The 230686-nt window shown below is 43.0% G+C and carries 192 protein-coding genes, 3 tRNA genes, 1 pseudogene and 2 riboswitches (1 of these 198 only partly in view); of the genes and pseudogenes, 91 read left to right on the forward strand and 105 right to left on the reverse strand.

Annotation, left to right across the window (positions count from 1 at the left end; translation table 11 throughout):
* The 5 genes in view from MTO98_RS02100 to MTO98_RS02120 are tightly spaced (at most 60 nt apart) and all read left to right on the forward strand, a layout consistent with a single transcriptional unit that may run on beyond the window.
* Window positions 1-332: the 3' portion of a DUF305 domain-containing protein gene (locus MTO98_RS02100; RefSeq protein ID WP_199269834.1), read on the forward strand. 121 nt of this gene lie to the left of the window's left edge; only the last 332 of its 453 coding nucleotides appear in the window; its start codon lies off the left edge, out of view; its stop codon occupies window positions 330-332.
* A gap of 25 nt (window positions 333-357) precedes the next feature.
* Window positions 358-837, forward strand: a complete 480-nt coding sequence (locus MTO98_RS02105; protein ID WP_158829882.1) for a DUF3347 domain-containing protein — start codon at window positions 358-360, stop codon at window positions 835-837.
* Window positions 838-897: 60 nt separating this feature from the next.
* Window positions 898-1467 carry a DUF3347 domain-containing protein gene (locus tag MTO98_RS02110; protein ID WP_158829884.1) on the forward strand — a complete coding sequence of 190 codons (570 nt, stop codon included), beginning with the start codon at window positions 898-900 and terminating at the stop codon, window positions 1465-1467.
* A gap of 5 nt (window positions 1468-1472) precedes the next feature.
* Window positions 1473-1940, forward strand: coding sequence for a heme-binding domain-containing protein (locus MTO98_RS02115; protein ID WP_158829886.1), 468 nt, complete (start codon window positions 1473-1475; stop codon window positions 1938-1940).
* Between the two features lie 2 nt (window positions 1941-1942).
* The gene (locus MTO98_RS02120; RefSeq protein WP_158829888.1) at window positions 1943-4546 is read left to right on the forward strand and encodes a multicopper oxidase domain-containing protein; all 2604 of its coding nucleotides are present in this window, start codon (window positions 1943-1945) and stop codon (window positions 4544-4546) included.
* 26 nt (window positions 4547-4572) lie between these two features.
* Here MTO98_RS02120 and arsB read toward each other — a convergent pair whose 3' ends face one another.
* From arsB to MTO98_RS02165, 9 genes are all read right to left on the reverse strand, one after another.
* Window positions 4573-5643, reverse strand: a complete 1071-nt coding sequence (arsB, locus tag MTO98_RS02125; RefSeq protein ID WP_158829890.1) for an ACR3 family arsenite efflux transporter — start codon at window positions 5641-5643, stop codon at window positions 4573-4575.
* The gene (locus MTO98_RS02130) at window positions 5643-6062 is read right to left on the reverse strand and encodes an arsenate reductase ArsC (protein ID WP_158829892.1); all 420 of its coding nucleotides are present in this window, start codon (window positions 6060-6062) and stop codon (window positions 5643-5645) included. Before MTO98_RS02130 ends, arsB begins: the two co-directional genes overlap by 1 nt.
* A 22-nt stretch (window positions 6063-6084) precedes the next feature.
* Complete coding sequence (arsN2, locus tag MTO98_RS02135) at window positions 6085-6492, reverse strand: arsenic resistance N-acetyltransferase ArsN2 (protein ID WP_243485002.1); 408 nt, start codon at window positions 6490-6492, stop codon at window positions 6085-6087.
* A gap of 9 nt (window positions 6493-6501) precedes the next feature.
* On the reverse strand, window positions 6502-7059 hold the full coding sequence (locus MTO98_RS02140; RefSeq protein WP_199269835.1) for a DUF6428 family protein: 558 nt from the start codon (window positions 7057-7059) through the stop codon (window positions 6502-6504).
* A gap of 40 nt (window positions 7060-7099) precedes the next feature.
* Window positions 7100-7429: a helix-turn-helix transcriptional regulator gene (locus MTO98_RS02145; RefSeq protein ID WP_158829896.1), complete on the reverse strand. Its 330-nt coding sequence runs from the start codon at window positions 7427-7429 to the stop codon at window positions 7100-7102.
* An 85-nt stretch (window positions 7430-7514) separates the two neighbouring features.
* Window positions 7515-8462 carry a DUF5712 family protein gene (locus MTO98_RS02150; RefSeq protein WP_158829898.1) on the reverse strand — a complete coding sequence of 316 codons (948 nt, stop codon included), beginning with the start codon at window positions 8460-8462 and terminating at the stop codon, window positions 7515-7517.
* A gap of 3 nt (window positions 8463-8465) precedes the next feature.
* Window positions 8466-9020 (reverse strand): BfmA/BtgA family mobilization protein, encoded by a 555-nt coding sequence (locus MTO98_RS02155; RefSeq protein WP_158829900.1) that lies wholly within the window; start codon window positions 9018-9020, stop codon window positions 8466-8468.
* Window positions 9021-9479: 459 nt separating this feature from the next.
* On the reverse strand, window positions 9480-9833 hold the full coding sequence (locus MTO98_RS02160) for a hypothetical protein (RefSeq protein ID WP_158829902.1): 354 nt from the start codon (window positions 9831-9833) through the stop codon (window positions 9480-9482).
* Window positions 9830-10096: a helix-turn-helix domain-containing protein gene (locus tag MTO98_RS02165; RefSeq protein ID WP_146269371.1), complete on the reverse strand. Its 267-nt coding sequence runs from the start codon at window positions 10094-10096 to the stop codon at window positions 9830-9832. The genes MTO98_RS02160 and MTO98_RS02165 overlap by 4 nt, the downstream gene beginning before the upstream one ends.
* A 238-nt stretch (window positions 10097-10334) precedes the next feature.
* On the opposite strand from MTO98_RS02165, the gene MTO98_RS02170 reads away from it, so the two are divergent.
* A complete protein-coding gene (locus MTO98_RS02170; protein WP_158829904.1) occupies window positions 10335-11051 on the forward strand; it encodes a hypothetical protein in 717 nt (238 codons plus the stop codon).
* A gap of 37 nt (window positions 11052-11088) precedes the next feature.
* Here MTO98_RS02170 and MTO98_RS02175 read toward each other — a convergent pair whose 3' ends face one another.
* From MTO98_RS02175 to MTO98_RS02230, 12 genes are all read right to left on the reverse strand, one after another.
* A complete protein-coding gene (locus MTO98_RS02175) occupies window positions 11089-11742 on the reverse strand; it encodes a zeta toxin family protein (RefSeq protein WP_158829906.1) in 654 nt (217 codons plus the stop codon).
* Between the two features lie 4 nt (window positions 11743-11746).
* On the reverse strand, window positions 11747-11902 hold the full coding sequence (locus tag MTO98_RS02180; RefSeq protein WP_208102402.1) for a hypothetical protein: 156 nt from the start codon (window positions 11900-11902) through the stop codon (window positions 11747-11749).
* Between the two features lie 161 nt (window positions 11903-12063).
* On the reverse strand, window positions 12064-13302 hold the full coding sequence (locus MTO98_RS02185; RefSeq protein WP_158829910.1) for a site-specific integrase: 1239 nt from the start codon (window positions 13300-13302) through the stop codon (window positions 12064-12066).
* A 255-nt stretch (window positions 13303-13557) separates the two neighbouring features.
* Window positions 13558-13631 (reverse strand) — tRNA-Asp (locus MTO98_RS02190).
* A gap of 185 nt (window positions 13632-13816) precedes the next feature.
* Complete coding sequence (locus MTO98_RS02195) at window positions 13817-16201, reverse strand: hypothetical protein (protein WP_243485003.1); 2385 nt, start codon at window positions 16199-16201, stop codon at window positions 13817-13819.
* Between the two features lie 43 nt (window positions 16202-16244).
* Complete coding sequence (locus MTO98_RS02200; RefSeq protein WP_243485004.1) at window positions 16245-17336, reverse strand: DUF4249 domain-containing protein; 1092 nt, start codon at window positions 17334-17336, stop codon at window positions 16245-16247.
* 91 nt (window positions 17337-17427) lie between these two features.
* The gene (locus MTO98_RS02205) at window positions 17428-18546 is read right to left on the reverse strand and encodes a DUF4249 domain-containing protein (RefSeq protein WP_243485005.1); all 1119 of its coding nucleotides are present in this window, start codon (window positions 18544-18546) and stop codon (window positions 17428-17430) included.
* Between the two features lie 182 nt (window positions 18547-18728).
* On the reverse strand, window positions 18729-21470 hold the full coding sequence (locus tag MTO98_RS02210; RefSeq protein WP_243485006.1) for a carboxypeptidase-like regulatory domain-containing protein: 2742 nt from the start codon (window positions 21468-21470) through the stop codon (window positions 18729-18731).
* Between the two features lie 111 nt (window positions 21471-21581).
* Complete coding sequence (locus MTO98_RS02215; RefSeq protein WP_243485007.1) at window positions 21582-22313, reverse strand: hypothetical protein; 732 nt, start codon at window positions 22311-22313, stop codon at window positions 21582-21584.
* A gap of 523 nt (window positions 22314-22836) precedes the next feature.
* Entirely contained in the window at window positions 22837-23529 is a 693-nt protein-coding gene (locus MTO98_RS02220; protein WP_243485008.1) for a response regulator transcription factor, read from the reverse strand.
* A 118-nt stretch (window positions 23530-23647) separates the two neighbouring features.
* The gene (locus MTO98_RS02225; RefSeq protein WP_243485009.1) at window positions 23648-25450 is read right to left on the reverse strand and encodes a sensor histidine kinase KdpD; all 1803 of its coding nucleotides are present in this window, start codon (window positions 25448-25450) and stop codon (window positions 23648-23650) included.
* 218 nt (window positions 25451-25668) lie between these two features.
* Window positions 25669-26037 carry a DUF3127 domain-containing protein gene (locus tag MTO98_RS02230; RefSeq protein ID WP_243485010.1) on the reverse strand — a complete coding sequence of 123 codons (369 nt, stop codon included), beginning with the start codon at window positions 26035-26037 and terminating at the stop codon, window positions 25669-25671.
* An 88-nt stretch (window positions 26038-26125) separates the two neighbouring features.
* Between MTO98_RS02230 and MTO98_RS02235 the strand changes: the two genes are divergently transcribed.
* The 5 genes from MTO98_RS02235 to MTO98_RS02255 all read left to right on the forward strand — a co-directional run bounded on the left by MTO98_RS02235 (window position 26126) and on the right by MTO98_RS02255 (window position 30366).
* A complete protein-coding gene (locus tag MTO98_RS02235) occupies window positions 26126-27301 on the forward strand; it encodes a class I SAM-dependent RNA methyltransferase (RefSeq protein WP_243485011.1) in 1176 nt (391 codons plus the stop codon).
* Complete coding sequence (locus tag MTO98_RS02240; protein ID WP_243485012.1) at window positions 27302-27799, forward strand: hypothetical protein; 498 nt, start codon at window positions 27302-27304, stop codon at window positions 27797-27799.
* 278 nt (window positions 27800-28077) lie between these two features.
* Window positions 28078-28317, forward strand: coding sequence for a helix-turn-helix domain-containing protein (locus MTO98_RS02245; protein WP_243485013.1), 240 nt, complete (start codon window positions 28078-28080; stop codon window positions 28315-28317).
* 53 nt (window positions 28318-28370) lie between these two features.
* Window positions 28371-29018: an HD domain-containing protein gene (locus tag MTO98_RS02250; protein ID WP_243485014.1), complete on the forward strand. Its 648-nt coding sequence runs from the start codon at window positions 28371-28373 to the stop codon at window positions 29016-29018.
* Window positions 29019-29058: 40 nt separating this feature from the next.
* Complete coding sequence (locus MTO98_RS02255; protein WP_243485015.1) at window positions 29059-30366, forward strand: carbohydrate porin; 1308 nt, start codon at window positions 29059-29061, stop codon at window positions 30364-30366.
* Between the two features lie 188 nt (window positions 30367-30554).
* Here the strand turns inward: MTO98_RS02255 and MTO98_RS02260 are convergent, their stop codons facing one another.
* Window positions 30555-31406, reverse strand: a complete 852-nt coding sequence (locus tag MTO98_RS02260) for a DUF4198 domain-containing protein (RefSeq protein WP_243485016.1) — start codon at window positions 31404-31406, stop codon at window positions 30555-30557.
* Window positions 31407-31465: 59 nt separating this feature from the next.
* Between MTO98_RS02260 and MTO98_RS02265 the strand changes: the two genes are divergently transcribed.
* From MTO98_RS02265 to MTO98_RS02290, 5 genes and pseudogenes are all read left to right on the forward strand, one after another.
* Complete coding sequence (locus MTO98_RS02265) at window positions 31466-33445, forward strand: thiamine pyrophosphate-dependent enzyme (protein WP_243485017.1); 1980 nt, start codon at window positions 31466-31468, stop codon at window positions 33443-33445.
* Window positions 33446-33598: 153 nt separating this feature from the next.
* A complete protein-coding gene (locus tag MTO98_RS02270; protein ID WP_243485018.1) occupies window positions 33599-35224 on the forward strand; it encodes an NADP-dependent glyceraldehyde-3-phosphate dehydrogenase in 1626 nt (541 codons plus the stop codon).
* 607 nt (window positions 35225-35831) lie between these two features.
* Window positions 35832-36557, forward strand: a complete 726-nt coding sequence (locus MTO98_RS02275; RefSeq protein ID WP_243485019.1) for a hypothetical protein — start codon at window positions 35832-35834, stop codon at window positions 36555-36557.
* A gap of 11 nt (window positions 36558-36568) precedes the next feature.
* Window positions 36569-37969, forward strand: a complete 1401-nt coding sequence (locus MTO98_RS02280) for an RtcB family protein (protein WP_243485020.1) — start codon at window positions 36569-36571, stop codon at window positions 37967-37969.
* A gap of 326 nt (window positions 37970-38295) precedes the next feature.
* Window positions 38296-38584, forward strand: a pseudogene (locus tag MTO98_RS02290) (peptide chain release factor-like protein); the annotation flags it as partial.
* A 63-nt stretch (window positions 38585-38647) separates the two neighbouring features.
* Here MTO98_RS02290 and MTO98_RS02295 read toward each other — a convergent pair.
* A complete protein-coding gene (locus tag MTO98_RS02295) occupies window positions 38648-40183 on the reverse strand; it encodes a carboxylesterase/lipase family protein (protein ID WP_243485023.1) in 1536 nt (511 codons plus the stop codon).
* Between the two features lie 379 nt (window positions 40184-40562).
* Between MTO98_RS02295 and pafA the strand changes: the two genes are divergently transcribed.
* The 7 genes from pafA to MTO98_RS02330 all read left to right on the forward strand — a co-directional run bounded on the left by pafA (window position 40563) and on the right by MTO98_RS02330 (window position 49375).
* Window positions 40563-42245, forward strand: coding sequence for an alkaline phosphatase PafA (pafA, locus tag MTO98_RS02300; RefSeq protein ID WP_243485024.1), 1683 nt, complete (start codon window positions 40563-40565; stop codon window positions 42243-42245).
* An 87-nt stretch (window positions 42246-42332) separates the two neighbouring features.
* A complete protein-coding gene (locus MTO98_RS02305; RefSeq protein WP_243485025.1) occupies window positions 42333-42959 on the forward strand; it encodes a thiamine phosphate synthase in 627 nt (208 codons plus the stop codon).
* Window positions 42960-43303: 344 nt separating this feature from the next.
* Window positions 43304-43876 (forward strand): thiamine diphosphokinase, encoded by a 573-nt coding sequence (locus MTO98_RS02310; RefSeq protein ID WP_243485026.1) that lies wholly within the window; start codon window positions 43304-43306, stop codon window positions 43874-43876.
* A 151-nt stretch (window positions 43877-44027) separates the two neighbouring features.
* Window positions 44028-45128 carry a DUF6515 family protein gene (locus tag MTO98_RS02315; RefSeq protein ID WP_243485027.1) on the forward strand — a complete coding sequence of 367 codons (1101 nt, stop codon included), beginning with the start codon at window positions 44028-44030 and terminating at the stop codon, window positions 45126-45128.
* A gap of 700 nt (window positions 45129-45828) precedes the next feature.
* Complete coding sequence (locus tag MTO98_RS02320) at window positions 45829-47109, forward strand: replication-associated recombination protein A (protein WP_243485028.1); 1281 nt, start codon at window positions 45829-45831, stop codon at window positions 47107-47109.
* Window positions 47110-47177: 68 nt separating this feature from the next.
* Entirely contained in the window at window positions 47178-48653 is a 1476-nt protein-coding gene (locus MTO98_RS02325) for a DUF5687 family protein (protein ID WP_243485029.1), read from the forward strand.
* A 2-nt stretch (window positions 48654-48655) separates the two neighbouring features.
* Entirely contained in the window at window positions 48656-49375 is a 720-nt protein-coding gene (locus MTO98_RS02330) for an ABC transporter ATP-binding protein (protein WP_243485030.1), read from the forward strand.
* 140 nt (window positions 49376-49515) lie between these two features.
* Here the strand turns inward: MTO98_RS02330 and MTO98_RS02335 are convergent, their stop codons facing one another.
* Window positions 49516-50757: a peroxiredoxin gene (locus tag MTO98_RS02335; RefSeq protein ID WP_243485031.1), complete on the reverse strand. Its 1242-nt coding sequence runs from the start codon at window positions 50755-50757 to the stop codon at window positions 49516-49518.
* Window positions 50758-50814: 57 nt separating this feature from the next.
* Window positions 50815-51954, reverse strand: coding sequence for an acyl-CoA dehydrogenase (locus MTO98_RS02340; RefSeq protein WP_243485032.1), 1140 nt, complete (start codon window positions 51952-51954; stop codon window positions 50815-50817).
* A gap of 730 nt (window positions 51955-52684) precedes the next feature.
* Here MTO98_RS02340 and MTO98_RS02345 point away from each other — a divergent pair.
* The 4 genes from MTO98_RS02345 (at window position 52685) to MTO98_RS02360 (ending at window position 59236) form a co-directional block, all read left to right on the forward strand.
* Window positions 52685-54739 (forward strand): M13 family metallopeptidase, encoded by a 2055-nt coding sequence (locus tag MTO98_RS02345; protein WP_243485033.1) that lies wholly within the window; start codon window positions 52685-52687, stop codon window positions 54737-54739.
* Between the two features lie 253 nt (window positions 54740-54992).
* Entirely contained in the window at window positions 54993-57047 is a 2055-nt protein-coding gene (locus MTO98_RS02350) for a M13 family metallopeptidase (RefSeq protein WP_243485034.1), read from the forward strand.
* Between the two features lie 182 nt (window positions 57048-57229).
* Entirely contained in the window at window positions 57230-57421 is a 192-nt protein-coding gene (locus MTO98_RS02355; RefSeq protein WP_243485035.1) for a hypothetical protein, read from the forward strand.
* A 108-nt stretch (window positions 57422-57529) separates the two neighbouring features.
* Window positions 57530-59236, forward strand: a complete 1707-nt coding sequence (locus tag MTO98_RS02360) for a sodium:solute symporter (protein WP_243485036.1) — start codon at window positions 57530-57532, stop codon at window positions 59234-59236.
* A gap of 95 nt (window positions 59237-59331) precedes the next feature.
* Here the strand turns inward: MTO98_RS02360 and MTO98_RS02365 are convergent, their stop codons facing one another.
* On the reverse strand, window positions 59332-60186 hold the full coding sequence (locus tag MTO98_RS02365; protein ID WP_243485037.1) for a DUF2911 domain-containing protein: 855 nt from the start codon (window positions 60184-60186) through the stop codon (window positions 59332-59334).
* Window positions 60187-60582: 396 nt separating this feature from the next.
* On the opposite strand from MTO98_RS02365, the gene MTO98_RS02370 reads away from it, so the two are divergent.
* Window positions 60583-61770: a class I SAM-dependent rRNA methyltransferase gene (locus MTO98_RS02370; protein ID WP_243485038.1), complete on the forward strand. Its 1188-nt coding sequence runs from the start codon at window positions 60583-60585 to the stop codon at window positions 61768-61770.
* A 259-nt stretch (window positions 61771-62029) separates the two neighbouring features.
* Here the strand turns inward: MTO98_RS02370 and MTO98_RS02375 are convergent, their stop codons facing one another.
* Complete coding sequence (locus MTO98_RS02375) at window positions 62030-62185, reverse strand: hypothetical protein (protein ID WP_243485039.1); 156 nt, start codon at window positions 62183-62185, stop codon at window positions 62030-62032.
* An 88-nt stretch (window positions 62186-62273) separates the two neighbouring features.
* Here MTO98_RS02375 and MTO98_RS02380 point away from each other — a divergent pair, with 88 nt between their 5' ends.
* From MTO98_RS02380 to MTO98_RS02405, 6 genes are all read left to right on the forward strand, one after another.
* Window positions 62274-65447 carry a TonB-dependent receptor gene (locus tag MTO98_RS02380; protein ID WP_243485040.1) on the forward strand — a complete coding sequence of 1058 codons (3174 nt, stop codon included), beginning with the start codon at window positions 62274-62276 and terminating at the stop codon, window positions 65445-65447.
* Between the two features lie 13 nt (window positions 65448-65460).
* Entirely contained in the window at window positions 65461-67371 is a 1911-nt protein-coding gene (locus MTO98_RS02385; protein ID WP_243485041.1) for a RagB/SusD family nutrient uptake outer membrane protein, read from the forward strand.
* Window positions 67372-67384: 13 nt separating this feature from the next.
* The gene (locus MTO98_RS02390) at window positions 67385-68134 is read left to right on the forward strand and encodes a DUF3823 domain-containing protein (protein ID WP_243485042.1); all 750 of its coding nucleotides are present in this window, start codon (window positions 67385-67387) and stop codon (window positions 68132-68134) included.
* Window positions 68135-68304: 170 nt separating this feature from the next.
* Window positions 68305-70491, forward strand: coding sequence for a hypothetical protein (locus tag MTO98_RS02395; protein ID WP_243485043.1), 2187 nt, complete (start codon window positions 68305-68307; stop codon window positions 70489-70491).
* Window positions 70492-70829: 338 nt separating this feature from the next.
* Window positions 70830-73112 (forward strand): GH92 family glycosyl hydrolase, encoded by a 2283-nt coding sequence (locus tag MTO98_RS02400; protein WP_243485044.1) that lies wholly within the window; start codon window positions 70830-70832, stop codon window positions 73110-73112.
* A 503-nt stretch (window positions 73113-73615) separates the two neighbouring features.
* The gene (locus MTO98_RS02405; protein WP_243485045.1) at window positions 73616-74173 is read left to right on the forward strand and encodes a hypothetical protein; all 558 of its coding nucleotides are present in this window, start codon (window positions 73616-73618) and stop codon (window positions 74171-74173) included.
* A 77-nt stretch (window positions 74174-74250) separates the two neighbouring features.
* On the opposite strand, the gene MTO98_RS02410 is transcribed toward MTO98_RS02405, so the two are convergent.
* Entirely contained in the window at window positions 74251-74466 is a 216-nt protein-coding gene (locus MTO98_RS02410; RefSeq protein ID WP_243485046.1) for a DUF6358 family protein, read from the reverse strand.
* Window positions 74466-74780 carry a rhodanese-like domain-containing protein gene (locus tag MTO98_RS02415; protein WP_091208895.1) on the reverse strand — a complete coding sequence of 105 codons (315 nt, stop codon included), beginning with the start codon at window positions 74778-74780 and terminating at the stop codon, window positions 74466-74468. The genes MTO98_RS02410 and MTO98_RS02415 overlap by 1 nt, the downstream gene beginning before the upstream one ends.
* Window positions 74781-74896: 116 nt before the next feature.
* On the opposite strand from MTO98_RS02415, the gene MTO98_RS02420 reads away from it, so the two are divergent.
* Both MTO98_RS02420 and MTO98_RS02425 read left to right on the forward strand, forming a co-directional pair.
* The gene (locus MTO98_RS02420) at window positions 74897-76015 is read left to right on the forward strand and encodes a DUF4407 domain-containing protein (RefSeq protein WP_243485047.1); all 1119 of its coding nucleotides are present in this window, start codon (window positions 74897-74899) and stop codon (window positions 76013-76015) included.
* A 273-nt stretch (window positions 76016-76288) separates the two neighbouring features.
* Window positions 76289-76951, forward strand: a complete 663-nt coding sequence (locus MTO98_RS02425; protein ID WP_243485048.1) for a DNA-3-methyladenine glycosylase — start codon at window positions 76289-76291, stop codon at window positions 76949-76951.
* A 300-nt stretch (window positions 76952-77251) separates the two neighbouring features.
* On the opposite strand, the gene cphA is transcribed toward MTO98_RS02425, so the two are convergent.
* Window positions 77252-79879, reverse strand: a complete 2628-nt coding sequence (cphA, locus tag MTO98_RS02430; protein ID WP_243485049.1) for a cyanophycin synthetase — start codon at window positions 79877-79879, stop codon at window positions 77252-77254.
* A gap of 171 nt (window positions 79880-80050) precedes the next feature.
* On the opposite strand from cphA, the gene MTO98_RS02435 reads away from it, so the two are divergent.
* The 4 genes from MTO98_RS02435 to MTO98_RS02450 all read left to right on the forward strand — a co-directional run bounded on the left by MTO98_RS02435 (window position 80051) and on the right by MTO98_RS02450 (window position 85029).
* Complete coding sequence (locus tag MTO98_RS02435; RefSeq protein WP_243485050.1) at window positions 80051-80971, forward strand: cyanophycinase; 921 nt, start codon at window positions 80051-80053, stop codon at window positions 80969-80971.
* 71 nt (window positions 80972-81042) lie between these two features.
* Window positions 81043-81885 (forward strand): isoaspartyl peptidase/L-asparaginase, encoded by an 843-nt coding sequence (locus MTO98_RS02440; RefSeq protein WP_243485051.1) that lies wholly within the window; start codon window positions 81043-81045, stop codon window positions 81883-81885.
* Window positions 81886-82065: 180 nt separating this feature from the next.
* The gene (locus MTO98_RS02445; RefSeq protein ID WP_243485052.1) at window positions 82066-82695 is read left to right on the forward strand and encodes a tetratricopeptide repeat protein; all 630 of its coding nucleotides are present in this window, start codon (window positions 82066-82068) and stop codon (window positions 82693-82695) included.
* A 189-nt stretch (window positions 82696-82884) separates the two neighbouring features.
* Window positions 82885-85029, forward strand: coding sequence for a carboxy terminal-processing peptidase (locus MTO98_RS02450; protein WP_243485053.1), 2145 nt, complete (start codon window positions 82885-82887; stop codon window positions 85027-85029).
* 209 nt (window positions 85030-85238) lie between these two features.
* Here MTO98_RS02450 and MTO98_RS02455 read toward each other — a convergent pair whose 3' ends face one another.
* The 7 genes from MTO98_RS02455 to MTO98_RS02480 all read right to left on the reverse strand — a co-directional run bounded on the left by MTO98_RS02455 (window position 85239) and on the right by MTO98_RS02480 (window position 89887).
* Window positions 85239-85406 carry a hypothetical protein gene (locus tag MTO98_RS02455; protein ID WP_243485054.1) on the reverse strand — a complete coding sequence of 56 codons (168 nt, stop codon included), beginning with the start codon at window positions 85404-85406 and terminating at the stop codon, window positions 85239-85241.
* Window positions 85407-85423: 17 nt separating this feature from the next.
* Window positions 85424-86245 (reverse strand): universal stress protein, encoded by an 822-nt coding sequence (locus MTO98_RS02460; RefSeq protein ID WP_243485055.1) that lies wholly within the window; start codon window positions 86243-86245, stop codon window positions 85424-85426.
* Between the two features lie 9 nt (window positions 86246-86254).
* Window positions 86255-87679, reverse strand: a complete 1425-nt coding sequence (locus tag MTO98_RS02465) for an inorganic phosphate transporter (protein ID WP_243485056.1) — start codon at window positions 87677-87679, stop codon at window positions 86255-86257.
* Window positions 87680-87919: 240 nt separating this feature from the next.
* Window positions 87920-88084, reverse strand: coding sequence for a hypothetical protein (locus tag MTO98_RS02470; protein ID WP_167667838.1), 165 nt, complete (start codon window positions 88082-88084; stop codon window positions 87920-87922).
* A gap of 41 nt (window positions 88085-88125) precedes the next feature.
* Window positions 88126-88254 carry a hypothetical protein gene (locus tag MTO98_RS34230; RefSeq protein ID WP_256464355.1) on the reverse strand — a complete coding sequence of 43 codons (129 nt, stop codon included), beginning with the start codon at window positions 88252-88254 and terminating at the stop codon, window positions 88126-88128.
* 44 nt (window positions 88255-88298) lie between these two features.
* A complete protein-coding gene (locus tag MTO98_RS02475; RefSeq protein WP_243485057.1) occupies window positions 88299-88475 on the reverse strand; it encodes a hypothetical protein in 177 nt (58 codons plus the stop codon).
* Window positions 88476-88675: 200 nt separating this feature from the next.
* Window positions 88676-89887, reverse strand: a complete 1212-nt coding sequence (locus MTO98_RS02480) for an MFS transporter (protein ID WP_243485058.1) — start codon at window positions 89885-89887, stop codon at window positions 88676-88678.
* Window positions 89888-90586: 699 nt separating this feature from the next.
* On the opposite strand from MTO98_RS02480, the gene MTO98_RS02485 reads away from it, so the two are divergent.
* A complete protein-coding gene (locus MTO98_RS02485; RefSeq protein WP_243485059.1) occupies window positions 90587-90835 on the forward strand; it encodes a hypothetical protein in 249 nt (82 codons plus the stop codon).
* A 55-nt stretch (window positions 90836-90890) separates the two neighbouring features.
* Here MTO98_RS02485 and MTO98_RS02490 read toward each other — a convergent pair whose 3' ends face one another.
* From MTO98_RS02490 to MTO98_RS02510, 5 genes are all read right to left on the reverse strand, one after another.
* Window positions 90891-92003 carry a DUF5074 domain-containing protein gene (locus MTO98_RS02490; protein WP_243485060.1) on the reverse strand — a complete coding sequence of 371 codons (1113 nt, stop codon included), beginning with the start codon at window positions 92001-92003 and terminating at the stop codon, window positions 90891-90893.
* Between the two features lie 38 nt (window positions 92004-92041).
* The gene (locus tag MTO98_RS02495) at window positions 92042-92929 is read right to left on the reverse strand and encodes a cell surface protein (protein WP_243485061.1); all 888 of its coding nucleotides are present in this window, start codon (window positions 92927-92929) and stop codon (window positions 92042-92044) included.
* Window positions 92930-92957: 28 nt separating this feature from the next.
* Window positions 92958-94100, reverse strand: a complete 1143-nt coding sequence (locus tag MTO98_RS02500) for a YncE family protein (RefSeq protein WP_243485062.1) — start codon at window positions 94098-94100, stop codon at window positions 92958-92960.
* Between the two features lie 2 nt (window positions 94101-94102).
* Entirely contained in the window at window positions 94103-96187 is a 2085-nt protein-coding gene (locus tag MTO98_RS02505) for a TonB-dependent siderophore receptor (protein ID WP_243485063.1), read from the reverse strand.
* 103 nt (window positions 96188-96290) lie between these two features.
* A riboswitch (cobalamin riboswitch) is annotated at window positions 96291-96492 on the reverse strand.
* A gap of 131 nt (window positions 96493-96623) precedes the next feature.
* Window positions 96624-97826: a PQQ-dependent sugar dehydrogenase gene (locus MTO98_RS02510; RefSeq protein ID WP_243485064.1), complete on the reverse strand. Its 1203-nt coding sequence runs from the start codon at window positions 97824-97826 to the stop codon at window positions 96624-96626.
* A 232-nt stretch (window positions 97827-98058) separates the two neighbouring features.
* Here MTO98_RS02510 and MTO98_RS02515 point away from each other — a divergent pair.
* The 3 genes from MTO98_RS02515 (at window position 98059) to MTO98_RS34390 (ending at window position 99727) form a co-directional block, all read left to right on the forward strand.
* Window positions 98059-98132: transfer RNA gene (locus MTO98_RS02515), tRNA-Ala, on the forward strand.
* Between the two features lie 329 nt (window positions 98133-98461).
* Entirely contained in the window at window positions 98462-99559 is a 1098-nt protein-coding gene (locus MTO98_RS02520) for a Fic family protein (protein WP_243485065.1), read from the forward strand.
* Between the two features lie 27 nt (window positions 99560-99586).
* A complete protein-coding gene (locus tag MTO98_RS34390) occupies window positions 99587-99727 on the forward strand; it encodes a hypothetical protein (RefSeq protein ID WP_371825399.1) in 141 nt (46 codons plus the stop codon).
* 72 nt (window positions 99728-99799) lie between these two features.
* Here MTO98_RS34390 and MTO98_RS02525 read toward each other — a convergent pair whose 3' ends face one another.
* From MTO98_RS02525 to MTO98_RS02540, 4 genes are all read right to left on the reverse strand, one after another.
* Window positions 99800-101719 (reverse strand): SusD/RagB family nutrient-binding outer membrane lipoprotein, encoded by a 1920-nt coding sequence (locus MTO98_RS02525; protein ID WP_243485066.1) that lies wholly within the window; start codon window positions 101717-101719, stop codon window positions 99800-99802.
* Between the two features lie 31 nt (window positions 101720-101750).
* Window positions 101751-104864, reverse strand: a complete 3114-nt coding sequence (locus MTO98_RS02530) for a SusC/RagA family TonB-linked outer membrane protein (RefSeq protein ID WP_243485067.1) — start codon at window positions 104862-104864, stop codon at window positions 101751-101753.
* Window positions 104865-104922: 58 nt separating this feature from the next.
* A complete protein-coding gene (locus MTO98_RS02535; protein WP_243485068.1) occupies window positions 104923-106110 on the reverse strand; it encodes an ROK family protein in 1188 nt (395 codons plus the stop codon).
* A gap of 361 nt (window positions 106111-106471) precedes the next feature.
* Window positions 106472-107527: an AraC family transcriptional regulator gene (locus tag MTO98_RS02540; protein WP_243485069.1), complete on the reverse strand. Its 1056-nt coding sequence runs from the start codon at window positions 107525-107527 to the stop codon at window positions 106472-106474.
* Window positions 107528-107950: 423 nt separating this feature from the next.
* Here MTO98_RS02540 and MTO98_RS02545 point away from each other — a divergent pair, with 423 nt between their 5' ends.
* Genes MTO98_RS02545 through MTO98_RS02555 form a run of 3 tightly spaced genes read left to right on the forward strand, consistent with a single transcriptional unit; the run spans window position 107951 to window position 112863 of the window.
* The gene (locus MTO98_RS02545) at window positions 107951-110287 is read left to right on the forward strand and encodes a TonB-dependent receptor (protein ID WP_243485070.1); all 2337 of its coding nucleotides are present in this window, start codon (window positions 107951-107953) and stop codon (window positions 110285-110287) included.
* Between the two features lie 4 nt (window positions 110288-110291).
* Window positions 110292-111503 carry a DUF4374 domain-containing protein gene (locus MTO98_RS02550; protein WP_243485071.1) on the forward strand — a complete coding sequence of 404 codons (1212 nt, stop codon included), beginning with the start codon at window positions 110292-110294 and terminating at the stop codon, window positions 111501-111503.
* 37 nt (window positions 111504-111540) lie between these two features.
* Window positions 111541-112863 carry a PepSY domain-containing protein gene (locus MTO98_RS02555; protein ID WP_243485072.1) on the forward strand — a complete coding sequence of 441 codons (1323 nt, stop codon included), beginning with the start codon at window positions 111541-111543 and terminating at the stop codon, window positions 112861-112863.
* 74 nt (window positions 112864-112937) lie between these two features.
* On the opposite strand, the gene MTO98_RS02560 is transcribed toward MTO98_RS02555, so the two are convergent.
* Both MTO98_RS02560 and MTO98_RS02565 read right to left on the reverse strand, forming a co-directional pair.
* Window positions 112938-113981, reverse strand: a complete 1044-nt coding sequence (locus MTO98_RS02560) for an NAD(P)-dependent alcohol dehydrogenase (protein WP_243485073.1) — start codon at window positions 113979-113981, stop codon at window positions 112938-112940.
* 93 nt (window positions 113982-114074) lie between these two features.
* Window positions 114075-114992 carry an AraC family transcriptional regulator gene (locus MTO98_RS02565; RefSeq protein ID WP_243485074.1) on the reverse strand — a complete coding sequence of 306 codons (918 nt, stop codon included), beginning with the start codon at window positions 114990-114992 and terminating at the stop codon, window positions 114075-114077.
* A gap of 143 nt (window positions 114993-115135) precedes the next feature.
* Between MTO98_RS02565 and MTO98_RS02570 the strand changes: the two genes are divergently transcribed.
* Together MTO98_RS02570 and MTO98_RS02575 are read left to right on the forward strand one after the other, a co-directional pair.
* The gene (locus tag MTO98_RS02570; RefSeq protein WP_243485075.1) at window positions 115136-116065 is read left to right on the forward strand and encodes a DUF6268 family outer membrane beta-barrel protein; all 930 of its coding nucleotides are present in this window, start codon (window positions 115136-115138) and stop codon (window positions 116063-116065) included.
* Window positions 116066-116099: 34 nt separating this feature from the next.
* Entirely contained in the window at window positions 116100-116330 is a 231-nt protein-coding gene (locus tag MTO98_RS02575) for a hypothetical protein (protein ID WP_243485076.1), read from the forward strand.
* Between the two features lie 30 nt (window positions 116331-116360).
* Here MTO98_RS02575 and MTO98_RS02580 read toward each other — a convergent pair whose 3' ends face one another.
* The 5 genes from MTO98_RS02580 to MTO98_RS02600 all read right to left on the reverse strand — a co-directional run bounded on the left by MTO98_RS02580 (window position 116361) and on the right by MTO98_RS02600 (window position 127601).
* Complete coding sequence (locus MTO98_RS02580) at window positions 116361-120620, reverse strand: two-component regulator propeller domain-containing protein (RefSeq protein WP_243485077.1); 4260 nt, start codon at window positions 120618-120620, stop codon at window positions 116361-116363.
* Window positions 120621-120884: 264 nt separating this feature from the next.
* The gene (locus MTO98_RS02585; protein ID WP_243485078.1) at window positions 120885-122393 is read right to left on the reverse strand and encodes a carboxylesterase/lipase family protein; all 1509 of its coding nucleotides are present in this window, start codon (window positions 122391-122393) and stop codon (window positions 120885-120887) included.
* Window positions 122394-122406: 13 nt separating this feature from the next.
* Entirely contained in the window at window positions 122407-124005 is a 1599-nt protein-coding gene (locus tag MTO98_RS02590) for a S8 family peptidase (RefSeq protein ID WP_243485079.1), read from the reverse strand.
* A 115-nt stretch (window positions 124006-124120) separates the two neighbouring features.
* Window positions 124121-125791: a tetratricopeptide repeat protein gene (locus MTO98_RS02595; protein WP_243485080.1), complete on the reverse strand. Its 1671-nt coding sequence runs from the start codon at window positions 125789-125791 to the stop codon at window positions 124121-124123.
* Between the two features lie 64 nt (window positions 125792-125855).
* The gene (locus MTO98_RS02600; protein WP_243485081.1) at window positions 125856-127601 is read right to left on the reverse strand and encodes a c-type cytochrome; all 1746 of its coding nucleotides are present in this window, start codon (window positions 127599-127601) and stop codon (window positions 125856-125858) included.
* A 201-nt stretch (window positions 127602-127802) separates the two neighbouring features.
* Here MTO98_RS02600 and MTO98_RS02605 point away from each other — a divergent pair, with 201 nt between their 5' ends.
* Window positions 127803-129119 (forward strand): amino acid permease, encoded by a 1317-nt coding sequence (locus tag MTO98_RS02605; protein ID WP_243485082.1) that lies wholly within the window; start codon window positions 127803-127805, stop codon window positions 129117-129119.
* A gap of 6 nt (window positions 129120-129125) precedes the next feature.
* Here the strand turns inward: MTO98_RS02605 and acs are convergent, their stop codons facing one another.
* Window positions 129126-131027, reverse strand: coding sequence for an acetate--CoA ligase (acs, locus tag MTO98_RS02610; protein ID WP_243485083.1), 1902 nt, complete (start codon window positions 131025-131027; stop codon window positions 129126-129128).
* Between the two features lie 939 nt (window positions 131028-131966).
* Between acs and rpmB the strand changes: the two genes are divergently transcribed.
* The 6 genes from rpmB to bshC all read left to right on the forward strand — a co-directional run bounded on the left by rpmB (window position 131967) and on the right by bshC (window position 137139).
* On the forward strand, window positions 131967-132200 hold the full coding sequence (gene rpmB / locus MTO98_RS02615; protein WP_022830076.1) for a 50S ribosomal protein L28: 234 nt from the start codon (window positions 131967-131969) through the stop codon (window positions 132198-132200).
* An 82-nt stretch (window positions 132201-132282) separates the two neighbouring features.
* Complete coding sequence (gene rpmG / locus MTO98_RS02620; RefSeq protein ID WP_022830075.1) at window positions 132283-132465, forward strand: 50S ribosomal protein L33; 183 nt, start codon at window positions 132283-132285, stop codon at window positions 132463-132465.
* Between the two features lie 95 nt (window positions 132466-132560).
* Window positions 132561-132725 (forward strand): DUF4295 domain-containing protein, encoded by a 165-nt coding sequence (locus MTO98_RS02625; protein ID WP_022830074.1) that lies wholly within the window; start codon window positions 132561-132563, stop codon window positions 132723-132725.
* A 205-nt stretch (window positions 132726-132930) separates the two neighbouring features.
* Window positions 132931-133896, forward strand: coding sequence for a signal recognition particle-docking protein FtsY (gene ftsY, locus MTO98_RS02630; protein ID WP_121233453.1), 966 nt, complete (start codon window positions 132931-132933; stop codon window positions 133894-133896).
* Between the two features lie 108 nt (window positions 133897-134004).
* Window positions 134005-135339: a 30S ribosomal protein S12 methylthiotransferase RimO gene (gene rimO, locus MTO98_RS02635; protein ID WP_091208719.1), complete on the forward strand. Its 1335-nt coding sequence runs from the start codon at window positions 134005-134007 to the stop codon at window positions 135337-135339.
* A 183-nt stretch (window positions 135340-135522) separates the two neighbouring features.
* On the forward strand, window positions 135523-137139 hold the full coding sequence (gene bshC / locus MTO98_RS02640; RefSeq protein ID WP_243485084.1) for a bacillithiol biosynthesis cysteine-adding enzyme BshC: 1617 nt from the start codon (window positions 135523-135525) through the stop codon (window positions 137137-137139).
* A 237-nt stretch (window positions 137140-137376) separates the two neighbouring features.
* Here bshC and MTO98_RS02645 read toward each other — a convergent pair whose 3' ends face one another.
* From MTO98_RS02645 to aspS, 13 genes are all read right to left on the reverse strand, one after another.
* The gene (locus MTO98_RS02645) at window positions 137377-137694 is read right to left on the reverse strand and encodes a 2Fe-2S iron-sulfur cluster-binding protein (RefSeq protein WP_243485085.1); all 318 of its coding nucleotides are present in this window, start codon (window positions 137692-137694) and stop codon (window positions 137377-137379) included.
* A gap of 2 nt (window positions 137695-137696) precedes the next feature.
* The gene (locus MTO98_RS02650; protein WP_243485086.1) at window positions 137697-138707 is read right to left on the reverse strand and encodes an NAD(P)/FAD-dependent oxidoreductase; all 1011 of its coding nucleotides are present in this window, start codon (window positions 138705-138707) and stop codon (window positions 137697-137699) included.
* A 77-nt stretch (window positions 138708-138784) separates the two neighbouring features.
* Window positions 138785-139684, reverse strand: coding sequence for a LysR substrate-binding domain-containing protein (locus tag MTO98_RS02655; protein ID WP_243485087.1), 900 nt, complete (start codon window positions 139682-139684; stop codon window positions 138785-138787).
* A gap of 92 nt (window positions 139685-139776) precedes the next feature.
* Entirely contained in the window at window positions 139777-140316 is a 540-nt protein-coding gene (locus tag MTO98_RS02660) for a DUF4199 domain-containing protein (protein WP_243485088.1), read from the reverse strand.
* A gap of 110 nt (window positions 140317-140426) precedes the next feature.
* Window positions 140427-140894, reverse strand: coding sequence for a response regulator transcription factor (locus tag MTO98_RS02665; RefSeq protein ID WP_243485089.1), 468 nt, complete (start codon window positions 140892-140894; stop codon window positions 140427-140429).
* Window positions 140895-141038: 144 nt separating this feature from the next.
* Complete coding sequence (locus tag MTO98_RS02670) at window positions 141039-141410, reverse strand: hypothetical protein (protein ID WP_243485090.1); 372 nt, start codon at window positions 141408-141410, stop codon at window positions 141039-141041.
* Between the two features lie 438 nt (window positions 141411-141848).
* Window positions 141849-142976, reverse strand: a complete 1128-nt coding sequence (lpxB, locus tag MTO98_RS02675; protein ID WP_243485091.1) for a lipid-A-disaccharide synthase — start codon at window positions 142974-142976, stop codon at window positions 141849-141851.
* Window positions 142976-143242 carry a hypothetical protein gene (locus MTO98_RS02680; RefSeq protein WP_243485092.1) on the reverse strand — a complete coding sequence of 89 codons (267 nt, stop codon included), beginning with the start codon at window positions 143240-143242 and terminating at the stop codon, window positions 142976-142978. The genes lpxB and MTO98_RS02680 overlap by 1 nt, the downstream gene beginning before the upstream one ends.
* 3 nt (window positions 143243-143245) lie before the next feature.
* On the reverse strand, window positions 143246-144019 hold the full coding sequence (surE, locus tag MTO98_RS02685) for a 5'/3'-nucleotidase SurE (protein ID WP_243485093.1): 774 nt from the start codon (window positions 144017-144019) through the stop codon (window positions 143246-143248).
* Window positions 144020-144194: 175 nt separating this feature from the next.
* Entirely contained in the window at window positions 144195-144659 is a 465-nt protein-coding gene (locus MTO98_RS02690; protein ID WP_243485094.1) for an FKBP-type peptidyl-prolyl cis-trans isomerase, read from the reverse strand.
* Between the two features lie 24 nt (window positions 144660-144683).
* Window positions 144684-145139 (reverse strand): FKBP-type peptidyl-prolyl cis-trans isomerase, encoded by a 456-nt coding sequence (locus MTO98_RS02695; RefSeq protein ID WP_243485095.1) that lies wholly within the window; start codon window positions 145137-145139, stop codon window positions 144684-144686.
* A 79-nt stretch (window positions 145140-145218) separates the two neighbouring features.
* Entirely contained in the window at window positions 145219-145683 is a 465-nt protein-coding gene (locus tag MTO98_RS02700; RefSeq protein ID WP_243485096.1) for an FKBP-type peptidyl-prolyl cis-trans isomerase, read from the reverse strand.
* Between the two features lie 64 nt (window positions 145684-145747).
* A complete protein-coding gene (aspS, locus tag MTO98_RS02705; RefSeq protein ID WP_243485097.1) occupies window positions 145748-147493 on the reverse strand; it encodes an aspartate--tRNA ligase in 1746 nt (581 codons plus the stop codon).
* A 333-nt stretch (window positions 147494-147826) separates the two neighbouring features.
* Window positions 147827-148073, forward strand: a riboswitch (TPP riboswitch).
* Between the two features lie 62 nt (window positions 148074-148135).
* Here aspS and MTO98_RS02710 point away from each other — a divergent pair.
* The 5 genes from MTO98_RS02710 to MTO98_RS02730 all read left to right on the forward strand — a co-directional run bounded on the left by MTO98_RS02710 (window position 148136) and on the right by MTO98_RS02730 (window position 153623).
* The gene (locus tag MTO98_RS02710) at window positions 148136-150589 is read left to right on the forward strand and encodes a TonB-dependent receptor (RefSeq protein WP_371825400.1); all 2454 of its coding nucleotides are present in this window, start codon (window positions 148136-148138) and stop codon (window positions 150587-150589) included.
* A gap of 51 nt (window positions 150590-150640) precedes the next feature.
* On the forward strand, window positions 150641-151267 hold the full coding sequence (gene pnuC, locus MTO98_RS02715) for a nicotinamide riboside transporter PnuC (protein WP_243485098.1): 627 nt from the start codon (window positions 150641-150643) through the stop codon (window positions 151265-151267).
* A gap of 116 nt (window positions 151268-151383) precedes the next feature.
* A complete protein-coding gene (locus tag MTO98_RS02720) occupies window positions 151384-151890 on the forward strand; it encodes an RNA polymerase sigma factor (RefSeq protein WP_243485099.1) in 507 nt (168 codons plus the stop codon).
* A complete protein-coding gene (locus MTO98_RS02725; RefSeq protein ID WP_243485100.1) occupies window positions 151880-152509 on the forward strand; it encodes a hypothetical protein in 630 nt (209 codons plus the stop codon). The genes MTO98_RS02720 and MTO98_RS02725 overlap by 11 nt, the downstream gene beginning before the upstream one ends.
* Before the next feature lie 31 nt (window positions 152510-152540).
* Window positions 152541-153623, forward strand: coding sequence for an acyl-CoA dehydrogenase (locus MTO98_RS02730; protein WP_243485101.1), 1083 nt, complete (start codon window positions 152541-152543; stop codon window positions 153621-153623).
* 20 nt (window positions 153624-153643) lie between these two features.
* Here the strand turns inward: MTO98_RS02730 and MTO98_RS02735 are convergent, their stop codons facing one another.
* The 4 genes from MTO98_RS02735 to MTO98_RS02750 all read right to left on the reverse strand — a co-directional run bounded on the left by MTO98_RS02735 (window position 153644) and on the right by MTO98_RS02750 (window position 156806).
* Window positions 153644-153958, reverse strand: coding sequence for a low molecular weight protein tyrosine phosphatase family protein (locus MTO98_RS02735; protein WP_243485102.1), 315 nt, complete (start codon window positions 153956-153958; stop codon window positions 153644-153646).
* A gap of 104 nt (window positions 153959-154062) precedes the next feature.
* Window positions 154063-154209, reverse strand: coding sequence for a hypothetical protein (locus tag MTO98_RS02740; protein WP_243485103.1), 147 nt, complete (start codon window positions 154207-154209; stop codon window positions 154063-154065).
* 68 nt (window positions 154210-154277) lie between these two features.
* Window positions 154278-155867, reverse strand: a complete 1590-nt coding sequence (abc-f, locus tag MTO98_RS02745) for a ribosomal protection-like ABC-F family protein (RefSeq protein WP_243485104.1) — start codon at window positions 155865-155867, stop codon at window positions 154278-154280.
* A gap of 324 nt (window positions 155868-156191) precedes the next feature.
* Window positions 156192-156806 (reverse strand): DUF1349 domain-containing protein, encoded by a 615-nt coding sequence (locus MTO98_RS02750; protein WP_243485105.1) that lies wholly within the window; start codon window positions 156804-156806, stop codon window positions 156192-156194.
* 102 nt (window positions 156807-156908) lie between these two features.
* On the opposite strand from MTO98_RS02750, the gene MTO98_RS02755 reads away from it, so the two are divergent.
* Window positions 156909-157529, forward strand: coding sequence for a hypothetical protein (locus tag MTO98_RS02755; RefSeq protein ID WP_243485106.1), 621 nt, complete (start codon window positions 156909-156911; stop codon window positions 157527-157529).
* 69 nt (window positions 157530-157598) lie between these two features.
* Here MTO98_RS02755 and MTO98_RS02760 read toward each other — a convergent pair whose 3' ends face one another.
* Complete coding sequence (locus tag MTO98_RS02760; protein ID WP_243485107.1) at window positions 157599-159941, reverse strand: glycoside hydrolase family 127 protein; 2343 nt, start codon at window positions 159939-159941, stop codon at window positions 157599-157601.
* 226 nt (window positions 159942-160167) lie between these two features.
* Between MTO98_RS02760 and MTO98_RS02765 the strand changes: the two genes are divergently transcribed.
* The 5 genes from MTO98_RS02765 (at window position 160168) to MTO98_RS02785 (ending at window position 164357) form a co-directional block, all read left to right on the forward strand.
* Window positions 160168-160986, forward strand: coding sequence for a phytanoyl-CoA dioxygenase family protein (locus MTO98_RS02765; RefSeq protein ID WP_243485108.1), 819 nt, complete (start codon window positions 160168-160170; stop codon window positions 160984-160986).
* Window positions 160987-161009: 23 nt separating this feature from the next.
* Window positions 161010-162110, forward strand: a complete 1101-nt coding sequence (locus MTO98_RS02770; RefSeq protein ID WP_243485109.1) for a cellulase family glycosylhydrolase — start codon at window positions 161010-161012, stop codon at window positions 162108-162110.
* Between the two features lie 41 nt (window positions 162111-162151).
* Entirely contained in the window at window positions 162152-163021 is an 870-nt protein-coding gene (locus MTO98_RS02775; protein WP_243485110.1) for an AraC family transcriptional regulator, read from the forward strand.
* 500 nt (window positions 163022-163521) lie between these two features.
* Window positions 163522-163842 (forward strand): hypothetical protein, encoded by a 321-nt coding sequence (locus MTO98_RS02780; protein WP_243485111.1) that lies wholly within the window; start codon window positions 163522-163524, stop codon window positions 163840-163842.
* Window positions 163843-164054: 212 nt separating this feature from the next.
* Complete coding sequence (locus tag MTO98_RS02785; protein WP_243485112.1) at window positions 164055-164357, forward strand: putative quinol monooxygenase; 303 nt, start codon at window positions 164055-164057, stop codon at window positions 164355-164357.
* Between the two features lie 67 nt (window positions 164358-164424).
* Here MTO98_RS02785 and MTO98_RS02790 read toward each other — a convergent pair whose 3' ends face one another.
* The 4 genes from MTO98_RS02790 to MTO98_RS02805 form a co-directional block, all read right to left on the reverse strand.
* Window positions 164425-164850: a hypothetical protein gene (locus MTO98_RS02790; protein ID WP_243485113.1), complete on the reverse strand. Its 426-nt coding sequence runs from the start codon at window positions 164848-164850 to the stop codon at window positions 164425-164427.
* 57 nt (window positions 164851-164907) lie between these two features.
* Window positions 164908-165531 (reverse strand): bifunctional 2-polyprenyl-6-hydroxyphenol methylase/3-demethylubiquinol 3-O-methyltransferase UbiG, encoded by a 624-nt coding sequence (locus MTO98_RS02795; protein WP_243485114.1) that lies wholly within the window; start codon window positions 165529-165531, stop codon window positions 164908-164910.
* Between the two features lie 105 nt (window positions 165532-165636).
* Window positions 165637-166554 (reverse strand): aldo/keto reductase, encoded by a 918-nt coding sequence (locus MTO98_RS02800; RefSeq protein WP_243485115.1) that lies wholly within the window; start codon window positions 166552-166554, stop codon window positions 165637-165639.
* Window positions 166555-166813: 259 nt separating this feature from the next.
* The gene (locus tag MTO98_RS02805) at window positions 166814-167854 is read right to left on the reverse strand and encodes an acetylserotonin O-methyltransferase (protein WP_243485116.1); all 1041 of its coding nucleotides are present in this window, start codon (window positions 167852-167854) and stop codon (window positions 166814-166816) included.
* Between the two features lie 346 nt (window positions 167855-168200).
* Here MTO98_RS02805 and MTO98_RS02810 point away from each other — a divergent pair, with 346 nt between their 5' ends.
* A complete protein-coding gene (locus tag MTO98_RS02810) occupies window positions 168201-168752 on the forward strand; it encodes a CbrC family protein (RefSeq protein WP_243485117.1) in 552 nt (183 codons plus the stop codon).
* Between the two features lie 37 nt (window positions 168753-168789).
* On the opposite strand, the gene map is transcribed toward MTO98_RS02810, so the two are convergent.
* Both map and MTO98_RS02820 read right to left on the reverse strand, forming a co-directional pair.
* Window positions 168790-169554: a type I methionyl aminopeptidase gene (gene map / locus MTO98_RS02815; RefSeq protein ID WP_243485118.1), complete on the reverse strand. Its 765-nt coding sequence runs from the start codon at window positions 169552-169554 to the stop codon at window positions 168790-168792.
* Window positions 169555-169687: 133 nt separating this feature from the next.
* Complete coding sequence (locus MTO98_RS02820) at window positions 169688-170890, reverse strand: sensor histidine kinase KdpD (protein WP_243485119.1); 1203 nt, start codon at window positions 170888-170890, stop codon at window positions 169688-169690.
* Window positions 170891-171615: 725 nt separating this feature from the next.
* Between MTO98_RS02820 and MTO98_RS02825 the strand changes: the two genes are divergently transcribed.
* Window positions 171616-173250 (forward strand): ABC-F family ATP-binding cassette domain-containing protein, encoded by a 1635-nt coding sequence (locus tag MTO98_RS02825; protein WP_243485120.1) that lies wholly within the window; start codon window positions 171616-171618, stop codon window positions 173248-173250.
* Window positions 173251-173428: 178 nt separating this feature from the next.
* Here MTO98_RS02825 and MTO98_RS02830 read toward each other — a convergent pair whose 3' ends face one another.
* Complete coding sequence (locus MTO98_RS02830) at window positions 173429-174187, reverse strand: SDR family NAD(P)-dependent oxidoreductase (protein ID WP_243485121.1); 759 nt, start codon at window positions 174185-174187, stop codon at window positions 173429-173431.
* Between the two features lie 58 nt (window positions 174188-174245).
* Window positions 174246-174998, reverse strand: coding sequence for an SDR family NAD(P)-dependent oxidoreductase (locus MTO98_RS02835; protein ID WP_243485122.1), 753 nt, complete (start codon window positions 174996-174998; stop codon window positions 174246-174248).
* A 101-nt stretch (window positions 174999-175099) separates the two neighbouring features.
* On the opposite strand from MTO98_RS02835, the gene MTO98_RS02840 reads away from it, so the two are divergent.
* The gene (locus tag MTO98_RS02840; RefSeq protein WP_243485123.1) at window positions 175100-175459 is read left to right on the forward strand and encodes a helix-turn-helix domain-containing protein; all 360 of its coding nucleotides are present in this window, start codon (window positions 175100-175102) and stop codon (window positions 175457-175459) included.
* A 278-nt stretch (window positions 175460-175737) separates the two neighbouring features.
* On the opposite strand, the gene MTO98_RS02845 is transcribed toward MTO98_RS02840, so the two are convergent.
* From MTO98_RS02845 to metG, 4 genes are all read right to left on the reverse strand, one after another.
* Window positions 175738-175962, reverse strand: coding sequence for a hypothetical protein (locus MTO98_RS02845; RefSeq protein WP_243485124.1), 225 nt, complete (start codon window positions 175960-175962; stop codon window positions 175738-175740).
* A gap of 3 nt (window positions 175963-175965) precedes the next feature.
* A complete protein-coding gene (locus MTO98_RS02850) occupies window positions 175966-176922 on the reverse strand; it encodes a hypothetical protein (RefSeq protein ID WP_243485125.1) in 957 nt (318 codons plus the stop codon).
* An 845-nt stretch (window positions 176923-177767) separates the two neighbouring features.
* A tRNA-Arg gene (locus tag MTO98_RS02855) sits at window positions 177768-177839 on the reverse strand.
* Between the two features lie 137 nt (window positions 177840-177976).
* Window positions 177977-180049: a methionine--tRNA ligase gene (gene metG, locus MTO98_RS02860; RefSeq protein ID WP_243485126.1), complete on the reverse strand. Its 2073-nt coding sequence runs from the start codon at window positions 180047-180049 to the stop codon at window positions 177977-177979.
* A 135-nt stretch (window positions 180050-180184) separates the two neighbouring features.
* Here metG and MTO98_RS02865 point away from each other — a divergent pair, with 135 nt between their 5' ends.
* The gene (locus tag MTO98_RS02865; RefSeq protein ID WP_243485127.1) at window positions 180185-181087 is read left to right on the forward strand and encodes an LD-carboxypeptidase; all 903 of its coding nucleotides are present in this window, start codon (window positions 180185-180187) and stop codon (window positions 181085-181087) included.
* A 9-nt stretch (window positions 181088-181096) separates the two neighbouring features.
* On the opposite strand, the gene MTO98_RS02870 is transcribed toward MTO98_RS02865, so the two are convergent.
* Window positions 181097-181285, reverse strand: a complete 189-nt coding sequence (locus MTO98_RS02870) for a hypothetical protein (protein ID WP_243485128.1) — start codon at window positions 181283-181285, stop codon at window positions 181097-181099.
* 94 nt (window positions 181286-181379) lie between these two features.
* On the opposite strand from MTO98_RS02870, the gene MTO98_RS02875 reads away from it, so the two are divergent.
* The 3 genes from MTO98_RS02875 to dinB all read left to right on the forward strand — a co-directional run bounded on the left by MTO98_RS02875 (window position 181380) and on the right by dinB (window position 184301).
* Entirely contained in the window at window positions 181380-182327 is a 948-nt protein-coding gene (locus tag MTO98_RS02875) for an SPFH domain-containing protein (protein WP_090534803.1), read from the forward strand.
* Window positions 182328-182352: 25 nt separating this feature from the next.
* A complete protein-coding gene (locus tag MTO98_RS02880; RefSeq protein WP_243485129.1) occupies window positions 182353-182910 on the forward strand; it encodes a DUF922 domain-containing protein in 558 nt (185 codons plus the stop codon).
* Window positions 182911-183182: 272 nt separating this feature from the next.
* Window positions 183183-184301, forward strand: coding sequence for a DNA polymerase IV (gene dinB, locus MTO98_RS02885; protein ID WP_243485130.1), 1119 nt, complete (start codon window positions 183183-183185; stop codon window positions 184299-184301).
* Between the two features lie 161 nt (window positions 184302-184462).
* Here dinB and MTO98_RS02890 read toward each other — a convergent pair whose 3' ends face one another.
* Complete coding sequence (locus tag MTO98_RS02890) at window positions 184463-186292, reverse strand: FAD-dependent oxidoreductase (protein ID WP_243485131.1); 1830 nt, start codon at window positions 186290-186292, stop codon at window positions 184463-184465.
* Window positions 186293-186382: 90 nt separating this feature from the next.
* Between MTO98_RS02890 and MTO98_RS02895 the strand changes: the two genes are divergently transcribed.
* Entirely contained in the window at window positions 186383-186919 is a 537-nt protein-coding gene (locus tag MTO98_RS02895; RefSeq protein ID WP_243485132.1) for a YfiT family bacillithiol transferase, read from the forward strand.
* A 237-nt stretch (window positions 186920-187156) separates the two neighbouring features.
* Here the strand turns inward: MTO98_RS02895 and MTO98_RS02900 are convergent, their stop codons facing one another.
* The 7 genes from MTO98_RS02900 to MTO98_RS02930 all read right to left on the reverse strand — a co-directional run bounded on the left by MTO98_RS02900 (window position 187157) and on the right by MTO98_RS02930 (window position 198299).
* Complete coding sequence (locus MTO98_RS02900) at window positions 187157-188242, reverse strand: efflux RND transporter periplasmic adaptor subunit (RefSeq protein WP_243485133.1); 1086 nt, start codon at window positions 188240-188242, stop codon at window positions 187157-187159.
* A gap of 4 nt (window positions 188243-188246) precedes the next feature.
* The gene (locus tag MTO98_RS02905; protein ID WP_243485134.1) at window positions 188247-191498 is read right to left on the reverse strand and encodes an efflux RND transporter permease subunit; all 3252 of its coding nucleotides are present in this window, start codon (window positions 191496-191498) and stop codon (window positions 188247-188249) included.
* Window positions 191499-191505: 7 nt separating this feature from the next.
* On the reverse strand, window positions 191506-192900 hold the full coding sequence (locus tag MTO98_RS02910; RefSeq protein ID WP_243485135.1) for a TolC family protein: 1395 nt from the start codon (window positions 192898-192900) through the stop codon (window positions 191506-191508).
* Between the two features lie 658 nt (window positions 192901-193558).
* The gene (locus tag MTO98_RS02915; RefSeq protein WP_243485136.1) at window positions 193559-195817 is read right to left on the reverse strand and encodes a response regulator; all 2259 of its coding nucleotides are present in this window, start codon (window positions 195815-195817) and stop codon (window positions 193559-193561) included.
* Between the two features lie 24 nt (window positions 195818-195841).
* The gene (locus MTO98_RS02920) at window positions 195842-196438 is read right to left on the reverse strand and encodes an AhpC/TSA family protein (RefSeq protein ID WP_243485137.1); all 597 of its coding nucleotides are present in this window, start codon (window positions 196436-196438) and stop codon (window positions 195842-195844) included.
* Window positions 196439-196623: 185 nt separating this feature from the next.
* Window positions 196624-197709, reverse strand: a complete 1086-nt coding sequence (locus MTO98_RS02925; protein ID WP_243485138.1) for an acyltransferase — start codon at window positions 197707-197709, stop codon at window positions 196624-196626.
* Between the two features lie 89 nt (window positions 197710-197798).
* A complete protein-coding gene (locus tag MTO98_RS02930) occupies window positions 197799-198299 on the reverse strand; it encodes a DUF1569 domain-containing protein (protein WP_243485139.1) in 501 nt (166 codons plus the stop codon).
* Window positions 198300-198449: 150 nt separating this feature from the next.
* Here MTO98_RS02930 and MTO98_RS02935 point away from each other — a divergent pair, with 150 nt between their 5' ends.
* The 7 genes from MTO98_RS02935 (at window position 198450) to MTO98_RS02965 (ending at window position 206006) form a co-directional block, all read left to right on the forward strand.
* On the forward strand, window positions 198450-198902 hold the full coding sequence (locus MTO98_RS02935; protein ID WP_243485140.1) for a carboxymuconolactone decarboxylase family protein: 453 nt from the start codon (window positions 198450-198452) through the stop codon (window positions 198900-198902).
* 33 nt (window positions 198903-198935) lie between these two features.
* Window positions 198936-199280 carry a YciI family protein gene (locus MTO98_RS02940; RefSeq protein WP_243485141.1) on the forward strand — a complete coding sequence of 115 codons (345 nt, stop codon included), beginning with the start codon at window positions 198936-198938 and terminating at the stop codon, window positions 199278-199280.
* 45 nt (window positions 199281-199325) lie between these two features.
* Entirely contained in the window at window positions 199326-200567 is a 1242-nt protein-coding gene (locus MTO98_RS02945) for an RNA polymerase sigma factor (protein WP_243485142.1), read from the forward strand.
* A 9-nt stretch (window positions 200568-200576) separates the two neighbouring features.
* On the forward strand, window positions 200577-201851 hold the full coding sequence (locus MTO98_RS02950; RefSeq protein WP_243485143.1) for a hypothetical protein: 1275 nt from the start codon (window positions 200577-200579) through the stop codon (window positions 201849-201851).
* Window positions 201852-201996: 145 nt separating this feature from the next.
* Window positions 201997-204744 (forward strand): DEAD/DEAH box helicase family protein, encoded by a 2748-nt coding sequence (locus tag MTO98_RS02955; protein ID WP_243485144.1) that lies wholly within the window; start codon window positions 201997-201999, stop codon window positions 204742-204744.
* 255 nt (window positions 204745-204999) lie between these two features.
* Entirely contained in the window at window positions 205000-205473 is a 474-nt protein-coding gene (greA, locus tag MTO98_RS02960; RefSeq protein ID WP_110586106.1) for a transcription elongation factor GreA, read from the forward strand.
* A gap of 140 nt (window positions 205474-205613) precedes the next feature.
* Window positions 205614-206006 (forward strand): HIT family protein, encoded by a 393-nt coding sequence (locus MTO98_RS02965; RefSeq protein WP_243485145.1) that lies wholly within the window; start codon window positions 205614-205616, stop codon window positions 206004-206006.
* 87 nt (window positions 206007-206093) lie between these two features.
* Here the strand turns inward: MTO98_RS02965 and MTO98_RS02970 are convergent, their stop codons facing one another.
* Entirely contained in the window at window positions 206094-206309 is a 216-nt protein-coding gene (locus MTO98_RS02970; protein ID WP_243485146.1) for a hypothetical protein, read from the reverse strand.
* Between the two features lie 64 nt (window positions 206310-206373).
* Window positions 206374-206874 carry an RICIN domain-containing protein gene (locus MTO98_RS02975; RefSeq protein ID WP_243485147.1) on the reverse strand — a complete coding sequence of 167 codons (501 nt, stop codon included), beginning with the start codon at window positions 206872-206874 and terminating at the stop codon, window positions 206374-206376.
* 214 nt (window positions 206875-207088) lie between these two features.
* On the opposite strand from MTO98_RS02975, the gene MTO98_RS02980 reads away from it, so the two are divergent.
* Together MTO98_RS02980 and MTO98_RS02985 are read left to right on the forward strand one after the other, a co-directional pair.
* Entirely contained in the window at window positions 207089-208015 is a 927-nt protein-coding gene (locus MTO98_RS02980; RefSeq protein WP_243485148.1) for an NAD(P)-dependent oxidoreductase, read from the forward strand.
* A gap of 282 nt (window positions 208016-208297) precedes the next feature.
* Window positions 208298-210571, forward strand: coding sequence for a Tex family protein (locus MTO98_RS02985; RefSeq protein ID WP_243485149.1), 2274 nt, complete (start codon window positions 208298-208300; stop codon window positions 210569-210571).
* A 183-nt stretch (window positions 210572-210754) separates the two neighbouring features.
* Here the strand turns inward: MTO98_RS02985 and prfA are convergent, their stop codons facing one another.
* Window positions 210755-211828: a peptide chain release factor 1 gene (gene prfA, locus MTO98_RS02990; protein ID WP_243485150.1), complete on the reverse strand. Its 1074-nt coding sequence runs from the start codon at window positions 211826-211828 to the stop codon at window positions 210755-210757.
* Between the two features lie 266 nt (window positions 211829-212094).
* On the reverse strand, window positions 212095-212853 hold the full coding sequence (locus tag MTO98_RS02995; protein ID WP_243485151.1) for a UDP-2,3-diacylglucosamine diphosphatase: 759 nt from the start codon (window positions 212851-212853) through the stop codon (window positions 212095-212097).
* A gap of 115 nt (window positions 212854-212968) precedes the next feature.
* Between MTO98_RS02995 and MTO98_RS03000 the strand changes: the two genes are divergently transcribed.
* Entirely contained in the window at window positions 212969-213211 is a 243-nt protein-coding gene (locus MTO98_RS03000) for a hypothetical protein (protein WP_243485152.1), read from the forward strand.
* 11 nt (window positions 213212-213222) lie between these two features.
* Complete coding sequence (locus MTO98_RS03005) at window positions 213223-213570, forward strand: hypothetical protein (protein WP_243485153.1); 348 nt, start codon at window positions 213223-213225, stop codon at window positions 213568-213570.
* 102 nt (window positions 213571-213672) lie between these two features.
* Here MTO98_RS03005 and MTO98_RS03010 read toward each other — a convergent pair whose 3' ends face one another.
* Entirely contained in the window at window positions 213673-214428 is a 756-nt protein-coding gene (locus MTO98_RS03010) for a hypothetical protein (RefSeq protein WP_243485154.1), read from the reverse strand.
* A gap of 342 nt (window positions 214429-214770) precedes the next feature.
* Here MTO98_RS03010 and MTO98_RS03015 point away from each other — a divergent pair, with 342 nt between their 5' ends.
* The 5 genes from MTO98_RS03015 (at window position 214771) to MTO98_RS03035 (ending at window position 220087) form a co-directional block, all read left to right on the forward strand.
* On the forward strand, window positions 214771-216888 hold the full coding sequence (locus MTO98_RS03015) for a prolyl oligopeptidase family protein (protein ID WP_243485155.1): 2118 nt from the start codon (window positions 214771-214773) through the stop codon (window positions 216886-216888).
* 80 nt (window positions 216889-216968) lie between these two features.
* The gene (locus MTO98_RS03020; protein WP_243485156.1) at window positions 216969-218153 is read left to right on the forward strand and encodes a P1 family peptidase; all 1185 of its coding nucleotides are present in this window, start codon (window positions 216969-216971) and stop codon (window positions 218151-218153) included.
* Between the two features lie 13 nt (window positions 218154-218166).
* A complete protein-coding gene (locus MTO98_RS03025) occupies window positions 218167-218940 on the forward strand; it encodes a GDSL-type esterase/lipase family protein (RefSeq protein ID WP_243485157.1) in 774 nt (257 codons plus the stop codon).
* A gap of 123 nt (window positions 218941-219063) precedes the next feature.
* On the forward strand, window positions 219064-219798 hold the full coding sequence (locus MTO98_RS03030; protein WP_243485158.1) for a hypothetical protein: 735 nt from the start codon (window positions 219064-219066) through the stop codon (window positions 219796-219798).
* A 97-nt stretch (window positions 219799-219895) separates the two neighbouring features.
* On the forward strand, window positions 219896-220087 hold the full coding sequence (locus MTO98_RS03035) for a hypothetical protein (protein ID WP_243485159.1): 192 nt from the start codon (window positions 219896-219898) through the stop codon (window positions 220085-220087).
* A 14-nt stretch (window positions 220088-220101) separates the two neighbouring features.
* On the opposite strand, the gene MTO98_RS03040 is transcribed toward MTO98_RS03035, so the two are convergent.
* From MTO98_RS03040 to MTO98_RS03070, 7 genes are all read right to left on the reverse strand, one after another.
* The gene (locus MTO98_RS03040; RefSeq protein ID WP_243485160.1) at window positions 220102-225462 is read right to left on the reverse strand and encodes a PKD-like domain-containing protein; all 5361 of its coding nucleotides are present in this window, start codon (window positions 225460-225462) and stop codon (window positions 220102-220104) included.
* Between the two features lie 272 nt (window positions 225463-225734).
* Complete coding sequence (locus tag MTO98_RS03045; protein ID WP_243485161.1) at window positions 225735-226130, reverse strand: DUF1398 domain-containing protein; 396 nt, start codon at window positions 226128-226130, stop codon at window positions 225735-225737.
* A gap of 63 nt (window positions 226131-226193) precedes the next feature.
* Window positions 226194-226973: a response regulator transcription factor gene (locus MTO98_RS03050; protein WP_243485162.1), complete on the reverse strand. Its 780-nt coding sequence runs from the start codon at window positions 226971-226973 to the stop codon at window positions 226194-226196.
* A 44-nt stretch (window positions 226974-227017) separates the two neighbouring features.
* Window positions 227018-227800, reverse strand: a complete 783-nt coding sequence (gene trpC / locus MTO98_RS03055) for an indole-3-glycerol phosphate synthase TrpC (protein WP_243485163.1) — start codon at window positions 227798-227800, stop codon at window positions 227018-227020.
* Window positions 227801-227966: 166 nt separating this feature from the next.
* A complete protein-coding gene (locus MTO98_RS03060; RefSeq protein WP_243485164.1) occupies window positions 227967-228539 on the reverse strand; it encodes an aminodeoxychorismate/anthranilate synthase component II in 573 nt (190 codons plus the stop codon).
* A gap of 53 nt (window positions 228540-228592) precedes the next feature.
* Complete coding sequence (locus MTO98_RS03065) at window positions 228593-230002, reverse strand: anthranilate synthase component I family protein (protein WP_243485165.1); 1410 nt, start codon at window positions 230000-230002, stop codon at window positions 228593-228595.
* A 247-nt stretch (window positions 230003-230249) separates the two neighbouring features.
* Window positions 230250-230675: a cytochrome B gene (locus MTO98_RS03070; protein WP_243485166.1), complete on the reverse strand. Its 426-nt coding sequence runs from the start codon at window positions 230673-230675 to the stop codon at window positions 230250-230252.
* Window positions 230676-230686: the final 11 nt, after the last annotated feature.

Here is a 230686-nt window from a genome sequence, read left to right on the forward strand (position 1 = left end):
TTTACATGACACTTTTGATGATCTGCCCGATGGCGCTGCTGATGCTTGGCCTCATGCGGATGATGTATCAAAATAAAAAACTGAACAGGATCATCACAATTACCAGTATCGCCGTATTCGGTTTAGCTCTGGCAGCCGTTCGGACCCAGACACCGATCGGAGATGTACAATACATGAGGGGCATGATACCGCATCATTCCATCGCTATCATGACCAGTGAAAATGCCAACCTCAAAGACCCGGAAGTTAAAAAGCTTTCACAGGGAATTATTCAGGCTCAGGAGAAAGAGATCGCTGAAATGAAGCGCATTCTGGCCAGAATGGACAAATAATAAATATATCAAACCATTAAAAAACATGAAAAAGATACTTAAATCCATCCTGTTATCGATAAGCCTGTTCGCCGCCGTGTTGGCTGCAAAAGCGCAGGCAACATCTCCAACTATTTTAACCAGTTATTTCGCGTTAAAAGACGCCCTGGTAGCCGACAACAGCACAGAAGCGCAGGTCAAAGCAAAAGCGCTGCTTGTTGGTCTAATCAATATTCCGGTTGACCAGCAAAAGAACTGGAAACCCTATATGGATAAACTTCTGATTGACTCCCGCCATATCAGTGAAAGCACTGAAATCGACCACCAACGTGAATATTTCGCCAGTCTTTCTAAAAATATGCTGGAAGCTGTTAAAGGGTTAAAATTAAATATTACGCCTGTCTACGCTCAGTATTGCCCCATGAAGAAAGCAACTTGGCTAAGCGAAAGTGTTGAAATCAAGAACCCTTATTATGGCAGGCAAATGTTGACTTGCGGTAAAGTGGCCGAAAGTCTGAATAAATAATCAATCTCCACAGTTCAAGGCAGTTCACCACCTTGAACTGTTAAAATCAATTTTAGGATCATGAAAAAATCATTTATCATACTCACCCTGGCCGTTGCTATTTTAGCTATTGCCGCCTGTAACTCCAGCAGCAAATCCCCCCATTCAACAGCCGAAAGTGACACGGCAAAAACATCCGCAGCAAATATTACCCCGTTAGCAACATCAAAGGCCTTGGTCGAAGATTATTTAAAACTAAAGAATGCGCTTGCCAAAGACAACAGCGACGATGCGGCAACTGCCGGCAGATCGTTGGCTGACGGATTCGCTAAATTCGACAGGTCCGCACTGACTGTTGAACAACAAAAGTCCTTTACGGATATCGCCGATGATGCGCAGGAAATGGCGAAACATATCGGCGAGAGTGCGGGCAAGCTACCCCATCAGCGCGAACATTTCGATATACTGAGTAAGGATATGTATGACATGGTCAAGCTGTTCGGGGCGGGCCAGCCACTATATGTCGACCGCTGCCCTATGTATAATGATAAAAAAAGTGCGATATGGCTAAGCGAAACTAAAGCGATCAGTAATCCTTACCTCGGCACGGATATGCCAACTTGCGGAATTATCAAGGAAGAGTTAAAGTAAATCAGATGAAAAGGCCATTAAAGATATCGTTCATTGCCTTATTGGCTCTATTTATCATTATTCAATTCATCCCGCGGGGGCACAATGAAGGAATCGCACGCGGAGGTAATGATATTTCAAAGGCGACTATTTTTCCGGCGGATGTTAACGTAATTTTACAAGGGTCGTGTTATGATTGTCACAGCAATCATACTGAGTATCCTTGGTATTCAAAAATTCAGCCTGTCCGGTACATACTGGATGATCATATTCGTAATGGTAAGAAAGAATTGAACTTTACGGAGTTCGCCGGTTATACTAAAAGACGACAAAGAAGCCGGCTGAGGGAGATCGGACAAAGCCTTTCCGAGGGCTCGATGCCATTGTCATCTTATATTCTTATTCACCGCAATGCGATACTTTCCCAAAAAGAAAAACAGCGGCTCCAGCAATGGGCTAAAACTACAGGTGATAGCCTGTCCTTAAAAAATTAGACATGAGAAAAATAATATATGCAATGCTGCTATTTGTAAGCCAACTTGCAATAGCACAGACTCAAACCACTGATATGCCGGGTATGCAAAAAACGCAATCAGTTACCTATACCTGCCCAATGCACCCAGAGATCCATTCCGCCAAACCAGGAAATTGCCCAAAATGCGGCATGAAACTAGTTAAAGAAAAAACAAAAGCCACGAGTAAAAAGCCGGTAAAAAAAGCGTCTGAAAAAGCCGGGATGGCAATGGATACGGCAAAGAAAGTTGCAAAGCAAATGCCCGGAATGGATATGAATAGCAGCATGGATAAAGCTAAGGAAACGCCCGGGATGCGAATGGATAAAATGGGCACTGAAATGATGAAGGAGGCCAAAGCCGATCTGGGGTCTATAAAAACTCTTCTGCCTGATGGGCCACCCAGAACAGTAAAATATAACCTTTTTGTTGCCGATACTACAGTCATCTTTGGTAAAAAAAAGAAACACGCTATTGCGGTGAACGGGCAAATTCCTATGCCGACCTTAACATTTACAGAAGGCGATACTGCAGAGATCGTGGTTCACAATAACCTTGACGAACCTACCTCTTTGCATTGGCATGGTTTGTTTCTGCCAAATAAAGAAGACGGGGTTGCTTATTTAACGCAAATGCCCATTCCAGCGCACAGTACTTACACTTACCGTTTCCCAATAGTTCAACATGGAACGCACTGGTATCACAGTCACTATGGCTTACAGGAGCAGATCGGCATGTATGGCAGCTTTATATTAAAAAAGCGAAGAGAATGGGATATCCCAACTATACCGTTAGTGATCAGCGAATGGACGGACGTAAAACCTGGAGAGGTGGACCGTAGGTTGCATGCTGCTTCCGACTGGTTTGCGGTGCAAAAAGGCAGTACACAAAGCTATTCCGAAGCGATAAAACAAGGGGCGTTCGGTACAAAGTTGGCCAACGAATGGAAACGGATGAACGCAATGGACCTGTCTGACGTGTATTACGATAATTTTTTACTAAATGGTAAAAATCAGCTGGAGGCCGCTCGGTTCAAAGCCGGAGATAAGGTTAGATTGAGAATATCCAATAGCGGGGCATCCGATTATTTCTGGCTATCCTATGCAGGCGGAAAGATAACCGTGGTAGCCAATGATGGCAATGATGTGGTACCGGTGGAAGTTGACCGACTTATTATCGCAGTTTCTGAAACTTACGATGTAGTAGTTACTATTCCTTATAATAAAAGCTACGAGTTTTTGGTGACACCTGAAGACCGCAGTAAATATGCATCGATATGGTTAGGAAGCGGCACCAGGGTTTCTGCAAAGAAGATGGATCGCCCTAAATATTTTGCCGGCATGAAGATGATGAACGATATGATGGATATGAACGGCAATATGAAGGAGATGGAAGGTATGAAAATGCAGAACCAGATGATGGATATGAACACGGTAATGTACCCCGAGATCACTGGTCCGGAAAAAAAGCCTATGCCAAAAGCCAATAATGGTAGTAAGAATACGGCCATGGGTGACATGAACATGGGAGGAATGGACATGAGTGGGAACCATGATTTTGTAACCCTCAATTATGGCATGCTCCACGCTCCACAAAAAACCAACTTGCCGAAAGGTCCATGGCGCGAGTTAAAGTTCGATCTGACGGGTAATATGAACCGTTACGTTTGGACGCTGGATAACAAAACAATTTCGGAAACTGATAAGATATTGATCAAAAAAGGCGAGAATCTCCGGCTGATCCTATACAACAACAGCATGATGCGTCACCCCATGCACCTGCATGGTCATGATTTCCGGGTACTAAATGGACAAGGAGACTATGCACCGCTCAAGAACGTGCTTGACATACTGCCTATGGAGCGTGATACCCTGGAGTTTGCTGCCAGCGAACAGGGGGGCGACTGGTTCTTCCATTGCCATATCCTTTATCATATGATGAGTGGTATGGGCCGGATATTCAGCTATGAAAACTCGCCGCCTAACCCTGCCGTGCCAGACCCAAAACTTGCTCAGCGCAAGCTTTTTGCCGACGACCGCATGTTCCACCTCATGGGGCAGGCCAGTTTGGAAAGTAACGGCAGCGACGGGCAATTTATGTATGCTAATACCAGGTGGCAGATCAGTACACTTTGGCATTTAGGCTTTGATGCACAAATGGGTTACGAAAGCGAGACGATGGTAGGAAGATATATTGGCCGTATGCAGTGGCTATTACCTTATGTTGGTTTTGACTATCATTATAAAAGACCCGGCAAGCATGAGAAGAACATCTTTGGCGATGATTCTCGGAATATGTTCGGGCAGACAAGTAACAAAGAACAAAGGCGCACTGTGGTAGCAGGTTTAGCCTATACTTTACCGATGCTGTTTGTGGCCGATATGCGGGTGGACGGCAATGGCAAATTGCGCTTTCAGTTAGGGCGTGAAGATATTCCTGTTACATCGCGATTGCGTTTTAGCCTGATGGTAAATACCGACAAGGAATATATGACAGGTTTCCGATATCTCTGCACCAAATACCTTGCACTCTCAACACATTATGATAGCGATATGGGATTGGGCGCTGGATTAGCGTTTAACTATTAATCAAAAAAAGCATTATTGGTCACTTTTTATTTATAGAGTGGCCAATATTTTATTCTGAACCAAAACGCCAGATTCACTAAAGCTATCAGTGCCGGAACCTCAACCAGTGGCCCGATCACCCCTGCAAAGGCTTCTCCTGAATTGATGCCGAATACGCCAATAGCTACCGCAATAGCAAGTTCAAAATTATTACCCGTAGCAGTGAAGGCAATAGAAGTTGACCGGGAATAATCTGCACCAAAATACTTGCCGACAAAAAAGCTGGCAATGAACATGATAGCAAAATAGATCATCAAAGGAATTGCAATACGTACTACATCAAAAGGAATCTGTACGATCAGTTGGCCTTTAAGGCTAAACATCACGATAATAGTAAATAACAAGGCAATTAATGTAATGGGCGATATGAAGGGTACATACTTAGCGTTGAACCAGGTTTCGCCTTTCAGTTTGATAATCGAATAACGGCTGATGACTCCTGCGGCAAATGGCACACCCAAATAAATGCCGACCGATTTCGCGATCTCGCCAATGGTAATATTAACGGCTAGCCCTTTTAAGCCGAATAACGGCGGCAGAAAAGTAATAAATACATAAGCATAAACACTGTACAGCAATACCTGGAAAATGCTGTTCAGTGCGATAAGCCCTGCTGCATATTCACGATTACCTTCGGCCAGCTCATTCCAGACCACTACCATTGCAATACAACGGGCAAGGCCAATCAGGATAAGGCCAATCATATAATCAGGATGGTCGTGCAGTAAGGTAATAGCTAATACGAACATCAGTATCGGCCCGACTATCCAGTTGAGGATAAGCGAAGCACTTAGCACTTTGGTATTTCGAAACACCTCGCCCATATTCTCATATTTAACCTTGGCCAACGGCGGGTACATCATTAGAATTAATCCAATAACGAGCGGAATATTAGTGGTACCGGTTGAAAAGGAGTTTATCATTGTGGACGACGAGGGGAAAAAATAGCCAAGGCCAACGCCAATCGCCATCGCCAGGAAGATCCATAGCGTGAGGTAACGGTCAATAAAGCCTAACTTTTTTCTTTCGACAGCCGGTGCGCAGTGATCGATACTCATTAGTCCTTTAAGTTTTCATTGACGAAATTCCTTGCGTATTTCCTGATCATTTCCCGCACTTCGCGAAACTGCTCCATAATTTGTTCGTCTGAGCCCGTAGCTTTGGCCGGATCGGGAAAGTTTTGATGCAGTTTAATGGCCTTAGTTGGGAAATAAGGGCAATTCTCTTTCGCATTGTCGCAAACTGTGATCACGTAATCGAAAGGGGTATCGGCATATTCATCTACATTATTGGAAGTGTGGCCGGAGATATCTATACCATCACGCTTCATGATCTCGATAGCTTTGGGATTAACGCCATGTGTTTCGATACCGGCGCTATAAATAGTTGCTTTGTCGCCCGCAAAATAACGCAGGTAACCTTCTGCTATCTGGCTGCGGCAACTGTTACCTGTACAGAGTACTAATATGTTTTTCATTATTTATTAATTGTGTATTTCATTACTTAGCGCTCGCCGGGCAAACATGGCAGAACTCGGAAGATAGCTGAACTTCTACTGGAACATGCTCCCGGCTGATCTTTGCAAATCCCTTTTTGTCAAAATAGTCAGTGGCGGTTTCCGTCAATAGGTATAAAGTGGAAAGGCCTTTTTCGGATGAAAATGTAATAATGTGGTCGATTAATTTACCTGCAATGCCTTTTCCAAGAAACTCTGGCAAAACAGCTACCGATCTTAGCAAACCGTAAGTGCCGTAAACTTCTATCCCTGCAATACCTGCAATTTTATCTTTCACCATGGCGATATTAAAATCGTTCAGTTGTGCGGGCAGATCCACAACAGGCAGTTTTGCTTTAGACAGTAACTCTATTACCTGTTCCCGGTATGGTTGTGCGTTTTCTATCGTCATTTGTTAAGTTTAACAGCATCCACCGCCCGGTGTGCAACAAGCCTCGGCGGCTACCGCCAGGTTAATTAATTGCACTTTTGGTTTTTTTGTTACCGGTGCGCAACATTCCTCGCCTTTGTCATTGGTGCCACAGGAGCCGCCACGGGTTTGCGCTTTACATTGAACAAAGTCCGGGGTAAGGTTAACGATTAGTTTCTCGCCATCGATAATGAATTCATCAGGAAACATCTGGCGTGTATCAAACTGCGAGTTGCCAAACTCGATCTTCACGGTTGCATCAGTATCCAGCGGCAGCATTTTTTCTACAAGTGCAATGATTGAAAGCGCCTTATCCACCTTCATACTTCTTTCGGTTTGTTTCTCGCTTGGTTCCCAAAGCTGCATGATTACCTCTGTCCATTTATTCATTACACCTCCACAATCTACCGAAGTGATCGGGGTCAATTTGATTTCGGTGATATGAAATGAGGTTTCTACAAATTTATCTTCATCATACTGAAATTGCAGGTGCAACTCCGGGTTGGCTTGCAGTTGGGCTTTAAAATGGCCCCATGTCATCGTTTTCATAGTTTTATTGCAATATTACGATATATCATTTCAAAAAAACTTAACAGCAGTTTCCGGTTTCTTTGTAAGAACCAAACAGCACGTTTAGTTCCAGTTGCAGTGCTCCCCAAGCTTTCGGCTCAATGCAGTAACAAACGCTCACACCCTCAATAGTACCTTGGATCAGTCCGGCATTTTTTAACTCTTTCAAATGTTGTGAAATAGTTGCCTGTGCCAGCCCAAGTTCTTCCACGAGGTCACCACAGATACAAGCATTAGTCGCAATGATATGCTGTAAAATAGCAATACGTGCGGGATGCGCAATGGCTTTTAACTGCACTGCCAGCTTGTTTTGTTGTTCGTTGAAGATGTCTGTTTTGGTAATGCCCATGATTTATATCGCAATATTACGATTAATTTTATGATCAACAAATTTTTTATTGAAAGATAAATTTGTTTTGATCATGAGCAAACCTTTAATAACTATAACCTTGCCCTTTTTTCTTTTTCTTTTTTGGCCGGTCTGGATGTGGGGCGGCAGCAATAGGTGCTTGCTCGAGTAACACATCTAAAAACTTTCCGATTGTAGTACCGGCAGATGCCATCATTTTTTGTGGCGTAGTAAATTTTTGCTGTGCAACTCCTTCAGCTAATTCCTTGACATGAGCTTTATTGGGGGTAAACTGTTCTCCTGTAGAGAGTAGATCCATTTGGCGCCTTTGTTCAAGGCTACCATTTTTTATTACATTGGCATACACCATAGTATCATGCAAGCCACGGTCAAATTTAAAATGTTGATCGAAAATACGCTCACCGCATTGTTTGAAAGCCACCCTGTCAAATTCCCCCATCTTTTTGGAATGCTCGACATTTCGCCCTCGTGAATTATTCATTGGGCTGAGCTTTACGGTATTACTAGCATCCTTGCGGCTAACAATCACTTGTATGTGCATCTGTTCTCCGGGCTTTCGTTCTCCCCGTTTTTTTAAACCCTCTTTTACTTCTTTGTCCTCGTAGCTATAATAGCGGTGATTTTCCAATTTGGCAAACCATATCAAGTCGTTACTATCCTTAATATTCGGTCGGTTAAAATTGCGCGCATATTCATCCATCACCAATACAGCATATCCTTTAAGTAGTTCTTTAATTTGTTCCCGGTTATTTTCTGCGAGCAGGTGAGTGAGTTCCTTTTGACTTGGGCTAATATTTACAAGGAAGAATTTTGCATCATTGCGGCCAAGTTTAGCAATATTATTATCAATCTTTTGCCTTACTTCATAGGCGGAAAAACAATTATCTGTCTGATTAAACCAATATTCATGCTCAGCATTATCCAAGCGGTTTTCCTTTTCCAGGTAGTTAACTAAACCTCCCGCACTGCCTTTGTTGTCGGCAGTTTTACTGTCTGTTATGTTGATAAACATACCTTATCTTAATATTTCTATTTGTGCTTTTGTATTTGCTAACAGTTCTTCCTTTTCCCGACTGGTATTGAAACCACTGATATTTTCCCTGGCTTTGGCATAGCCGTCAAGTATGAGCGCGAATTGCTTTTTTAACTGTTCCTTACCCGTTTGCTGAAGTTCTACACGCTTTATAACATCAGCAATTAGTTTAAACCTGTCTGATTCTGTTTGCTGCCCGGCCAGTACTGCATTTAAACCTGGCGACAACGTTTCGTTAAAAAAAATTATCACATTCCTAAAAGCTTCTACCATGCGGTCTACATCCCTCCTCGTTGGTATCAGTAGATCATTTTCCTGGGTTTTGATGAAGCCAATCAAATCTTTATGGTTCTTTACGAGTGCGTTCTTCAGCATTTCATCATTCAGGTCCATAGGGTCTTTCTTGCTTTTGTAGAAATAATCTACCATCTGAATAAATATTTGTCGTTTTGTCCTTCCTAGTTTCAAGGCGATCTTCTCAAACTTCTGATCAACCGCTTCGGGATACCTTACCGACCGTGTGTTAATATCTTGCATACATCACAATTTTATTGTTAAAACTCTGCTGGTATATAACTTTATATCCTGATACATAGTTATATAGATAGCCAGTTATATGGAATACCCAGAAGTATCCTGAAAACGCCCTTTTTACAGTCGTGGGCGCAGGTAAGTATCCCTGGAGGATACTTAAAACCCTTTTTGCAGCGCAAAAAGCAAGCAAAGTAGGGCTCTGCCCAACTTCCGCTTGCTCCCTTACGGGACAAGCCAGGTCGCCATACATATTTGTACAGTTGATGTTTGAAGCGGTTGTCGCACTTCGCGCGAAAACCGCTGTTAATGGCCAAGAGAAATATTTGAAAGTGTGGACTGGGCTGGTGGGTAATATCATTCTTGAGATAATTGAGTAATAAATTGATATGCCGCTATATTGGTACACTGATATATGTTTAGCGGTTATCCCAATATAAAATAGCTGGATAACTCTATATCCAGTTACAGGGTTATATTGTTACCAACATGGCTTGCAGTGTCATTTACTTTCCAGTTTTCCGGCCAGTCAACCATACTTGCTTTTGTCGGGTGAAAGGATGGCAGGTAGAGGATATAACCAAAGTCCCGTAACTCTTTAATGCACTTTTGATAAGTGGCAGTGGATGCAATTCTCGATGTCGCCAATAAACCGCTTCTGCTTATTTTAAATGGACGCTGATAGCCTGAGCGCTGCCAAAAAATGAAAAGCCCTGAGAAAAGGCTGACGTGTGTTGGAAACAACCGCTCATCCTTACCCAACGATCTGAATAATTTTGAATAGCCCTTTAAATCCGGGGAAGATGATAAGACTTTCATTTTATTTTCCCTTCTAATAATTTGTGAATGTCTTCCAGCTTGTAATAAAGCATTCCGCCTATTTTAGTAAACCTTAATGTACCATTGATACGCAGGTTTTGTAAGGTGCCTGGTGATATGTTTAAAAGCTTTCGTACCTCTATACTTTTAAGCCACTTTTTCCCCTGGCCTTCTTCAGGCCGTATCATTTGCCTGATCTCCTGGAGCAGGTCTTTTTTAAAATCGTTCAAATCATCTTTCGTGATCACTTCAATTGCCGCCATATTTGATTTGTTTAAATTACAAACAGTAAAAAATATTTATCCATGCTCCCAACGACAAATCCTACTTACGTGGGAATAGTTAAAATGCCTAAAATCAGGCAGAACAAATTTAAACAATGTTTTGATAAAATAAAATATTATCAAAACATTTATTATTTTTGTATAACTCTTTATTGAAATATTCTAAGTAGGAGATACATTACATTTGGAAAATCATCAGTTGACAGGAGCTTAAACAATGGGGAAGATCGCTTACAAAACATATTTGAATGACAGGCTTAAACAAGCAGACTTTCATGGAACACCTACATTTCCCTTGTATATACAGATCACTTACGAACGAAAAAGCATTTTTTTCAAAAGCTATTATTTCCAGTTACTCTCGAAACGTAAGTACTTAATCGTTGTGCCGGGTATAGGTTCAAGGGGGCCGTCTTTAGAATTTGTAAAAAGCAGGGAAGAAGTGGTTATTAATTATTGTATCGACAAACTTGGTGATAACTTTTCACTCGATACTTTCAAAGAATTATATGATGGGATGAGCACTGATTTGTGTGATATGCTGGAAGGTGGCTTTTTTGAATACCTGTTTAATTTCTTTTGGGACGAGGGAAACCCGTCCATGCGGGATGCTATTCATAATGCAATACCTACAGTTACCCCATATAACTTGCTTCATGATTTTAAACGCATGTTTAAAGCCGATTTTTATAATAAGTTGATAGAAAATTCCTTTTACTACGCGCCCCCGTATTTGCCGCTATATGGTTTTAAAGATGGCCCGCAAAAGGGTGACCCAATCATTTTTTCTGTTATGGATTGGCAGGACAACTCTATTAAAGAGAAATTTCAAACTTACGTGGAGAAGACTTACCCGTTTGCGAAGGCTAATGATGTTGTAAAAGCTGTAGATACCTGGGCAGGAAAATATTTGTCCGTATCTTCTGGAAAATAAAAAGCCGCTCCATTTGAAGCGGCTAACTGGATATATTTTAACGACTGGGGCCTCTATAAGGTCGCAATTCTTGTGTAGGCGAAGGTGGTATGAATTTCTCGACAATAGCATTTATCCGATTGACAAACTTTTCAGGTATGTTACTACTTTGATAAACAAGGCTTCGATTTTGTATGCTAAGCAAGGAACGTAAATGCTGATTACTTTTGGAAGCATCAGCGATCTCTACATTGTCAAAGTGATCGGCAAAACGTTCGATATATTCTAACCCTAAATCGTAGTTCTGTTGAATGTTTTTAATATCAACAAAATGTCCACCGTCCTTCACTCTTTCATTCACACGGAAAACAGATTGCTCGATACTCTCTAATGTCAGGTAAATCAGGTGGGTAGCATAACCATGCGCTTTAAAATGAGCGACAACATCCATCAATGATTCATCTCTAAAATTAGTTTCTAAAGTAAAGTGCCGTCTATCTTTAACTGCGGCGTTCACCTGTTTGAAAAAATCTTTAGTCGCTTCCTCATATATGCTTCGTTTAGGCATACGGGGTGATTGGGCCTCTATCTGTGCAACAACTTTGTCAACATCAAAAATAATGGCACCGGGTATCGACAAGTCTTTAGAGAAAGTCGATTTTCCCGCTCCATTTGGCCCCGCGACAAATAATAGTTGCGGGTTATTTGACATAAGATCAAAGGGTTTTTATGAAGTGTTCCTGATATTTATCGTCCATCCACATCAAGTCCTTGCGGTCGGCGTATTCGTGTACTGCATGGGACGTAGTTGGGCAAACTGAGGGATCGTAATAGGTAATGTAACCGCCTTTAGCAAATTTTTCCTTTTTCATGGCCTCATACGTTGGCCTAAGACGTTCTTGCAATTCCTTGTCTGTTAGATCAAAGACTGATTTTAAACGTAGGTCGATGGTGGTTGCGTTGCTCATGGTTTGATGAAATGCTCTCATACAAATATAAAGATTGAAATATTAAGAATTATGAATGTTGATATTTAGGCGGTCTTGGCTACACGCTTCTTTGGTACCAGCTTTGCCTCTAATTGCGACATGTCTTCGCTGATCTTATGATCTAAAACTTTAGCATATATCTGCGTAGTCTTGATGCTGGTATGCCCCATCATCTTAGATACCGTTTCAATGGGCACGCCATTATTTAATGTAACGGTAGTGGCAAATGTGTGGCGTGCAATATGAAAAGTGAGTTCCTTTTCAATATCACAAATACCTGCAAGTTCCTTTAAGTAAGCGTTCATTTTTTGATTACTCATAACAGGCAATAACAGATTTTCAGCGATACATTGCGGATGCTTATCGTAGGCGCGAATAATACCTGCTGCCACAGGTAAGACAGGGATACGGGAAAGTGTATCTGTTTTTTGACGCTGGGTATATATCCAGGTTTTGTTGTCGATTCCTTTTACCAGTTCAGAACGTTTAAGCTTTCGTGCATCAACGTAGGCCAGCCCCGTGTAACAACTGAAAACAAAAATATCCCTTACCGTGCGTAAGCGGGCGTTCGGAATTTTCTTTTTTGTCAACCGGTCAAGCTCTTTGGTGTCGAGTACTTCCCGGTAAACCTTTTGGGTACGTGGCTTATAATTCAGATATGGATCGATTGTCAGCCAGCCATTACCCATACAGATCCTCACGATCTTACCGAGGTTCTTGATATATTTTATGGCAGAATTATTGGCGCATTTACGGACAGTCCGTAGATAGTATTCAAAGTCGTTTAGAAATGCAAAGTTGATCTTACTAACCGGTATGTCAGTGATATTGTATTGCCATTGCATAAAATCTTTGGTGTGCATCAAAGCTGTTTCATAACGCTGCCAGGTGCTTTTTTCAAACTCCTGCCCAACCAAAGCTTTCATCTTTTCATTATGATCTTCAAAAATGGCCACAAGCGTTCTTGCGCGTTCCAACTTACCGGTATAGCGGTTCTTTATAGTTTCTACGGTTACCGTTTCATCGGCAGCAGTCATCTGCCTGTGGATCTCGTAAAGCTGATGTTCAATACTGCTCATGAAAGCATTAAGGGAGCGGGCATCTTCTTTATTACCGGTCGCTCTGCCGGTATCAGTATCCCAGCGGTCAGGATCACACTTCCGGCCAATGGAAACTTCGGTACGTTTGCCATCTACTGTGATGCGCAAATAAATAGGGGCTGAACCTGATTCATAATTCTTTGGCTTTCTCAGGCAAAAAAGCACGGTGAGCATAGTTCTCATGTTGTTTTAACTTGCTTTTTAAGTGAACAAAATTGTTAAATAAGTCACTTGAAATCAAGATGCGCAATCATTGAACAGGTTGATATACAGATATATATCAGTTAATTCGGGAGTTGTTTTTCGGATCGGGAATTAACTCCCGAATTATTGTCATTTTCCTTGCGAAAACTTGAATAATTTGGTTTGGCCGTAAAACAAAAAACCCTTCAAATGATATCATTTGAAGGGTTTTGCTTGGTAATGTTACCTTTTTAGCGGAATGGACGGGACTCGAACCCGCGACCCCATGCGTGACAGGCATGTATTCTAACCAGCTGAACTACCACTCCTCCGTTTGGGTGTGCAAATATACAAACCATTTCATTTTACGCAAATTGTTTTTACAAAAAAGTTCGTTATTTGAAAAATTAAGGGCTTTTTTGATTTGTTTGCCTTTTTTATTTCGGTTAATTTGCTGATAGTCACCGTTTAAATAAGGTGATACAGGGTGTGGTTCACGCAAATTTAAAAATAGTTACTTCACATCAAAGCTGAAATACTGGCTTGCAGCGTCACCTTCCGCTGTAATTCCCTGTACAACCCCTATATATTTACCTGTTTGGTCAGACGTATAAAACGACAGCTGGCTTTTGCCCTGGGCCGAAGTGTTGATTTCAGGAGCCCAATAAAGCAGGCTTCTGAAATCGGGCATCCTGTTTTTAGCTGCCTGTTCAGTATCATACACCGGCGAATAAAACTCACGCTGTAACTGCAGGCCTTCATAATCAAGAACAACAGCCCTCGGGTCTATTTCTACACCACCAAGATCTCCTTTATAGGTTGTAAAGCTCAAAACTCCTTCGTAAACTGACGGGCCCCAGTAATACCGGTAAGGAACATCTTCAAGCTTGCGAACTTTTAATGGGTCGATAGCCATAACCTTATCTATATTGAAAACAGGCACGTCGTCCAGCATTACTAAGGGATCGCCATCTAAAAAACCATTGCCATTAAGTACTTTAATGTGATAGCGCTTTTGCGACCTGTTAACCCATACTTCTTTTACATACTCCCTCAGCACTTCTTCCATAGTTGTAAAACGGGTATAATTATCCAAAAGGTAGGTTTTATAAGGTGTTGAATAAAAACCGGAACTATCAACCGGTTGTTCGTAAAAATGCTTGATCTTGTTGGCCCAGTAAATGTTTTGGACCTGCGTACCCAGGTTTCCTTCTTCAATGGCGTTTTGCATGCCCCTGGTAAGGTTAAATTTGGGCGCAGGGTACTTTGAGTATTGTTCAGAAAAAGGACTTAATATATCTATATGATATATTGAATCGCGCTCTGAGTTGGTTTGGGCTACTATTTCTCCCGGGCCGTAAAGTTGTCTTGTATTAAAGATCAGCCTGCCTGTTGAATCGCTTTTTGAGGCATACAGCTGTACCCGTTTTCCCGGAACACTTAAATAAGCTATAATATCTTTGGCAACGCCGCCTGTTTGTGTATTGGTTACTTTGCCGGTAATCAGGTGGCCATCATATTCGGGCAAAAAGTTAAATACTGCAGGTTTGTTACCAAGCACGCTGGCCCATTGAAACCTTCGCCAGCCTTGCGACAGCATAAGGTTGTCAAGGGCAGCATCTGCCTCTGCATCTGTATTTTTGAAGTAATAGTCTGGCGATTCAATATTGCCCCTCAAGTCCGATTTTAGCCACAGATAGCTGAATATCTCGCCGGCATCGATCTTTTGCAGCGAATCAAGCTTATAAACCGACATTGACAGGTTAGCAGATCTGGTTTGTCCTGAAAGATCTTTAGCTGCAATGCCGACACTTACCTTTTTTCTGCGGGCGTATAAAGCCTGATCGGCGGTGGCATCAATACTAAGCTTTTGCTTGGGCCGCTTAAAGTAAAGCCTTTCACATACGGGTTGCCGGGCGCTGTTAAATATTGTTAAGCTTGATATGCCTTCACCTAATTTAGCTTTATCAAGTATGAAGCTGGCGGTCCCGTTATTAATTGACGCCGTCATGCCTGCTTTTATCAACTGCCTTGTATGTGCAAAAAGATATAGCTCGCCGGTTTCAGCGCCAGCAGCTTTCACTGTAACCTCTATTTGCGTACTGCCTGCATCTTTTACTGCCATTACATAGCCCTGGCTATTAACAGCAGGTAACTCTTTTGTAACAGCAGCATTATTGCCTGATTTAATAATGGCTTTGTAAGTATTACCGGCCTCGGGTGTAAATAAAAAACTGCCAATACCAAACTTTAACGGGCGAAACCTCGCTACTGTATCATTTTTCTGATCAACAATTGAGCCTCTGTACTCGCTTAATCCCTTGCCGTCTGATGCTGTAACCTTAAAGGCCACTTTACTGTTAATACCTGCAACCAGGCTTCCTCCCTCTGGAAAAAACTGAACGTCGTAGGCCAAAGATTGCGCTTTAGCCTGCACTTCAGGAGATTTCAATGGATTGACAATAGTGATGCTTTTTTCAAAATAGTAATCGGCACTGAAGTTTTTCATCCAGCTGGTATACGCCCTTAATTTATAGTTTCCATTGCCGGCAGATACAGGTACATAAACAGAACCGCTGCCAAGGCCGTTTTTCATTTCTATTTTAGTTTGTATAATGGCATTTTGCCTGTCGTCCAGTACATCAACATATACAACTTTACTTAAACCAAGCAACTTATGATAGGCAGCGTCAACGGCATAGGCCTTAAACCACAAAATCTCTCCGGTCATGTAGGCGTTTTTGTCGGTGTGTACAAAGATCTTTTCCTGTACGGCGGCCTGGCTATACTTATTAAAGCTATCAGAGATTTGACTTGTATTTTGTGCCAGCCCGTTCAACGATAACAGTAACATGCCTGAAAGCAGTGGAACGATAGCAGTTTTTTTAATTTTTTTCATAGCCAAACCTTATTGATTTATTTCCATGGCGTCATCTATAATTTTATTGTTCTGTCCAAAATGCAGGAGCTTGTACCCGTCCCCTGATCCTGCAATCGGTACATTCAACCGATGAATAAGTATATCCTATCACGTTCATTTGCTGCTTGATATCCGCTACGGGGACAGCGACACCGTTAATAATAAAGTTTAATACTTCATTTTGCTGGGTCTTAGGGTTAAAGAAGAGTGCGGTATCAGGAGGGCCGCAATCATAAGGGTATTTTGCCACCCAATCATGCGGAACCTGAACATTGTCAATAAATACCCGTTTTGCTTGAACATTAGTTACGCTTACATAACCGATAACAGGCTCAGCCGGGTCTTTCAGGTTATGAATATTTCCTGTTAGCTGTGATGGCTGCGCATCGAAGATGCTTCCTAACTGTTCTGTGTTTTTCTTCATGTTTTCCCAAAACTGGTAAGCTTCTTTTGTTAAAGCATACTGTTTCAGTAAAATGGAGTAACGCATCTCTACTTTTTCGGATGTTGACGCTATAGTTGTTATTGGCTGCTGAAATATCACATCCTGTGATAACTTAGCCGATGAACCTATCACTATAGTAGTTGACTTATCGCCGGCAAAACAGTAATAATTGGCCTCACTCCCTGGCCGCGCAACAACTGTTTTATTTTCACGATCAACTATATATGACGACTGATATCTGGCGTGAAACTTCCAGGTTTCGTCATAACTCCACCGGTAGTAACGGGTATTGTTAGCGGGGTCGTGCGTATTAGCATAAATTTGCAGGTTGCCGTTTTTTACATAAAATCCCACACTATCAATAGGCTGTGTTTTTTTTACCTCTACGTAATCTGACGCATATTCTTGACTATCGTTAGTAACAATATGCAACCGATATTTCTTTGAAGCATCAAGGCTAAGCCCAAGTATAAGATAGGCACCGTTTCCCTGAGGTGAAAGTGAGTATGATGCCCCTCCTTCGGCCTCTACAGATACGGTGCAATTATCAACTCCGCTTGAGCTTACGCTACCCGAAATATTAACCGTTCTGCTCAATTTTACTATCGTTGAGTCGGCACCGTTATTTATCACACCTTCTACAACGAGGTAATGATTCGGAGAGTCCACAATTTTAGGGTTATAGGGCTTTTTACAAGTTGCAAAAGCAAAACCTATAAGTAATACAAACCATATTTTTTTATTTCGTCTCATGTTTCTTCTATTGCCAAAAAACAGGCGGTTTATTTGATCCTCTTAGCGTACAATCAACACATTGGGGCAGTGCTCCCGTATGGCCAACTAACCCTACAAACGGCATTACAATTGCACTCACGGGTATGTAGAGGCTATGCTGGCCGGGTTTATTATAATTAAAATAAAAATCTTCATCATTAACCACCACATCGCCCTCAATGTGTTTAAAGTAAAAGCCCAAAAGCAGGCATTCACCCATATCAAGTTTGGTCCATTCGGGTGGCAGGTGGCCGTTAGGTATAAATACACGCAGCTTTGAAACAGTGCCTGCGCTCATGTATCCTATAACAGGTTCTGAAGCATCGGTAACACTATGAATGTTGCCTTTCAATTGCGAAGGCTGTGCGTCAAATATGCTGCCTAACTGCTCGGTATTTTTTTTAAGATCTTCCCAAAATTGAAAGGCCTCTTTGGTTAACGCATACTGTTTTAGTAATATGGTATATTTTTCCGCTACCTTTTCCGAAGTTGAAGCAATGAAAGTTATAGGCGCATCGGATAATACGTCATTTGTTAATTTTGCAGTAGAAGCCAAAATGATGTTACTTGATGTATCGCTGCGCCAGCAATGATATATCTGATCATTTATATAATCCCTGGGTAAAACTGTATCCCCGTTTGATTTATATCTTGAATCGTATTTTGAGCGATATTGATATGTTTCCTCATAATCCCACCTGTAGTACCTGGTGCTGTTGGTAACATCATGCGCATTTGCATTAATTTGTAAACCATCCGGTTTAATATGTAAGGATAAGCTATCAACAGGGGGCGTTACCTTTGCTTCAACAAAGTCAGATAAATATTCTTTGTTTGATGATGTTTTGATACGGATCCGGTATTTGTGGCTGGCGGGCAAATGTAAAGGAGCTGCAGCATAAGTACCAACGTTAATCTCAGTAAGCGGATATGCACTGCCATTGTCACTTTCTATTACAGCCAATGCCTGCTTTTCAGGATTAGTGGCTACTTTATCATTGAGTTTAACAGTACGGCTCAGTTTTATAAATGTAGAGTCGCTGCCGGTATTGATCAAACCTTCTACAATAAGATAACTATTTGGCGATGAAATAACGGCCGGCATAAATGATTTACGGCAGTTTTCACTCAGTAATATTCCGGTAAGTAAAAAAAATAATCCAAAGCCATTTGACGGAACATGGACTTTAAGGTGCAGCAAAGCTTTCGCCGCTAAACAAGCGGAGGCAGTATAATTAATTATACTGCTATTGTTATACAACCTATATATCCCGCTTCCCGTCATCGTTAAAACCTGATATTGTAGTTAATAAACGGAATAGGTCTGGCAAATATGGATAGTTTATAGCCATTAATAGCCCCGCCCTGTTCTGTAAAGAAGGTAGAATATGCGTTTTGCCTGCCGGTTAAGTTATATACACCTATTGTAAATGAATTATGTGTTAACTGATGTACTTTATGGTTACCCTCAATATTCATCGAAAAATCCGATCTGAAATAATCAGGGATCCGGTATTGGTTCCTGTCCGAGTAAAATACCCTTTCAGAGCCTCCGTATTCGTATTTAGCAATTGGTAAGGTAATTGGCCGGCCTGTACTGTAAGTAAGGTTTAAAGAAACACTAAACCGGTGCGAAAACCTGTAATTGCCAATGAAATTAAAATCATGAGGCTTATCAAAGTTTGCAGGATAATATGCCCCTCCGTTAATCAAATCTCCCAAATTAGGATCATTTTGTCTTAAAAACGTGCGCGAGTAGGTATAGCTGATCCATCCGTTGGCTTTGCCTGTTGCTTTTTTTATCAGGAATTCGATGCCATAAGCCTTACCCTGTGTGCCTATCACATCGGTTTCGATATGATGGTTCAATACCAGGTTGGCACCACTCTTATAATCAAGATAATCCCTTAACCGCTTGTAGTAAACCTCAACCGATGTTTCGATTGTGTTTGATTTTAAATTATGATAAAGGCCCAATGATACCTGGTCGCCATATTGAGGTTTGATATTGGGATCACTCAATTGCCAAACATCGGTAGGAGATATGGCAGTTGTGTTTGACAACAGGTGAATATACTGCCTCAAGGTGTTATAACCGCCTTTTATAGATAGGTTATCACCCAGCTGGTACCTGGCCGAAAGCCTGATCTCGGGGCCCGAATAAGTTTTAATAAGCTTGCCGCTTCCATAATTGGTACTATCTAACAAATTGGTGCTTGTTTTAGGCAAATTAGGCGCATAGTTGTAAACTGTTTGCGGCCCCAGGAAATTGTAGATTGAATACCTTATGCCGCCGCTTATCGAAAGGTCGTCGGTCACGTCAAATTTATCGCCCAGGTATAAAGCGCTTTCCAGGGCTTGTTGCGTGGCAACAACATCAGGTGCTACTAATGATTGAGCGCCGAGGGGTTGAAAATTGCCCGGATGGAGTTTATAGTAAATAGAACTCAATCCAAAATCGACGGTGTTTCTGCGATTAAGGTAGTATGTAAAATCTGTTTTGAAATTACTTTGGTTAATATCAAAATTTAACTTGTATGCATTCACCGGGTTATCGGCGCTTGAAACATCGTATTGATACCGGTCGATACCTGCTGTAATAACACTAAATAGCTTATTGTTAAAATTGTGCTTCCACTTAAGGTTAATGTTCCTGTTGCTATAGCTATAGGCTGTATCGCTGTTGAGCTTAAATTTATCCCTGCTTATATAACTGGTTAAATACAGGTTGTTTTTATCATCAATCTGGTGGCTTATATCAAGGTTAAGATCATAAAATGATGCCGAACTATGCTTGTAAGCATCTGGCAGGAGTTTAAGCAGCCAGTCGGAATAAGTGGTACGGCCACCAAACGAAAACGAGGTTTTATCTTTAATGATAGGCCCTTCAACATTAAGCCTGCTGGTGATCAGGCCAATACCAGCCGAGCCGGTGAATTTCTTTTTATTCCCCTCGCGATTGGTGACATCGAGTACTGAAGATAAGCGGCCGCCAAACCTTTCGGGGATGCTGCTTTTATATAATTCAATATCCTTAACTATATCGGGGTTAAACGATGAAAAGAAACCAAAGAAATGCGAAGGGTTATAGATTGTGGCATCGTTCATCAGGATGAGGTTCTGATCGGCCGAGCCCCCACGTACGTTAAAACCTGTTGTAGCTTCACCAACCGACTGAACGCCCGGCAGGGTAAGCACCACCCTTAATATATCAGCCTCGCCAAATACGGTAGGCACCTGTTTAATGCTTTTAATATCGAGCCGGTTTACCCCTAATTGTACGTTGCGTACATTGGCTACCTTTTCGGCAGATATTTTTACCTCTTTAAGGCTGGTTACCTGTTCCTGCATCTCAATGATGATCTTACCATCAGAATAAAGTATGATTTGCCTGCGGGTATCACGCATGCCAATGCCTCTTACACTTAATACCTGTCTCCCTTTTGGCAGCTTGATGGTGAAATAGCCAAACTGATCAGTAGCTACCCCGGTTTTAGTGTTGGTTACATAAATGCTGGCACCTGTTACCGACTCGCCCGATTTGGCCTCCTTTACATATCCCGATAAAGTTGCGGTACCAGCCTCAATAGTGTTGGTTTTGATCCCTATTTCATAAAGCTTATTTTCGGTAGTTGCTTCAGGTATCTTTTTATCTTTATCCAGATCTGCATTAGCCGGAGAAACACTCATGTTGGCTGCTGTTGCATTGGCAGCCGTAATGTCAAAGTAACCTATGGCCAGCCCGGTTTGTATTTCGCGTCCTTTGGTTAAAAATACTTGTTGCTGTTTTGTAATGGCGAAGTTAAAGCCGGTGTTTTTGAATGCCTGGCCTAATATGGCTTCAAGGGGTTTGTCGGTTGCTTGCAGGGTTACCTTCAAGCTGTCAAACTGCATTGGGTCGTAAAAAAAATGAAAGCCTGATTTTGCTTCCAGTTCTGTTACAAACTGATCAATAGTAGCTTGCTGAAAGTTTACGCTGATTGATTTTCCCTGCCCTTGCTGGGCATGGCACAGTTTAATTAAAATCAAAAAACAAAAACTTAGAAAGTAAATTTTTTTCATCCGGTTATTTTATTTTCCTGCCGTGTACATCCAATGCAATCTCACTTTAGCCTGTTATCAAATAACATAGCATAAGTGTTAATTAGTTAAATGGTCATAATAAGTAGCCACATCCACAATTGCCTGCTCCTGGTTTTCATGGAAATCAATATTATTTGCCTTTATATATTGCCTAAGCTCCTTTTTCTTGTCCTTGAAAATATCTAACAGGCCTCCTTTTCCGCTAAAACTAAGGTAGCTGTTGCCTCTTGTAACATAGTAATCCTTTGTTTCTCTAAAAAAAGACTCGACGGTATTGCTGCTGGTGGTAGATTGGATACTTTTGGCCCTTTTTACAATGATCCCGATTTTTTTACCCCGGTATAATTGATCATAAAAGCCGGTAGTAAGGCCGGCCTTGCCTGTAGAATCGGCGTTAATACGAATAAAATGATGGTTAAGCAACCAAAACTCTGCCACACGTTCGCTTAGTAATGAAAATTTTGTAAAGTGGTTATAAAGAAGCGAAACAACAAAATCTTTATTTAGGTCATATAGCATCGGGATATCGCGGTAAATCACGTCCCCATATTTTACTGCGCCCGGAGTAAATGATTTATTATCAAAAACATAGGCATTCCCTTTTATTATAGGGTCGTAATATTCATATTCCGGTCCGTTATACAGGTGCGATTGTTGACCTATAGCAGTATTATAATTAGCAACTGTGGGGCTTAAGCTCGTGCTATCAATGCCCGTTTGTGCAGAAACATTACCGTTTGCTATGATGCCCCAGGTGATAACTAAGGCCAGGAGTAATTTTTTTACCATTTAGGTTTTTATAAAAATGAAATTTACGTGACTTTCAATTAAATACCAAATGCCCGATTGTTAATACATCAAAGCAAGTGTATTATTTGTGTTACATGAAATGTTTATAGCTATTTATTACTGGGCCTGTTAAACGGACGCAACAGGGCTTGTTAAATAAGTCTTTATTAAATACTTAAAGCGGATGCCGGACTAATTGCGTCCGGATGGAGGGATTGATTCAACGTAATCATTAATTGGCTGAAAGAGAAATAGCAAAAGCAAAAACGTGAACAGTATTATACATTTATACATCAAATTGCCTAACCGATGTTCAGGGAAGCCATTTAATAAGATATTTCCATCCCTCAAAATACAATGATCCGATCAGGCTGAATTTTAAGCAATAAGCTTATCCTTGATCAAGGGTAATTATAAAGCTGCTGAAATGCCCCGGCTATGCGAATGCAGTGTCATTTATGGCCACAAAAATCAGGCAGCCAAAAAATATTTCAGTGGATAGTTAAAGCGCCGGTAAAATAAGTTAGTTAATAAGCAGCTTGTAACCGCGCCCGTGCACGTTAATGATCTCCACATTGGGATCGTCTTTTAAGTATTTACGGATCTTGCTCAGAAATACATCCATACTGCGCCCATTAAAATAATTATCATCATGCCAGATGTTTAGCAGGGCTTCTTCGCGGGTAAGTACTTCATTTTTGTGCACACACAGCAGGCGCAGCAGTTCGGCTTCTTTGGTAGATAGCTTTTGCTGATTATCTGCAGTCACGATCATTTGAGTAGTATAATCAAATGTATATTTCCCTATTTTAAAAGAGGTTTGCTTTTCCTCTTCTTTTTTGCCGGCATTATCAGTGCGCTTTAACAAGGCGTTTATCCGCAGCAGTAATTCTTCAATACGGAAAGGTTTGGTTATATAATCATCACCCCCCAAATTAAAGGCCTGGGTTTTATCTTCGATCATACCTTTGGCTGTGGCAAAAATGATAGGCACCTGTGCATTGATCTTACGGATATCTTTACCAAGTGTAAAGCCATCTTTTTTAGGCATCATCACATCCAGTATAAGCAAGTCATAGGTTTGTTTGGTAAAAGCGCGCAGGCCCTCTTCACCATCCTTACATAAAACCACATCAAATTTACCTTTCAATTGCAGGTAATCCTGCAGTAACAGGCCTAAATTTGCGTCATCCTCAACCAGTAGTATTTTCTTCATGTTATTTTTTTGTCCGGAAGCCCGAGGTCGGAAAGTCCGGAAGTTCTTTATTCAAATCGAGAGATAGGCTGAGCTTATCTTACGGACTTTCGGGCATCCCGACTTTCCGACTCAAGGATTAGGCTACTGCAAATTTCAGCTCAAACTCTGAGCCTCTTTCTTTTTCTGATTTTACGCTTATAGTACCATTAAGGCGTTTAACTATAGTGTTAACGTAGCTTAAGCCCAATCCAAAACCCTTAACATTATGTAAGTTGCCGGTAGGGATACGGTAAAACTGCTCAAATATTTTTGTTTGCTGGTCGCGGCTCATGCCTATGCCTTTATCAGCTACTTTAATAACAACCTGACCGCTTTTAATAAAGGTGCTTATAGTTATATCGGGTTCTTCGTTGCTGTATTTGATGGCGTTATCAACCAGGTTGTACAGCACGTTCGAAAAATGCAGTTCATCTGCAATAATATAGGCGTTCTCCGCATCAAGGTGCAGTGTAGTTTTGGCATTGCATTTTTGCAGTTTGAGCGCCATACTGTCAAGCACTATGGTAACCATCTCATTAACATCAACCGGCTTTTTTTCCAGCTTAAAGTCGTTACGCTCAATGCGGGCAATGTTCAATACCCGTTCAATATGGCTGCCTAAACGGGCATTTTCTTCAAAAATGATGTTGGCTAAACGGGCCACCCGGTTTTTATCTTCGGCAATTTCATTGTCCCTTAAAGCTTCGCTGGCTATCATGATGGTTGATACCGGGGTTTTAAACTCATGGGTCATGTTATTGATAAAGTCGATCTTCATTTCTGAGATCTTTTTTTGTTTCAATATCGAAAATATAGTGTAACCGAAGCAGAGGATCAGCACCATAGTAAGGCCGCCGGTTGTAGCCATGGTAGCCGTCATGTTGCGCAATATCAATGAGTTTTTTTGTGGAAATGAAAGCCTGATCTTACCGGGGTCGTTGATCACCTCTTTGGTAAAAATAGGGGTTTGATAAGTGTTGGCTGCAACAAACACCGGCAGTTTTTCGCCCTGGCTATCGCTGGCATTTGAAAATATCAGCGAATCGCTGTTGGCTGTTGTTACCTCATAACTAAAAGGCAGGAAAATGCCTTTGTTGTGAAGCTCAAAACGCAGCAATGAATCTATCCAGAAAGGATTGATCCGTTTATTCAATGGTTCGCCCGATTTGCGGTATTCCTCGGCCAGGTTTTCAATAACGGTAGGTTTTGCCCCTGCATTGTTCACTTTTTCAAGCGAATCGTTTTCGACCAGCTTTTTGATCTGCTGGAATTCCTTTTCTTTTTGTTTGCGGGCTTGTTCCTGTACCCACAGCGGGTTTATACGCGGTACAGAAATCATTTGCTTGCCAAACTGCGGGTCTACATAAACATATCTCAGGGTATCGTATTTATGTAGTTTTTTAGGGCGGCTTATGCGGCGTGTGATGTGCGTACGTACAATTTCAGGAGTTAGCTGTTCATGTACAACGCCAAACTCATCGGTGTATTCCTCCACATGTACCTTAAAATCAACTGTGCCTTCAGTTTGCAGTAAGCCATTAAGCTCATCGTCCATTTTTTTATGCTGGATCATCCGTTGCAAGCTATCGCGCAGCAGGGCTATCCGTTTTTCGCGGGCGGTGGAATGTTTTTTGGTATTGCTGGTATTTATCCTGCGTACTCCCTGCTCATCGCTATCGGTTGTAATTGCAACCTGCTGGGTTTTTGCTTTCAGGAAATTGTTGGCATCCTGCCGGGTTACTTTATCAACCACATTATTCATCGCCTCCCTAACCTGCCGGTCAAATGAGTCTGATTGCATTTGATATGCCTGCCTCAAAAAATAAAACTGCATAGCCATTACGCCCAATAGCGCAAAACTCATTAAGCCAATGATTAAACCTATGCTTCTTTTCTTCATTTATTAAACAAACAAAATTATCCTAAATCCGCACACAAAAATTGCATTTAACAAAATTTAACAAATGCACATTTATTTAAAACTCTGCTGCTTAATATTTTATTATCTCAAATACAGCCGTGTGGTGCATAAAACAGTGGGTTTAATTGCAGAAAGCTTTAAACAACAAAAGGCCCTTTGTTAGGGCCTTTTGTAATATCTTGCTTGCGCTTTTCTGTTTAGAATGGCAGATCGTCATCATCTGACGATGAGCTGATATCAGCAGAAGGAGCTGCATATTGCGGAGCGGCAGATGCGTTATTAGCTGCTGCTAAAGGCGTAACCCTCCATAACTGCAATGAGTTAAAATAGCTTTTTTTGCCCATTTTGTCTGTCCACGGGCGACCTTTAAGGTTAAAAGAAACCTCTACATCGTCACCAACTTTAACGCTATCCAATAAATTGCAACGATCCTGTATAGCTTCAAACTTTAAATATTCAGGGTATTGAGGGTTCTCAATATATTCAAGTATAAGTTCGCGTTTTTTAAGTGAATCGGTTACTTGCTGGGTAGCCGATACTTCATGTACCTTACCTTTAACTTCCATAATTAGTCTTCAAATAATTTAAAATGTAAAGTTAATAGTTAAGAAATTAAAATAGGGGCTTTTTAATTCTTAATTTTACCGAATTAATATGCAAGTTTTCCACACCGAAAGTAAAATCATAATTACATGTAACAAAAGGCTTTCAACTTACCTGCAACGGGAAGTTGAAGCTTTAGGCTATGAGCCGGTCCGCGTTTTCCCCACCGGGGTCGAACTAAAAGGTACCGTTACAGATACCATTCCGCTTAATTTGAACCTGCGCTGCGCAAGTCAGATCCTGTATTCGATAAAAACTTTTACAGCCCGCGACCCGAAAGAGCTTTACGATGAGCTGGTAACCATTGAGTGGGAAAAGTTCATTGATTTTACCGGTTATTTTTCGGTATCATCAAACGTGAACAATGAACACATCCTTACCCCGTTGTTTGCCAACGTAAAAGTAAAGGACGCCATTGTAGACAGGATCAAATCCATCAAAGGTATCAGGCCGGATTCGGGCCCGGAAGTTAATAAAGTGCTCGTACACCTGTACTGGCAGGATGACCGTGCCGAAATTTTCCTGGATACGTCCGGCGAAACCCTGGCCAAGCACAGCTACCGTAAAATACCAGGCAAAGCACCAATGCTTGAGGCTTTGGCGGCATCAACCATCATGGCTACCAAATGGGATATGAAGAGCACCTTTATTAATCCCATGTGTGGTTCGGGTACCCTGGCTATTGAAGCAGCCTTGCTGGCCACCGATAAATCTCCGGGTTTGTTCAGGATGAATTATGCCTTTATGCATATTTTAGGTTATGACGAAACCGTATTTTTTGCCGAACGCCGTGTACTAAAAGATAAAGCAAAGAAGGAAACCGGCTTCAAGATCATTGCCACCGATATTTCGGAAGATGCGGTTGACATAGCACGCAAAAACGCCAGAACCGCCGGTGTAGAACATTTAATTGATTTTGCCGTTTGTGACTTTGAAGATACCGAGGTGCCTGAGGCAACAGGCGTGGTGATGTTTAACCCTGAATACGGCGAGCGTTTGGGTGTACACACCAAACTGGAGATCACTTATAAACGTATGGGCGATTTCCTGAAAAAGAAATGCCTCGGTTATAATGGTTATGTTTTTACGGGCAACGCCGATCTGGCTAAGAAGATAGGTTTAAAGGCAGCCCGCAAAATTGAATTTTATAATGGTAAGCTTGATTGCCGCCTGTTTGAGTATGAACTGTACCAGGGCAGTAAACGCGAACCGAAAGAAGAAAATTAAATGAAAAAGATCCTGTTATTTATAACAATTGTTTTATCATCCGTTTTAGTTAAGGCACAAACACAATTAGCATTTCCGTTTCAGGGCGGCAGCCCAATTATGTCGCGTTTTTTTAAAGATAGTCTTGTGATATCTCCCGAGATCATTAAAAAGAAGGCTACGGGTACAGCTGTATTTAAATTTACTGCCGATGACAAAGGCAACATTAAAAAGATCATTGTTTATTATGCCGATGATGCCATACTGGTAGTGCCTATCATTGAGGCGCTGAAAAAATCGAATCATAAATGGATCATTCCTGATCATGAAAAGCTGCATGATTTTATTTTGCCATTTGCAATCAATTTTAACGCGCCTGCCAATACCAGCAACGCTACTATAAAGGCCGCATTTGATTATTACACCAAACGCAGGCCAATTATATCTTATAATCAGGTACCGCTTGAAACTGCTACGTTATTACCTACGGTAACGGTTAGTTACGATTTGACCGAATAATTTATCTTCGCCAAAAAATATTTGAAAGCGACAGACCGAAAGGCCTGTCGCTTTTTTTTTGAAAAAAAAATATTTCAAATAAAAATATACTTTTAATTAAAACCGGCGACTATTTTTTTTCGTAACTATACCTAAAATGTCATAATTGGCATTTACTTTTAATTAAAACCTAAAAAAATCTCCTGCATCCAGGCGGGCTAATTTGTGTTTTTTTAAAAAAATTAAAATCCGGGCGTCAATTATTCTCGTTAGTTATAACTGAATCAATATATAATTGGATGAAAGATATGCTGAATTTTAAGATCAAAGCCATTGCCGCTAACGTCAGGCATACAAGGGAAGGACTAAATTATACCCAGGAATACCTTGCGGCTAAATTAGGTATATCCCAAAATGCCTATAGCAAAATAGAATTGGGCTACACTAAAATAACTGTTGAAAGGTTGTTCCAGATTGCGTCTATTTTAGAAGTTGAAGTAGCTGACCTTATCAACACAGAAAAAACAGCTGCGGCCTAACGTTTTTTATACAATCCTGTTGTTCCATCTTTTGCTTACTATCTTTGCAAAAGATGGAACACGATAAACTTATTGCCGCTACTGTTGATTTTGTACGCGACACACTCAAAAATGCCGAAGGCGGCCACGACTGGTGGCACATTCACCGCGTTTGGACAAACGCAAAACTCATCAATCAAACAGAAAACACCGACCAGCTTGTAGTTGAACTTGCTGCCCTACTGCATGATATTGCCGACAGCAAATTTCATAACGGCGATGAGGAAATTGGTCCGCGTACTGCAGGCAACTATCTGCAAAGCATGAACGTTGATGCTGATATCATTAACCATGTGCAGCAAATCATCAGGCACATGTCGTTCAAGGCAAGCTTCGATAAAAAATCCTTCCATTCGCCCGAACTTGCTGTAGTGCAGGACGCTGACAGGCTTGATGCCATTGGCGCCATTGGCATTGCCCGTGCTTTTACTTACGGAGGCTTTAAGGGGCGTGAATTGTATAATCCTGAGATTAAACCCAATCTTAACATGACCAAAGAGGAATACAAAAACACAGCCGCTCCAACCATTAATCACTTTTACGAAAAACTATTATTGCTTAAGGATAAGATGAATACACCCACAGGCAAAATGATTGCGGCTCAAAGACACGCTTTTATGGAAGATTATTTAAAACAGTTTTTTGAAGAATGTGGTTCATAATTAGCACGAAAGCTTACTTTTGCGCCAAATTTGACAGCCCATGAAAAAACTTATACTTACCATAATACCTGTGTTAATTGCGGGCGTTGCTTTTGCTCAGGATACAGTTAAACGCCAGCGTTTCAATTTCCATTTCCAACAAACAGTAATTACCCAGTACAAGCCATCATTTCATGCCGACTATACAGGTGATAACAGTTTGCTTACCGGCGAAGAAACTCAAAGCTCAATTACTACTACACTTTTTGGCGGGGCAAGACTTTGGAAAGGTGCCGAAGCTTATTTTAATCCCGAGCTTTCGGGTGGCTCCGGTTTGAGTAAAACTTTGGGTGCAGCTGGTTTTCCAAACGGTGAAACTTTTCGCGTTGGCGGCGCAGAACCGAAGATCTACATAGCCCGGTTATACTTTACCCAGAATTTTGAATGGGGAAAGGAAAAAGATACTATCAGCGATGATGCCAATCAGTTAGCTGGTTTAAAAAGTAAACGTTACTTTTCGGTTACTGTGGGTAAATTTGGCATGGCCGATTTTTATGACGGCAATGAATTTAGTCACGATCCGCGTACGCAGTTCATGAACTGGAGTTTGATGGATAACGGAGCATGGGATTATCCGGCCAACACACGTGGTTATGTAATGGGTATCCATACCGAATTGGGGCAGCCTAACTGGACATTACGCTTTGCTTTCACCATGTCGACCACTACTGCCAACGGTGCTATCTGGGACCAAAAAATTGGAAAAGCAAATACGCAAACCTTAGAATACGAAAAACGTTACACCCTTAACGGCCAAAAAGGCACAGTCAGAATTCTTGGTTTCCGCAATAACGGTAAAATGGGCGATTATCGCCAGGCCCTGGCACTTAGCCCAACGGCACCTAACGTTGATACTACACAGGCCTGGGGCCGGCATAAATACGGTTTTGGTATTAGTGCCGACCAATATTTAACTAAAGATTTTGGTGTATTTGCTAAAGTAAGCTACAACAATGGTAAAACCGAAACCTGGTATTTTACCGAGATAGACCGTTCATTGAGCTTTGGCGGCGTACTTAAAGGTAGTTCGTGGAGCCGTAGCGACGATGAACTGGGCCTGGCTTTTGTAGCCAACGGCATATCAAACGCCCACCGCGATTATCTTGCTGCCGGCGGCTACGGCTTTATCATCGGCGATGGCAAGTTAAACTATGGTACCGAGTTTATTGCTGAGCTTGACTATAAAATTAACGCTTATCAAAAAAAATTCTGGCTTACACCCGGTTACCAGTTTTTACTCAACCCTGCCTATAATAAGGATAGAGGCCCGGTAAATGTATTTTCATTAAGGGCACACGTGGAGTTTTAAAAGCAGCCGCAGTTATATAACTGTGCAGTGCCGGAAAAATAAAAATATGTCATTGCGAGGAGGAACGACGAAGCAATCTCGTAGCTCTGTAAGTCGGCCATGCATTGGCTACGAGATTGCCGCGCTGCGCTCGCAATGACATGTTTTTTCTTGCCTGCCGTTATTGGAGTTGTTTCCAAAAACATTAATTAGTGTTTGTTTCCGAACCCAAATTCCCGGTAGGTGTTAGGCTCGTCATCGGTATTGCTAAAGGCAAAAGTGAAGGTGGTAGTCCAATTTTCATAATCGGCTTTTTTATCCTGTGATGGCTCCACGTGAGTAGAGCTGATCATATAAACCCCTTCGCGGCTTAGCTTAAAAAATACCAGCCCATTGCTGTCGCTTAATAACTTCTGCGGAATTATAGTGCCATTTATTGTTCTTACATACTGAATTACCACGGCATCTTTCATAGGCTTGCCTTTAAAAAGTACCTGTGCCGTAACATCATCGCCATATGCGGCCTTATATGGGTTTTGTTGTATCACAATTTCATAATCTTCGCCCAGCGGTTTATCAAAGTCTTTCCCGTTAGCCTTATCAACAGCAATAAGGGCTTTGGTTGACTGGTGATACCTTTCAACAAAGTATTGCTGACTGCTGGCCCTGGCTTCCTCGGCCATTTTATCAAGCCCTTCGCTTTCAAGCGCCCTTATAAATTTATTTCTTTCTGATTCCGTTTCATCTTCCCTAACTAACTCAAACAGGGCAAGGCCCGAGTTTTGAATCTCGTAGGTAAGCAAACTACTATCGGCCGGGGTGCTGACCTTTGACAGGTCTGTTTTTTTTGAGCCCTCATACAGCATAAATTTAGTTGCCTTTGCTTTGGCATACACAAATTCATTTTCGGGCTTAAACTCATTGCCGCTTAGCAAGTGCAGGTTTATCTTATCGCCCTTATGAACGTAAAAATTATGTGGCAATAAAAAATAATCCTGCGAACTGGCCGTAAAGCTGATCATGAGCAGTAATATGATGGGCAAAATTGAGGTGCGATTCATAGTTTTCTGATAGTATCACCAAACATACAAAGTTTTAAAAACTTCAGTAGTTTTACGTTATGATTTTTGACAGGAAAAACCTCGATAATGATACTTTGCTGGTATTTTATAAAAAAATGCTATTTCCACGCATGGTTGAAGAGAAGATGCTGATCCTGCTGAGGCAGGGCCGTATCGGCAAGTGGTTTTCGGGTATTGGCCAGGAAGCCATAGCAGTTGGCAGCGCCCTGGCTATGAATACCGACGAATATATCTTGCCTATGCACCGCAACCTGGGGGTCTTTACTTCGAGAGGAATCCCCCTGTCAAGGCTAATGGCGCAGTGGCAGGGTAAGCCCTCTGGCTTTACCAAAGGGCGCGACCGTTCTTTTCACTTTGGCACCCAGGAATATAAGATCATAGGGATGATATCGCACCTTGGCCCGCAGCTGGCCCTGGCCGACGGTATTGCCCTGGCCGATGTATTATCGGGCAGGAAAAAAACAACACTTGTTTTTACCGGCGAGGGAGCTACCAGTGAAGGCGATTTTCATGAAGCACTGAACATAGCCTCTGTTTGGAAACTGCCGGTTATATTTTTGATCGAAAACAATGGTTACGCCCTTTCTACCCCAACAAATGAACAATATAACTGCCGCGAACTGGTAGATAAAGCCATAGGCTACGGTATTGAGGGCCGCCGGATTGATGGTAATAACCTGCTTGAGGTTTATAATACCATAAACTCACTTAATAAAGCTATCCGCGAAAATCCACGACCCGTTTTGCTGGAATGCATGACCTTCAGGATGCGTGGCCATGAAGAAGCATCAGGTACCAAATATGTGCCCAAAAATTTATTTGAGTGGTGGGCAGGGAAAGATCCGGTTGCAAACTTTGAAAAATACCTGCTTACCGAAGGGGGTTTACTTAAAGATATGATCCCGGCTATCCGTAAGGAATTTGCCGCTCTTATTGAAACCGAAATTGAAAAAGCCTATGCGGAAGCCGATATCATACCCGACGTAGCTACCGAAGTGCGGGATATGTATAAGCCTTACAGTTTTCCGGCCATAAGGCCGCAGCCATCAACAGTTACCACTAAACGTTATATAGATGCCATTAGCGATGGGCTTAAACAAGCCATGCGCAAGCATGCCAACCTCGTGATCATGGGCCAGGATATAGCCGAATACGGTGGTGCTTTTAAAATTACCCAGGGCTTTGTGGAGGAGTTTGGCAAGGGCCGCGTGCGCAATACGCCAATTTGCGAATCGGGGATTGTTGGTGCGGGTATGGGACTTGCCCTTAACGGTTACAAGGCTGTTGTTGAAATGCAGTTTGCCGATTTTGTTACCTGTGGCTTTAACCAGGTTGTTAACAACCTGGCCAAAACACATTATCGCTGGGCACAGGGTGTTGATGTTGTAATACGGATGCCGGCGGGTGCCGGTACAGGTGCAGGCCCCTTCCACTCGCAAAGCAACGAAGCCTGGTTCACTAAAACGCCAGGGCTGAAAGTTGTTTATCCGTCTTCTCCGGCAGATGCCAAAGGCTTGTTGCTTGCCGCTATTGACGATCCTAACCCTGTAATTTATTTTGAACATAAATACCTGTACCGCAGTATCAGCGCAGATGTACCCGATAATGACGTAATGATTGAGATTGGCAAAGCTAATTTAATTCAACAAGGCGAAAAGGCCAGCATTATTACATTTGGCCTTGGCGTACATTGGGCACTGGAATATGCCGGTAAACATCCCGATCTATCTATAGAGATCATAGACCTCCGTAGCCTTCAACCCTGGGACCATGAAGCAGTTGAAGCCAGCGCAAAAAAAACAGGCCGTGTGCTAATACTGCATGAAGATACACTTACCAATGGTTTCGGTGCCGAAATTGCCGCCCATATTGCCGAACATTGTTTTAAATACCTTGATGCTCCCGTAATCCGCTGTGGTAGTCTGGATACAGCCATCCCCATGAATAAAGCCCTTGAAGATCAGTTTTTAGCTAAAGCCAGATTAGATGAGTATATGGAAAGGCTATTGGCTTACTAAGCTTTTGTTCCACTCCTGCCCGCCAAATATATGTGGCAGTTGTGTTAGCTATTTAAAATAATTGAACATTGTTGATGTTTTTAGCATATAAAAGCTTGCTCCTTAAAGCAGGCTTTTTCTATCTTAGGGCAAATCAAAACCCTTGAAAAAAATATGAGTTTTAAAACCCAGCTCAGTTCAATTTTTGTTGATGAAATCAATATTCCCCCCGAATTTCAGATTGAAGAAGTACACCAGCGCGAATACCTGAGCGGTGGCGAAATGAAACCATGGAACGGCGAAGTAAGCGAAGTTTACTCGCCGGTTGGCTTTTGGGGCCAGGATGGTACATTTAAACGCAAGCTGATAGGTACATACCCTGTTTGTACCGAAAAAGAAGCTTTTGAGTCATTAGATGCTGCCCTTGAAGCTTATGACAACGGCCGGGGCGAATGGCCTACCATGAGCATTGCCGACCGTATTAAATGTATGGAACGCTTCATTTATAAAATGAGCGAACAGCGTACACTGGTGGTAAAGCTGCTGATGTGGGAAATTGGCAAATCTTATGCCGATTCGGCTAAAGAATTTGACCGTACTATTGAGTACATCAATGCAACTATTGATGCCCTGAAGGATATTGACCGCCAATCGTCACGTTTTGAAATGGCCGAAGGATTGGTTGCCCAGATTCGCCGCTCGCCATTGGGCGTGGTGCTTTGCATGGGGCCGTTCAACTATCCGCTTAATGAAACTTTTACCACCCTGATCCCTGCATTGATCATGGGGAACACCATTTTATTTAAACCACCTAAGCACGGTACGCTTTTGCATTACCCGCTGTTAAAAGCATTTCAGGAGTCGTTTCCTAAAGGTGTAGTGAATACCATTTATGGTCGTGGTGCTGTTGTAACACCGGGCCTCATGGCATCGGGTAAGGTGAATGTACTGGCTTTTATAGGTTCAAGCAAAGTAGCTAACGACCTGAAAAAGCGCCACCCTAAAATTAACCGTTTAAGGGCTGTTTTAAGTCTGGATGCAAAGAATGCTGCCATAGTAACCAAACACGCCGACCTGTCGCAAGCCGTTAGCGAGTGTATTTTAGGCTCCTTATCTTTTAACGGCCAGCGTTGTACTGCTATTAAGGTAATATTTGTACATAAAGAAGTTGCCGATGAGTTTTTGAAATTATTAAGCGAGGCCGTTGCTAAACTTAAGTTCGGCCTGCCATGGGAAAAAGATGTAAAACTAACCCCGCTTCCTGAACCGCACAAACCAGCATATTTAACTGATATTGTAAATGATGCCTTAGCCAACGGCGCAAAAATCATCAACGAAAATGGCGGTGAAACATCGGCTTCGTTCTTTTTCCCGGCGATAGTTTACCCGGTTAATGAAAACATGAAACTATACCGCGAAGAGCAGTTTGGCCCGGTGATTCCGGTTATTCCGTTTGAGGATATTGAAGAGCCGATCACTTACCAGATAGATTCGCCACATGGTATGCAGGTGAGTATTTTTAGTAACGACGCTAAGGAAATTTCATCACTGATAGATCCATTTGTAAACCTGGTGAGCCGTGTAAACATCAACAGCCAATGCCAGCGCGGACCGGATGTGTTCCCCTTCACCGGGCGTAAGGACAGTGCGGAGGGCACCCTTTCGGTACATGATGCCTTAAGGTCGTTCTCTATCCGCTCATTGGTTACCACCAAAATGACCGAAACCAATAAAAACATCATCAACGAAATTGTGAATGATAATGACTCCAATTTCCTGAGCACGAAGTTTATATTGTAAAAAGAGCAAGTTACTTTTCAGCGTATCGACTCACCCCGACATCGCTGCGCTCGTCACCCCTCTCTACGCAAGCGTAAAGAGGGGTTTTCTTTTTTGCCCTCTTTGCGGCAAAGCCGGAGAGAGGGTGGTCCAGCGAAGCGTAGACCGGGTGAGTTGATTATGCGCAATACCAGTGCAAGACTTAAACTGAGCGTCATTGCGAGGTACGAAGCAATCGCGAACTATACAGGCCGGACCTTCAAGCCGGGGATTGCGTCGTACCTCACAATGACGCTTTTTATTTACCTGCTCATTTTTTAATTAAAAAATATTTGCATCTTTGTAGCAATTCCTTAATTGTTAACCCTTTAATATTTTAAGGACTATGCTACAGAGTATCTCATCCATATCCCATTAGTGCATCACCTTTAACAGGTGGACAGCAATTCTTTTGTTTTTGTTTAAACGTTTTTGCCGGTGTATTTAACCGGTGACAGGTTTTGTTTGTCTGCTTTTTTTTACGCGTTAACGGTTTGGCTTGCGCTTTTCAAAATGGGTAAATCCCTAACCCGGGGATGAATTTTTGAAAATCATAACAGATTTTAATGAACTAAACACGTAAAGTCCGATGGACATACATGATTTACCGTACCGTTTAAAATCGGCACGGAGAAAAAAACGATTGGTTAAAGAAGCGTTTGATAAAAAGCTGATCAGTCTAAGCAAGCAACGACAAGACCTGAGCGATCAGATTCGCCAACTACCGCCAATCCCTTTGGAGAAACCTTACCAGAGTGGATATGTACGCTATTTTATTTTGCGTAGCGATATTGCACGCAGTGACAAGGCCGAGTTTTATCAAAGCCTACTCAATAAAATAAACGTAAAATGGTGGCATCACGATAAATCTTTTAAAAAGAAAAAGCGCCGCAAAGGCAGGTACACTTATTCAGAAAAAGAACAAAAACTCCGGGAACTTGATCCGGAAGAATTCCACAGTTCAAAACTCAATCTTACTGATGCAGAAAAACAATGCTTCTATTTTAAAGAAGTATGGGATGTAGTATACAGGCGATGGAAGAACATGTATGTATTTATTGAACAATGGCGATTTGTGTTGGTGATCAAGCCACACATCATCTACACAGCAAAACAAATTGACGAAGTGCTTGAACAACAGCTAAGTGAGATCAATGAATTTATTGATTGGAATGGTTATTTGCCGCGGATTCTCAGGTTGATAGATAAAACTAATAAGCGATGGGATTGGGACTTTTATGAGCATCCATCATACATTAACGAATTTAAAAACAAACCGAAGTACACCTCAAAAGAGGCGTATCTCGACTATTAAACAATACCCTTATGGGCAATTTAAAAACAAAAGAACTGACACAAATAGGTTACGCCGATAATAAGCAGCGGAGCCTTGCTGTGAATATCATAGCCAAACACTTCAAGCATTACAGCAAAGCGGAGGTGATCAATTTACTAACCAGTATCAGGCAACAACCAGATGCTTACCTAAACAATGAGATAACCGGCAAAATAGCGGAAACACTCATCGACAAAAAGAATGAACCCTTAGCGGTATCTTATGAGTTAAAGGGTCAAAGCGTTCCTTTAAGCATTTTTGGTGAGGAAAACATTGAGCCATCTGCCATAAAACAAATGGAACTTGCGCTTAAACTCCCGGTTAGTTTACAGGGGGCGCTGATGCCTGATGCGCACAATGGTTATGGCCTGCCGATTGGCGGAGTGCTTGCTGTTGAAAATGCGGTGATCCCCTATGGAGTGGGTATGGATATCGGCTGCCGCATGGCGTTATCGATCATTGATGCCGATGAGCGCTTTTTAAAACGATATACGCATCAAATTAAACAGGCTATAAATGATCATACCCACTTTGGGATTGATGGCGGGTTAAGCACATCGCAATATCATGAGGTATTGGATAGCCCGGTATTTAATCAAACCCCGCTGCTTAAAAAATTGCATGGTAAGGCGGTTAAGCAATTGGGCTCATCGGGTAGCGGCAATCATTTTGTGGAATTCGGGCTGATAGAGCTTTATAAGGATAATACCCTTAACCTGCCTCCGGCACAGTACATGGCTTTGCTATCACATTCGGGCAGCAGGGGTTTGGGAGCCAACATCGCCCGGCATTATACACAAATTGCCATGAATACCTGCAGGCTTCCGCGTGAAGCACAGCCACTGGCCTGGCTTGATCTTGACTCCGAACCCGGACAGGAATACTGGCTAAGCATGAACTTCGCCGGCGATTATGCCAAAGCTTGTCATGACCGGATCCACTCCAACCTGTTAAAATCGCTGGGATTAAAACCTTTAGCCAAAGTAGAAAACCATCACAATTTTGCATGGAAGGATACATTAGCCGATGGTACCAAAGTGATCATCCACCGTAAAGGTGCCACACCTGCCCATGCAGGTGAATTGGGAATTATTCCCGGCAGTATGGCTACCCCTGCTTATCTGGTTATGGGCAAAGGAAATCATAGAGCTTTAAATTCTGCATCGCATGGTGCGGGCAGGGCCATGAGCCGCAAAGAAGCAAGAGAAAATATCACAGGTTCGGCGATGAAAAAAATGCTGGCTGATGCCGGTGTAGCGCTTATTGGCGGCAGCCTGGAAGAAAACCCATCGGCCTATAAAAACATCGAAATGGTAATGGCCGCCCAGCAACAGTTAATGGAAATACAGGGTAAGTTTTACCCACGCATAGTAAGAATGGATAACGAATAATGAAAAAGATCATACAAATAACGGCCGGCAAAGGTCCGGCTGAATGCTGTCTCGTTGTTGTTAAGGTTCGGGACATCATCCTGAAACAGGCAAAAGCTCAAAGCATAACCATCTCTGTAACTGAAGATAAACCGGGCGACCAAAGCGGCGCACTCCTGTCATCTACTTTAATAGCCGAGGGGGCTCAACTGGAAAACCTGTTAAAAGAATGGCAGGGTACTATACAATGGACAGCGCAAAGCCCCTATCGTCCTGCTCATAAGCGTAAAAACTGGTTTGTGGGTGTGGAGGTATTTGATGTTCCCGAACAAACGCATTTTGATCCTGCTGATGTGGTGTTTGAAACTATCCGTTCATCAGGCCCCCGGCGGGCAAAATGTAAACAAAGTTGAAACGGCAGTACGTGGCATTCACAAACCTACCGGCATACAGGTTACCGCAATGGACAGCCGGTCGCAATTGCAAAATAAAAAACTGTGCCTAACCCGGCTTGAGGCCCGGATCGCTGCGCTGCAAGCCGGTAAGTTGATGGATCAACAGCAAAGTCAATGGCTGGAGCATCATTCGCTTGAGCGGGGCAATGCGGTTAAGGTTATAAAGCTTCCGCTTATCTAAAGTCAAGCTTTGATTTAAACTCACGAAGCTTTAAAAACTTCGTGAGTTTCTTCATACGCAGGTTTACTTGCCGCTTGCCCGCTTAACCATAAAATCCAAAGCAACTTTATCAGGCAAGGTTTCCGCTGTTGGCTTTTCACTCAGTATCATTATTTTATTATCTTTTGCTGTATAAGCGGGCCACGCAGGAACGCTTTTTCCATTAGGATTGCCGGTTTTAACAAAATTAGCCCAGTAGGTGCTCATGGTTGTAGCCAACTGCTGATCAACAGGCTCCCACGGGCGGTTCAGGAATTTAAGATTGTCATAAGCGTAAGCCACTTCGCCGGTATGGAAAGCGCCGTATTTAACAAAATCAGCAGTAGCCGGTAAATGGCGGGTAAAGCGGTAAACGTAAATTTTCGACTTCGCCTTTTCGCTCTGCACATTGGCCCATGTATAATTTTGCATGCCGAAGATCTGGTCGCGGTTTATCCGGGTTTGCGAAATTGCTGCCTCCTGGTCCGAACCGGCGGGATATAATTTTAGCGCCTCGCCGGCATCGGTACCATACTGACTGCCAATCATTTTTTTATATTCTTCGGCAGTTTTGGGCGGGGCAACAAAGGCATCGTCTTCATTCCAGCCGGTAAGTACCGGTACATCATTTTGTTTATGTCCGTTAAAAATATCGGCAATACTTTCGGGTAAAACATATCCGTCAATAACGGGGCGGCTTTGGCCTTTGCCAACCAATTCGGCAGCCGGTTTGCTCCTGAGCGCGGCAATTGAATTTGCGCCTAACTGTGCTGCTGTTTTGACCCCGTTTTCCTCTGATTCTTTCAAGCCTCCATATCCCCGCGGACTAATAAAACTGGCCCCGCTTTCGGCAATTGCGCCGTTAAACAGTTCTTTACCTAATGGCGATGCTACTAAACAATTTACACTCATTGATCCGGCCGATTGACCTGCAATAGTCACTTTATCCGGATCGCCTCCAAAAGCTGCTATGTTTTGTTGTACCCATTTTAACGCGGCAAGCTGATCCATCAAGCCATAGTTTCCTGAAGCATTGTGCGGCGACTCTTTGGTTAGTTCGGGATGGGCGAAGAAACCGAAAATGCCTACCCGGTAATTGATAACCACAAATATGATCCCCTTTTTAGCCATGGCCTCGCCATCATAAATAGGTACGCCAGCACCGCCGCTTACAAATCCTCCTCCATAAATGTATACCAGCACGGGCCGTTTTTCTGTTGCTGTTTTGGCACCTGTCCACACGTTCAGGTACAGGCAATCTTCACTGATAGGTTGATAAGGAATCAGAAACTCGCGCGTGTAAACGCCAAACGCATCGGGCTTGCCCTGCATGGGGCTGGCTGCAAATTCAGTGCATTTCTTTACGCCATCCCAGGGCTTTACCGGCTGGGGCTCTTTCCAGCGCAAATCGCCAACCGGTGGGGCAGCAAAGGGAATGCCTTTATAAATATGTACGTCGCCGCCCTGATTGGTTAAGCCTGAAACTTTGCCGGCATCTGTGGCAACAACATCAAGGTTTTTATTTTGAGCGAAAACAGAACTTACCAGCAGCAGAAGCGGCAATAAAAGGATTCGTTTCATTGAGTACAGGTTTATTTATTGGTTTGTTAAACTTACGAAGTTTTGGACAATTTGTAAGCTGTTTAACTTAATAACAGCATGGCATATAGTTAACTCACCCGGTCTACGCTTCGCTGTACCACCCTCTCTCCAGCTTCGCCGCAAAGAGGGCTGAAAAAAATAAAATCCCCCTCTTTACGCTTGCGTAGAGAGGGGTGACAAGCGTAGCTATGTCGGGGTGAGTAGATACCGCGTTTATTTAAAGCCATGTTTGAAATGTATTGCATCGATTTAAAGAACTATTCCCCCCTTTGTAACAATCCCCATATTTAACAAAAACATCACATTGCATTTTAAATGCTTTGCGGATATTTGGCGCAATTAAATTTATTTTTTCGCGATGAAGCTTAAACATCTGCTGCTCATTTCCCTCTCTTTCGCTACCGTTTCGGTATCGGCCCAAAAAAAGAAAACAACAACGGCTGCCCCCGCATCAGCATCAATTCCCCGCCCTAAACTGGTTGTGGGTTTGGTGGTTGACCAAATGCGCTGGGATTATCTATATCGTTATTATGACCGTTACCAAACCGGTGGTTTTAAAAGGATGCTTAATGAAGGTTTTACCTGCGAAAACACTAATATCGACTACATTCCTACGGTAACTGCGGCAGGCCATACCTGTATCTACACCGGCTCAATCCCGGCCATACATGGCATAGTAGGTAATGATTTTATTATCCAGGCTACAGGCAAATCTATGTATTGTACTGACGATAGCACCGTGGTAGCAGTTGGCAGCACTTCAAAAGCCGGACAGATGTCGCCACGCAACTTGCTGGTTAGTACAGTTACCGACGAGCTGAGGCTGGCTACAAATTTCCGCTCAAAAGTTATCGGCATAGCATTAAAAGATCGCGGCGGCATCCTTCCTGCCGGTCACTCGGCCAATGCTGCTTACTGGTTTGATGATGCCAGCGGTAACTGGATCACCAGTACTTACTATATGAACAACCTGCCAGCATGGGTTAAAAATTTCAACGATCAAAAGATCGCTGAAAAATACCTGAAACAGGATTGGAACCCGTTATACCCTGTTGATACTTACGTACAAAGCGCGCCCGACAACAGCGATCGTTATGAAGGTAAGTTCCCCGGTGCCGCTGCACCAACCCTGCCTGTTAAAACTTCTGAACTTTACAAAGGCCGTATCGGCATGATCCGCTCAACACCTTTCGGCAATACTATGACGCTTGATTTGGCCAAGGCAGCTATTGAAGGCGAAAAACTGGGTAAAAATACGGTAACCGACTTTTTAGCGGTGAGCCTTTCATCAACAGATTATGTTGGTCACCAGTTTGGCCCTAACTCGGTTGAGGTTGAAGATACTTATTTAAGGCTTGACCAGGACCTGGCAGCATTTTTTAATTATTTAGACGCAACTGTGGGCAAAGGCAACTATTCGGTTTTCCTGAGTGCCGACCATGGTGCTGCCCATAACCCTAATTTCCTGAAAGATCATAACATTCCTGCCGGTGTTTGGGACGATAGCAAAGCTGCAAAAGAGATGAATGCAATGATCAGTGATAAATACAAGGTGAACAACCTGATCATCAGCATGGATAATTACCAGGTTAACTTTAATAACGCGGCCCTTGCAAAAGCAGGCGTTAGCGAAGATGCTGTGAAATTGGATTGTATTGCATACCTGAAAAAACAGCCGGGCATTGCCTATGCAATCGACCTGCAAAAAGTACAGGAAGCTAATATTCCTGATGATCTGCGCAGCATGATCATCAACGGTTATAATGCCGAGCATAGCGGTGCTATCCAGATCATCCTGAAACCGGCGTGGTATACTGGCCATGGCACAAACGACCGTGGCCCTACAGGTACTACACACGGTACCTGGAACCCTTACGATTCACATATCCCGTTGGTGTTTATGGGTTGGGGGATTAAACATGGCAGCCTTACCCGTCAAACACATATGACAGATATTTCGGCTACCATATCGTCGTTATTGCATATTCAGGCACCTAACGGTAACGTGGGTAAAACTATCAGCGAAGCGTTGAAGAACTAAGTTGTAAGTTTTTCGTACAAAGTCCTGAGTTAAAGCAAGCCATACGGCCATGTTTGGCTCAGGACTTTTTAATTTGGAAAAAAGACAATGAAAAAATACATCTCCAGATTTCATTATGTAACACAGGATATGCCAGACCGGAGCCATGTGCAGCAGGTACAAATTGCCTGCAGCGCGGGTGCAAATTGGGTGCAATATCATTGCATGAGCAAGCCCGAAGATGAACTGATTGACGAGATAAACGAGATAGCCGAAATTTGCGACGATTGGGGTGCAACCCTCATCATCGCCAACCACTATGACCTGATTGACCGGGTTGACGCACAGGGTGTACATATTGATGACGTTGAGGCCGATCTGCCCAGCATCCGCAAAGTTATCGGCCCTGATAAAACCCTTGGCGCATCTGCGGGTGACACCGATGGATTGTTGAAATTGCAAAGTACCGGAGTGGTTGATTATTATACCTACGGCCCTTTTGCTTCTACATCAACGGATGGCCCGAACGGCGCTGATCCGCTCGGCTTTAGCGGTTACCGCCAATTGGAGAAGCTAAACATCAGTATCCCGGTAATAGCTGCCGGGGGCATCCAATTAAATGATGTAGAACCATTGCTGCAATCAGGTATTGATGGTATTGCAATATCATCAGCCATAAACCTTGTTGCCGACCCGGCTGCAAGTGTTAAGGAGTTTTATAGAAAGATGTATTGATAGCTTACGCATATACCTTTAACCTCATGTCATTTCGAAACGAGGCACGAGTGAGAAATCTTATACATCCTGCTCTAAACATGTTGAAGGCTTTACGAAACGTATAAGATTTTTCGCTATCGCTCAAGAGATAGTTTCTCTTTCGCCCCGGCGCTCATGCCTGCCCGGCTCTATCGAAATGACATCAGTATTTTTAATATTTTATCCCAAAACAATCGAATTTAAAGTAGACTCTTTTAAAAGCGATTTTCCTGTCATAAAAGACGGTCACCACCTCATATCAGCCATAAAAACCTCATCTTTATATTTTCATTTAATATTCATTTGTTCCACCTACATTAGCAATGTCATCACATCATATAGTACGCGAAAAGCAGGAGCCCGCTTTACTGGTTTTAAGTATGGATACTTTTGATGAGGAAATGCTTGGGCAGTTGCTGGAGTGGAGCCCTACGGTGATCTGTACAACCAATACCGCCGAAAAGCTGGATGCCTCGGGCATAAAGGTTGACTGGATAATAGGTGATGGTGAGGCGGGTGATTTACAGTCGGATGTAAAACACATGCCTTTGGGGGAGGATAATGCAGCGGGTGCCGCTTTAAAATACCTGGTAACGCATAATTACCCCGCGGTTAATGTAATTACAGATGTGCTGGAGCTAAAAGATTTTTTGTTTTATGCAGATAAAATAAACCTGGTGATTTTCAGGGAGCAGCAAAAGATCTACGCCGTTAATCCGGGATTCAGCAAGTGGAAACCAGCATGCGAGTTCATTGAATTACTTTCGCACTCCCCGGGTTTGCAACTGAGCGGACTTGAAGCCATGGGCAATAACAGGTATAAAACTACCCACGATGGCTTTTTTACACTGCAGTTTGAACAACCTTTTTTGTTCATTGCCGAGGATATTGAGTAGCGAAACCGATAGTTGGTGCGTATAGATAGTATTGGTTCGCTTTTTGAGTAAAAAATAATTAAAAACGCGTTAAACCGTTTAAACATTTAATAGTCTATATATTTATATCAGCAAAAAAATACCATGCTGATCAGTTAAAAAATCTTTCATCATGAAAAGGACATATAAAAATCTATTAACAATTGCTTTAGGAGGCTTGTTGAGCCTGTCTTTAGCTTTCAATGCTGATGCACAACGTGGCGGCGGTTCTCGTGGCGGCGGTGGTGGTGGTGGCGGAGGCGGTTCAAGATCGTCAGGCGGTGGTGGCGGAGGCGGTAGCTTTTCCCGTCCTTCTGGTGGTAGTTTTTCACGCCCTTCTGCCTCATACGGCGGTTCACGTAGTGCTATAGCTGCGCCACAACGGAGTTATGGTACGGATTCACGTACCAGCGTGGGTTCTGCTCAGCAGCGAGGCTATGCTGTAAGGCCAAACGGTTCATCTGTAGCGCCACAGCGCAGCTATGGCAACACTGCACGTGTTTATAACGGCAGCCGTGGTTATGCAACTGTCGACAGGCGTGTTTACAACGGCGGTCGTGGTACTTATTACAGAGGTGGTTCTTATGCTTCTGGTGGCCGCAGGGTTTATCCTGGCACTTATAGCTACGGTGGCCGTGGTGGTTACTTTGGCAATCACTACTATTATCCGTACCGTAACTACTACAACTCGTTCTATTATCCACGTTTAGGTTTTAGCATTGGTTTCTTACCATATGGCTACTATCCTTTCTGGTGGGGCGATTATCAATATTACTACAGCGATGGTTTATACTACCGTCAGTACAACGACCAGTATACCGTTGTTGAGCCACCAATTGGGGCTGAAATAAAAACACTGCCATCAGGTGCTGAGTCAATCATGATCAATGGCGAGCAGTATTACGAGTTAAACGGTGTTTACTATCAGCCATATACCAAAGATGACGGTTCAACTGTTTATGTAATTGCCGGTAAAGACGGTCAGTTAAATACCGACCAGGGTAACGGTGATGGAAGCAGCGTTGATCAGGGCCCGCAAATTGGCGATATTGTAACTCAATTGCCGCCAGATTGCAGAAAGATCAAGATCAACGGCGAGAAGTTGTTTGTTTCTCCTGATGGTTATTACTACCAGGAAACTCAAAACGGCGACAACAAAGGTTATAAAATTGTAGGTACTCCGTCAGATGATCCTGAAGATAATAACAGCGATCAAAACCCGAACCAACAGTAATTAATAAAAATTCAATATATATTATGAAGGCTGCATCCGTAATGGGGGCAGCCTTTTTTGGTTGAGTCGTTTGAGAGTACCTTCCATAGGGAACGCTCGGATTGTGCGGTTCCCTCTTGAGATGGGTATAAGGCAATGTCATTAAGTTAAGAAAACTCCTCCAGAGGGGAACAGGTTTGTAGTAATATCATATACCGAAAATAACCGTGCCAGAGGTACGGAACACTGGAGTTGTGTGCCTCTGGCACACTAAGACAAACTAACTTTTATTTCTACAAACCTTTTGCACCTCTGGTGCAACCTGTCAATCCCTTAACTTAGTGACATTGGAGTGTAGGGGTGTGTTTCTGCTTTAGAGCTAATCGCAGAAACACACCCCTGCTACCACTCAACTCTCTCAAGAGCAGGGCTGTTGCATTCTATAATATATAACGCAAGTTCAAGCGTCTTTCGCTTGAATTATAACCAACGTAAGCGTCCACGCTTACGTTTATAACGTATTACGGGAGCGTGGACGCTCAATTAGGCTAACGATCAAGCGTAGACGCTTAATCGTGCGAGTTTTTAAGAACTCAATATTAGAACGCAACAGCCCTGTCTCTCAAGAGGGGATTTTAAAAACCTATTTAATTATTTCCGGTATTTATTATTTTACTAATTTTTTTAGGATTTAGCGTTTTCTTTTCTGAATTTTACTTTTATGAATAACCTCCCTCCATTAGCCGAACGTATGCGCCCCAAATCGCTTGACGAGTATGTTGGCCAAAAACACCTTGTGGGCCCGGGAGCGGTACTGCGTAAAGCCATTGAATCAGGCTCTTTGCCATCAATGATATTTTGGGGGCCGCCGGGGGTAGGTAAAACAACGCTGGCTTATATTATTTCGCAATCATTATTCCGCCCATTTTTTGCTTTGAGCGCTATTAATTCGGGCGTAAAAGATGTTAGGGAAGTGATAGAAAAGGCATCGCTGTTAAAACAACAGGGCGAGGTGCTGCCGATATTGTTTATTGACGAGATCCATCGTTTCTCCAAATCGCAGCAGGATTCATTGTTGGGGGCTGTGGAGCGCGGGATAGTTACACTGATAGGCGCTACCACCGAGAACCCATCATTCGAGGTGATTTCGGCTTTGCTATCACGCAGCCAGGTTTATATTTTACAATCTTTATCCGAAACAGACCTGATAGACCTGCTGAACAAAGCCATGAAGGAAGATGGGGTTTTGAAGGATAAAAATATCACCATAAAAGATCATGAGGCTTTGCTACGCCTTTCGGGAGGGGATGCCCGCAAGCTCCTCAATATTTTCGAACTATTGGTAAACGCATTCGATACCCCCGAGATAGTATTAACCGATGAGATTGTACTGGAGCATGTGCAGCAAAACATGGCCTTGTATGATAAAACCGGCGAACAGCATTACGATATTATTTCGGCCTTTATCAAATCTATGCGTGGTTCCGATCCTAACGGGGCTGTTTACTGGCTGGCACGGATGATAGTAGGCGGAGAAGATCCATTATTTATAGCCCGGCGCATGCTGATCCTTGCATCCGAAGATATTGGCAATGCTAATCCTAATGCTTTGCTGCTGGCACAAAGTTGCTTTGAGGCCGTAAATAAGATAGGCATGCCCGAATCGCAGCTTATTTTATCGCAAACCGCTATTTATCTGGCTACATCTCCTAAAAGTAATTCGGCAACTACTGCTATCGGAGCGGCCATAGCACTGGTGCGCCAAACAGGCGATTTGCCTGTGCCCCTGCATTTGCGTAATGCCCCAACCAAGTTCATGAAAAATATAGGCTATGGTAAGGATTACAAATATGCCCATAGCTACGAAGGCAATTTTACCGACCTCGATTTTCTGCCTGATGCTATCCGCGGAACAAAAATTTACGATCCCGGTAACAATGCGCGCGAAAATGAATCAAAAGAAAAGTTAAGAAAACTTTGGGGCGACAGGTATAAATACTAATTTAAGCCTTGCTTTCAAAAGGTATATCTTAAACTAACCTATACCTTAACCCTTAACTGTCTATATCTATGATCACTACCTTTCTCGGGCACGAACTCAAAGCTTTCTGGCGATCAAAAAATACAGGGAAAAGTATAGCTATCCGCGTGGTAATGGCGTTGCTTATCCTTTATCTGTTTGCATGCATTTTGTTTGCAGGCCTGTTTTTAGATAAAATTCTGGCCGAAACTTTTCCCCACGATGATGTGGTGTTTTCTTTTTGCGGCATTATCCTGCTGTATTTTTTGTTTGACCTGGTTATGCGTATGCAATTACAGGAACTGCCCACATTAAGGGTGCAGCCTTATCTGCATTTACCTATTAAACGCAATACCGTAGTGTCATACCTGGCATTTACGGCTATGCTTTCGATGTTTAACCTTTGGCCAATTATACTTTTTGTGCCTTTTGTTTTAAAGGTGGTCCTTACCGATTCGGGCGCTTTACCTGCATTGGCTTTTGTAGTGGCCATTTTGGGCTTTATGCTTTTCAACAATTACCTGGCGCTGTTTATTAAACGCAAGGCCAATTTAAACGGATGGGTTTTCCTGATTTTTGTAGCAGTGCTGGCTCTCATTATCACCGGTGATTTCAGGTTTCACCTTTACTCCGTGCGTAATGTCTCCTATTTATACTTTGGCCATTTGCTTAGCAAGCCAGTGTTGGTATTGCTCCCGGTTGTGCTTGCTATAGCCATGTATTATATCAATTTTATTTATTTAAAGCAAAATCTGTATCTCGAAGAACTAAGCTCACGCAAAGCATCAGCCTACAAAAGCAGTACGGAGTTTCCGCTGTTGAGCAGGTTTGGTAAGGTTGGCGATCTGGTAGCTAACGAGCTCAAATTGATCTTCCGGAATAAGCGGCCACGCTCCGCATTGGTTATGGGTTTGTTCTTTATGTTTTATGGGCTTATATTTTATACCAACAGTCACTACGGTGAAACCTGGTATATTTTTGTAGGCATGTTCATGACGGGCATTTTCATCATTAGCTACGGGCAGTTCATGTACAGCTGGCAGGGAGCCCATTTTGATGGCCTGTTGGTAAGCAAGATCAATTTTCGTGATTTCCTGAAGGCAAAATACCTCTTGTTCACCATGGTATCAACAGTTGCCTTTATTCTTACTACACCATACGCCTATTTTGGCTGGCGCATTGTATTGGTACATTTTGTTATGTACCTGTGGAATATCGGCATCAACACAACTATTGTGCTGTTTTTTGCCAACCGCAACGCCAAGAGAATTGATTTATCAAAAGGCGCATCATTTAACTGGGAAGGGGTAGGTGCTACGCAGATGCTGATCTCGTTCCCCCTTATGATCACGCCATATGTTATTTATCTTCCCTTTTCGTTGTTTAAACATGCCGACATTGGCCTTGCAATGCTGGCTGCGACAGGGATTGTATTTATTTTAACCCGTGATTTTTGGGTTAAAAAACTGGAAGAGGATTTTATGCAAAAACGTTATACCGTTGCCGAAGGCTTCAGAAATAAATAATCATGATTGAAGTAAGAAAATTAAAGAAGATTTATAACGGTATTTCCGTTGTAGACGTGCCAGCCCTCCAAATAAACAAAGGCGAAAGTGTTGGTCTGGTAGGTAACAACGGTGCAGGTAAAACTACCCTGTTCCGCATGGTGCTTGATCTTATCCGCGCAGAAAGCGGCGAGATCTTATCAAACAATGAAGTTGTAGCGGGCCACGAAAAGTGGAAGGATTACACCGCTGCTTACCTTGACGAAGGTTTTTTAATAGACTATCTCACCCCCGAGGAGTATTTTTATTTTGTTGGGGGGCTGCACAACCTCAATAGGGCGCATGTTGATGAAGTACTTGCTGGCCTTACAGATTTCTTTAACGGCGAAATTCTGAAGAAAGGTAAATACATCCGCGACCTGTCAAAAGGTAACCAATGTAAAGTTGGTGTAGCAGCATGTTTATTACAGGAGCCTCAATTATTGATGCTTGACGAACCTTTCGCCAACATCGACCCCAGTACCCAGTTCAGGCTTAAAAATCTGCTGAAGGATTTGAACAAAAACAAAGGCGTAACCACCATAGTATCCAGCCATGACCTTAACCACATCACCGATGTGTGCGACCGTATATTGCTGATGGAAAAGGGTGTGATCATTAAAGATATCGCCACCAGTTCATCAACGTTGAATGAGTTGGAGGCGTATTTTGGGGTAGAGTCAGCCTCTGAAAGAGGCATTTAATATAACTATGTCATTACGAGTGCAGCGTGGCAACCGCACGGAAGCATAGCCGCCCTGTACAGTATGCGATTGCCACGCTGCGCTCGCAATGACATAGTTTTTCTTTTTTTTGTTGAATAGATCTACAATTAAGCCCTGTTTTACGGAGCTGGCGCTGCTGCCAGTAAATCATCCGTCAACTTCTCAAACTCGCTGATAAATTCTGTATAATGCTCGCCGGTGCCCGGACCGCTGAAACCGGTATGGATCTTTTGCACATCGCCGCTTTTATCAATAATAATAGTGGTAGGAAAACCAACCACTTTTGATAACATGGGCAGGCTTTGGGCTGTTTGTTTTTTATCGCTGGTATATCCGGTTATCAATAATGGATAGGTTACTTTAAACCTATCTTTTACCTGCAGCAGCGCTTTCTTTGATTTCTCAAAATCGGTAGACCGCTCATAAGCCAAACCAATTACTTCAACACCTTTGTTGTGATATTTTTTGTAGTAATTAACCATATAGCCGGTTTCATCAATGCAATTTGGGCACCATGAACCCAGGATCTGTACAATCACTACTTTGTTTTTAAACCGGGCATCATCAAGCGATACTGTTTTGCCATCAAGGTCTTTAAAGCTAAAGGCTAATTTTTTATATCCGGGCTTTAGTGATGTAAGCGAATAAGCATCGGGGAGTTTGGCGTTTTCATCTTTTACTGCCGCCCACGATTGGACTGCCGAATACCCTGCATAAAACTTACCGTTAGTTAAGGTTTTATCATCACTGATAACAGCGGTAAAAGTATAAGCATGGCCTCCGTCAAAAGTTGACAGGTAAAGTTTGTTGCCGCTCACCGAACCCTCAAGGTAACGGTAATCTCCGGTGGTGGTTAAAAACGTTCCAGTAAGTTTGTTGCCCTCCTGTTTAAACTCGCCAACCGTTGTATCACGGCCTTCGCCTTCACCAAATATTGCCGACCAGCGGCCGCTGATATTAAAAGCAGGTTTTTCGGGGTTTTTAAAAAAGCGCCATGAGGTATTAGGTACAGCACTAAACGGCACTAAAAGATCATTATCGGCCAGGTGCCTTACCCAATTGCCGCTAAGACTATCGCCATTAAATTTTAATTTAAAATCAGAGTTGAACAGCGGCATGTGGATAAATACCGAATCGCCTTTGGTAGTAACATCAGTTACTTTAAAATGCTCGGCACCGTTAATGATAGCCAGTTGTTGTTTGCCGCCGGCGTTATTAACCTCAAAATTAAATGGAATTTCGGTGCCTGATTTGGTTTTGAGCGCACCGCGCCATTCGCCGATTTTGAGTTTGGTTTGAGCAAAGCCGGTTTGCAGAAATAATAATCCGCAAACACCGGCTGCGATATTTTTGAAAGTCATACTTAAATATATAGTCTACTTAATCTATATACTTTCAAAGGTATAAAAACAACGCCGTTATTTCAACAATCCGCGCGAAATGACAATTCTTTGAATTTCAGACGTTCCCTCGTAAATCTGTGTTATTTTGGCGTCCCGCATCAGGCGTTCAACGTGATATTCCTTCACATAACCATATCCGCCATGAATCTGTACCGCTTCGGTAGTAGTACGCATAGCCACTTCAGATGCATAAAGTTTTGCCATGGATGATGCCTGGGCATAGGGTTTTCCGTGGTCTTTAAGCCAGGCTGCTTTGAGGCACATGAGGCGGGCTGCTTCAATTTCAGTTGCCATATCGGCCAGCTTAAACTGGATCGCCTGGTGATCGGCCAGCGGTTTACCAAAAGTTTTACGGTCTTTGGCATATAGTTTAGCCAATTCATAGGCACCGGATGCTATACCCAAAGCCTGTGAAGCAATGCCTATGCGGCCGCCATCCAACACGCTCATGGCAAACTTAAATCCAAAACCGTCTTCGCCAATGCGGTTTTCTTTAGGCACTCTAACGTCAGTAAACATCAGCGAGTGAGTATCCGAGCCACGGATGCCCATTTTGTTTTCCTTAGGGCCCACAGTAAAGCCGGGCATTCCTTTTTCAACAATAAAGGCGTTAATGCCGTGATGCTTTTTGGCAGCATCAGTTTGGGCTATTACAATATAGGTGGATGCGGAGCCGCCGCTGGTGATCCAGTTTTTGGTGCCGTTAAGCAGGTAATGATCGCCCTTATCAATAGCTGTGGTGCTTTGTGATGTGGCATCAGAGCCGGCTTCCGGTTCCGAAAGGCAGAAAGCGCCAATACATTCGCCCTTAGCCAATGGAGCCAGGTATTTTTGCTTTTGCTCTTCGCTGCCATATTTTTCCAGCCCGTAACATACCAGCGAATTATTGACAGATACAACTACGGAGGTAGATGCATCAATTTTTGAAAGCTCTTCCATTACCAGCACGTATGATATGGCATCCATACCGGCACCACCATAGTTAGGGGATACCATCATGCCCAGGAAGCCCAGTTCGCCAAGCTTCTTTATCTGTTCGGCAGGGAATTTTTGTAATTCGTCGCGTTCAATAACACCAGGCTTCAATTCTGTTAGCGCAAAATCACGAGCTGCCTGGCGAATCATTTTTTGTTCTTCGGTCAGTTCAAAATACATGGGTATAATTAAAGCATAAATATATAAATTACTATGCATGCATAGTAAAATTGTAAATAAAAAAAGAGAGCTTTTTTTGAAGCTCCCTTTCCCCTAATTAATTTAAACTATTGATTAAACCCAAAACAAAGAACAAAAAATCTCAACTTGGGCGTCTGAGAATTCAATTTAATTTTTCACAGGTAGATGTTACTAAATCTTTTATTTTTCACAGATGATACAGGGCGAGTATTTCTATACAAATCTTTTGCCATAATTATAAAATTGTGGCATTAATATTTCATGTTTAAACGTTAGTTGTTGGTTTTTATAAAAGAATAATATCTGCATATAAAATGTACCGACGTTATTTTATCTTTAGTTTATACAAGAACATAAAATATTAAATAAACCGATCTTATTGTGTTTTTGACTGGTTTTTAATGTTTTAACGATGGCAATAGCGTAATTGAACAAAAAATTTCCTTACAGATAAAAACTTTGCGTAAGCAAAACCGGGTTATCTGGAAGTGGTTTTTTAACGAAACACGCATAAATATTGCCCGGTTCGAATCAGTTATTGCTAATGTCAGGTTGGAAACAATTCGCAAAATTTGTTATTATTTTAATGTTTCTTTAGCTGGTTTTTTCCCGGAGACATATTAAATTATCATATTTAAAAAAAAGTGTTGTCCTAAATTCTATTATACCATACAGTCGTTGTATTTTAATTCATACACACACCTGAAAAATGAACAAACAAATCCGGTCCTTATCCCTAATTACGGTTACGCTTGGCACTTTACTAAGTGCCTGCAGCCATGACGACAAAACAAAAGCTTACGAAGCCGGCGACCCCGTAATCCATAACATGGATACTACCGTAAAGCCTGGCGACGATTTTTTTAAATATGCCAACGGCACATGGCTTCGTAAAAATCCTATTCCGGCGGCCTACGCTTCCTGGGGCATTGGTAATGTTGTGCAGGATGAACTGCGCGACAAGATGAAGAAGATCAACGAAGATGCACTGAAAGCCAACGCAGCCAAAGGCAGCAACACGCAAAAAATCGGTGATTTCTATTTCAGCGGGATGGATACCGTTAATATCGAAAAGCAAGGCCTTTCACCGCTGAAGGACGAGCTGGACAAAATTGACCGGATAACAGATATTAAAAGCCTGGTTGAAGAGTTTGCCCATTTGCAAAGGATAGGCGTAACGCAACCTATTGGTGCCTATGTTGGTCAGGATGCCAAAAACAGCTCAAAGATGGCTTTGAGCCTATACCAGTCGGGCATAGGTATGCCTAACCGCGATTATTATTTTAATAAGGATGAGCATAGTGTGGCTATCCGTACAGATTATCAAAATAAATACCTGCCAACCATGTTTAAACTGGCCGGTTTGCCAGCTGATAAAGCGGAAGCAGCGGCTAAAAAAACCTACTCGCTCGAATCTTTTTTGGCTGATAGCAGCCGAAAGCTGGAGGACCTGCGCGATCCTTACCATAACTACAACAAAATGACGCTGGCCACACTGAGTAAGCTGGCCCCGGATATCGACTGGAAACCCACCTTCGAAAAGATGGATTACAAAAATGCCGATACCGTAATTGTTGGTCAGCCGGAGTATTACAGAGCACTGAATAAGGCATTAAAAGTTTACTCGATAGACGATTGGAAAAATTACCTGCGCAATAACCTGATCACTGCTTTCGGCTCGTACCTGAGCAAGCCTTTTGACCAGGAGATCTTCCGTTTTTATGATAAAGTTATAGAAGGCAGCACAGCTCAGCTTCCACGCTGGAAACGGGTATTGGATACCGAAAACGGTTTGATGGGCGAGGTGCTGGGACAGATCTTTGTAAAAGAGTATTTCCCCGAAAAAACGAAGGATCGGTACGTAAAGCTGGTTGAAGAAATGCGTACCAGCTTTAAAGAGCATATTGAAAAACTGGACTGGATGAGCCCCGAAACCAAGGAAAAGGCTTACTACAAATTATCAAAAGTAAACCCGAAAGTGGGCTACCCGGATAAATGGAAAGATTTTTCAACCTTAGAGATCAATCGTGGCCCTTATGCACTCAACGTATTGCGGGCTAACGAATGGTGGCATAATTTCAGCGCGGCTAAGCTGGGCAAACCTGTCGACCGTACCGAGTGGGACATTACTCCGCAAACCTACAATGCTTATTATAATCCGTCGAACAACGAAATTGTGCTACCCGCGGGAATCTTCACAATCCCCGGTTATAAGGATGAGAATATCGACGATGCTATTATTTACGGCTATGCTGCCGCATCAACCATAGGGCATGAAATGACCCATGGTTTTGACGATCAGGGCCGCCAGTTTGATGCCGCCGGAAACCTAAAAGCCTGGTGGACACCGCAGGATTCGGTAAAATTTAGTCAGCGCGCCAAAATGCTTATCAATCAGTTTAATGGTTACAGTATTTACGGCTTGCATGTAAACGGTAAAGCCACCCAAGGCGAAAATATTGCCGATTTGGGCGGCATTGTGATAGGGCTTGATGCCTTCAAGAAAACCCAACAATATAAAGAAGGTAAACTGATTAACGGCCTAACCCCGCTGCAGCGTTACTTTTTAGGCTACTCATTAGGTTGGCTTACCCAGGACAGGAAAGAATCACTTTCAAGCCAGATCCTCACCAATGAACATGCTCCCGGTTTTATGCGTGTTAACGGGCCATTTACCGATGTGCCTGAGTTTTATGAGGCATTCCACATTAAAAAAGGCGATAAGATGTGGATAGATCCGGATAAAAGGGTGAAGATATGGTAGGTGTATAAAAAATGTCATTGCGAGGAGCAAGCGTTGGGCAGTGAACCGGGGCGACGTGGCAATCTCGTAGCCGTGCATAAATACTTTGCAAGTCCGCTCTGTATCCGACGAGATTGCCACGCTATCGCTCGCAATGACATGAAAATAGATTCCGGTGATTCCCGCGTGTTTTAACCCGGAATATATCCCCGATGTTACAAATGCCTTATTTAAAGGCCTTTGTTTTTATTAAATTTGTTCAAAACGCGTTGACATGACCAAACTTTATAAAGGCACCTTCCTTGGCGGAGCTACTTTGGCTTTGTTTGCCCTGAGCGCCTACCAAGCGAAAATTGCTGATAAACCGGCCGACCCAGTTTATGACAATCTTGATCAATCGGTAAAACCGGGTGATGATTTTTTTAAATACGCCAACGGTGGTTGGCTTAAACGCAATCCCATACCGGCGGCATACTCAAGCTGGGGTATAGGCAACGTGGTATCCGAAGAACTGCGCGACAGGCTGAAAAAGATCAACGAAGATGCCCTGAAGGCCAATGCCCCCAAAGGCACATCCACACAAAAAATAGGCGATTTTTATTACACTGGGCTGGATAGTGCGACCATCGAAAAACAGGGCATTAACCCTATAAAAACACAGCTGGATATTATTGATCAGGCTGCCGATATAGCAGGCATCCTGAACGCGGCGGCGGTATTAACTACCACCGGTACCCGCAATATCATAGGCAGCGGTGTAAGGCAGGATGCCAAAAACAGTGTTAAAACCATCGTACAGTTGAGCCAATCGGGTTTAGGACTGCCTAACCGTGATTATTATTTTAAAACCGATGCTCGTACCACCAAGGTACGAACCGATTACATAAACAATCACCTGCCGGCTATGCTGAAGCTTTCGGGCTGGGATGAACAAAAGGCAATGCAAGGAGCGGCAAGTGTATTTAAAATAGAAAAGTTTTTGGCCGATAGCAGCCGCAAACTTGAAAACCTGCGCGATCCGTATCACAACTACAACAAAATGACCATAGCCCAGCTGGGCAAGCTTACGCCCAACATTAACTGGCCGGTAATGTTCAGCACGCTGGAATATAAGCAGCCCATTGATACAGTGATTGTTGGTCAGCCGGAGTATTACCGGGCGGTTAATACGGCGCTTAGCACATTTTCTGTTGATGACTGGAAAGCTTACCTGCGCTGGAAACTGATTTCATCATACGCTCCTTATCTTAACACTGCTGCCGATGCCGAAAGCTTCCGGTTTAGCGGCAAGGTGATATCGGGCCGCAAGGAGCAACTCCCCCGTTGGAAACGTGTACTGGATACCGAAAACGGTTTAATGGGTGAATTGCTGGGACAACTTTTTGTGAAAGAATATTTCCCGGCGGAGGCCAAGCAGCGGTATACCGATATGGTTGAGGCCATACGCCAGGCATACCGCGAACATATTGCCAAACTGGATTGGATGAGCCCGGAAACCAAGCAGAAGGCATTGGCGAAATTGAACGCTATTCATCCTAAAGTTGGCTATCCTGATAAATGGAAGGATTTTTCGAGCATGGAGATCAGCCGTGAATCATACGCAGGTAATGTGATGCAAACCAGGCATTGGGCTTACCTGTTTAACATCAACAAACTCGGTAAACCAGTTGACCATACCGAATGGGGTATGACACCGCAGACCTATAACGCCAGCTATAGTCCTTCAAATAATGAGATCACCCTGCCGGCAGCACAATTCAGTATCCCGGGAGTGAAAGATAGCGAGGTGGACGATGCTGTAGCTTATGGTTATGTAGCGGCATCAACCATTGGCCATGAAATTACCCACGGTTTTGATGATGAAGGCCGCCAGTTTGATGCCAGAGGCAATCTTAGGGCCTGGTGGACACCGACCGATTCGGCTAAGTTCACTAAACGCGCCAACATGCTGGCCGATCAGTTTAGCAGCTATGTGGTACTGGACAGCCTGCATGTAAATGGCAAGGCATCCTTAGGCGAAAATATTGCCGATCTGGGCGGAATCGTGTTAGGCATTGATGCTTTTAAAAAGACACAACAATACAAAGAAGGCAAGCTCATTGATGGACTTACGCCTATGCAGCGCTTCTTTTTAGGTTACGCCCTCGGCTGGCTCGGCCAGCAGCGGGATGAGTCGTTAGCCAACCAGATCCTGACGGATGTACACGCCCCCGGTTTTTTAAGGGTGAACGGCCCGTTTAGTGATGTTCCTGAGTTTTATAAGGCCTTCAATATTAAAAAAGGCGACAAGATGTGGATTGATCCGGATAAAAGGGTGAAGATCTGGTAATAAAAAATGTTATTGCGAGGAGGGACGACGAAGCGATCGCATACTATACAGGGCGGATACGCTTCCGTGCGATTGCCACGCTGCGCTCGCAGTGACATAGTTTATTATAATCCTTTTACAAAAGAAACTTTGGTAAAATTCAATTAATCACCTATTTTTGCTGCAATCATATACATAACATCATGGGACACCATAAAGAAGAAAAAGAAAACTTTGATTACATATACTACCTGGTTGGATTGTTGAGCGGTTTATTTGTCGGTGGCATTATCGATAAAGGCTTTACCTGGATTTTTGTAGGTGGTGTTTTAGGTTTATTAACTGCTGCTGCATATATCGCCGTGTTAGTTCGTGGCCGTAATGAAGAGGCCTGATCCTGACCTGCCTTCATTTATAAAAAATTGGAACCAGTTTTACGGCATTGTTGCCGCATGGCTGGTTTTTTTAGTTTTAGTATTCTGGCTCATTACCAAATTCTTTGAATGAGTTTAACCGACTGGATTGTTTTAGGCCTTACCATATTTTCTATTGTGCTGTATGGTATATGGAAAAGCGGCAGCAATAAAAATATCGACCAGTTTTTGATGGGCAGCCGCTCATTGCCTTGGTACCATGTGGGCTTATCGGTAATGGCTACACAGGCCAGTGCCATCACCTTTCTTTCGGCGCCAGGCCAGGCATATTCTGATGGAATGCGCTTTGTGCAGTTCTACTTCGGGCTGCCGCTGGCCATGATCGTGCTTTGTATCACCTTTGTCCCAATTTTTCATAAGCTTAAAGTTTATACCGCCTACGAATTCCTGGAACAACGCTTCGATTTGAAAACCCGCGCACTTACTTCATTTCTGTTTTTGGTACAGCGTGGCCTTTCAACCGGGATTACCATTTACGCGCCATCTATTATTCTTTCAACCATTTTAAACATCAACACTGTTTACACTACACTTTTTATAGGTGGCCTGGTAATTATTTATACGGTGTACGGCGGAAGCAAGGCCGTGTCATACACCCAATTGATGCAAATGAGCATCATTTTTATGGGTATGTTTTTGGCCGGCGTACTGGTGGTTTACCTGCTGCCCGGCAATGTAAGCTTCATGAGCTCGCTTAAAATGGCCGGAAAAATGGGGCGCATGAATGTGATAGACTGGAAATTTGACCCGAATAACCGTTATACGGTTTGGAGCGGGCTGATTGGCGGTTTTTTTTTACAGCTCTCCTACTTCGGTACAGATCAAAGCCAGGTAGGACGTTATTTAACCGGAAGCTCAATAGGACAAAGCCGCTTGGGACTGATCATGAATGGCCTGATCAAGATTCCGATGCAATTCCTGATATTACTGATAGGAATACTGGTGTTCGCCTTTTACCAGTTTAACCGCCCGCCAATGTTTTTTAACCAGTATGAGGTTAAACAAATTCAGAAAAGCAATTACGCTACGCAATATAATTACCTCGACCAGCAGTACACCCAGGCTTTTGAGCAAAAGAAGATCAAAGCCGATGAATTGGTAAAAGCCATCGACAGTAAAAACGAGGACCGCATCAATCATGCGCAGGATCAATTAAAAGTAGCCGATATCCAGGCCCGCATCATTAGGCAAAACGCTATTGAGTTGATGAAAAAGAACAACCCCAAGGCCGACGATAATGATACCAATTATGTGTTTCTCACCTTCGTTACCCAATATTTGCCTAAGGGGCTGATAGGTTTATTGATGGCTATTATTTTCCTTGCATCCATGGGGTCAACTGCAAGTGCTTTAAATTCATTGGCATCAACAAGTGTGGTTGACATTTATAAAAGAATTATTAATCCCGGAGCTACCGATCAGAATTATTTAAATGCATCACGCCTGGCAACGGTATTTTGGGGGTTGGTTTGCATCGGCATGGCATTGTACGCCAGTCGCATCGGTAACCTGCTTGAAGCCGTGAACCAGTTGGGTTCTTATATCTATGGAACTATACTGGGGGTATTTATTGTGGCTTTCTATCTCAAAAAAATAAGAGGTACTGCTGTATTCATTGCTGCTATTATAACCGAGGCCATCATTTGCCTTATGGGGTATTATAACGTGATAGCTTATCTATGGTTAAATGCCATTGGCGCAATATTGCTGATTATAATTGCGTGGGTGATTAATAAAGCCCCCTCTAAATCTCCCCCGGTTGGGGGGCCTCTCTGAACATTATCAATTTATAAAAAGAAAATCGCCGTTCCCTATTGAAAACGGCGATTTTCTTTTAAAGCCCTCCCTTTCAGGGGAGGGTTGGGTGGGGCTTATTGCTTAGCCTGATCCAGTGCTTCCTGGTTCAGACGGGTGTATTCCTCATCTTTATCGGCTTTGGCTAAAGCTATACCAGCTTCGGCAGCGGCAATAGCACCGGCTTTATCCCCTTTACGTAATAACAGGCGCGATTCCCATAGCTTATACCAGGGGCCTTTAGGCTCAATTTTTTCGGCTTCGTAAACCCAGCCAAGGGCTTTATCAATGTCTTTATGGTTTTCGTAATAGTACTGTATAGCATTAAAATAATATGGTTTACGATCACCTTTCATCAACTCGTCAATATTGGCTGTGATCTTGGCGTCATCGTCGGTTTCCATGTGGATATAGGCCGCAGTTTTGTCCCAAACTAAAACCAGGTCGGTTGATTTTGTGGTTGAATTAACAAAGGCCATAGTAAATGTTTCGCGTTTTTCGCTTACGCGGATAGGTTTAACCGTAAAGCGCAGGAAATCCTGGTCTTGTTTATAGCTATAAGCGCCCCATTGTTTTACCGTTTTATTAAGGATGATGGTCCACTCATTTTTATTAGGGATGCTGAATAGTGAATAAGTGCCTGCAGGCACGGGATTGCCTTCAATAATTACTTTTTCGCTAAATGTAATTACGGTAGCAGCATTGGCGCCGGTGCGCCAAACTTCGCCGTAAGGGATAATGCCGCCGAATATTTTACGGTCTTTAACATTGGGGCGGGAGTAAGTGGTGGTTATTTTCCCTAATCCGAAATCCTGGATAATGGTTTGAGTTGAACTGGCCTCGGGTATGCGGGGAATTTGGGCGGATGATTTTGTGCTAAAACAACAGCATGCTATCAGCATACTGAACAGGAGTACGTAGGTTTTTTTCATGATTATAGTTTTCGAATCTAAGATACCAAATGTTTTAATGCAGATATTATTGTGTATGACCTAAAAATATTTTCAAGGTTTAGAGCCCCTAACACAAATACGTAATAAATAGAGGCAGCGTTCAGGAAAATCGCTTTTAAAGTGTTTAACTATATGAGGGCGATAGGTGAGGAATTCGTACACGAATTTTTTCTAATTAATCAAATTACGCGAATTTCAAATCGGCATCAATAAAAAATTCGTGTAATTCGATTAATTGTGGCCGATTTCGAAAATCAATTCGTGTGAAATTTTTTTACTCTCATTTTTTACAGGTTTGATGATTTTACAGACCATTTCCCAGAGGCGGCGTTACTGCAAAGCTAAAATTACCAGCGCTTTATTACCTTTGCACCCATGATTGACGTTATATTAAAGAAGGGTAAAGAAAAAGCCGTATTGCAAAGGCACCCCTGGGTATTTTCAGGAGCAATTGAAAAAGTAAAGGGTAAGCCCGCCAATGGCGATGTGGTGCAATTGCTAAACGCCCAGGGCGAATTTATGGCCTACGGTTTTTATAACGATCAATCGAGGGTTACTTTGCGCTTGCTGGAGTGGAATAAGGATGCGCAGATAAACGAAGCCTGGTTTCGCGAAAAAGTTGCGATAGCGGTTAAAAGCCGGGATAATATACTGGCTAACGGAACTAATACCTGCCGGTTAATTTTTAGTGAATCGGATTATTTACCGGGCCTCATTGTTGATAAATATGCCGGACACCTGGCCGTGCAGGTACTTACATCGGGGATTCAAAATGTAATGCCTGTTATTATAGATGAGCTAACGAAACTGCTCAATCCCGAAAGTATTTCAGATAAAAGCGATAACGCCTCTCGCGCCCACGAGGGCTTGGCCGAAGCAGAGAATAAAGTGCTTGCAGGAAACCCGCCGCCCGAATTGGTAGAGGTTTTAGAAAATAACGTAGTTTACGGCATCAATATCACCGAGGGTCAGAAATCGGGCTTTTATTGCGATCAGCGGGATAACCGACATGTACTGGCCATGCATGCGAAAGATAAAAAAGTGTTGGATTGCTTTTGCTATACCGGCGGCTTTACACTAAACAGCCTTAAAGAAGGTGCAGCGTCAGTAACCAGTGTGGATAGTTCGGCACTGGCCATCGAAACACTGGCTGAAAATATCCGGTTGAATAAACTGGATGCAACTAAACATACAGCCATTAAATCGGATGTGAACACGCAGTTACGCAAGTTCAGGGACGAAGGTGAAAAGTTTGACGTTATTGTGCTCGATCCGCCTAAATACGCACCATCGCGCTCGGCATTAACCCGTGCCTCAAGGGCCTATAAAGACCTGAACCGTTTGGGTATGTTACTCCTTAACGAAGGTGGTTTACTGGCTACTTACTCTTGCTCTGGTGCTATGGATATGGAAACTTTTAAACAGGTAATTGCCTGGGCTGCGCTTGATGCCGGTAAACAGGTGCAGTTTATTTACCAGTTCCATCAACCAGAAGATCATCCGGTACGCGCTTCCTTCCCCGAAGGTGAGTATTTGAAAGGTTTACTTTGCCGGGTATTTTAACTCCTAAGCCCCTGAAGGGGGAACTATAGCCAAAGGGCTGTTTTGCGATGCAAAACAGCCCTTTGGCATTTGATATACTCTGATACCACTCGAGTTGTCGGGAAGACAAAAAAATGTCATTGCGAGGAACGAGATTGGGATGAGCGCGGACGCGACGCGGCAATCGCATGCTATACAGGGCGGCTGTGCTTCCGTGCGATTGCTTCGTACCTCGCAATGACATAGTTTTTATTCATAGCCCCTATTGATTCCTTTATCGCTAAACCTGCGGTAGTATTTCTTCAGTTTGCCCTCCTCCGCTTAAAAAAGCGGTTAATTTTTGTACGGTTAATGAAATTTTAGCCGAGTTAACCCCTTTTTTAACCCTTGTTTTAATACCACCCGCTATATCATTGCTGTGCCAAATGGAAAACATGATAAGTACTAAGCGGGTCTAACCATCCTCGTTTAATACATTTTGCTTTCCCCGAGGCAAGAGTTATAAACCCATTAACCAATTATTTATGTACGAAAATTTTACCAATTATGATGGGTGCCATCGCATCCGTTATCGTGCTAAAATTAAGGGAGTATTGCAGTGCTGCATTACCGCTCTTTTGTTTTTAGCCATGTGTACTTCGGCTTTTGCTCAGGGCAGCAAAATAACCGGTGTAGTAAATGATGAACACGGACAACCCCTCCCCGGTGTAAGTGTTAAGCTCAAAGGTACGCCGAATGGTACAACCACCAATGTGAGCGGGCAGTACAGTATCAATGCCGAGCCAAGTCAAACGTTGGTGTTTACATTTCTGGGTTATGTTGCACAGGAAGTAAACGTAGGCAACCAAAAATCGATCAATATCAAACTTCAGCCAAATGCTACCAACATGAATGAGGTAGTGGTTGTAGGTTACGGTACCCAACGTAAAGCTACAGTAACCGGATCGGTTGCCTCTGTTACAAACAGCGAGATCGTGACCACCAAAAACGAGAACGTACTGAACATGCTTGCCGGTAAAGTGGCGGGTGTACGCATCACTCAAAACACATCTGAGCCGGGCTCATTCAGCAATGCTTTTGATATTCGTGGTTTTGGTAATCCATTGGTAGTTATTGATGGTATCCCACGTGATAACATCACCCGTCTTGATCCTAACGATATTGAAAGTATTTCGGTGTTGAAGGATGCGTCAGCAGCTATTTACGGTGTACGTGCTGCAAACGGTGTGGTTATCGTAACTACTAAAAAAGGTAAAAAAGGCGTGGTTGACCTTAACTATTCTGGTACCTATGGCTGGCAAATCCCTGCATATATGCCAAAACCTGTTGGCGCTATCGATTTCATGACCCTTGTTAATGAGCAATTGCTGCACAACGTTAACGGCGGTCAGGTAAAATATACCGATGCCGATTTTGCTGCATATCGTAACGGAACCAAAAAAAGCACAGATTGGTACAGCCCTGTATTTGCAAACAGCGCCCCGCAGCAACAGCATAACCTGAACGCCACCGGGGGTACCGATAATACCAGCTACTTTGTAAGTATGGGTATTACCGATCAGGATGGCTTTTTCAAAAGTGGCGATCTGAACTACAAGAAATATAACCTGCGCTCAAACCTTACTACCAAGATCAATAAAAACCTTACTATCGACGTAAACCTAAGTGGTACCATTGAGCAAAAAAATCAGCCTTACCAGGATGCATGGTGGATCATCCGCTCGTTCTGGAGGCAGGTACCTACTCAAAGCATCTATGCCAATAACAATCCGGCATACCTGAACAATGGCGAGGTTGATGGTTCAAACCCTGTTGCCATGGCCGATGCCAATGTTGATGGCTACAAACAAATTGCTAATAAATGGTTACAGTCTTCGGTATCTGCAACGTACAACGTTCCTTTTGTTCCAGGCTTAAGTGCAAAAGGCTTGTATAACTACGATTATTATTTTTCAAGCAATAAGATTTATCAGCGTTCATACAACCAATATAACTATGATGCCAACAGCGATAGTTATAAAGCCATAGCTAACCAAACTCCGGGTTCAATCACCCGTCAGTTTTATGAAAAGCCAAGCACCCTGATGCAGCTTTCATTAAACTACGCTAAGCAATTTAAAGGTGGTCATAACATTACAGCTTTAGGGCTTTATGAGGAAAGCGAACGAAAAGGTGATAATTTCAATGCGCAGCGTCAGCTTTCATTGCCTGTTGATCAGCTTTCGGCAGGTAACGCCTTAAACCAAACTGCTACAGTTGACGCCACTTATCCTTTTGATTTTGTAACCAAATCATTTGTTGGCCGTGTAAACTATGACTATAAGTCAAAATATTTGGTTGAGTTTAGTTTTAGGGATGATGCTAACTCTAAAAACTCGCCGCTTAAAAGATGGGGATTTTTCCCGGGTGCATCTGCAGGCTGGAGGATTTCACAGGAAAACTTTTGGAAAAACACCAAAGCGCTGTCATTTATCGATGACCTGAAGATCCGTTTATCATACGCTAAACTGGGTGATGATGACAAGCTTGACGCCTATCAGTATCTTACAGGTTACAACTACCCTGCTTCTGGTGACAACAACAGATTGCCTCCGGGATCAGTATTTGACGGTACTTTTGTTAACGGTGCGCAAAGCCGTGGCATAGCCAACCCGTATATTTTCTGGTTTGTTGCAAAAACTTACAATGCCGGTATCGATTTACAGGCATGGAATGGTTTGTTAGGCTTAACTGTTGATGCCTTCAGGCGCGACAGGAGCGGCTTGCTTGATACCCGTGCTGATAACCTGCCAGGTGTTGTAGGTGCCGGTTTGCCACAGGAAAACCTTAACAGCGATCGTGCCCAGGGTTTTGATATCGAGATAAACCACCGTTACCATATTGGAAACTTCAATTACATTGTTAAAGGTACATTTGGTTATACCCGTACTCAATGGATCAGCAAAGTACACTCGGCTTACGGTAATTCACAACTTAACTGGCACAACAATAACGACAACCGTTATAACAATATATTCTGGGGTTACGGTGCCAATGGTCAGTTCCAGAACTATCAGCAAATCCTGAACAGCCCGCAGTTTGTATCACGTAACACAGTAGTTGGTGACTACATTTTGCAGGACTGGAACGGCGACGGCGTTATCAATGATCAGGACGTACACCCTATTGCACAAAACGTAAGTAACAATAACTACAGCGTACCTTCAACTACATTTGGTTTAACACTGGGCGGCTCATACAAAGGTTTTGATATCAATACCGTATGGCAGGGAGCTTCAGGTATCAACGTATCATACATTGAACAATTGAACATCCCGTTATGGGGTGGCGGTAGTGCCTTAGGTATGTTTATGGACAGGTATCATCCAACAGATCCTAAAGCTGATCCTTACGATCCTAACACAGTATGGACTCCGGGTACATTTGCTTTAACAGGTACAACTGCCAATACCAACTCGCTTTCAAATATCCACAGCGCAGCTTATGTAAGGTTGAAATCTGCCGAGATCGGTTACAGCATTCCTGCCGGTGCCGCTAAAAAGGTAGGTATCAAAGGTGCAAGGATCTTCGTGAACGGGTACAATATTTTAACCATTACCGGTTTGAAATATCTTGACCCTGAACACCCATCGGCCAACTATGGCTATTTATACCCCTTAGATAAAATTTATTCAATCGGTGTAAATGTTAAACTATAATCCATTACAGATCATGAAAAAATACACATATACGATATTAGCTTTTTTACTTTGCTGGACAACAGCATGTAAAAAGCTGGATACCCTGCCCCCAAGCATCGTGAAAGATGATGACGTTTTTGCGACCGCTGCGGGAATCCAGGCCTACATGTCAAGGCTGTACAGTGAGTTGCCTATTGAAGATTTCAGGTATTCGCCCGAAAGAGGCTTAAATATGTTCTGGATCATCAGCCCTACAAGTGCTACCACTGGCGAAGCTTTGAGCCGTGACCAGAATGGATCAATGCAGGAGAACACAGGCCTTTCAACCTGGGGCGATTGTTACAGGGTTATCAGGGATGCTAACTATTTTGCTGAAACCCTGCCTAAATATGCAAACAACTTTACGAAAGATCAGATAAATAACTGGTTGGGTGAAGCAAGGTTTGTGCGTGCAGCTACTTACTTTGCCCTGGTTAAACGTTATGGCGGTGTACCACTTGTTGACAAAGTGCTTAACTATCCTGATCAAAGTATTGAGGAATTAAAAATCCCCCGCACATCTGAAGAAAAGATTTATGACTTTATAGGTACCGATCTGGATTTTGCTTATACCAATTTACCTGAAACTAATCAGGCGGGTCGTGCTAATAAATACGCGGCAGCCGGTTTCAAATCAAGGGCAATGCTTTACGCTGGTACTGTAGCTAAATATAACCAGATTACATTGGTTGATGGCAGCGGCAACAGGCTTTGCGGTATCCCTGCAGCAAAAGCAGTTACTTATTTTAAAGCAGCGTACGATGCAGCATTATTAGTTGACGGTAAATATAGCTTATACAAAAAAGCATGGGCTGCTGGCGATAAAAATGCGCAATACCTAAATTATGTTAACTTGTTTTTTGATGCATCAAGCCCTGAAAACATATTTGTTCGCCAATATCATTATCCTGAATCGGTACATGGTTATGATGCTTACAATGTGCCACGCCAGTTAATGGGCGCTAACGGCTACTCATCAGAAGTTAACCCTACGTTAGATTTTGTGGAGCTGTTTGATGGTTTTCCTAAAAATGCCGATGGCACCATTAAAACAACAACAGGTGGTAAATATGATCTGTACACAAACACTATGGACATATTTGCCAATGCCGAGCCAAGGTTAAGGGCAACCGTAGTTTTACCGGGCGATGTGATGAAAGGTGTTAGTATCGAAATTCGCAGGGGCATTTATACAGGGCCTACAGCAGGTGGCATCAGCCCGCTTTTGCCTGCTGGTTCAACCGCGCATTACCCAACTGACAATATTGTTCAATCGGCTAATGCAAGCCAAACGCCATACAAATTGCCAAATGGCACAACGATGAACCCCGCTGGTTTAAGCGGTTATTTCACCGGCGATGGTACCAACTCTGTTTCTGGTTTCTCTATTCGTAAATATATTGCACCAGACAAACCGACTTCCGAAGTATTGGAGAACCGCTCTGACCAAACCTGGATTGAGCTGCGTTATGCCGAAGTATTACTTAACCGCGCTGAAGCTGCTGTAGAGTTAAGCGCACTTGGTCAGTCAGACAAGAGCTATCTGCAGGATGCCTTTACCCAAATCAACCAGATCCGCGAACGTGCAGGTGCCGACCTGTTAACCGGTACTGCTGATTTAACGATTAATGTAGTGCGTAAAGAGCGCAAAAAAGAGCTTGGTTTTGAAAATAAACAATACTGGGATATGCGCCGCTGGAGGGTTGCAGATAAAGAGCAAAACGCCACCACCTATCGTACGCTGATGCCTTTCTATTCAGCTAATGACGGTAAGTACTTCCTTGACGCACGTTTAGATGAGCGTAACTCACGCTACACATTTGATCCGCGCTGGTACTACGAACAAATACCAGATGGTGAGATCCAGAAGAGCCAGAATTTAATTCAAAATCCGGGTTATTAATTTTAAGAGAGAGATGAAAAAACTATTTTATAGCATAGCATTAAGTGTATTGGTTGCCGCAGGCAGCTCATGCAAAAAGGTTGATAATTATGCCGCCCCTAACGTTACCTTAAAAGGTGCAGTAAATGACGCCGGTACAGGTAAAAGCTTACAAACCGAGCAGGGTTCAGGCACCCGTATCAAGTTATTGGAAATAAGCTGGAGCAATAATCCAACCCCGTTTTACATATCTTCATTTCAGGATGGTACTTATCAAAACACCAAACTGTTTGCAGGTAAAAACGTAATTTCGGCCGAGGGTGCTTTTGTGCCATTGGTTCAGGTTGATAACACAGGCAAAACCGTTGTCGATAAAAGCCAGACGGTTGATGTTAAAGATGTAACCACCGTTAATTTTTCGGTTGAGCCGTTTTTAAGGATAGAATGGGTAGGCGATCCGGTTTTGAACGCAGATGGCACTATTACCACCAGCTTTAAAGTTACCCGTGGTACTGCCGATCCTAACTTTCAGCAAAACGTGAGCGATGTAGCTGTTTTTGTAAACTCAAATAACTACGTAGGCAATAATAATTACGATAACCGTTATACGCCTAAGCTGGGTGGAGACGATGCCAATAATACCGTAGGAAAAACCATTAGCCTTACTACCCTTGGCGGTGCATTGCCAGGTAAAAGGAGCTATTTTATCCGTGTGGGTGCAAGAATTTCTTATGGGCTTAATTACTACAACTATACCGACGTAAAAGAGGTAAAAGTTCCGTAAACCAATATGAATACCTGTGTGAGGGAGGGGCCTGGGAGTGGTCCTTCCCAAACACAGTTCTAAGTCAATAGTCATTAGTCGAAAGTCAAAAGCCTTTGTTTCTTTTTTGACTTTAAACTTAGAACTTACGACTAATGACTAAAACGGCATTTTATTATTAAAACTATATTATGAAGAATACGCTACTTTTTTGTTGCGGACTTGCCTTTGCTGCCGGCGCTTATGCGCAGGATATTATCCCTAAACCGGCATCGCTGAAAGAGAAAACTGCTTTCCAAACCAGCAGCCCCTGGAGGCCCGAAATTGATGTGCGATCAGACATTGCCATTGTTTATGGCACCAACGATCATCCAAACATGACCTTTGAGCAACGCGTAAAATCATGGCGCGACCGGGGTTATGATGTTAATTTCATGACCGGTATTGCCTGGGGCGATTACAAAGATTACTTTTTAGGTAAATGGGACGGTAAAAACCACCTTGGCGTAGGGCAGGTAACACAAAAAGGCGATACCATTTTCCACGGTAAGGATATGCCTTACGTGGTGCCAGACGATTCCTTTATCGAATACATGAAAACCGCGGTAGTTAAGCGTGTGATAGATGTGGGTATCACCAACATTTTTTTAGAAGAACCAGAATTTTGGGCTCGTGCGGGTTACAGCGCAGGCTTTAAAAACCAATGGCAAAAATATTACGGCTTCCCATGGAAACCGCAGGACGCATCGGCCGAAAACACTTACTTATCCAACAAGCTAAAATATAACCTGTATTACGAAACCATAAAACAGGTATCATCATATGCCAAAGAATACGGCAAAAGCAAGGGCATGAACATTAAAGTGTTCATAGCTACGCACTCGCTGGTAAACTACTCGTCGTGGCAAATCGTAAGTCCGGAGGCAAGTCTGGCTTCATTGCCGGGTATCGACGGTTATATTGCCCAGGTTTGGACGGGCACATCGCGCGAGCCTACTTACTTCAATGGCGAAAGAAAAGAACGTGTATTTGAAAACGCTTTCCTTGAATATGGCTCAGTAGTATCTATGACTGCCCCAACCGGTCGTAAAGTGTTTTTCCTTACCGATCCTATTGAAGATCGTGTTCATGACTGGAGCGATTACAAACGCAATTACCAGGCTACCTTTACCGCCAAGTTGTTATACCCTATGGTAGCCGACTACGAGGTAATGCCATGGCCGGAGCGCATTTACACCCATCCGTACCCGGTATTAGGCACTAATGAAAAAATACTGATCCCGCAGTTTTATTCCACCCAGATGCAGATCATGGTGAACGCGCTTAATGATATGCCTGTGTCAACCAATAAAGTATCGGGTGTTAACGGCATCGGTGTGCTGATGAGCAATACATTGATGTTTCAGCGCTTCCCTACTCATAATGGTTTTGAGGACCCCCAGTTTTCCAATTTTTACGGACAAACGCTGCCTTTGGTAAAACGCGGTGTGCCGGTACAAACCGTGCACATGGAAAACCTGGGCTACGCGGCCTCGCTTAAGGATATCAAAGTTTTGGTGATGAGCTACTCTAACATGAAACCGGTATCGGCCGAGGTTCATGAGCAGCTGGCTGCCTGGGTTAAACAGGGTGGTGTATTGATTTATGTTGGCCGCGACGATGACCCGTACCAATCAGTAATGGAATGGTGGGATACCAAAGGGAACAATTTCAAAGCTCCATCTGAGCATCTGTTTAAACTGCTGGGTGTAAACTCAACCGGCAACAATCAGCGTTTTGCTGTTGGTAAAGGTTCGGTTTATGTATTGAGACAAAACCCTAAAGAGTTTGTAATGCAGGCCAATAATGACGAAACTTTCATTAACCTGGTAAAGCAGGCTTATGAAAAAGATGCCGATGGTGGCAAGTTGAAATTTAAAAACAGCATGTACCTGGAGCGTGGCCCTTATGATGTTGTTTCGGTAATGGATGAAAATGCCGATAGCAAACCATACGTGGTAAAAGGCCCGGTTATCGATCTGTTCGATCCGCAATTACCTGTACTCGCCGAAAAAACGATCAATCCTAATGAGCAGGCCTTATTATATGTAGTTAAGCGTGTTGCCGATAAAAAACAGCCAAAAGTATTGGCGTCTGCCTCAAGAGTTTATGACGAAGCTGTAACAGAAAATAGTTACACATTTGTGGCCAAAAGCCCTATAAACACATTGAACAGCGCCCGGATCCTGCTGCCCGGGCAACCAAAGGAAACAGTAGTTACCGATAGCGAAGGAAAAACCATTACTGATGTAAAATCCTCGTGGGATAAATCGTCAAAAACCTTATACCTGGGCTTTGCCAACAGCCCCGATGGTATTAAGGTGAGTATTAAATGGTAAAAGATTCTTTTTTGAGAGAAAGTTGGTTTATGCTTCCGTACATGAAATTTCATGTGCGGAAGTTTTTTTGATGTTTGGCTTGTACATTCGCTCAAAAAATTGTCCTTTTATTGAACATGATTGTTTGAAAAATTTTTAGCGAGGTTTTCAAGTTCCCCTCTCGAGAGGGGGCGCGAAAGGCATAGCGGGAGCAGGGGTGTGTTATGCGAGCTATAGGCCGTGAGTAGAGTAACACACCCCTCCACCCCTCTCAAGAGGGGAATCGCGCAGGCCAACGCTTTTTGTTATTCTTACACATGTGTTGTATTGATTTGAAAATAAAGCACCCAAAATAATAAATGAAAAAATTACTCCTCCTGGCGTTCGCCTTTTTACCGGCAGCACTTTCGGCACAAGAAAAGGTGTCGTCACCTGTCGATCTGATCAACCCGCTTATGGGTACGCAATCAAAGCCGTCGCTTTCTAATGGTAATACGTACCCGGCAGTAGCCCTGCCCTGGGGTATGAATTTCTGGACCCCGCAAACCGGTAAAATGGGCGATGGATGGCAGTATACCTATGACGCCGATAAGATCCTCGGTTTTAAGCAAACCCACCAGCCATCGCCGTGGATGAATGACTATGGTATGTTCTCCGTTTTTCCAGAAACAGGCAAGCTAAAGCTGAACGAAAAAGAACGCGGCAGCTGGTTCTCGCACAAAGCTGAAACCGCAAAACCGTATTACTACAGCGTTTACCTGGCCGATTATGATGTTACAACCGAAATTACGCCTACTGAACGTGCTGCCAGTTTTCAGTTCACTTTTCCTAAAAGCGACAGTTCGCACATTGTGATCGACGCGTTTGACAAAGGTTCATATATAAAAATCATTCCCGGTGAGCAAAAGATAATTGGTTACAGCACCAAGAATAGCGGCGCAGTACCGGCTAACTTTAAAAACTACTTTGTTATTTATGTAGACAAACCATTTGCGCTGGCTTCGGCATGGCATGACTGGAAGCAGGATGCAGGTCAGTTGGAATACACCGGTGACCATGCCGGTGCAGTGATCACGCTGAAAACCGCTAAAGGCGAAAAAGTTCATCTTAAAGTAGCTTCTTCATTTATCAGTATTGAACAGGCCGAACTTAACCTGAAACGTGAGCTTGGTAATGATGACTTTGCAGCAACCTGCCAAAAAGCAAAAGATACCTGGAACAAAACCCTGAGCCGTTTGGATGTTGAGGGTGGTACTATCGATCAAACCCGCACTTTTTACAGCAGCCTTTACCGCATGCTTTTCTTCCCCAACAAAATGTACGAGGTTGATGCCAGCGGACAAAATGTACATTACAGCCCCTTCAATGGTAAAATTGCACCGGGTTACCTGTTTGCCGGTACCGGTTTCTGGGATACCTTCAGGGCACTTTATCCTTTCCTGAATTTGGTTTATCCATCCATCAACAAAGAAATGCAGGAAGGCCTCATCAATGACTATAAAGAAGGCGGCTGGCTGCCTGAGTGGTCGAGCCCGGGTTATGCTGATTGTATGATCGGTAATAACTCTGCATCGGTAGTTTCTGAAGCTTACCTGAAAGGTTTGCGCGGTTATGATATCGAAACACTATACCAGGCCCTTAAACACGGCGCTAACAACGAAGGCCCTAATGCAACCGGTCGCCGTGGTGTGCAATATTATAACACTTTGGGTTATGTACCTTATAATGTTAAGATCAACGAAAACGCCGCCCGTACGCTGGAGTATGCTTATGATGATTTTGCCATTTACCAGTTAGGTAAAGCTTTAGGCAAACCCAAAAAAGAAATCGAGATCTACAAAAAACGCAGCCAAAATTATCGCAACATATTTGATCCTGAAACCAAGCTGATGCGCGGTAAAAACCAGGATGGTACTTTTGAAACTCCTTTCAATCCGTTTAAATGGGGCGATGCCTTTACCGAAGGTAACAGCTGGCATTATAGCTGGGGCGTGTTCCATGATATCCAGGGTTTGATAAACCTCATGGGCGGCAAGCAGCAGTTTGCAGCCAAACTGGATTCGGTGTTTGAAATGCCGCCGGTATTTGATGACAGCTATTATGGTGGTGTGATCCACGAGATCCGCGAAATGCAAATTGCCGGTATGGGCCAGTACGCGCATGGTAACCAGCCAATTCAGCACATGATCTACTTATACAATCACGCAGGTCAGCCATGGAAAACCCAATACTGGGTTCGTGAAGCCATGAACAGGCTTTACAGGGCAACACCTGACGGTTATTGCGGCGACGAGGATAACGGACAAACATCGGCCTGGTACATTTTCTCGGCTATGGGTTTTTACCCGGTTACCCCGGCCAGTGATCAGTATGTGTTAGGTGCCCCACTGTTTAAAAAAGTGACGGTTAATTTAGAGAATGGCAAAACCATTACCATCAATGCGCCAAAAAACAGCGCAGATAACAGGTATGTAAATACACTTACTGTTGATGGCAAGCCGTACACCAACAACTGGTTAAGCCATAAAGGTTTATTAAATGGTGCGGTACTTGACTTTGATATGCAAGCTACCCCGAATAAAGACCGCGGCACCAAAGATGCCGATGTACCTTATTCAATGAGTAACGAGAAAGAGAAATAAAAGCTCCCTTCTCGAGAGGGGGCGCGGCGGGAATGAGCGATAGCAGGTGTGTGTTTGTCAAAGCAGAAACACACACCTCCACCCCTCTCAAGCTACTGTGTGTACACATCTTATAAAAAAATGTCATTTCGATAGAGCAGGGGCGGGCTGAGAGGTGGAGCGAAAGAGAAATCTTCTACATCGGACTCTACATTGTACCTGTAAAAGCAGGGCGTAGAAGATTTCTCCTCACCTCCGATGCGCAAACCCCTACCCTTGGTTCGTCGAAATGACATTTTTTATTAATGCTAAAATTTAAAAGATGTGTACACACAGTAGCCTCTCTGAGGGGAATCGCACAACCCCGCTCTTTTTTATGTTTTTTGTAGAGACGCATCACATGCGTCTCCCACCATGCAGATTAAATAGCTATGATGGGAGATATATGTGATGCGTTTTTGTTTAAAGAGAATTATACTATCCGAAAGGCATTGCTTTTATCTTTTTTGTAACTTGCCTTATCAATGAAAAGGCAAAGAATTCACCACACAGTTTTACTCATATGTTTTTTGGTATTGCCTGCTATCCTTGCTTTTTCCATACGCCCCTCCGGCAAATACAATCTTGATTTTTTTACTACCCACAATCAATTTTACCTGTGCGATTCGGCATTTACCGGTACCACAGGCGATACTACCTTCTGGAACAGTGATGCCCAAAACGCGCGTTTAGGTACCACAGAAGATATTATTGGCGTTAAAACCGCCAGTTATGGCCACGTACGCGCCGAGCTTAGTGTGCTTAATACTGCCGATACCGAAAAAGACTTCGGCAAATATGACCATGTTGTTGAAGGTAGTGTAAAACTAAGTTCGGGCATTATGGAGGTCCTGAATTTTCCGGATACCAAAATTATTTTGAAGGCTATTGTTACCCCGGCGAGGTATCGTGTCCGTATTTATTCGTACGCCATAAAAAATGTGAACCCTGATGAGGATGAAGGTACCGATCATTATAAAATTACCCTTTGGCCTGCAGAAGGCAGGGAAAGGAAAATACTGAAAGGCTATAAACCGGAGTAAAGCTAACCGGAAAAGATAGAAGACAGACTTACGAAGCTTCAAAAACTTCGTAAGTCTGTGCAGGATACTGTAAAAGTTTATTTCTTTTTTGGGGTTTCCTTGGTTTCTTTCACTTGCTGTGTGTCTTTAACCTCCTTTAAAAGCTTTAACTTCATAAAAATCACAACTACACCAACTATCATAGCTCCTGCCATTACAGGGTAGTTATGGGTTGTAAACATTTTAAAAGCTACAATAAAGCACAACGCTACACCCATGGTGTAAAGCACGTTGAGCACCAGTTTAAAGCCCATTAGTATACGTTTAATTCGGGGTCAATTTCGGCCTGCCATGCAAGGATCCCGCCTCTTAAGTTTGACAGGTTGGTAAAGCCAAGCTGCTCCAGTTGCATAATAGCGGCTGCACTGCGTTTACCGCTGCGGCACATTACCACTACCGGTTTGTCTTTACTTATCTTTTCCGATTCTATCACTACGCCGCCAAGCGGTATAAGCTGCCCGCCAAGGTTTGAAGTTTCATATTCAAAATCTTCCCTAACATCAATCAGTTGAAAATCTTCGCCTTTGTCAATTTTCTCTTTTAATTCCTGTACGGTTATCTCGTTCATATTAAATGTAATTATAATCCAAAGGTAGTTTTTTTCTTAATCAAATATTTAGGCTTGTTATTTGTAACAATCAAAGTGTATGAGCGTTTCATATATGTTTACACAATAATTACTTAATGAAAAAAGTTACACGCTTTTTCTGGTTCTGTTCAGGAGCACATATCGATACCTTAAAAAAGTACCCAATAGAGCATAATAAGTATGTTGGTATTGGCGCAACCATATTTTTCACCGCATTATTTGCGGCTTTATCGGGAGGTTATGCCATGTACTTTGTTTTTAATGGCGATGCCTTTGCTGTAGGCTTTGCTATACTATTTGGATTGCTATGGGGAACGGCCATTTTTAATATGGACCGCTACATTGTATCCAGTATTAATAAAGAAGGTACAACAAATCAGCAGATATTGCAGGCTTCACCGCGTATCTTGCTGGCTATTATGATCGGGGTTGTGATATCGCGTCCGCTTGAACTAAAGATCTTTGATAAAGAAATTCGCCAGAAACTTAAAACAGCATACTTAAAGGGCCAGCGCAGCAAAATTGACACGCTCGAAAAAACGTACATGCAAAAGTATGCTATGGAGCTGGGCAAAAATACCGACCTGAAGAAAGAAAAGGATTCATTAGAGCGGGATATCAACCGTTCGCGCTACCAGCTTAACCAGGAAGTTTTTGGTGATAAAACCAACCAAACATCGGGCATTACCGGCTACGGCACTTACGCCAAGCAAAAACAAAGTGTACTGGAAGAAAAAGAAACACGGCTCAAAACGGTTACCGATAATTTAGGGCAGATGGACCAATACCTGAGCGCCCGGAAGGATTATGAGGGGCTAAACAGCACGCGCCTGTTTACAGAGCATCAATTAGACAGTTTGGCCAGCATAGCTGGCTTCTCCGATCGTAACTGGGCATTGGGCCAGCTTACCTATACGGAAAACGGTAAACGCGATCTGGATACATACCTCGCCATTTCCTTTATAGGCTATTTGTTTATTTTATTTGAATGTTTGCCGGTGTTTGTAAAGCTGATGTCGCCCAAGGGGCCTTATGATACAGCTATTGCTAAAACTGCCGAAGCAAATATCCACTTCGCCGAACGCGACAAAGAACGTGACATAGCTGTTACCGATAATATCTATGACCATAACCTGGATACAGATATCGAACGGCGAAAGAAGATCATCAGTTCACAATCTGATTATGATTTTGAGCGGCATAGTTATGAGTAAGCGGCTCATTTTGCCAATTGAAAAGGAGGCACCTACGGAGCCAATGCGCTGCTTTTAATAAATTCTATAAACATGATACTCCTACGGAGTTTTGCAATTTTCTTTCGCACTCCGTAGGAGTATCGTGTTTATAGCCAAAAAGAACAGAAATATTGGCTCCGTAGGTGCCTCCTTAAACATAGTATGGGTCGTGAGGACATTTATACTTATTGCAGGCGTAAATCTTTTGCGGTTTCATCCCAATCACGCATCTTGCAAACATATTATTAACCTATGTTTGAGCAATTTTCCCATTCAAACTATCAATCCATTTGTGATCAACTCGCAGCCGGTGATCCGGATTTAGCCCTGATCATCCAAAATCATGGCTACCCGCCGCTGTGGTCAAGGCCAAACAGTTTTGAAACGCTGGTGCATATTATCCTTGAACAGCAGGTATCACTGGCCTCGGCATTATCGGCCTTAAATAAATTGAGGGAACGGGTACAGGAAATTACTCCCGCCCGTGTACTGCTCCTTACCGACGAAGAATTTAAAGCCTGCTATTGCAGCCGCCAAAAAACAGCCTACATCAAATACCTTGCAGAAGCTATCATCAGCGGGCAAATCGATCTGGAAGCTATGGAGCAGATGCCTGATGACGTGATCCGTGCCAAGCTAATCGCCCTCAAAGGTATTGGCAATTGGACGGTTGATGTTTACCTGATGTTTGTACTACAGCACACCGATGTTTTCCCTATCGGGGATCTGGCCGCGGTGAATGCGCTTAAGCGGGTAAAAAATCTGTCAAAGGATATTACAAGGGAAGATTTGTTGGCGGTAACCGAACAGTGGAAACCATACCGCACCATAGCGGCTATGATATTGTGGCATTATTATTTGAGCCAAAGGACATCAGCTCCACCCAAACCCGCCCCTGAAGGCCTGGAAAAATAAAGTATTTGCGGGTTTGAGTTTGATAACACTATAACAGTTCGGAAGATTTTTAATTCCCTCCTTGGGGAGGGGCGCGGCAGAGTTGTGTAGTGGCAGGGAGGGGTTTATGCGTAATGAAGGCAGATAAGCCTGCCGTCGAAACCCCTCCCAAGGGAGGGAATCGCACAATCCCCACTTTTTTATTTCTTCCGAATACCTATCCACGTTATCACGCTTGAACCTGCGAAAGCGTATAAACAAAAAAGCGCTGGCGAAGCCAACGCTTTAAAATATCCTTATCAAAAGCCACCTTTAAAGGCCTTAGGCGTTAAATAGCCCATTTCTCTCCTGTTCCTGGTAATCCTGAACAGTTTCAATGGCGTTATCAATAACATCGCTCAATGCTGTTATGAAGGTACCTGGCCGGGCAAGGCTCATGGCGTGTTTAATAGCGTCAACTTCTTTAGGTACCACCTCAACCTGTTTATCAGGGTCAACCGAAGCTATTCCTTCTTTTAACAAGCCGATAATGTTTTCGGCGGTACGGCCGCGCAGGTGTTTCTCCTGGCGCAGAATAATGTAGTCAAACATTTCGGCCGATAGTTTGCCCAGTTCGCGGATGTCATCATCGCGCCTGTCGCCTGTACCGGCTATGATGCCAATTTTAAGGGGCGAATCGATATGCCTTAAAAACTCTTTAATACCGGTGTAACCATCAGGGTTGTGGGCAAAATCAATCATGAAACGGAAATCCTTGAATTCGAAGATATTCATACGTCCCGGCGTTTGCGATGCCGAAGGAATGAAAGTTTCGAGCGAGATCTTGATATCCTCGGTCTTAAATCCCCATAAAAAGGTAGCCAGCGTAGCGGCCAGCACATTCTCGATCATGAATGGCACAGTACCACCAAAAGTAAGCGGGATCAGGATAGTGCGCTGCACACGGATCTTCCAGTCGCCTTTTAAAATGGTGATGAAGCCGTTTTCGCAAATGGCCGCGATCCCTCCTTTTTTACAATGCGATTTGATGATCGGGTTGTTTTCGTTCCGACTAAAATAAGCTATGTTACATTCGGCCTTTTTGCCAATGCGTACACAATACTCATTATCGGCATTTAAAACGCCCCAGCCATCTTTTTTAACCGAGTTTAATACCACGCTTTTCACCCGCGAAAGGTCTTCGAGCGAATGAATATCCGACAACCCGAGGTGGTCTTCCTGGATATTGGTAATTACACCTATATCACAAAATCCAAAGCCAAGGCCCGAACGCAGTATGCCCCCGCGGGCAGTCTCCAGCACGGCAAAGTCAACAGTAGGGTCTTTCAGTATAAACTCTGAGCTTACCGGGCCGGTGGTATCGCCCTTCAGCATCATGTTGTTTTGAACATAAATACCATCTGATGTAGTAAAACCAACCCTGTGGCCATTGTTTTTTACGATATGGGCTATTAAACGGGTGGTTGTGGTTTTACCGTTGGTGCCAGTAATAGCGATGATGGGGATACGGGCCGATTTGCCTGCCGGGTAAAGCATATCAATTACATGCCCAGCTACGTTGCGCGGCAGCCCTTCGCTTGGTGCAATGTGCATCCTGAAGCCTGGCGCGGCGTTAACTTCCAATATTACACCTCCCGTGTCGGTAAGCGGCTCGGTAAGGTTTTGTGCCATGATATCGATGCCGCAAATGTCAAGACCGATGATTTTGGAGATCCGTTCGCAAATGAAAATGTTTTGCGGGTGTACGTGATCGGTAACATCAACAGAGGTACCGCCGGTGCTCAAATTTGCAGTTGATTTTACGTAAACTACCTCGTCTTTTTGAGGTACCGTTTCCAGCGAATATCCTTTTTTGGCCAGCAGGTCAAGCGTATCACGGTCAACCGATATTTCGGTTAGCACATTTTCATGCCCATAACCACGGCGTGGATCAGTGTTTTCAAGGTCGATAAGTTCCTGGATATTCAGTCTGCCATCACCGGTAACGTGTGCCGGCTTACGCAAAGCCGCTGCAACCATTTTATTGTCTATAACCAGCACCCTGAAATCAAAGCCTGTAACATATCGTTCCACAATCACACGGCGCGAAATTTTAGCGGCGTGCTCATAAGCCTCAATAGCCTCCTCTTCGGTTTTTATGTTGATAGAGATACCGCGGCCATGGTTGCCGTCTAAAGGTTTAAACACCAGCGGGAAACCCACCTTACGGATAGCATCGGGCACAGCCGATGCCGAAGATATGGTTACGCCTTTGGCTACCGGGATGGCCTGCTCCTGCAGCAGGCGCTTGGTTTCTTCCTTATTACTGGCAATATCAACGGCAATACTGCTGGTTTTCTCGGTCATGGTAGCGCGAAAACGCACCTGGTTTTTGCCGTAGCCCAGCTGCACTAATGATTGGTTGTTGAGCCTGATCCATGGGATATCTCTTGCAATAGCTTCTTCTACAATTGAGCCTGTACTTGGGCCTAAACGGGTGTTTTCCCTGATCTCGCGCATTTGTTGAATATCCGCATCCAGGTTATAATCTTCGCCTATTATCAATGCCTCGGCAATGCGTACAGATGATTCGGCAGCAAAAACACCAACTTTTTCTTCCAGGTAGGCAAACACTACATTGTATACACCTTTGGTTTTGGTTTCGCGGGTACGGCCAAAACCGGTATCCATGCCGGCAAGGGTTTGGATCTCTAAAGCGATATGTTCAATAACATGGCCCATCCAGGTGCCGGCTATAACCCGCTGAAAAAAACCTCCGGGTACACCTGGCGAGCAGCGGTGGGTGTATAATGACGGCAGTAATTTTTCAAGGCGTTCGTAAAATCCGTCAATTTCATTAGTAGGGCGGTGCTCCATCTCCTGCAGGTCAAGCCGCATTTGTATTAATTTTTTGCGCCTGATGCTCCAAATGTTGGGTCCGCGTAGTACCTGGATATTCTCGATCTTCATTATGTAGAATTCTATTTTTTTGTCAGTCTAATTTCCCCTTAAAACTATAAAACATAACACGGGAATAAAATTTTTGATGGCAAAAAGCCATTATTTATTATTAGTTCCTGTGTTTGTGCATGTTTTTGCCGTAATTTGTATATAGTTGTATTAAGATATTGTGAAATAATCATGATTGTCCCGAAAGGTAAGCTAATAATTATAGGCGGAGCGGTTGATATGGGGAGTAATGTTACTCTTCAGGAGCACATTTTGCAGCCGGATTATATCAAATTTTTTGAACAAGGCATATTAAGGCGCATTATTAATGAGTCGGCTAAGCGCGAAGGCTCAAAAATTGAGGTAATTACTACCGCGTCGCAAATTCCCGAACTTGTTGGCGATGAGTATATCAAAGCGTTTGGCCAGCTCAATGTTACCAATGTTGATGTGCTGCATATCAAAAACCGTGAAGATGCAGCTAATAAAGCCTATTTAGACAGGATCCGCAAAGCCGATGTGGTTATGTTTAGCGGCGGCGACCAACTGAGGCTTACTGCCATTTTTGGTGGTACCGAATTTTTGCAGATCCTGAAACAGCGTTATCAAAAAGAAAACTTTGTAATAGCCGGTACTTCGGCAGGTGCTGCGGCAGCGTCAACACACATGATCTACCGGGGGCAAAGCAACGAAGCGCTGGTTAAGGGCGAGGTGCAGATAACCGCCGGGCTCGGTTTTATTGACTCGGTTATTGTTGATACACACTTTGTGCAACGTGGCCGTATAGGGCGGTTGATGTACGCAGTAGCAACCAACCCGGGTATTTTAGGTATTGGCCTTGGTGAAGATACGGGCCTGCTTATTACCGACGGTTACATGATGGAAGCCATTGGCTCGGGTTTGATCATTTTGGTTGATGGCCGCAATATCGTATCAACTAATATATACGATGTAGAGCTTGGCTCGCCGGTATCAATCGAAAACCTGAAGGTGCATGTAATGTCGATATTTGATAAGTACGATCTGGTACAACACCGTTTAATAATCAAAAAGAACATGAAAGTTGAAGAAGGTGTTTTTATACATGCACCGGGAAGCAATCTTTTACAATAATTTAAACTGCATAAAGTTCTTATAAATACCCTGGCCTTATTTATGCAGGTACATCTACTTAATTTATAATTATGAAAATAATTATTCACGGCGGTTTTTTTAGCGAATCGCTTACCAACCAGGAAGTAAAGCTGGCCAAACAGGAGGCCCTGAACGGCATAGTGCAGTTAGGATATAACCATCTGCAACACCATACCGCTGCAGAAACTGTAGTGTATACTGTACGGCTGCTTGAAGATTGCGAGCTTTTTAACGCCGGTACCGGCTCACAGATCCAGAGCGATGGGAAAATTAGGCTGAGCGCTGCGCTGATGGATGGTAAAACACAGCGTTTTTCGGGCGTTATCAACATTGAAGACGTTAAAAACCCCATTTGCATTGCCGAAAAACTACAGTCTTACGATGATCGTGTTTTAAGCGGCAAAGGAGCGTGTGATTTTGCTATTGAAAACGGCTACAAATATTACAATCCCGAAACCCCGCAGCGCCGTCATGAATATGAACAAAAATTAAGCGACTCGATAAGGCTTGGTACCGTAGGTTGTGTAGCGCTGGATGTGCATGGCAACCTGGCTGCTGCTACAAGCACCGGGGGCAAGGGCTTTGAAATACCTGGTCGTGTTAGTGATTCGGCCACTACGGCGGGCAACTACGCCAACAGCTTTGCCGGTATTTCATGTACCGGTGTAGGTGAAGATATTGTAAGCGGATCGGTAGCTACTAAAATTGTTACACGCGTAACAGACGGCATGACCCTTATGGCTGCCACCGAAAAAACCCTTGACGAAATGAAGCCTTATGACGGCTTTGCCGGTGTTATAGGCATCACTGCCGACGGACATATATACCACTCAGATACACATCCCTACATGGTTTGGGCGCTCCATGATGGCGATATTGAAGTATTTAACTAAAACCTAAATTTATTTTTTCCGTAGAAAGGTATAAATTCAAGGTCTGTAAAATAACAGTGGTAATTAAGCGTTTATGTAGCTGTTGCCTTTTACAGGTATTGTTTTCCCGTTAACAAATAATTACATTTGTTAAGCTGATTAATTTAAAATTATACAGTTTAAACCCAGGAAAAAGATTAGATGAGATATTTCCTAATTATTATTTTGTGCTGTGTTGGGTTCAATGCGTCGGCGCAATGGTATTACAAACCGTTCAATAAGCGTGCCCGGTACCCGCAGATGGCTTATGCACAAAATCATTCCATCAAAAGGCTGCCGCCCCCGGCAATTGCTAAAGTAAAAATTCCGCCAACCATTATTGAGCATACGCCTTATGTAATGGCCATGATCGAAGAATCGGTGATGAGAACAGCGCAGCATAATATGCGTTTTCACGTGTACAACGCTGCCAGCTATAACTTTAGCGATTTGGCCCAGATGTACATGAAGCAAAACCGACTGGCTGAGGCTAAATGGTTCCTGCTGCAAAGTATTACTATATCGCGCCAGCAAAATGATGACCGGCACACAATAGCCAACCTGCTTGATCTTGCTGCTGTAAAAGCCGACTATGGCGACTATGCACAAGCCAAACAGGATCTGGCCGAAGCACGTCAGCTGGCTGTTGCCCGCGGCTTAACCTATGATCTGACCATTGTTGAGAAAAAAACGCGCTATTTACAGGACAATAAGTTTAAAACACCGCGCAGTGAAACGCGCTTTGCCGAAACTGCGGATGCAGGCACAATTGCCAAACCTGTTAACAAATAGTATTTTTTTGTAACAAAAGCGTAAAATGGTGTTGCCCACATACTTTTAGTAAAACATAATCGTATTATTGTTATTAGTAATTAAGAGACAGCGTTTTGACTGTCTCTTTTTTATTTTACATTAGCAAACTAATAATAGGCACAAGTATTGATGTTTTACACCAACCCCGATTTAACTACAGTAAAAGATATGTTTAAGAAAGTATATTTGTTATTGGTGCTGGGCGCTGCCCTCGCCTGTAAAGCATCACCATCCAAACCAATCAAAGTTGCAGGTTCAAATGATTTACAACCTGACGAACAGCAAAGCGTTGTTTGTAAGCAGGTAGCAGCATTAATTTCCAACTATAACTATAAAAAAGTTCCATTGAATGATTCGGTATCGGCCATAATTTATGACCGTTATATCAAATCGCTTGATGAAAACCATAGCTATTTTTTAGCATCGGACATTAAGGATTTTGAAAAGTATAAAACCGTACTTGATGATGATATTAAAGCTGGTAACCTTGCCGATGCTTTTTACATATTCAACGTTTTTCAGAAAAGGTATATTGAGCACGTAAAGTTTTCACTTGCGCAGATCAGCAAAAACTTCGATTTCAATAAAACTGAAACATTTGTTTACGATCGTGATAAGTTGCCTTGGATTGCTACACAAAGCGATATGGATGCCATGTGGACTAAACGGGTTAAATATGATTTGCTGAACCTTAAACTGGCTAACGCAGATATGGCTAAGAATAAGGAAACACTTAAAAAGCGTTACGAAAACCTGTTAACACAAACCAATAAGTTATCAAATCAGGATGTTTTCCAATATTTTATGGATGCCTTTACCGAGGCTATCGATCCGCACACCAACTATTTTAACCCATCAAATGCCGCTAATTTCAATATTGAAATGTCGCGCCAGGTTGAAGGGATTGGTGCTTCGCTGCAGGTAGAGAACGAATACGTAACTATTAAAACCATTGTACCGGGAGGCCCGGCAGATAAAAGCCACCAGATAAGCGTTGACGACCGTATTGTTGCGGTAGCGCAAGGCAAAACCGGCGAGTTTCAGAACGTAGTGGGTTGGCGAGTGGATAATGCTATTGCTATCATTCGCGGCACAAAAGGCACTACCGTGAAGCTTGAAATACTGCCAGCCGGTGTAAACGCATCTGCCAAGCCTAAAGTGGTTGAAATGGTACGTGAAAAAATCATCCTGAAAGATCAATCGGCCAAAAAAGAGATCCGTACCTATAACAATAATGGTAAAACGGTTAAGATAGGCGTGATATCCATTCCTGCCTTCTATATAGATTTTAACGACTACAAAGCCGGTAACCCTAATTATAAAAGCACCACACACGATGTTAAGCTGATCCTTGACTCGTTAAAGAAGGAGAATGTAGATGGCTTGGTGATCGATCTGCGTGAAAACGGGGGTGGTTCATTAATGGAAGCTATTGAACTTACCGGATTGTTCATTAAAACCGGCCCGGTAGTACAGGTACGCGATACCAAAGACCAGGTTGAAATTGATAAAGACGAAGATCCGGACATTACCTACAGCGGCCCAATGGCTGTATTGGTTGACCGTTTCAGCGCCTCAGCATCTGAAATTTTCTCAGGCGCTATCCAGGATTACGGTCGCGGGTTGATATTGGGTACCCAAACTTATGGTAAAGGCTCGGTACAAAGCGCTATCGATCTTGACAGGGTGATCGGCTCGTCGCTTCGCGATAAAATTGCAGGCGTAGTTGGCGGTGCTAAAAAAACAACCTCAACCGGTAGCCAAAGTACCTATGGCCAGCTTAATTTAACTATAGCAAAATTCTATCGAATCAGCGGTAATTCAACCCAGCACAAAGGTGTAACGCCAGATATTTCTTTCCCTTCAGTTATTCCGTTGGATAAATACGGTGAAGATACCGAACCATCGGCTATGCCTTTTGATGTCATTGCAAAAACAGATTATGCCAAAACAGGCGACTTTACCGGTGTGCTGCCGCAGCTTAAAAAACTACACGACCAGCGCATGGCCGGCAGCGACAGTTATAAATATCTGCTTGAAGATATTGAAGATTTCAAAAAGCATGATGCCGATGACAGCGTATCACTGAAAGAGTCTGATCTGAAAAAACAACGCGATGACGATGAAGCAAAATCATTTGAGCGCAACAACCTTCGTCGGGTAGCATTAGGTTTGCCAGCCCTTAAAAAAGGTCAAGCAAAACCTAAAAACGAGGATCTTGACTTTGTTAAACGCGAAGCAGGCCAAATCATGACCGACTATATCAGCCTCGATAATAAATTTACAAGCGTTGGCGCTCAGCCAGCCAATTAAGCAGGTTTTAAATAATATTAAACGCCCGGTATCAAAAGATGCCGGGCGTTTTTGTTTGGCCTGATCCTAAATGCGTTATTGGCAATTTACCAGGAAAGCCCTATAAAAAAAGCTGCGATGGATTTAAATGATGAGAGGGGCCGCGTTAGGAGAGTGGATACCGGTCTGTAAAGAAGGCCGTATGAGCAGACCTTCTTTTAAGCAACTTTTTAGGTGTTTATCTCTTTGTCGTTATTTTCTTCCGGTTTCAGTTCGGATTGAATGATATCTTTTTCCAGTTTCTTTTCGTCTTTCTGATTACGCCTGATGATCCATACCAGTAATACAATAACAGCAATAATTACAATTATTACTATAGGATAATTAACCTGGTCCATATTGTTGTATTTAACTCTTATTCGTGCAGGATCAATATCGCCTTAACCGATTTGTTCATTACCTGGTTAACCGTACTGCGCGTAAACAAACGGTATACTATGTTATGATGATGTTTTACCAGGCAAAGCATATCGGTTTCGTGCGATTGGATAAAATTCATGATCCCATTTAAAGCGCTGTTATCCTGTATGTAATTAAATTCCAGATCGGTGTGTTTGATCAGATCGCGCAAACGGGCTTCCCAAACCAGTACCTGCTGTTGGTCGGTTTTTTCGGCCACATAAAGCACCTGCATTTTAGCAGATCCGAAGGCCTTTATCATTTCATTTAGGGCATTCACGTCAACAGCCGAAAGGCGGGTTTCAAAATCGGTGGCCAAAGTTATCATCGGCACATTTTCAAACTTACTTTCCAGCGGAATAATTAGCGTAGGTACCTTGATTTTTGTTACTACCATGCTGGCATTGCTACCCACTATACCGGTAATGCCGGTGGCACCCATGATTCCCATTACCAATAATTCAACCTCATGCTTTTCAACATAGCGGGTTATCACTGCTTTTAAAAAGCCTACATCGCAAAGGGTAGTTACGTTAACGTTTTTATACTTCTCGTCGTTGGTGTAACTGCTTACCCACTCCTTTAGTGCCTCGCGTTTGTTATTGTAATAATCTTCAATAAAAATGGCGTTGTAGGTGCTGTTGTTAATACCTTCGGTAGGATGTATGGCATGTATGGCGCAAACTTCACGGCCTAATATATTTGCCAGCTCCATAGCGTAAGCCATGGCGTTTGCAGCGCATTTTGAAAAATCGGTGGCAACCAGTATCTGTTTCATTTTACCGTATTATATAAACAAATGAAAAAGCATGAATAATAAAAATGCTAAAATTATCGCAACAGGCAAAGTAAGCACCCAGGCTAATGCGATGTTTTTAAGCGTTCCGTTATTTAAATTTCCCTTTCCGCCCGATGCAACCATGGCCCCCGCTATGCCGCTTGATAATACGTGCGTTGTACTCACCGGTAAGCCAAACCCAGTACTTAAACCTATAGTTGATGCGGCCACAATCTCGGAAGTTGCCCCCTGGGCATAATTTAAATGCTCGTTACCTATCTTTTCGCCAATGGTAACTACTATCCTTTTCCAGCCTATCATGGTACCCACGCCAAGCGACAGGGAGATAATAGCGATAACCCATACCGGTGCAAAATCTGTTACGTGCTCAAGCTCATTGGCTGCAGAGGTAAGCAGCTCCTGATCTTTAGCATCAAGGTTTGCCCCCGGAGCTTTAATTACGGCCCTTATATCTTTAACTACCTCTTCAACCTGTTTACGATAACGGTAAGTTTTTGCCGCCTCTTTTTCGTTTTTTTCGGCCAGTGAAGCTTTGGTTTGATGAATAGCTGCAGTTAGTGCAGTTAAAACAGACTTTTTTTCGTTGTTGTTTTCGAGGTGCCGATTAATAACCTGCTCCGTTTGGTTCAGGGCCGATAAAACTATAGTATCAGGCACTGCATGGTTTACTGCGAAACGGGCCGGTAAAAAAGCTATTAAAATCAGCATAAACAAGCCTACGCCTTTTTGGCCGTCGTTACTGCCATGAAAAAAGCTTACCAGCGTACAAGTAGTAACCAATAAAAGACGGATGTGTATGGGAGGGCGGTCGTTTTCACCACTGGGGATATGAAACAGGGCATGCGATTTTGTTACATGTTTCAGAAACAGCATTAACAGCGCAGCCGCGCCGAAACCAATTATTGGCGATAATATGAGCGAAGAGCCGATCTCGCCGGCCTTGCTCCAGTTTACACCCGGACCGTTATAATAAAAGGTAAAGGCAAGTCCGCCGCCAATCATGGCACCAATCATGGTATGCGAACTTGAACAAGGGATACCCAGGTACCAGGTACCGAGGTTCCAGATGATAGATGACAGCAGTACAGCGAGCACAAGACATGCCCCAACGCTTACAGGCAGGGTCATTAATGTATCTAACGGTACCAGTTTTAAAATCCCCATAGCTACAGTTACCCCGCCAAGACAAACTCCTAAAAAGTTCCATAAACCAGACCACGGAATAGCATAAACCGGGCGCAGGGCTTTTGTATAAATAACCGTAGCTACGGCGTTAGCTGTATCATGAAAGCCGTTTACAAACTCAAAGCCCATAACCGCCAGAATGCAAAGGAGAAAAACAGTGAGCAGATAACCGCTCAGATCCACCTGGCCAAGGAAGGGGAGAATAACCGCGGGGATTGAAAAATGCATAAAACTTTATTTATGACCGGCGAATTTGTTTCGGCAGCCGCTTTAGTTTCAAAGAACCGTTATAGCCATTTCCTTTAAGTGATGCAAATGTTAACATATTGTTATTTAATATTATGCATACTTAATACAGTATTAAACCGGCCCGGGCTTATGCAAAAAAATAGAGCCCTGTTTGTTACAGGGCTCCACGTTTTCATAGGTGATGTTAGTACTCGATAGATAGATGTAGATATATGTTGATCAAGCGGCAGACAGCGTTTGCTGTGCTGCTACCTGCTTGTTGTTGCTCATGAACTGGGTTTTAGCCCTGTAGTTTTTCAGATCTTCACTTAACAGCTCTAATAATTCGGCGTCAAAGCGTGCAAGTAATTTGGTTATTGCGGGTGTTGGTTTATATGCTTTCATAGGTAGATGGAGTTGTAGGTAGTGAATGTTTTATGTTTAATTTAAGCAGCCGGTGTTAAGTAAGGAGTTTTAGCTTTGATAGCTTTCAAATCGCTCATGATGATGTTTTTAAGCGCGTTATCAAAGCTTGCTATTAGTTTGGTGGTTGATGTTTGTTTTTGCGTTTTCATGTTGTAGGCTTTTAAATGTTTTTAATATTTTAATGTCTTCGTTTTTAATCTTTCTTTTCGTCGTCTTCGTTTTCGGTAAGGTTGTCGTGGCGGCGTTTAGCTTCTTTGTATTGCCTCAACATTTGTTCCTCGTCCCGTGGGTCTGAAGTCTTTGTCGGCTCAACGGGATTCTCCCACTCTTTCTCTTCTTCCGTTTTAACCGCTTTGTCTTTTGCTTCCATAACAACTGCGTTTGGTAAGTACTAATCTAAATCAATGCCAAACTTTTCAGAAAAGGCCTGAAAGTTCATAAAACTCTCAGAATTATTTTACAATAAAATGTAAATCATTGAATTTCAATGGTATTTTTCGATAAATTTTTTTGACTTTTTTTGATCAATCCCACCCAAACTGCCTTCCAATGCCTGTGAACCGGTATGCGCTACCGAACATTAGTTACACCAGCGGACGATTTTTTGTAGTATAACAAATGCACCACGATCACAATTACCGATAAGGTAGCTCCAATAGCACATACTCCGCTCCACTGGTAATTTTTCCAAACAAGGCTGGCGAAGAAGGTGCCTAAGGCTCCGCCTATAAAATAAGACACCATGTATACTGTATTGATACGGTTACGGGCCTCGGGGATCAATGCAAAAATGATTGACTGGTTAGAGATATGCGTGGCCTGTACGCCCATATCAAGCAGGATAACCCCGATGATAAGCCCTATTATGCTATGGCTTGAAAAATAAAACACGATAAAGGAGATTAAAATAAGTGCCAGTGTGTAGGCCGACAGTTTATATGCGTCCATTTTATCACTTAACCTGCCCATAAAGCCAACCGCAACCGCGCCGAAAGCGCCAACCAAACCAAACATACCAGCAGCGGCACTGCCTTCATTAAACTGAGGTTCTTTTAACAGAAATACCAACGTTGTCCAAAATGCACTGAAACCTGCAAAGCACAAAGCCCCTCTGAATGCCGCCAGCCTTAATTGAGGCTGAGTTTTTACCAGGTGGATCAGCGACTTCATCAGCTTGCTATAATTGCCTCTATAATCAGGTTCAATTTCGGGCAAAAACAAAAATATCATAAGCCAGATCAGCAACATCAGGCCGGAAGCTATATAATACATACTTCGCCAGCCAAAATGTTCGCCTATAAAACCACTTAGCGTGCGTGATAGCAGGATACCTATTAATAAACCACTCATTACAAAGCCGATTTTTTTGCCCCGCTCATGAGGCTTAGCTAAATGCGCTGCCATTGGGATCAATAATTGCGGAATTACCGACGATACGCCTACCAAAAAGCCCGCTATCATGAGTATAGTTACCGAAGGGGCCATGGCGCTTGCAATCAATGATATGATCATGAGTACAAAATCTATTAAAATAAGCCGTTTGCGTTTAACCATGTCGGCCAGTGGTACTATAAATAATAAACCGGTAGCATATCCTATTTGGGTATAAAGCGATATTTGTTGTGCTGTTTTATCACTTATGCGGAAAGTGCGCGCCATATCGGCCAGTAAGGGTTGGTTATAATATATGTTTGCCACCACTAAACCCGTAGCTATAGTCATGATCCATAAGGTTAGCGGGGTAAGGTGCGGGTGTTGCTTTGCAGTGTTAGTTGATGACATATTTTGAAGTAGCGTGTATTTGCTGTAAAAATGTTAAAGCATCTTTAAAAAAAAGCCTTTGTAAAGTAATTTTTATTGTGCTATCGCGTTTAGGACATAAATTGATTTAGCAACATTGTTTCTTTGATAAGTTGGGAAAAGACATTAAATAGGATGATATCGGCCTGTTTTATTGTATTTTGATTAAAAGTATGTCGTAAATTAACTTTAAATGTTATTTTGAATTTAATTTTTGATTTAAAACTGATAAATGGTGTTAGTTTTAATTTAAAAATCATTTAAAATTAAATTTTTGTAAACTTTTAAATTGAAATTGTTGTTTTTTTATATTAAAAATGGCCTGTAATTAAAATTGACAGATGATTTTCAAAAAATTAGTAGATTTATAATGATTTATTCTTATTTTTGACAATAAGATATCGGACAGGAAAGTAATTAATAAAAGTTACAAAAAAATTACAAAATATATTTTCCGAATATCAAAACTTAGTGTTACTTTTACACCGTGTTAAAGATAACACAACACATAAAATAGTCTTCTCATAATTTAGGTTTATAATTGGTTAGTAAAGGCCCCTGCCCAACAGGGGCTTTACTTTTTTACAAGCTTTTTATAAACTCACGCGTTTTTCTCAATTTAAAAATCAAGGCCGTATATTTATACGATCTAAACCATTATTTAAGCAAACAACACTTCCTATGCCATTACAAGAAAAATACTGTATCTTAAAAACAGTTAAACGCGCGTTTTCAGGCAAAGTTGATATTACCGTCGACTTTGGAATGGAGATCAACTTCAGTAAAGAATTTGAAACAGTTGAGAAATTCACGTCTGCGGTGGATGCATTAAATTACATGTCGGGCCAAGGATGGGAACTCGCTGATACCATCTCTTCGGGTACCGTTTTGGAATTACACCACATTATGAAAAAGCGCATCACTGAATAAAAACAAAAAAAGCTTAGACAGATGATCTAAGCTTTTTTTGTTAATAACTTCTTAATTAATGAAATACCGGTATAGCCGGGAAGTAATACCCAGAATAACTTAAATCACCCACCTGTGTGCCGTTCAGGTCGTAAAAATAAAGGTCGTTAACACCATAATTGGTCCCAAAGCCTGATTTTACCGTGGTAACTGCCAGTTGGTTAGTTTGCGGCACGTAACCGATACCTGAGCCATATAATTCTTTGCCGGCCGGAATCGTAATAAACGGACTTGTTAATGAGGCGGCGTTGCCATCAATATACCTGTAAATAGTAGTTGCACCACTAAAAGTACCGTTATTGGCTATGTAAACGGTATTGTTTTGAGTTGATGCCGTAATTGAACCCGGATGCCATGCAAACCAGGTGCTGTTTGCAGTAAATGGTAAGGTAACGGTTGTTACCGCCAAAGTAGCCGGATTGATCTTGATCAGTGAAGTGCCGCCTGCTGCCCATACCGAACCATCAGGCGTTTTGGTAAATGCCACAACCATGCCCGATATGGTTTTGGCAACCGAATAATCGGCCACGTTTAGCACCACTACACCTTTGCTTTGCGATAACACAAAAATGTAATTTCCCGATTTGATCATGTCGCCAACGCTGCCGGTTACGCTGGTTAATTTTGTGCCGGTAGTGTAGGTAGTTAGATTAAAAGGATAGATACCACTTGCCGAGCTCAGTAAACCTTTGGTAGCATCAATACCGACAAAAGCCTGCCAGTTGTTGCTGCCAACTGCTGCAATACGTCCAAGTTCTTTAAGCGAATATGGATCGGTAACTACAACAGGGCCGCCAACTTTTGATATCAGGAACAGTTTGTTATTATATATTGTTCCGTACTCTAAAGTTGAAGTAGCCGGATCAAGTGTTTTGCCCGGGTTTTCTTTGGTGAAGATACTATCCTGCTTGGTGCTGGTGGCAAAGCTGTAAAAGCTTACGCTTCCGGTGCCGTGGCCGTACCAGCCTTCGTTAATTAAAAAGAAGCCGTTATCATACTTACCTAATGATTCGGTTTTAAGGGGTTTGTTATTACTTGAGCTTACCCCGTCTTTTTTACATGACGAAGCGACTAAAACCAGTAACGAAAATGCAATCGCACTAAGCTTCGTTGTAATTGTTTTTTTCATGATGATGATTTTTATAATAGTTGTTTTTGATAGCGTGTTTATTTAAGCAGGCTCAGATCGGCAGCGCCTGTAAATTCTGTAGACTGCTCACCTAACCAACCCATGTTGGCCAGGATGCCGGTTTGAACCTTGATAAAATCAATTCCCTTCAGGTTTACCTTATTCCCTTTATCGTCAATAGCGCTGCTGATGTCAATCTTATCGCCGCCGCCGCTGTTATCGGCGTAGCCATAATCAAACGACGCACTGGTGATATAGGAAGGATCATCCATATTGATATTGGTTGATGGCAGCAGGCTTCCTGTTAAAGTGTAAGTGTTTGTTTTAAGGCCGATAGGGTAATAAGCCTGGGAATGGAACATATTGGTTTGCACTACGCCGGTGTTGCCTTTATTATCTTTCCATGGTACGCTGCAGGTATCGCATGCCGGGCGGGTATAGGTAACCGAATAATTGCGGGTATAACCATCTTTATAAAAAGCACTGCCTTTGATCTCGTACCAGGTATCATCGGGCAAGCCGTTGCCATTTTTATCCTGCATTACCCAGATAACGCCCGGTTCGGCAAACTGGGCAAAGGCATTGCCATAAACAACAAAATCGGTTTTTTCGTCGGCATTTAATACGGTATGATCAAAACCTACCACGATATAACCTCCCCAGCCGCCGAGACTTACGAGGCCCTGATCGGTTTTTAGTGTTGCTTTGGCGGCGGTAGTATCGCCCAGGCCTGTGTTGGTAAACTGCCCGGGGGCGGGGTTAAAATCAAACAATGTAGTAACATACGCATTGCTCGAAGCTGTTATCGGGCGGATTGGCGCTTCCTGCGGAGCTGTGTCGGTAACCTTATCTTTTTTGCATGATACCCAGGTAAGAGCGCATGATGCACCTAATATCACGAGTAGTTTAAGTTGTTGTTTTTTCATAAAGTTTGTATTTAAAAAATGAATTGAATTAATAAACAAAGGCCATATGTGCGGGGATATCACCGGCTTGTACCTGCCATTTCATGACACCGTTTTTGTCGAAGCAGTAAAGCGTACCCGAAGCCACGTAATTACCTGCATCGGTAACAAAAACATCTTTGGTAATCGGATTAACAGCTATGCCGTAAGGCACTACTATCTTTTTATCGGTGCCATCGGTAATAAATTTGCTGCTCAGTATGGTTTCATCCTTTACATTGAGCATGGTATAGCTGATTGTGTTTTTTTGTTCCGGATAGCTCCATTCTGTGCTGTATATGTAAGCTGTATCATCATCTATCCAAAGATTGCTGGCGGCTATGTCAAATGTTTTTTTAACCGCGTCTGTTTTGGTATCGATAACAAAGAGTTTGGACGGAATGGTATAATAATCACCGCGGGAGGTAACATAGATATCACCGTATTTGTCGGCCTTTAACCTGTCGAGATTAATAGCCACATCAATTCGCTTGGTTTCGGTAAACGAAGCCAAATCAATTACCGAAACGGTGCGCTCATAGTCGGGCGGGCTATAGCCACCGGAGTTGGCTATATACAGTTTTTCGCCAACAATGGCCATTTCCTCCGGCTGGCGGCCAACAGTAACCTTGCGTTCAATCTGTAAGCTTGTGGTGTCAATTTCGGCTACTATACCGTTGGGCGCTTTAGGATCGCCAACTTTACCGAGATAAGCGCTTACATAGGCTTTATTTTTATGGAAGGTTACGTAGCGGCAATTGGTAATATCTATCTGGGCTAATTTCCTGGCTGTTTTTACGTCCAGCACCTCAACTTTATTAGAGATGTTAACCACCACATACATTTTTGAACCGTAAATGCCTATGTCATTACCCACATCGCCCAGGCCTTTGGTAACGGAGGGGTTGGCCTCGTTATAAATATTACGCTCATAAACACCTGTACGGAAGTTTACAAAATCGAGAGAGGCCTTGTTCATGTTCATATTCCCCTCGTTGAGCAGATAGAGGCCTTTAACGATGCTCGACGGATCGGGCGTAAAAATGGTTTCAACCTGTTCGGGTATTACCTGCGGTGCCTTTCGGCATGATGCCACAAGCAATACCATAAACAGGGCAACGGGTAGATATAGGGCTATTTTTGATGTTTTCATGGTTAGATGTTATAGCTTAGTTTGAGGCGATAAAAACGCCGGGGCATCGGAAAGTTGGAGATGATCTCCCTGTCCTGGTTCAGAAGATTATTTACTTCGATGGTGAGCTTGGTTTTGCGCCTGTATATTTTGGTGAGATAGCTTGCTGAAAGATCATGCGTATACCATGGTTCAACCGTATTATAACCGTGATTGGTATCGTTGCTTAATTCGTTATAACGAAGCCCTGTGTATATGTAACTGTAATTGAATTGAAACCTGCGGTAATCGGCCCCTAACGTAAACGAGCCGCTATGCATAGGCACGTAGGGGATATTATAGCGGTAGGTTATGCCTCCATCTTTGTAAAAAGCCTGCTGATAGGTATAATTGACCCCGGCGGTGATATATGTATCACCGGCTACATTCCAGCCCGATTGTATGTTGACTTCGGCCCCTTTTATATGAACATCGCCCACATTATACATCACCCACCTGAATAAATTGAGCCCCGGAATAGCCACAATTTTATCATTTACCTGGTTGTAGTAAACATCGGCCTGTACCGAGAACGACTGGAATAACTGATTTTTAAACTGATGGTTATAGGTAACCCCAATATCATACTGGCTGGCATACTCAGGTTTAAGCTGGGTGTTCCCTATCAGTGTATAATACAGGTCATTGAAGGTTGGCAATCTGAAGATGTTTTTATAAAACGCACGCAGCATCAGGTCGTTATTATCCAGCAGATACCATCCCGCTGTTACGGTTGGGGTATAAGCGGTTTTACGCCCGGCCCCGGTATATTCATGTACTTTATCATTAACAAAAGTGCCCAACAGCGATGCCTGAAGATCAAGCCTGCCCAGCCTGAGTTGTGAAGCCAGCGAAACCAGTTCGGTAAAGCGTGTTGGGTATGGGAAGCGGTACAAATTGGCGTCGAGATCGTTTACCTGAAAATCGGCTGCAATTGCAATATTCCAAACCGGTAAAATGCGGTACCGATTGGCTATGGAAGTGTACAATTCATGCTGGTAAAAGCGATTGTCAAGGAAGCCCGCAGTGGTTACAAATTCCGGATCAAGATATCGTTCATAATTGTCACTGTACTTAGCAATTGCTTTAAAGCTATAACGGTTGCGCGTATTGCTTTCATAATTAGCCTGGATAAACTGGTCGCGGTCCCACTGCCGCTGCGAATAGTTGAATTTGTTGGCAACGATAGCTCCCGGCAAACCACGGTTTGAATTGTAGCTATAGGCCTTAACAGCCCATGAAGCACTATCAGGAGTGGTGCCTCTAAGTCCGGCTTCTAACCGGTAAGCTTCAATATCGCCATTGTTTCGCACTGCAGTTGTGTCATAAACCCCATTGGTGTACCTGAATTTATAGCGTCCGTTCGACTGGATATATTCTGCACTAATGGTACTGCTTATAGTTTTACTCAGCTTCTGTTGCCAAAGCAGGGAGGGGTTCACCAGGCCCATTGATCCTGTTTTATAGTTAAGCCGGATATGTGTATGCTCACCCGGCTCAAACCTTGGCTTAGCCGATTGCAGATATATGGCGCTTGCCGCCGAAAATGCCTTGGCCGGTTGGAAGATATCGCTTTGCTGTCCGTTAAAAAGAGCTATTTCGTCAATGTTATCCAGCGAAAAACGACCGAGATCAACCTGTCCGTTTTGAGCGTTACTCAGTTGTACACCGTCGTAAAACACGGCTACGTGATTGGTGCCCAAACTGCGCACATTGATTGTTTTTAGACCTCCCACTCCTCCATAATCCTTCAATTGTACACCAGTAAAAAAGCGCATGGCATCGGCCACAGAAAAACTATTAAGGCGCTGTAATTGCTCGCCTTTCAATACCTGAACAGGCGTAGGCGAGGTATTGCGGATATCAGTTTTGAAAGCACGGATCTCCACTTGTTTAAGGTGATTGATCTTATCCGAATCAGTTTGAGCTGTATCTTTTTTTTGAACCGCGGCTTGCGCCGAAACCTTAAGGCAACTGCAAGCAATTGCTATCCCGAAGGAAACAAACCATAGTAAACCCTTAATACAGCCATTACGCGTTGCGAACGTGTGGCGCACAGTTAATTTCATGAGTGTTGTGGGTTAAAAAACCTCACAGCAAACAGAACGACGAATTACAAAAAATGAAATACACGAAAGGTATCCTCATTCCAGCTTCAATCCCCGAAAGCTATGAATTAATAAGTGCTATGGCAGGTCTTCTGACTTACTCCCCCCGGCCCTGTCTTCCCATTCCGGCAGTACCGGAACAGTGACAATAAGAATGGGCTTTGGTGTTATGGAGCTTACAGCTGCGGGACAGTCCCGGATTTACACCGGGTTCCCTTTTAATCGCGGGCGTTAATTATCCGCGAACCAAAAGCAGGGCAAAGGTATATATTAAAAGTTAAATTAAGCAAGCGGCGGTTTGTAAAACAGGATATTATACCGCTGATGAGGTATTGAAAGAGGGATAAGAAAGATGATCTGTTATTGCCGGGCGCAATAACAGATCATAAACGGAATATTATTTACCTATCCGGTAAAGGTTACCATTGTCGGTTACGCCATATAAGGCACCATCTTTTCCGGTAACAAGCGAGCGCCAGCGTTCGTTTTTATCTTTAAGCAAACGCTCTTCAGCCACCACTTTATCGTTTTTGATCACCAGCCTTGCAATATGCGAACCACCGAGTGCGCCAACAAATAAATTGTTTTTCCACTCCGGGATCAGGTTGCCGGTGTAAAATGTGATACCGCATGGCGATATGCTCGGGTCCCAATAGTATATTGGTTGGGTAACCCCTTCTTTTTGTTGTACACCGTCGCCAACTTTTTTGCCGCTATATTCAATACCATAAGTAACTACCGGCCAGCCGTAATTTTTACCTGCGCGGATGATATTAATCTCATCGCCGCCCCGGGGGCCAAATTCGGCTTCCCATAATTCGCCGGTTACGGGGTTCATAGTCATACCCTCGGGGTTTCTTAAGCCATAAGCATAAATTTCTGGCAATACGCCGCTTTTACCGGCAAAGGGGCCTCCGGGAACAGGTTTTCCGTCACGCGTAATATGAACAACCTTACCTACCGCAGCTCCGAGGTCTTGCGCTTTCATGCGAATATCGTCGGCTCCATGCTCGCCGGTACTTACAAAAAGGTTGCCTTGTTTATCAAACACCACGCGTGATCCGAACTGTAAATGCCCGTTATAAGCCGGTTGGGCATGATAAATCACCTGTACGTTTTCAAGTTTGCTGTCATCGGCAGATAGTTTTCCCTTTGCTACAGCAAGCTGGAAGCCGCCTTCTACCTGTTCAGAATAAGTCCAGAACAAGGTGCGGTTTTTTGGAAACGACGAATCGAAGTTAACATCAAGCAAGCCGCCCTGGCCACCAACGGCAATTGCAGGCAGGCCTTCGATGTTTTTATCAAAACTGCCGTCGGCTTTTAATATACGCATGGTGCCGCCTTTTTCGGTGATCAGGAAGCGCCCATCCGGAAGGCAACGTAAAGCCCATGGCGATTTTAACTGGTGATTGATCACGGTAACATTCAGTTTGGTTTTGGTCTGAATGCCGCCTATGCGGGTTTGTCCTGTAAGTGCGGGCTTATAATCGCTGTTAGGTTTCTGCGTTTCAACAGGCGGCAACGTCTGGGCTTTAACCTGAAGCACGAAAACGCCAGCGCACAATGCAGACATTAAAATAGATTTATTGTTTATTGGCATGATGATTAAATGTTAACTATACATTTGTTGAATCAAAGATAAATAACAAAATACCATGAGCCGCAGTTTTTGTGTCTATCTTTTGTTACATGGATAAAAACTCCGCTGTTTAATCAAGACTACGGGATAGGGCGTTAAAAAAATAGTTAACACTATGTTAAATGTAACTGATTAAAAAAATCAAATTATATTTTAGAAATGTACAACTTATACTATATTTGCCACCCATTACGGGGGATTAGCTCAGCTGGCTAGAGCGCTTGCATGGCATGCAAGAGGTCATCGGTTCGACTCCGATATTCTCCACTTATTATAAAGCGTTTACGTCTCGTAAATGCTTTTTTTATGCATTATCGGGCCGTTTTTGAACTGAATTTGAGAATCTTCTTTCCTTAAAATCCATGTCACTTTCTTTATTTAAATTGCTTAAATACAAACATATTGCAAATATTTATAATGAAAAATCATGCAAGAGGTCATTTAGAATTTAAAAAAATCTTGAAATTTTAGCGATTGATAAACTGAGGTAAAACAGATGCGAGATTTCAGTTTTTAACTTATGCGGAGAATAAACAAATTATATTCCGCAAAATTGCGGAGAAAAGTACATATATTTATCGCATAGGCGGTAATATATGTATATACATCAATTAAAGAACTGGCCTTCCTTTACGTGGGACATTGAAGCAATACTTGTTCGCTTAGGCGAGGTAAGGCATCGGCAAGGGTATATTTTAGGTTTGATGAGTTCGGCTGGCTTTAAATTGAAGGAAAACGCATTATTAGATACGCTGACATTAGATGTTACCAAATCCAGTGAGATAGCGGGTGAAAAATTGAATAGTGATCAGGTAAGATCTTCTATAGCCCTAAGGTTAGGGATCGAAATAGCGGATGCTGTACCCGCAGATCGGAACGTGGATGGAGTAGTAGAGATGATGTTAGATGCGACTCAGAAATACACCGATGACCTGACGGCAGATCGCTTATTTGATTGGCATGCGGCGCTATTCCCAACTGGAAGAAGTGGTATGCACAAGATTACAGTTGCGACCTGGCGTACTCCGGAAGCCGGCCCTATGCAGGTTGGTTCGGGAGCTATGGGCAAGGAAAAAGTACATTTCGAAGCTCCGGAAGCAGAACGGCTGTCAGCAGAAATGGAGACTTTTTTAAAATGGCTCAACGCCAGATCTAATACTGATGCAGTGTTGAAAGCTGCCATAGCACACTTATGGTTTGTGACCATACATCCATTTGACGATGGCAATGGTCGTATAGCCCGGGCTATTACCGACATGCTGCTCGCACGGGCAGATGGAACATCGCAACGGTTCTACAGCATGTCAGCTCAGATCATGCGCGAAAAAGCGGCTTATTACTATATACTTGAAGCAATGCAAAAGGGCGGCCTGGATATTACCCCGTGGTTGAAATGGTTTTTAGATTGTCTGTATTTTGCGATGGATCACACGGAAGAAACATTATCTGCCGTAGCGAAAAGAACCCTGTTTTGGGATAAGCATAGAGAAACTGTATTAAATAGCCGCCAGCAGCAGATGGTCACCGCCTTGTTGGATGAGTTTTATGGCAAATTAACCAGTACTAAATGGGCTAAGATGACAAAGAGTTCTCCCGACACTGCATTGAGAGATATTCAGGACCTGATAGAGAAAGGCATATTGGAGAAAGAACCAGGTGGCGGTCGAAATACAGCTTATAGTATAGTTGTCTGATACGACTTATCGCAATGCCGATAAATTATGATCGATATCCAACTGAATTTGTATAAATCTATATTTAAAGGTAGAGCAGATGTATTTGCACTACGGTGGGAAAAGAATGGAAAAGGCAATTATATGCCGGCGTACAATATCAGGGCAATCAACCCCCGATTTTTTTAATTAAAAAAGGGAATGAGTAAAGCACTCATTCCCTTTTTAAGCTAACAGGCTGTTTAAAGCCTGTACCGGAGCTTAGTGTTTAGCCCACCAAAGCGGGGTTAATACAGCGTCGGGGGCACCGAGGGCCGATACTGCCTGGTTATAACCGTTAATGTTACTATTGCTCAGGCTTGATGGGTATTTCATGCGTTGAGGATGGAATTTAACACTGCTGGTCATATAATTTCCACTTGTTAAAGCAGGTAAATCTGGCATGATATCTTCAACCGCTGGGTTTTCAAAGAATGGTAATCCAAGCCTTCTGTGATCACTCCAGGTTTCTAAAGGCAACCATGGTAATTGTGCAAGGTATTTTTGGGTAATGATCTTTGTCAGCTGATCGTTTCTTACGGTACCTGACTTGTAAAGATCATTTTTAGGATAGTTGATAGCCACTGTACCTGCAGCACCGGTAAGGCCATCTTCATAGTTCATAGTATGTGTTGAAGCCGGCTCAACGGTATGGTCCCAGCTAACTGAAGTACCAACCCTGTTGTAGTCGGTTGATGCAAGATAGGTGGCCAGATTTGCCGTAGTGCCAAAGTATTCAAAGCTTTTCCTGATACCTGTTTCATAAGCTGTTTTGGCATCAACAGGTACGGTCCAGCCGCGAACTGCAGCTTCGGCCAAAAGGAAATATGTTTCCCACGGTCCAAAAAATACGCGCTTGTTATTGCCATTTCTGTATACCAGGTTTAATAGCGGTTTAAACCCGTTAGTTGTTATAGCATCGTTCATTGTAGCTTTGGCACCCCAGTTGCCATCGGCCTTAGCATTCCAGGTATTGGTTGAATTAAGCGTTTTAACAACTTTACCAGAGGCATCTTTCAAGTCTTCTTGCGTAGCGGTAAATGTTCCGCCGATTGCCGGATAGTTAGGATCGGTAAGGTTACCTGGGATACTGAATATTTTGTATGCCCGGGGATCAATAGTATAAGGCAAACCATTAAACCAATAGCCGGCAGCAGGATCATTGGTTTTGGTTGCAAACTGATCGAAGAAACGTTGTCCCATCCAATTGGCCGGTTTAATGGCCGAATCAAATGATGCATCCAGCTGATCGGCAGATTTAACACTACCTAAGCCAAATACCAGGTTATTATAGGTTGCAGATATAGGCAAGCCCATCCATGACGACTCCTTCCTGAACACGCTGCTAAGCGGGTTGTAGCTGTTAGGACTTTCCTGTACGCTGAAGGTTTGAGTAGCATCGGTAATGAAATCATTAGTAGCTGCTGCTGCTTCAAATTCGGTTTTGGCTTTAGCGGCGTCAACTTCTGATAACCGCATAGCTAAACGCATACGCATAGCGTTGGCATATTTACGCCATTTAGCATAATCATAATTGTACGCAGGGTCTTCTTTAGATACGTTCGCAGGGTTTACTATAGATAGATCGAGTTTAGCACTTGCATCTTTTAACTCATCCAACAGGAAGTAATAAACCGTTTTAACATCTTTAAACTCCGGATTTACACCTTGAAAACCATCAACCGGCATTGGGCCAAAGCTGTCAGAAAATTCGCTCATTAAATAAGCTCTCCAGATCCTTGCAACCTGGATCAGGTTTTGCGTATACGCTTTTGACGTTCCTTTAGCTATTTGATCGTTGCCAATTTGAATAGCGCTATTGGCAGCGTTCATCCATTGCGATGATTGCCTGTAATATTCAGATGTCCAGTCATCGCTGTATGAACCACGTGAAAATGTTTCGCCATCCTCATCCTGCAGGCCATGACCGCCCACTATCCAATATAAGATGAACACACGTTCGGATAACCCTGGGTCCTGTTGTGCACCAATAATTGAATTATTGATAAAATATTCTGTTTGTACCTGATCACCGCTTGCTTTGAGCGGATCGGTATTCAGATCGTCAAATTTTTTACATGATGACGCGGCAAGCAGAGCAGCTGCAACCATCAGGCTTGATTTTTTTAATATCGTTTTCATATTTTGTTATGAATTATTCTTTGCTGTTAAATTAAAAACCTACCGTTAAATTGAATAAAATGGTACGGGTTGTAGGGAAACTGCCGTTTTCAAAGCCGGTTGCGTTAGTACCGGTTGCATAAGATGACTCTGGATCCATGCCGTTCATGTGGCTGGAGATAAGCCATACGTTGTTAGCAGATACACCCACTCTTGCCCTTTGCATACCGATGCTATGCGCAAATTTTTGCGACAGGTTATAGTTTAACTGCACGTTCCTGATACGGATGTTAGAAGCATCATAAAGGTTAGCTTCAGATACACCCATGTTGCCGTGGCCCGCTACTACCGCCCAATAATTTTGTGCAGAAGTTTTAACCGTATTCTTTTCGTACTGATTTGTAGTTGGGTTTAATACAACACCGTCAACCAGCATGTCTGGCCTTTCGCCGTTTACAACCGTTTTATTAGATGTACCAGTGGCCTCCATATGAGCTAAGGTTCCTGAAAATACCTGGCCTCCAAAACGTGCATCTACCAGGAATGACAGATCAAAGTTTTTATAAGAGAATGTATTGGTAACGCCTAATAAGCTTGATGCCTGTTGATTGCCAAGTTTAGATTTTACCGGGTCAACTTGCGGTAAACCGTTAGCATCCAGTAACAATTGGCCATTATATGGGCTGCTCGCGTCTTTTACCCTCAATAAACGTGAGCCAATGATTTCGCCGTAAAGCTGCCCGCTTTGAGCTACAACAGATAAATCATCAAAACCGCCTAAAGCGTATTGAGTAACATCCTGAGTTAAATATTTAACGGTATTTCTATTGATAGAGAAGTTGACGCTGGTATTCCAGTTAAAGCCTTGTCCTGCTACAATTTTTCCATCAACCATTAACTCCAGACCTTTATTTTGGATATCGCCTGCATTTATTTTCCTTGCACTGTAACCGCTTAAACCGTCCATTGGCAGGTTAATTAATTGTCTTGTTGCGTTTGATTTGTATACGGCGAAGTCAAAACCAACGCGGCTATTAAAGAAACGCATTTCCAAACCGGCCTCATATGATTTGATCAGCTCGCTACGCACATTGGCATCAAAAAGTACATCGCCACGGCTTGCAGTTGTATTTCCGTTCGGATCTTTACCAATAGTGTAAACATTATATAACTGATAAGGATCCATGTCGTTACCAACAGAAGCAAATGAACCCCTTAATTTACCGTAAGTTAACCATGATGGCAAAGTACTGCCATTTTTGGTCATGAACTCGGTAAACAGGAATGAAGTACTAACCGAAGGGTAGAAGTAAGAACGGTTAGCAGCGTTCAATACTGATGACCAGTCGTTTCTGAATGTACCGTCCACAAACAGGTATCCATCGTAGTTTAAACCTAATGAACCGTAAACTGAATAGATATCGTGATTTGCTACACTTTGGTTAACGGTAGGGCTGGTTGTGCCGTTATTGATTGAAAACAAATTAGGAACCTGAAGCGGGTTTGCACTTGCACTTAGTGAAGATGCCTGACGGTTCATTAAGTTACCACCAAATGTAGCAGTACCGCCTAATTTACCAAAAATGTTATCTTTTTTTGCCGATAATAAACCGCTGTAGTTAGTTTCGGTAAAGTTGCTTTTGCCTAAGCCATAAGAACCGGTTGATGTTGGTGTAATACCTGCATAGGTACGGCTTTCGGTATTAGTAGTATAGGTATCAGCACCGCCTTTTAACTCCGCATTTAACCAGCTATTAAACTGATATTTGATAGATGCGTTCAGTAAAAACCTGTTTCTGATATCCTGGTTAAGGTTATACTTCGCGGCCCAATATGGATTGATCTCGTTGTTTTGACGCCACCAGATCATGTTACCGGCGTTATCGGTGCGGCCTTTAAAGTCCCTTACATCAATAGATGTAGGCAATAATGATAGTGCATTAAAGACGTTGCTGTTATTTGCACCTCCCTGTGGGCGGTTAAGAGCTGTGGCATTGATATATTGTACTTTGGTATCAATGGTCCATTTGTCGCCTTCGCCAAATTTACTTACTGTACGGCCTGTTAAGTTGTTCCTGATCAGCTTAGCACCAGGGATAATGCTTTTATCATCAAGCCTGTTGTATGAAGTATAAACAGATGTTGATTTATATTGCTGCTGAAACGAGATGCTTTGATTAGAGCTTAAGCCCTTATCAAAATAATTTGCAATGTTATCATAAGTATGCAACGGTGCATTTGTACCGTCCCATTTCTTCTCGTCTTGCCCGGTAGCTTTAGGTCCCCAGCTGCTGGCTAATGTATTTGAATAAGCATTATTTGTTCCCTGGGCAAAGTCCTGCTGCAGGCCCGGGCGTGCAAAAATACTCTCGGTACCTATTGATGATGAAATCGTGATACCCAGGCCTTTTTGTGTTTTACCTGTTTTGGTAGTGATCAAAATAGCACCGTTACCAGCCCTTGAACCATACAAAGCTGCTGCCGAAGGTCCTTTCAAAACGCTCATGCTTTCGATATCTTCAGCATTAATGTCTGACAAACCATTACCCATATCCAGCGACGGATTATAGTAATCATTGTTTGCAGCACCTGTAAAGTTATCCAACGGGATACCATCAACTACGATAAGCGGCTGATTTGAACCTGTCAATGAGTTATTACCACGCAGGGTGATTTTTGAAGAGCCACCCGGTCCGTTACCTGAACGGGTAATTTGTAAGCCGGCAACTTTGCCCGACAACGCATTTACAAAGTTAGGCTCTTTTGACGCAGCTAAGGTTTCGCCCTTAACTTCCTGAACAGCATAGCCCAATGATTTTTTTTCGCGTTTGATACCCAATGCGGTAACTACAACTTCGGTAAGCGCGTTTTCAGCATCTTCAAGTACAACGTTAATTGTATGTTGCGCTCCTACAGTTACTTGAGCTGGTTTGTAGCCCAAAAACGAAAACGTAAGTACAGCACCCTCTTTTACTTTAATGGTGTATTTACCATCGGCATTGGTGGTTGTTCCGTTAGTGGTGCCCTTTTCGGTTACGCTTGCACCGGGTATAGATTGTCCGGATTTTTCAGTTACTGTCCCTGTAACTGTTTTTTGTGCATACGCTGTCATCGTTATTACACTAAACAACAAGAAAGCGAAACACCTTAAGTAGATTTGTTTCATTTGTTTGGTTTTAATTATAGAAATTGTGTTGGTTTTATATATGATTTTGTTGTAAATCCTAATTAAAGTCGCAGTTCTCTATTACAAGTGTAGCCGCTCCTAAAAGCTCTGCGTTTGTTGCTACTGTTGATACCTGTATATCCGTTTGCTCGGCCAACCACGGAATGCAAAACTCATTGATTGCCTGCTGAATAGGGGCCATCAGTATTTTTCCGGCCACGGCCCCTCTGCCGCTTAATACAATAAGCATCGGGTTCATGATGTGTATTAATGTTGATATGCCTTTCCCAACTAAAAAAGCAGCATCAGAAAGAACGGAAACAGCCAGCGGATCTCCCGATTTCGCAGCATTCAGAAATAAATCGGCCGGCAACCCGCCTGTCGTTTTATAAATTTGCTCCATGCTTGAACTGGCACCTGAATCCATCTCAGATCTGGCACGGTCAATCATAAATACCAGTGAGGTATCCACTTCTAAACATCCTCTTTTACCACATGAACACATTTTATTGCTTTGTGATAACGGAATGTGGCTAAACTCACCAGCGTACCCACTATGCCCGCGAAATAAACTGCCATTAACGATCATCCCTAAACCAATGCCCCATCCAATGTTAACAACCAGCACATCCTGTAAATTTTTTCCGGCACCAAATTTCAATTCTGCTAACGCTATTAAGCTGGAGTCGTTGTCAATAAAAACCGGCAAACCCAGTTCTTTAGTCAGATGCTCTTTTAAAGTTACGCTGCCCTCCTGTTTAAAAAAGGTGTGATTTACACCTTTTATGGCGCTTACAAAGCCTGGCATACCTATCCCTATTCCCAATATCTGATTCAGCGGAATACCAGAACCGGATATATAATCTTTCAAGAAAGCAATGAACGTTTCCGTAAGCTTCGGGTTGTCATGTAAAACCAGTTCTTTTTTCTTCAGCCCGACTTTAACATTGTTCATCAGATCGTAAATAACCACCTGGGTTACCATCTGATCTACCGCCACCGCAACTATATAGCGCTGTTTATCAGCATTTAATTGAAACGATGATGCCCTTCTCCCCCCTGTTGAGGCTGCCAGGCCATTATCTTGTATATATCCATCGTCAATAAGCCCGTTAACCGTATTGGTAACCAGTGGCAAACTCTTTTGCGACCTGCGACTTAATTCGGCCAGTGTTAGCCTATTGTCGTAATAAAAAAACTTGATCAGTTCGTTGCGCAGTAATTGCTGCTTCATTTGAACGCTCATAATTGATTTGATAAACTTAAATATTTTTTTGAAAAAAACCAGAAACTTTATAATTTTTTTAAAAAGATTTAAAGAGTTAAGTTTTTAATTCTGAAGATTAAGAATCTTCTTAAAGACAATTAAAAACATATAGCTCTAAAAATCAATGCATTAAATCCAGCGGCTTAGAAAAAAGCCGTTAGTCAGACACAAGACAAGAAATAAGGGTAAAACAACTACAGGCAGCTCAAATTTATTTGGATTCACCGTTGATTGCGGCCTGGAAACAACAAGAGCTTTGCGAAATTTCGCAAAGCTCTTGTGTATTGTAATGCCTTTATATCAAAAAACGGTGAATGATCGTATCCTTTCGATGTTTATTCTACCACATAACCATAAGGTAAGGAAGTGCCTCGTTCATAGCTAACATACACAGCAGGTTTTTGCCGCTGAATAGTTTGTTTAAGGCTTGTTTAGGTGTTTCCCCGTAATATTTTTTAAAGGTTTCGATAAAATGAGAAACACTATGATAACCCAGTTTGGACGACATGTCATTAACGGACCTGTTTTCGACCAACATCTTACGGGCGTTTTCCATACGTTTTCTAATTACAAAGGCGTGTATAGTTGTACCGTGAACACGTTTAAAAGCTTGCTTAAGTTTTAGTTCATTTAAAGCTATTATCCGTGCAAGCTGTTTAATGGTGGGAGGCTGGTTAAGATTAGTCAATAAATACGCTTTTGCCGATACAACCTTATCGTACACATCATGCGGCATCTCAGTTTCGCGGTCGGTCAATTGCTTTTGAGCATGTAACAAAAGCAGCATTTCTTTCAGTTTCAATTCAAGGTAGTGGCGTTTGGTAGCATGATCATGATCATCACTCAGAAGTTCATTCAACACCTTTTTAATGGGGATATCAATAAAATAGCGTTGCTCTTCGGGCTGATACCCGCCACTGTCAAGCACCTGGTCTAAAAATGGATCGTGGTGTGCCCAGTGTTCATTAATAAGTAATTGCTTAACATAATTCCTTGACATGAAAATAGCCACGTAACTCACCTCGCGTTTAGGTGTCATTTCAATATTCCAGTGCAGTTCCTTTTGGTAGTGCCTGCTCATAATGCCCGATTGCAGATCGTAAAAATCATCAGCTCCTTTTTCCCATACACGCGAGTTACCGTCAAAAAATAACGTGATCCGTAAATGGTCGCCTTTAACAATAAATTTATCGGTAACGGGCTTATGAATACTAAACCCGGTATCAATAATACAAAGGCCAGGCATGTAAAGTGTTTTAGAACGAATGTCAACGTGCTGCCCGTCTTCGCTTATAATAGTTTTACTGTGTATCGGGCTCTCTTGCTTATAGTCATCTTCAAGTTCAAGGTCACAAATCGTTTTATTTACTTCAAGCAGGGTAGAACGTACAATCATTTCTATCGAATAATTATTTTTAATTAGTCTAAATAATAACTGCAAAGAAACGAATGATGATTGGTATAAGCGGCGTAAAAGTGAAAATAACTTGCGGGCGAGGCCTTTTTCAGCTCAAGAAAATACGTTTTCCGGCATTTTTAATACCATTTCCGGCATTTTTTAAACTACTGAAGACTTACTTTTGCCTCGTTATTTAAAATCAGTCTAAATAAAAACAATGTCGAATTTCTACTTCTTTTATCCTTTTCGTCTATTTCTAAAACTACAGACCGCTTTAATTCAGCAGGGTCTTAGGAAGCAAAAGAAGTAAGTCATTTTGAATTTGATTGAAGTATAATCAAAAACTGAGCTGCACAGCGGCAACTGTACAGCTCGTCTCAATTACTTGAGTTGCTCATTAAAGTGTTTATTCAAAAAGCGATGCAAATTAAAAAAATTCTGCTATTGGGCATGTTTTGCGCCTTTAGTTTCTTATCGAATGCCCAAAGTACAGGAGCGGTTAAAGGTTACATTAAAAATGATGCCGGCGAGCCGCTACCATCCGCAACAGTTAAGCTATTAAATACGCAGCTTGGTGCTATTTCAGATAATTCGGGCTTTTTCATGATCAAATCTGTAGCGGCCGGGCGGTATACGGTATCCGTAAGCGGTGTGGGATATAAAGTCCAGCAACAACAGGTTTCCGTTAACCCGGATAAAGAAACCGAGCTGGTAATGACCATTAAAGACGAAGCCATGAACATGGCTACCGTTACGGTTACCGGCAGGTCGGTGGTTCAGGAAAGCAACCGGCAGGCATTTAACGTAACCACGGTTGATGCCAAGAAGTTATATAATACCACACTTGATCTTGCCGGCGCTTTAGACCGCGTTGCCGGTATCCGTGTCAGGGAGTCGGGCGGTGTTGGCTCAAATTTTAATTTATCGCTTAACGGTTTTTCGGGTAACCATGTCAGGTATTTTATTGATGGGATTCCTATGGACAATTTCGGTTCGTCCTTTCAAATCAACAATATACCTATCAATATCGCCGAGCGGTTGGAGGTTTACAAAGGTGTTGTACCTATATGGCTGGGTTCTGACGCATTGGGCGGCGCTATTAACATTGTTACCGGAGACAGGTACAAAAACTATATCGATGTTTCTTATTCATACGGATCGTTCAATACCCACCGGAGTGTGATCAATGCAGCTGTTACAAGCAAACAAGGTTTCACCGTACAGCTTAATGCTTTTCAAAACTATTCGGACAACGATTATAAAGTAAAGGTTGATGCTGCAGATATCAACACGGGGGCTTATACCCCAAATGCTTTGGTGCGCCGTTTCCATGATGAATATCATAATGAAACCCTTATAGCTAACGTGGGCGTAGTGGATAAAAGCTTTGCCGATAAGTTATTGTTTGGGATTACGCTGGGCAAAAACTACAAGGAGATCCAAACCGGGGCCCGGATGGTTTCTGTATTTGGCGGCTGGCACCGCAAAGGCGACATTGTTATGCCAACCTTGAAATATAAAAAAGTGAACCTCATTAAAGGCTTGGACGTGACCATTAATGCCAACTACAACCTTGGCAGCGAACAAAACATCGATACCATGAATGTTCGGTACGATTGGTTCGGCAACAGCAAACCCAATGGATCAAACGGCGAGCGTGCGCGGAGTTTATACAAATACAAAAACAATAATGGTATTGCAACATCCATGTTTAACTACCGCATGGGCGAGCATCAGTCTCTTGCGTTAAGCGATGTTTTCACCACCTTTAACCGTAAGGGCAGCGACGTGCTGAATCCGGATATTGCAGATTATGAAACGCCAAAGAAAACACAAAAAAATGTTTTAGGCTTAGGTTATTCTTACGATGTGCATGATAAGTGGAGTACCTCGGTGTTTGGTAAATACATTTATCAAAATAACGTAAATGGTTCGGCAACAAACCAGGCAGCCACTAAAAAATTAGGATACGGTATTGCAGCTACATATTTCTTAACCCCAAACCTGCAAATCAAATCATCTTACGAGCTTACCAACAGAATGCCCGAAGCCCAGGAGATTTTTGGCGACGTTGAAAATCAGGAAGGAAACCCTAACCTTAAGCCCGAGCAAAGTAACAACGTTAACCTTGGCTTAAGTTATTCCTTCGCCATTAATAACAATAGCAAGTTTTTGGTTAACGCAAACGCTATCTACAGGCAATCAGACAATTTTATCTACAACAGGCTTAATAACAATCAATCCAAACTGGTAGCTGATAACCGCGATGGCGTGCGCACCATAGGCGGCGACGGCGAGATCAGGTACTCGTACAGCAACTGGTTAACCTTAGGTACAACCGTAACTTATCAGTACCTGCAAAACCTGCAAAAGTACGAACCCGGCTACACCGGTATCAGCCCGGTTTATAAAGACCAAATGCCTAACATCCCTTATTTCTTCGGCAATAGTGATGCCTCTGTATCACTGAAAAATGTAGGTAAAAAAGGCAATAACCTAAACATCGGGTATAATTTGTTATATGTGCACGCATTTTACCTGTATTGGCCAAGCCGCGGCGGCGACAAACTTGATATCCCCCAGCAATTAAGCCACGATATTAACATGGTTTATAGTCTTGCTTCGGGTAAATATAACATTGGCCTCGAGTGCCGGAACCTGACTAACGCCTACCTGTACGACAATTTCAGCCTGCAGAAACCTGGCCGGGCATTCTACATCAATCTTCGATATTTTTTAAATAAAGTAAACAATTAATCATATGAACATTAAAACTACAATTGCGGCGCTGGCTACAGCAGCTACGCTATTTTCCTGCTCAAAAAACAGTAACACAGCAACCCCAGAAAATCCGGGAAATTATATTCTTACAGTAACACCAGCAGCATCTACCGGTGTTGCCGACTACCTGCTTACTGCATCAAGCCTTGAAACAGGTTCAATTTCAACTGCCGGGAATGGTGTTGAACAGGACGGCACTTACCGATATTATGTTACCACCAACGATAAATTTTTCAGTATGCTTTATGGCCAGGGTAACCCGGGCGCTGTAACAGCCTACAATATTGTAAGCGGCAAGCTGAATAAGCTAACTAATTTTCAGACTGAAACCGTTCAGGCTTTTGCACCTGTTAATCAGGACTTGCTGTTATTCAAAATTTCAAGAACACCTACTACCCCGCTTTCTAACTGGTACAAGGTAAATACCAACAGCTTACTGATCACATCTGAAGGAACAACAAATACACTGGAGATGACAGGAAATGGCGAGCTGGCACATTTTAGCTGGCTTACCCAGGTTGGCGATAAAGTATATGCGCCTTACTTCAGCATTATTGACCGCACATTTGCCACCAATCACCCCGATGAAGCATCGATAGCTGTATTCAACTATGCCGACATGAAGGTTGATAAAGTGATCAAAGATACCCGTACCAGCTTTATTGGCAGATATTTTACAAGCGGCCTGCAACTTACTGAAAACAATGATCTGTATGCTTTTTCTGCGTCGGTGGCTGTTAATAGCGGTGGTGCATTTACATCAACCAAACCATCGGCAATTACCCGTATCAAAGCCGGTACAACAGAGTTCGACCAGTCATATTTCTTCGATTTTGAATCAGTTAGCGGTGGTATGAATATCACCAACTGGGTTTACCTGGGCAATAACAACTTCATTGTTAACGCCGGCACCAAAGCCGAAAAAGGTGCTTACACAGTTGGCTCTACCGTGGCTATTGTAAACGTGGTTGACAAAACCTTTAAAGTGGTTACCGGCATGCCGGCTAAAACCGATATCAACAGCTTAACTACCAATAACTACACTCCTAAAGATGGTAAAACCGGCTACATCGGTGTAAATCTTAAAGATGGTACCAGCTATGTATATAAAGTTGATGCAAGCACCTTAACTGCCACTAAAGGCTTAAAAGTTGATGGCGGCGTGATTACTGCTATCCAGTTCCTTAAATAAAATAACCTTATCTGCTAAACTCATTAAATAATACACAATGAAACCCACATCAACAGCAAAAAAGCCTAAAGATACCTTATTTAAAAGGATAAATAACTGGCTGCACCTTTGGCTTGGCCTTGGTTCGGGTGTCATTGTGTTTATAGTTTGTATTACCGGCTGCATTTGGGTATTTAACGAGGAAATTACCGGGTTGTTAGAGCCGGAATCTAAAATCGCTTATCAGGCAAAACCGGTTCTTACGCCATCTGCCCTGGTCGACATCGGGTCTAAGGCCTATCCAAAACTTGTTCCTTTTTACGCCAATTATCAACAGGGAAAAGTGATCAACCTGGGCTTGCGCAAGCCGGGGAAACCTGTTCGCCGTGGTGGTGGCGGCGGTGGCGGGGTTTTGCTTAAGATAGACCCTTATACGGGTAAAATTGTTGGTAAGGAGATAAGTAAAAAGGGCGATGTGGATTTTTTCCGGTTTATTTTGAACGGGCATCGCGCTTTGTGGCTGCCATATAATATCGGTCGCCCTATAGTTGATTATGCAACATTAATATTTGTTGTACTATTAATTACGGGGCTTATATGGTGGTATCCTAAAAAATGGAACAAATCAACCCGCGACAAAAGCTTTAAAGTAAAATGGAACGCCTCATTCAAACGTCTGAATATCGACCTTCATAATGTATTTGGGTTCTACGCGATGATCTTCCTGCTGGCTATTGCCCTTACTGGAATGGTTTTTGGCATAAGCTGGTTTAGCGACGGCCTGTATTGGGTAACCACCGGCGGACAGAAAATTAAAGAATTCAGGCGTTTCAAGTCCGATAGTTTGCAGCGGGCAAATGCATATGAGCCCAAGGTTGCCATGGATATTTTGTGGGAAAAAGTAGTAGCCGAAAATCCGAGATCGAAAGGCTTTTATTACAATTTTCCGGATATGGCCAATGCCGAAACTACCATTGGCATAACAGTGTACCCTACAGCCGGGCAGTTTTACAACAGCCGCAGCTACACCTTTGACCAGTATACCTTAAAACCAATTGTGCGTAACGATGCTTACTCGATACCTTACGAAAAAGCCGGAGCCGGTCAAAAGCTTCGTAAAATGAATTACGATATTCATATTGGGGCAATACTGGGCCTGCCCGGTAAAGTACTGGCGTTTCTGGTTACATTGATAGGTGCCAGCTTGCCGGTTACAGGGTTTTTAATTTGGTGGGGAAAACGGAACAAGAAATCATCTAAAAAGCCCAAAGGTGCCACATCAACAAAAAGCAATAGTGACCAGCCTGCCGTAAAACGAAAAATTCCGGTAGCCCCTGTCACAAAGTTCAAGGCAGGAATAGTTGAAAAGCAGAATGTTTAGCAATGAAAAATTGCTCAAAAACGCAAAAAGGCGATGGCATTATACCATCGCCTTTTTGCGTTTTTTATTGTTGATTAAATAGTAGCCATATCAATTACAAAGCGGTAACGTACATCGCCTTTCAGCATGCGGTCATAAGCTGTATGGATATCTTTCATGTCAATCAGTTCGATATCCGAAACAATGTTATGTTCGGCACAGAAATCAAGCATCTCCTGAGTTTCAGGCAATCCGCCAATCATAGAACCGGCAAGGCTTTTACGGCCGCCAATGATGCTGAATGCAGCTATTTCGGCAGGCTTGGTAGGCACGCCAACGCATACATGCGTACCGTTGGTTTTCAATAAGCCCAAATAAACGTTCAGGTCGTGCTCGGCAGAAACAGTATCCAGGATGAAATCAAAAGTACCGGCTACAGCTTTCAGTTGTTCAGCATCTGAAGTTACCACAAAGTGATGGGCACCTAATTTTTTTGCATCTTCTTCTTTTTTAGCTGAAGTGCTTAATACAGTTACTTCGGCACCAAAGGCCACGCCAAACTTAACCGCCATGTGGCCCAAACCGCCTAAGCCAACAACTGCCATTTTGTGGCCTTTACCAATATTCCAGTGGCGTAACGGCGAGTAAGTGGTAATACCGGCACACAATAAAGGCGCTACCGAAGCCAGGTCAAGTTTATCAGAAATGCGGAGAACAAAGTCTTCATGAACTACGATGGTATTTGAATAACCGCCATAGGTAGGTGTTTTGTGGTCCTGCTCGTAACCGTTATAAGTTTGTGAGTGCCCGTTAGTGCAATATTGCTCCAGGCCATCTTTGCAGTTATCACAAACCCGGCATGAATCAACAAGGCAACCGGTACCGGCAAGGTCACCTACTTTGAATTTCTTTACGTGATTGCCTACGTTAACTACACGGCCCACAATTTCATGACCCGGTACCATAGGGAATATAGAACCGCCCCACTCATCTTTGATCTGGTGCAGGTCGGAGTGGCAAACCCCACAAAATAAAATATCAAATTGAACATCATGAGGGCCAACCTCGCGGCGCTCAAATGTCCATGGTGCAAGATCTGTTTCTTTGGTTTGTGCAGCGTATGCTTTTGTTTGTATCATGTTAAAATGTTTTGTGATACAAAGATGCGGACAATAACGGGGTGGTGTTATTTTATAAAGTTCAAGTTATTTGACTATTCTGTCCAAATTGCTTTACTGCATTTGTATAGTTGGCCGGTGCGCCGATGGCGAACAACCGTGATGGGCTTTATACAAGCGCGAAAAATGGGCAAGGTTTTCGAACCCGAGCGAATAACAAACTTCTGTCACAGCCATATCTGCTGTAAGCATTTCCCGGGCTTTAGCCAAACGTTTTTCACGGATCCACTGTGCCGGGGTAACCTGGTAAATGGCAAAGAAATCGCGTTTGAAGCTTGAAAGACTGCGCCCCGAAAGGTAAGCCAGCTCAGCAATGGAAACCGGCGAGGCATAGTTATCCATCACCACATTACGGATATCGCCATGAACCTGTTGTTTCAATTGAAGCAATTGCTGCAGCATGTTTTTATCCACGTGTACAAGATCGTAAAGCAGTTCCAGCATTTTTAGCCGCATCAGTGAGGCATCGATACTTTCGGGCTCCTCGAAATATGGTACTACCGATTCAAAAAATTTGCGCAGGCGTTCCTTTACCGGTTTCACAGCAACCATTGCAGGTTCAGCCGTTTCTACCGATTCAATTTTAGCCATTTTAACAAAATCGCGCAGAAATTCGTCCTTCAGAAAAAACATTAAGCTATTGTAGGTAGCGCCTTTTTCGGGGTTGCCTACCTTATCGTAATTGATCTGGATAGCTTTTTTCAGCAGTACCATCTCATTTTTGGATACAACGTATTCCATGTTACCGTGCGTTATGGTATTGGTGCCTTCCAACACTACAAGCAGCATATGGTCTTCTAAAAACATAGAGCCGCGGCTGCGATGCGTAACCGTGCATGATTCAATTATGGACAAGCCATTTAATTTGATATCCCTGTGGTGGTACGGGGCACAAACCAATTCGTCAGGTACTTTAACTGCTTTTTCTATCATCTCAATTATTGGCAAAGCTACACCATAATTTACAAACAAGCTTTTCTATTTAGTTCAAAAAAATTGACCATAAGGTTCAGGTAATGGTATCCTGAAAAATATCTTCAATCTCAATAAGGGTAAAATGCTTCAGAGGTGTTTAAGGGGCAAATTCAAATAATAGTCTTAACAACACAATTGCTATGAAAGCAACATCTTCATTTTATCTGATCATCCTTTTAGTATCATTTAAGTTTACCGCTGCCGCCCAGCAAAACAAGCCCATCGATACTGCCTTCAAACCTAAGATAGGTTCGTTTGATGTAGGTTATTCCTACTCGCCCTTTACTGTTAATCATAAAAGCATGAACATACAGCAGGTAAACGCATCGATAAACCTCCCGCTGATAAATAATTTTAAAGATGGGAAACTTGATTTTTTGCTCGCTGGGCTTAGCTATAGCGGACTAACCTTATCCGGTACAGGCCAAACATTTGGGGGTACGGAGTTCTATTCGGTTTCGGTACCCATAACTTTTCAGAAATCGTTTTTTCAAAAATACGCCTTGCTGATATCCGCAATCCCTACTTTGTCGTCTGATCTGAAAGATGTTTCGGGCGATGACATATCGTATTCTGCTTTTGCTATGCTTAAGATCCGATCGTCAAAAAACTTTTCTTATGCTATTGGAGCTGGTTATTCACGCCAGTTTTTTGGTTCGATATTAATCCCGGTTATTGGTATCGACTGGCAAATTAGTGAAAAGTTAAGCCTGAGCGGCACCCTGCCGGTTTCTGAAAAATTGAAATACCAATTAAGCGATAAAAGTATCCTTGGCTTCAGCAGTGATTTCGGTATCGGAGGCGGATCGTATCGGTTATCAAAGAAAACAGGATCCAATTATTTACAGGTACAGCAATATAAAAACACGCTCTTTTACAATTATCAGTTAGCTAAAAACTTTTCGGTACAAATAAGCGGCGGGTACAATTTTGTGCAAAAGCTTGACCTGTATAACAAAGATCAAAAAGTTAACTGGGCCCCGTTTAATGACCTGAGTAAGCGAGTGCCCCTGGCCGAATTGAAAAAGACGGGCTTTACTGTAGAATCGGGGATCAGCTACCGGTTTTAGCTAATCTCTTTTAAAAATTAAATCAAACGCAGCAGTGGAAACAATTATAAATTCAATGGTTGAGGTTTTCAAAACCGATGTGGAAAGTTTGGCAGATGCATCGATGTTGGTCGCGTTGCTCCAAAAGCAGATCATAAATAGCAGTGTAAATTTCGACCTGGAAGATTGCGATAAGGTTTTGAGAATAGAGGCACCGGCTATTTCTCGCCGGGCGGTTACTGCTCTGCTTAAAAAACAGGGCTATTGGTGCGAGCTGCTTGAGTAAACTGAGCTTTGTTTTGACAAAAGGTACAGGTTACCCTAAAACCTGTACCTTTTGCAAAATAGTTACCAATTCTTCCAGTCGCATTGGTTTTGAAAGATAGTCGTCCATGCCGGCCTGTATACAAACTTCACGGTCTTCCTGCATGGCATTGGCCGTCATGGCCACTATGTAGGGCTGATTACCGTCCTGACTTCTAATCTGGGCCGTGGTTTCTAATCCGTCCATTTCCGGCATCTGGATATCCATTAAAATAGTATCGTAGTGATTTTCGCTAAGCTTTTCCAATACAATAATGCCATTTGCGGCTATATCAGGCTGATAGCCCAGTTTGTTGAGTACGCGCTCTATTAATTTTTGGTTTATCGGATTATCCTCGGCTACCAATATGCGAAGCGGGTAATCTTTTGCAAAATCAGCGGAGAGCACGCTTTTAGCTGTAGTTTCGGTTGCTGGTGTATTATCCTGGTTAAATGCTTTCTGAATACTCATGCACAGGTGGTGCTGCTTAACCGGCTTAACCAATATGGTTGAGAATAGCCCCGGGAACTTGCTTTTGGTTTCGTCGCCGATAGAGCTCAACATCACAACAGGCAGCTTTGGATACTTAACCTTCACCTGGTTTGCGAGCCCAACACCATCCATTTCGGGCATTTCCATATCGGTTATCAGCAATTTAAAGCTGTTATCATTATGGAGTATGGTTAAAGCTTCGGGGCCCGACGAGGCTATTACCGGCTCCAGTTTCCAATGTTCAAGCTGAGTTTTTAGGATAAACAGGTTGGTATCATTATCATCAACTATCAATATCCGTGAACCCGCTAAAACAGTTAAATCGCAAAGTAATGGTGTGCGTACCGGGTTTTTGCTTTTTATAGTTTTGATAGAAAAGCTGAACACAGAACCTTCGCCGTAGGTACTTGTTGCCGAAATATCGCCGCCCATTAAATTCACCAGCCTTTGGCAAATAGCCAATCCAAGCCCGGTGCCGCCATATTTGCGGGTGGTTGATGAATCAACCTGCGAAAACGCTTTAAACAGGCGTGAGATCTTTTGTTCGGGGATGCCGATACCGGTATCTTTAACACTAAAACCAATTTCAGCTTCTTCGCCAATAAGCTCCTTTAAAAATACTTTAATAAAAATCTCACCTTTGGAGGTGAATTTAATGGCATTGTTGATAAGATTGATGAGTACTTGTTTTATGCGAAGACTATCGCCTACAATAAACAGCGGCACATCAGCATCAATCTGATAAATAAGGTCTATTTTTTGCTGGGCGGCCCTTTGCGCAAAAATATCCATTACTTCTTCAATAGTATGGCGAAGGTCAAAGTCCTCATGCTCTACCTCCATTTTGCCCGATTCTATCTTCGAAAAATCAAGAATATCGTTGATTACGCTTAGCAGGCCTTCGCCGCAACTGATAATAGTATCGGTATATTCCCGCTGCTCGTAGTCAAGCTTTGTTTCGGCCAGCAGCGAGGCCATGCCTATAACACCGTTCATTGGCGTGCGGATCTCGTGGCTCATTGTTGCGAGGAAAATGCTTTTGGCCTGGTTTGCCTTTTCTGCCTCTTCACGTGCCTGGTGTTCCTGCTCTTTTTGTACAACTAACTTATCATTAAGTTCATGCAGATGCTCAGATTGAACCTGCAGTTCTTCCGACTGTGCTTTTAACTCTTCTGATTGTGCCTGCAATTCTTCATATGCTTCCTGCAGTTCATCTGATTTTACCTGCAGCTCGCCTGCCTTTTGAACAACCTCGCGGGTACGTTCCTGCACAAGCTTTTCAAGATGCGCTTTTTGACGTTTAATGGCATTGATACGGTAGGCGTAAAAACTGTATGCTGCAGCTATAATCAGCAATAACACCAGCAGCCTGAACCACCATCGTACCCAAAACGGCGGGGTGATTACTACAATTACCGATGCACCGGTATTATTCCAAACACCATCATTATTTGAGGCTTTTACGTGAAAGGTATATGTTCCGGGGTCAAGGTTGGTGTAGGTAGCCCTCCGCTCCATACCTGCCTTTACCCATTCTTTATCCAGCCCATCCAATTTGTATTGATAAAGGTTGTTACGGCTTACGATATAATTAAGCGCAACGAAGTTAAAGGCAACGGATGACTGATCATATTTAAGCGTTATTTTTTGGGTAAAGCCGATGTCTGCTTTCAATAAAGAATCCTGCCCTCCCGGAGTTATTGGCTTGTTATAAAGTTGAAAGTCGGTTAAGTAAACCGGCGGTACAAACGTATTGGCTTTTATTTTTTCGGGATAAAACCTGTTAAACCCTTTAACACCGCCGAAATACATTTCGCCGTCGCGGGTTTTAAGGTAGGCATTGGCTTCAAATTCGGTTCCCTGTAAGCCATCATAGGTGTTAAATTGCTTATTGTCGCCGGTTTCAGGATTTAGCCGGTTGATCCCGGTTGATGTGGAAATCCAAAGATTATGTTTTTCATCCTCGGTAATGCCTTTAATAAAGTCATTACTCAAATTACCTTTAGTGGTAAACAGGTTAAATTTGTTGTTAGCTTTATCAAACAGGTATAAACCGGCCATGCCTATCCAAACGCGGCCCTTACTATCAGTAAAAATTACCCTTGAATCTGTTTTCTTTTTTTCGTGATCAAAGTAGTGCGAAAAACGGCGGGTGTTTAAGTTGTAACAATTAAGGCCGCCATCATCAGTACCAAACCAAACATTACCGTCTTTGTCTTCGCCGATGGAAACCACATTGTTGCCTTCAAAGGAAGTTTTGCCCTCCGGATCTTTTAAAACGCGGGTAAATTTATGTGTCTTGGTATCCAGTAAATTAAGGCCGCCAAAATAGGTGGCCACCCAAAAATTGCCCTTGCTGTCTAACAGCATCCGTTGCATAAAATCTGAACTTACCGCGTTGCGGTTGGCTTGGTTGGCTTTAAAACGGGTAAACTTGCCGGTTACCGGGTTCATGAGGTTTATACCGCCGCCCCAGGTGCCAATCCAAATGTTGCCTTGCGCATCTTCGGCAATATCCTGTATGGCATTGCTTGATATACTTGAGTTGTTATAAGGGTTAAATTTGTACTGACGAAACAACTCTGTTTTACGGTTAAACAGGTTAAGGCCACCGCCATCGGTACCTATCCAGATGTTGCCCCGGCTATCTTCTAAAAAAGCTTTAACATCATTATAGCTTAGGGTAGTTTCATTAATACCCTGCCGGTACAGTTTAAATTTGTCGGTTTCGGCAGTATAGAGGTTAATGCCACCGCGATGTGTGCCTATCCACAGGTCATGCTGTGCATCTTCATAAATGGCCGAAACCGTAGTGTTTGAAAGGCTCCCCGCGTTTTCGGGCCTCGGAAAGTATTTAACAAATTTATTGGCTTTAGCATCGTACCAGTTCATTCCCTGGTTGATGGTGCCTATCCAGATATCGCCATCCTTATCGCAAAGCACCTGCAGCACCATATTGCCCGACAGGCTGCCGTTATCCATATCGTCATGAACAAAGGACCTGAAATCCTGGCCTTGTTCGTCAAGCACCGCAACGCCCTGGCCATTAGTGCCTATCCATATGTTATTAGCCCTATCGGCGGTGATAGCGGTAATATCACTGCCGGCAATAAGGCTATTAACAGCAACAGGTTTAAATATTGATTTGGCGGCGTCATAAATGCAAAGGCCGTGACGTGTGCCCACCCATAGCATGCCTTTTTTATCTTTATAAAGTGTATTTACCGTATCGCAGTTAAGCTTTGAATTGATCGCCTTATCATGACCAAAGTGAACGGCCTTGCCCGTACGGGTATCAAGCAGGCTTATGCCGTTACCCTGTGTGCCAACCCATAAATGGTTATTGTCCTGGGCTATTACAGCGGTAACGGTTGTGTTTTTAAAACCGCTTGCCGAAAATTTATTGGTAACAGGGTCGAACCGGTTAAGATTATAGTTAGTGCCTATCCAAAGTTTATGATCAGCGTCTTCATAAATGCAATTGATGAAGCCATCGGTAATGCTTGATTTGTCGGCAGGGCTATTTTTGTAGATGATAACCTTTGAGCCGTCATACCGGTTTAAACCATCGCGGGTACCAAACCACATAAAGCCGCGGCTATCCTGAAATATGCAATTGATAGTACTATTTGAAAGCCCTTGTTCATTACTGATGTGCTTGAACCGCGAGTCGGAGATCTGGGCAAATGAGTTAAGTGAAACCCCTAAAATAAAAAACAGTAAAAATAAAGAAAACTGCGCGGGGCGAAGGCGATATGCCGCAAAAATAGGATCAGCCATTTAACGTAGGGGTGTCATTAAGTAACAGCAATAATACTTAAATTATCTCATAGATTTTATGAAACTCTTTAAGCATCTTGCATATACGTTGTTAATATGTTAACCGGATTTTAATTAGGCTATGTTTTTTTCAACAGTTTGTGTTGGTATACGGTAATATTGCAATAGAGTTTTGAAAACAGGTAAAACTTCACCAATTGTTCATAAAACTATTGAGCAATTAACCGCGTGGCCGGGATGGTATAGGATTTTGCGAACAGATACCTATTTCAAAATAAAGCACGAGGAAGGGCTGGCCTTATCATTATAAACGCTGCCAAGCTGTACCGGGCCTGATGTGTTATCAAAAACCATGATATTATTTTCGCCAGATATAAAATGGGGCCATTGTTTATCATTAACCAGGCCCGGGGCCCGGCCTTTGATAAAGTTTACCCAGTTTTTATGCATCTGCTGGGCCAGCGTCAATTCTGTTGTGTTAAAGTTATTTTGCCTGGGCAAATACCATATATAGGCTAATTCATCAGCATGGGTAGCTCCCGAACCATCGCGCTTATAGTCAAAGCGGTACATCCAAACATGATTGCCTGCCTGCGCCAGGGTGTTGGCCAGCCTGTAGCTATGCATCTGGTACATGTACTGGGTAAGTACTTTTAAGGCAGCACTATCTGCATTGCCGTTTTTAGCTTCAGCATCATATTTTGACAATACGTAACGATAATTGTCACCAAACCATCCGTATAATACAGTGCTGTCAGGGTGGTTAAGGCGCTTGTCGAAACCCATGAATAATTTACTTTCAAATTTATTGGTGCCGATCAAAAAACGCAGCTTATTATTTTTATTTTTAAGGATATATTGATAGGCATCCTGCAAAATAACGGAACCATCTATCACCGGGCCAAAGTAATTGGTACCCTGCGCCCCATTACTGATTTTGGCCTGGGCGGCAATAAGTTTTTCGGCGGTGATGTTGAGCAGGTCGACAGGTTTGGAAATGCCCAGTTCGGTCATTAGCCGTTGCCTGATGCCTTTTGCAGTGACAGAATCCCTGATGCATTGAACCGCACCACTCTCTAAAATTTGTTGGTTAAAATAGCCTTTGGATTGAGGTGTTGCCAACAGCGCGCTGGTAAGTTTAGCTCCTGCCGATTCGCCGGTTACAGTAACTTTTGAAGCATCGCCACCAAAAGCAGCAATATTTTGTTTGATCCATTTTAGCGCCATGATGAGGTCGAGCAGGCCGTTATTGCCGGATGACTGATAGGCTTTACCAACATCACCCAAATACATAAAGCCGAACACGCCGAGGCGATAGTTGATGGTAACGGTAACAACGCTGTCGTCATCGGCAAAGGCATGGCCGTTCATTCCCATACCCGAGCCGCCGGTAAGCGAGCCGCCATGTACCCACACCAGTACCGGAAGTTTAGCTCTCCTTGCTGTGGTAGGGGTATAAACATTTAAAGAAAGGCAATCTTCGCTGCCCTTAAGCCCGCCGGCACCGCCGCCTTGTGAGGCCTGGCTGCCAAACTTCATGCAGGAGAGTGTATCTTTCCATGAACTCGTTGGCTGCGGGGGCATAAAACGTAAAGGGCCAACCGGCGGTTTGGCATATGGAATGCCTTTAAATACCAATGTTGGCCCTTCTTTAATGCCTTTTATCCACCCGCCTGATAACTTTGTTACAACTGTTTGGGCGCTTGAGTTAAAACAGAAAACAATGCCCAGCAAAAAAGTGCATAAAGAGATCCGGCGGATGATATTTTTCATAAAATGGTTGATCTTAATAAGTAGCTGCCAGCTGAAGCGCATTATAAGCATTAACCACGCCGCCGGTTACGCAAAGATCGGTAAACGGAACCTCTTTTTTAGTATCGCCATACTTGATCTCTACATTATGTGATATTTTCACTACCGATTTCATGATGATTTCTTTAACCTGCACAGCAGTTAATTTAGGATAATAAGAGCGGATCAATGCGGCCAAACCGGTTACGACAGGGGCTGCCATACTGGTGCCATCATGATTGGCGTAGGTTGATTTTGGTGTGGTTGAATTGATAGCTACGCCCGGTGCAAATACATCGACACTGGTTTTACCATAGTTAGAGAACGATGCTTTCAACGTTTCATCATCTTTAGGACCAGATGCCCCAACTTCTATCCAGGCACCGGCTATACCACTTTTATCTTCATAGGTCCGGTTAGGAACATTGAGTTCAACCTCGGTATTGTTGTTATCATTACCGGCTGCATGTACCAGTAATACATCTTTGCTTAAAGCAAACTTTACAGCATCATCCACCGCTTTTTTGTTATATGAATAGCTTTTGCCAAAGCTCATATTAATTACCCTGGCACCATTAGCAGCAGCATAGCGAATAGCATTGGCCACATCTTTATCACGCTCATCGCCGGTTGGCACCGTACGTACCGACATAATGGCCACGTCATTGGCCACACCCATAATACCCAGGTTGTTATCCCTTACAGCACCTATGATACCTGCAACGTGGGTGCCATGATCAGCATCGGGGCCGGTTACATCGTTGTTGCCGTAAAAACGCTCGTTTGCGTTGTTGTAGTTATCGCCAACGGTATCCCTCGAGTTAAAATTAAGGTTGAGGTGATAATCTAATTGTTCTTTGAAATGGGTTAAGCCTCCGTTTACTTCTTTCTCCCTGAAATCGGCTACATTCTTAAACTCGGGCAGGGCGCTTTCCAGTACGCGTTTAACATAAGCTTCGCCATTATCTTTAGGCTCAAACTTTTTAATATCATCAAGGCTTGGGTTTTGGTTACCCAGCTTGGTCAAAACACCATCAAGCAGGGTGTTGAATTTATTGATGACGGTATATGTTTGCTGGGCCTTGGCAAGTTGTTTATCCATGTCGGCCTTCATTGCTCCGTATGCTTTAAAGTCGGCGAGGTCTTTACCGGTAAGTTTTGTGCTGTCAACATTGGCAAAACGTGCGTTGTTGATGCGTACAAGGCGCGTAAGCTCAAGGTTGTCATAATGCACATCTCCTTTGGCCGAGCCTATAAAATCCCAGCCATGGATGTCATCAGCATAGCCGTTTTTGTCGTCATCTTTTTTATTCCCTGCAGTTTCCTTCGGGTTATTCCAGATCACCTTTTTAAGGTCTTCATGATCAACATCAATGCCGCCATCAATTACAGCTACCAGCACGGTAACATGTTTTTTGTCTTTTAGCAATTCATTGTATGCTTTTTCTGTACTGATCCCGAAAACGGAATCAGTTTTAAGATCGAGGTTTTGCCAGTTAGGCTTGGTTTTTGGAGCTTCCTGGGCATAAGCCAATACAGGCAAGCAAAGCCCGGCTGCCAGCACGAGCTTCTTAAGCGGAAAATTGTTAATCATTAATACTTTCAGTAATAGTTATATACGGTACAAAAACTCTAAAGTAGGTTTTTAATTGTTGCAAAAATGTGCGGGTTTGGTGATTTTAATATCTTTCTGTGAAAAATGCTTTCGGTTAGTCTGCCTTTTGTTCAAAAATGTGCTCAATTATAAATTTTGATTCCTCCACGCGGACCTTCTTCCTGATCAGCTCGCGCAAATCATCAGTGGCACCATCCGTTACCTCATAATTTTTTTCCTTACAGGTTTTTAAAAAGTCTGCGTACAATTGTTTCGCTTTGTCGGCTTCGCCTTTTGCAAGTGTGGCAAGTGCTATATTAAACATGGCATAAGTTGCATCCTGCTGGTATTTCAGGGCTTTGTAGGAATATTTTATACAGTCGTCAAATTTACCTGCACAATAATATGACCAGCCCAGGTTGCCTAATGCGGTTGCATAAGTACTATCAATAGCTACCGCTTTTTGGGCAGCCTCAATGGCTTCCTGGTATTTGCCTGATTGGGTGTAACTCAGATTAAGGCCTACATAGGCATACTTATATTCGGGATTGGCTTTTATAGCTTTTTGATGATAAGTTATAGCTGTTTCATATTGTTTCTTCTTGTAGAAGCAATCACCTATCCTGTCATACGGAAAAGGATAAGATTTATCTATGCTGATAGCCTTTTGAAGATCATTTATAGCATCATCCAGCTTATCTGAATAATAATAGGCATCTCCCCGGTCGGCGTAAAAAGTGCGCCTTTCGGGTTCTAAGCTGATGGCCTGTGTATAAAGACTGATAGCTGTTTCATATTCATTCCTGTCGCAGTAGATATCGCCTTTCAGGTCATAACCGTCACCATCGCTGGTATTCTGACTAATATGCTGATTGATAAAATAAAGGGCACTATCGGGCATGTTCATGTTTTTGTAGCACCTTGTAAGGTTGTAATAAGTCCAGTTGTAGTTTGGCCTTAACCTTAAGGTCAGCCTCAGATCGGTTGCTGCTTCCCTGTACTTTTCCAAATCGATCAGGCAATCGGCCCGGTCGTAATAAAATAAAAAATTCCCCGGAAACAAATTAATAGCTTTGTCGTAATCAGCTACCGCCTTCTCAAGCTCATCAAGTTTATTATAGCACTTTGCACGTACGTGGTAGGCATGGGCGTACTGAGGCCAGGCTGCTATTGTCTTATCACAATATGTTATACATTCCTTGTATTTATGCTGGTCAAAAAGGGCCTCTGCCTGCATAATATTGGCCGATACCAGTCCCGGGTTGCTATTCAGTAACCTGTTCAGTTCGGGGCCTGTTGTTGATTTTCCTTTTAATGATGTGGTAAGCAACTTTAGTCGTTGGGTAAAGGCAGTATTGGGTGCATTTTTTAAAAGCCCATCCCAAACGTTATCAGCACTTTTATCATTTGGCTGCGAAGTGAAAACTATTTTAAAGAAGGTTTTCCCTAATTGCTTTTCGGCAGGTGAAAGGCCATTGTTGTTGAGATCCTCAATAAGGCTGATGACTTCATATCCCTGGTAAGGCATTATCCGTTTTACATCCTTTTGCGACCTGATATTTTTTATAGTTTTTGATAACAGTGCCATGCCTTTATCAACACTATCCTGTTTAAAACTGGTTATGGCATCTTTTAAAAACAACGTATAGTCATTTAGCCGATAGCCGGGTGTGACCGTTTGGATCGGGCTTTTTTTGCTGGAGGTATCAGCAGGTGATAAGGCACCTGCAGTTAAAGGGCCCAAAATAAAAAGCCAAAAAGCTATTGATTTGAATGATAAGGTCATGCTATAAAAATAGCATATCCCATTAATATTAAAAAATGCCAACAAGGATTGATTGGTATCCTGTTTATTTCTCCTCCCTTACTTTTTTTACCTCAGCTGCAGTAACCAGGCTGCTGTTATTACCAAAATTGTTGCGGATATAAGTGAGTACGGACGCAATATCAGCGTCGCTCAAAAAGTTGTGCTTGGGCATCGCGCTGTTGTAAGGGTGGTTTTTTACTTTGATAGGCCCGTCGAGGCCGTTAAGCAGCACCCTTATGGCCAGATCTTTTTCCATGAACTTGCCACCGGTAACCCATTCCGATCCGCTGAGCGGCGGGATCATATTACCATCGCCGCGGCCATTTTTTTGATGGCAGTTAGCGCAGTAGGTATTGTAGATCTTAGCGCCGCCTTTAAGCATCCCGGTTTGCAGGTCGCTTTTTAAAACATCAGGTAATCTGAAGCCCGGCAGCTTTTTACGCAACTCCATTTTGGCAAGCTCGGCTTTGCCGAAACCAGATCTATTGCCGGTGTACGAGATCTTCCAGATCTTTCCTTCCTCTGTTTCGCTGATATACAATGAACCATCGGGGCCCATTGCCAGGCCCATTGGCCGGTAAACCGCGTCACTTACACTTACTACCGTGTTTTTCCCTGTAAATCCATCGGCAAAAATTTCCCATTGACCGGCAGGCTTTCCATTTTTAAATGGCACGAAGCATACAAAGAAACCTGCCTGCGGATAAGGCGACCGGTTGGTTGAACCGTGAAAAGCAATAAAGGCACCATTTTTATATCTTGCAGGGAATTGATTGCCGGTATAAAACAGTAAATCATTTGGTGCCCAGTGCGCCGGGAAAGCCATAATAGGCTGAGTATATTTAGCGCCATTGCCGGCCTTTTTTCCATCGCCGCCATATTCAGGGTTCAGGAGCTTTTTCTTTTTAATAGGATCATAATAATAGTAAGGCCAGCCCACATCAGTTCCTTTTTTTACTTTAATAAACTCTTCGGCAGGCAGCACAGCGCTTTGCCACGCACTAAATATTTTAGGGAACTGCAAACGCAAATCATCACGGCCATGAGCAACAACATACAGGCAGCTATCGGCAGTGTTCCAATCCATAGCAACAACACTGCGCATGCCCGTAGCATAGCGGATGCCATCTGCCTGTACCTGGTTAGGTTTAGCCTCATCAAACTGCCAGATGCCCCCATATTGCTTTAGTAAAGGACAGCCCTTGATCCCTTTTGAACCGGGGACCCTGTTTTGCTGCTGGCAGGCGTTGGAGGGGGCTCCAAACGCCACATACATATGCCCGGCATTGTCAAAAGCCAGGGGCTTGGCGTCATGCTCATGCGGGGCAGTAGCATCATGTAATATCAATTCCAGCGGTCCGTCGGGTACCAGTTTTTTAGGATTTAATTTGGTGCGATAAACGTTTGCCTCCGAACTGAAATACAGGTAGCCTTTATGCACCCGCATACCGGTACCGTAAGGGCCTTTATCTTCATAATTGGCAAATTTTTTAATGATATCCGCCCGGCCATCACCATTGGTATCGCGCAGTGCAACATTACCGCCGATAGAATCAGGGAAACGCAATTTTACATAAACATCGCCATTAGTGTTCACTGCTATATGCCTGGCACGCCCTTCCAGGCTATCAACCACTACTACAGCTTTAAACTTACCGGGCAGGAATAAACCGCCGTTGGAAGTATCCTTTACCGGCTGCGTAATTTTCTTTCGGATATCTTTAAAACTGATCACAGACAGTGCGCACAGGATCAGCAAAATACCAATCGCAGTTGTTTTGTTTTTCATTTTTGAGGCGAACAGGTTATCTAAATTCGGAACCATCGCTTAAAAAGCAACATCCTGCTATAAAAGCAATTTTGCAGGTAAATGTTTAGGCCGGGCTTATTTTTTATTGGAGAGGTAGCTATAATTGCATAAAATTGAAGCATACACAGGCTTCATCGTATTGTAAGGAAAAATCTTATCTTTTCAGAAAAACAGAGACCCATGCCCGAAACGCTTCCCGAAAAAAACAAATTAGGCCTATGGACCAGCACCTCACTGGTGATTGGCAACATGATTGGTGCGGGTATTTTCCTGATGCCGGCGGCTATGGCTTCATTCGGAAGCATCGGCTTGCTGGGCTGGGTGTTTTCGGCAATAGGGTCATTCTTTTTGGCGAAGGTTTTCAGTAACCTGAGCAAGTTGCTGCCTCATGCTACCGGAGGCCCTTACGCGTACACCCGGGATGGACTGGGCGATTTCATTGGGTTTTTGGTAGCCTGGGGATATTACCTTGCCGTGGCCTGCGCCAATGCAGCAATCACCATATCATTTGTAAGTGCCTTGAGCACCTTTTTTCCGGTGCTGGCCAGTAGCAGTGCTATTGCCGTGGCGGCCGGCTTGTGTTCGATATGGTTATTGGCTTACATCAATACATTGGGCATTGTTACCGGCGGAAAGCTGCAATTGGTAACCACCATTTTAAAAGTATTGCCACTGCTGCTGGTAGCTATCGGCGGTCTGTTTTTTATAAAAGCTGTAAACTTTAGCCCTTTTAATGCAAGTGGCGGCAGTATTATCGGCGCTTTGCAGGCTACGGCCACCATGACCATGTTTGCGTTTATTGGTATTGAAAGCGCCACCGTTCCATCAGGCAGTGTGGAAAATCCTGAGAAAACTGTGGCCAGGGCAACCATGCTGGGGCTGCTCATCACCACCTTTATTTATATACTGGGAAGTGTTAGCGTTATCGGTATTATCCCCGCAGCACAACTGCAAAAGTCTCTTACGCCTTATGCAGATACGGCGGTGATCATTTATGGCAGCAGTGCCCGTTACTGGGTAAGTGCGGGTATTGCTATCGCAGCTTTCGGTTCGCTTAATGGATGGACGTTGCTACAGGGGCAGGTGCCTTACGCTATTTCAAAAGACAAACTTTTCCCGCCCATATTCAGCAGGACGAACAAAAAAGGTGTTCCTTATATGGGTATCATCATCAGCAGCATTATGGTATCGCTGTTCATGACCATGAATTATACCAAAGGACTGGTAGCACAGTTTAAGTTCCTGCTGCTGCTTTCGCTGCTGAGCGTTTTGATTCCTTATTTGTTATCCGCGGCGGCTTATCTCGTTATCCGGGTGCGGAAAACGCCACAGGCAGGCGGCTGGGCCGGAGCTGTGGCGTTAGCTGTAATGGCTTTTGGTTACGCGCTTTGGGCCATTGCGGGAGCCGGACAGGAGGCAGTATATTATGGCTTCCTACTGCTTATGGCTGGCATCCCGTTTTATGTTTGGGCCGCATTCAGAAAAAATGCGAATTAGTTTTTATTATAAAGCTCCGGCTTTGATCTCGTCAACTACCGATGGATCAAGCAGCGTGCTGGTATCACCAAGGTTTGAAGTATCGCCTTCGGCTATCTTGCGCAAAATACGGCGCATGATCTTGCCCGAGCGTGTTTTTGGCAATCCTGTTACAAACTGAATTTTATCCGGTTTGGCTATCGGGCCAATAATGCGAGACACTGTCATAATAATATCCTTGCGGGTAATATCTTCATCGCCATGTTTATCCGGACTAACCACATAGGCGTAAACACCTTGTCCTTTAATGTCATGAGGATAACCAACCACGGCCGATTCAACTACACTGCTATGCATATTAATAGCGTTCTCCACCTCGGCAGTACCAATACGGTGGCCAGATACATTTAATACATCATCCACACGACCGGTAATACGGTAATAGCCGTCCTCATCGCGCAAGCAACCATCGCCGGTAAAATACATGTTTTCGTAAGTGGCGAAATAGGTGGTGCGGCAACGCTCATGATCGCCATAAGTGGTGCGCAGCATCCCTGGCCACGGGAATTTGATACAAAGGTTTCCGCTTACGCCATTTCCTTCAATCACCTGGCCGTTTTCGTCAACCAAAACAGGTTGTACACCTGGTAAAGGCAGGGTAGCATAACCCGGTTTGGTTGGAGTGATACCTGCAATTGGCGAGATCATGATACCGCCATTTTCCGTTTGCCACCAGGTATCAACAATTGGGCAGCGGTTTTTGCCTATGTTATCATCAAACCAATGCCATGCCTCTTCATTGATAGGTTCGCCTACCGAGCCTAATTTTTTAAGCGAGCTGAGGTCTTTGTTTTTTACCTGATCAAGCCCGAAGCTCATTAGCGAGCGGATGGCTGTTGGTGCAGTGTATAATATGTTTACTTTAAACTTGTCAACAATCTCCCAGAAACGACCGCAATCAGGATAGGTTGGGATACCTTCGAACATCAGCGTGGTAGCTCCCTGCGAAAGCGGGCCATATACTATATAGGAGTGCCCGGTGATCCAGCCAATATCGGCTGTACAAAAATAAACCTCACCCTGGTTGTACTGGAATACATTGGCAAAGGTATAACCTGCATAAACCATGTAACCGCCGCAAGTATGTACTACGCCTTTAGGTTTACCGGTTGAGCCCGATGTGTACAGGATGAAAAGCATATCTTCGGCATCCATAACCTCAGCCGGGCAACTTGGGTTACCCTGTGTTTCCACTTTTTTAATTTCATCTTCCCACCAAACATCGCGGCCCTTGATCATCGAAACCGGCGTGCGGCTACGAGTAAGTACAATCACTTTTTTAACCGAACGGCATTGTACCAAAGCATCATCAATTACAGTTTTGAGCGGTACTTCTTTATTGCCTCGTTTACCGCCATCGCAGGTGATCACGATATTACACTCGGCGTCATTGATCCTATCGGCAATTGATTGGGCCGAGAACCCTCCAAACACTACTGAGTGGATAGCACCGATACGGGCACAAGCCAAAACGGCAATAGCCAGTTCGGGGATCATAGGCATATAGATACAAACACGGTCACCCTTTTTTGCACCGTTGTTTTTAAGCACGTTAGCAAACTGGCAAACTTTATCGTGAAGCTGGCGATATGTTAATATACGATGGTCTTCTTCAGGATCGTTAGGTTCCCAGATGATGGCTGGTTTATCGCCAAGAGTTTCCAGATGACGGTCGAGGCAATTCTCTGTAATATTGAGCTGTGCACCCTGAAACCATTTGATCTTTGGTTCTTTAAAGTTCCAGTCGAGTATGGTGTCCCACTTTTTTTTCCATAAAAAATTATCGGCAATGCCGGCCCAGAATTGTTCGGGCTGCTCAACGCTTTGCTGATAAACTTTTTTGTACTCTTCAAACGATGTAATTTTCATTGGTTGGTTGGTGTTTGGTTGGTTGATGAAGTTGTTATGCGCTTATCATGTTTGTTTGCTTTTAGCTTATAACGTTTTCATACTGGTTTAAATGGTGGGCGTAATTTAATAATTTATGTGCGATGTATAAACTAAAATCGCTACTTTTTAAATTTTTTTAAGAAGTGATTATTGGACGAATAACGGTAGCATGGATAGGGATTTATACACGAATGCTTTGTGGTTGAGTACAATTAGGTCGAATTACACGAATTTTGGATTCAAGAAACCATAATTCGTGTAATTCGATCTAATTCGAAAAAAATAACGTAAAAATTTCTACCGTATTACAGCCAATTAAGCCTGTGGTCGGTGTTATCACCATGGGTGTTCGGAAGATGAAATTATCTCCACTTTTTAAATAAAAAAATATGTCATTGCGAGCGCAGCGCGGCAATCTCGTAGCCAATGCATGTTCGCCCTGTATAGCTATGGGATTGCCACGTCGCCCCAAGCTCTTGCTCACGCCGCTCCTCGCAATGACATGGCTTTTAACCAGCATTCCCAACCGATCTGAATCTTCCGAACACCTGTGGTGTTATCACCGTACCACGTGATTTAAAAGGAACGTTACCAAATGAAGAAACTGCCGTATGCAAAAATGGTGCGGTGATAACACCGACCATAAGCTATAGATAGAAATTTAGGTCGAATTATACGAATTATTATTTCCTTCTATTCAAATTCGTGTAATTCGATCTAATTCGAAAAAATTAGTGTTGAAATTTATACCGTATTGTAGCCAACTTAGATAGCTATTTTCAAGCATTGTTTTTGCTCTAATAACACTGATTAAAAAGAATTTGAAAATTTTTCAAATCACTATTGAATATTTGGTTTAAAAGTCTGATATTTGCAAACTCTTTTTGGATAAAGGGTTGATAATTAAAAATATTTGTCATGTCAAGAATTTGTGATCTAACAGGAAAAGGATCTATCGTAGGTAACAACGTTTCAAACTCAAACGTTAAAACAAAACGCAGGTTTCATCCTAACTTGAAACTTAAAAAGTTTTATATTCCTGAAGAAGATAAATGGATTACCTTAAAGGTATCTACTTCTGCTGTGAAAACTATCAGCAAAAACGGTATTACCGCCTGCATCAATAAATTTGTTAAAAAAGGCTACATTTAGTAGTTGGCTTGCAAGTTTAGCAGTATAATAAAATTGAAAAATTACGTAAGCCGCGAGGTTACACGTACAACATAAAAATAAAATGGCAAAAAAAGGCAACAGGGTTCAGGTGATTTTAGAGTGCACCGAACACAAAACAAGCGGTATGCCAGGCATGTCTCGCTATATCACCACTAAGAACAAGAAAAACACTACCGAAAGATTAGAGTTGAAAAAATTCAACCCTGTTTTACGTAAAGTAACTGTTCACAAAGAGATAAAATAATTGGTTGATGAAGTTGATTGGTTGATTAGGTTAACATGCTAACAACAATTAACTTGCTAATTAAATCATTCACTAATTCAAAAAATTAATAAGAAATGGCAAAGAAAGTAGTTGCAACCCTGAAAGTAGCAGGTAAAGGCAAAGAATATTCAAAAGTGATCACTATGAATAAATCACCTAAAACCGGTGCTTATTCATTCAAAACCCAAATTGTCCCTAACGATTTAGTTAAGGATGCAATTGCAGGTAAAACTATATAATCACTCTTTGATTAAAATATTAAAGCCGTCTTGTTTTAACGAGAGGGCTTTTTTTGTTGAATGAAATTGGATGTGCGGATTTCAGATATGCAAATGTGCAGGTGACGAAAAATTATCTGATCAGCAAAACATTTGGATATTGAAATCAGTACATTAAACAAACAATCTGCACATCTGAAATTAGCACATTTGCATATCAACGAACATGGGATTATTTGATTTTTTTAAGAAAAAGGAAAATACGCAGCAAGACCAGCAGGCGCTTGATACCGGTTTGGAAAAAACCAAGGATAACTTTTTTTCAAAGATCACCAAAGCCATCGCCGGTAAATCAACCGTTGATGATGATGTGCTTGATGAGCTGGAAGAGATCCTGGTTACATCAGACGTTGGCGTAAGCACCACCCTCAAGATCATCGACAGGATCCAGGCCCGCGTTGCCCGCGATAAATACGTAAGCACCAACGAACTGAACACCCTGTTGAAAGATGAGATTCAGCAGCTGCTCGCCGAAAACAACAGTAACGACTTCCGTAATTTTGAATACGGCGATCATAAGCCCTATGTAATTATGGTAGTTGGTGTTAACGGCGTAGGTAAAACCACTACCATAGGCAAGTTGGCACATAAGCTTAAACAAGCCGGTAACCAGGTAGTTTTAGGTGCTGCCGATACCTTCCGTGCAGCAGCCGTAGACCAGATCAAGCTTTGGGGCGAACGTGTTGGTGTAAAAGTTGTTGCCCAGGCCATGGGATCAGATCCGGCTTCGGTTGCTTATGATACCCTGCGCTCGGCAGTTGCCAATGGCGATGATGTAGCTATTATAGATACTGCCGGTCGTTTGCACAATAAAGTTGGTTTGATGAATGAGCTAACCAAGATCAAGAACGTGATGCAAAAGGTTATCCCTGGTGCCCCGCATGAGATATTGCTGGTGCTGGATGCCTCAACTGGTCAAAACGCGATTGAGCAATGTAAGCAATTTACCGAGGCTACCAATGTAAATGCTTTGGCACTTACCAAGCTTGATGGCACGGCCAAAGGCGGTGTGGTGATTGGTATATCAGATCAGTTCAAGATCCCGGTGAAATATATAGGTGTAGGCGAAGGCATGGATCACTTGCAGTTGTTTGACAGGCAGGCGTTTGTGGATTCGCTATTTAAACAATAAAGACATAAAAAACGCGTCATTGCGAGGTACGAAGCAATCCCCAATAAGCAGAACCACTCTGTATAGTTTGGGATTGCTTCGTACCTCGCAATGACGATTTTATAGAGTATGAGGACGAAAGAGTTAGATAAGCCCCAAAAGATAGCCAAGCCCCGTGTAAACGTGGTTACTTTAGGCTGTTCAAAAAATATTTACGATTCGGAGATATTGATGGGCCAGTTGAAGGGCAACCAGTTTGATGTGGTGCATGAGGCCGAGAAAGTAGGCAAAAATGATATTATAGTAATTAATACCTGCGGCTTTATTGATAATGCCAAGCAGGAATCAATAGATACTATTTTACAGTACAGTGAGCTTAAAGAACAAGGCAAAGTAGGCAAGGTAATTGTAACCGGTTGCCTGAGTGAGCGCTACAAACCCGAGCTTGAGGCCGAAATTACCAACGTTGATGCCTATTTTGGTACCAACGATCTGCAAAACCTGCTGGCTACTGTAGGGGCTAACTATAAGCATGAGCTGATTGGTGAGCGTTTATTAACCACACCATCACATTTTGCTTATTTTAAAATAGCCGAGGGCTGTAACCGCCCCTGCTCATTTTGCGCTATCCCGTTGATGCGTGGCAAGCACCTGAGTTCACCAATTGAACAATTGGTTGAAGATGCCAAAAAACTTGCTAAAAACGGCACAAAGGAACTGATCCTGATTGCACAGGATTTGACCTATTATGGTCTGGATCTGTACGGTAAACGTAACCTGGATGAACTGCTTCGCCGTTTATCTGATGTGAACGGTATTGAGTGGATCAGATTACAGTATGCTTATCCTTCAGGGTTCCCGATGGAGATCCTGGATGTGATGAACGAGCGTGAAAATATCTGCAAATACCTGGATATGCCATTACAGCATATTACTGACAACATGCTGAAATCAATGCGCCGTGGCATCACCAAGCAAAAAACTATTGATATTGTAAACGAGATCCGCGACCGCGTTCCGGGCATTGCCATGCGTACCACGCTGATCACCGGTTATCCGGGCGAAACCCAGCAGGATTTTGAAGAGATGGCACAATGGGTTGAAGATACCAAGTTTGACCGTCTGGGTTGTTTCACTTATTCGCACGAGGAAAAAACCCATGCCCATAGTTTGGTTGACGATGTGCCTGAAGAAGTAAAACAGGAACGTGCTGATGCCATTATGGAAATTCAGCAGGGAATATCTTTTGATAAAAACCAGGAAAAGATAGGCAATACTTATAAAGTGCTGATTGACAAAAAAGATGGCGGTTACTTTGTTGGCCGTACAGAGTTTGATTCGCCCGAGGTTGACAATGAGGTTTTAATTGATGCCAGCATTGATTATGCCACTGTTGGTAGCTTTGTTAACGTGAAGATAGACAGCGCCGAAGACTTTGATCTTTATGGACAAATTGTAAAATAATATTAATTTGCAGTCGGCTGTAAAGCGATTTGCGATTTATAATCTAATTTCGACATCAGCATTTAATTTTATTTGCTGATGTTTTGTTTTAGGGCAAAATCCGAAATCGAACATCCCAAACGGCGAAGCCTTCTTGAACACCTTAGAAAGCAAGTCAAAATTGAAAAATCCGAAATCAACAAAATGGACTCATCCTGTATAAGTTATAAAGACACCGGTTTCTTTTCAAACACTGTTGCCGATTACATCGATAACAAGCCCGAGTTGCAACCTTTTTATGGTCACCGTCCGGATATGGCTGGTTTTGCCGAATTTTTGAAAAATAAAAAGGTAGTTGCAGATAGAGAGGTGTTGGTTCGTGTTTTAACCAGACAATATGAATGCTTAGGTAAGGAGCCCGGTAAATTATGTACTTATTCAACCGCTCTTACTGCCCAAAACCTGGAGCTGTTAAAGCAGGATAATACTTATACCATTACCACAGGTCACCAGTTAAACATCTTTGCAGGGCCTTTATATTTCCTTTATAAAATTGCTACCGCCATTAAATTGGCTCAGCAACTCAAGACAGCTCATCCCGATAAAAACTTTGTTCCTGTTTACTGGATGGCCAGCGAAGATCATGATTTTGCTGAGATCAACTACACCAACATTGGCGGTAAAAAGGTGCATTGGTGGTACGAGGCTTCGGGCGCTACAGGTCGCATTGATCCGGTAAGTATTCGTCAGGCACTTAACCAATACAAAGGTGTTTTAGGTATGGAAGGTCACGCTACCGATCTTGCCGAAATAGTTGAAACTGCCTACACCAAATTTGATAAACTTGCCGATGCTACAAGGTACCTGGTGAACTCTCTTTTCGGCCAATACGGCCTCGTTATTATTGATGCCGATGACCATGAGTTTAAAAAAGAGTTCGCGCCAATTATTGAGCAGGATATCATCGGTCAGTATAGTTTTAAAAACATTAGCGAAACCAATCAAAAACTGCATGAACTTGGTGTGCATATCCAGGTTAATCCGAGGGAGATCAATTTCTTTTATTTGAAAGATCAGCTGCGCGAACGGATAGTTTTTGAGAATGACAGCTACAACGTCCTTAATACTGAAATTAAGTTTACCGAAGCTGAACTTAAAAAGGAGATAGCCGAACACCCCGAGCGCTTTAGCCCTAACGTGGTGATGCGTCCATTGTACCAGGAATGCATTTTACCTAACATAGCCTACATCGGTGGTGGTGCAGAGGTAGTTTATTGGATGGAACTGAAATCGAACTTTGATCATTATAAAATTGACTTCCCGATCCTGATCCTCCGTAACTCGGCATTGGTAATTAAAAAGGAACAGGCCGCCAAAATATCCCGCATGGATTTGGATGCTATTGCGTTGTTCAAACAAAGCGATGCGCTGCAAACCTACTGGATCAAAAAGCACAGCGACCATAACCTGAGCATTGCCGAAGAATGGCGCGAAATGGAAAGCCTGTTCGAGAAAATAAAGCTTCGCGCTTACAAGATCGATCCTACACTTTCTCCATCAGCCGCGGCTGTACAGGCCCGGTTGAAAAAAGCGATGGATAACCTGGAAAAGAAACTGATCCGTGCCGAAAAAAGAAATTATAGTGTACGCTTAGAGCAGCTAACCGCCGTTAAAGCCGAGCTGTTCCCGAAAGATAGCCTGCAGGAACGTTCTGAAAACTTTGGCCTTATGTATGTGAAATGGGGGCAAACTTTTATTGATGAACTGATTCGTCTGTTTGAGCCGCTTGATTTTAAGTTTACGGTGTTGACGGAGAAGTAAGAGACATCTCCATCACGTCATTGCGAGGCACGAAGCAATCGCGAACTGTACAGGGGGATTTGCAAAGTTACTCTGCAGGTAGGGGATTGCTTCGTGCCTCGCAATGACGAGTGGCAAAGCAACAAAACCCCGCTGCCGGAAAGAAAAATAGTAAACCGGTAACAGGGCTCGCACACAAAACACAAGGATTTTTAACCCGACTTAACACTTTAAACTCAAGACTTAAAACTTCCGGCTTTACTCTTCCCCCACCAGCTTAAACACCATACCATCCATATCCTCAGTGATCCTGATTTGGCAGGCCAACCGGCTGGCTGGAGGGGCATAGGGTAGGGTATCCAATACGTCGAGTTCAGTATCTGTAGCGGTAAAGTATGCTTCAGGTCCTTCAATAACCTGTACGTGGCAGGTGGCACAAAGCGCCATGCCACCGCAGGTAGCCAGGATATCATATTCAGATGCCTTTAGCACTTCCATCAGGCTCAGGTTTATGCCTTCCGGAATTTCGACTGGTCTGCTGCCGCCGTCGCGGTCAATTATGGTTAAATTTATCATGGCTAAAAGGCGCTAACACCGTAAACGGTGGTGTATTTAAAACTCAATTTTTGTTCGGGATAAACATATTTGAAAGCGCTTTGAGCCATCAGTGCTCCCTCGTGGAAACCACATAATATCAGTTTAAGCTTACCGGGATAAGTATTGATATCACCAATGGCATAAATGCGCTCGATATTGGTGCTATAATCAACTGTATTTACCGCTATGGCCGATTTATCGATATTCAATCCCCAGTCGGCAATAGGGCCAAGTTTAGGACTAAGACCGAATAATGGAATGAGATGGTCTGCTTCAATATGACTTACCTGTTGGTCACGATCAAGCAGGGTTATTTCTTGCAAGCGGTTATCACCGGTTAAGGCGACTACGTTAGATTTAAGGATCAAATCGATTTTTCCTTCCCTGGCCAGTTCAAACACTTTTTCAGCACTATCCGGCGCGCCGCGGAAAGTATCGCCGCGGTGAACAAGCGTAACACGCTCGGCCACATTACTTAGAAAAACGGCCCAGTCCAATGCAGAATCGCCGCCGCCGGCCAGTACAACTTTTTTATTGCGGAAATGTTCGGGGTTCTTCACCATATAGGCTACGCCCTTACCTTCAAAATCGGTAAGGCGGTCAATTTCCGGTTTGCGGGGTTCAAAGCAGCCGAGGCCACCGGCAATTACTACTACCTGGCAATGAACAACCGTTTGGTCATTAGTGATAATGTTGTAAGAACCATCCTCATTACGCTGCAGGTTTTCCACCCGTTCGCCCAAACTAAAAGTTGGGTTAAAAGGAGCTATTTGTACCATCAAATTATCTACCAGTTGCTGCGCAGTAACATCGGGGTAGCCGGGAATATCATAGATTGGCTTGTGCGGATAGATCTCAGAAAGCTGACCGCCAACCTGCGGCAATACATCAATAAGATGGCAGCGCATTTTGAGCAGTCCGGCTTCAAAAACAGCAAATAAACCAACAGGCCCCGCGCCTATAATACAGATATCGGTAGTAATGTGTTCCATGTATGATCGCCTTTTGTTCGGCACTCAAATTTGGAGCTAAAGCCGTTGGTAATCAAATGATATAAAGTAATATAAGATTACTTTAAGTTATAATTGGCGAGGCAAAAACGTTTAAAAAGTTCAATCAGTTTACTGTGTTTTCCATGTAATTGGATAAACTGGAACGTGCGGAAAATCTCCAATCCTTTAACATCAATAATGGTAAGCTCGTTGTATTTCAATTCGCTTACTACCGATTGAATGGATAGGAATGTAGCTGTTTCTGAGTATAAAAGGTATTGTTTTATGGCAATACTGCTCTCCAGCTGAATCTCGATGTTAAGGTCTTTGGGATTGATCTGCACGGCTGCCAAAGCATTGAATATAACGTCCAGCGTCCCTGAGCCGGCTTCCCTTAACACCAACGGAATGGAGGGTAGTTGTTTTGGCGTGATCTCGGCCTTTTTGGATAACTTATTGTTAGCACCGGTCACCAACACAATTTCGTCTTTAATAAAATCGGTATAGGATAATTGCGGCGAATGGGCTGCACCTTCCACAATGGCGATGTCGATTTTTTCGGCCAATACCAATTGCGAAATCTGGTCGGTATTGGCCTGGATAAAGTTGAAGGTAACTTTGGGGTATGTTTTTTTGAACATAGCCAGCAGCTTGGGCAAAATGGTTTGGGCCACTGTGGTACTTGCGCCTATGTGCAGGGTACCGGCCTCTAAATTATTAAGCTGCGCAAGTTCGGTTTCCAATTCCGTATAGGTTTGGAAGATTTTTTCAGCATACTTTTCCAGAATTTTACCGGCAGAGGTAAGAGCTATGTTATTGCCGTTACGCTTAAACAGTTGTACGCTTAGTTGCTGTTCAAGCTCTTTAATGTGTTTGGTAACGGCAGGCTGGGTTATAAACAACTCGGATGCTGCTTTGGTAAAGCTCAACCGCTGTGCAACCGTGTAAAAAACCTTCAGCCTGAAATCAAATATCATTGAGCCAATTTAGGAATAAATAGTTAAGATTTAATCTCCTTCAGAATCCGCAGATTTAATCACATAAAGTTACATCATATGCTGCAACTACTTTAATTGGTAGCTAATTGCGGATCAGCATTTTTGCGTTTTAATGCTAAGGCGGCAATAAGGGCTATTACCAAACCCACGGGTAGTATCTCAATATAAGTGAATAAAATAACCCCAAACGGGGTTTTATACATTTCAGCGTAACTCGCAAATTGTTGTTTGGTTTTAGCAATTTCGGCGGCGGTAGCGCCGTTTTCCCGGGCCTGCTTTAAAGTATAGTCAGTTAGCTTTTCCATAAAATTTGGAAAAAATGCGTAATACTCAATAAGCCAGGTCAGCACGTATATCGTCGATGCGATAAGCGCTATATAAAGTCCTATCTGAAACGCTTTTCCAAAACTGATCACCCCACCGTTATATTTATCGCGAAAATTTTTCACGGCTACGAATATCATGGAAAAGGCCAGGATCATAGAGCCATATCCCAGCCACATATTACCATGATAATCGGCACTAATATAACAAGCTGCAGTTGAGCAAACCATCACAATAGTAGTGATCAAACCTGCTATCGATCCAAAAACAAGTACGTTCTTTTTCATATTTTTTTGTTTTGATGGAACAAATTTGGGTTGTCTGAAACTTTTAGGGCTCATACTTTAGGGTGATTTTGCAAATACCTGCTAATTTTAATGCTAAAGTGTGATCATTATCAGGGAATGATGGACAATCGCTTACCCATTTCAATTGCCTGGGTGCGACGTTTTACTTCCATTTTTTCAAAAACCTTTGCCGAATGCGTTTTAATAGTATTTAGCGATACAAACAATCGCTCTGAAATTTCCTGGTTGCTTAGCCCCTGGGCCATCAATTGCAAAACATCCAGTTCGCGTTTGCTGAGGCCCAGCTTTTCTACTTCGGTCTGGTTAATGGTAAATTCGGGCCCGCTGTTTATGTAAACCTGCTTTTCTATTACTACGGTTTTAGGTTTGGTAAGCTTTAGCGCAAGCCAGATACCGAGTGCTGTAAAAAACAAAGCGATAGCACCTATGTAAACCTCATAAGCATTGTTAGCTATTACAAATTTTAATTCGAGCCATTTTAGCAAAAACAATAGCACAGCAAGGCTCAGCCCATATAATATAGTGTGTTTATTTTTTGCCAGCAGGTTTGAGGCCATATTATGATCAGCGATTTACTTTAAAATTAGGATATTTTACACAAAGCCCGAAAATCCCGAAAATAAAAAAAGCGGGATAGCATCCCGCTTTTAGCGTAGTTTAATAGGATTAGGGCAATCCCCTAATCCTGAAAATCATAGTGTTTATTGGCCTGCTTTCTTAACTGCATCTTTTTTAGCCTTCTTTTCGGCTTTCATCTCGGCATATGCCTTTTTTTGTTCGGGGGTAAATATTTTATCAAGCTTTTCGGCAGTCTGCTTTTTGATCTTCTGATCGGCCAGGTGACTTGTTTTTTTGTCTTGTTTTAATTTTTTCAAACTATCAATGCTTGTTGCCTGTGCCAGCAAAACCGCATTTACTTTTTTGGTTTGGTCGGCAGTAAGTTTCAGGTGCTTTTGCAGGTGTTCGGTTTTATTACCTGCTTTTTGAGCTGGGGTTTTTTCAACTTTTTGTTGTGCGCTTGCAGTAAAGCTTAGGCCGCCGGCAAGGGCCAGTATCATCAGTATTTTTTTCATGATTATATATTTTTTCAGATAATTAAAGCTATTGACAATATAGATGAGTTTTAGTTTAAATAGCTAAGCATTTAAGTTTGTTTTACAATTAAATTAAACCCGGGCGCTTTTTAATGGTCATACCATAGCATATAAGTTAAATCTTTTAATTAGTAACCCGGATGTTATTAAAAAGGCTGTTAAGTACCGGTGCGGCTTTGTTTTGTTGTTGTGTGCGTTCGCCGTATTTACTGCCTTTTTGCCGGGCTACCTGCAAACTCTAAAATTCCGTTATAAAAAAGCTGGTCTAACAACAGGGTAGGGTACCCCGCTTTACCGCGATGCAATAGCCGCTCCTGCCTCTAACACGCCTCTGTGCTCCATCGACAGGATATATTTTAACGTCATTATGATTTTGGGGGCATATTCTCAATGACATTTCTTTTAGGGAGTTACTGATTATTTCTCCGTCTCTTTAGCCTCCAGGGTATATTGAACAATTAATCCGGCTGTTTTAGCCGATGCCCCGGGTTGCCCCATACGCACATCGAGCTCGTCATAATTATTAAGCATACTTTGGCGGTAGTTTGCATCATTAACAATAAGGTTTAACTCTTCACCTATCTTGTTAGCTGTACAGTCTTCCTGTATCAATTCTTTCACCACCGCTTTATCCATGATCAGGTTTACCAGTGATATAAATTTGAGCTTTACCAGCATGCGGGCTATTGCAATGGTTAATTTTCCACCTTTGTAAACCACTACCTGCGGTACATTAAACAAGGCGGTTTCAAGCGTTGCAGTACCTGAAGCCACAATAGCTGCCTGGGCTTGGTTTAACAGGTCATAGGTGGCGTTAAATACAATAGGGACCTCTGCCGTATTTAAATAAGGTGCATAATACGCCGCCTGGAAAGCCGGGGCCCCGGCTATAACAAACTGGTAGTCAGGAAAACTGATCGAAGCTTTGATCATATCCGGCAGTAAGCGGCTGATCTCCTGCTTGCGGCTGCCGGGCAGCAAGGCGATAATTTTCTTGCCGGTAAGGTTATTTTTTTGAAGAAAATCCGAATCTGCTTTAAATGCCGAAACAGCGTCGAGCAATGGATTGCCCACGTAATCCACTTGCATTCCCCATTCTTTGTAAAACGCCACCTCGAAAGGCAGGATGCAAAACAAGTGATCAACAATACGTTTGATCTTGAGCACACGTTTCTGGTTCCAGGCCCAAACTTTTGGCGAAATATAGTAACAAACCAAAAATCCCTGTGCTTTTGCGTACTCGGCTATTTTTAAGTTGAAGCCGGGAAAATCTATCAGGATCAAAACATCCGGTTGATAGGCCGAGATATCCTGCTTGCAGGCCTTCATGTTTTTAAGGATAGTTTGCAGGTTGGCAACTACTTCAACAAAGCCCATAAAAGCCATATCGGCATAATGTTTTACCAATGTGCCGCCTTCGGCCTGCATCAGGTCGCCGCCAAAAAAGCGAAATTCGGCCTGGTGGTCAAGCGCTTTCAGGGCTTTGATTAAATTAGCTCCGTGCAAATCGCCCGAGGCCTCGCCGGCTACCAGGTAATATTTCATTATAAGGATTGCAGTTTAAAAATGAATATGGCCAGCATAAACAAAATTGAGATCATGGCAATGCCGTTCCCTGTTTTATCGGCCCCTTTGCCGTAAAAGTAACGAATGATAAACAGGTTGATGGCAAATGCTACAAAATAAGGGATACCGGGTTTATGCATGAAAACAAACTGGTTTTTAAGCAGAAATCCAAAAACAAACAAGCTAACGCCGGGCAGTACTGCACCGATGAGCAAGCCTGCGGATATGTCGTTTTTGTTTAGCATAATTTAGATGTTGAATTTCCAGTTGTTTAAATACGGTATAACGTGGTGGGCAGTCATGTCAAACTGCACGGGTACAACTGAAGCATAACCCTGGTCTAAAGCCCAAACATCAGTATCCTCGCCGCCGTCGTTTAGCTGAAAAACACCGGTAAGCCAGTAATAAGGCCTTTTATGCGGATCAACACGCTCATCAAATTCTTCGGCCCATTTAGCGGCTGCCTGCCTGCAAATTTTAATGCCCTTGATATGTTTTGTATTTGGGAAATTTACGTTTAATAAACTGGCTTGTGGTAAGCCGTTGGCTAAAACCTGCAGGGCAAGTTCTTTTACAAATTTAATGCAAGGCTCAAAATCGGCCTGCAAAGTATAGTCATCTAAAGAAAACCCAATAGATGGAATACCTTCGATAGCTCCTTCCACAGCTGCCGACATGGTGCCTGAATACAATACGTTGATGGAGTTGTTCAGGCCATGGTTAATGCCCGAAACGCAAAGATCGGGCTTTTGGCCTTTAAAGATCTTGTTAACCGCAAGCTTTACACAGTCAACTGGTGTTCCCGAGCAGCGGTACATCTCAATGCCTTCGTAAATATCAACCTGGTCAAGTCGTAAAGGTTTGCCGATGGTAATGGCATGCCCCATGCCCGATTGCGGACTATCAGGAGCTACTACTACTACACGGCCAATTTCGGTCATGGCGTCCATCAGGGCTTTAATACCCGGGGCGGTAATGCCATCGTCATTTACAACAAGTATGGTTGGTTTGGTAACTTTCATCAGGCAAAGTTAACAAACTGTTATCATGTAGCGGGGAATAATAGTTTTTGATATGGCCATCAATTATTGCGGACAAGCCATAGCTCCGCAAGGCTGAATTTGTGGCTATCCATTTATCAAAATTGCCTGCGGTAGCATGGAAGGAGAGATGTTGAAGGGTAAACTTATGGTTTGCTTACTGTTCTATCTTCTTAAGGGTAATATCAAAAATCACTATTGAATTGGGCGGCACCTGGTTGGTGCCATATACGCCATATGCCAGCCGGGAAGGTACGATAAGCATGATCTCTCCGCCGGCGGCAATCATGGGTATGCCTATTTGCCAGCCTGTTAATAGCACATTTAGCTTGTTGCTGTAATCAGTTTGCCCATTTACACTTACACCGCTGAGCAATTGCGCCGAATAATCAATAGTAACTGTAGCATTGGGGCCGGCATGAGTACCTGTACCCGGAGCTATAACCTGATAATAAAGGCCTGAGGTATCTTTCGTAGCGCTGATTTCGGGGTGCGCCGCAAGGTAGATTTTTATATTGCCGTCTTCGTTCAAAACATTTTGCTGCGGATCGGCCGATTTATCTTTAAAACAGGCAGATAAGATCAACAATGGCGCGAATAGCAACAACAGCGTTTTCCTCATTTCAGGTTAATGGTTTTGGTAAAATCAGCTAAAACTAAGCAGATCAATTGTAAATACCAAAACCGAATTTTTAGGAATTGAACCTGCCGCGGTATTGCCGTAACCTTCTCTTGATGGGATCACTAAAATAATACGGCCGCCGGTTTTAACATAGGGCAAACCCGATTGCCAGCCTGGAATAAGTCCTTGCAGGCTTTGATTAATAGTACCAGAATCAAATGTAGTTCCATTTAATAGCTTACCAGTGTAAGTTACTTTAACTGTTGATGTTGCGGTTGGCTTTGCACCTGTACCCTGCGTTTCTATTTTGTAATAAACACCAGAGCCATCGGCAGTAGCGTGAAAAGCGGTATCTGTACCAATATAGGCTTTAATGGCGGTGTCATCTGCCGCTGCTTGTTTTGCAGCATCGAATTTGTCTTTTGAGCATGAGGCGAGGATCACCAGGGGGGCGAATACGAATAATAAGAATTTCTTCATTTAGTTAATAGTTCTGTTTGCGTTAATTTGACGGACAAAAGCTACAGAACGCTACAACCTCCAAGTTATTTTGGGCGTTTTACTTAAATTCTGTTAAATCGACAGTGAAAACCAATACCGAATTTTCGGGGATCCGGCCTACTCCATTTGCGCCATAGGCCAAACCCGATGGTACAATGAGCAGTATAGTGCCGCCTTCTTTTACCAATGGGATCCCTATCTGCCAGCCTTTGATCAAACGATCTAACGAGCTCGAAAAACCGCTGGCCTTATCAACTACCATGTCATTCAATAATGCCGCCGTATAGTTTACGGTAACCATCGAATTTTCATTGGGGTGCTGGCCTTTACCTTCGGCCAAAACCTGGAAATAAATCCCGGACGAATGCTTTTGTACTTTGATCTGCGGATTAGCCTTCAGGTAAACACGAATCAGGGAATCATCTGTTTTAGCTTGTTTTTCCTGGTTTACTTTCACCGAGTTATCACATGACATCATCAGCGTAATAATAACTGCACTTAGCAATAAAAGATATTTTTTCATGATGGGTATCCAAATAAAAGCCCCCTTTGCAATAAAGGAGGCTTAGTTTTATGTTTTGGGTTAATTAAACCGTTGTTTTAATTTTTAACTCGGTCATTTGTGCTTCGGCAATGGTTGATGGCGAATCGATCATTACATCGCGGCCCGAATTATTTTTAGGGAAGGCGATCACATCGCGAATAGAATCTAAGCCTGCGAATATTGATGCCAGGCGGTCGAAGCCGAAAGCGATACCACCATGCGGAGGTGCACCATACTCAAAGGCATCCATCAGGAAACCGAATTGTTTTTGTGCTTCTTCCGGCGAAAAGCCAAGGTGCTTGAACATCAGCGATTGCAAGCCACGGTCATGGATCCGGATAGAACCACCACCAATTTCGGTACCGTTGATCACTAAGTCATAAGCATTGGCGCGTACAACTCCCGGTTCGGTATCCAGCAGGGAAATATCCTCTGGTTTTGGCGATGTGAACGGATGGTGCATGGCATGGTAACGGCCGCTTTCTTCATCCCACTCCAACAGCGGGAAGTCAACCACCCACAGTGGTGCAAATGTATTTTTATCGCGCAGGCCTAAACGGGTTCCCATTTCCAGGCGTAACTCGTTCAGTTGTTTGCGTACTTTATCAGCACCGCCAGCAAGTATTAGCATTAAGTCGCCTTTTTCAGCGCTAAATGCAGCTGCCCAATTGGTCAGTTCATCTTCATTATAGAATTTATCTACCGATGATTTCAGGGTGCCATCTTCGTTGTAGCGGCAGTATATCATGCCGGTTACGCCAATTTGCGGGCGTTTTAACCATTCGGTGAGTTCATCAACCTGTTTACGGGTATAACTTGCACAGCCTTTGGCGTTGATGCCAACAACCAGTTCTGCATTATCAAAAATGCTGAACCCTTTACCTTTAACAACATCATTCAGTTCAACAAACTCCATCCCAAAACGCAGGTCGGGTTTGTCTGATCCGTATAAACGCATCGCATCTGAATACAGCATGCGTGGCAGCTCAACCAGGTCAATGCCTTTTACGGTTTTGAACAGGTGGCGGGTAAGGCCCTCAAAAATATTAAGGATATCTTCTTGGCTTACAAATGATAGCTCACAGTCAATCTGGGTAAACTCAGGCTGGCGGTCGGCACGCAAATCCTCATCCCTGAAACATTTTACAATCTGGAAATAACGGTCGAAACCACTCACCATCAGTAATTGTTTAAAAGTTTGGGGCGATTGCGGCAGCGCATAAAACTCGCCTGCATTCATGCGGCTTGGCACCACAAAGTCACGTGCACCTTCCGGTGTCGATTTGATCAATACCGGGGTTTCCACCTCAATAAAATCAAGCTTATCTAAATATTTACGCACTTCCTGCGCCATTTTGTGGCGAAGTACCAGGTTGTTACGGATAGGGTTACGACGCAGGTCGAGGTAACGGTATTTAGCACGGAGTTCTTCACCGCCATCAGTTTCATCCTCGATCAGGAACGGAGGGAGTTTAGCAGCGTTAAGCACTTCGATATCAGTAACAGCAATTTCAATTTCGCCGGTTGGGATCTTGGTGTTTTTGCTGGCACGCTCAATTACGTTACCGGTAACCATGATCACAAACTCGCGACCAAGTTCACGGCTTTTTTCGCGCAGCGTAGCATCTGTATCTGTGTTAAATATCAATTGGGTTAAACCATAACGGTCGCGTACGTCGATAAAAGTGGTACCGCCCAAATCGCGCGATTTTTGTACCCAACCGCATAATGTAACGGTTTGGCCTAAATGGCTGATATTTAATTCGCCGCAGGTATGAGTTCTAAGCATAGCTATATTTTATAAAAGTCTGCAAAAGTAGGTTTTTGAATTCGGATTTCGGATTTTCGATTTCGAATTTAGTAACACTTTAATTTAAAAGCCAATAAAGACTTTAAAAACATATTTTAACAACGATAGATTAGGAGATTTTTAAAGTTAATATAACCCTGCAAAGATACCAGGATACAACGGCGAACATGGAACTAATTATCTCGATAACTTTGAGCATTATTAAATTCCCCCGCATTTTGGTATTAAATTATCAAAAAATAAGCAGGATACTTCATAATTCCGAAATCCGATATCCGAAATTCCAAATCAAAACCTATCTTTGCCCTCAATACAATTCTCAAGGGGTGCCTTGCTTTGGTTGCAAAACAAACTGCAGGTTGTTTTACCAAACTGAAAGACGGGCTGAGATCATACCCAGGGAGTGAGTTGTAAGTTCAAAGTCTTAAGTTTTAAGTCTCAAGTTCGAAGTCAATCACGATTTTCAACTAACGACTTCCGACTAAGGATTTCTGACTGAAGACTTCCCCCCACACCTGATCCGGATAATGCCGGCGTAGGGATAAAGGTAAATAAGTTAAGTGTACTGCTGCTTTACCCTGGCGTGCAGATGGTTTAACTCAATTTTTTGTTTTATACATTTTGAAAAATTTATTTGTGGCCATTATGGCCCTGCTGCTGCCTGTTATGGCATCGGCCCAAATCTCCATTTGGGGAAAAGTAACCAACCAAACCGGCGAAGGATTGCCTGGCGCAACTGTTTCTATTCTTGATCCGCAACAAAGCGCAGTTACTAATGCTGCGGGCAAATTTCGTTTTAATAATTTAAAAGGTGGCAATTACACCATAAAGATCAGCTACATAGGTTATAAACCTGTAACTGTAACCAAAGCCATTAATGCCGATGAAATTTTTGACTTTCAATTAGCCCCGGGCACATTAACTACCGACGAGGTAACCGTAAGTGCTACCCGTGCAGGTAAAAACGCGCCAACTGCGTTTACCAACCTTAGCAAAAAGGACCTCGAAAAAAACAATTTCGGGCAGGACCTGCCTTATCTGCTTAACCAAACGCCCTCGGTTGTGGTTAGTTCTGATGCCGGTACAGGCATTGGCTATACAGGCATCCGCATTCGAGGGTCGGATGCGTCAAGGATCAATGTAACCGTTAATGGTATTCCATTGAATGATGCCGAAAGCCAGGGTGCTTTCTTTGTCGATCTTCCGGATTTTGCATCATCTATCAATAACCTGCAAATTCAGCGAGGCGTGGGTACTTCAACCAACGGCGCGGGCGCTTTTGGTGGCAGTATTAATGTGCAAACAGCAACCCGCAGGGATACAGCGTATGCACAGCTTGATAACTCGGCTGGTTCATACGGTTCGTTAAAAAATACGGTAAGTGTTGGTACAGGGCTGCTTGGCGGCAGGTTCAGTATCGACGGCAGATTATCGCGCATCCGGTCTGACGGATATATTGCCCGCGCCTCAGCCCGATTGAAGTCATTTTTCGTGAGCGGTGCCTATTATGGTGACAACAGCACCTTAAGGCTTAATGTATTTTCGGGCCATGAACGTACTTATCAGGCCTGGAACGGTGTAGCCGATTATGTGATAGGTGATGATACCCGCCCGGACAACCGTACTTATAATGAACTGGGTTTTATGGGAAACAACGCGTTTTATAAAGACGAAGTTGATGATTACCTGCAAAACCATTATCAGTTGCTGTATGACAAAAAGTTTTCGGACAAGCTATCATTCAGCGGTGCCTTACACTACACCCATGGCGAAGGCTATTATGAGGAATATAAAAAAGATGATGATGTAAGCAATTATGGTTTATCGCCGGTTATTTACGGCACTGATACCATCAAAACAACTAACCTTGTGCGCCGTCAATGGCTCAATAACGATTTTTATGGTGTTACTTATGCCTTAAAATATCAACCTACAACAAAACTGAACTTTAACCTTGGCGGTGCTTATAACGAGTATAAGGGAGCACACTATGGAAATATCATTTCTGCCGAAGAAAGCATAGGCGTTGGCCCTAATTATCAGTACTATCGTGATGATGCCAAAAAGAAGGATTTCAATATTTTTGGCCGCGCCGAATGGCATGTAGACAAATTCTTGCTGTATGCCGATATGCAGTACCGCCATATTAATTATTCATTTTATGGCATTGATAAAAACCTTAATAATGCCCAGCAGTCGGCGCAGTTAAATTTCTTCAACCCTAAAGCAGGCGCCACCTACCAGTTTAATGAGCACAGCAATGTATATGCTTCGTTTGCGGTGGGCAACCACGAGCCTAACCGTGATGACTATGTGGACTCGCCTCCGCAAAACCGCCCGAAACCTGAAAACCTGAAGGATTTTGAGGCCGGTTACCGTTTTAACTCATCTGTTTTTAGCGGGGAATTGAATGCCTTTTATATGTTGTATAAAAACCAGCTGGTATTAACCGGTTCGCTGAATGATGTTGGCAGTCCGGTGCGTACCAATGTAAAGGATAGTTACCGGGCAGGGTTGGAGTTTAGCGGAAAAGTAAAAATTACCAACCAGTTAAACTGGGGAGTTACAGCAACCCTAAGCACTAACAAGATCAAAAACTACCATCAGTTTTTCTCTAATTACGATGATGGCTCGCTGGTTGAGGAAACATTTGCCAAAACCGACATAGCCTATTCTCCATCGCTCACCGGTTCAAGTGTGATTAGCTATAGCCCGATAAAAGGCGGCGAAATTGCATTTATCAGCAAATTTGTAGGCAAGCAGTATTTGGATAATACCATGAACCGCAATCCCGAAGGCTTTGGTATTGCCCCTGACAATGCGGCCAATCCATACGCAGCCAACCGCCTGCTGAACAGCTTTTTTGTGAACGACATCAGGTTGCGGTATAATTTCAGCATCCGTTCGGTTAAAAACATTGGGATAGGCCTGCAGGTTAATAATATCTTCAGTGAGAAGTATGAAAACAACGGCGCTACCTATCCGGATATTGAGGGCGGACATGTAATCAATTATAACTATTATTTCCCACAAGCTCCGCGAAACTTTATGGCTTCGTTGAGTTTAGGATTTTAAATGAGCACTGATCTTATACTGACACTAATTTTACGAATTAAGGATTAAGATATGAATCATTGGCTTCAGCTATTCGTTGAACAAATAAAGGAAACTACCTGGCTGCAATGGCTTGCTGTTGCGCTGGGCGTTACTGAAGTATTACTGGCCCGTGTTAATAACATATGGCTGTACCCGGCAGGCATACTGGGTACAGCCATATCCATATACCTGCTGATGGATGTACACCTGTATGCCGAATCGGTTTTGAACGGGTACTATGTGGTTATGAGCGTTTACGGCTGGATCTATTGGGTAAAAAAACGCAACGAACCCCCTGTAAAAATCACATATTCCACCAAAAATGAATGGATAATAAGTTTGGCGATAAGTATTGTGGGCTGGGTGGTATTTTATTACATGATCAAAAACCTGCCTGCTAAATATTTTACTCCATCCAATGTACCAGGCTGGGATGCGTTGGTATCCTCCACCGCTTGGGCGGGTATGTGGCTGCTGGCCCGCCGCAAAATGGAAAACTGGATCTTTTTGAATATTTCTAACTTCTTTGCCGTGCCATTACTGTTTTACAAAAAACTGCCCATGTTTGGCATGCTTACCATCTTCCTGTTCATTGTGGCCATATGGGGTTATTTTGAGTGGAGGAGAAAGCTGAAAGCAACAAGCAAGGGATATTAAGCCAAAGGTAGAAAGCTTTCAGCCTTTTGCTTTCGGCTTTAAGCTAAAAATAAATTTGTAACATATTTTCATAATGGATACTTATTGTATGTTAAGCAAACAATAACATAATTAAGGTGAGTACCAAAGAGAGTCATTTCATGCAACTGATCAACCAGAACAAAGGGATCCTGTTCAAGATCTGTCGCATTTATATGGATGACCCGGCAGATCGCGATGATCTGCTGCAGGAAATGACGCTTCAGCTTTGGCGGGGCTTTGACTCTTTTAAAGGCGAAAGCAAGTTTAGCTCGTGGATGTACCGGGTGGCACTTAATACGGCCATCGTTTTTTTTAAAAAGCAAAAACGCCGGCCCGATAGTGAGCAAATGCCCGCAGGTTTTGAACATCCCGAAGAACAAAGCAACGCCGGCGAAAAGGAAGAGCAACTTGCCATGTTTTACCGAGCAGTACAGCAGCTCGGTAAGGTTGAAAAGGCACTGATTTTTTTGTATATGGAAAATCAATCCTCCGAAGAGATTGCCGCTAGTTTGGGGATCACACCAATAAATGTACGTGTAAGGCTTAACCGTGTTAAAACAAAATTGAAAGACATAGTTAATACTTTAAGTTATGAACATTGACGATTTAAAAGATGCCTGGCACGATGATGAGCCGCAAGGCATGCACCTCCCTGCCGATACGCAAACATTAGGTAAAACAAACTCGGTGATTGATAAAGTACGCTCCAATATGAAATCGGAATTTATTGCCACTGTAATGGCATACCCCATCCTCATTTGGTATTTAATGAGCCATCACCGGTCATCTTTTTTCTTTAACCTGGCAATCATCATATTCTTCACCATTTTTATTTTGAACACATATTTTTATGCCCGCTTTTATGTGTTTTACAAATCGATAGCTAAATATGATTTTAACATAAGGGAAAGTATCCGCAAAATAACATACGAGCTCGAACTCAATACTGAGATCTACAAAACCTATAACTTTTGCGTAACCCCCTTAGCCATATTGCTTATTGTAGCGTTGTTTTGCAGTCAATCTGTTTCAAAATATATTTTGCAGGTACTTACGTCCGATGCGTTCTTATCTGCAGGAGGTATGCTGTGGTTTGTACTTACCGCTATTGTTACTGTGGTAATAACTTATGCTATCCATGTTTATTACATTAAATCACTTTATGGCAAACATATAGTGGAACTTAAACAAATAATTGACGACCTCGGCAGCGAGCCATAAATTGCTTCCCGGTTGTTTTGATCAACAAAAAATGCATCCATCACAAAACTTAAAACCCGAATGGGTTGATATAATTCGTAATGCAGCTCCCGAAGCCGAACAGGCAGGCAAACTGCAGCCCGGTCAGCTGGCACTTATTTATGAGCAGGGCTGGTTTAAATTTTTAGTGCCACAAGCTTACTCCGGTTTGCAATTGGCCCTGCCGCAAATGGTACGACTGGAAGAAAGCCTGGCCTGGGCCAATGGCAGCCTTGGTTGGGTAGTGACTTTGTGCAGTGGCGCAGGCTGGTTTGGCGGATTTCTTGATGCCGGCCTGGCTGCGGAGATCATGACTAATCCACAGTTATGTTTGGCTGGCAGCGGCGCATCAACCGGTACAGCTACCATTAACGGCGATGGTTACATTATTAACGGAACCTGGAAATATGCCAGCGGTGCGCATCATGCAACCCATATCACCGCAAACTGTATCATTAAAAACGGGCAGGAAACTGTTTTGAATAAGGAGGGCGAACCGCTGATATTACCTTTTGTTTTTGATAAAAAAGACGTGCGTGTTTTCCCGGCCTGGAAATACGTAGGTATGATGGCTACCGGCAGCGATGCCTATGAGGTAAAAGATCTGTATGTTGATAAAAATCGTTGCTTTAAGATCGACCCGCAATACACCATTGTAAATGAGCCTTTGTACCGCTACCCCTTTCTGCAATTAGCCGAAGCAACGTTAGCGGCTAACCTTTCGGGCTTGGCGGTTCATTTTCTTGACCTCTGCATACCGGCATTTGATGAGCGCATGAAAAACCCACGATTAACCGAACCGCAAAAAGCATACATCAAACAGTTACTGGCCGATCAAACCATTTTAGTTAATAAAGTCCGAGCTGAGTTTTACGAGGCTGTTGACAACTCATGGAATAACTTTGAAGCGGCTGATAACGGTTTGCAGGCTGTGAGTACGATGAGCCGCAAGCTGGCCAAAGTTGCTCGTGAAAGTGTGGATAAGCTCTACACCTATTGCGGTCTGTCGGCTGCCAATCCGGATACGGAGATCAACCAGGTATGGCGGGATATCCATACCGCCGGGCAGCACTCGCTACTTACCTTTGAGTCGTAAAAAGCGACGTTTTATCCTACTTAAAGATATTCGCTAAGCTCATTTCTTAAAATAGCTATCAGTTCAGGATCATTGAACTGATAGTTATCTTCAATATCAAGCACAATCAGCTGCTTGCCATTTACGCTAAACCGTTGCTTCAGTATTTCCTTATGCTTTTGCTCCATCACAAAGATAACATCAGCACGATCAATCATTTTTTGATTTACCCTCACCCGGGCTTTATCACTTGTACCCGCCGATGAAGCCTTGTGCAAAGGGTGGTTCCTGAATAAAGCCTCGGCCGTAGGGCTGCGCCATTGGTTTTTACTGCAAATGAAAAGGAGGTTGGGCATAGGTCTTGAATATCTTTTTTTTAGCTAAGTGGGCAGTGTGTATTTTATTGATTAATTAAATCCGGCGAACGCTGAAAGTGAAATGACAAAAGAGGGCAGGTCAGTCAGCCTGTTGAAGACTTGCGCGCAAAGGCCTGCCCACCATGCTTCGACGCGCTCAGCATAACACTCCTGTTGAGCTTGTCATGGGTACTGATAACCACAACCGTCATTTCAACCAGCCAGTAGGGTATGAGAAACTTATGTGCCATATTGATCACTCTGCATATTGTGTCATTTAACGAAATGAGGAAGAGTGAAAATGATATTTTTTTATTTATCATCCTATAAAAATCTCCCGCTCCACATTAACCTGCTTTAAAAAATACTCATCGTGCGACACTACGATTAACGTACCCCGATAATCATTAATAGCGGCTGTTAATATTTCGATATTTTGAATATCGAGGTTGTTGGTAGGTTCATCCAAAATGATCATATCAGGTGCCTGGTTGCCTATGGTTAGCGAGCAAAGCATTAACCGCATTTTTTCGCCGCCGCTAAGGGCGCTGCATGGTTTGTCCCAATCCTCGCGGGTAAACAGGAAGCGGTTAAGTCTGATTTTAATATCATGCTCCTGCAATGCTCCTGAATTAAATTCTTCGGCTTGTTCATACACACTGAGTTTATTATTGATCAGCGAGTAATCCTGATCGATATATATGGCTTTGACCACAGCCCGGTTAATTATCCCGGATTGTGGCTCCAGCCTACCCAGCAGCATTTTTATCAACGTTGTTTTGCCTGAGCCATTTGCTCCCCTGATCACTAATCTTTCGCCACTGGTAATTTGAAAGCAGAGCGGGGGAGCCCAAAGCGACTGCTCCCCATATTCAAAGTTGAGATCTTTTGCGGTTATCAACACTTTCCCTTTGTGAAGAGCAGAATTATCAAAATCCATCTTCATTTTATCGATATCAGATAAACGGGTACGCAGTTGGCTTAACTCCTGTGCAATTGCCCCGGTTTTTTCGGCGTGCACACCCTGCATTTTTGATGTGCTTTTTTCGGCGCTGTTTTTCAGGGTTTTCATCATGATGGTAGGTACGCCCGCTTTTTCCTGTTTCTTTTTACCACGGGCATCCAGCTTTTGCTGCCGCTCTATGGATTCACGTTCGGTCTCTTTAGCCTTGCGGAGGGCCTTCTCCTTGCTTTTTACATCCTGGTTCAAGGCCTCGCTTTCAATGTCTTTTTGTTCGGCATAAAAATCATAATTGCCGCCATATGTAGTAATGCCGCGCTTGCTTAGTTCGCAAACGGTGTTGAGCAGGTTAAGCAACGTACGGTCATGACTAACCACCAATAAAGTGTTATTTGTTGATTTAATATAATTATAAAGTAGTTCCCTGCCTGCCGTATCCAAATGATTGCTTGGTTCATCCAACAAAACTATTTCGGGGCGATGAATAGCGATGCCCGCCAAAAATACTTTTGTTTTTTGCCCGCCGCTAAGCGAACCCATTTTTTGCGACAGATCAATATCCTTAAGCTGCCAGTGGATAAAAGCTTCCTGGCAGCGTTCTTCAATGGCCCAGTCATCATTGAGCACGGTCATGTTCTCGTCGGTTACATTCCCGTCGAGAATTTGCTGCAGGGCATTTAGTTTGTCGGCTATTCGCAGTACTTCAGCAACAGTAAGGTCATTATATTGACCGAAGATCTGCGGCACGTAATAAGGCCGCGAATCAGTTTTTACTACACCGCTGACTGGTTTTAAATTTCCGGCCAATATTTTAAGCAGGGTCGATTTTCCGGTGCCGTTATTGCCTATCAGGGCAATTTTATCATCTTTGTTAACTACGAGATCAATACCGGCAAATAAAAGATCACGGTTGGGATGTATATAGGTAATATCGTGAAGAATAGGCATAATTTCTTTCTTGAAAAAGGTGAATAATTGCAGGGGCGTTGCAACAACGGCACTGTGTTATTTGTCCTGAAAGAAATTATTAATCACATAGAGGGAATGGTTGGTTACCGGGGCAAAGGTAATAAAAAGGATTGGAACACGGTTATTGTCGCAATACGCTCTGGAAAATCGAGTTCAAATTTGGCTAATCTGATACAAAAAATTTCTACACGAATGCTTTTCAAACCTTTCACAATTAATCGAATTACACGAATTTTTAATTGGGATTGTTTAAAATTCGTGCAGAAATTTTTTATTTGCAATCGGGTAACCCAATGGCAAAAACTACTTCGTAACCTTCTCCACTTTAAAATCCTCAAACTTTACATCAAAACTTTGCTTGCCGGGTGCCGCCGCCACCATGCCGATCATCGCTTTTACATTGGGCGGAAAATATGCCAGGCGGAGCATATCATATTTTTCACCATCAAACGAGTATTTGATCTCCACAAAATCGCCTTTGCGCAGCAATTTTAACCAAACAGATTTGGGGCTGTCATGCCTTGGCACTACCGACCAATCCGAAACTTCACGGGTAACTACGGCGCTTACGTTTTGAACACCGTCGACATATTCGATCCCGGTTTTGATCCAGTTTTTGTTATCGATCCTTACCATTAAGCCGGCCTGGTGAAACAGCTCTTTGTATGCACCGGTAATTTTCACGCTCGCCTCAAAATCGCCCTCCTGTTCGGTAAAATAAAAGGGGCCGTTATCCCGGATAAAACCGTAATGGGTTACCCGCCAGTAATCTGTTGCCGGGTCGACAGTCATGTGCAGCGTGCTGCCTTCTATTGATGATTTTTGAGGTTTACTGTACCACTGCATACTGTTTAAGTTTTGTGCCAAACCAAATTTGCTGAGCAGGGCAAATAAGGTTAAAAAGGTTAGTTTTTTCATGGCGGTAAATTTATGATAATAAAGAATGAAGCCCGCCCGGATATTATTATCTTTTGTGATTTTAAAGTTTGATATGCCCTTAAACCCGGGTATCTTTATATTATGAATGAAACCACAAAGTGGGGGATTATTACAGCAGTAACAATCATCTTCTTTACCTGCCTTATCCCTGTAAATATTTTCACTTCGGCACTTTACCTTATTGTAATTGCGGGAGCTGTTGCCATCACATTTGTTTCAGTAAAACTTTTGGTGAGTATTTTTCTTAAAGATCTTACCAAAGCAGTAAAAAATGAGGATGACTTGCCTGAAGATGAGCGCAGGGAAGCAATTGCAAAAGCGTATAACCCGTCGGGCTGTGTTATATTACCTGTAATTCTGGTGCTTTTTTGGGGTGCAGTAGCTTTATTGATCTGGCGCGAAATCCAAATGGAAAAGAACGAGATCCACAATTATGGGCAGTTAACAAAGGCCGATATAGTTGGCGGTAGTTCCTTTAGCAGCAGGAAATATGATTTCAGCAAAATTGTGCTGGGCTTTAAAAAAATAGACGGCGATTCGGCCTTTGTAAATCATTCTATCACCGCAAATCAATTTAAAGAATATTATAAAGGCGAGCCCATAGTGATCATTTATTCAACCCGGTACCCTTCTATCCTGGAGGTTATAAATAGCAAGGCCGAACTGGATGAATACCTGAAAGATCACCCAATAAAAAAATAAGAACCCGATTGATCTTTATGTCACAACCGGGTCCGTTTAAATTAAGGTATCTGGAAATCAGTACTGTTTTTATTTCATCTTCAACAGCCGGCATCCAAATAGTCCGCCTGCTGTTTTGCCCGGTAAGGCCTGAAACTTTATAACGATATTTTGCTTGCCGGCAAGTAATGTTGCGGGTATAGAATAGTTTATTGTGTAAAAATCGGGGGATGCTTTTTTAACCAGTTTTTCTGTGGCTATCTTTTGCCCGTCTATTAAGATCTCAAACTCCCGTCCTTCGCCATCTGCACCAAAATAGCTGCATTGAAGTTGGGCAGTGGCCGCACCCTTGGTATTCAGTTGGAAAGAAAACCAGCCCCCATCAGTGGCATCGCGCCAGCGCATTCCGTCAACCTCGCCGGTGTGGGTGTGCTCGCCTTTAAAGTTATGGTCGCGTTCGGGTTGCATTTCGCCTATGCGCATCATGTCGAGCGTATTGGCAGCCAGTTCATCTTCGGCCTTACGTTCGGCGTCAAATTGTTGTTGCTTCAATTTCCACTCCCCGTTGTTGAAAAAGTCCCAGTAAACGGCTTGTTTCTGATCGTATATTTTGTAAAGTGGTTCGAGTATTACCTGTTTGCCCAGGTTGCTGGCATAAAATACGGTTGGCTTATCTGCAACCGGTTTGATCCATTGGTTTAGGTCTGGATCTGAAGCAACAAACACCGGGATATCACGTTTTTTAATGTCAGCCTTACCTAACTGCCCGGCCAAAACCAGCGGGCCATACAGGAATGCTTTCATATTGGCATTGTCGGGCATACTTTCTGTGTACAGGCTCATCGGATAGGTCAATTTAACTCGGTCTCCTTTTCGCCACATACGGTTAATGGTAATATAGCTTCCCGGTTTGGTTGTTATAGCAATAGCTTTCCCATTTACGGTTAGCTGTGCACCGCTAACAGCCCATTTAGGATAGCGGATGTGCAAGGGCATTTGCCGGTTACGTGCCGATTGGGTAAGGGTGAAATTAACAGTGCCGCTTTCGGGATAGCGGGTTTCCATTGTCCACAACATGCCTTTCTCTTTCCAGTTTAAGGTTGATGGAATAAACAGGTTAAGGTATAAACCTCCGCTATTGTCTTTATCGTAAATATCCATGCCATACTTACTATGGTTTTCCATGCCGGTACCGGTGCAGCACCAAAATGAATCATTGGCCGTGCCGAACTGCTTTTGTGTTCCGGATGCCAGCGTTAAATAATAGAGCACCATGCCGTTTTCCGGATTTTGTGATGCCAGGATGTGGTTATAAAGTACACGCTCATAATAGTCCATGTAAGCAGCCTGAGGATCAAGGCCAAAAAGATGGTCGGTAAGTTTCAGCATGTTATAGCTATTACAGGTTTCGGTAGTTGTAGCGCTCAAATGGGCCGCCAGATGGCCGGGCTTATCGCTGAAACGTTCATGATCACTATTGCCGCCAATAACGTAACTGTAATGGTTCACTACGGTATTCCAAAAGAAATTGGCAATGGCATGATCGGCGGGATTGCCGGTAAGTTCATACTGGCGGGCACAACCAATTACTTTAGGGATCTGGGTGTTGGCATGAAGACCGGCAAGGTCATCCTGCTGCTGCGCCAGCGGATCAAGGATGCGTTTGTGGTGAAAACGGTATGACAGATCCAGATATTTCTTGTTGCCTGTAATGGCGTAAACGTTGGCTAATGCTTCGTTCATTCCGCCGTGCTCACACTCCAGCATCAATTGAAATTGCGCTTCGGTAAGGTTTTTAAATTTGGTATCTATCCAGTCGCAAAATTTAATAGCTACTTGTTTGGCCTGTTGATTGCCTGTATATAAATAGGTATCAACCAACCCGGCTAATATTTTATGCTCCGTATACCACGGTACCCAGGCACCATTAAGGTCAAAGCCCGGCGAACGGATATCGCCCGCGGCTATCTCGTCAAAAAGTTTATCTTCACCGGGTATAGCGCCTATATATCCTGTTTTGCGCACCCGCTGGCATTCTGCAAGTTCGGTAACTATGTAATCGGTTTTCTGTTTAAATCTCGCATCGCCGCTGGCCGCGTACATCATGGAGCAAGCCGACAAGTAATGGCCCAACGAATGGCCTGACACCCCTGCTGTTTCCCAGCCTCCATAAATTTCGGCTTTGGGTTTCAGCCCCGCATTTTCTCTGAACCGGTGTAAAAAACGGTCGGGCTGCAGGCTAAGCAGCCATTCCCCGTCTTTTTCCATCGCATGTTTAAAGGGGCCGTCAAGTAACCTTACATCGCTCAAATTAAATTGGCTCACCTGTTTGGCAACTTTATCTTTTACTACGTAGCCGGTTTGTGCAGTTACTGCATTTGGCATTAAGCCATATAGCATTGCCGATGCTATAGCCTTATATATTTTTCTCATATGCTTTGTTACTTAACCGTTTGGAGGTTGGAAAAAAACGTTGGTTTATAATTACACTACATAGTTATTGATATTAGCCTGAAAAACCAATCAAAAATTAAAGCTGGATAATATTCAATATTGATTGATTAATTTAAACATATCCCATGGGCCTCAAATCCGCTTTTTTTGTCATGCTGATTCTTGTCATCAGCAACGCTAACCAATTATAACCTAATTTATTCCCATGATCCAGACAGAAAAACCGATGCTTAACAGCACTATCCATGTGGATGCAGCACTCATTGATGATTTCAGACAACAGGGACATGTACTCATCAAAAACATACTACAGGCCGATGAAGTGGCCCATTATCGCAGTGTCATCGGCAACGCGGTAAACCGTTACAATACTGAAACCCGGGCTATGAATGACAGGGATACTTACGGCAAAGCCTTTTTGCAGATCATGAATTTATGGGAGGTTGACGACCAGGTAAGGGAATTCACCCTTGCCAAACGCTTTGCAAAAATTGCTGCAGATTTGTTAGGCGTTGAACATGTGCGTATTTATCATGACCAGGCCTTATTTAAAGAGGCTGGCGGTGGTTTTACACCCTGGCACCAGGATCAGTATTACTGGCCGCTTGATACCAATAAAACGGTAACCATGTGGATGCCGCTGATGGATATTGATGTTGAGCTGGGGATGCTCACCTTTGCCTCGGGCTCCCACCAGGATGGGTTTGCAGAAAATATTCCGATATCAGACGAGTCTGAAACATCGCTGCAAAAATACATCAGGGAAAAAAACTACCCCATAACGCGCGCCGAAACTATGCAGGCAGGCGATGCAACATGGCATTACGGCTGGACATTACATAACGCGCCGGGCAATAGCTCGGCAGATACCACCCGCGAAGTAATGACCATAATTTACTATGCTGCCGACGCACGCGTAACCGAACCACAAAACAAACACCAGGAAAATGACCGTCAACGCTGGCTCGGCGGCTTAAATCCGGGTGAAGCTGCACAATCAAACTTAAATCCTTTAGCTTACTGATAAACCAGATCACCGTTTTTGATATGATAAGAAAGACTTTTTTACTGATATTATTAGTTGTTTGTATTTCAAACTGCTTTGCTCAAAGTCAGGACAAACGCTGGCCCGAAGCCCGCATATGGGCATGGTATAACCAGCAGCCCTGGTATTGCGGATTTAATTATATCCCGGCTTACGCTATTAATTATACCGCCATGTGGGATAAAACAACTTTTAATGAGGCAGCTATAGATAAAGAACTGGCACTGGCCGAAAAATCGGGTATGAACTCCTTAAGGGCGGTACTGCAGTATGCGGTATATGCCGATGACCCGAAATACTTTTTAAATACTTTAGACAGGTTTATGGCCATTTGCGATAAGCATCATATCCGGTTTATACCGGCTTTATTTGATGATTGTTCTTTCGGTATCACCAACGACCCTAAAACCGGTAAACAACCCGAGCCTTTGATGGGCTGGTATGCCTGGGCCTGGTCGCCAAGCCCGGGGCATAGCATGGTGGTTGACTCTACTACGCATCCCAGGCTTAAAAAGTATGTAACAGATGTGATGGCAAGGTTTAAGAATGATAAGCGCATTTTAATGTGGGATTTGTATAATGAACCTACCAACGGCGGCTTGGGCGCGGCTACGTTTCCGCTGCTTAAAAAAACCATTGCCTGGGCAAGGGCAGTAAATCCCTCGCAGCCGCTTACCATTGGCATTTTTGACCAAAACCCGCGGCTAAACAGTATCATTACCGAAAATGTTGACCTGATCACGTTTCATGACTACGGGGATAAACAGCACGTTACTAAAACAATAGAAGAGCTTAAGCAGTACAACCGTCCCATGATCAATACCGAATGGATGAACAGGCCATGGAAATCTACGGTGAGCGAAATTGTGCCGGTTTTTTACCAGTATAAAGTGGGCTGTACCCTTTGGGGATTGGTTAACGGTAAAACACAAACCAATTTGCCCTGGGGGCACCGCCCCGGCGATCCGGAACAGAAGCTTTGGCAGCATGACCTTTACAGCGGAGACTTTAAACCATACAAAGCAGCTGAAATTGATTCGTTAAAGCTGTTTATTGACAGATCTAAAAGCGCTGAATATATCAGTGAACATCAACATAAATAGGTTATTTTGGTTTCTTTGTATATCGAAACTACCCGGAACCGATGATCAAGCCTACGTTAGAAGCTTTAAACAGTCACGATAAAAATACGTTCCTTGCCAGGCTATTTGAGCAGCATGAGTTTGAATCGCCGTATCATTTTCATCCCGAATATGAATTAACGGCTATTTTAAAGGGCGAAGGCAACAGGTTTGTAGGCAACAATATGTCGGCTTATCAACAGGGCGACCTGGTGCTGATCGGGAGCAATGTGCCGCACTGCTGGAAAACGACTTTACATAACGAAGAGATTAACGCTAAATCAGTAGTGATCCAGTTTAACCTCGATTTTTTGGGGCCAAACTTCTTCGAGAACCAATCGGCCTGGAAAGTTGTGCAATTGCTTAAAAAGAGCTTTCACGGACTTCATTTTAGCGGAAAAGGGGCAACGGCCGTCATTAATTTGATGATGGCCGTTGTTAAAACAGATGATCCATTCAAAAAACTCATCCTTGTACTGGAAATCCTTGATCGTTTAACCGATCATACTGTTTACCGGTATTTGAATGCCGAACCTGTAATATATAGCCCTCAGGGGGTAGAGCATCAGCGGTTAAAGCTTGTACAAAGTTTTATAATTGATAATTTCAGGAGTAAGATAACCCTTGATGAGGTAGCCGAAATAGGCAGCATGACTAAAAACGCCTTCTGTAAGTTTTATAAAAAAACTACAGGGAAAACACTGACAGAGGCTATTACTTACTACCGGTTGCAATATGCCATGCAACAATTGATATCGACAGATAAAAACGCCACTCAAATCAGTTTTGACTCAGGTTTTAGTGATGTGGCGTCGTTCCATAAAATATTTAAGCTGTCTACCGGTAAAAGCCCCCTGGGATACCGGAAACATCATCTGGAAATTATAGGTTGATCCCTGATGATTGTTTTAAGCAAGGCCGTATTACTTAAGCCTTATGGAACTGATTAAAGATCAACCACAATCTTTTTTATAAAACCAATACTGTGTAAAATTCATGTTAACTATGGCTGTAGGTAATGGCTATATTTATTATTTGTTAAAATTTACTTAACTTGGTGTTAAACAACACAAGCTGATGTATGTCGCAAAGTAAACTGCCGCTCTATGCTATAGTTGAATTATTAATGCGCCTCACCGGGGTCAATTCTCAAATCGGGAATTATAAAAATCATTCCGAGCGTGGCGACGAGGTTCTGGTCAGAACCACTAACGGTACCATTCAACTTTCCAAAACACTGGTCTTATCTCAATTTAATAGGCCCGAGGATATTCAAAAACAGGACCTTGAATCTTTGGCGTTGAGGTTTAGAAGACGATTAAGCAAGGCATAGCATTGAACTTAAAAAGATTTGTAACGGTTTTTATTTATAGAAAACGTGATAAATTAGTGCATGAAATTAAGTAACTCCTTTAGTGGAGCATTAAGAACGTTTGCCTATTTTATGGCAAGCGGAACCCAAAATACACTTGCGGGGATTAATTATCTTTCATTGTATGGCACCGAACCAAGTGCTATTGAACAGGTATTTGCAATATATGCCAATGTGATTGAACTTGACCATACCGGAGAGGTACTAAACGCCAAATACGCAGAGAAAAGAGCAACAGACTATCTTAGGGCATATTGTGATCCCCGATTTGTTGTTGAGCCTCCGTTTGAAGACTGGGAAGTTGCCCTTCATTGGCCGCCACCGTTAAAAGACCGTGCATAAAAAAATCTCTATATTTAAATCTTCCTTTCAGAGATTAATGACACAGGCCATTTTTATTTAAAGAACAACCCATTAATGGATAAACTCCGTAAGCATATAGAAGCAGTGATCGATATTAGCGATGAGGAGTTTGAGTTTGTAAAACCCTTTTTTACTTATAAAAGGGTCTTCTCTTACTGATGAGGAGAGCAGGTGTATTAAAAAACAAAAAAATGAACCAACAAGCTATAACCGTTTTTGCCAAATGGCAGGTTAAAGAGGGCGAATTAGATGCCGTGCTTAACCTCCTTACCGAGGTTACTAAACAAAGCAGGGCCGAAGAAGGCAACCTGTTTTACAAGCTTCATCAAAGCAACACCGATGTTAATACGCTGATTTTGTTTGAGGGTTACAAAGATGAAGCTGCTGTTGCTGCTCACCGCGCATCCGAATACTTTCAGAATATTGTACTGGGACAGATAGTCCCGCTGCTTGAAAACCGGGAAGTGGTTGTAGCAACCGAGTTAGGTATTTAATAATTGCCATGAACTAACTGTATAAAGAAGCCTTTGGATGTTCAAAGGCTTCTCTATTTAAATATCTTCAAGCCGTTAAACCGCGTAATATATCTAACCTGTTAGCCGGGGCGTTCGGAGATAAAAAATCAGGGATTGTATTTTCGTTTCTTTTGGGGCGACTTAAAAACTCAACCGGCCACTCTGCAATTCTTTGCTCTTTAATATGCATGTATTTACCAGGCTGAGGCTCGGCTATATATTCTTTCTGTAAAATGAGCGCCAATGGATCTTCGCATCCCTGATTTTCTTTTGAAAATTCAAGTGCGTCTTCATAGTTATCAAAAACATAATAATAATCGTCACCGTCTTCAATATCGGGTGCTCCTGCGCCTGGGTGGCACCAAACCCGGTATTCAAGTACTTCGTCCCAAACGTAACCGCCTCCCGATTTAACCAGTGCCGGATACGTTCCCACCATCTCGGTGCTTTTAACTTTTGGGTATGCCGACATTTAGTTGTGTTTGATTATTGCTTTAAAAGGATATTGTTAAATGTACAGCATTATTTGCTATCCAGCTTTCCTGCATTTAATTAAAAAGAAGGGGAAATTTTCGGTGACTTCTGCAATTTCAAATAAACCGGCTACGCCAAATTCGGCCCTGACAGATTCCCGGTCATAAAAGAACATGTTAACCCCATCATGTATCTCGTAACGATCCTGGCTGATAAACTTACCCTGTCCGTAGGTTGGTGCCTCTTTCGATATCGCTGTAAAAACCATATAGCCATTATCAGCCAGTTGGTTGTAACAGTCGGCTATCAATTTCTTTCGTTCGCTGCTATTTAGTAAATGAATTAAAGCATAACAAAATATCCCATCATACTTATTTTGATCAAATGGCATATCGGTTACGGAACCATGATAGATGGTCATATCTGTTCCGTAATGTTTCTCAGCCATTTCAATAGCTGTTTTTGAGATCTCAATGCCAGTTACGGTTATTTCATTGTCTCTGAATATCTGTGCATTGCGGCCATAACCGATCCCGGGGATGAGTATATTTTTTACTGATTTTTCAACGAAAAAGTCTTTTGTCAATACAGCAGATTTTGATGGTTCAAAACCCCACATCTCCTGATTCTCAATAAAGCTTTTTTCCCAAAATTCGGGTTTTACGGTTTCGTTTGCCATAAGTTTATTTCGGATGCTGCCAATTTAACTACAATAGCCTTTAAAATCAAAAGCCCCCGGATTTTTATCCGGAGGCTTATAAATAGTTTTAACGTAATGGCAGCATCATTTAGCTGTGTCTTTTGCCCGCGGAATGAATCCTGGTACGCCGGTTTTTACTACATGATTAAACCGCTGCCTGGTTTCAATATTATTGATTTCATTAAACGCATCTTCCGGCAGCGGTTCTACGTCGAAGTTCTCTTTTGCGCGGGCAGCAGTTCTGGGCGTGGTAAGTAAAGCCGGGCCTCGTTGAAGCGCCCAGGCCAGCAGCACCTGTGCCGGTGTTTTTTTAACCCGTTCGGCAATTGCCAAAACAACAGGATCTTCCAGCGGGCCCGGCCTCATGCCATGGCCTAACGGCGCAAAAGCTAAAAGTATAATGCCCTTTTCCTTACAAAAATCCAGAAGCTCCGTTTCCGGAAGGTAAGGATGTGATTCAACCTGAACTACTGCAGGCTTAATCCTTGCCGATTTGTACAAGGGCATAAGGGTTTCCAGTGTAACATCCGACAAACCGATGGCCCGGCATTTGCCGCCATCTACAAGCTTTTCCATTGCCCGCCAGGTGTCAAGCAAAGTCACGCCCTTATCGTAAATTACATTGCCGTTTTCATCCCGCGGATCCTGATCTTCTCCTGGTTGAAATGCAAACGGGGTATGGATAAGGTACAGATCGAGATAATCGATTTGGAGCCTTTTCAGGCTGCCTTCAAACGCTGCTTCAACACGCTCGGGCCTGTGATTGGTGTTCCACAGCTTGGTGGTAATAAAAAGATCTTCGCGGGCAATACCTTCGGCGGCAATCCCGGCTTGCAGGGCTTCACCTACCTCACGTTCGTTGCGGTATCGTTCTGCGCAATCAAAATGTCTGAACCCGGCTTCCAGCGCGTGCCTCGTTGGTGTTATGGTTTCGGCGGGGTCGGGGATCAGGGTGCCAAACCCAAGGCCTGGCATATTTATAGCATTATTTGCTGACTTCATTTTACGGTATGTTTTAAATACTACACTTAACAATATCATCATCCGTCATACTCGAAAAATTCGTTCTTAGTCCATATCAAAGTGCTGGTAATGAACGGAATTGATATGCGGACTGGAAAAAGCCCGATTGGATTTATCTTGTCATTTTCCTGATATAAAGTTAGGTATGCATTTTCTTTTCAGTTAACCTAAAGCGTCAAATATTTGATGATTCCGGCCAGTGCCCTGTTTCTTACTTTTAAATGATATTAACGCTTTTTTATTTGTATGCAATTGCCGCGCTTGATGGCCCGGTTAACTGAAGAAGCGATGTAGACTTAAATCCAACTATCTTAGCCCACCTGTTAAAATCGGCAAAGGTGTAATCAAACCCGGTTCCGGTTTCAATAAGCATATTCAAGCTCATCATCATACCAAAAACGTTTTGTTTTCTCTCATCATCTATTATGTTCTCTATAGCTATAAATGCACCATCGGCAGGGAGGGCGTCATAAGCTTTCTGCATTAAAACAATCTTGTTCTGCTCGTCCCAGTCGTGCAGGATGTTTCCCATTACAACTACATCTGCATGAGGTATTGGGACACTGAAGAAGTTGCCGCTTGCAGCATTTACCCGATCCGTCAGACCGAATTTTTGTATCGTAGCACTTGCTATGGGCTCAACCGGTGGCAGGTCAAACGTTGTACAGCGCATAGCTGGATTATACGTGGCAACCATAACCGAAAGCAACCCGGCCGAACCGCCCACGTCAATCAGGGTTTTATATTTTGTAAAATCAAATTTTTGAGCAAAAGCCATAAAATTACCCATCTGGATGCCGCTCATAGCACCTGTAAATTCTTTTAATTTTTCTGGGTCCTGATATATCAAACCGAAAAAATCTTCACTGTTTTTTGTCTCGTTTTGCGGAAGCCCGGTAAGCAGCCCCTCGCCCAGGTTTCCCCAAAAGCCATACAACCGGTTGTTCAGCATTTCAAGAAGGCCACCAATGTACGATGGCTTGTTTTTATCTAAAAATGTATCGGTATCTACGGTATTTGAGTAAGTAGCGGTATCTAAAATGCCGCTGCGCGTTAAAAAGCCAAACGCGGTTAAAGCATCCAAAAAATCGTGAACATTTCTGTCTGTACAGTTAAGCCCTAAAAGATGTTTAATATCTTTTGCGCTCATCGTTTTCATTTCGGCAAGCCTGGTAAATAATTGAAAACTGACCGCAGTCAAAAGAATTTTGGAGGCCCAAAAGCCTGTGCCAATTTTCATAATGTTTTCGGGTGATGGCTGGTTAGGTTGCTGTTCCATTTTTTATTGATTATCGGTTTATAAATTGGGAGTTTCTTCGGGGAGCTTAACCGGATACAGGTAGTAATTAATGATCTAAAATACAGGTATTTAATTTAAGAATGAAGGGGTTTTTACACTTGAAAACCTGCGTTTTACTTTATCAAAATCCGGAACCTATCTAACAGACTTTTATTACGGAGGGCCTTTTTGCCCGCAGCATTAGTTTTAAATAACAAATGGAATATTAATTAAATATGGAAGCATCATTTGATGATAAGGCAGTAAAAAATAGCAACATCTTCCTATTTTAGTTCCTAAATATCCTTCTATGATCTTCAAGTACTTTAAAGGCCCAATTGATGAAATGAGCAGCCTTGTAAACGAAACTTCAATTTGCTCCATTTGTAAAAAGACAGATCATTGTTTTGAATTAGATTACACAATTACTGACGTATTCAATGATGATGACAAAGAGGGAAAGCTTGGATGTTACGCTTGCTTGCGGGAAGGGCGTTTTGAATTTTGGCACGATACTGAATTTGGATTGCTTGATGAAAATGGGCTGGATAATATTTATAAACGTGATATAGCCGTGCCGGCTTCACTTGCCATTGAAAAACTAACAGAATTAAAAAGAACCCCGCAATTCATAACCTGGCAACAAGGGTTATGGCTAACTCATTGCGATGATTTTATGGTTTATAAAGGCACGTGGGAGCCAAAAGATTTTTATTCAAATAGTAAGGATGGTGATGGGAAAGCCCTTTTTATGAGCATGACAGATGAGGACATGAATCATTTATGGGACGATAGCTTGCCAGAAAACAAAAACATACTGGAAGAATGGTATTCAACCTACTATGTTTTTGAATGCAGCCATTGCGGCAAATTACGGGGTAATTGGGATTGCGATTAAGGGCCCGCCCCTATTCCTTTACAGGATCGGCCTGCAACTAATCCCAAATGCCGTTCTGCTCGGTAAATATTACCGGTTGCCCGCCGGTAACCATAATGGTATGCTCGTGCTGCGCAACAAAACCGCCTTTATTACCAATCAGTGTCCAGCCGTCGGCCTGGGTATCGGCAATTGTAGACCGTGTTGAAATAAATGTCTCTATGGCAACCACCGAATTCTTTTTAAAACGCGTGGTGTTATACCTGTCGCAGAAGTTGGCAATCTCATGTGGTTCTTCGTGCAAACTACGGCCAACACCATGGCCGGTGAGGTTTTTTATTACTGTATAGCCAGCTTTTTTGGCTTCGGTTTCAATCAATTTGCCAATCTCAGAAATCCTGACACCGCCTTTAATATTGCTGATAGCTTTTTTTAAAATTTCCTTTGATGCTTCTACCAGTTTACCATGGCCGTGAAGATCTTCGCCTAATACAAAAGAGCCCCCGTTATCAGCCCAGTAGCCATTTAGCTCTGCCGATACGTCGATATTTATCAAGTCACCTTCCTTAAGGATCTTATCAGCTGAAGGGATGCCATGTGCGGCTTCTTCGTTAACGCTAATGCAAGTATATCCCGGAAAATTATAGGTTAACAACGGTGCAGAACGTGCCCCCAATTGGGTCAGTAACTTGCCGCCGTATTCGTCAAGTTCCTTAGTTGAGATCCCCGGTTTTGCATACTCCCGCATTTTCCTGAGCGTAATAGCAACAGCATCGCTGGCCTGCTGCATTCCGCTTCTTTCGTTTTCAGTGGATATAGACATCTGTTAATTTTTATCAAATGCAAAATTAACAATTAATAAGTTGGGTAGCGTTCATCTAATGTCAGTTTATGATAACGGCATTCCTGATGAGTTTATGCAAATCGGCGCATATAAAGCTACCGTGGCCTGCAACTTAAAGCGGCTTTGCGGCTATAAAAACAAAAAAGCTGGAACCCCGGCCAAAAATACTTTCAAAACCAATGCTGCCTCCCTGTCGTTCTATATACTCTTTACATAGCATCAAACCCAAACCAACGCCTTTTTCGTTATTGGTGCCAAAAGTGGGGTCGACTGTTATGCGAAAGATATTTTCCTGCTCGGCTATGGCAATGCCCTTTCCGTTGTCACTAACAGTTAGTTTGCAGCTGCCGGCCAATACCTGGGCGTTAATATTTATATTTCCCCCTTTTTGAGTGAATTTAATAGCATTGTTTACCAGATTACGTACAACCAGTTGCAGCATATCCGTATCAGCAACTACTATTATTTTATCATCAATATCATAATTTAAAGAGATCCCTTTTTTTACAGCCAGCGCTTTCTCCATATCCAATGTGCTTTTCAACACTAAACTGAGGTTCACCTGCTGCAAATTTACGGTCGGCCGCTCCATTTGTGATTTTGTCCAATACAGCAGGTTTGAAAGCATTTGCATGGTGTTATTGGTGGCGGAGAGCAAATCTTTTTCTAATACCAAACGCTGGTTATTATCAAGTTCATTTTCATTAAGCAGCTCAAGATAATTTTGTATGTTGATCAGCGGTGCCCTCATATCATGCGATATGATCGACATGAGCTTACTCTTTTCCGCATTACTTTGTTCAAGCAGGCCTTTCTGTAACGTGATCTCCTTATTCTTCAGCTCAACCATAGCCTTTTCTTTATCGTAACTGCGCTTAATAAAGGTAATAATGAAATAGATAGCAATTACAGGTAGCGGAAATGCGGTAACACGATCAGTGAATTGTCCTTTTCCTGCCCTAAAGGGATATTGAACAAGGGCGGGATAATAGTACTCTACAATGTGCAGTATCACGAAAGCCAATATGTAGATCGCTAACCATGTTAAATGATGTTTGTAGGGCGAAATGGCAAATATCAGCAATAAATAAGCAGGCCATATAATATCGGTAGAGCCATTGATGCCCGAATTTGCAAAATAGTTAACCGAAAAAATAAGAAGACCGGTTAAACCTAATATAATGTTGTTGTGCTTTTTATCATAGTACCGGGAATAGTAGTACTGGTAAAAAAATATACTGCCAATTATTAAACAGGATAAAGCCGCAACATTAAGTCCGGCAAAAAGGTTATAAGGGATATAGAAGCCAGCCAAAACTATTGCGCAAATAGCTATAGAATGGAATATCCTGCTCTCTAACGTGAAACTCGATGTTTCTCCTGTCAGCTTAAACCAAAAAGGACTTAATTTTTTAATGTTGAGATTTTGTAAACAGCGAATTGTTTTATTGTATGGGCATCCCGCATTTTGCGACATGTAAACCATTTAGCAACTATACGGAAAAAATTTAATTTTAGTTTAAGGTGATTTAGACAACCTAATAATGATGAATGCTAAAACTCCATGATGGAATGTTTTGAAACATAAAAGGTCGTGCCGGTTTTCATAATATCTTCGGGCGATGGTTGGTTAGGTTACTGCTCCATTTTCTTGATAAATTATCAGTTTAATTAGTTGGAGACGGTTTGCGGGAAAACGCTACCGTAGAAGGTGAATTATTATTGATGCTATTCACTCATCAACAAGTGAGGGAAATAATCACTGGCATGTGGAGCGGAATACAACTATAAAAGAAGATCTGACTATGATTTTTCATCATTGGTACAGTGTTCAAACGGATGAGGCTGGCCATTATGACTACGAAAACCAATACGAAAATTGGTTTATTGACGACGAGGGCCATATTAAAAAGCAAAAAAACAGACACATTAAATAAATTGATCGGGAACCCTAAACGCGGGCTGATAACGCTCTTCATTCTACTGCCATAATTCTATGTGTTTCACTTATCTTTGCGCAAAATTCAATATTTCCATACTGTGATTAATGTCAATAACATATCCGTTTCATTTGGCGGAACCACCTTATTCAGCGACGTAACCTTCTCAATAAACGAGAACGATAAGATAGCCCTGATGGGTAAAAATGGCGCAGGCAAGTCAACCATCCTCAAGATCATCGCCGGGGCAGCCAAACCAACTACCGGCAACGTAACTGGTCCTAAGGACGCGGTAATAGCATATTTACCGCAGCATTTGCTTACCCATGATAACGTTACCGTTTTTGAGGAAACGATGAAAGCTTTTGATGAGGCCAATCAGATGCAAAAAGAACTGGACGAAGTGAATGAGCAGCTCAACATTCGCACTGATTACGACAGTGACGACTACATGAAGCTGATTGAACGGGTATCGGAATTGAGTGAAAAAGTTTATTCGCAGGAAGAGGTTAATTATGATGCGGAAGTTGAAAAGGTGCTGAAAGGCTTAGGTTTTGAACGCAAAGACTTTACCCGCCAAACTTCCGAGTTTTCGGGCGGTTGGCGCATGCGTATCGAACTGGCCAAAATTCTGTTAAAAAAACCTGATCTGATCTTGCTTGATGAGCCTACCAACCACATGGATATCGACAGTATCCAATGGCTGGAAGATTTCCTGGTAAACTCGGCAAAAGCAGTAATGGTCATCTCACACGACCGTACTTTTGTTGATAATATCACGAACCGTACCATCGAGGTAACCATGGGCAGGATCTACGATTATAAAGCCAAATACACCCATTACCTCCAATTGCGTGCCGACCGCAGGGTACACCAGTTGAAAGCCTACGAAGAACAACAACGCTTTATTGCCGATAACCAGGAATTTATAGACCGGTTCAGAGGTACGTACTCTAAGACGTTGCAGGTACAGTCGCGCGTGAAAATGCTCGAAAAGCTCGAGGTTATCGAGATCGACGAAGTAGATACATCGGCATTGCGATTGAAATTTCCACCATCACCACGTTCCGGTCAGTATCCGGTAATGGTAGAGGACCTTACAAAAACCTATGGCGATCATGTTGTGTTTGAGAAAGCAGCTATGGTGATTGAGCGGGGTGAAAAAGTAGCTTTTGTTGGTAAAAATGGCGAAGGTAAATCAACCATGATCAAAGCCATCATGGGCGAGATCGATTTTCAGGGAAGTTTAAAAGTAGGTCACAATGCCAAGATCGGATACTTTGCTCAAAACCAGGCGGCTTTGTTAGACGAGAATTTAACTGTATTTGAAACCATCGACCAGATTCCGCTAAGCGATGGCACCGTAAAGATCAAAGATCTTTTAGGGGCGTTTATGTTTAGCGGTGATGATACCACCAAAAAGGTCAAGGTACTTTCGGGCGGCGAGAAAACGCGTCTGGCCATGATCAAGCTGCTGTTAGAACCTGTAAACGTATTGATCCTGGATGAGCCAACAAACCATTTGGATATGAAGACCAAGGATATCATCAAAGATGCCCTAAAAGATTTTGACGGAACGCTGATCCTGGTATCCCACGACCGTGATTTCCTGGATGGACTGGTAAAAAAAGTATTCGAGTTTGGTAATAAACGCGTTAGGGAACATTTTGAGGATATCAAAGGGTTTTTAGCTTATAAGAAAATGGATAGCTTGAAGCAGATTGAGCAGGGGTAAATGAATAGCGGGAGGAGGCAGGATGATGTGGATTCCCGTATAAAATGGTGTGTAACCGGAAAAAGAAAAGCTGCAATCATTTGATTTGCAGCTTTTCTGTATTAGTGACTCTTAAACGCTCAAATCCGAGTTTATTTACAGAGGATTTAAAACTATCAATTGAACTGGCGATACTATTTTAAAAACCATACATACCCCCTGAAACGGAAATTTGCTCTCCCGTAATCCACGCTGCATCATCAGAAGCAAGAAATACAACCGCCTTCGCAATATCTTCGGGCTGCCCTCTGCGCCCGAGGGGAGTGTTGGCAATAAACATTTTTTCATACTCACTACCGGTAGTGACGCCCGCACTGGTTGCTCCTTCTGTTTCCGTAGCTCCCGGCAAAACAGAATTGATACGAATGTTTTTTGCACCCAGTTCTTTCGACAAGGAGATAGTTATGGCATCTAATGCCGCTTTAGTTGCAGAATACAACGAGGCAGCGGGAAGAGGATACTTGCTTGCACCCGAACTGATATTGATGATGTTGCCGCCTTTGTCGCCAAACAGTTTTAAAGATGCCTTGATAGCAAGTATTGGGCCCAAAACATTAACGTTGAAATGCTGATGAAAAGCTTCTGCCGATGCCTGTTCAATAGGTAAAAATTGCTGAAAGACAGCGTTGTTTACCAAAATATCCAACGAGCCGAAAGCATTCACGGTTTCTTCAAACAGCCTGGTTACATCGGCTTCTTTTGATACATCGGCCTGTACCGAAATGGCCAAGCCTCCATTGTCCGTTATCTTCTTAACTACGCTATCTGCGCCTTCTTTGCTTGAGGCATAATTTACAACAACTTTTGCGCCTTCTGCTGCAAAATGTTTTGCGATAGATGCACCTATTCCTTTTGAAGCACCGGTAACTACCGCTACTTTGTTTTTTAATTTATTCATTTTGAAAATTTTAATTAGTTGCTGGCACGTTTAAAAACCCGTGCCAGCTTGAGGTTAATTATTTAGCCAAATAGGTCATACCACCATCAACAAGGAGTTCAGCACCAAGCATAAACGAAGAATCGTCAGAGGCCAGGAAAACCGCTGTTTTACCAATGTCAGATGGCTGCCCGATTCTGCCTATTGGCATCTGATCAGCAAAGTGTTTTTTTACAGCTTCAATTTGTTCTGCGGGAACAAACTTGTCAAATGCCGGTGTATCCGTTGTACCTGGCGTTATAACATTTGCCCTGATCTTTCTATCTAAAAGGTCGCTTGAAAAACCCTTTGCTAAATAGATCACGGCCGCTTTTGCAGCACCATACAGCGTAAATGATGGATAGGCCCGGTGCGCCGCATTTGACCCGATAAGAATAATAGAACCACCATCATTCATATAAGGCAGTGCTTTTTGAACAGTGAAGTAAACACTTTTCAGGTTCAGATCAATTGCCTTGTCAAAGTCGGCTTCGCTAAAAGTTGCCACGGTTCCTACAGCTCCACCACCCGCATTGGCTACGATCACGTCAATTTTACCAAATTTTTCGGCTGTTTCTTTGAACACCCTTTCCAGGTGGGCAAGGTTGGTTACATCGGCATTTATGGCTATAAAATTATCGCCAAGCTGAGCCACGGCACTATCTAAAGTTTCCTGATTTCTGCCGATAATAGCTCCAACACCGCCTTCGTTTTTAAATGCTTCAGCAATACCAAACCCGATACCGCTATTGCCGCCTGTAATAACGGCTACTTTATTTTTTAATCTGCTCATTGTTTCTTTTTTTAAGATTGAGCGACAAAGGTAGAGCAGTAAAGTTATTTTTAGTAACTTTGTACTGAAAAGTAATGGTAACACCGGTGTAACTAAGTAACATGACGACGTGTAAAATAACAGAGTTTCAGCAGGATCAAAAGAAGAGGATGAGGTCCGTACAGGATGCAATGGATGCCTTGAACGGGAAATGGAAGATTGCTATTATTTCGTCGATCTGCTGTTACGGCAAAAGAAGATTTTCTGATATTCTGAATGATGTTGAAGGGGTTTCAAACAGAATGCTGAGCAAAGAATTAAAAGAACTGGAAATAAATCAGTTAGTGAAACGGACCGTTTTACCTACACAACCCATAACTGTTGAATATGAATTGACGGAACACGGTAACACGCTGCAAACCATCATCACCGAACTTTCAGATTGGGGAATTGTACACCGGAAGAAAATTGTCGGGAAATAATGGTCGTTATTTGTTGAGTGCGAAGCTTACTAAATAGTCACGAGTACTCTGCCCTCAATCCAATCGCTGCATACTCGCGCCAGTGAGAGAAAAAAGTAGAAACTGGGATTAACTACCCTTTTATTGCCTCCAATGTATCGGCGTTCTTTTCCTGGCTGGGTTGTTTAACGGTTACTTCTACATTGTTAGGAAGAAGTTGATTAGTTTGTGGATATGAAAAAAAAAGATTTCGTACGTAACCAACCATAACTATGATAATGTAGTATCGCTTAGGAATATCATTTTATCCAATAACCTGTTACAGCGCCAACAATAGTGCCACCAACATCCTTGTTACCTGTAGCAAATAGGTAAGTAGATAATAAAATCAATAAACAAGATATCACAATGCGCCCGATAACTTTATTTTTGTCTTCTTTTGTTACCTGTTCTCCGCCAGCGTGGATGCCAGAATTTAAAATTCTCTTAGTCTCATTAATTGTTGTTCCAAAAAGCTTTATCATATTTTAGGATTCAGATTGGCTATAATATGCAGTAAGTCCTACTGAACCTATAAATGCAGTACCAATGCCAAAGTATATAAGAGTTTGTTTTTGATGATGGCGTGCCATATGTGAATAATAAATGGCAGTAAAATTATTGTAGAATTCACTTAATGTAGAATTGTTGACTGCACTATTTACTCCTTCAATTACTGCTCTCATGTCTAATAAATCTGTTGAAGTAAGGAATGCTTCTGGATTAACTGTGAAACTATTACAAGTAATAATATTCGTTTTACGGTTAAGTTGCATAAAACTTGCAGCCTTCACATTGTTATGAAAAACAACAACGGGGATTTCGCCATTTTCAATTATTTCTCTTTCAAATTTAAGTACCTCATCATATGAAGAAGCCCTTTGTACTCTTGATACTTGGTTGATTTCTGAAGCATACTTAATTAGCAATTTGGCATTCTCATCATCAAGATCGTACAGGTTTTTAGTTACATCAACCTCATCTGAAATTAAAAAGACTACTTTATAGGATTTCTTCTGCTGATCCATAAATGCCTTTTTATTATGAACAAATTTGACCTTTCTGGCAATTAAGTGTGCCGCCTCTTCTGATGTTACCACATCGTTAACATACAAATTCGTTGCTTGCTCAAAAGGGATATCGTCAAACTTGTTATAAATATAGCCTCTATACGTATAGGTACCGTCAGAATTTTTTCTAAATTCGTTAATCTTTGCTGCTACTACCTCTGCATTTGCTGTAACAGCTTCACTTCTCTCGACTGCTCGAGCAACGTCATCACTGTGAGTTGCGACATCATCTGCGTGTCTTGCAACATCATCTGCATGCTTTGCGACATCATCTGCATACTTAGCACAACCTTTTAATAACGCTCCACAACTCATTAAACAGGTGCATAGCAAAATAGTCGTGAATGATGAAAACGTGAATTTGATATTTTTCATAATTAAGCACTTTAGATTTCAAAATTTAAAGAATCATAATTAAGTTAAATCTTTGATTGAGAAACGTTATAAACGGTTTCATTTGCCGAAGAATTACACAACGTAATAGAAATACAACTATCTGATATACAATATATAAATCAATATTCGTATTTCCAAATTATTTATTTAATCCTAACAGAATAAATAAATAATAAGTCAAACTGAAGCAATTTCGTCAGCAGTCTATTAACCCATTTTAATCTACTTTAAAGTCAATTGGATTTAGCCTGTGGTCGGTGTTATCACCGCACCACCAAATAAGGAAATCTAACAAAAAAAGCCTTCAAACTTACTTCTAAAGGCTTTTGATAATCTTCCCATGCAGAGCTCCCCATGGATGGGTTAAAATGTGGTCTTTAGACTACAAAACTCGAACTCTTTTATGAGTGATTTGTATTGTGCAGCGGGTTTAGAGGATAATTACATTCCGTGATACTTTAAGTTTAGGAATGGTGTTCCGTATTACAACTGAAACACCACCAATACTCTAAATCATCATCTTTTAAAAGAGACTCAGATTTATTTTTACACACAGCGCATATTCTTTCATTCCTTTCATCTTCCAAAACCCTATAGTCACACTTGTGACAATACCACGTCGTTATTTCATAAGGGTCGCCATCGCTACTCCATAAAAAACTTTCACTGCGGCACTTAGGGCAAATTTGAAAAGCCATTCTTAATCAATATTGAAGTGTATAAATATAACATAGAATATGGGTTCAACAAAAAAGCCTCCAGATATCCATCTAAAGGCTTTTCTAATAATCTTCCCATGCTTGGCATACAGTGGGTCATTTCAGTGGTCCTGACGGGAATCGAACCCATATCTAAAGTTTAGGAAACTTCTATTCTATCCGTTGAACTACAGAACCCTTTTAAATCGACCTTAAAAAAGCCGATCTTTTATTTAGTTTGCAAAGGTGCAATTTTTCATTGAAAAATCACACCCTAAAATTCAAAATTTAACAACCATCTCATCTGCACACTTGCACATCTGAAATCTGCACATCTACCGGATTACCGCGCCGTTGTGGAAATCTTCAGTTGGGGCAACAAAACTCAACTTGCCTTCGCTGTTTTCGGCCATCAGGATCATACCTTGCGATACGATGCCTTTGATCTCCCTTGGCTCCAGGTTTACCAGGATGCTTACTTTTTGGCCGATGATGTTTTCTGGTTCATAATATTCGGCAATGCCTGATACTACGGTGCGCTCGTCGATGCCTGTGTCAATGGTCAGCTTCAGCAGCTTTTTGGTTTTGGCAACCTTTTCGGCGGCTAAGATAGTACCGATACGGATGTCCATGGTAGCAAAGGTTTCGTAGTTAACGTTTTCCTTTGCTGGCAGTACGTCGGCAGATTTTGGCGGCACGGCTGCAGCTTTCTTGTCAGATAACTTTTTAAGCTGTGCTTCTATCACATCATCCTCTACCTTTTCAAACAACAAAGCTGCCGGGTTTAATTGGTGGCCATTATTGAAATACATTTCCTGGTCATAAGCTATCGGCTCATTAGGCAGGTTAAGCATGGTGATGATCTTTTTAGCCGTAGCTGGCAAAAACGCCTGCGCGGCAGTAGCCAGATGCCCTATCAATACCAAACAGTTATGCAGCGCTTCTTTAGCAGCAGCAGGATCTGTTTTAATGGTTTTCCAAGGCTCTTTTTCTGTCAGGTAGCGGTTACCCAGGCGGGCCATATCCATTACAGCCTGCAAAGCCTGGCGATAGCGGTATGCTTCCAGGTTCTTCTCTATTTCGTCATAATATTCACCGATGCCGTTGCTCAGACTTTCGTCGGTAAATTCTATCCTGTCGGTATCTGCTTCAATTTTACCATCGTAAAATTTGTGCATCAGTATCATTACCCGGTTCACAAAGTTGCCTAATATGGCTACCAGCTCGTTATTAACACGGGCCTGGTAATCCTTCCAGGTAAACTCACTGTCGCTGGTTTCGGGCAGGATAGAGGTTAATACATAACGTAACTCATCCTGTTTGCCCGGGAATTCTTCAAGGTATTCGTGCAGCCAAACCGCGTGGTTGCGTGAGGTAGAAAGTTTATCACCCTCCAAATTCAGGAACTCGTTTGCCGGCACGTTTTGCGGTAAAATATATTCGCCATGAGCATGCAGTATAGATGGGAAAATAATACAGTGGAAAACGATGTTATCCTTGCCGATAAAGTGTAGCAGACAAGCATCATCCTGCTCGTCGGCCTGTTTTTTCCAGTATAATTTCCAGTCTTTTTTATTGTCGATAGCCCATTGCTTAGTAGCCGAAATGTAACCTATAGGGGCATCCATCCACACATATAACTTTTTGCCTTTTGCCTCGGCTAATGGCACATCAATGCCCCAGTCGAGGTCTCGGGTCATGGAGCGCGGTTGCAGGCCTGATTTAAGCCACGATTTACACTGGCCAAAAACATTTACTTTCCAGCTGCCTTCTTTTGCGTCAATCCACTGCTCCAGCCATGGCTGGTATTTATCTAAAGGCAGGTACCAGTGCTTGGTCGACTTCAGTACAGGGCTTTTACCGCTTAAGGTCGAGATTGGGTTGATGAGGTCGGTTGGGCTAAGGGAAGTACCGCAGCGCTCACATTGATCGCCATAAGCATTGTCATTACCGCAGTTAGGACAGGTGCCGATGATATAACGGTCGGCCAGAAACTGCTGATAATCCTCATCAAAATACTGATCTGAAAATTTTTCAATAAACTCGTCCTTTTCATACAGGTTCAGAAAAAACTCCTGGCTCAGTTCGTGATGAATAGGCGATGATGTACGGTGATAAATATCAAACGCAATCCCGAACTCTTCAAAGCTGTCTTTTATCTGTTTGTGATATTTGTCGATAATAGCCTGTGGGGTAGTATCCTCTTTTTTGGCTTTGATAGTGATGGCAGCGCCATGTTCATCCGAACCGCATATATACACTACATCCTTTTTTTTAAGCCTCAGGTACCGCACAAAAATATCTGCAGGGAGATATGCACCGGCAAGGTGACCGATATGTAAGGGACCATTGGCATAAGGCAGGGCTGATGTAATGGTGAATCGTTTATATTTGTTGAGTTGTGACATTAAGTATTGCCTTGGTAAATAGTGTGCAAAGATAAATTTTTTAAGTCGGAAAAGTCCGAACCATGATGTTCATGATTTAAGGATTTCCTGATTTTTTGTAACTTATTATCAAGGCAATCGCTCAATCTTTAAATCATGGTTCAAACTCAACCCCCATATCTCAAAAAAGGCGACAAAATTGCCATTACTTGCCCGGCAAAGAAACTGCCTAAGCCCATGACTGATGCTATAGCACTGCTGCAAAGTTGGGGGCTTGAAGTAGTTTTAGGTGATACGGTAGATGCCTCATTTCACCAGTTTGCTGGCGACGACAATTTTAGAGCGACCGATATGCAGCGTTTTATCAATGACGATAGCATTAAAGCCATTATAGCTGCGCGGGGAGGTTACGGAACAGTCAGGATGATTGATAAAGTTGATTTCAGCCGCTTTGCACAAAGCCCCAAATGGCTCATTGGGTTTAGTGATATAACCATATTGCACTCTCACTTGCTTACTAATTACGGCACCCAAACCATTCACGGACAAATGCCGGTAAATATTCCCGATGCATCAAAACATTCGATTGATACTTTGCGGCGGGCTTTGTTTGGCGAAGAATTAAACTATGAGTTTATAACACATGATACCAACAAGCCTGGCAAAGCTACAGGCATCATAGCAGGCGGTAACTTATCCCTGTTAGTAGCATCTGCCGGTTCGGTATCCGATTTGGATTATAACAACAAGATCCTGTTTATAGAGGACGTTGGCGAGTATTTGTATTCGGTAGACAGGATGCTGCGCATGCTTGACAGGGCCGGGAAGCTAAAAAACATTGCGGGCCTGGTAGTTGGTGGCTTTACCGATATTAAGGACAATGATATCCCCTTTGGCCAAAGCGTACCACAGATAGTAATGGATATCGTAAAAGATTACAACTATCCTGTGTGTTTCGATTTCCCGGCAGGGCATATTCCTGACAATAATAGTTTGGTGCTGGGCCGTGAGGTGGTATTACAGGTAGATGAAAAGCAGGCGGCATTGTGGTTTAAATAGGATAGCTATTTAAGCCGCTTCATCTTTAGTATTCCGTACCAGGCTTATACCCGTTGAAAAGAAGATCAGCGAAATGATCCCTATTACTACCATCGTAGTTATTTGTGCACTATGGTTTATGATAGCTATACCGGTATAAATGAGGCCAACGATACCGAGCACGCTCAGTATGGTTCCAAAAGTTCGTTTTAAGTTCATGACAGGTGTGCTGTTTTTTATGAGCATTTTTTAAAAAACAAATAACACACCAATAATTAATACTACTTTTATTTTAAACATAATAAACCAAACCATGCCCGAATCATTTGGATCATTGATAACGATAATCATTTTCGTTGTCATCCTCATTACCATTTTTACCTCGTTTGTGTCTGTAAAACAGGGCACAATAGTAGTTATCACCGTATTTGGCAAATACCGCCGTATCCTTACACCGGGATTAAATTTCAAGATCCCTTTTATCGAAAACATTTATTCCAAGATCTCCATCCAAAACCGTTCTGTTGAGCTGGAGTTCCAGGCGGTAACTTACGACCAGGCCAATGTTTACTTCAAAGCCATGCTGCTGTACTCGGTACTGGATCAGCAGGAAGAAACTATCAAGAACGTAGCTTTTAAATTTGTTGACGAACGTAACCTGATGCAGGCCCTTATCCGCACCGTTGAAGGATCGATCCGCGCCTTTGTGGCTACAAAGCGCCAGAGCGAGGTGCTGATATTACGCCGCGATATTGTTGAACACGTAAAAGAGCAGCTTGATGTGATACTGGAAGGCTGGGGCTATCACCTGCAGGATCTGCAATTGAATGATATTACCTTTGATGATGTGATCATGAAATCAATGAGCCAGGTAGTAGCATCAAACAACCTGAAAGCCGCTGCCGAAAACGAAGGGCAGGCCCTGCTCATCACCAAAACCAAAGCTGCTGAAGCGGAGGGTAACGCCATCAAAATTTCGGCACAGGCCGAGCGTGAGGCGGCACAATTACGCGGACAAGGTATAGCGCTGTTCCGCGAGGAAGTTGCCCGTGGTATGACCGTGGCTGCCAAAGAAATGGCCGAAGCTAATATGGATACCTCGGTGATCTTGTTCACCATGTGGACAGAATCGATCAAACACTTCTCCGAAAACTCAAAAGGGAATGTTATTTTCCTTGATGGCTCAACCGATCAGATGCAACATACGTTAAAAGAAATGATGGCCTTAAACCTTTTACATACCGACAACGTCAAAAAGTAAAAGTTTAAAACCGCCATTTTTTTAAATGAAAAGAAATATAGTGAAAGGGATAGGCCTTACGGCCATGTGTTTTTTTGCGATGATCACGCCCGCTTCGGCGCAGTCATTTCATCAGCTTACCGCCAATGATTTTTGGGGAACGCCGCGGGCTAATGCCGGCGGCGTTGTTGCTTATACCAATTGCACCATCGATTACCGATACCAGGCCCGGCGCGAAGGCGGGGGATACCGGCTTAATTTCAACATCAGGCTTATCCTCAACAACAATAAATCGTGGCTTGATAAAAGCCGGGTTAGCACACCGCAACAACTCAGCGAAATTCTTAAACATGAGCAGGGGCACTATACTATCGCCTTTTTAGAGCAGCAGGAATTATTGCGAATAGTGGGCCGCACCCGTTTCAGTAATAATTATAATTACGAGGCCATGGCTATCTTTAACCGCATCGACGCCAAATATAAGCAGCTCAATGCCGATTATGATGAGGATACAGCCCACATGACCGACCGCAAGCAGCAGCATAGCTGGGATCTGTATTTTCAACAGAAGCTTAAGTTTTTGCCCGGGGACACGGAGAGTTAGAATTTTTAGATTCTTCGCTGCCGCAAGCGTCCTCGCTTGTGGTTCGCGTTCAGGTAATCAACGTGATGAACTAATCTTGCGCTCGTTTGCAACGAGCGCTTAATATGGTTGGGCGATTGTATCGCCCGTGCGTTATAAACGCAAACCCAGTTACGCACTCGTTAAAAACGAGCGCGAGTTAAGAACAATCGTAATATAAGCATAGGCGCTTAAACCTGCTAACCAAACTTTGCAGTAAGCCTGCAACCCGCCTATATTTGCTTTCATCTGACATGACCGAGCAATCACCCAATATCCATCGTAAAATTATCCATATTGATATGGACGCATTTTACGCATCGGTTGAGCAGCGGGATTTTCCGGAATACAGGGGCAAACCTTTGGTGGTTGGCGGCTTGCCTGAAGGGCGTGGCGGTGTGGTAGCTACCGCCAGTTATGAGGCCCGGAAGTTTGGCATCCGGTCGGCTATGTCATCGAAAAAAGCCTTGCAGCTTTGTCCGCATGCCTTGTTTGTACGGCCCAGGTTTAATGTTTACCGGGAGGTATCGCAGCATATCCGGGAAATTTTCAGTCGATATACCGACCTGATAGAACCACTCTCTTTGGATGAAGCATTCCTTGATGTAACTAACGACAAGCAAGGCATCGGCTCTGCCATTGATATTGCCAAGCTCATAAAACAGGCCATTAAAGACGAATTGCAGCTTACCGCATCGGCGGGAGTATCTATCAATAAATTTGTAGCCAAAATAGCATCCGATATCAATAAGCCCGATGGCCTTAAATTTATAGGCCCGTCAAGCATCGAGAACTTTATGGAGCAGTTGCCTGTCGAAAAGTTTTTTGGCGTGGGCAAGGTAACCGCTCAAAAAATGAAGCAAATGGGCCTGCATACCGGGGCCGATTTAAAAAAGCTTGAAGAAGGTCAACTCACCCGTCACTTTGGTAAAGTGGGCAAATTTTACTACCAGATAGTGCGAGGCATTGATAACCGTGAAGTACAACCTCATCGCGAGACCAAATCCTTGGGCGCTGAAGATACTTTTGCTTACGATTTGACTACACTTGAAGAGATGGAGGCCGAGCTTGATAAAATAGCGGTTACCGTACACAATCGCCTGCTTAAATATGAGTTAAAAGGCCGCACCATTACCCTCAAAGTAAAATACCACGATTTTAAACAGATCACCCGGAACCAATCCTTCCCAACCTCGGTAAACGACCTGGAAACCATCACCAATACGGCCAAACAACTCATGGCTGCAACTGGTGTTGACGATGTAAAAGTGCGATTGCTTGGTATTTCGCTTTCAAATTTTGGGGAAGTGCAGATTAAGCAACGGGACGACAAAGAGCTTGGGCCGGGAGATCAGTTGGAGTTAGAGTTATAAGTCATTTCCCCGGGCCGTGTCCCCAAGGCCTGATGGCGCAGTCCTTAAATTTATGTCATTGCGAGGAGGAACGACGACGCAATCGCATACTATACAAGGCGGATTTGCTTCCGTGCGATTGCCACGCCACGCTCGCAATGACATATTTATTATTAAATATTTTAATTCACCATCCTCCCCGCAATATCCACCGACCGCGCAAAAGGATTAAAAAATCTATTGGCTAATATGGCAAACTCGCGGCGGGTTACGGGTCGTTTCAGATCAAACGGGGATGTAAACTTATATTGCTCCTTCCATGCCTTTTGCATGGCAATTTCAAGCGTATGTGGATCAGTTAGTGTAGTTTCACTGATAAATGACAATAGGTTACCTACGGTGAATACCGGGCCTGGTTTTTCTTTATTGAACCATAAAAAACCACGGGTATAGGTTTCTTCCAGGGTTGGTTTTATTTCGGCAGTGGCCACTAATGAATCGGGCTGAAATAACAACCGGGCGGTATTGCCCTCTGTTTTTTGTACCCCTTTTAATAATCCGGAAGCCCCTATCTGTTGGATAGCCCTGAAATATGGATCGGTTGGTTTTACATCGGTAAAAGGCATGATCCAGGCTTTAAAGTCGAGCAGTTCGCCCTGAATGATCCGCACATTTAAGTTTTGTGTGGTAGTTTTAAAAAATGCGCAGAAAGCCGCTGTTGCACCAGCACCCTGCCCAATAGCCATTTGTACGGAAGGATACATGGTACTGGCATTCACCAGGTGCGTTACCGACATGGCTTTTTCCGTTACCAGTAAATTATCCAGGTCTTTAAGCACAATGGCACCCAGCGGCACACCATAGGCAGGGAAGGGTGGATAACTAACTTTCGGAGCCCTGGCATCGGTATAGTGCTGGCCCGGCGAGGCATCACCAACGGCAATGGCTGTACGGTACAATTTTGATTCGCGGTCGTATGGTTTATACACATCATCCAGCATCATCCTCACCAATCCTTTCGTCGGGCGACCGGCCTCGCGCAGGTATGGGATATATGGCAAGTGATCGGGCGTAGTAAAACCGTCGTCTAAACCCAGGTTTTTGTAGCCCAATTCGGTTTGCAAATAATATATCAAACCTAAAGTATGCAGGCGCGCTTTGGCATAAAAAGCCTCCCGGTTTTCGGGTTTTAAATTATCTGCGGTAACGGGATATTGATTTCCGCATTCGGCCCATTTAATCATGTATTTATCATTGGGCAACCTGCCATCATCAAGCATTTTTTTAATGTTTTTCCCTTTAAGGCAGGCGTACGCCGCTGCATCATACCCCTCGGGTTGGGGAATAGTTTTATCGGCCGAAGCGCCAAAATCTTTCAACATGGCAATCCAGGTAAGGTCCTGTAGTTGTGCCGATTCATTATCAGGTGCAAGGGCCTCGGCAGTTTGTTTTTTACTTTCAAAACCATAAACATAGGTTTCGCCGGCTTTGGCGGCTACATCGCCGGTTTCGGTGGCGTCAATTACTACTTTGGCTTTTACGGTGGCTGTTTTTCCGTCGAGAGTGATATTTACGTCCCAGCCAGTGCCGTCTTTTTTAATTCCTGTAAATGGTGTGTTTAATTTTACGGTTAGATTTTTTACCGTGTCGGTTATTTTTTTGAGGATGGCTGCACCGGTATAGGGTTCAAATCTTAGTGTAGCATTATAGGCTGTATCAAATCCGGGAGTTTTACTGTAAAAATCCCTTACCCTGCGCCTAAATTCGCCCCAGATGCCTGTTGGTAAGCTGCGGCTGCCGTCAATAACGCACATCCCGCCCGATGTCATGCTGCCGCCCAGCCAGGGCCCCTGCTCAATCAGCATGGTTTTTAGTTTGCTTCGCGCGCCCTGTATGGCCGCCGCTGTTCCGCTTGCGCCTCCGCCTATTACTAATATGTCGGTTTTAATGGTTTGTGCAAAGGAGAGCGTACAGTTAAAAACTAAAAGTACGGCCAGTAACTTTTTTATCATCAGTTAAATTAACAATCTACAGAACGCTAAAATAGGTCAAAAGCTTGTGGTACTATAAAATAATACCTAATTTAAAATTTTTTAACAGTTATGATGACAGACGAAGAAATGAAATACCCGATCGGGAAGTTTGCCCCCCCTGCTTCGTACACTACCGAAGATATGCGCGGCTGGATAGAAGATATTGCCACCCTGCCAGGAAAGCTGCGTCACGCAATTGCAGGTCTTAATTATCAGGAGCTGGATACCCCATACCGTACCGGCGGCTGGACACTGCGCCAGGTGATCCACCATTTGGCCGATAGCCATATGAACTCGATTACCCGTTTTAAGCTTGCCCTTACCGAAAATAACCCAACCATAAAACCCTATGAAGAGGCCGACTGGGCCCTGCTGCCCGATTATCGTTTACCGGTTGAGCCATCATTAAAAATGCTCGAAGGCATCCATCAGCACTTTGTGGCCCTGTTTGAAAGCTTTACCGAAAACGAATGGGCGCGCACGTTTGTACACCCGGCTTCGGGCGATACCATATCGCTCAAAAAAGGTCTTGCTACATACGCTTGGCACAGCAACCACCATTTGGCGCACGTGACGGAAACGGTAAAGAAGTTTGTGAAGGTTTAAGCTTGAGACGAATGGATAAAGGTAAAATGTGTTTGTAACTTGAATAAAGTTCATATATACCTTTTATAAAAATGTCATTTCAAAACGAGGAGCGGGTGATTAATCTTATACGTCCGTGCTAATTATGGCTGGTTAAGGTGGCATACAAGATGTCCTCATCCAAATCTCGCAATTTCATACCACTGCCCGTTCTGAAATGACACTTTTTATTAGAACCTGGAGTTATTACACCATGTTCTAATTAATCACTGCGCCGTCCTTTACCTCATCGCTGGCGTTTTTAAGGATGGTATCATTGGCCTTCAGATTGCCAAACACCTCGGTTGAATCATGCCTTGTCAATCCTTCTTTGATATCTGTTATAACTGCTTTACCATTTTTTACGGCAATCACATATTCCCGCTCGGTAGACCGAATAATAGCATTGTTAGGAACAAGCAGTGATTTTGCGCCGGATAGCATCGGGATCCTTACTTCGGCGTACATACCCGGTTTTAATATACTCTGATGGTTCTGTACATCTATTTCAATAGCTTCAGAACGCATGCTCCCTAAGGCATTAGCCGAACGACTGATTTTGGCAGTTTGTTCCTGCCCGGGCATGGCGTTAAAAGTGAATTTAACCGGCTGTTTAAGGTCTACCTTGTCAACGTAATCTTCGGGGATATAAACCTCCAGGCGTAGTTTGCGGGTATCCTGTAAAATAAGCATGGGCAGGTCTGTGCCTTTTCCGGGAGCTACCAATGCACCCGGAGAAACGTTACGCTGGATGATCATCCCGTCAAAAGGTGCGCGGATGTTCAGGTAATCCTGCATGGTGCGTACAGATGCCACGATTGAGCTTTCCGAACGGGCCATCGCATCATCAGCCTTCATTTTTGACAAAGCGTTATCCAGTTCAAGCGGCGATACCGAGCCTGGTTCCTTTGCGGCTTCTTTTAAGCGCTGATATTTTTCCTTACTGGCAACTGCATTTTCCTTTGCTTGCATATACCGCGAATCTGCAGCCTGCAGTTGCGATTCCATTTCGGGAGCCTCTAAGGTGACTAATAGTTGTCCCTTTTTAACCAATGTGCCCCGGTCAACAAAAACAGTTTTCACAAAACCGTTTACTTTCGGAAACAGGTTTACCTCGTTATATGGCTTTAACTGCCCTGGAAGCCGGGCTTCGCTCGACAGTGCTTTTTCAGACACTTTGCCGGTTTCATATCCGGTTGCTTTTTTGGTGGATTTGGTTTCTGTCATATCCACCGGTTTTTGATTGCCTGCACATGCGGCCATCAGGCTGATACTGCTTAGCAGTATGATATATTTTAGTTTCATGATATTAGCTGTTGGAAGTTTCAAGTTGTTGCGGTTGGTTAACATTTACATCCTTTAACAGGGATGGCGAATCATAGGTGGTATTTTGCTGAACCCAGGCAAACACCTGCGGCAGAATAAATAGCGCGGCTAAGGTTGAGGCAAACAAGCCACCTATAACAGCCCTGCCTAATGGCGCAGTTTGCTCACCGGCTTCTCCCATACCCGATGCCATGGGGACCATGCCCGCCATCATGGCCAAGCTGGTCATGAGGATTGGCCTTAGCCGGATAGAGGCACTGGTGATGGCCGCCCGTGTAGAGTCTTTATAATCGAGCCTCAACGTTTCGGCATTGGTCACGATCAGGATGGCATTGGCTACCGATACCCCTGTTGACATGATCATACCCATATAACTTTGCAGGTTAAGTGTTGAACCCGTAAGCAGCAAGGCTGTTAACGAGCCCAATATTACCGCAGGCACGGTTGATAACACAGTAAGCGATAATTTAAACGACTGGTAATTGGCAGCCAGCAATAAAAAGATCACCAAAATGGCAAACATCAAACCGTTTTGCAGGCTATCAAGCGTTTCCGTTAGCAGGCTCGACATCCCTTTAACCTCTGCAATTAAGCCTTTAGGAGGCGCGCCAACCGATTTAATTACTTTTTGTACCGCGGCGGTAGCTGTACCCAGATCTTTCTTGTAAATATTAGCACTCACGGTTAAAAAGCGGCGCGGGCCGGTACGGTCATATTCACCGGGAACATAGTTAACCTTAAAGCCGGCAATATCGCCCAGTACAGGTGTGCTTTGTCCTTTTACCAATGGAATCTCTTTCAGCTCATCCATGGTATTCATCACATACTCGGGTATTTGCACCTGCACCTGGTAGGTATAAGCCGATTTATCATCGAGCCAAAGGTTTTTTTCTGTAAAACGACTTGAGGAGGTACTGGCCGTAACAGACCGGGCAACATCTTTAATATCCAGGCCTAACTGAGCGGCCTTCAGCCTATCGAGCGTTATTGCAACTACCGGAAATTTTAAAGGTTGATTGATCTGCACATCCCGCAGGTAATCTATCTTTTTAAGCCCGGCCAAAACTTTATTGGCATAGCCTTCTATCTGTGCCATATCCTTGCCTGCCACCCTTATTTCAATCGGAGTGGATGCGCCCTGGCTCATGATCTTTTCGGTCATGTCGATAGGTTCAAAAGTGATGCGCAAATCAGGGATCCTGGATGCTATATTTTTACGGAGGGCATCCTTGAGCTCATCCATGTTGATGTGGTAATCTTCATCAAGGTTAACCTGTAGTACGGCTTCGTGCGTACCGGTATTAAACACGTAAAGGTTACTGGTACCGTAGCTGCTTGGCACAATGCCCACATAGCCTGATGTAATAGCTACGTGGTGGTTTACCGTGCTGTCAATGATCTGTAGCACCTGTTTCAGCCCATCTTCTGTGCGCTCAAGTCTTGTCCCGTCCGGCTCTTTTATCCTGATCTGGAACTGGCCGTTATTAAGCTTCGGCATCATATCCTTGCCTATGGTAATAAAGCATATACCTGCAAGCAACAACACTATAACAAGATAAACAGGCACAATTACACGTTTATTCGGCATCCATTTTTGCAGGATATTCATGAAATGTATTTTTACCCGCTCAAACAGGTCATTCTTTTCAGGATGTTGCTCTTCCTGCTGCAGGTGGTGGTTTACCTGGCCTTCTTCGGGCTTATCTATAGCTTCACCGGCATGGGCGTGCAGCTTGTCATGCTCATAGTGCTGGTAAGTTTCGGCTTTGATGAGCCAGTTCGACATGATCGGTACCAGTGTTTGTGCTATGATATATGATACGATCATGGTTAAACCGATGGACAATGACAGCGGCAAGAACATAGCCTTAGGTACACCATTCATCATAAACGATGGCGCAAACACAGCCAGGATACAAAGCAGGATCAGCAACAGCGGGAAGGAGATTTCCTGGCACGCATCAAAAATTGCCTGTGCCTTGCTCTTGCCCATTTCCAGGTGCTGGTGAATATTCTCGATAGTTACCGTGGCCTGATCTACGAGGATCCCGATGGCAAGTGCGAGCCCGCTCAAGGTCATGATATTGATGGTTTGGCCAAATAAGCCAAGCAGCAACACCCCCAATAAAATAGAAACCGGGATAGTGATCACTACGATCAAACTGCTGCGCCAGTCGCGTAAAAACAGTAACACCATCAGGCCTGTAAGTAAAGCGCCCAAACCGCCTTCGGTTAACAGGCTTTTCACCGCGTTTATCACAAATATGGACTGGTCAAACTCGTACGAGATCTTAACATCATCGGGCAAAAGGCCCTGAATTTCCGGGATCTTCTTTTTCAAAGCTTGTACCACGCTCCAGGTACTGGCATCGGCAGTTTTTACCACGGGTAAATAAACCGAGCGTTTGCCATTGATCAGGGCGTAATCAACCGTCACGTCAGTAGCATCAGCAACACGGGCAATATCTTTTACCAAAATGGGGACACCGTTTTTAGTTACTACGGGGATATTGCCAAATTCGTCGGTTTGGTTGATCAGCGTATTAACGGTAGTCACAAACATGGTGTTGCCTAACCTCAGGTTGCCCGAGGGCGACATCACGTTGAACTTAGCCAATGCACCTACTACCTCATCTGCGGTAAGGCCATAACTCCTTAATTTGTTGGGGTCAACACTTAAGGTGATTGACCTTGCGTTTGAGCCAAATGGCGGCGGAGCCGATAAGCCCGGAACCGTGGCAAACATGGGCCTTACCTTGGTGGCAGCCATATCGTAAATATCCTTCAGGCTGCGGTTGGGAGCAGAGAGCACCAATTGCCCAACAGGTAACGATGAGGCATCAAACCTAACCACCTGCGGCGGCAATGCCCCCGGAGGGAAGAAACTCATTACGCGGCTTACCTGCAAAGCTACCTGGGCCTGGGCTTCGGCCATATCTGTGCTTTCGTAAAAGCTCAGTTTTACCATGGTTAGGCCCTGGATATTTTTACTGGTGATGCTTTTGATGCCGTTCACGTACAGGAACTGGTCCTGCAAACGGGTAGAAAAGAAGCCCTCCATTTGCTGGGGCGACATGCCCCCATATGATTCAATTACATAAATGGTGGGCAGGTTTAATTTCGGGAAAATATCTATTGGTATATTGATAGCACTAAGCACTGCAAAGATGAGCAGGCTTAAGGTAACCACCACCGTGGTGATGGGCCTTTTAAGTGCGGATGTGACCATTGACATAGCTAAATTATTTTAAAAGGTTTAATACAGAACTTACCTGGTTTTCGGTAATAGCTTTCCTGAACAGCGCGTTTGAGTAAGCATATTTAGCCTGTACATAATCTGTTTCGGCGCGGTAAAGGATATTTAGCGCAGCATTAAGTTCAATAATGTCGGTTAAGCCGTTTTTATATAAAGACAGCTTTTGACGATAGCCATCGGTTGCGGCTTTAAGCTGATGAGGAATTTCGAGCAAACGGTCATGCGCTGTTTGCAGCTCCACATTTGATTGATTGGCGCTTACAGCCAGCAGTTGCTTTTGTTCTTCCAGCTTTTTACGTGTGTAATCCGTATTGGCGCGTTGGGTCCTCAGCTTTAACTGGCGCCTGCGGATATCAAACAGGTTATAAGAAACGCCTATACCTACCAGGTAATTGTTCCTGTCGAAACCCCAGCCGCTGCTCAGGCTGTTGAAATGATCGTTAGCATCAACACTTGATCCACGGCCCCAAACTGCTCCTTCAAGCATTATTTTAGGATTGTAACTTTTCTTAACAAGCTCCTCACGTTGCAGGCTGTTTTGGTATACCGACTTATAGTAATTGATTAGCGGGTGGTTAGCCGTATCAACTTCTGAAGGCTGAAGGATATTTTCGGCACCGATGAGATTTGCCTCAAGAGTAGTGTCAGGCACAATGGTTTGATAGGGCAACCCACTGATTGCCGATAACTGTAATTGCACCTGCTTTAACTGATTATTAAGCTCAATATAGTTTAAGCGGGCTTTTGATAGTTCGGCCTCTGCTATACTGGTGTCAACACCGGCACGTACCCCACTTTTGGCAAGTGACTGTACCGAACGCCGGATCTCTTTATTGCGGCTGATGTTACGGGCCTGGATAGCAAGAAAATTTTCAAGTTTTAACAGCATTAGGTAATTACCGATAGCATAAGCCTGAAGCTGGTATTTTGAATCGGCAAATTGGTTTTGTTGTACCTGAATATCAGAGCTGGCTACTTTGTTCTGTAACCTGTATGCTCCGAAGTTATAGATTTCCCAGTCCAACGCGGCAACACCAACATTAGCAGATACTGTAGTAGTATTACTTTCGGTACGTACGCCCCTTGAATCGGAAGGAATGATACCAAAGCCAAAATACGGGCCTGCAACGTTGTTATTAGTGCCGTAATCGGCCTGGTAATTTAATTTAAGGTTAGGCAGCCAGTTGCTGCGGGTTTCGGTAGCCATAGCTTGCTTTACTGCTATTGCCGCCGAGTCGGTTAGTAGTGTCGGTGCATTTTGGTTTACACTGTTGAGCAGTGTTTTTAAACTAACCGGTGTATTATTTTGCTGCTGCGCGTAACTACAGGCTGCGGTTAACAGGGCTGTAAACAAGCAGCAGAATTTTTTTAAAATTCGCATATCTTGATTTTCCTTAATAATGCTTACCGGAAAATGCCTGCGCAGATGATCAACATGCAGATCAACAACTACAGCAAACAGTACCGGTAAACGATGGATAATTAATTGAAAAAATGATTGGCAAAGGCATAACGCCTTCGGTCATTCAAATCAAATGCGAAAAGTGCAAAGGGAAAGATAGATGTAGTGATGGGCGAAGCTAAGTCTGAGATCTTCGAAAAATGAACTGATGCTCAATTTGCGAAGCCGCAATACAAAAAAGAGCAGTATAAAACTGCTTAAAACCGCAGTGATTAAATCAATAACCGATTTTTTTTCTTCAAGGGTTGATTTATCAGGCCTTTGTACATAGCTTGATTCGTTGAAGCTTCTGCTTACGCTTTCAGTTTTTCGTTTAAAAACTGAATTAAACGCAGTTGAGTGCGTACTTGGCAGTTGTGTTAGCCGGGGGAGGAAGAAAACGTGGCTGCTTGCTATAAGCAAATAAAACGCCATCACTGTTATAACCAACCATGACTTTAACAACCCGGAATTTCTCTTTTTTAACATTTTAACTTACTCAGTACAAAAATGGGAAAAAATGTCGTTTTGTTTTGCAAAAGTATTGTTGCAAACGCAGCTTCTGAATTACGGCTGCCACAAATGGGCACAGACCGTTTTAACTTTGATTAGCTTCGGCCTTATTGGTAACTACTGTATACCATTTTGATAGCTTGTTCATCAGTTCATCAAGCTTTACGGGCTTACTCAAATAATCGTCCATCCCTGCCTGCAGGCAATCCTGTTCATCGCCGGTCATCGCGTTAGCGGTTAAGGCTATGATAACAGGTTGTTTAACATCATCTTTACGGATTACCCGGGTAGCTTCAAGCCCATCCATAACAGGCATCTGCATATCCATTAATATCAACCCATAATCGTTTTGATACAGGGCTTCTATGGCATCAAGCCCATTCTTGGCTATCCCCGGTTTATAGCCCATTTTGCTTAAAATATGCTTGATAACATGCTGGTTAATCTCGTTATCTTCCGCTATCAGAATGTTGAAAGGATATTTATCGCTAAAATCAACCGAAAGCTTGGCCTTTACCTGTTTATCTTCATTTTGGCCATGATTATTTCTTAATGCCATGAAAATCTGCTTGCCAAGTACCTGTTGCTTTATAGGTTTGTTCATAACAGAAGTGAACAGCGACCGCTGATCTTTTATAAACTCTTCGCCTACTGAGCTTAGCAGGATGATTGGGATGTGGCTATATTCATCCTTTATGATCTTTGATAGCATGGCACCATCCATTACAGGCATATGCATATCAGTAATAACCAGGTCGATATCTTTATTTTTTTGCAGTACCACCAATGCTTCGGCTGCAGATTCGGCAGATACAGATTTAAGGTTCCAGTTTTCAAACTGCCGCTCCAGGATAGCCAGATTGGTTTGGTTATCATCAACTACCAGTATTTTTTTACCTTGCAATTCGGTAAGGTCGAAACTCGGCTGCTGCTGATGCCCCCGCTCTCCCGGATAAGCATTTATAGTAAAGGTGAACTTTGCCCCTACGCCGGGCAGGCTTTGAACGCCAATAGTACCACCCATTAAAGTAACAAGCTTTTGGCAAATTGCTAAACCAAGGCCTGTACCGCCATACTTACGTGTGGTAGATGAATCAACCTGCGAAAATGCGCGGAATAAGCGGTGCAGTTTATCTTTCGGAATACCAATGCCGGTATCCCAAACATCAAATTGTAATTTCAGCAAACCATCAGGTTGTTTTTCGAGGCAGCCAACATGAATACCAACTTCTCCTCTTTCGGTAAACTTAATAGCGTTGTTTACCAGGTTAATAAGTACTTGTTTAAGCCTCAACGGATCGCCGATGATACTCGGGGGAATATCTTCATCTATTTCATAAACAAGATCAAGACCCATTTGCCCGGCTTTAACAGCAAACATATCCATAACATCTTCAATACCCTGGCGCAGGTTAAAATCCTCCTGCTCGAGGTCAAGACTTCCTGCTTCTATTTTCGAGAAATCGAGGATATTATTGATCACATGTATAAGCGTTTCGCCGCAATTAATGATGGTTTCGGTAAACATCCGCTGTTCTTCATTAAGCTCGGTTTCATTCAGCAATGCAGACATGCCTATTACGCCGTTCATCGGTGTACGGATCTCGTGGCTCATGGTAGCCAGGAATATACTTTTTTCCTGGTTAGCCTGATCGGCCGCCAGGCGGGCTTTTTGAAGCTCGTGGTTTGAGTGGTTCAGCTCTTTATTTGCCGCTGCTAAAACCTCTTCATTGTGCTTACGCTCAAGTGACAGTTGTGCTTCGCGTTGCAGATCGGCCATTTGCAGGGTTTGCACTATTCGCAGCTCATTATATTTGCGCAATTGATAGGCCCATAACCCGCATATAAACATAATAACGCCGGTAAGCAGGATATGTATTATAAACGTTTGAAGATCAAAGTAATTAAGCTGTGTGAAAAATATATTGCCATACCCGATATCCTGCAGGTAGCTAAACGTGGCGTGGTGTATGGTAACTACTATAACCAACGGAAGCTGCAGTTTCCAGTTTTGATAAGTGATAAGCAGGGCGCTTGAAATAAAAGCAAAAAAATGCATCTCAAACATGCCATGCATCTGGTAAATATACTGCGCCATAAAAATACCCAGCACACATGCCAACACATATTGATATAGCGAAGATTGCGGTAGCGCTATTTTTGCTGTATAATAAGCCAGCAGGCAAAGGCCTCCGACACCAAAGGCTATAAGCCAGGTATCATAAAAAAATGCTAATGCCAAACCTACCGCAAAGTGCACTGGCAAAAAATAATTCATCAACCTGTCTGAGCGGTCTTTGATTTCGGTTTGAAAATTAATGTTATGAGCTATGGCTGCAGTCACTGTTTTCTTGAGCTTATGGGTATGTTAATTATGACAATCGGGCAAGCGACAGCCATAAGATATTAGCGCCAATTTATTAAATGTGAGTGGAGTATTGTTACTAAGTAAACCGTTAATTGCTATTTTGGCAAAGCTTGTCTTCTCGTCAGTGCAATAACGACTTACATTATAATTGCCGCGATAGTATAGTTTACTTTCGGTATCAATCAGCGCAACCTGTGGTGTGGAATAAACCCCGCAGGCTTCGGCAACGGAAGGATCAAATATTACCGGGAGTTTCATGCCAAATTTATCCTGGATCTCGCTTTCGGTAAAATGTTTATTGCTCATGATCACAATAGCAAAATTTACCCTGTCGCGGTATTGTTCAACAATGGCTTTAAATTGTTTAACATTAAACCTTGAGCATGGGCATCCCGGATTAAAAAAGTGCAAAAACAGCGGTTTGCTATGGTCTTTATAATGCCTTGGGTTAACGGAAACAACCGAACCTTGTTTTACCGGTTTATAGTTTTCGGGCACCGGCGTGGGTAGCTGATATTGCAGCTCATTATACCAAAATAATGCGCCGACAATAGCAAGCAGTATAACAAGCCAACCAATAACTAACGTTTTTTTCATTGTGCCAAGGCCTTCTGCATATCATCCAAAATGGATAAAAAATGCAAAAAAGTACTTGTAAACATAATGTTTTTTGGTGTATAAAAAACACTTTTTCAGCGCTTTAAACATATAGGTTTTAAATTTAACCGTTGATAGGGAAGTGTTTTTAACCATTAATTTAATAATGCACTACACCTTTCATTTTACTTAATGATTTTTTTTCGCTTTTCGGTTAAATAACGGCGTAGTGGAATATCATAAGCCTTCATAACAAGGTAAGCAAATGTAACCAGTATAATTAATCCTGGTATAATGATGTAAGCTAAATGGATAGCATCGGGTTTATTTGCCGCGTAATAACTACCAAACATCCACATCACAAAGTAATGTGTCATATACAACGGGTATGAAATATTGCCCGAAAAAACGCATATTTTACGTAAGCCGTTATTAAGAACAGCACCCGCCCCCAAGGCAACCAGCAAAGGGAAATAAATGATAACTACAAAAGGCTCGCTAAGCCAGTTCCATGATGAAAATGGCATCAGGAAAGCCAGCATTAATAAAACTGAAAGGCCGATAAAACCAATTTTATTTTTGATAATGAGGTTGTAACGGTAAACCAGTAAACCGGCAGTAAAGGAATAGGCTATACGCACGCCCCCGTCCCAAAAAGTGTCGCCGCTCCAACCGCCCATTAAATTACCGGAATGGCCGGCCACATAGCAAATACCCGCTGCTGCAATTACTGCAAGCACTATCAGGTAATGCCGGGCCAGGCGGTAAAGCACAAGCGCATAAATAACGTTAGCCGCATATTCCCAAAACAACGACCACGCGGGTGCATTAAAACCAAACAAGTTAAAATACCGCTCGGTCATGGTTGCATTAGGGATCATGAATATCGAGCTAAGAAACAACAGTAATATACTGCCCCCGCTGCGGGCGATAGGCTGGGCATTAAACGGATCAAATAAAAAACCAAGCAAGCCCAATACCGAGCCAAAAACAACGAGTGGGTGCAACCTGATGAGCCTTGATTTAAAAAATTCCATAATACCCATTTTGCCAATTCTGTCATCATAGGCATAGCCAATTACAAAACCCGACAGGCAAAAGAAAAAATCGACCGCCAGGAAACCGTGGCCTATAAAATCCTTGCTGTAGTCGGAGTAAGCGATCTCCATAAAATGGAAAGTAACAACGGCTATAGCGGCCACCCCCCGCAGGCCATCAAGGATTTCGAAATGTTGTTTGGTTTTAAGGATGCCGGGATTTAGTTTTTCCATGTTAAATTATCCAGGTTTATGCAGGAACCTGATTTGCTAAGTAAACAAAAAAACCGCGAAATGAAAGGATTGCATTTTAAAACAGGCTTTTAACAGCCAAACTGGGTAAGATGATGGTCAAGGTGTTTATAGAACATATTGTTCCACTCGGTAAGGGTTAACGGACCAAATGAATGTGATTGGCGGCCCGCAAATGCTGCTTCGCCCAGTTGCTGTGTTTTTTGGATATAGGATATTAACCGCGCTTTTTCGATATTGAAATCCCGTTCGCCGGCGATAAGAAATGCAGGCGCTGTAGGACTGTTGCGTTTATATGGAGTTTCGCTCACCACTTTATTTTTAACCAGCATTTTCAATATTATCTTCATAAATGCACCGGGCTTAGGGTGTTTATCTTCATACACCATTTCGTATGTTACACAACAATGGGCCAGCATTTGCGCAACGCTCATTTTACCCCATTGAGGAGATGTTTGAGGGGTAAGTTTATTGATGCGGCTGATCACATCATCAGCTACTTGTACCGTAAAAATATTGGGTAAGGCCATGAAGCCAAGATAGGTATTTTTATGCAGGGCTGTATCACACATGCCTGTTATACAAAGTAATTACGAAAAGCAGGCAACGTATATGATACGCCATGTTCCCTTATCCCAAAAAATAAAAAATATTTTTTCCATTTTGTCCAATCCACACAGCATGGTTGTCATTAGGTTTTAACAACAAAAATTTAAAACAAAATGGAACAGAGAATCAACATGTGGGAGAAAGGCCAAAACGCTTTAAAACCATTATTCGGCATCAGCGCATATCTTAAAAAATCACCCCTTGAGTTATCATTACTTGAACTGGTAAATTTCAGGGTATCACAGATCAATAAATGTGCTTACTGCCTTGATATGCATTATAAAGATGCCCGTGCCAAAGGCGAAACCGAGCAACGATTATACGGACTGAGCGCCTGGGAAGAATCTCCTTATTATACCGACCGTGAAAGGGCCGCCTTTGCCTGGGCCGAAGCCGTTACCGCCTGCCATGTAACCGATGAAGTGTATGCTACAGCCAAGGCCCAGTTCAACGATCAGGAACTGATTGACCTTACACTGGCAGTTACTACCATTAACACCTGGAACCGCATTAACCTGTCGTTCCCCAACACACCGGGCACTTACCAGGTTGGTCAGTTTGCATAAACAGCTTATATTACAACACTAAAACATAACCTTATGAATGAGTTTTTGTTAGTGATCCACAGGGATCTGAAAAGTAAGGATGCCAGCCCTTCGCCCGAGCAAATGCAGGCAGCTATAAAACCTTTCCAGGATTGGATTGGGGGCATCGCAGCCCAAAACAAGCTGGTTGGCCCTCCCAAACGCTGGGATGGTGATGGCAGGGTGATCAAACAAAATACAGTGATCAATGGCCCCTATGCCGAAATTAAGGAATCAATAGGCGGCTTGTTCCTGATCAGGGCCGAAGATTATGATGATGCTGTTGAAATTGCCAAAGGCTGCCCGGTATTGCAATGGGGTGCCACTGTTGAAGTGCGAATGGCTATACCTGCCGTATAAAACGAAAATGCCTTTGTACCTTTGCAAAGGCATTTTTATTTACCTATGCAACCTAAAGAGCTTCTGCCCCACCTGTTCCGTACCGAATACCGCAAAATTACAGCGGTACTTTGCCGCCTTTTTGGTATCGAACATATTGAAATTGCCGAGGATATTGTGAGCGATACTTTCCTTTCGGCTACCGAGAACTGGAGCCTGAAAGGATTGCCCGATAACCCAACAGCCTGGCTTTACACGGTTGCAAAAAACAAAACCAAAAATTACCTGAAACGGGATACCATTTTTAAACAAAAGCTTTCGCCCGAAATAATATATACCAGCGGCAGCACTGGCGAAATAGAGATCGACCTATCTACCAAAAACATTGCCGATAGTCAGCTGGCTATGATCTTTACAGTTTGTAACCCGGTCATCTCCGGCGAATCGCAGGTAGCACTTGCTTTAAACCTGCTTTGTGGTTTTGGCATACAGGAAATTACGGATGCATTTTTAGCAAACAAAGAAGTTATATACAAGCGGATAAACCGCGCTAAGGAAAAGTTGAAGGAGGCCGGGATCCAGATCAAACAGCCAACCCTAAACGAAATTGGCAACCGGCTGGAAACTGTTTTGACAACCATCTACCTGTTATTTTCTGAAGGATATTACTCTGTTTCACAAAACATCACGCTGCGCCAGGACCTTTGTACCGAAGCCATGCGGCTCAATTACCTGCTTATTGAGAATTCTGCCACCAATACCCCGGCAGTTAATGCTTTGTTTGCGCTGATGTGTTTTCATGCATCGCGGTTTAGGGCCCGTACCAATGATAATGGCACCATGATCATTTATGAAGATCAGGACGAATCACTTTGGGATAGAGATTTAATTGATAAAGGCATCCATTACCTAAACCAGGCATCAACCGGAACAACTTTAACTAAATATCATTTGGAGGCCGGCATTGCCTACTGGCACACCATTAAAGAAAATACTGCTGCAAAATGGGAGAATATATTGCAATTGTACAATAACCTCCTTATCATGGAGTATTCGCCAATAGCAGCTTTGAACCGCACATTCGCCCTTGCCAAAACAAACGGCAAACCGGCCGCAATAGCCGAAGCCGAAAAGCTAAACCTGATCAATAACCATTTTTATTATTCGCTATTGGGTAACCTGTATACCGACGTAGATAATAAAAAAGCATTGCAGCATTACGAAACGGCTCTGAAACTGGCTGCGTCTGCAAATGATAAGGCGATGATAGCTATTAATATCGACCGGCTTAAGCAGCATCATAATTAAGATCATCTAATGGTAGAAACCAACCTTATCAAACAAAAATTTAAAAGCGCTATACGCCGGGGAACCGGCGAAACGCATTTACTGATCCAAAATCATCCGCAGATTGATTTTTCGGGAGAGATCATCAAAGCCTGTGTTAAGAATTTCGCCTACGATGGTCAATGCGAAGACAGCAGGGGCAAATATCTTTTTGAACTGATCAATCTTTCGGGAAGAGAGGGTAAAATAAAACAAGGGGTACTAAAAGCTCTTTTAAAGCCTCAAAAAGATACATGGACCCTAACACAGCTTTTTGACCTGGCTAAAATGTTTGCTCAACAGGGAGATACCGAAGCCAGGCAAGTCATTTATGATGCGTATGTTCATAATCCTATCTGGGGCTCAGACTGGGCGGGTACTTCAGAGATCACAGAGCTTGATGGTATTGAAGGCCTGAAATTTATAGCAGAAGAATTTGGAAAGCGCCTTGAAAAAAATCCCGAAGACTGGCAAGATGATGATCTCATCAATAAATTTCAAAAAGAAAATCCGGAAGTTGATGTTTGGACCCAATTGGATATCAGTGCCGAACAAAATCGCTTTATAAAGATATACACGGATGCAGTAAGGGAAAACATAGTGCGAAATAGCGAGCGGGTAAAAACACCGGAGCCCGTTTATAAAAATATAGTTGAAGAAGTTTTGTTAAAGCAAAGCAGGACCTGGTTTTTTAATGGGAAACTAAAGCGTCCCGAACTTGACTCAATAGCACAACAGCTTTTAACTGAACGAAAGAAAAGTAACATTGAAAAATTACTGCGGATTTTTACAAGGCATAAATTCCCGCTTGATCAAAAGATGCTGTTTGACCTTGCGCGCAAAGATCCTGTCAAGAACAGAAGAATTGTAACGTCGGCTATTAAAGCGCTAAATCTTTTCAAAAGTAAAAAGATCAGGCAGTTTGCTTTAGAACAGATAACCATTGGCAAGCACCCCACTTTTTTTGTTGAACTTTTAATTGAGAATTATAAAAAAGGAGATCACAAACTGCTAAGTTTACTGGTGGCAGATAGTAACAAAGCAGTTGAATTAGAGGGGCTAATTATTGATATCACCAATATTTATCACACTAATAAAACCTCCGATTGCCGGGAACCGCTTGAAGCGCTTTATGATAAACATAGCTGCAGCATTTGCCGAAAAATTGCCGTTAAAATATTGAAGGAAAATAATGCATTGAGCGAAAGGATAAAAAACGAGATCAGATTTGATTGTAACGAGGATACAAGGGAACTTTATGAGTAGGTGTCGCATCTGTTTATATATCCTAATAAAGATGAACTACCTGTCAGCATCAAGATAATTAAATTGGGAATCAAAAAGATCATCACTATATTAAGACCTCAATTTATAATTCAAAGCAAACCTGAACTTTATAAAAGCAAACATATTGGAACTGCAAATAGATAGGCTTACGGCTTTTCCGGAGGGGATTAATTTTCAATATAACTGGCGCAAATATCAGCAACGCGTACTCGACGGGCTTAACGAACATTTGGCCGACGGACATCTGCACGTAATAGCTCCGCCTGGTTCAGGTAAAACTATTTTAGGATTAGAGGTAGCCAGGCGCATCAACAATGCCACGCTGATCCTTGCGCCATCCATCGCTATCCGCAACCAGTGGATCCGCCGGTTTTGCGAAATGTTTTTACAAACAGAACATATGCCTGCCTGGATTTCGAAAGACATCCGCAAGCCTGCATTTATGACCGTGATCACTTACCAGGCACTGCATGCTGCCTGTAACAATTTACGGATTGCTGAAGAAGACGCCGAAATTGAGGAAGAGGAAGTGGATGATGAATTAATATCAACATCACATAATCAAAACCTTCATAACATAATTGAGGGGTTAAAACAGCAAAATGTAAAAACCATAGTTATCGATGAGGCTCACCACCTTAAAAACGAATGGTGTATTACCCTCAGCAAAGTTAAAGAAGCTATTGCCCCTGTAACTATAGGCTTAACTGCCACGCCACCTTATGATGTTTCACCTAACGAATGGCAGCGATACATAGAGTTAAACGGGCCTGTCAGCGTTGAAATTACCGTGCCTGAACTGGTTATTGAAGGCGACCTTTGTCCTCACCAGGATTATGTTTACCTGAGCTTACCAACCCAAACTGAGGCCGAAAACATCAATAATTTCAGGCAGCGCATGCTGGTGCTTTTTGAGGAGATAAAGCATGATAAAATACTTATTACAGCAATTGAAAACCATCCTGTTTGGCTTCAGCCTAATGAACACCTTGATTGGATCTACACTAATCTTTCCTGCTATTCGGCTTCGCTGATATTTTTAAATGCCAACGGGCGCGAGATCCCCAAAAGTCACCTGGATATTATCGACGATAAAAATGTAAAGATTCCCGGATTTGATTATAAATGGGCCGAGATACTGCTTGATTTTTATCTGTATAAGGAAAAGCAACCTTTTAAAGGTTTTGAAGAACATAAAAAGAACCTCGAAAATAAATTACGCCGAAACGGAGCCATTGAAAAACGGCAGATCTGCTTTTCGCAAAACAGGCAGGTCACAGGTCTTTTATCATCAAGTATAAGCAAGCTGGAAAGTATAAAGCAAATTGTCGACTTTGAATATCAGCATTTAAAGCATGATCTTCGGATGGTAATACTTACCGATTATATCAGGAAAGAGTACTATGCTAACACTGTTCAAAACAACATTGAGCTTAACAAAATAGGGGTAATAACAATTTTTGAAAAGCTAAGGCGCGAAAATAATGCAGGGATAAAGATCGGTGTATTAACCGGTTCATTGGTGATCATTCCGCGCTCTGCCTATCCTGCATTTGAAACATTGACGGAGGGGCAGAGGCTTGGAAAGATAGTATGCGAACAAGTACCTTTTGATGAGGATTATATTTTAATTGAAGAGTGCAGCCAGCTCAAAAACGAAATAGTTCATATCATCACAGAGATTTTTGAACAGGGAGATATAGAATTACTTATCGGCACAAAATCATTATTGGGCGAAGGCTGGGACGCACCTGCCATTAATACATTGGTACTGGCAAGTTTTGTTGGCTCGTTTGTACTTTCAAACCAGATGCGGGGGCGTGCTATTCGTACTCAAAAAGGTAACCCGGGCAAAACCGGCAATATCTGGCACCTGGCCTGTATCGACACCTCATCGGCAACCGGTGGTGATGATTTTGACACGCTCAAAAGGAGGTTCGGAAGTTTTGTCGGCATCTCTTTTAAAGATAATTATGGTATAGAAAGCGGCGTAGCCAGGTTAAATATTCCTGAAAAGATAACTGATGAAATACAGGTTGAATTAGGCAATAAAGAGACCATGCGGCACGCGGCCGACAGGGAAACGCTTAAAAAACACTGGATAGCGGCGCTTGAAAAGGGAATAACCATGGTAGAAGAAATTAAAGTCCCTTTCCCTGGCGAGCACGAATATCAAGCAGTTAAAAGCCTGCATTTTAACCGAACCATCAAAAACCTGGTCATATCACTCGGCATTGGCTTATTTGATTATTTAATGAACATGATCAGTTCAATAGGCAGGATGGGCAGGAGCATTAATTCAAAAGAAGGCTTATATAACTATTTAACTATCGTTTCGATAGCGGGCGTAGTAATATTCGGTCGTAAAGCGTTTAAAGCATTCAGGTTATATGTTAAATATCGTGATATAGCAAAAGACGTACAACAAATTGGCGACGCCCTGTTGAATGCCATGATCAAAACCGGCATAGTTAAAACCAGCTATGATAAAATAAGCATTGAAGCATCGGTTGATCATCTTGGTGCCGTTTACTGTTATATTGATGGCGGGTCAACTTTTGAAAAATCAGCCTTTATCAATATGCTGCATGAGGTGGTTAGTCCTATTGATAATCCGCGGTACGTGATAACCCGCAGAAGCATTTTTATGCGCTTTATTAAACAGGAAGATTTTCACGCAGTACCCGAAGTTATCGGGCGCAATAAAAATACGGCCGTTTATTTCAGCCAGCAATGGGAAAGGTTAGTTGGCCCTTGTGAACTCATTTTTACCCGCAGTATTGAAGGGCGCAGCCTGTTACTAAAATCAAGGATAAAATCACTATCTGCACAATTTGAGAAAAAGACCGAAAGGATAAACAGGTGGCAATAAGAACTTTGAGTTACGACAATGTTAATCTTTGATAAAAATAAAATATCATAAACACAATAAAATTCCCGCCTTAAAAATTTGGATAATAAAACTTAAATCACTTATCTTCGTTAATTACCAAATAGCAAGACTATGTAAGCTGCGGGCTTATATAGTCTTGTTTGCTTTTATAAGCGTTGCGTCCTTTCTTAAAATAGGGAAGGGCGGTTTTTTTTGGATAACCAACAGTAATAAATATTAATTAATTTTTGCGTTATGGCAGAGGTATCATACTATACCAAGGAAGGTTTAGAAAAATTAAAAGAGGAACTACAAAGATTAAAAACAACCGGCCGTTCCGATATATCAAAAGCTATTGCTGAGGCACGTGACAAAGGCGACCTTTCGGAAAACGCCGAGTACGATGCAGCAAAAGAAGCACAGGGTTTACATGAGGCTAAAATTGCACAGATGCAGGAAACACTGGCAAACGCCCGCCTGCTTGATGAATCGAAGATAGATACTTCAAAAGTACTGGCCCTGTCGGTCGTTAAGATCAAAAACCTTAAAAATGGCGCTACTATGAGCTACCAATTGGTTTCAGAAAGCGAAGCTGATTTAAAAACCGGTAAAATTTCGGTAGCATCTCCTATAGCTAAAGGCCTGCTTGGTAAAAAGGTTGGTGAAAAAACTGAGATCACCGTACCTGCAGGTAAAATTGAATTTGAGATCCTGGAAATAAGCAGGTAAGTGATTAGGTGAGTAGTTGATTGGGTGAATGGTTAATAAGTTAAAAGAAATAGCTCACCCAATCAGTTAGCCGACAAAAATTAACCACTCACCCAATCAACATAATCAACCACTCACTGTCTATAACCATTCACCCCACCATGACCATCTTTTCAAAAATAGTTGCAGGCGAGATCCCGGCTTATAAAGTGGCCGAGAACGAGGAATTTTTAGCTTTTTTAGATATTTTTCCGCTTACGGAAGGACATCTGCTGGTGATTCCTAAAAAAGAGGTTGATTATCTTTTTGACCTGGATAATAACACCTATGCCGGTTTGCAGCTCTTTGCTAAAAAAGTAGCAATCGCATTAAAAGAAGCCGTTCCGTGCCCGCGGGTTGGGGTAGCCGTGATGGGACTTGATGTGCCTCATGCACATATTCATCTCATCCCGATGAATGATATGAACAGCATTAACTTTTCGCTCCCCAAACAAAAATTCACGCCCGAGCAATTTAATGCTACCGCCGAAAAGATCAGGCAGGCGATCGGTTAATCAAAGAATTTTATAATGTTAAAAAAAAGCTGCATCCGTATATACTGGTGCAGCTTTTTTTGTTGGTATGCAGAAGTTATCTGCAGGTTACTTAGCCGCCGGTGCAGGAAAATGCCTGATCTTTTCATTATATACCAGGATCTTTCCGTTTTTGAGCAAAACGTCGTCCACATAGTAAAGCGAATCTTTTTTGCCTTTTTTATCAGTCCATTTTTCTACATACCAAAGTGTAACCCAGGTATCTTTTTTATCAGGGTAATAGGTTGTCATCCATGAATCAAACTCTTTGGTTACAGTGGCCAAACACTGACTATCAAACAAATAAAACACTTAAACCCCCAGGCTAATACTTTACGAAAAAGCACGGTTACATGGTAGGCGACTGCTGGTAGATATCCCAATATTGATCTTTTGTATTGGTTTTTTTCGCCAGGATTATTTTTGAGTTTACACTGCCCTTTTTGTCGGATGGGGTAAGATACAGATCGGTACCTTTCAGTTTAATCAGAAAAGTATCTTTATCAATGGGCTCAAACTCGTATTGTTGGGTTGCGTTATCGGTATTAAGAGGCTGTTCTTCCAGCGCTACTCCGGCAGTGGCTTCTGCCACCGGCTGAAAGGTTTTGCTGGTGAAAAGGTTTTTCAGTTTGTAAGTATTACCACCTACATGCTGAAAATCCCAGGTCATGCATTTCCAGTTTTCGGGATAATAAGCTACTAAAGGAGTGCCATTTTCCGCACGAGCATCTTTAACCCGTAACAGCATGCCGGTTTGTTCATTTTTTATAGCGTAAGTTCCCTTAATTTGTTGAGCCATAACCGTAAGGCCAGGCAACAGAAAGCATATCAATAAGGCAAATGTCTTCATAGGTATTTCAATTTAACTAAAATTACACACAAATTAAAAACAGCAGTTATACAAATTAGTTCAGTTTTTAGTCTATATGTATCAAAGAATTGGGGGCCGCAAGATACAGAACCCAACCGCTGGCCCCAAGTTTTACAATAGCACAACTTCCGCCAGTTAAAAAAATCCAATGTTAATTGTAAATTCACCACCTCTTACAAAAACTGATACAACGTTGAAAAATAATATTCTTATTGTTGATGATGTGCATGCCATATTTATGGAGATGGCCGCAGCTAAAGGTTACACCTGCGATTACCGTCCGCTGATTAAGGTTGATGAAGCCATGCAGATCATAGGCGATTATGCCGGGTTAGTAATCCGTTCAAAATTCAGGGTGGACAAGGCTGTACTTGATGCCGCAACCAATCTGCAGTTTATTGCCCGCGCCGGCGCGGGTATGGATAATATTGATGAAGATTACGCCATTCAAAAAGGGATCAATCTCATTAACGCTCCCGAAGGTAACTCAGATGCGGTAGGCGAGCATGCTATAGGTTTGCTGCTGTCATTAATGAATAACCTTAACCGCGGCGATGCTGAAATTCGTGATGGGAAATGGCAGCGTGAAGCCAACCGGGGTTATGAGTTAAAAGGCAAAACGGTAGGTATTATAGGCTACGGCCACATGGGCAGCAGCTTTGCCCGTAAGCTATCCGGGTTCCAGGTAAATGTTATTGCTTACGATAAATATAAAACGGGTTTCAGCGATAAATATGCCCGTGAGGTTAGCATGGAGGAAATAGTAAAGCATAGCGATGTACTGAGCTTACACATCCCGTTAACAACCGAAACCAGCGGACTTGTTGATGATGAATATCTGTTCCACTTCAAAAAACCTATATTTTTCCTGAACACCTCCCGCGGCAAAACCGCCAAGGTAAGCGCCATACTTAACGCTATCCGTGAAGGCAAAATTTTAGGTGCAGGTTTAGATGTGTTGGAGGTTGAAAAATTCCCCGCCCTTGCCGAGCAGCCATGGTTTGAAGAATTAAGGCAAAGTGGAAAAGTATTGTTAAGCCCTCACGTTGCCGGCTGGACATTTGATTCGTATAGGAAGATCAGCGAAGTAATGGCAGAGAAGCTGGTTGATGTGAAGTAATATCTGAACCGTGATTTTTAGGATTTTGGGATTACCATGAGGTGAGCGCCTCAATACAGTCCGATAATCCTTTAATCTCATAAATCATTGTTCAGACAAAAATCTTCGTGTTTCCTCAGGGTACTCTCGCAGAGGCCCTAAGGAAACACTGAGTTCAGACAAACATCCTGCGAATCCTAAAATCCTAAAATCATGGTTCAGAAAAAACTTTCAACCCATTGTTAACAATCTTTTTTTGAATTGTAAGCCTATTCCCCCAACTTCGCAGTCCGAATTTTGATTATGAGTATTCATTATAAAATAATAGCTGCAGAGCTTTCTGTAGCCGAAAAACAGGTTACCGCCACGGTAGGCCTGCTTGATGAAGGGGCTACTGTTCCGTTCATTTCCCGTTATCGTAAAGAGCTTACCGGTAGTTTGGATGAGGTACAGGTTGCCACTATCCGTGACCGTGTACAGCAACTGCGCGAGTTAGATAAACGCCGTGAGGCTATCCTGAAATCGCTTACCGACTTGGGCAAACTCACGCCCGAGCTTGAAAAGCAGGTTAACGAGGCCGAAACCATGGTTGCTTTGGAAGATATTTACCTTCCTTATCGCCCGAAACGCAAAACCCGCGCTACAGCGGCCCGCGAAAAAGGCCTGCAGCCATTGGCCGATGTTTTATTGGAACAAAAAAATATCGACCCTGAACTGATTGCTGCCGAATACATCAGCGATGAAAAAGGTGTAGCCAGTGTTGAAGAAGCATTGGCCGGTGCAAGGGATATCATTGCCGAAACCGTTGCAGAAAATGCTGAAGTGCGTACTAAGATCCGTGAACTGTTTGTTGAGAAAGGCACTTTTGCTTCACGCGTAGTTGAAGGCAAAGAAGAGGCGGGCATTAAATATAAAGACTATTTTGAGTGGACGGAGCCGGTTAAAACCGCTCCATCACATCGTATACTGGCTATGCGCCGCGGCGAAAAAGAGGAGATCCTTTGGCTCGATCTGAAACCGGAAGAAGATGATGCCCTGAACTTATTGGAGACTTCAGTCATCAAAGGCAACAACCAGGCTTCAGGACAGGTTCGCTTAGCAATAACCGATGGCTACAAGCGTTTGCTTAAGCCGTCGATGGAAACAGAGGTACGCCTGCTTACCAAAAAGAAAGCCGACGAAGAAGCTATCCGTGTATTTGCTGAAAATGCACGTCAATTACTGCTGGCTGCACCTCTTGGTCAGAAAAGGGTAATGGCACTTGACCCGGGTTTCCGTACAGGCTGTAAGCTGGTTTGTTTGGATGAGCAAGGCAAGTTGCTTGAAAACACCACGGTTTATCCGCATACAGGTGCCGGGCAGGCGCGCGAAGCCGAAAAAACGGTACAGCACCTGTTCCAGAAATATAATATAGAAGCCATTGCTATAGGTAACGGTACGGCCGGCCGCGAAACAGAGGTATTTGTGCGCAACCTGAATCTGCCGGGTGCTACTCTTGTAATGGTTAATGAAAGCGGGGCTTCTATCTACTCGGCATCTGAAGTGGCGAGGGAAGAGTTTCCAGACTACGATGTTACCGTAAGGGGGGCTGTATCTATCGGCCGCCGTTTAATGGACCCGCTGGCCGAACTGGTGAAAATCGATCCAAAATCAATTGGTGTAGGCCAGTACCAGCATGACGTTGATCAGAACAAGCTGCAAACGTCTTTAGATGACACGGTGATCAGCGCAGTGAACGCGGTAGGTGTTGAGTTGAACACAGCTTCAAAACAGATCCTGGCCTACGTATCGGGCCTTGGGCCGCAACTGGCACAAAACATTGTAGAATACCGTAATCAAAACGGAGCCTTTAAACGCCGCGAGCAGTTAAAGAAAGTTCCGCGCCTGGGCGATAAAGCATTTGAGCAGGCTGCAGGTTTCCTTCGTATTCACAACGCCGAGAATCCCTTGGATACCAGTGCCGTTCACCCAGAACGTTATGGTTTGCTTGAGCAAATGGCTAAGGATTTGAAATGTACAGTAAAAGATTTGATGGGTAACCCAACCCTGCGTAAAAGCATTCCGCTGCAAAAATATGTATCTGAAACAGTTGGTTTGCCAACCCTGAACGATATCATGGCCGAGCTTGCCAAACCAGGCCGCGACCCTCGTGAACAGTTTGAGGCATTCAGCTTTACCGACGGTGTTAATGCCATAGGCGATTTGAAAGTGGGGATGAAACTGCCGGGTATTGTAACTAACATCACGGCTTTTGGTGCCTTTGTTGATATCGGCGTTCACCAGGATGGCCTTGTTCACCTAAGTCAGATCACCAACCGTTACATTAAAGATCCTAATGAGGTATTGAAAGTACATCAAAAGGTTGAAGTAACTGTTACCGAAGTTGACGTAAACCGCAAGCGCATTGCCCTATCCATGAAGGAGAACGACAAAAGCGAACCAAGCCAGCGCCGTAACGATGACCGTCGCCCGCAGGGTAATAACAACAAACCAAACTTTAATAAAAGGGTTGAAAAAGAGCCCGAAACCGATATGGCTTTGAAGTTGGCTGCGTTGAAGGGGAAGTTTAAGTTATAAAATAAAAATCAGATACTTTTAAAAGCGTCATTGCGAGGTACGAAGCAATCCCTTATAAGCAGGTCCGCCCTGTAGAGTCGGGGATTGCTTCGTACCTCGCAATGACGCTTTCTTGATGGAAACAAACAAAAAATCCCCAACCATCAGGCTGGGGATTTTTATTTATATCATTTATACAGATACTTACGCTACCGTACCCTCTTTCAACTTCTCTGCATTCTCTGCAAACTGAAGTGATTCAAGGATCTCTTGCAGGTCGCCGTTAAGGACGCCCGGAAGGTTGTAAATGGTCAAACCGATACGGTGCTCGGTTAAACGGCCCTGAGGATAGTTATAGGTACGCACCTTGGCCGACCTGTCGCCGGTTGACACCATGGTTTTACGTTTTTTGGATGTTTCGGCAAGATGCTTCTGCAGCTCCATTTCATATACCCTCGAACGTAATACCTGTAAAGCCTTATCGTAGTTTTTTAATTGTGATTTCTGATCCTGGCATTGTGCAACAATACCTGTAGGAAGGTGGGTTAACCTCACGGCCGAATAAGTGGTGTTAACCGACTGACCGCCCGGGCCCGAAGCACAGAACAGATCCTTACGGATATCACTTACCTGCAGGTCAATGTCAAACTCATCAACCTCTGGTAATACTACTACAGAAGCTGCCGAGGTATGTACACGACCTTGCGTTTCGGTATCAGGTACACGTTGTACACGGTGCACGCCCGATTCGTATTTAAGGGTTCCGTAAGCATCTTCGGCGTTTACGTTAAAAACGATCTCTTTATAGCCGCCGCTGGTGCCTTCGGTGTAGTCAACCAATTCGGTGCGCCAGCCGCGTTTTTCGCAATAACGCATATACATGCGGTAAAGGTCGCCGGCAAAAAGGGCAGCCTCATCGCCACCAGTACCTCCACGGATCTCCACAATGGCATTTTTAGAATCTTCAGGATCTTTAGGGATCAGCATCAGGCGAATTTCTTCTTCCTTTACTTCCTGCTGAGCAAGTAATTCGTCAAGCTCCATTTTGGCCATTTCGCGAAACTCTTCGTCCTTTTCGGTAGCCAGGATCTCTTTATTGGTATCGATATTGCTCATAATGTTGCGGTATATATGATACTCGTCAACAATTTTGGCAAGGTCTTTATATTCTTTATTTAGCTGGGCAAAACGCTTCATATCCTGCATTACTTCAGGATTGCTCAATTCGCCTTCAACATTTTTCCAGCGCTCGTATATCAGCTCTAATTTATCTAACATATACTATAAATAATGATGCAGCTAAAAACTGTTTGATATCGAACCGGCTTATGAAAGATTTAACGTTTCGGGGCGGTTTACAGGCTTGCTGCAAAAAGTGCACAAAAGTACGCATTTTTTCTGTAAGAAAGATGCCTTGTATTGCTCAGGTATACGCACTCTGTAGTTTATTACAATCGCCCAACACAAATGGTCGCCGATATTATATTGAAGCAATTAAATTAATTAAACAACTGCAATGAATACAATCTTCCGCTTTTCAAGAATTATTCGTTACCCTTCTCAAAATATTCCAATTTCAATTCATTACCATCAAAAACGGCATAAGAAAACTGCGTGATCCATTCGCCAAGATTAACGTAACGGCTTTGCGGGGTTATTTGAATATCGAGCGGAAAATGCCGGTGACCAAAAACAAGGTAATCATAAAAGCTGTTCTTTAGTTCTTCACGGCAAAAGGTTACCAGCCACTCCTGTTCGCCGGGTTTGGGATTATCCTTTTTTGCATTGGTATCGCGGCTATGGCGGCTCCATTTATTAGCTATACCCACGCCAAGGTTTGGATGGATCCGTGCAAACAGCCACTGGCAAAACCTGCTTCTGAAAAATCCTTTTAAAAACTTGTAGAAGTTATCGCCCGGCCCAAGCCCGTCGCCGTGGTGAATGAAGAATTTTTTGCCGTTACGCTCAATTTTTAGTTCATTGCTGATGATGGTAGCACCAAATTCCTCCACAAAATAATCAAACATCCACATATCGTGGTTGCCTTTAAACAGGTAAAGCTTTACGCCCGCATCGGCAAGTTCGGCAAGCTTGCCCAAAAAACGGATATAGCCTTTGGGCACTACCGATTTGTATTCAAACCAGAAGTCAAAAACATCACCAACCAGAAATACTTCGGCGGCATCATGTTTTATACTGTCCAGCCAGCGCACTATCTTATCTTCGCGTTGACGGCTTGAGTCGTATGTGCCTGTACCTAAATGAAAATCAGAAGCAAAATAAAGTTTGTCGCGAACCGGCATATGCGGCAAAAATACGTTTTAACAATCAAACAGAAAAGATAAAGATTGTTACACAATAAGCATCAAACAACACCGTACCTTAGTGGTTATTCACAATACACTAAACATTAAAATTATGGCAATCCCCGAAAACCCAAATCTTGATGATGCCCAGGAAGACAAAGATCCCGGTAACGAATTTGAGCAAAACGAAGGCCAGGATACCGGCAACGAAATCATTGATAACAGCGAACCGGACGTAGCCGGATTGAATGCCGCCAGCCGCGCATCCGAATCGTCATTTACTTTAAACTTTGAGGATGGTTACGCGCCGGCACCGGATAAAAAGGACGATGACGAGCAAGCATTAAAACACTGATATACTAAACAATGAAAAAACTATTATTGCCGGCACTGCTCCTTATTGCTTTTACCGGTAGCGTATCAGCACAATCTAAAGGCTTTACCATGGCTGATTTTAAAAACAACATAGGCAAAGTGGGTACTTTGTGCGATACCGTTTACTCTTACAAAACGGTAAGCGATACGCTAACGTTGCTTAATATGGGCGCGGCCTACCCACGGCAAAAATATACGGTAGCCGTAAAGGGCAGTCAAATAAAGCTCGACCTATCCAGCATAAAAGGCAAGCATGTATGTACAACCGGCACATTTGAACTTTTTAAAGGCCAGCCCGAAATTGTGGCCGATAAGCCAGAACAGATCACGGTTAACTGATAAATTTATCAAACGCCCATAAACAAGAAAAGCAGATCATTGATCTGCTTTTCTTGTTTATGATGATAATGATTCTATTTGGAATCAATACCTGCTTTTAGCTTAAAATGCCTTGTATAAGCCGAATACAATTTGTCCTTCGGTAATTGGCTGTTTAGTTACCAAACGGCCAACATTGAGGGTACGCCCGGTTGTTGTTACATCATACCCCGGCGATTTAACATAATTTCCTTTAAGCGATAAACCCCAGCCTGCACCCATATCAAACCTGATTGCTGCGCTGCCGCCATATGCAAAAGCATAGCCTTTAGCACTTTGCTGGGTAATAGTACCGCTTTGCGCATTAACACCGGTAACGGTTACAGTTAACAACGGTGAAGTTTGGCTTTTAATAGCACCTGCTGATGCCCTTAAATCAAATGATAAGCTGCGCCATACAAAAGTATATTGAGGGCCCAACAACAGGTTAAAACTGCGGTAACGCTTGTCGGCAGTTACGGTTCCCTGGTCGGCTTTAAAATCAGTAGTATATCCTTGCGATAATATCAAATCGTCATCATATGAAAAATTGCTTTGGTCCTGGTACGAAAAAGTGTAGCCGATACCAAAATTACGTTTCAGATAAACTGCCCCGTCAAGCTGGAAGGTAACACCCCTGTTTGCAAAGCCCGATTTATAGTTGCTGTAATCTGCTTTTGCAAAATCGCCCAGTGCATAGGAAATACCCATACTTAAGCCTACATAAGGTTTAAGTTTTACTTTGGTTTCATCATCTTTATCGTTGGTATCCTGAGCTTTTGAAGTAAATGCCAGCAGCATTAGAAGGCCTGCCGTAAAAAAAGTAAGGGTTTGTTTCATGTTTGTTATTATGTAACTGTATTACCGTAAGTTGCTAATGCATGCTTAGCCGCAAAGCAAACGTGCAAAAAAAACGCATTATTATTGATACTTATGTGATAATGCTGCCCGGTTTAGGGCTTAAAATCACAACAGGCATCATTGGTAAAAAACTAAGCAGTTAATTTTAATTACTTGCCTTTGTCTTTACAGCTGTTTTTTTACGCTGCTAATATAGCCTGCAACGGCCAATTAAACAGCAACCAGCAGCAAAATTAACAACTTTTAACCTTTTGAACTGTGATGCCCTTGTGGCGATGTGCCTGAAATGGCTATCTTTAGTTGCCTGTAATTTAAACTATCATGAAAAAAACGTTCTGTTTATTATCGTTAGCTGTTTTATTTTGCAGCTATACACATGCACAAATGACTATAAAAACACTTCCATATCCTAAAGCTAAAAAAGTTGATGTTATTGATACCTATTTTGATACACAGGTGCCTGATCCATACCGCTGGCTTGAAAATGACCATGCCGACGACACCAAGGCCTGGGTACAGGAAGAAAATAAAGTAACTTTTAACTACCTCGATCAAATCCCTTACCGGGCCGGGATTCATAAGCGCCTGGAGTTTTTATGGAACTATGAAAAGTACAGCGCCCCTTTTAAGGAGGGCAAGTATATCTACTTTTATAAAAATGACGGCTTGCAGAGTCAGAACGTACTATACCGCCAGCTGGGGGAAAACGGCGTACCCGAAGTTTTCCTCGATCCTAACAAATTCTCGGCCGATGGTACTACATCACTGCAAGGCATCGAGTTTACCAAAAACGGCGAACTGGCGGCTTTCCAGATTTCAGAAGGCGGCTCGGACTGGCGCAAGGTCATCGTTATCAACACCGAGGATAAAAGTGTTGTTGGTGACACCCTGAAAGATGTAAAATTCAGCGGGCTGGCTTGGCATGGTACCGACGGTTTTTATTACAGTAGTTACGACAAGCCTACAGAAGGCAGTCAGCTTTCGGGTATGACACAATTTCATAAGCTTTACTATCACAAACTGGGCACACCTCAAAATACCGATAAGCTGATTTTTGGCGGCGATAAAACTCCGCGTCGTTATATTGGGGCTTACCTTACCGAGGATGAGCGCTTTTTGGTGGTCACCGCTGCCACCTCAACAACCGGTAACGAGCTTTACATCCAGGACCTGAGCAAACCCGGCAGCCAGATAGTTAACGTTGTAAACAACTTTGACAATCAGCACAGCGTTTTGGATAATGTGGGCAGCAAGCTTTATATACTTACCAACATCTACTCGCCCAATTTTAAAATTATTACTGTTGATGCGGAAGAACCGGGAATTACCCATTGGAAAAACCTCATCCCCGAAACTAAAAATGTATTAAGCGCCACCACTGGCGGAGGCAAAATCTTTGCCGAATACCTGCAGGATGCCACCTCCCTGATCCGGCAATACAATATGGATGGCAAGCTTGAACGTACCATTCAACTACCTTCAATAGGCTCGGCTTCGGGCTTTGGCACAAAGAAGGAAGAAAAGGCAACTTATTATACTTTTACCAACTACATATACCCGCCTACTATTTTTAAGCTGGATATCGAAACCGGCAGCTCGGTGGTATATAAAAAATCGGGCGCAAAGTTTGATCCTGAGCAATATGAATCAAAGCAGGTGTTTTATACCTCAAAAGATAAAACGAAGGTGCCGATGATCATCACCTACAAAAAGGGGACGGTACTTAACGGGCAAAACCCAACATTGCTGTACGCTTACGGTGGTTTTGGCGTTAGCTTAACCCCGGCATTCAGCACATCAAACATCGTTTTGCTTGAGCATGGCGGCATATACGCTGTGCCTAACCTGCGCGGCGGCGGAGAGTATGGTGAGCTTTGGCACCGCAAAGGCATCAAGCAAAAAAAGCAAAATGTATTTGATGATTTTATAGCAGCGGCCGAATACCTCATAAAAAACAAATACACTTCTAAGGATTACCTTGCGGTTTCGGGAGGCTCAAACGGCGGGCTCCTCATCGGTGCCATGTTAACCCAGCGCCCCGATCTGTTTAAAGTAGCTTTCCCTGCCGTGGGTGTGCTGGATATGTTAAGGTATAACAAATTTACCGCCGGTGCCGGCTGGAGTTATGATTATGGCACCGCCGAAGATTCGGAACAGATGTTTAAATATCTTTATAATTATTCACCATATCATGCCCTTAAACCGGGTATTTATCCCGCCACTATGATTACTACTGCCGATCATGACGACCGTGTGGTGCCTGCACATTCATTTAAATTTGCTGCCCGTTTGCAGGAATACCAGCAGGGAACAGCCCCAACACTTATTCGCATTGAAACCAATGCCGGTCACGGGGCGGGGCAAAGTACAGCGCAGCAAATAAATGGCCAGGTTGATAAATGGGCTTTTATGTTTTGGAATATAGGAGTTAACTGGTAATTGTAAAACAGCCCGGAATTATAACCGGATAGCTTAAAGATAAAACGTCGCGGATATATTTATTAACTAAATCAATCGCCATGATATCCTCCAGAACCCTTTGCTACTTAACTATACCCATATTTTTATTTTGGGGAACAATAGTATTTGCGCAGAAGCCAAGGGCCCGTGATATCGGCATCCCGTTTGAAGGCACGCCCGGTAAGTATAATGCAATTACTGATGTGCCTGGCGTTGAGGTTGGCTACAGCACAATAATTTCAGGATCAGGAAAAAACATAATGGGTAAAGGCCCTGTGCGTACCGGCGTTACAGCTATTTTGCCTAATGGCAGGGTTAACCATCATCCGGTTTTTGCAAACTGGTACACCTTGAATGGTAACGGTGAAATGACAGGCACTACCTGGCTAACAGAATCGGGCTTTTTGGAAACACCTGTCATGATCACCAATACTAACAGCGTAGGTGTAGTTCGTGATGCCGTATTAAAATGGTTTGTGAATACTAATTGGTTTGGCAATGAACAATATTGGTATACCTATCCAGTTGTAGCTGAAACTTATGACGGTGTTCTGAACGATATTTATGGCTTCCACGTTAAAGAAAATAACGCATTTGAGGCGCTGAATACTGCAGCAACCGGGGTAATAAAGGAGGGAAACGTTGGCGGCGGCACCGGGATGATGTGCCTCGGGTTTAAAGGCGGTACCGGTACCTCTTCAAGGACTTTAACTATAAATGATAAAGCCTACACGCTGGGGGTTTTAGTGCAATCAAACTTTGGCAGAAAAAAGAACCTTACTATAACAGGGGCTCCTGTTGGCCGGGAATTAAAAGATACGCTGAACTATGAGCTTAAAGCCCCACCACAATCAAAACACCAGGAAGGCGACGGCAGCATTATAGTAGTATTAGCTACCGATGCGCCTTTACTGCCTCATCAATTAAAACGCCTTGCCGAACGCGTTGCTTTAGGAGTAGGAAAAGTAGGTGGCAGGGGAGAAAATGGATCAGGCGATATTTTCCTTGCTTTTTCAACGGCTAACCCGGATGCCTTTAGCCGGACAGGTAACACCCGGGTTGAGATGCTGGCAAATGACCAGATTAATCCGCTGTATGAAGCTACAGTACAATCTGTAGAAGAAGCGATAATTAACGCCATGGTTGCTGCCGATACAATGGAAGGCATCAACGGCAACAAAGCATACGCCCTGCCTCATGATGCCGTGATCCGGGTACTAAAAAAGTACAATATTGTGAAATGACTTTATAAAACGCATGAAAAAGACGCTTCTGTTTATTGTTGTTCTATTCTCCATTAATCGGGCCTTTGCACAGCACAATAAAAGAAATTTAAACATTGTATTTATCGGCAACAGCATTACCCAGGGTGCACAACTGGCTAATCCGGCCGCCGAAGCTCCGCCTGCTACTGCCGTTGCTTATCTGCAAAAACAAAAAAACCTGGATACCGTAAGCTTCAGCAACCAGGGACATAGCGGTTATACCACGCTCGATTTTTTACCCGGAACCGGAACATTTGCCAAAGTTGAGGAAGCCGCCAATGCATTTACCCATAAAAATGCGCTGTTGATATTTTCGATAAAACTTGGCACTAATGACAGTGCTATTCAGGGCCCTCATGGCGCACCTGTGTCACCCGAAGGTTATCAAAAGAATTTGAAGAGCATAGCCGATAAGTTATTGGCCGATTTTCCGAAGGTAGTTATTATTTTCCAGCACCCGGTATGGTATAGTCCTAATACCCATAATGGTTCCATGTACTTACAGGAAGGTTTAAACAGGTTACAAAGTTATGTACCGATGATAGATGAGCTTGTAAAAACATATGCAGCTACAAGTCCCGGGCAGGTTTTTGTGGGCGATACCAAAGGTTTCGCTTATTTTAAAAAAAATCACCTGACAGACCTGACCCCGGAGAATGGTAAGGACGGCACATTTTATCTTCATCCCAATAAAAAGGGCGCTGAGGCTTTAGGTATGTTTTGGGGGATGGCTATCAATAAGATAGTGAAGCGGGATTTTAATTAACGAGTAATGAATAGCGTCGAACACCTCAAAGTCTGTTTTTTTAGCGCTGTGGTGTGCTTATCCATTTGCTCGTGTAAATCGCCCGTAAAGCATCCGGCCCAAGCTAATAGCAGCTATAGTGCCGTGGCCAAACTTAAAAGCATTGCTTATACCGATACCGCATTTAAAGTGATCCATGTTTTTGTTGCATTGTGCGATAACAAATATCAGGGCATAGTCCCGGTACCACCGGCTATTGGAAACGGTCAGGATCCCGAAAATAATTTATATTGGGGATGTGATAATGGCGTGCGTACTTATTTTAAAAAGAGCAAAGACCGGCAACTACTCAAAAAGCAAAAAAGAAGTTCCATAGTATTGGAAAGGCTCATCTTCAGGCATCGTACCCAAAACGTTTATTTAGTAGCTGATGCCTGGGATGGACAGGCTATTGAAAAAACTACAGAAGACTTTTTATTCAGCTGCGGGGGCCAATTAAAAGATACCATACATTACAACAAACAAATTATTGGTATTAACGGCAACGCACAATTGCTGGCTTACATTGGCCACGATGGTTTGATGGATTTCAGGCTGCCCGATGAATTTAAAAATGCAGATGGCAAAACCCGCGATTGTATAATACTGGCCTGCGTCAGCAAAAAATATTTTAACCGTTTTATTACTCCTACCAAAGCCAATCCCCTGCTTTGGACAACCGGGCTTATGTGCCCCGAAGCCTATACGCTCCATGATGCTGTAAAAGGTTATATCAATAATGAGTCACAAACAAGCATTCGGAAACGCGCAGTTGCGGCTTACGTAAAATATCAAAAATGCAGCGCACAGGCGGCGGCAAATCTATTAGTCGGTAAATAATAAAAGAATTTACGGGGCTGAGCTAAACTAATCGTTCATTCCGTTCAGTTTTCTTAATCATTAGCTAAAAATATGCGCTATGCTTAATTTTATGTTAATGAAATATTTATTGCTTTACATCCCTTTAATCCTGTTTGTAATATCATACGGTTATAACCGCAGATATTACCGCTTTATTGACAATGGTCGTGTATCTGAAATTATCCAGGCAAACCAACGCTCAAAACAGTTTATGAACATGGCTGTGTTTTCGTTTGTAGCACTCTTAATAGTGTTAAAGCTACTTTAAATAAGGCTGCCGGTTTATCGTAAAATGACCACATAGCCCGACAGAACCTGGTTGTTCATCTTGGTATTCACCACATAGTAGTAAGTACCCGAAGGAGCCTGTTTACCCTGGTAAGTGCCGTCCCATGGTTTAGGATATCCAACAGAATGAAATAAAGGTTGCCCGTAACGGTTATAAACATCAACCGTACAGTTTTCGTATGCTACAAGGCCTTTGATCTCCCAGTAATCATTTGCCCCGTCGCCATTGGGCGTAAACGTATTGCTGATTGTTATAACCGGCGAAACCTTAACCGCAACCAGGCTGTAGTTTACACAACCATTTGATTTGTCGGTGATTTTAAGCTGATAAGTTATGTCCTGATCACCTGTCACAACTGGATTTTTAACGGTACTGTTATCGAGTCCGGTGGCAGGGGTCCATTCATACGTTACGTTTTCGCTGCCTACCACAGGGTTTAAAGTGATGGTATGATCTTTTAAAACATATCTCGTATCTCCGGCGGCATCAGCCTGCAATGTTGGAGGCGGAACAAAATTAATAGTAATATCATCAGTAGGCAGGTGACAGTCATCGGCCTGGGTTGCGGTAAGTGTTAATTTAACCGATCCGTTGGCAATATCAATAGGATCGGGCTGAAAGGTTGGGTTCAGTACATTATCCGAAGGAATGAACCTTCCCAACCCAGACGCTGAAGTCCATTTTACAGTAGTGCCTGAAAATACCTGTCCTGTTAAAGCCACCATAGGGTTCTGGTTACAAACATTATCAATACTTGCCGGACCAGCATCTGCACCAGGGCTTGGCGCAAAGGTAATTATAACATCTTTGTGTACCGCTGCACAATCATTGCCGGTTGATGTCAGGGTTAATTTAACCGATCCTGCAGCCCTGTCTGCTGCCGATGGAAAGTACTGTGTTGTGGGATCATCCAGCTTAGCGAAAGTTCCTCCTGCGCCGCCGCTCCAGATCCCTGTTCTGCTGACGCTACCTGCAAGTTGTATAAATGGAACACTAACACACTCCGAATGTGAGGGGCCTGCGTCAACAATTGGGATACTGTTTACCACAACCGGTATGGGAGTTGGTTCGCCCGGGCAGCCGTTTACCACCAAAGATAAATAATAGGGGCCCGCATTGGCAGCTGTAGCGTTTGGAATGGTTGCGCTTGGGCTTTGAGTTTCTGATCTGTAATTATTGGGGCCGGTCCACAAATATGTTACGGTACCTGCTATGGGCTGGGTTTGCAGCACAATGTCGCTGCCCTCACAAACGGGCGTGTTGCTATGCCCGTCTATGCGTAGCGTTTGAGGTTTTACAGTTACAGTATACTTAACGGGAGTACCCGGGCAATCAAATGCTACAGGCGTTATGGTATAAGGAACCTGAATGGAGCTTGTTGTGGTATTAACCAATACCTCATTAATAGGGTTTGCTGTTTGATCGGTAGCGGCGGCATTACTGATGCCGGGAACAACCGGCCTGCTCCATAAATAAGTAGCCGAAGATATATTGGATGTTAAAGTAAGCCCCAGCGGCGTATTATTGCATACAGAAGATGAGAGCGGCAGCGGATTGGTAATTACCGCACCCGGATTAACCGTTACCTTAAGCTGGTATGGGGTTCCCGGGCAGTCATTGGTTTTAAAATTGAATACATAAATAACATCAACAGGATCATTGGTGGTATTATAAAGCACTTCTTTTATGGTAGCTGCGGCCTGCCCGGTTATAGCAGCATTGCTGATACCTGTTACAGCTTCCCGGCTCCAGGTATAGCTTGTTGACTGAGTGTTAAATTGAATCTGGTAGTTGGTACTTGTGCCATTACAAACCGGGCCAGGCTGGGGACTTGTAACAACAGGAGTAGCATTTACCTTTACTGTATATTGAAACACGGGGCCGGGGCAACCGTTTAAATACGGTGTTATATTATAAATTACATCAACCGCGGCACCATTGGGATTGGTGTTGATCAGTGTTTCGGTAATTGAGCTTGTTGTTTGTCCGGTTACTGCGGTGTTACTGATGCCGGCAACGGCAGGGCGGTCCCATGAATAAGTTGTGCCGGGCTGATCGGCTGTCATGGTGTAACTTAGTGCGGTACCGCTACACACAACATCGTTGGCCCCGCTTGTTATTTTGGGGGCAGGCGTAACCACAACATCAACTTTGGTACGCTCACTGGTACAATCATTAACCTTAGTCTCTACATAATAACTCCTGTTGATAGTTAGCTGAGCTGTAGTGAAAGGATTGCCCTGTTTTATAGGTGTCCCTCCAACAGGCACATTATACCATGTATAAGTACCTGTTGAACCGCTTGCAGTAAGTATTGCAGATTGCCCTTCGCAAACGGTTGCCTTGTTATCTGTGTTAACAGTAGGTGCTGTTGGAGGGGGCACTGCCTGAACCAATACAGGGGCACGCTCGCTGGTAATACCTCCTATAGTAGTTGATACATAATAAGTAATGTCATTAAGTATTGGCGGGGTAGTAAATATAGGGCCGGTTTTAAGTGCCGTGCCGCCAGTAGCATCGCTATACCAGCGGTATGTACCGCCCGGCGCAGTGGCTATGAGAGTAGCAGTACTGCCCACACAAACAGATTTGCCTGGTGCTGTAGGCGCAGTGGGCACAGGATTTATAGTTATGACAACCGTACTTGATTTTGAGTCGCAGGGGCCGGTGGGATTATCTGAAGTTAACGTAAGCGTTGCTACTGTTTCGCCAGCGGCAGGAGTATAAACAGCGTTCTTCTGTGTATCATCAGAAAATGTACCTGCACCGCCTGTCCATTTCACTGCTGTTGTATTTGCACTACCGGCCAGCTGTATCGGAACACCCGGTGGGCGGGTTTGATTAGGCCCGGCATATATTGTGACCTTATTGTAAATAGTTATTGTACCGGTAGCGATACTTTGTGCGCAACCGCTGCTCGCGGCTATAGTATTGGTTATGGTATATGTTCCCGGCTGACTGTTAGCCAGGTCTATCTCACCAGTACTTACATTTTTAAATTTCAAGTTACCTGATGGTTCGCTGAAAATACCTGCGCTGGCCCCCGTCTGAAATAAAGGCAGTGGATCTTTTACATCATTACAGATCGGGCTATTATATGAAAAACGGGCATCGGGTGTTGTTACTATAGATATGCTTTGGCTGGCTGCTCCTGCGCATGTACCTCCGTAGGCGAAAATAACGGTGTATTTTCCTAATGTGCTTGCCGCTACATTGATCTCACCGGTAGTGTTGCTTACAAAAACAAGCCCTGCGGGTATTGACGAAAAAGTCCCTCCGGCCGGATTAAAAATAGTTGGCGAAACGTTACTTCCTGAAGTACAAATAGTACCCGATGGATATCTGAACTGGGGATCAATGATTGGAGTTATCGATACTGTAAAGGCGGTACGCGGACTAATACATGAACCATTGACGGCCTCGGCGTAAAACGTTGTTTGAGCAAACAAAGGATCGGTAGTATAGGTGTTGCCTGTATGCACCGGCGTGCCTCCGGTGGCATCGGTATACCATCTGATAGTTTCGCCCGAAGCCGGAACGCTTAAACTGGCTGACTCACCCGGACATATCGTTGCTGTGCCATTTACAGCAGGCGCGGCGGGCGGTGGATTAACTTGCACCGTTACTGCAACACGCGCGCTGTTGCAACCATTGGCCGTGCTTTGTACATAATAAGTTGTATTTGCTGTTAGCTCAGGTGTAACATAGGTATTGCCGGTTATCAGAAGATTACCGCCGGTAGGCTGATCATACCATTCATAATCATCGGGCGAGCCGGTTGCTGTGAGTGTTGCCGAAGTGCCGGAGCATGTTGGCGTTCCCGGCGCTGTAGGAACCGGGATAGCGTCAAGTAAGGTTACAGTAATTGCTGACCTGTCACTTATGCATGTCCCTACAGTTGTCTGAACGTAATAAGTAGTGGTAGCTGTTAAAGTCGGGGTTGTAAAAGTATCGCCCGAAAATATAGCTGTGCCACCAGTGGCCGTGGTAAACCACTGAAAAGTTGCACCCTGTGCAGGCGAGGTGGCGGTTAAAGAGGTTGATGTGCCATTGCAGATCACCGGTCCGTCGGGCACAATCGGAGCATCCGGTGGCGGGGTAACGGTTACGGTTACCGGGGTACGGCCACTTGTGCAACTGCTCGTAGTATGTTCAACGTAATAGGTTGTATTGCTTGTTAAAACCGGGGTTTGAAAAGTATTGCCTACGCGTATAGGGCTGCCGCCTGTTGCTGATGTATACCAGGCATAGGTACCGGTGGGTGATTGGTCGGCAGTTAAGTTAGCACTTGTACCGTAACAGGTAGCCGGCGATTGTGAAGGTGGTGCCGCAGGTATTGGCGTTACAGATACCGGTACTGCTATACGGTTACTTGTACAATCACCTACGCGTGTTTGTACATAATAAGTTACCGGCGATGTGAGTACCGGTGTTGTATAATCCGGACTTGAAATTAGCGGTGTCCCCCCCGAAGGCACATCATACCACTCCACCACGCCAGAGGCATCGGCATGGAGGTTGATAGAGGATCCCGAACAAACGCTGTTATTAACTGGGTTTACCACCGGAACAGCCGGCGGGGCATTTATCCTGGCAACTACCGGGATACCTGAACTTGTACAGCCGTTAATTACAGTAAAAAGATAATAAGTAGTGTTTGCAAATAAAACAGGAGTTACAAAAGTGGCATCATTGCTTAACGGAGTGCCTGTACCTGAAGCATTAGCATACCAGGCGTAACTGTTAGCGCCCGAAGCCTTTAATGTTGCCTGGGATCCGTAACACACCGGATCTGACTGAATACTTGGTCCGCCGGTTACATAAACAATAACAGAACTTCTTGTACTGGTACAATTGCCTACTGTTGTTTCAACATAAAAAACCGTGGCCTGGGTAATTGGTGCGGTTACATATGGGTTTCCTGTAAAAAGGAAATTGCCGTCTGCATCATACCATTGATAAGTGCCGCCAGGTGCGGTTGCAGTTAAGGTTGCCGGTGTATTAGGACAAACAGCCTGGTTACCAACTGTAGGCGGATTTGGAGATGCTGTAGCGGCAACCTGAAAAGTAGTTGATTTTGGCTGGCAACCGGGAGTTTTATCGCTTACTGTAACCGTGTAGGTTCCTGCTTTGTTTACATTAATGGATGATGTATTTTCACCGGTATTCCAGATATAAGTGAAAGGGCCGGTGCCTGCGGTTACATTAGCAGTTAAGGTAACATTTCTTCCCGAACAAATTGTATTTCCTGTTGAGGTTATATTTACGTTTAACGTACAAGTTTGACTATATCCGGCAAAGGAACAAAGGATCAGCAAAAACAGTACAAGTAACGGCTTATTAATGTTCTTCATAAGTCTCTTTATACTCAATAAATGTGACTGCAAGCGGCTCATATTAACGACTCCCCTTATTGAGCACAGTTTTAAGATTGGCAGATAATTGTGCTGTTTTATACCAACCTGGCAATGATGTGTCCCTTTATACGTAAAATACTAAAAATATGTTCTACAAAACATGAATAAAATGAACAATGAAACCACGGTGAAAGTATTTCTATTACTGGTTAAAAAAATGCCCGGTTAGGAAATAACCGGGCATTTTAAACTGCTTTTGATGAGATACTTTATTCCACTTGCGGGATTGGTTCAGCAACCATTTCATTGTTTTCCGAATCGTAATAAATACAAAGCATCTTTTGTGTGTCAATCACCCACTTTTCAACCCCGGCTTCTGCCGCTTGTTTACAAAAAGTGATAAAATCTGTTAAGCCTTGCTGGTGAATTTTAATGGTATGTTGCAATTGTTCCGGAGAGGAGTTGTCGGCGATTTGTATCTGCGGATATTTGGGATCGCTGTTTACTTGATGTCCACTACTGCCGTAGTAAATGACCCTGCCGTTATCCACCCAAAATTCATATTTCAGCAAACCGAGTTGTTTTATTTCCTTAATATATCCAGGGAAATCGGCCCCGGTTTTCACCCGGCTGTGTGCTTCTTTTAATTGTTGTTCTGTAAACATAATCTTGCTTTTTCTATAAACAAAATTACCGGCCAAGCCCTATGGGGTATTGTAAAAAATCGTTCATTTATCTGCATAGCCTTGCTGTGCCTTCATATACTGTTCGGGCGTAGTGCCGGTATGCGTTTTAAACTCCTTAATGAGATGTGCCTGATCATAATATCCTGCGGCATAAACTGCTTTTTGCCAGCCATCGGTCTTCAGTAACTCCAATGTGCTTTGAGCCCTCACAATGAGTGCAAACTTTTTAGGAGATGCGCCTACCACCTTTCTGAATCGCTTTTCGAGTGGACTTTGACTGGTGTTGAGGTTACGGGCAAGGTCGGCTATTTTGATCACACCCTTATGCTGATAAATACCAGCTACAGCAGCGCTGACCAATTTATCTTCGCTACGCCCTATGAGATGACTGATAAGCAGCTGCTCAACAATGGCAATGCGCGCGGTATCATCATTGGCCATTGACAGCAATTCTTCTGTTTCACGGATAATGGTGCGGTCAAAAAAATGATCCAATGAAAGGCTTTCGTCAAAAAGCTCATTTACAGGTTGCCTTAAAAAATGCGAGGCCCCTGTTTCATTAAAAACAACCAGTATTGTACCAACGTTTGTTGTATTGCTGAAAGTTCGGTAACCATCCATTAAGCCGGTTATTCCGGTTGTTGCAAGCATGGTTTCAGTTCCGTTTTTTAAATAGGTTAACCTGCCTGTATACTGAAACCCCATTACCAGCGAAGTGCCGGGCAATACTTTATAAGTTTGGGCATCGCTATTTTCAGACACAACAAAGTGCTTAATATAAGCTGCAAGCCTATGGCATGGCAAATAGCGTTGAAATTTCATCCTTACCTGTAATATTATTTAAAGGTAAGGATTTGCCTGCACCGTTATAATAAAGCCACAAAATCGCGCATAGCTTGTCCGGGATCGGGCTGTTTCATGAAAGTTTCGCCAATGAGGAAACCATTGAAACCTTCCAGTTTTAAATGACGGATAGTTTCGGGGTCGCTGATGGCGCTTTCCGAGATTTTCATAAACTCAGCCGGGATATGTTTGGCCAGTTTATAAGAGGTTTCTACCGATACGGTAAAATCTGCCAGGTTGCGGTTGTTTACGCCTATGGCATCCAGGTTAGGGTTAATGCTCCGTTCCAGCTCTTCAAGGTTATGTACCTCAAGCAACACATTAAGCCCTATACTTTTGGCAAGTTTGGCCATAGTATCAATTTCGGCAGGGCTGAGTATGGCGGCTATCAGCAGGATGATATCAGCCCCTAATGATTTGGCTTCTATCACCTGGTATTCATCTATCATAAAATCCTTGCGCAATACAGGAATGTTATTTACAGAACGGGCCTTCAGCAAATCGGCCTTGCGGCCCATGAAAAAATTACGGTCGGTTAATACAGATAGCGCAGAAGCGCCTGCAGCGGCATAGTCGGTAGTAACAGCACTAACCCTCACCTTATCATTAATGATTCCCTTTGAGGGCGATTTACGTTTAAATTCGGCTATAATACCGGTACGTGCCGGATCAAGCAGAAAATCCTTAAATGAATAAGTATCACGGTGAAAATGTTCCGACTCTTCAAGTACGGTATACGATGTGCGTTTTTTTGCCGAAGCAACTTCTTTTTTTTTATTGGCAACTATTTTATCAAGTATCGTCATAAAGCCTTTTACAATTATGTCATTACGAGGAGGAACGACGAAGCAATCGCGAACTTTGCAGATCCTCTCTGTATAGTATGCGATTGCCACGCTATCGCTCGCAATGACATATTATTTTTACTTCTTTAATAATCAAAGAAAACAAAGTTATCATTATTCCTTAAAACTAAGCCTTTAGCCAGTTCCGCATCATTTCTTTACCGTAATCGGTCAGGATAGATTCAGGATGGAACTGTACGCCCCTTACATCGTACTGTTTGTGCTTAAGCGCCATGATAGAATTATCGGCCTCATCAATAGCAGTAACCTGCAATGAATCGGGCAGATCGGTTCCATTTACCACCCATGAATGGTAACGGCCAACTTTAAAGCTTTCAGGCAAGCCAACAAAAAGCTCCTCATCGCCATCAGTAACTTTTATAGGTGTGGCTATACCGTGCATAGGCTGGTTCAGGTTATACAGGCTGCCGCCAAATGCTTCGGCAATGGCCTGCTGACCAAGGCATACACCAAATATGCTTTTTGTAGGCGCGTACTTTTCTATCACTTCCAGTAACAAACCAGCCTCTGAAGGGATGCCCGGCCCCGGCGAAAGGATGATCTTATCAAAGGCGTCAACGTCTTCAATAGCAAACTGATCATTTCTCCAAACCTCGCACTCCAGGCCAAGCTCATTAACCAAATGCACCAGGTTATAGGTGAAAGAATCGTAATTATCTATTATTAAAATATTTTTCATGTCCGTTTTCTTAAAATTCAACTAACCTCTTATCTCCAATCTCTAAACGCTAATTACAACTCCTCCGCCAACTCAAAAGCCTTTCTTAAGGCCGAGATCTTGGTATCAACCTCGCGTAGTTCGCTTTCAGGTATGGAGCCGGCCACTATGCCTGCACCTGCCTGGTAATGCAGCGTATTGTTTTTGCTCAAAAATGAGCGGATCATAATGGCGTGGTTAAAATCGCCGTTAAAGCCCAGAAAACCAATAGCACCGCTATAAAAGCTGCGTTTAATGTTTTCGTTTTCGTCGATGATCTCCATAGCGCGATATTTAGGCGCGCCGCTGAGCGTACCTGCAGGGTAAGTATCGGCAACAACCTTAAATGCCGACGCGCCAGGCTTCAGCTTGCCGCTCACATGCGATACCAGGTGGATGAGGTGCGAATAATACTGAACTTCTTTAAATGCCTTAACGGTTACATTTTCACAATGCCGGCTCAGGTCATTACGGGCTAAATCAACCAGCATTACATGCTCTGCCGACTCTTTTGGGTCGTTTTCCAGATTACGGGCCAGTTCTGCATCTTTCTCGTCGTCACCACTGCGCTTAAACGTTCCCGCTATCGGGAATATATTAGCTACGTTATTTTTAATGGTGATCTGCGCCTCGGGTGATGAACCGAAGATCCTGAAATCGCCAAAATCAAAATAGAACAAGTAAGGTGATGGGTTGATAGACCGCAAGGCGCGGTAAACGTTAAATTCATCGCCCAGGAAGGTGCGCGAAAATGCTCTTGAAGGCACTATCTGAAAAACATCCCCCCGGTAAATGTGCTGCTTCATTTTTTCAACTATAGCAATGAACTCATCGCCGGTAAGGTTTGATTTTTCATCGCCATTACTTTTGAAGCTGTATTCCGGGAAATTTTTGTTTTTGATGAGATATTCCAGTTTTTCGATACCGCCGTTGGTTGGAGCGCCTTCAGGCTGATTATGGAAGATATAAAGTTCGTTTTTAAAGTGGTCGATAGCGATGATGTACCGGTAGATGTGGTACTGCATTACCGGGATCTTACGATCGGTATTATCGCTTTGCTTTAGTTTGATGGTTTCGTAATGCTCAACCGCTTCATGGGTAAAATAACCGAACAATCCATTGGTGATCATTTTCAGCGGCAGCGAATCAGTTTCAAAACTACCGATGAAACTATTGATCTGCTCAATAAGATCGAACGTGCCGGGCTCATTTGTTTCATGACTGCCATCCGGGTACTGCTTTTTCAGTACACCATTGTTCAGCACAATGCCACTCAGCGGTTCGCAGCAAATATAGCTGGTGCTGTTTTCGCGGCTGTGGTAGTCGGAACTTTCCAGCAGTAACGAATTTGGGAATATATCGCGCAGGCGAAGGTAAATGCTAACCGGTGTGGTGGTGTCGGCCAGCAGCTTTTTATAAGTGGTAGTGATCTTAAATGTGCTCATCTTATTTTTTAAATGTCTTAAAACAAAAAAACCCGGCGAATTGGGGTCGCCGGGTTTCCTATTTAGGTTCACAATTGATTAGGTTGTCTCTGATCAAAAAGCGCAAGCCGGCTGCCAATTTAGTTGGTGCCACCAGCTATTTTTATGTGTGTTTTTAATCATCGCGGTCACAAATTTATAAAGAAATTTGAATTGTCAAATTTTTTGTGAAATTATTTCTTTGCTAAATCCTATTAGCTACGTAGAATTACTGTGGGATGAGCATAATACCTACCGCAATAAGCACAATTCCGATCAAATAGAAGATCGCGATAGCTTTATGCTTCGCCTCTGGCAGTGTTGCTTTTTTCGATTTGCTGTGCCCGATAGTGATCAGCGCGATGGCAATGATCATAATCACCCAGTGCTCAACCGTAAAATAACGGGTAATAGGATTTTTCATGGTATCCTTGCTAAACTGCACCATCGGACTGATAAAAAACAGGATGATGCCCAGCAGGAACTGTGTATGTACCGAGATCATGGCAAACAGGTTAAGCTTGCGGTTACCCTCGCCATAAGGTCTTTTGCCAAACCAGCCCATAAATGCGCGTACAAGGGCCAGCAATACCAATACAATAACAATGTACCTGAAACCGGAATGAAATTCCTTAAAAAAGCTATAAAGTGTCATACATCAAAATT

The sequence above is a fragment of the Mucilaginibacter sp. SMC90 genome (assembly GCF_022811725.1).
Classification (GTDB): domain Bacteria; phylum Bacteroidota; class Bacteroidia; order Sphingobacteriales; family Sphingobacteriaceae; genus Mucilaginibacter.

Excerpts from the sequence above, each read along its gene's own strand:
- MTO98_RS34390 (WP_371825399.1), top strand. The coding sequence starts at position 99,587 with ATGATCGATATCCAACTGAATTTGTATAAATCTATATTTAAAGGTAGA.
- MTO98_RS02320 (WP_243485028.1), top strand. The coding sequence starts at position 45,829 with ATGAATAACCTCCCTCCATTAGCCGAACGTATGCGCCCCAAATCGCTT.
- MTO98_RS02535 (WP_243485068.1), bottom strand. The coding sequence starts at position 106,110 with ATGAGCGTTCAAATGAAGCAGCAATTACTGCGCAACGAACTGATCAAG.
- MTO98_RS02795 (WP_243485114.1), bottom strand. The coding sequence starts at position 165,531 with ATGGCAAACGAAACCGTAAAACCCGAATTTTGGGAAAAAAGCTTTATT.
- MTO98_RS03065 (WP_243485165.1), bottom strand. The coding sequence starts at position 230,002 with ATGAGCACATTTAAGATCACTACCACTTATAAAAAGCTGCTGGCCGAC.
- MTO98_RS02195 (WP_243485003.1), bottom strand. The coding sequence starts at position 16,201 with ATGAAAAAAATTAAAAAAACTGCTATCGTTCCACTGCTTTCAGGCATG.
- MTO98_RS02365 (WP_243485037.1), bottom strand. The coding sequence starts at position 60,186 with ATGAAAAAAACCTACGTACTCCTGTTCAGTATGCTGATAGCATGCTGT.
- MTO98_RS02185 (WP_158829910.1), bottom strand. The coding sequence starts at position 13,302 with ATGAGAACTATGCTCACCGTGCTTTTTTGCCTGAGAAAGCCAAAGAAT.
- aspS (WP_243485097.1), bottom strand. The coding sequence starts at position 147,493 with ATGCTTAGAACTCATACCTGCGGCGAATTAAATATCAGCCATTTAGGC.
- abc-f (WP_243485104.1), bottom strand. The coding sequence starts at position 155,867 with ATGCCTATTCTTCACGATATTACCTATATACATCCCAACCGTGATCTT.
- MTO98_RS02950 (WP_243485143.1), top strand. The coding sequence starts at position 200,577 with ATGGTAGAAACCAACCTTATCAAACAAAAATTTAAAAGCGCTATACGC.
- MTO98_RS02325 (WP_243485029.1), top strand. The coding sequence starts at position 47,178 with ATGATCACTACCTTTCTCGGGCACGAACTCAAAGCTTTCTGGCGATCA.
- MTO98_RS02505 (WP_243485063.1), bottom strand. The coding sequence starts at position 96,187 with ATGAAATTAACTGTGCGCCACACGTTCGCAACGCGTAATGGCTGTATT.
- MTO98_RS02665 (WP_243485089.1), bottom strand. The coding sequence starts at position 140,894 with ATGGCCTCAAACCTGCTGGCAAAAAATAAACACACTATATTATATGGG.
- MTO98_RS02655 (WP_243485087.1), bottom strand. The coding sequence starts at position 139,684 with ATGATATTTGATTTCAGGCTGAAGGTTTTTTACACGGTTGCACAGCGG.
- MTO98_RS02755 (WP_243485106.1), top strand. The coding sequence starts at position 156,909 with ATGAATGAAACCACAAAGTGGGGGATTATTACAGCAGTAACAATCATC.
- MTO98_RS02105 (WP_158829882.1), top strand. The coding sequence starts at position 358 with ATGAAAAAGATACTTAAATCCATCCTGTTATCGATAAGCCTGTTCGCC.
- MTO98_RS02850 (WP_243485125.1), bottom strand. The coding sequence starts at position 176,922 with ATGAAAAATATCAAATTCACGTTTTCATCATTCACGACTATTTTGCTA.
- arsB (WP_158829890.1), bottom strand. The coding sequence starts at position 5,643 with ATGAGTATCGATCACTGCGCACCGGCTGTCGAAAGAAAAAAGTTAGGC.
- MTO98_RS02910 (WP_243485135.1), bottom strand. The coding sequence starts at position 192,900 with ATGCGAATTTTAAAAAAATTCTGCTGCTTGTTTACAGCCCTGTTAACC.
- MTO98_RS02790 (WP_243485113.1), bottom strand. The coding sequence starts at position 164,850 with ATGTCGGCATACCCAAAAGTTAAAAGCACCGAGATGGTGGGAACGTAT.
- MTO98_RS02130 (WP_158829892.1), bottom strand. The coding sequence starts at position 6,062 with ATGAAAAACATATTAGTACTCTGTACAGGTAACAGTTGCCGCAGCCAG.
- ftsY (WP_121233453.1), top strand. The coding sequence starts at position 132,931 with ATGGGATTATTTGATTTTTTTAAGAAAAAGGAAAATACGCAGCAAGAC.
- MTO98_RS03005 (WP_243485153.1), top strand. The coding sequence starts at position 213,223 with ATGAAAAAACTATTATTGCCGGCACTGCTCCTTATTGCTTTTACCGGT.
- MTO98_RS02695 (WP_243485095.1), bottom strand. The coding sequence starts at position 145,139 with ATGAAGAAATTCTTATTATTCGTATTCGCCCCCCTGGTGATCCTCGCC.
- MTO98_RS02985 (WP_243485149.1), top strand. The coding sequence starts at position 208,298 with ATGAGTATTCATTATAAAATAATAGCTGCAGAGCTTTCTGTAGCCGAA.
- MTO98_RS02895 (WP_243485132.1), top strand. The coding sequence starts at position 186,383 with ATGATGACAGACGAAGAAATGAAATACCCGATCGGGAAGTTTGCCCCC.
- MTO98_RS02765 (WP_243485108.1), top strand. The coding sequence starts at position 160,168 with ATGATCCAGACAGAAAAACCGATGCTTAACAGCACTATCCATGTGGAT.
- MTO98_RS02345 (WP_243485033.1), top strand. The coding sequence starts at position 52,685 with ATGAACAAACAAATCCGGTCCTTATCCCTAATTACGGTTACGCTTGGC.
- MTO98_RS02780 (WP_243485111.1), top strand. The coding sequence starts at position 163,522 with ATGAAATTAAGTAACTCCTTTAGTGGAGCATTAAGAACGTTTGCCTAT.
- surE (WP_243485093.1), bottom strand. The coding sequence starts at position 144,019 with ATGAAAGTTACCAAACCAACCATACTTGTTGTAAATGACGATGGCATT.
- MTO98_RS02145 (WP_158829896.1), bottom strand. The coding sequence starts at position 7,429 with ATGGGCATTACCAAAACAGACATCTTCAACGAACAACAAAACAAGCTG.
- MTO98_RS02375 (WP_243485039.1), bottom strand. The coding sequence starts at position 62,185 with ATGTTTTCCATTTGGCACAGCAATGATATAGCGGGTGGTATTAAAACA.
- MTO98_RS02935 (WP_243485140.1), top strand. The coding sequence starts at position 198,450 with ATGGAACAGAGAATCAACATGTGGGAGAAAGGCCAAAACGCTTTAAAA.
- MTO98_RS03020 (WP_243485156.1), top strand. The coding sequence starts at position 216,969 with ATGATATCCTCCAGAACCCTTTGCTACTTAACTATACCCATATTTTTA.
- MTO98_RS02495 (WP_243485061.1), bottom strand. The coding sequence starts at position 92,929 with ATGAAAAAACAACAACTTAAACTACTCGTGATATTAGGTGCATCATGC.
- MTO98_RS02490 (WP_243485060.1), bottom strand. The coding sequence starts at position 92,003 with ATGAAAAAAACAATTACAACGAAGCTTAGTGCGATTGCATTTTCGTTA.
- MTO98_RS02410 (WP_243485046.1), bottom strand. The coding sequence starts at position 74,466 with ATGGGCTTTAAACTGGTGCTCAACGTGCTTTACACCATGGGTGTAGCG.
- map (WP_243485118.1), bottom strand. The coding sequence starts at position 169,554 with ATGTCTATATCCACTGAAAACGAAAGAAGCGGAATGCAGCAGGCCAGC.
- MTO98_RS02865 (WP_243485127.1), top strand. The coding sequence starts at position 180,185 with ATGGTTCAAACTCAACCCCCATATCTCAAAAAAGGCGACAAAATTGCC.
- MTO98_RS02840 (WP_243485123.1), top strand. The coding sequence starts at position 175,100 with ATGACGACGTGTAAAATAACAGAGTTTCAGCAGGATCAAAAGAAGAGG.
- MTO98_RS02380 (WP_243485040.1), top strand. The coding sequence starts at position 62,274 with ATGTACGAAAATTTTACCAATTATGATGGGTGCCATCGCATCCGTTAT.
- rpmG (WP_022830075.1), top strand. The coding sequence starts at position 132,283 with ATGGCAAAAAAAGGCAACAGGGTTCAGGTGATTTTAGAGTGCACCGAA.
- MTO98_RS02315 (WP_243485027.1), top strand. The coding sequence starts at position 44,028 with ATGAAAAGGACATATAAAAATCTATTAACAATTGCTTTAGGAGGCTTG.
- MTO98_RS02235 (WP_243485011.1), top strand. The coding sequence starts at position 26,126 with ATGCAAGTTTTCCACACCGAAAGTAAAATCATAATTACATGTAACAAA.
- MTO98_RS02530 (WP_243485067.1), bottom strand. The coding sequence starts at position 104,864 with ATGAAACAAATCTACTTAAGGTGTTTCGCTTTCTTGTTGTTTAGTGTA.
- MTO98_RS03035 (WP_243485159.1), top strand. The coding sequence starts at position 219,896 with ATGAAATATTTATTGCTTTACATCCCTTTAATCCTGTTTGTAATATCA.
- MTO98_RS02275 (WP_243485019.1), top strand. The coding sequence starts at position 35,832 with ATGGACATACATGATTTACCGTACCGTTTAAAATCGGCACGGAGAAAA.
- MTO98_RS02605 (WP_243485082.1), top strand. The coding sequence starts at position 127,803 with ATGCCCGAAACGCTTCCCGAAAAAAACAAATTAGGCCTATGGACCAGC.
- MTO98_RS03010 (WP_243485154.1), bottom strand. The coding sequence starts at position 214,428 with ATGAAACAAACCCTTACTTTTTTTACGGCAGGCCTTCTAATGCTGCTG.
- MTO98_RS02170 (WP_158829904.1), top strand. The coding sequence starts at position 10,335 with ATGGGGAAGATCGCTTACAAAACATATTTGAATGACAGGCTTAAACAA.
- MTO98_RS02690 (WP_243485094.1), bottom strand. The coding sequence starts at position 144,659 with ATGAGGAAAACGCTGTTGTTGCTATTCGCGCCATTGTTGATCTTATCT.
- MTO98_RS02460 (WP_243485055.1), bottom strand. The coding sequence starts at position 86,245 with ATGAAACAGATACTGGTTGCCACCGATTTTTCAAAATGCGCTGCAAAC.
- MTO98_RS02360 (WP_243485036.1), top strand. The coding sequence starts at position 57,530 with ATGAGTTTAACCGACTGGATTGTTTTAGGCCTTACCATATTTTCTATT.
- MTO98_RS02555 (WP_243485072.1), top strand. The coding sequence starts at position 111,541 with ATGAAACCCACATCAACAGCAAAAAAGCCTAAAGATACCTTATTTAAA.
- MTO98_RS02520 (WP_243485065.1), top strand. The coding sequence starts at position 98,462 with ATGTATATACATCAATTAAAGAACTGGCCTTCCTTTACGTGGGACATT.
- MTO98_RS02450 (WP_243485053.1), top strand. The coding sequence starts at position 82,885 with ATGTTTAAGAAAGTATATTTGTTATTGGTGCTGGGCGCTGCCCTCGCC.
- MTO98_RS02770 (WP_243485109.1), top strand. The coding sequence starts at position 161,010 with ATGATAAGAAAGACTTTTTTACTGATATTATTAGTTGTTTGTATTTCA.
- MTO98_RS03070 (WP_243485166.1), bottom strand. The coding sequence starts at position 230,675 with ATGACACTTTATAGCTTTTTTAAGGAATTTCATTCCGGTTTCAGGTAC.
- MTO98_RS02280 (WP_243485020.1), top strand. The coding sequence starts at position 36,569 with ATGGGCAATTTAAAAACAAAAGAACTGACACAAATAGGTTACGCCGAT.
- MTO98_RS02875 (WP_090534803.1), top strand. The coding sequence starts at position 181,380 with ATGCCCGAATCATTTGGATCATTGATAACGATAATCATTTTCGTTGTC.
- MTO98_RS02295 (WP_243485023.1), bottom strand. The coding sequence starts at position 40,183 with ATGAAACGAATCCTTTTATTGCCGCTTCTGCTGCTGGTAAGTTCTGTT.
- MTO98_RS02725 (WP_243485100.1), top strand. The coding sequence starts at position 151,880 with ATGAACATTGACGATTTAAAAGATGCCTGGCACGATGATGAGCCGCAA.
- trpC (WP_243485163.1), bottom strand. The coding sequence starts at position 227,800 with ATGACGATACTTGATAAAATAGTTGCCAATAAAAAAAAAGAAGTTGCT.
- MTO98_RS02810 (WP_243485117.1), top strand. The coding sequence starts at position 168,201 with ATGAGCAGCCTTGTAAACGAAACTTCAATTTGCTCCATTTGTAAAAAG.
- MTO98_RS03040 (WP_243485160.1), bottom strand. The coding sequence starts at position 225,462 with ATGAAGAACATTAATAAGCCGTTACTTGTACTGTTTTTGCTGATCCTT.
- lpxB (WP_243485091.1), bottom strand. The coding sequence starts at position 142,976 with ATGAAATATTACCTGGTAGCCGGCGAGGCCTCGGGCGATTTGCACGGA.
- MTO98_RS02230 (WP_243485010.1), bottom strand. The coding sequence starts at position 26,037 with ATGGAAGTTAAAGGTAAGGTACATGAAGTATCGGCTACCCAGCAAGTA.
- MTO98_RS02480 (WP_243485058.1), bottom strand. The coding sequence starts at position 89,887 with ATGTCATCAACTAACACTGCAAAGCAACACCCGCACCTTACCCCGCTA.
- MTO98_RS02440 (WP_243485051.1), top strand. The coding sequence starts at position 81,043 with ATGAAAATAATTATTCACGGCGGTTTTTTTAGCGAATCGCTTACCAAC.
- MTO98_RS02660 (WP_243485088.1), bottom strand. The coding sequence starts at position 140,316 with ATGAAAAAGAACGTACTTGTTTTTGGATCGATAGCAGGTTTGATCACT.
- MTO98_RS03025 (WP_243485157.1), top strand. The coding sequence starts at position 218,167 with ATGAAAAAGACGCTTCTGTTTATTGTTGTTCTATTCTCCATTAATCGG.
- MTO98_RS02455 (WP_243485054.1), bottom strand. The coding sequence starts at position 85,406 with ATGGACCAGGTTAATTATCCTATAGTAATAATTGTAATTATTGCTGTT.
- MTO98_RS02265 (WP_243485017.1), top strand. The coding sequence starts at position 31,466 with ATGATTTTTGACAGGAAAAACCTCGATAATGATACTTTGCTGGTATTT.
- MTO98_RS02115 (WP_158829886.1), top strand. The coding sequence starts at position 1,473 with ATGAAAAGGCCATTAAAGATATCGTTCATTGCCTTATTGGCTCTATTT.
- MTO98_RS02785 (WP_243485112.1), top strand. The coding sequence starts at position 164,055 with ATGAACCAACAAGCTATAACCGTTTTTGCCAAATGGCAGGTTAAAGAG.
- MTO98_RS03015 (WP_243485155.1), top strand. The coding sequence starts at position 214,771 with ATGAAAAAAACGTTCTGTTTATTATCGTTAGCTGTTTTATTTTGCAGC.
- MTO98_RS02350 (WP_243485034.1), top strand. The coding sequence starts at position 54,993 with ATGACCAAACTTTATAAAGGCACCTTCCTTGGCGGAGCTACTTTGGCT.
- MTO98_RS02180 (WP_208102402.1), bottom strand. The coding sequence starts at position 11,902 with ATGAAAAAGGAAAAATTTGCTAAAGGCGGTTACATTACCTATTACGAT.
- MTO98_RS02255 (WP_243485015.1), top strand. The coding sequence starts at position 29,059 with ATGAAAAAACTTATACTTACCATAATACCTGTGTTAATTGCGGGCGTT.
- MTO98_RS02975 (WP_243485147.1), bottom strand. The coding sequence starts at position 206,874 with ATGAAGACATTTGCCTTATTGATATGCTTTCTGTTGCCTGGCCTTACG.
- MTO98_RS02650 (WP_243485086.1), bottom strand. The coding sequence starts at position 138,707 with ATGGAACACATTACTACCGATATCTGTATTATAGGCGCGGGGCCTGTT.
- MTO98_RS03050 (WP_243485162.1), bottom strand. The coding sequence starts at position 226,973 with ATGAAATTTCAACGCTATTTGCCATGCCATAGGCTTGCAGCTTATATT.
- rpmB (WP_022830076.1), top strand. The coding sequence starts at position 131,967 with ATGTCAAGAATTTGTGATCTAACAGGAAAAGGATCTATCGTAGGTAAC.
- MTO98_RS02965 (WP_243485145.1), top strand. The coding sequence starts at position 205,614 with ATGACCATCTTTTCAAAAATAGTTGCAGGCGAGATCCCGGCTTATAAA.
- MTO98_RS02800 (WP_243485115.1), bottom strand. The coding sequence starts at position 166,554 with ATGAAGTCAGCAAATAATGCTATAAATATGCCAGGCCTTGGGTTTGGC.
- MTO98_RS02465 (WP_243485056.1), bottom strand. The coding sequence starts at position 87,679 with ATGCATTTTTCAATCCCCGCGGTTATTCTCCCCTTCCTTGGCCAGGTG.
- MTO98_RS02425 (WP_243485048.1), top strand. The coding sequence starts at position 76,289 with ATGTTTGAGCAATTTTCCCATTCAAACTATCAATCCATTTGTGATCAA.
- MTO98_RS02760 (WP_243485107.1), bottom strand. The coding sequence starts at position 159,941 with ATGAGAAAAATATATAAGGCTATAGCATCGGCAATGCTATATGGCTTA.
- MTO98_RS02590 (WP_243485079.1), bottom strand. The coding sequence starts at position 124,005 with ATGATTAACAATTTTCCGCTTAAGAAGCTCGTGCTGGCAGCCGGGCTT.
- MTO98_RS02445 (WP_243485052.1), top strand. The coding sequence starts at position 82,066 with ATGAGATATTTCCTAATTATTATTTTGTGCTGTGTTGGGTTCAATGCG.
- MTO98_RS02775 (WP_243485110.1), top strand. The coding sequence starts at position 162,152 with ATGATCAAGCCTACGTTAGAAGCTTTAAACAGTCACGATAAAAATACG.
- MTO98_RS02305 (WP_243485025.1), top strand. The coding sequence starts at position 42,333 with ATGAAAAAATACATCTCCAGATTTCATTATGTAACACAGGATATGCCA.
- pnuC (WP_243485098.1), top strand. The coding sequence starts at position 150,641 with ATGAATCATTGGCTTCAGCTATTCGTTGAACAAATAAAGGAAACTACC.
- MTO98_RS02215 (WP_243485007.1), bottom strand. The coding sequence starts at position 22,313 with ATGGTAAAAAAATTACTCCTGGCCTTAGTTATCACCTGGGGCATCATA.
- cphA (WP_243485049.1), bottom strand. The coding sequence starts at position 79,879 with ATGAAGATCGAGAATATCCAGGTACTACGCGGACCCAACATTTGGAGC.
- MTO98_RS03060 (WP_243485164.1), bottom strand. The coding sequence starts at position 228,539 with ATGAAAAATATTTTAATAATAGATAATTACGATTCTTTCACCTATAAC.
- MTO98_RS02595 (WP_243485080.1), bottom strand. The coding sequence starts at position 125,791 with ATGACCTTATCATTCAAATCAATAGCTTTTTGGCTTTTTATTTTGGGC.
- MTO98_RS02740 (WP_243485103.1), bottom strand. The coding sequence starts at position 154,209 with ATGGCACATAAGTTTCTCATACCCTACTGGCTGGTTGAAATGACGGTT.
- MTO98_RS02925 (WP_243485138.1), bottom strand. The coding sequence starts at position 197,709 with ATGGAAAAACTAAATCCCGGCATCCTTAAAACCAAACAACATTTCGAA.
- MTO98_RS02835 (WP_243485122.1), bottom strand. The coding sequence starts at position 174,998 with ATGAGCAGATTAAAAAATAAAGTAGCCGTTATTACAGGCGGCAATAGC.
- MTO98_RS02890 (WP_243485131.1), bottom strand. The coding sequence starts at position 186,292 with ATGATAAAAAAGTTACTGGCCGTACTTTTAGTTTTTAACTGTACGCTC.
- MTO98_RS02645 (WP_243485085.1), bottom strand. The coding sequence starts at position 137,694 with ATGATAAATTTAACCATAATTGACCGCGACGGCGGCAGCAGACCAGTC.
- MTO98_RS02155 (WP_158829900.1), bottom strand. The coding sequence starts at position 9,020 with ATGCAAGATATTAACACACGGTCGGTAAGGTATCCCGAAGCGGTTGAT.
- MTO98_RS02470 (WP_167667838.1), bottom strand. The coding sequence starts at position 88,084 with ATGAAAGCATATAAACCAACACCCGCAATAACCAAATTACTTGCACGC.
- dinB (WP_243485130.1), top strand. The coding sequence starts at position 183,183 with ATGACCGAGCAATCACCCAATATCCATCGTAAAATTATCCATATTGAT.
- MTO98_RS02940 (WP_243485141.1), top strand. The coding sequence starts at position 198,936 with ATGAATGAGTTTTTGTTAGTGATCCACAGGGATCTGAAAAGTAAGGAT.
- MTO98_RS02110 (WP_158829884.1), top strand. The coding sequence starts at position 898 with ATGAAAAAATCATTTATCATACTCACCCTGGCCGTTGCTATTTTAGCT.
- MTO98_RS02830 (WP_243485121.1), bottom strand. The coding sequence starts at position 174,187 with ATGAATAAATTAAAAAACAAAGTAGCGGTAGTTACCGGTGCTTCAAAA.
- MTO98_RS02845 (WP_243485124.1), bottom strand. The coding sequence starts at position 175,962 with ATGATAAAGCTTTTTGGAACAACAATTAATGAGACTAAGAGAATTTTA.
- MTO98_RS02500 (WP_243485062.1), bottom strand. The coding sequence starts at position 94,100 with ATGAAAACATCAAAAATAGCCCTATATCTACCCGTTGCCCTGTTTATG.
- MTO98_RS02260 (WP_243485016.1), bottom strand. The coding sequence starts at position 31,406 with ATGAATCGCACCTCAATTTTGCCCATCATATTACTGCTCATGATCAGC.
- MTO98_RS02335 (WP_243485031.1), bottom strand. The coding sequence starts at position 50,757 with ATGACTTTCAAAAATATCGCAGCCGGTGTTTGCGGATTATTATTTCTG.
- MTO98_RS02805 (WP_243485116.1), bottom strand. The coding sequence starts at position 167,854 with ATGGAACAGCAACCTAACCAGCCATCACCCGAAAACATTATGAAAATT.
- MTO98_RS02220 (WP_243485008.1), bottom strand. The coding sequence starts at position 23,529 with ATGAAGAAAATACTACTGGTTGAGGATGACGCAAATTTAGGCCTGTTA.
- MTO98_RS02245 (WP_243485013.1), top strand. The coding sequence starts at position 28,078 with ATGAAAGATATGCTGAATTTTAAGATCAAAGCCATTGCCGCTAACGTC.
- MTO98_RS02485 (WP_243485059.1), top strand. The coding sequence starts at position 90,587 with ATGCCATTACAAGAAAAATACTGTATCTTAAAAACAGTTAAACGCGCG.
- MTO98_RS02670 (WP_243485090.1), bottom strand. The coding sequence starts at position 141,410 with ATGAAAAAAATACTGATGATACTGGCCCTTGCCGGCGGCCTAAGCTTT.
- MTO98_RS02355 (WP_243485035.1), top strand. The coding sequence starts at position 57,230 with ATGGGACACCATAAAGAAGAAAAAGAAAACTTTGATTACATATACTAC.
- MTO98_RS02995 (WP_243485151.1), bottom strand. The coding sequence starts at position 212,853 with ATGCCGGTTCGCGACAAACTTTATTTTGCTTCTGATTTTCATTTAGGT.
- MTO98_RS02475 (WP_243485057.1), bottom strand. The coding sequence starts at position 88,475 with ATGGAAGCAAAAGACAAAGCGGTTAAAACGGAAGAAGAGAAAGAGTGG.
- MTO98_RS02370 (WP_243485038.1), top strand. The coding sequence starts at position 60,583 with ATGATTGACGTTATATTAAAGAAGGGTAAAGAAAAAGCCGTATTGCAA.
- greA (WP_110586106.1), top strand. The coding sequence starts at position 205,000 with ATGGCAGAGGTATCATACTATACCAAGGAAGGTTTAGAAAAATTAAAA.
- MTO98_RS02920 (WP_243485137.1), bottom strand. The coding sequence starts at position 196,438 with ATGAAAAAAACGTTAGTTATTGGTTGGCTTGTTATACTGCTTGCTATT.
- MTO98_RS02420 (WP_243485047.1), top strand. The coding sequence starts at position 74,897 with ATGAAAAAAGTTACACGCTTTTTCTGGTTCTGTTCAGGAGCACATATC.
- MTO98_RS02150 (WP_158829898.1), bottom strand. The coding sequence starts at position 8,462 with ATGTTTATCAACATAACAGACAGTAAAACTGCCGACAACAAAGGCAGT.
- MTO98_RS02385 (WP_243485041.1), top strand. The coding sequence starts at position 65,461 with ATGAAAAAATACACATATACGATATTAGCTTTTTTACTTTGCTGGACA.
- MTO98_RS02120 (WP_158829888.1), top strand. The coding sequence starts at position 1,943 with ATGAGAAAAATAATATATGCAATGCTGCTATTTGTAAGCCAACTTGCA.
- MTO98_RS02240 (WP_243485012.1), top strand. The coding sequence starts at position 27,302 with ATGAAAAAGATCCTGTTATTTATAACAATTGTTTTATCATCCGTTTTA.
- MTO98_RS02405 (WP_243485045.1), top strand. The coding sequence starts at position 73,616 with ATGAAAAGGCAAAGAATTCACCACACAGTTTTACTCATATGTTTTTTG.
- MTO98_RS02570 (WP_243485075.1), top strand. The coding sequence starts at position 115,136 with ATGAAAGCAACATCTTCATTTTATCTGATCATCCTTTTAGTATCATTT.
- MTO98_RS02585 (WP_243485078.1), bottom strand. The coding sequence starts at position 122,393 with ATGAAAAATATCATCCGCCGGATCTCTTTATGCACTTTTTTGCTGGGC.
- pafA (WP_243485024.1), top strand. The coding sequence starts at position 40,563 with ATGAAGCTTAAACATCTGCTGCTCATTTCCCTCTCTTTCGCTACCGTT.
- MTO98_RS02390 (WP_243485042.1), top strand. The coding sequence starts at position 67,385 with ATGAAAAAACTATTTTATAGCATAGCATTAAGTGTATTGGTTGCCGCA.
- MTO98_RS02175 (WP_158829906.1), bottom strand. The coding sequence starts at position 11,742 with ATGTCAAATAACCCGCAACTATTATTTGTCGCGGGGCCAAATGGAGCG.
- MTO98_RS02900 (WP_243485133.1), bottom strand. The coding sequence starts at position 188,242 with ATGAAACTAAAATATATCATACTGCTAAGCAGTATCAGCCTGATGGCC.
- MTO98_RS02870 (WP_243485128.1), bottom strand. The coding sequence starts at position 181,285 with ATGAACTTAAAACGAACTTTTGGAACCATACTGAGCGTGCTCGGTATC.
- MTO98_RS02140 (WP_199269835.1), bottom strand. The coding sequence starts at position 7,059 with ATGAAAACGATGACATGGGGCCATTTTAAAGCCCAACTGCAAGCCAAC.
- MTO98_RS02625 (WP_022830074.1), top strand. The coding sequence starts at position 132,561 with ATGGCAAAGAAAGTAGTTGCAACCCTGAAAGTAGCAGGTAAAGGCAAA.
- MTO98_RS02680 (WP_243485092.1), bottom strand. The coding sequence starts at position 143,242 with ATGCTAAACAAAAACGACATATCCGCAGGCTTGCTCATCGGTGCAGTA.
- MTO98_RS02540 (WP_243485069.1), bottom strand. The coding sequence starts at position 107,527 with ATGATTGTACGTTCTACCCTGCTTGAAGTAAATAAAACGATTTGTGAC.
- MTO98_RS02905 (WP_243485134.1), bottom strand. The coding sequence starts at position 191,498 with ATGTCAATGGTCACATCCGCACTTAAAAGGCCCATCACCACGGTGGTG.
- MTO98_RS02435 (WP_243485050.1), top strand. The coding sequence starts at position 80,051 with ATGATTGTCCCGAAAGGTAAGCTAATAATTATAGGCGGAGCGGTTGAT.
- prfA (WP_243485150.1), bottom strand. The coding sequence starts at position 211,828 with ATGTTAGATAAATTAGAGCTGATATACGAGCGCTGGAAAAATGTTGAA.
- MTO98_RS02205 (WP_243485005.1), bottom strand. The coding sequence starts at position 18,546 with ATGCCGGCCGTTATTTCATCGCCAAATAGTTATCTTATTGTAGAAGGT.
- MTO98_RS03045 (WP_243485161.1), bottom strand. The coding sequence starts at position 226,130 with ATGTTTACAGAACAACAATTAAAAGAAGCACACAGCCGGGTGAAAACC.
- bshC (WP_243485084.1), top strand. The coding sequence starts at position 135,523 with ATGGACTCATCCTGTATAAGTTATAAAGACACCGGTTTCTTTTCAAAC.
- MTO98_RS02560 (WP_243485073.1), bottom strand. The coding sequence starts at position 113,981 with ATGATACAAACAAAAGCATACGCTGCACAAACCAAAGAAACAGATCTT.
- MTO98_RS02730 (WP_243485101.1), top strand. The coding sequence starts at position 152,541 with ATGCATCCATCACAAAACTTAAAACCCGAATGGGTTGATATAATTCGT.
- rimO (WP_091208719.1), top strand. The coding sequence starts at position 134,005 with ATGAGGACGAAAGAGTTAGATAAGCCCCAAAAGATAGCCAAGCCCCGT.
- acs (WP_243485083.1), bottom strand. The coding sequence starts at position 131,027 with ATGAAAATTACATCGTTTGAAGAGTACAAAAAAGTTTATCAGCAAAGC.
- MTO98_RS02225 (WP_243485009.1), bottom strand. The coding sequence starts at position 25,450 with ATGAAGAAAAGAAGCATAGGTTTAATCATTGGCTTAATGAGTTTTGCG.
- MTO98_RS02550 (WP_243485071.1), top strand. The coding sequence starts at position 110,292 with ATGAACATTAAAACTACAATTGCGGCGCTGGCTACAGCAGCTACGCTA.
- MTO98_RS02700 (WP_243485096.1), bottom strand. The coding sequence starts at position 145,683 with ATGAAAAAATATCTTTTATTGCTAAGTGCAGTTATTATTACGCTGATG.
- MTO98_RS02340 (WP_243485032.1), bottom strand. The coding sequence starts at position 51,954 with ATGTATTTTGAACTGACCGAAGAACAAAAAATGATTCGCCAGGCAGCT.
- metG (WP_243485126.1), bottom strand. The coding sequence starts at position 180,049 with ATGTCACAACTCAACAAATATAAACGATTCACCATTACATCAGCCCTG.
- MTO98_RS02400 (WP_243485044.1), top strand. The coding sequence starts at position 70,830 with ATGAAAAAATTACTCCTCCTGGCGTTCGCCTTTTTACCGGCAGCACTT.
- MTO98_RS03000 (WP_243485152.1), top strand. The coding sequence starts at position 212,969 with ATGGCAATCCCCGAAAACCCAAATCTTGATGATGCCCAGGAAGACAAA.
- MTO98_RS02415 (WP_091208895.1), bottom strand. The coding sequence starts at position 74,780 with ATGAACGAGATAACCGTACAGGAATTAAAAGAGAAAATTGACAAAGGC.
- MTO98_RS02525 (WP_243485066.1), bottom strand. The coding sequence starts at position 101,719 with ATGAAAACGATATTAAAAAAATCAAGCCTGATGGTTGCAGCTGCTCTG.
- MTO98_RS02270 (WP_243485018.1), top strand. The coding sequence starts at position 33,599 with ATGAGTTTTAAAACCCAGCTCAGTTCAATTTTTGTTGATGAAATCAAT.
- MTO98_RS02160 (WP_158829902.1), bottom strand. The coding sequence starts at position 9,833 with ATGAAAGTCTTATCATCTTCCCCGGATTTAAAGGGCTATTCAAAATTA.
- MTO98_RS02165 (WP_146269371.1), bottom strand. The coding sequence starts at position 10,096 with ATGGCGGCAATTGAAGTGATCACGAAAGATGATTTGAACGATTTTAAA.
- MTO98_RS34230 (WP_256464355.1), bottom strand. The coding sequence starts at position 88,254 with ATGAAAACGCAAAAACAAACATCAACCACCAAACTAATAGCAAGCTTT.
- MTO98_RS02545 (WP_243485070.1), top strand. The coding sequence starts at position 107,951 with ATGCAAATTAAAAAAATTCTGCTATTGGGCATGTTTTGCGCCTTTAGT.
- MTO98_RS02395 (WP_243485043.1), top strand. The coding sequence starts at position 68,305 with ATGAAGAATACGCTACTTTTTTGTTGCGGACTTGCCTTTGCTGCCGGC.
- MTO98_RS02750 (WP_243485105.1), bottom strand. The coding sequence starts at position 156,806 with ATGAAAAAACTAACCTTTTTAACCTTATTTGCCCTGCTCAGCAAATTT.
- MTO98_RS02945 (WP_243485142.1), top strand. The coding sequence starts at position 199,326 with ATGCAACCTAAAGAGCTTCTGCCCCACCTGTTCCGTACCGAATACCGC.
- MTO98_RS02310 (WP_243485026.1), top strand. The coding sequence starts at position 43,304 with ATGTCATCACATCATATAGTACGCGAAAAGCAGGAGCCCGCTTTACTG.
- MTO98_RS02930 (WP_243485139.1), bottom strand. The coding sequence starts at position 198,299 with ATGTGTGATACAGCCCTGCATAAAAATACCTATCTTGGCTTCATGGCC.
- MTO98_RS02330 (WP_243485030.1), top strand. The coding sequence starts at position 48,656 with ATGATTGAAGTAAGAAAATTAAAGAAGATTTATAACGGTATTTCCGTT.
- arsN2 (WP_243485002.1), bottom strand. The coding sequence starts at position 6,492 with ATGACGATAGAAAACGCACAACCATACCGGGAACAGGTAATAGAGTTA.
- MTO98_RS02880 (WP_243485129.1), top strand. The coding sequence starts at position 182,353 with ATGAAAAGAAATATAGTGAAAGGGATAGGCCTTACGGCCATGTGTTTT.
- MTO98_RS02510 (WP_243485064.1), bottom strand. The coding sequence starts at position 97,826 with ATGCCAATAAACAATAAATCTATTTTAATGTCTGCATTGTGCGCTGGC.
- MTO98_RS02600 (WP_243485081.1), bottom strand. The coding sequence starts at position 127,601 with ATGAAAAACAAAACAACTGCGATTGGTATTTTGCTGATCCTGTGCGCA.
- MTO98_RS02250 (WP_243485014.1), top strand. The coding sequence starts at position 28,371 with ATGGAACACGATAAACTTATTGCCGCTACTGTTGATTTTGTACGCGAC.
- MTO98_RS02735 (WP_243485102.1), bottom strand. The coding sequence starts at position 153,958 with ATGCCCAACCTCCTTTTCATTTGCAGTAAAAACCAATGGCGCAGCCCT.
- MTO98_RS02580 (WP_243485077.1), bottom strand. The coding sequence starts at position 120,620 with ATGGCTGATCCTATTTTTGCGGCATATCGCCTTCGCCCCGCGCAGTTT.